Here is a 223987-nt window from a genome sequence, read left to right as displayed (position 1 = left end):
GTGAAGTGCCTGTGGGTGCGGCCATCATTGGGCCAGATGGGCAGGTCGTTGCGGTAGATGGCAACCGAACCCGCGAATTGAACGATCCCACTGCCCATGCCGAGATATTGGCGCTGCGTGCCGCCTGCGCTGCGGCCGAGTCAGAACGGCTGCCAGATCACGATCTATACGTGACGCTGGAACCTTGCGCCATGTGTGCGGCGGCACTGGCTGCGGCGCGTATCCGGCGTGTGTATTACGGTGCATCCGATCCGAAATCGGGCGGCGTCGCCCATGGCGCGCGGGTATTTTCGCATCCGCAGTCACATCATACACCTGAAATCTATGATGGGATCGGTGCCGAAGAGGCTGAGCTATTGCTCAAGGATTTCTTCGCAAGGCGACGTTAGCACGCTACCATCTCAGGCTGTAAACCGTGTGATTACCCGGCAGACCTTTCAGGGAAACCGATCTAGGTGCACCAAAGGTCAGCGCCTCATGCCCGTCCACCAAAAGCTGGGTTGCGTCAGACAAACAGACCTCTCCCGGTGCGGCAGAGGCCGCAACTCGGGCGGCTTTGTTCACCACCGTTCCAAAGAAATCGTCATCGGTCTGGATTACATCCCCCGTATGTACACCTACGCGAATCTGCAGGGGCGGCTCGCCCTTCTCTGTCGCGTTGCGTCGTTGCAGGTCGGCGGCGGCCATCAACGCCGCCCGCGCCGAGGAGAAGCTGGACATAGTTCCATCCCCCAGCGATTTCACCAGCGTTCCACTTTGCGCTTCGATGACTTCACGAGCCAATTCAAAGTGTTTTTGAATTGCGTCGGTCCACACCCGGTCTCCGAGCTTTTCGGCGATAGCAGAGGAATTGACGATGTCAGTGAACATGACCGATGCCATTCCCTCGCGCTGAGCCTGACGAAACCCGTCACGCGCGGCTGCAACCAACGCGTCCAACGCTTTGTGCTCGATACCGAGTTTCTCCATGTTCGGGATCGGGTTTGACACGTGGCAGTGCACCATCTTCCACACACCGTCTTCCAGATGCAGGATAAAGGTAAAGCGGTGCACCATCGCCCTCTGGTTGCTGGCAAAGCGCAACGTGGCCACGCAGTTGGCCCAGCCAACCGGGCCGCATTCAAACGCCTCCAGACTGTGTTCCTGCCAGTCGTAATCCGGAATTTCGGCCACGTGATCGGGAAAGCCTTTGCGAAACAAGGAGCCAGACCAGAACTCGCCGTGAGCTGAGCCCTGATATCTCAGATGTTCTGAAGTCGAAAGCATATTGAACAGTGCCGCACCGTCCTTGTCACGAACCGCTTGGTTCCACCGCCGCACCACCGCGATCAATTCTGGCGAAGGGCGGATTGGCTGGTTCATACCCCTTTCACCACCATTTCGCGTGGGATATCAGCCAGAGGCTGGCCGCCATCGCCTGTCACCACAAAACTCTCGGTAATTGCCAACCCCCAATCCGGGGTCCAGAGGCCGGGCATCAGGTGAAATGTCATGTTTTCCTGAAGTTCTGTCGTATCTCCGGGCCGCAGGCTCATGGTGCGTTCGCCCCAATCGGGTGGATAGCTGAGCCCGATGGGATAGCCGGTTCTGTTAGCTTTGACATATCCGGCGCGGGCGAAGCTATCATAGACGCAGGCCGCCACCTCTTCGCACGTCGTACCCGAGCGGGCAGCCGCCAAGGCATCGTCGATGGCCGCCAGAACCGCAGCTTCGGCCCGGTGGATATTGCTGGGGGGATCCCCGAGATAGAGGCTGCGACTGGCCGGGCAGTGATACCGGCGATAGCAGCCTGAAATCTCGAAATAGGTTGCCTCTCCACGCGCCAGAGGCCGGTCGTTCCAGGTAATGTGCGAGGCGGAAGCTTCACGGCCCGAAGGGGCTATCGGTACGATTGCTGGGTAATCCCCCGCAAGACCGGGCAGTCCGGCGATACCAGCGGCCTGCACTTCGGCAACCAGTTGGTTTTTGGGCAGACCTTCCCGAAACGCGTCGCGCAGAACGCCGTGCATATGCGCTGTCAGTTGGCCCGCTTTGCGCATCATCCCGATCTCGGCGTCGCTTTTGACGGCGCGCTGCCAGTTCACGAGGCCGGTGGCGTCAACTAGTGTCCCGAAAGCGGTTTCAAGAATGCGGTGGCTGGCGGCTGAGTAGTAATAGTTGTCCATCTCAACCCCCAACCCTGTGGTCCAACCGCGTTCGCGCAATGCGAGGACAAGAGCATCGACCGGGTGGTGATCAGGGTGCTGCACATGCTCTTCGGGCCAGTCCAGCAGGTCCGATGGTTCCAGCCATGTGGTCTGCGCCGCACCGGCCTTATCCTGCGTCCGGCCCCACCAGAGCGGTGAGCCTTGCGCGGGCAGGATCACCATCTGCGGGACATAGAAACTCCACCCGTCATAGCCTGTGAGCCAGGCCATGTTAGAGGGATCGGTGATCAGCAGGGTCTCAATCCCGCGTTGCGCCATAGCTGTGCGGGTTTTGCTGATGCGAGTCGCGTATTCCTGCGCGCTGAAATCAGAAGCTGGCATCAGAGTGTGATCGCCTGCATGATTTCAGGTTCGATCACATCGACCCCCGGCAGACCTTCTTTCAAAGCCTCAGCCGACTGCTCAAGGATCGGGAAGGTTTTGTAGTGGCAGGGTATCACCGTCTTGAAGTTGAAATAGCGCTTGGCCGCATAGGCCGTGCCTTTCATGTCCATGGTGAAATGGCCGCCTGCCGACAGAATGCCGATATCGGGTTTATAGTAATCCCCCATCCAGTCCATATCCGCCATGATGTCGGTATCGCCTGAGACATAGACCATGTGACCTTCGGCGGCGATCATGTATCCAACCTCGGTCCCACCTGTGCGCAGTCCGTCGGGTGTAGAAAAGGTCGAGCTGTGAGACGCCGGAACCATCGAGACCTTCACGCCGTTCAGATCCACCGTGCCGCCTTTATTGAAGCCAACGGTCTCGATCCCTTCGGCTTCGGCCCAATAGCCCATCAGATCATATTGCCCGACAACGGGAACTTTCAGGTGCTTTGCAAGCGGCAATACATCAACAACGTGGTCGAAATGAGTATGGGTCAGCAGTATGTGGGTCGCGCCAGCGACCGCCGCGTCATGCTGATCCTCAGACAGCACTGGGTTGCCCGTCAGCCACGGATCGATCAGCAGAACCTGTCCTGCGGTTTCAATGCGAAAGCTGCCATGCCCCAGCCAGATGATATTCATAAAGATTCCTCCCACTTTGTGCTTGGAGCCAGCCTAGCATCGGCTATGTAAAAATCCATGGATTGGACGCAGGAAATCGATGGTTATTGTGAGCGGCTTTCGCCCGCTTATTGGGCCGAGCCAGTTAATGCCGTGACCAATGCCGCATTCCTGATCGCAGCATTCATCATGTGGCGGCGCGTGCGCGGGCAGGGGATGCCGCTGGCGATGGCTTTGGTAGCGGTGCTGGCGCTGATCGGAATTGGAAGCTACCTGTTTCACACTCATGCGCAGGTCTGGGCCGCGCTGACCGATGTCACTCCGATCCTGCTGTACATCCTTATCTACATATTCGCTATTAACCGTGATGTCTGTGGAATACGGACGCTCTATGCGCTTGGGTTAACGGCATTGTTCTTTCCATATGCAGCCCTGACCGTTCCCATCTTTCAGCTGTTGCCCGGGCTTGGGGGCTCGGCGGTCTATGCACCAGTTCCTCTGTTGATTCTCGTCTATGCTTTTCTATTGCGTCAGAGAGAGCCGGAAACCGCACGTGGTCTGGCAATAGGGGCGGTGATCCTGATCGCCTCAATCACGTTCCGAGCGTTGGATGAGCCCATTTGTTTGCGCCTGCCGATGGGAACGCATTTCATGTGGCACATCCTGAATGCGACGATGCTGGGCTGGATGATCGAAGTCTATCGCAGAGCCGTTATCGCAAAACGCTTTGCGTCAGTCTCGAAACGCGGCGGCTAGCGCGTCAGGCAGATCGAACTCTTTCAAAACCCGCGCGCGGCCTTCGGCAGACATCTTGAGAGCCGTTTTCTCAACGATACGCTGGATTTTCTCGGCTGAATGCTTGGCTGCGAACGGCGCGAAATACCATTTCAGGAACACAAAGCAGATTACGTCCTCAAGGGCCTGAACTTCGGTATCACGCTTGATTCCCTGTTTGCGCAGCATCTTCTCGGCGGCCTCGATCTGATCCACGCCGTATTCGGCCTGCTCCATCAGGCCGCGCACGACATCGGCGTGGTACACGCCCTGCGCTTTGCGCCAGGCCAGATAGCCCGCGCGGCCTTCGGGATACTCGGTGCGCTTCAGCTTCCAGCGCTCGACATGCTGTCCGCGCGCTGCAATCCGCAGGGCATCTGATGAGTCGGGGAATAAGCGATCCAGTTCGGCGCTCATGCGTTGGCCATAAAGCAGCGCTTCGGGCTGGCCATCCTCAAGGTTGGGATCCTCTGCGTTGGCCGCATCGATTGCATTCAGAACTGCTTGCTTGCGAGTGCTCATCTTCCGCTCCGTTAGCTTGCCTGCACATCGCCCATCGAGGCGGGAGGCTGGGTTTTCTACACCATGCTAACGGCTTATCGCCGCGTGTACAGCGGACAAATACACGTGCGCCGGATCAGGAGGGGGAGGACTGATCCGGCGCTTCAGGCAGGGCTATTTACCCGCCTCGGACTGGCCCTTGGTTACGGGTTCTGACACCGGCTCGGGGAAGCTGAGGTTTCGGGTCAGGTTGTTCATGTCGATCCCGAGTGCCATGGCCGGAGCGCTCAGGACAGATGCAGACAGGACAAGGGCGGTGACGAAGGTTTTCATGGGGTTTCTCCGATTTGCGTTTGTCACATCCCTGAGGTGAACCGTTCAGTTCACTTTTTCAAGATGCAAAATGAACTATTCGGTTTACTTTTGTGCATATGGGTCATTCAAAAATGCATGGGGCGATTTACGCCAAGTGGGCCAGCAGCGGTCTTGCGGGTGCTGCGGCAGACAGGTAAACGCCCTCCTTAAGCGTATATGAGGGTTTCCGATGTCGATTGACCAAAGCACAGCCGCCAAGGTGGCCAAACTGGCCAGGATCAAGGTCGAGGATGACGCGCTGCCTGCGCTGGCGTCCGAGTTCAACAATATCCTAGGGTTTATCGAGCAACTGAACGAAGTGGATGTCGAAGGTGTCGAGCCGATGGTTTCGGTCGAGCCGATGCGCCTGAAGCGTCGTCAGGATGTAGTCACCGACGGAAACCAGCAGGACAAGGTCCTGTCCAATGCCCCCGATGCGCGCGAAGGGTTCTTCGCTGTTCCCAAAGTTGTGGAGTAAGTCATGAGCGATCTGAACAAACTGGGCCTGGCCGAGGCCCGCGACGCGCTTCGCAAGGGTGATGTGACCTCGGTTGAGCTGACCGAATCCTGCCTCAAGGCGATTGACGAGGCCGATGCGCTGAACGCGTTTGTCCACAAAACCCCCGAGATCGCTCTGGAGCGCGCTAAAGCAGCGGATGAGCGGATCAAGGCGGGCGATGCGCCGTCGATGTGTGGTCTGCCCATCGGTATCAAGGATCTGTTCTGTACCAAGGGCGTGCCCTCGCAGGCGGCTTCGAAAATTCTCGAAGGCTTCAAGCCCGAATACGAATCCACCGTGTCTCAGCAACTGGCCGATACCGGTGCCGTGATGCTGGGCAAGCTGAACATGGACGAATTCGCCATGGGCTCTTCCAACGAGACCTCGGTCTATGGCAACGTCGTCAGCCCTTGGCGACGCGGCAATGACGATGCTCAGCTGACACCCGGCGGTTCATCGGGCGGCTCGGCCTCGGCAGTGTCCGCCGATTTGTGCCTGGCTGCAACCGGTACCGATACTGGTGGCTCGATCCGTCAGCCTGCTGCGTTCACGGGCATCACCGGCATCAAACCGACTTATGGCCGTTGCTCTCGCTGGGGCATCGTGGCCTTTGCGTCTTCGCTGGATCAGGCTGGGCCGATGACCAAGAACGTGCGCGATGCGGCGATCATGCTGGAAACCATGTGCGGCCACGACCCCAAGGATTCGACCAGTGCTGAACTGGCCGTCCCGAATTTCGAGGCGATGCTGACCGGCGACATCAAGGGCAAGAAGATCGGTATCCCGAAAGAATACCGCATGGACGGAATGCCCGCTGAGATTGAAAAACTGTGGGCCGATGGCGCCGCTATGCTGAAAGACGCAGGTGCCGAGATCGTCGATATCTCGCTGCCGCACACAAAGTACGCTTTGCCTGCCTACTATGTGATCGCCCCGGCCGAGGCGTCCTCGAACCTCGCCCGTTACGACGGTGTCCGCTATGGCCGCCGCGCGCAGCTGGCGCAGGGCGATGGCATCACCGAGATGTACGAAAAGACTCGCGCGGAAGGGTTCGGCCACGAGGTTCAGCGCCGTGTGATGATTGGCACCTACGTGCTCTCGGCAGGTTTCTACGATGCCTACTATAACCGGGCGCGCAAAGTTCGCACCCTGATCAAGAAAGATTTCGAAGATGTCTTTGCCGCAGGCGTCGATGCGATCCTGACCCCGGCGACACCATCGGCGTCGTTCGGACTGGGTGAGATGACTGAGGCGGATCCAGTGCAGATGTACCTGAACGACGTGTTCACCGTGACCGTGAACCTCGCTGGTCTCCCCGGTATTTCGGTGCCTGCAGGTCTGGACAAACAGGGGTTGCCACTGGGTCTTCAGCTGATCGGTCGTCCATGGGACGAGGGCGATCTGCTCAACACCGCCTACGCGCTTGAGAATGCTGCCGGGTTTGTGGCCAAGCCTGGAAAATGGTGGTAATCCTCAAGCCAGATACGGCACTACACAACCGGAGCAGCCAAATGCGCCAATTGCTTCTGATCCCGGCCTTGGGGCTGATTGCGGCTTGTAACACCGTGGCACCGGTCTCGGGTACGGGTTTCAATACGCCGGAATATCAGGCGCAACGCGAGGCTGAATTGGCCGGGCAGGGCCTGGGGGGCAACCCTCTTGCACCGCCCGAGGCGATCTCGGAACAACCGCTTTCGGCGCAGGGGACGGTTGGATCTGATGCCCCGGTGGGTGACGCGTCAGATATTGCAAACCAAACGGCCATTGCCCTGGCGAATACATCCGGTCAGGAAGCGAACGCCGCGCCTCTGACTGCAACAAACAACAACAGTATCTCCGACGAACAGGATTTCGAGGCCGTCTCGAACCGGCGAACCATCGACGATGACGCCGCCCGGATCGAACAGAACCGACAGACCTACGAGGTCGTCGCGCCCACCGTTGTGCCCCAGCGCGGCTCTGACGGTCAGCCCAATATCGTACAATATGCGCTGAGCACCTCAAACCCTGTCGGCACCCAGCTCTACAGCCGTGCCGGATTCAACCTGCAGGCCAAGGCAGAACGCAATTGCGCACAATTCGCTTCGCCCGATCAGGCCCAGATCGAGTTCCTGTCTAACGGCGGTCCTCAGCGTGATCGTAAAGGGCTGGATCCGGACGGTGACGGCTATGCCTGCGGCTGGGATCCCAGCCCGTTCCGCAGTGCTGTCAACAACTGAACTCTCTCCCATCTGGCAGCCATCGCCTAATTTCGGCCCTCGAAGGGATGGGCTGAAGCCCACGCTGATCGTACTGCACTATACTGCTATGGAGAGCGCCGCGGCCGCACTCGAACGCCTCTGCGATCCCGGTCCGGAAGTCTCTGCGCACTACCTGATCGGCGGCGATGGCACACTCTGGCAGCTTGTCCGCGAGGAAGATCGCGCCTGGCACGCCGGGGCAGGGGAGTGGCACGGGCAGACAGACATAAACTCCCGCTCTATTGGTATCGAACTGGATAACCGAGGCGACCATCCATTTGCCGATCCCCAAATGCGAGTGCTCGAACAGCTTCTGCCGCAGATTATGCAACGCTGGGCCATTTCCTCAGAGGGCGTGATCGGCCATTCGGACATGGCACCGGGACGCAAAACCGACCCCGGCCCCCGATTTGACTGGCAACGACTGGAGCGCCAGAGCCTGGCCGCCCAACGCGGCAGCACCGCTCCGGAGGGCACCACACTCCGTGCCCTTGCCCAAACCCGTGGTTATACTGCCCCGATCGACGACGCCACGCTCCTCGCCGCCACCCGCTTGCGCTTTCGTCCCTGGGCCACTGGCCCCGCACAACCCGACGATCTCAAGGCTCTCGGCTCATCCCGGGTGATAACCTGATCCGCCCTTCATCTGGCCAAAAATATCCCGGGGATGAATTGGCCGCAGGCCAAGAAGGGGCTGGCCCCTTCTCCTCTTGACGTCCCCGATCCCAAAGCATACCCAACCCACTGCGCGGAGGGCCGGATGGCCGCTGGGGCCGCAAAGCCCGAGAGGAAAGTCCGGACTCCACAAGGCAACGGTGCCGGGTAACGCCCGGGCGGGGAAACCCGACGGAAAGCGCCACAGAAATCAGACCGCCACACACGTGTGGCAAGGGTGAAACGGTGGGGTAAGAGCCCACCGCGCCGCTGGCAACAGCGGCGGCACGGCAAGCCCCACCGGGAGCAATGCCGAATAGGGTCCCCGCGCGGGCCGGTCGGTGCAAACCGATACCGCCGCTAGGCTCGCCTTGGCCGAGAGGGACCGGGTTGGCAGCTCGAGCCGCGTAGCAATGCACGGCCTAGAGGAATGGTCATCGAAGGGGGCAACCCCGGAACAGGATCCGGCTTACAGGCCCTCCGCGCGTATCTTCTCAGCCTGTTGGTGGGGTGTAAGCTCCGGTCAGTGTCGCAGCCTTTTGGGCCACCGCGACAAAATCTTCGGCAGGCCATGCGCGTACGGTTTCGATCCTCGAGACCGCACCGGTGCTGGCAACCGCCATCCCGATTGCAACCGCATCTGTGCCGTCAGGAACTTCACTGATGACAACAACATCGTTGCCGCCTGTGGTGAAGTAGAAGGAGATCAGCCTTCCGCCCGCCTTCTCAAGCAGCGCTCTGACCGGGCCGGTACGATCCTGAGGCTTTGCCACCATCGCCTTGACGGCCTCGGACGAATAGGATGCGTAAGTAATGAAAACAGGCATGGGTCTCTCCTTTGGACTTGAGTTTTGTGGAACCTTTATGCCGACCGGTTCCGTGGCCTCTCGCACGCACCAGCGCGCGAAACCGAACTGGCCCGGTCGAAAAGGCGACCAAGCCAAAGCAATTGCGTGAGTGGTGCGGGTGGTCCGCGCCCCGCTCCGGTGGTTGGGAGCAGATTTGGCGCAGGGTATGGCGCACCCTATCACAAACTCGTGAACACGCCAAACCGGGGCACCAGGTCACCTCTGATGAATTGTTCCCCAAACCCGCCGAATCCGGTTGACTCGGGCGCGCGAGCAGGTAAAAGCGCACGCTCATAAGGATTTCAACCGAAAGGCCCCTGCCTTTTCGGACGCAGGAGATAACCATGGCGAAGCCGACGACAATCAAGATCCGTCTGAACTCGACCGCGGGCACGGGCCACTTCTACGTGACCAAGAAAAACGCGCGCACCATGACCGAGAAAATGACCATTCGTAAGTACGACCCGGTCGCTCGGAAGCATGTCGAGTATAAAGAAGGCAAGATCAAGTAATCTGCCCTCTGACGTGAATTTCTGAAAAGGACCCTGTCTGGCAGGGTCCTTTTTTTGTTGTAGGCGCTCAGAAAGGGCGTTGCAGGGGCGCATCAGCATTTTCAGTGTTCTGATCCGCAGCGGCTTGCTTTTTCGCACTCGCTGCCACTAGGCTTTAGCAACCCTTTCCAAAATGTTGACCGCCATGAAAAAAATCTTGTTGCCCGCCCTTGCCGTTCTGACCCTGTCAGCCTGCGAAGACCCATTCAACCGTGAAGGCGTAGGGTTCACCGGTATTGATGGCGAGCCGCGCACGATCTCTGAGGTCGAAGGCGCGGCGGCTTTTGTGCCTCAAGCGACCAATATCCCCGCGGAACTGGCCGAACTGCCGACCGTTCGCGTGGCCTCGAATGAAACAGACCCGAACAAACTGGCGCGTGTCGCGATCGACAACGGTGGCCGGACTGACACGACCGCAGTTCCGCTTTCGGGTCAAAGCACCAATCTGTTGCTCAGCACCGTCGAAGTGAACAGCACCCTCTATGCCGTATTGCGCACGACCCAAGGCGACACGCGGGTCGACAATTCTATTGGTGCAGCATTCGGCGAACAAACCGAACGCTTTACCGGCTGCTTGCCCGCTGGCGACGTTTTCCGCAAAGGCTCTTCCGAGCGTAGTTCGGGCTTTGCGGTGCCGCTGAATTGCAGCTAAATCAGAAAGACCCCAATCAAGCTAAACCCCCGCCAGTACGGCGGGGGTTTTTCGTTATACACCACTGTTCCGCCATTCAGCAAAGGTCATGACCGTGCGCAAACCTGCGCTGGTCATGAGCGCTGCAAATGCAGTGTTGAAGGTGCTTTAGAGGTGTCCGACGTTAGTCGGCAGAAGACGTTGACGCCTGAGAACGCCAAGCTGAAAGGTTCGAAGCGACCGGCGCCCAAATGGGTAGTGCAACTGTTCGCAATGGGAATGAACTCCATCAGAACCTCTACTCGTTATGAATGAGGGGGCATCAGGGGACAGGCGTCAGTTTAGGTGCCCTTTTTCCGAGGCTAATACAAAACACCTGTGTTTTGTTGTTGCATGCTGAGCGGTCGTTTGTCCTTATTTCTCTGCAACCTGTTCGCACTCAATCTCAGTAGATGAACCCTATTAGTATCATTTAGCGGAATTAGTAGTGTATTGGTGCGATTTGGTTTGTTCCGTTGGGATTCTGTCTGATGGGAAATTGCACAGGTTGATATCCGCACGTTTCGCTATGCCTTCGTATGGTAGGCTTGATTTATTGGAAATTCCATGTTTGACGGCCCCTAAGCACCGAGCGCCAGTGTAGTCGATCAAAATGAACCTGCAGTACGTGGTGTGGAAGCAGTAGACGGGATACGAACAAACTCTTCGAGAGGGTTAGATCGCGCTGATAGGCAGGTACGACGACAGCCACCTGTTCTTGGGGTACGCTTCGGAGTATTAGAAAATGCAACTCAAAATGCTCATGAACTTCGATCCGCCCAAACATGATGGCGATAGACCGGATAGGCAAAATGACACATGGCTGATCACACTTCAAAGTTGATAGCTGGCGAACAACAAGATCCTGCAAATAGAACTGAAAACTATAAAATGAAAACCTTGGATTTACCTGCGCACTATATTGCACTTGATGATTTTGGAGGATTGCAGACCCTATACGCAGGTTTTGCAGAAGCGGTCGCTGCTAGAGGGCATCAAATATGCACCGTCAACAGAGCAAAAACGCGACCCCTTGCTCATTTCGCCACATCGCTGGAGCAGATTGGCGTAGAAGTGCAGTCTCCGCAAACCTATCGCGTTGCTAACATTCTGCCAACCTCGATGCCAAGGACACGTAATCGCGTTCAGCGGACGCTGTTGAATAAACTGATCGGTCGCTCAAATCTCGATCACGTAGTGTGTTGGAACGCCCCGCCCGATCCATATATGAGGTCGAGAAACCGAAAGTTCGCTTTTTATGATCACGGCTTCTCTTCGATAAGAATAGTGAACACATGGCGACAGCAACAGCTGGCTAGAATGAATGGAATCATCAGCGTTTCTGAAGCCAATAAGTATCTACTCGAAAATTTATGGCAGTATGAAGGCAGGATTCATGTGGTTTGTAACCCTGTGCGTCAGGCGATCGCCGATCGCATCCTGAACAAAAAGAAGACGCCAATAAATGATATTCGAATTACATGCGCAGCGCGTCTGGTCTCTTTCAAAGGGTTCGCGAGCTTGGTCCACGCGACGGCCGATCTGTTAGATCAAGGTTATCCTGTTAAACTCACGATCGCTGGTGATGGGCCCGAAACTTCAATACTCAAGAAAACGGCGCAAAGATTGTTGCCAGATGACAAGGTAATATTTCTTGGTCTGGTGAAGGATATGGGCGCATTGCTCGATGAGACCGATATTTTCGTCGCACCGTCGCTCCGTGAGCCTTTTGGCCTTTCTCCTCTTGAGGCGTTGGCCTCGGGCATCCCGACGGTTCTATCGAACATTGATGGTCATCCGGAGATTTTGCCTTTTGACGGTGCGGCAACGCTTGTAGAGCCAACATTGTCGCTCAGTGAATATGCTCAACTCGGATCGACAAACGCGAAAATGCCGAAATACGTCTATTTTCCATCAAGTCGATCAATCGCAGAACCAAAGGCGCTTGCGCCAGATTTACTTGCAGCGGCGTTGGCGCAAGTGATTGAATCGTACCCGGATCACGCCAATACTGCATTCGAAGCAGCACGACAGATACGTCATGACTGCAGCATCGAGAAGTATACGGATAAACTTTTGCGGATTTTTAAAGAGATCTTTTAAGATTTGTATCAAGGTGACACGCTCTATTTGTAAGAGCGCTGAAAACGATTTGCATCACGTTTCCAATCTGTCTCAATGTGCTTCGGAAGATTGTTAGGGGTTAGGGGCAAATTTTCGTTGCAGATGGATATAGTAGCCGCACATTTGATGACAGCAGACGCACGATTGCTCTTCATCTTGTGCGTAACCAGAGAGTGCCAAGTCTATTGAGTCAGCAACTACGGAAGTCTCTTAGGGCCCGAATTCTATCGGTAAAAAAAGGGAGCCCTTGGGGCGCAGCTTGGGGCGTAGGACAACGAGTGGTGACAGGAATTCGTATAGGCCTCTTATCAGACTGGATGAGTATCGCCCGATCTATGAGGAGGTACCGCGGGCATCGGCCTGACTTGCAGGACCCGGTCTAGAATTGTAGAGAGACAGATTGTGAGCTTGCAAATTTCTTTCTAGCAGTTTTTCATTCTAATGCTCCTGAGAAGATTGGCCATTTCTCAGAAAGATGAAATTATTTAGCTCAGGCTTGAAGATATCGAGCCCATCTTCTGGGATTCGTGTGCTCAGCAGAAAGTGTTTCCGGAACGAAAGAGCCTGCCGAGACTGGGTCTCGGCAGGCTCCGCCAGTCCTGAATGGGCGTGAGAGAGCTTTACTCTCTGTTCCCCAAAAGCTGCAGCAGGAACATGAACATGTTGATGAAGTCCAGATACAGGTTCAGCGCTCCCATGATGGCAGCTTTGCCCAGCCATTCCTGATCGCCCGCATGGGCCATCTGCAGGTAGGTGTTCTTGATGTTCTGCGTGTCATAGGCGGTCAGACCGGCGAAGATCAGAACACCCAGGATCGACACGGCAAACATGATGGCCGGCGATTGCAGGAACAGGTTGATGATCATTGCGACCACCAGACCAATCACGCCCATCATCAAGAATGTACCCATGCCGGACAGGTCTTTCTTGGTGACATAGCCGTAGAGTGACAGGCCTGCGAAGGCGATCGAAGTCACCAGGAAGACCTGTGCTATCGAAATGCCGGTGAAGGCAACGAAGATCCAGCTCATCGACAGGCCCATGACGGCCGCGAAAGCGTAGAAGAACAGCTGTGCGCCGGCTGCGGACAGGCGGTTGATGGCAGCGCCAAACGCAAACACCATGCCCAAGGGCGCAAACATCACGATCCAGCCCAGGATGTTCGGGCTCAACGTTACCGGATCGCGGAATACCGACAGCAATTGCGGGCTGGTGCCGACGGCCCAGGCCACTGCAAATGTGATCAGCATGCCTACGGACATGGTGCCGTAGACTTTGTTCATATGGGCGCGCAGGCCCTCATCGATCTCGGCAGCGCGCGCGCCGGACGCCGTCCGGATCGTGTCGAATTGTGCCATAAAGGGTCTCCCTCTGATATTCTGCTCTCAGCCTGCGATTGCAGGCCGGTTTCCCAGCAAATATCGGAGAGTGTGGCCCGCGTTTCAAGGGTTTTAGGCCTAAAACTCAGCAAAACTGTCAGCAAATTTGACGGCAGTGTTAAAAACGCCGCCAAATACCTGGCATTTCCGTATTAATACAGGTGCTTGTGCCAATTGTCCGGGGCATCCCAGACAGGGCGTTTCGCTTCAACCTCGGCCTGGGACCGGGTGACACCGATATCCTCGAGTGCACGATCATCCAGCTGTGCAAGCGCTCTCCGCTGTCGGGCGAGGCTGAGCAGGCTCAGTATCCGCGTACCAAACGCCGCATTCCGAACGGGGCGACGGGTTGAGATAGCTATATGGGTCATGATCTTTGCCCTTTCGTGGTTGCTTGATGAAACACTGCGCTTCAATCAATTTCCTTGATCTATATGGATCAATCTGACATATTTTGAAAATGAATGTTTATGAACTGTCACATAAGGAATCGTGAAGATGCGAAATCTGGACATCACCACCTTGCGCTCTTTCGTGGCCGTTGCTGACTACGGCGGCGTGACGCGGGCCGCCGGTTTTCTTCATTTGACGCAATCCGCCGTTTCGATGCAGCTCAAGCGTCTGGAAGAGCTGCTGGGATTAGAGCTTCTGGACCGTTCAGGCCGAACCATTGCCCTGACAGCCTCGGGTGAGCAGTTGCTGGCCTATGCCCGACGCATGATCGCATTGAATGATGAGGTGATTGGACGCCTGACGGATCAGGCCTTTGAAGGAGAGGTCACCTTGGGCGTGCCGCATGACGTCGTGCATCCATTCATTCCAAGGGTGCTGCAGCGCTTCAACGCGAGTTTTCCGCGGGTCAGCGTAAATCTCGTCACGTCGAATACGCGCCAATTGAAGGATGAGTTCGCGCGTGGGGCCTTCGATCTGATTGTCACGACCGAATCCGGGGCAGGTGAGGGGGCTGAAACGCTGCACCACATGCCGTTGCGTTGGGTCGGAGCATTGAACGGATCGGCCTGGCGGCAAAAGCCGCTGCGATTGGGGTTCTGCCGGAACTGCATTTTCCGTCCTGTCGCGACCTCGGCACTGGATGATGCCGGGATCAACTGGGATATGAGCATCGACAGCGATTCGGACCGTACGGTTGAGGCCACTGTCAGCGCCGATCTGGCCGTCGGTGTGCTGCTGGAAGGCACGCAACCCAACCATCAGGAACTGATCGACCATGGCGGCGCACTGCCGGACCTGCCGGTACAGTTCATCAACCTCTACGGGGCCGAGCGGGTGCGTGAGGAATATGTGGCCGAGCTTGCCAACCTGCTGCGCCAGAACTTCACACGCCCGAGTGCACATCCACTCAAGGCGGTTAGTTGATCCGGATCACCACTTTTCCAGTGGATTTGCGCGCGCGCAGCAACTCAAGGCCCTGTGCTGCCTCCTGCAGGGGCAGCACATGGCTGATATGAGGTTTGATCCTACCCTCTGAATGCCAGCGGAACAGCGTGTTGAAGCTGTTATGGACAACCTCGGGCCGGAAGGTCAGATACCCTCCGATATAGACACCGATCACGCTGAGGTTCTTGACCAGCAGATGGTTGGCGGGAATTTGCGGAACATCACCCCCGGCAAACCCGATCGGCAGCAGACGACCCTCGGGGTTTGTGGCGCGAAAGGCGGACTTGAACACATCTCCTCCGATCGCGTCGTAGACGACATCCGCGCCGCCAAGCGCCAGAACCCTTTCACGCAAATCTTCACCCGCGTCGATCAGATGGTCTGCTCCAGCCCGCTGTGCCACGGCCAGCTTGTCTGCGCCACGTGCCTGCGCAATCACTGTTGCCCCCATCAGCTTGCCGATCTCGACAGCGGTCAGCCCGACACCGCCCGCAGCGCCCGTCACCAACAGCGTTTCGCCCGGTTGCAGGCGTGCCCGATGATCGAGGGCAATGTGGCTTGTGCCATAAGCGATCTGTATCGCTGCGGCGTCTTCGAAACTCATGGAATCGGGGATGGGGACCGCTCTCGCGGCCTCGAATATACCTGATTCGGCAAGACCGCCCTGGCCGGAATAGACCGCAACGCGATCTCCGGGCTTCAGATTCGTCACATTGTTTCCGATTTCGTCGACAATCCCGGCGATTTCCATGCCAAGCGTAAACGGCGCATCCGGCGTGTCCTGATATGTTCCCTTTTGCATCAGCAGGTCCGCAAAGTTCAACGCGCAAGCACGGATCGAAACGCGAATATGACCCTCGGAGGGTGAGGGCAGTTCGACCTTGCACAACTGTGCAGGGGCTCCCTGGGTCTTGATATGGTATGCCAGCATCAACGCTCTCCGGGTTTTGACCGCTATAGGCGTGGGGTCGGGGCGTTTTGTCAATTCCTATCCGAAAAGCTGCGGAGATCGGAAGGCACTGTTTCTTAATTGGAAACGCATTGATCTCAAAAAACCCTACAACCACAAACCACTGTGTGCATTCCGCGACTCAACCCGCTTGAAAAAATATTCTATTGCGGCAATATTACCCTATGGTGCTGTTCGGGGGGCACGATCCGGATTAGGGAGTTCTTAAGCAGCGACCCGCTAACTTAGCGGAGACGGCTGCTGTCGCGTTTTCCCGGACAGGTGTTTGTGTAAAGGAGACTACCAATGACCCATCACGTCGATGTCCATGTGGGCAAACGCGTCCGGCATCGCCGCTGGCTGATTGGCATGACCCAGCAGCAGTTGGCGCAGCAAGTTGGTATTAAGTTTCAGCAGATCCAAAAATATGAAACAGGTGCCAACCGGATTAGCGCGTCTCGCCTTTGGGATATCGCTGAGGCATTGGATGTACCTGTCGCCTTCTTCTTTGAAGGACTGGAAGAGACTCAAAAATCGGACGCTGACAAGAAATCTGTCCCGGCTGACCTGATGGGCGATAAGGAAGCGCTCGATCTGGTGCGTTCATACTACGCCATTCCGGAAAACCAGCGCCGCCGCCTGTTTGAATTGGCCCGTGTGCTAAGCGACGTCGCCTGACACAATCGACTTGACTTCGGGGGGCTTCGGTCGCACGGGTAAACCATGCAACACACCCTACTGAGTGATCTTGATATTGCAGAAGAAATGGCCGACGCGGCGCGGACGGCCATCCTTCCTTATTTCCGCCAGACAAATCTGGAAACCGACAACAAACTCGCAGACGGGTTTGATCCGGTCACGATCGCCGATCGTGAGGCCGAGAAAGCCATGCGCGCCGTATTGGCGCGGCATTGCCCGGACGACGGTATATTCGGAGAAGAGTTTGGCCAGAGCGCCGGAACAAGCGGGCGCGTCTGGGTTCTGGACCCAATCGACGGCACGCGTGGTTTCATCAGCGGTACACCGACGTGGGGGGTATTGATCGCGCTGAGCACGGATACCGGCCCGGTCATGGGTGTGATTGATCAACCCTATATCGGCGAGCGTTTTGTCGGCGGCAACGGACATGCCTTTGTCAAAGGCCCCCTTGGCCAGACCAAACTTGGCACGCGCCCGACGCGTTCACTGGATCAGGCGATCGTTTTCACCACCTTCCCCGAAGTCGGTACTGAGGCCGAGGGCGCTGGTTTTCACGCAGTCGCCTCGCAGTCAAAACTGACGCGCTATGGCATGGATTGTTATGCTTATGCGCTTCTGGCGGCCGGGCAGATTGATCTGGTGATCGAGGCCGGATTGAACGCCTATGACATTCAGGCACCGATCGCGGTGATCGAGGCGGCAGGAGGTGTCGTCACCGACTGGCAAGGTAATCCGGCCCATGAAGGTGGGCGTGCGCTGGCTGCGGCCACCCCCGAACTCCATGCCGTTGCTCTGGATATCTTGCGCAACCACTGAAACGGGTTGCCGCATGATCGCGGCGACCGTATGCTAAACACGGCTGGTTCTTGCGCCCGTTTTCCACCAGCCCGGCACTTCACGCATGAGACGGGCTTATGCGGGAGTGCAAAAAATGACCGAATTCCTGATCCGAAACGCCGATGTCATCGTGACGATGGATAATACGCGGCAAGAGCTCGCGAACGCCGATCTGTTGGTCCGAGACGGGCAGATTGCCGACATCGGCCATGGGTTGACCACCAGCGGAGAGATCCACGATGGGTCCGGCTGCGTGGTGACACCCGGCTTGGTGAACACTCACCACCATCTCTATCAAACTCTCACGCGCGCGGTGCCGGGCGGGCAGGATGCGCTGTTGTTCGGCTGGCTGCAAACGCTCTACCCGATCTGGTCTCGGTTTGGCCCGGAAGAGATGTTCGTCTCCACCCAGATCGGCCTCGCAGAGCTCGCGTTGTCGGGCTGCACGCTCAGCTCTGACCACCTCTACCTCTATCCGAACGGCGCGCGGCTTGAAGACACGATTCACGCCGCAGCTGAACTGGGCCTGCGCTTCCACCCGACGCGTGGCGCGATGAGTATCGGTGAAAGCGATGGGGGCCTGCCGCCCGATGCCCTGGTCGAGGCGGAAACAGCCATCCTCGACGACATGACCCGTGTCGTGGATGCCTTTCATGACCCTTCCGAGGGATCAATGTGCCGTGTCGGCCTCGCCCCATGCTCTCCATTCTCAGTCAGTCGCGAACTGATGCGCGATGCGGCTCTGCTGGCCCGAGACAAGGGCGTGATGTTGCACACGCATCTGGCCGAAAACGACGAAGATATTGCCTATTCGCAAGCCCAATTTGGCTGCCGCCCCGGCCAGTATGCCGAAGACCTCGGCTGGACGGGTTCGGACGTGTGGCATGCCCATTGCGTCAAATTGGACAAGGCCGAGATCGATCTCTTCGCCCGCACCAGAACTGGGATCGCTCACTGCCCGTGTTCAAACTGCCGCCTTGGTTCAGGCATTGCCCCGGTTCGTGCTATGCGTGATCGTGGCGTTCCGGTCGGCCTCGGGGTCGATGGATCAGCCAGCAATGACAGCAGTAATCTGGTTTCTGAGGCGCGTCTGGCCATGTTGCTGCAACGGGTCGCGAATGGGGCTGATGCAATGTCTGCGCGCGAAGCGCTTGAGATTGCCACGCGTGGTGGGGCGGATGTGCTGAATCGTACGGATTGCGGTCGCCTTATGCAGGGCAAACGGGCCGATATCGCCATCTGGGATGTCTCCGGCATCGAAAGCGCCGGCAACTGGGATCCTGCTGCCTTGCTGCTTGCAGGACCAACGCGCGTCAAACACCTCTTCGTCGAAGGCCGGCAGATTGTCCGGGACAGTCAGATCATCACCATCGATCTGCCCAAAGCCATTGAAACCCAAAACCGCCTCGCCCGCGCTCTGATCGACTAGCGGATCCGCCCTACATCTGGCCAAAAAATATCCCCGCCGGAGGCATGCGCCACAGGCGCATCCCTCTCACGCTTGCACCTTTGAGCCACCGATCCAGATATCCGCCACCGCCCGATCATCGCCCATCATGATCGTGGGAAACACCGCCTCCCACAGATCATCTGCGTGTGCTTCACGCTGCGCAATCGCCGGGGTCGAGGCAAGGTCGAGGATAACCAGATCCGCCTCCATTCCGGTTGCAACGTTGCCGATACAATCGTCCATATGCAATGTCCGCGCCGACCCCACGGTTCCCAACCACAACAGTTGCGCCGGATGCAGCGGAGCGCCCCGCAGCTGTCCGATCTCGTAGGCGGCTGCCATGGTCCGCAACATCGAAAAGCTGGACCCGCCACCGGTATCCGTGGCCAGTCCCACACGATGTCCTTCACGCATCAGGCCCTCCATATCGAACAGCCCGGAGCCAATAAACGTGTTCGAGGTCGGGCAATGAATTAGCGCCGCTTCCATTTCGTGCAGCCGATCCCGCTCTCGTTGTTCCAGGTGGATGACATGGCCATAAAGGCCATTTTTCCGCAGCAGACCAAACTGCTCATAGGTATCCAGATAATCCCGCGCGTCGGGGAAGAGGGATCGGACCCACTCGATCTCATCTGTCTGTTCACACAAATGGGTCTGCATCAGACAATGCGGATATTCACCCCACAGCGCCCCCATGGCCTCAAGCTGTTCCGGTGTCGACGTGGGTGAAAAGCGCGGCGTGATGGCGTAAGAAAGCCGATCGATCCCGTGCCATTTCTCCAACAAGGCTTGCGACTGATCATAGGCTGTCTGGGCCGTGTCGCGCAGACGCTCGGGGGCATTGCGGTCCATGCAGGTCTTGCCTGCCACAACCCGCTGACCGCGCGCCTGAGCTGCCGTGAAGAACGCATCGACGCTTTCAGGGTGAATCGTGCAGAAGCTGCACATCGTCGTTGTGCCATGCGCGGTTGTCAGGTCCAGATATCGGTTGGCAATCTCCGATGCATAGGCCAGGTCACCAAACTTCATCTCCTCGGGGAAGGTATAGCTGTTCAGCCAATCGATCAGGCGCTTACCCCAACTGGCGATCATCGCGGTCTGAGGGTAATGCACATGCGGATCGACGAATCCTGCCATGATCAGATGGCGGCCATAGTCCTTGATCGCCGCCTCAGGATGCGCTCGCGTCAGGTCCGACGCCGTGCCAAGCGCTGCGATGCGCCCGTCTTCGATCACCAAGGCCTCGTGTATTACCGCCGCCTCGGTAGGCTCGCCTTCGAATGGCGATCCATTGAAGCTGAGTACGCGCCCTTTCAAAAGCGTCTTTTGCGCCATTTTCCCTGTTCTCCGCCCGTTTGGGATCGCTCGGCAGCATAGGGGTGCAAAAGATGTGGGTAAATCCAAGCATTGTCATTGTTTTCCGGTAGCTGCTTCTTCTATCTAGAAGCAATCGCGCGGAATGAGGGGCAGAGCATGACCACAGGCATTGACGAAGCCGGACAAGATCAGCCGCGGGATGAGGATGCCTATGCGCTGGACAGGCGAACTGTCGCGGCCATTCTTTATGCCGTGGATGTCGAGGATCGCGACAAGCTGATCGAGCTGATGGAGCCGCTGCACCCGGCTGACATTGCTGACCTTCTTGAGCAGATCAACCCCTATGACCGGACCCGGCTAATCCGTCTTTATGATAAGGAATTCGACGGCGATATCCTGTCAGAACTGGATGAATCTGTTCGGGAGGAGGTCATTGCCGTTCTAAAGCCGGACGTGCTGGCCGAAGCCGTGCGGGACATGGAAAGCGACGATGTCGTCGATCTGCTGGAGGATCTCGAAGAGCCGCAGCAGGAAACCATTCTGGATGCGCTGGAGGATTCCGAGCGGATCGCGGCCGAGCAGGCACTCTCTTACCCGGAAAACTCGGCGGGCCGCCTCATGCAGCGCGAGGTCGTCATGGCCCCCGAACATTGGACGGTGGGGCAGGCGATCGATTTCATGCGTGCAAACGACGATCTGCCTGAGCAGTTCTATTACGTGATCCTGGTCGACCCGCGCCTCAAACCCGTTGCGCAGGTGTCTCTTGGCAAACTGATGGCAACCCGGCGCGAAATTCCTCTGCATGATATCGCCGACGAGGAACTGCATACGATCCCTGTCGATCAGGATGAAGAAGATGTCGCCTATGCCTTTAATCAATACCACCTGATCTCGGCCCCGGTGGTGGATGCCGACGGGCGTTTGGTCGGGGTGATCACCATCGATGACGCGATGGTGGTTCTGGATGAGGAATACGAAGAAGACATGTTGCGCCTCGCCGGTGTGTCTGACGAAAGCTCGATCTCGGATAGTGTTGCCGCAACCAGTAGGCGGCGGTTGCCATGGCTGGGTGTCAATCTGGTCACTGCGATCTGCGGATCTCTGGTGATTTCACAGTTCGAGGCGGCGATTGACCAGTTGGTGGCGCTGGCGATTCTGATGCCCATCGTGGCGTCGATGGGCGGGAACGCGGGCACGCAATCGCTGACGGTCGCGGTGCGCGCGCTGGCAACACGCGACCTGACGGGCTCGAACGTGGGCCGGGTTATCCGGAGGGAACTGCTGGTCGGAATGCTGAACGGGCTGTGCTTTGCCATTGTACTGGGCACGGTAGGGATGATGTGGTTCGATTCTCCATTGCTGGGTGTCGTGATCGGGTCGGCCTTGGTCGTGAACATGATCATCGCAGGCTTAGCGGGTACGGTAGTACCGGTGGTGCTGGATCGTCTGGGCGTTGACCCGGCGCTGGCGTCCGGGACCTTTGTGACCACCACAACGGATGTCATGGGGTTCTTCATCTTCCTGGGGCTGGCCAGCATGGTGCTACTGTGACCGAAACGACCGATCTGACCGAAATCAAAGCTGCCGCCCGGAAAGCGGCCTTTGCCCGCCGCAAGGCTGCTTTTAACGCGCGGCCTCCCGGCGCAGCGGGCCGCCTGTCCGAGGTTCTGGCCGGGCACCGTGGCGTTCCCATTTCCGGCTACATGCCCATCCGCACCGAGATTGATCCGCTACCCGCCATGGCCGAAGCCGCTGCTTATGGCCCGGTTGGTGTGCCGGTTATTCAGGCCGCAGGCCAACCGCTGCGTTTTTCGCGCTGGACGCCTGAAGGGGCTTTGAAAGACGGACCGTTCGGCGCCAAGGTGCCCGAGATCGACGATTATTTCGACCCCGAGATCCTGATCGTGCCGCTGGTGGCCTTCGACGCAAAGGGTGGTCGACTGGGCTATGGCGGAGGGTTCTATGATCGTACACTGGAAGGCCTGCGCGCTATACGCCCGACGCTGGCCATCGGGTTCGCCTTCGACGCGCAGGAAGACGACGGTCTGCCGCTGGAGCCGACAGATCAGCCGCTTGACATGGTGATCACGGAAAGTCGTGTGCTGAGCTTTCGCTCTTAGAACCCAAGTTTATAAAGTCGCCCGGCTACTTTCCGGTGAATGACCGGTGGCAGAATATCTTCTAGCAGAGCACGCCGCGCGACTTGCCGGTCTGGCTTGTCGGCGGTGCCGGGGCGCGGCTTGAACAGCGTCGTATGAGACTTGCGAGAACTGTCCCAGGTCGCGGTGTAGTAGTACAGCGCGATGGACTTGCGGGGCTCGCCATCCGGGTGGTTCACGGTTTCAGGGTTGCCGTGCCAGCTGGTCGAACTGGTGTTGAAAATGCACATACGGTTGAACTGCGGCACAAACCCCGCGACTTTCGCTGACATGTCCTCGTTCCAGACCTCGAACGAGCCGCCATATTCCTCGCGCCAATCCTTGTTCAGATAGATCAGCATGTTCACACGGCGCTCAAGGTTCAGTCCGGCATGGTGGTTGAAATCCGCGTGAATATCGAGGTGCCCGCCATTCGACACGACGTGGATACCGCCGCCTGCAAAATAGGGGTCCGGGATCAGCCCTTTGATGCCAGTCAACTCTTCAAGGAACGCAAGAACGGGGCGTGAGTTCAACGCATAGAACAGCTGCCGCGTATAGGGCGGCAAGCGGTTGGGCTGATAGCTGGTTTTCAGTTTCTCCTGCGCGCGGTCAAAGCTGGTTTCGGCCTCGGGCAATTGCTCAAGATCCTCAAGCACACGCTCCAGAATGGCAGGGTCGAGGAAATTGTCGTAACCGCCATAGGGAAACGGCGTCTTCGACTGATAATCTTCAGAGATACTCTGCGCTGCAGCCCGTGCGTCTTTAGTGGGCAGCAGGAGGGTTTCAGGATCAAGGGCAAGGACAGGAGAAGACATAACACGAGACCTAACAATAAATTAAAACACCGCTTTCTCCGCGAATTTTGCCGTCGACACAAGTCGAGTGTCAACCGTTTCAGCTGCGTCGAACTGTTCCAACCAGTGGTCAGCGGATAATAGTGAACAATTCCAGCTTCCAAGGCGCCATTGTTCGCTCGGATTTTGATGGGTGCCGGAACTAAGTGCCTCAGGCTCGGGGTCGTGTGGGAACCGCTTGCGCTTGCAGGATGCCGGACTTAGGACAGTCTGCATGAAGATACTCTTTTTGGGCGACGTGATGGGGCGCGCGGGACGCGCCGCCATACAGCAGCATCTGCCACGTCTGCGAGACGAATGGCGGCTGGATTTCGTTGTGGTCAATGGCGAGAACGCCTCGAACGGGATGGGGCTGACCGGCGATCACGCCAAATTGTTGCTGGATGCGGGGGCAGACTGTATTACGCTGGGCGATCACGCGTTTGATCAGAAAGATATGCTGCAGTTCATCGAGAAAGAATCGCGCATCGTGCGGCCGGTGAATTTTGCCAAAGGTGCACCGGGGCGGGGGCATCGGTTGTATACGGCACCGGGCGGACGCAAGGTGTTGGTGGTTCAGGTGCTGGGTCAGGTTTTCATGAAACGACCCTTTGACGATCCGTTTTCGGGGGTTGAGCCGATCCTGAAGTCGCACCCGCGCGGCGGGCAGGCCGATGCCATCATCGTGGATATGCATTGCGAGGCGACATCCGAGAAGATGGCGATGGGCCATTATTGCGACGGGCGGGTCAGCCTGGTGGTGGGGACGCATACACATGTGCCCACAGCGGACGCTCAGATCCTGCCGGGCGGCACCGCGTATCTCACCGACGCGGGGATGTGTGGGGATTATGACTCGGTGATCGGAATGGACAAGCAAGAACCGATGCGCCGTTTCATCACCGGAATGCCCAAAGCCCGGTTCACGCCTGCGAATGGCGAGGCGACGCTGAGCGGTGTATTTGTCGAAACCGACGATCGCGACGGGCGCGCAAAATCTGTGCAGATGGTCCGCGTGGGCGGGCGGTTGCAGCAGGCGGGCCTCTGAGAACCATGTCAGGCTTGCTCTGACGCACGCAATGCGTGAAACTGGCTGTCAGGCGCGTATGCCAGGCCAGGGTTCGGACAGAATACCAAGAATGCAATTCCTTCAACTGACAGAAACAGGCAGCGCGGTCTTGGCGCTGATAATCGTTGCGGGCATGTTCGTCATGTTCCTGCGCGAGATCTATCCGACCGAAGTCGTCGCTATCGGCGGAGCTGCGTTAATGCTGGCCACCGGCATTCTGCCCTATCAAAGTGCCTTGGCGGTGCTGTCCAACCCTGCGCCGTGGACGATTGCGGCGATGTTCATCATCATGGGTGCCTTGGTGCGTACCGGTGCCCTCGATGCTTTCACTTCGGTCGCCCAGAAGCAGGCACAGGTCAATCCGCGTATCGCCATCGGTTTGCTGATGGGCTTTGTCGTCGTCGCTTCGGCTGTGGTGTCGAACACGCCTGTTGTTGTGGTGATGATTCCGGTCTTCATTCAGATCGCACGGACCTTGGATGTTCCGGCGTCCAAGCTGCTGATCCCGCTCAGCTATGCGGCGATTCTTGGCGGCACACTGACGCTGATCGGTACCTCGACCAATCTACTGGTCGATGGTGTGGCCCGCGCGCAGGGCATGACCGCCTTCACCATCTTCGAGGTGACGCCGCTGGGCATTGCCCTCGTCATCTATGGCATGATCTACCTGCGTTTCATCGCGCCGCGACTGCTGCCCGACCGCGACAGCATGGCCGAGATGCTGAGCGACCGGTCCAAGATGAAGTTCTTCACCGAGGCCGTGATCCCCCCCGAAAGTAACCTGATCGGACGCGAGGTTACCGGGGTGCAATTGTTCAAGCGTCCCGGCGTGCGCCTGATCGACGTGATCCGAGGCGACGAGTCGCTGCGGCGCAACCTCAAGGGGGTTGAGTTGCGGGTGGGCGACCGGGTGGTTCTGCGCACCGAAATGACCGAGCTTCTGAGCTTGCAGACCAATAAGGAACTCAAACGGGTCGATCAGGTTTCGGCGGTTGAAACCAAGACGGTTGAGGTGCTGATCACGCCCGGATGCCGGATGGTCGGGCGCACGCTGGGTGCCATGCGGCTGCGCCGTCGCTATGGCGTTTATGTGCTGGCGGTGCATCGCAGGAACCAGAATATCGGGCGTCAGTTGGATGATCTGACCGTGCGCGTCGGCGATACACTTCTGCTTGAAGGCTCGCCCGCCGATATCCAGAAACTGGCCGCCGATATGGATATGGTCGACGTCACCCAACCGTCGGCGCGCGCGTTCCGGCGCAGTCATGCCCCGATTGCCATCGGAGCACTTGTCGGGATCGTCGCGCTGGCTGGGCTGGGGATTGCGCCGATCCTGGCCTTGTCAATAATCGCGGTTGCCGTTGTTCTGCTGACCCGGTGTATCGATGCCGACGAGGCGTTTTCATTTGTCGAAGGCCGCCTGCTGGCGCTGATCTTTGCGATGCTGGCCATTGGCGCTGCGCTGGATAAGTCGGGCGCGGTATCGCTGATTGTCGAAGCCATCGCCCCGGCCTTGGGCATGCTGCCGCCTTTCCTGATCATCTGGGCGGTGTATTTGCTGACTTCGGTCCTGACCGAGCTGGTGTCGAACAACGCGGTCGCTGTGGTCGTCACTCCCATCGCGATCTCTCTGGCGCAGGCCGTGGGGATCGATCCACGCCCGCTTGTTGTGGCGGTGATGGTCGCGGCTTCGGCCTCGTTTGCGACGCCCATCGGCTACCAGACCAACATGATGGTGTATGGTCCCGGCGGGTACCGGTTTACCGACTTCCTCAAGGTTGGTGTACCACTGAACCTGACGGTGGGCCTGCTGGCTTCGCTGCTGATTCCGTTCATCTGGCCGCTATAAGACCGGCGCGGAATCGCCGACCTGGATGCGCCGGGTCTTGTAAATGACGATCCGGTCACAATCTTTTCGATAACGACCTACGCGAAAGGATGGGATCATGCCTTTTCCAAAACTCGGACAAGCCATCGTGGTTGGTGCAGTCCTATTGGCCCTGCTGGGCAGTCAAAGCCATGCCGGAACGGTGACCGGTTCCGCTACATATCGCGAACGGATCGCCGTGCCGGAAGATGCGACGCTGTATGTGGAGTTGCAGGATATCTCGTTGGCGGATGCGCCGGCGGTCACTCTGGCGGCACAACGTTATGCTTTGACCGGGGTGCCGACCGAGTTTGAGCTGAGTTTCGATGACGCGCTGATCCGGGATGGCATGACCTATGCGGTGAGCGGGTCGATTTATCGGGGCGATGAGTTGTTGTTTATCACCGATACGGTCCACCCGGTGTTGACCAACGGGGCCGGGGACGAGACCGATCTTGTATTGGTGCAGGTCGGCGGTCTGGGCGCGGCGGCTTTGGAAGATACGAGCTGGACCGCAATCGGCATCAACGGTGCCACTATTGATGTCGAGCGCCCGCCGCAGCTGTCATTCGGGCAAGGTGGCTCATTCAGCGGTTTCGGAGGTTGCAATCGATTTACGGGGCAAGCTGAGATATCCGGGGAGCATCTGGAGTTTCCAGACAACATTGCGGCAACCCTGATGGCTTGCCCGCCCGCGCTGGAAGAGGTCGAGGATCAGTTTTTTGCCGCGTTGCAGGGTGTCACGACCTATGCCGTTGCGGGCAACAGCCTTGTCCTGCTCGATTCCGCGGGTGAGCCGGTTTTGAAGTTCTTCCACACACCGTAATCAGGCAACGGCGCGGGATCGTCCTGCATTGCGGCCCGAGAAGATGCAGCCACCAAGGAACGTGCCCTCCAGCGCGTTGTATCCGTGATAGCCTCCGCCGCCGAAGCCTGCGACTTCTCCCGCCGCGAACAGGCCGGGGACAACTTGACCGTCTGCACCGATCATCTGACTGTCTAGGTTGGTCTGCAACCCACCGAGCGTTTTGCGGGTCAGCACGTGCAGTTTGACCGCGATCAATGGGCCGTTTGACGGATCAAGGAATTTATGCGGTTTGGCTGTGCGGATCAGCTTGTCGCCCCGATAGTTCCGCGCCGCGAGGATCGCCATCATCTGAGCGTCCTTCGAGAACGGGTTGTCGACCTGAGAATCCCGCGCCTCGATCTGGGCCCGCAGATGGGTCTCGTCAATCAGACCTCCGCCAAGCTGGTTCATGCCGGTGACCAATTCGGTCAGCGTGTTGGCAACGATGAAATCCTCGCCTTTTTCCTTGAACGCCTCGACCGGAGCTGTGGCCTTTGAACCAGACAGGATGCGCTGACGGATTACCTCTTTCCAGCTGCCCGAAGTGAAATCGGGATTCTGCTCGGACCCTGACAGTGCGAATTCCTTCTTGATGATCTTTTGCGTCAGGATAAACCAGCTGTATTCATAACCAGTTTTCAGGATTTCACGCAGCGTCCCGAGCGTATCGAACCCCGGCAGACAGGGCGGTTGCAGGCGATTGCCGCGCGCGTCGAACCACATGGAGCTTGGGCCAGGCAGGATGCGAATGCCATGCGCGGGCCAGATCGGATCCCAATTGCGCACGCCTTCGGTGTAGTGCCACATCCGGTCGCCGTTGATGACGTGCCCGCCAGCCTTTTCGGTGATCGGGATCATCCGACCATCCACGTGGAACGGAACGCCCGCCACCATATCCTTCGGTGGTTCCCCCAGTCGGTCGCGCGGCCAGTTCTTGCGCACCATCTCAAAGTTACCGCCAATGCCGCCCGAGGTGACGATGACCGAGGGGGCATAGACCTCGAACTCGCCCACCTCATCGCGGTTGGTTTTACCGCCGCGCTGGGCGGAGTCGTTGGCCAGAACTTCTCCGGACACGCCTTTGGCACAGCCGTTCTGCATGATGATGTGGCTGACCTGATGGCGGAATTTCATCTGGATCAGCCCGGCGCTGACATGCTCCTGCACACGACGAATGAAATGCTCCAGCACGCCCGGCCCGGTGCCCCACGTGATGTGAAAGCGCGGAACCGAGTTGCCATGCCCGTCGGCATAAGACCCGCCGCGTTCGGCCCAGCCAACGACAGGAAACCAACGCAAGCCCATCTCATGCAGCCACGGGCGCATCTCTCCGGCGGCAAACTCGACATAGGCCCGCGCCCATTTGCGCGGCCAGGCGTCCTCATCCCGGTCAAATTGCGCGCTGCCCATCCAGTCACGCAGCGCCAGATCGTGGCTGTCGCGGATGCCCATACGGCGTTGTTCAGGGGTGTCGACCATGAACAGGCCACCGAGGCTCCAGAACGCTTGCCCGCCGAGGAAATGTTCGGGCTCCTGATCCACGATGATCACGCGCTTGCCACGATCCCCCAGTTCCGCCGCGGCTGCCAGACCGGCAAGGCCGGCTCCGACCACAATCGCGTCTGCTGTGTTGTTGGTCATCGGATCTCCTTTCAGCGGTTGCGGAACCAGAGGATGAAGGGGGTTACCACCACGTACATGGTGATTCCGTAGACGGCCGCAGGCACGGCCAGAGGGCTGAATCCCGTTGTGGTGCCTGTGATCAGTGCCGCCAAAGTAATCCCCATAGCCGAATTCTGAATGCCTGTTTCGACCGAGATGGTTTTCGCCTCATCCCATGTCAGCTTGGCGATCCGCGCCAGCCCAAGTCCAATAAGCAACAGCGTGATATTCAGCGCGATCAACGCAGTTCCGATAGAGCTGAGGTTCTGAATGAAGAACTGCCAATTCCCGGCCAGCGCAGCCAAAACGATCAGCACGAACAGGATCGAGGCAAGCGTCGAAAGAGGGTTGTCGATCCGAACTGCGAACGCTCTGGCAAAGTGGCGAATGCTGACGCCTATCGCGACAGGCAACGTTGTGATCAGGAACAATGCGGTAGCAAGGGCGCCAATGGATACTTCCGGGGCTGTCTCACCCATGAAGTAATCGATGGACCATGCGGCCAGGATAGGAACTGTCAGGATCGACAACAGACTGATCACAGCTGTCAGGCTGACAGATAGCGCAACGTCGCCTTTGGCAAACTTTGCGAGGATGTTACTGGTTACGCCGCCGGGGCAAAAGCTTAGAAGCATCACGCCCACGGCGATCTCAGCGGGTAGCCCGAACATCGTGACAGTTGTGAAGGCAGCCAGTGGTATCAATACAACCTGACTGATCGCACCGATGGCGAATGGGTATCCGCGGGTGAGAACGCGTCGGAAATCGGCGGCCTCAAGCCCGATCCCCAGCGACAACATGATAATGGCCAGCGAAAGCGGCAGGCCAACATTTATTAGCAAGTCCAAGAACAACTCCTCCCAAAGCCGTTCGGGCCAGCCTATGCGAGGGGGCATGAATCAGGCAACCACGCCGTTAAGTCACCCGTAGCGTTGAGCGAACCGGCGCAGGATTTCACCCGGCTGAGTCACGTCAGCGGCATGGCACATATCGATCAGACCCTGCGCATCTTCAGGCGGGAAATAGCCATGATCTTTGTAGATATGGATGCGCTGTTCAAAATCCCTGGCATCCGCTTCGGGGTGGAACTGGGTGGCATAGACATTCTGACCCCATCGGATCATCTGAATCGGGCAAGGGTCCGAGGCCACAAGATGCACGCAACCGTCCGGCAGGGATTGCACCGCCTCTTTATGACCAACAAATGCTTCGAATTCCGACTGCAGGCCTGCGGTCAGGGGGTCCTGCGCACCATCGTCGGTCAGGCGGCAATCCGATGGTCCGACCGGTTCGCCATATTGCCGTTTGCTGACATCGCCTCCCAGATGCGCAGCGAGGATGCCCAGACCATAACAGCAGCCCATGAACGGATGATCCTGCGTGGTGATCTGCGGCATTAACCCCATGATCGCACCCTCGATCTTTGCATCCAGTGCGGATTTGCTGGCCGGATCGTCGCTGACACAGCCCGGACCACCGCCCACGATAACACCGGCGTAGTCGGTGACATCCAACCCCTCGGGCAGATCTTCGCAATCCAGCCGGATGCGGTGGGTTTGCGCGGGCTGAAGGCCAGTTTTGTCCAGAATCGAGGCATATTCGGCATCCGACGCATCGGTTTCCGGGCGCAGTTGCAGGATCAGAAAGCGTTTCATACGCAGCCTTTAGCCATCAAAGCGGCCAGAACACAAGGATCGCGGGGATTGAAACGGCTATGATCAGAATCTCCAACGGCAGACCCATGCGCCAGTAGTCTCCGAAGTGATAGCCTCCGGGGCCCAAAACCAGCGTGTTGTTCTTGTGCCCGATCGGGGTCAGGAACGCAGCCGAAGCGGCTACGGCGACTGTCATCAGGAACGGATCGGGTGAGACATCAAGCGTGCGCGCCATCTGTATCCCGACAGGCGCCGCGACAATGGCCGTAGCGGTGTTGTTCAGCACATCCGATAAGGTCATCGTAACAACCATCAGCACTGTGAGGATCGCCCAAGCGGGCAGGCCATTGGTTAGCTGGATCAGGGCGTTGGCGATTAACTCGGTCCCGCCCGAGGTTTCCAGCGCGCTGCCCAGCGGGATCATCGAGCCCAGTAGGACAACCACAGGCCATTCGATGTGATTATAGATATCCGCAATCGGCATGATCTTGGTCAGCACATAGGCGACCACGACGAGACCCAGTGCGATGGGCAGATAGATCAACCCGATGCTGGCGGCCAGCACGGCGGCCGCAAACAGGCCAATGGCCAGCCACGCCTTGTCATTGGCTGTCACATTCAGTCCGCGTTCAGCCAATGGGAGACAGCCCAGCCATTCCGTCACATCCGCGCTGCGGTCACGGGGGCACAGCAGCAACAGGATGTCCCCGGCCTCAACCTCGGTCTTGCGCACCTGTTTGGTGATCCGACGCCCTTGACGCGAAATCCCCATCAGCACCGTACTTTGCCGCCACGCCAACCCCAGTGCCTGCGCGGTGCGCCCGGTGATGCGGGCGCTTTCGGGGGCGACGACCTCGATCACTTCCAGCCCGTCACCCTCGGCGGTCAGCACCTCTTGCCGCCGCGTATCCGAGAAATCCAGATTGAGCGCGGCGCGGAATTCGTCGAGCGCTTCGGGCCGTGCCTCAAGCACGAGCGCATCGCCTTCATGCAGCGTGGCATGGGTCGAGCGGCCATAGCGGCGCTTACCGTCCCGGATCAGGCCGATAATGGCCACATCGGATTTCTCGGCGGCCTCATACAGTTCACTGACCCGCTTGCCGATATGCGGCGACTCTGGCGGGATGGTCAGCTCGGCGATGTATTCGGCCAGCGCTTCGGTGCTTTCCTGTTGCACGCCCCGATTTGGGATCAGACGCCAGCCGATCAATGCGACGAAGGCTAGTCCGGCAATTGCGGCAATCCCACCGACTGGGGCGAAATCGAACATTTGAAACGGCTCACCCAGCGTTTCAGCCCGGATCGAAGCGATGATGATGTTCGGGGGCGTCCCGATCAGCGTGGCCATACCACCGAGGATGGTGGCAAAGCTGAGCGGCATCAGCGACAGACCCACTGGGCGCGCCGCCTTGCGGGCCGTCTGAATGTCGACCGGCATCAACAGTGCCAGCGCTGCGACGTTGTTCATGAAAGCAGACAGAACCGCGCCGATCCCGCCCATCAGGGCGATATGCGCGCCAAGCCCGCGCGAAGCATCGACCAATGTTCGTGTGATCATGAACACAGCACCCGACCGCACCAGACCGGCAGAAACCACGAGCACCAAAGCGACAATGATTGTGGCGGGGTGTCCAAACCCGGCGAAGGCATTGTCGACTGGGACAACTCCCAATGTGACTGCAATCATCAAGGCGGTGAAGGCCACAAGGTCATAGCGGAACCTCCCCCACAGCAGCATTCCGAACACGGCGATGAAAAGGGAAAAAAGAATGATCTGATCTGTCGTCATACCGTCACCATAGCCACAGGCGAGGACGGGGCAAGCCGATCCCTTGATCCTGCCCCCCGCAAACGTCTATATGAGCGCCGAACACGCAATCACGAATAACGAGGACGCACCATGGCAGGCCATTCCAAATGGGCCAACATCCAGCACCGCAAGGGACGTCAGGACGCCGCGCGGTCCAAACTGTTTTCCAAACTGTCGAAAGAGATCACCGTCGCGGCGAAGATGGGCGATCCCGATCCCGACAAGAACCCACGCCTGCGTCTGGCGGTGAAAGAGGCCAAGTCGAACTCGGTCCCCAAGGACGTGATCGACCGCGCGATCAAGAAATCGGTGGCCGGTGAAGGCGACGATTACGAAGAAATCCGGTATGAGGGTTATGGCCCCAATGGCGTGGCCGTGATCGTCGAGACGATGACGGATAACCGCAATCGGACCGCCTCGACCGTGCGTTCGACCTTCTCGAAGAATGGTGGGAACCTGGGCGAAACCGGCTCGGTCGGGTTCATGTTCGACCGCAAGGGTGAGGTGGTCTATCAGGCGGACGCAGGCGACGCGGATACCATTTTCGAAGCTGCGATTGAGGCTGGCGCCGAGGATGTCGAAAGCTCGGAAGATGGTCACATCATCTGGTGTGCCGATACCGACCTGAACGATGTGTCGAACGCGCTGGAAGAGGCGTTGGGCGAATCCGAATCCACCAAGCTGGTCTGGAAGCCCACCACCACGACCGAGCTGGGTCTGGAAGACATGCAAAAGCTGATGAAGCTGGTGGATGCGCTGGAAGATGACGATGACGTTCAGCGCGTGACCACCAATTTCGAAGCAACCGATGAGGTTATGGCGCAGCTTTGATGCGTCGCGGCAATCGAACACAGAACCCGGCCATGTGCCGGGTTTTTGCGTTTTGAGGGGCCTTGGCCCACAAGGCCTGCCCTTATACAGTCATTCCGGAGAAGTGAGAACACCGCGAAAGGCGCGACGTAAGGCAAGCGCAAATGGCAGCAAAAACCACTGATCCGGGACGGCGAAATCTGCCGGTTCTGGCTGGGCAAAGCATCCTGTCGCAGGTGGCATGGACGCTGGGCAGCCCGTCCGTCGTTCTGCCGTTTCTGGCGGTATCGCTTGAACTGCCCATGTTTCTGGCCGGAGCTTTGGTGTCGATCCGCATGGCTGGCAACATGATCTCGGACGTATTTTTTGCCCGGCCAATTGCGGCGCAGGCCCGCAAGAAGCGCGGGATTGCCCTGACCGAGATCGGCATCGGCGGTTGCCTTCTCATGGCCCTGTTGATTGCGGCCACGGGCAGCGTCTCTCTGACTGCGATTGCTTTTATTATGGCGTTCTTCCTGATCGGGATGATCGAAGAAAGTCAGTCGCTGATGCTTTCAGATCTGTTGGGGGATCATCTGAAATCGAAATCACGGATGATCATCCATTATTTGCAGCTGGGGGCGGGCGGCCTCGGCGCGATCGGCCTGGCGCTGTTGCTGCATGAGATCACCAAAGAGAACCCGCCCTTCTTGCGACACTCTGCCGTGATCATCGCATCAGTAGTGTTCTTTCTGTTTTCGGCGCTGTGCATTCTGGGGATGGCCGAATCTGCGCCTGATGACGAATCTGACCAATCGTCCAAAGGACAGCATCAATCGCTGAGCGATATCATCTTTGGCATCGTGCGCATGTTCGAACAGGAATGGTTCCGCCGCTATATGACCATGCGCCTGCCGCTGGTGGTCGTTACGTTGTCTGTTCCGTTCTTCGCTCTGATCGCGGCTGAGGCGCATCATTCGTCGGCCAAAGGCCTGACCGCAATGATCATCTCGTCCGCGTCCGGCTATCTGGTCTCTGCCCCTTTGTGGCAACTGGTGAACATGAAATCGCACCGCGCGGTTATGGTGACCGGAAATCTGATGGTTTCGGTGACCGGAATCGTGCTTCTGGCGTTTCACTATCTGCATATCGATCATGCGGTTCATCTGCATGCGGTCGCGCTGTTCATCGTTTCGATCGCGGCCACGGGGATTGCCAGTGCGCGCAAGCTTTATTTTCTGGATGTGGCCCCGAAGGATCAGCGTGTGCAGGGGGCCGCGGCAATCAAGGCGATCTGTCGGCTGGCTGGTGTGATCCTGTCCTCGGCAATGGCGGGCGTGGCACATATGCATGAGGTCGCCTCGGCGATTGTCTTCATCGTGCTGGTCAGTCTTTGGGCGGCGTTTGCCTGTTACCGTATCGTGCAGCCGCAAAAGGCCGAGGCGCCGCAGGTCTAATTCTGTGGGATCAGTGCCTGAGCCGCCGCGCGTCGGACCGCTTGGGTCAGCGGGGTCAGGGCGGGGGCCAGAACCCGTCCGATCTGCCATGTCAGCGCGATATCCAGCGGGGCGTTGGGCAGGACTTCTACCAGTCGCCCATCCGATATCGCCGCGCGCACCAGCCCTTCGGGGTTCATGCCCCATCCCAGCCCGGCGATGGCAGCTTCGACAAATCCCTGTGAGGAAGGCAGAAAATGCGATGGCGGTGAAATCCGGCTGCTGGTGTGCGCAGCGAGCCAGGTTTTTTGCAAATTGTCCTTGCGATTGAAAATCAGGCAGGGCGCGCGGGACAAGGATTTGTCCGAAACACCATCGGCAAACCATTTGTGCATGAAGGCCGGGCTTGCGGTCGGCAAATAGCGCAGCGTTCCCAGTGACAGTGCCTCGCATCCCGGAACGTGCTGACCGCCCACGGTAATCGCGGCGCTGACTTCACCCCGTCGCAACCAGTCAGCTGAATGATCCTGATCATCAATAACCAGATCGAACAGCAAATCGTCTGCCTGCGCCATCGCCTCAATGAACCAGGTGGCAAGGATATCGGCAGGAACAGCAACCCGCACGCGGGCCGGGCCATCGCGTTGATCCAGCGTGATTTCGCGCGCAAGCTGCGCCTCCAGCAGCCCGATATCTTCGGCGTGCCGGGCAATGCGCAAACCCGTCGGCGTTCCGGTGCAAGGCGTGCCGCGATTGATCAAAGCTGCACCCACCCGATCCTCCAGCGCCTTGATCCGTTGCGAGATGGCCGAGGGGGTGACCGCCAGCTCTGCCGCGGCTGCATCAAAGCTGCCATGGCGCAGGATCGCCGAGAGGGCGGACAGGTGATGGGGATCGAGCAGCATTAGTCAAACTTAATTTAGTTAAACATCTTTAATTTGATAGGCGGATGGGTAACCGATAGTCAACGGCTCAGATACTAGGAGGTCGCATGTTCTCAGCACCAATCGCCGGGTTCGCCCTGGGTTTCAGCCTCATACTCGCCATCGGTGCGCAGAACGCCTTTGTCCTGCGGCAGGGTCTGCGGCGTGAGCATGTCTTTGTGCTGTGCCTGACCTGCGCGGTGTCTGACGCGATTCTGATTGCGGCAGGGGTCGCCGGGTTTGGTTCGCTGGCGCAGGCTGTACCGTGGTTTGAAACCGTGATGCGGTACGGGGGTGCCGCGTTTCTGATCTGGTACGCGCTGCGCAGTTTCCAGTCTGCACTGAAGGGGGGCGCCGCGATCGAATTGGACGAGACGCGACGTTCCAGCCTGCGCGTCACGCTGCTGACCGTCTTGGCCTTCACCTGGCTGAACCCGCATGTGTACCTGGATACGGTCGTGCTGATCGGGTCGATCTCGGCCCAATATGATGATCGTTTGGGATTTGCGCTGGGTGCTATGACCTCAAGCTTCGTGTTCTTCTTCACGCTGGGATATGGCGCGCGCATTCTGACGCCCGTCTTTACCCGCCCACGTGCCTGGCAGGTGCTGGATGTGGGGATCGGCGTGGTCATGATGATGATCGCTCTGAAACTTGTTATCATGTGAAGGGTTGTCCCCGGCGAGATTCCGGTGTTCAACCGTTTGCATGACCTCTCGCCCTGACACCTACCGCCCGCTGATTGGCATGTTCTGGATGCTTGCCGCCGGGTTGTCTTTCGTTGGCATGAATGCACTGGTGAAAATCCTTGGTACCAGCATGAACCCGATTCAGGCGGCGTTCCTGCGATATGTATTGGGGCTGGTTTTTCTGCTGCCGGCCTTGCGAGCGATCTTTGGCACCCCTTTGACGCGCAGAAATCTAACCTTGTTCGGAGTGCGCGGCGTGGTCCATGCGATTGCGGTCATGTTGTGGTTCTTCGCGATGACCCGCATCCCGCTGGCCGAGGTAACGGCGATGAACTACCTCACGCCGGTTTACGTGACCTTGGGTGCGGCACTGTTCCTGGGGGAAAAGCTGGCCTTCCGTCGCATTGCCGCTATCGCCGTGGCACTGATCGGCGTCGTGATCATCCTGCGCCCCGGTTTCCGGGAAGTGCTGCCGGGTCACCTGGCCATGCTGGGCACCACGCTTGCGCTCGGAGGGTCTTATCTGCTGGCCAAGCTGCTGGTGCGCGATGTCCGGCCCTCGGTCGTGGTTGCGCATCTGTCGATCTGGGTCACCATTGCCCTGATCCCCTTTGCCTTGGCAGTGTGGGAGACGCCCAGCCTGCGCGATTTGGGGATCTTGTTCGTCATCGCCAGTTTCGCAACCGCCGGGCACTATTTCATGACACTTGCACTGCAAGCCGCGCCCGTTGCGGTCACGCAGCCCGTTACTTTCCTGCAGTTGATTTGGGCGACATTACTGGGCACATTGGTCTTTCATGAACGCATCGATTTTTGGGTCATCGCCGGAGGCACGCTGATCCTGACCGCCGTCAGCTTCATCACCTGGCGCGAAGCCAAGATCGCGCGGAGAGGGTCCACGCCACCAACACCCGCGCAAGGGTCAGAGAACCCGGCGGAAGGCCGAAAAATGGTTATTGATTGACGAGTCAATAAAAACGCCTTAGCCTCCACTCATCAGCAGATGGTGCAGAGGGGCGGAGATGCCGAAACTCGGAATGGAGCCGATCCGGCGGGAAGCGATCGTCAAGGCGACGATTGCCGAGCTTGGCGTGCAGAAATCCCTTGATGTTACGGTTAGTCAAATCGCCAAACGGGCTGGCATGTCCAGCGCGCTCGCCCATCACTATTTCGGCGGCAAAGAACAGATCTTTCTGGCCGCCATGCGCCGAATTCTGTCAGATTTCGGCGCCGAAGCGCGTACCCAGCTTGACACTGCCGCCCCCGATGAGCGCGCACAAGCCATTATTCATGCCTGCTTTGCACCATCCTGTTTCACCCCTGATGTGATTGCAGCGTGGATGACGTTCTATGTGCTTGCACAAACCAATGACGATGCGCTGCGTCTTTGGCAAATCTATCAGGCTCGCATCCGGTCGAACCTGATCCATGCGCTGCGCCCACTGATGCGAGACCCGATTGAAGCAGCGGAAGATATGATCGCGTTGATCGACGGGCTGTATATCCATGCCGCCCTCAATGCACCGCAAAAACCGCAGCTTGCGGTAAATCACGCCCTGCGTGTTCTAGAGACCTTTCTCGAGGCCGAAAAATGACAAAACCGAACATTCTGATCCTGATGGTGGATCAGCTCAACGGAACCCTCTTTCCCGACGGTCCCGTTGACTGGCTTCATGCACCGAACTTGAAGAAACTGGCCGAGCGCTCAACCCGGTTTGCCAATGCATACACTGCGTCGCCTTTGTGCGCGCCCGGGCGGGCTAGCTTCATGTCCGGTCAGTTGCCCTCGCGCACCGGGGTTTATGACAACGCCGCCGAGTTCCGCAGCGATATCCCGACATACGCGCATCACCTTCGCCGCGCGGGTTATTACACCTGTCTCTCAGGCAAGATGCATTTTGTTGGCCCCGATCAGCTGCACGGGTTCGAAGACCGTCTGACCACCGATATCTACCCCGCCGATTTTGGCTGGACGCCGGATTACCGCAAACCCGGTGAGCGGATTGACTGGTGGTATCACAACATGGGCTCGGTCACTGGCGCAGGTGTCGCCGAAATCTCGAACCAGATGGAGTATGATGACGAGGTCGCCTACAACGCCACGGCCAAGCTCTATGATCTGGCGCGTGGCAAGGATGACCGTCCGTGGTGCGTGACCGTCAGCTTTACTCATCCACATGATCCCTATGTGGCACGTCGCAAATACTGGGATCTCTATGAGGATTGCGAGCACCTGCTGCCCGAGGTTGCGGATATCGGCTACGACAATCAGGACCCGCATTCCAAACGCATCTTCGACGCCAATGACTGGCGCAGCTTTGACATCACGGAAGAAGACGTTCGGAAATCCCGGCGCGCATATTTCGCCAATATCTCCTATCTCGACGACAAGATCGGAGAGATCCTGGAAGTGCTGGAAACCACACGGCAAGAGGCGATTATCCTCTTTGTTTCCGATCACGGCGACATGCTGGGTGAGCGCGGATTGTGGTTCAAAATGAACTTCTACGAAGGTTCAGCGCGGGTGCCTCTGATGATCTCGGCGCCGGACCTGCCTGCGGGCCGCATTGATGCGCCAGTGTCCACGATTGATGTGACCCCCACGCTCGGGTCATTGGCCGGCGTGGACATGGCCGAGATTGCGCCCTGGACAGATGGTGAGGACCTCGTGCCGTTGGCGCAGGGTGTCGAACGCACCGCGCCGGTGGCGATGGAATACGCGGCTGAGGCGTCATATGCGCCGCTGGTTTCGCTGCGCTATGGCAAGTGGAAATACAACCGTTGCGCGCTGGACCCTGATCAGCTGTTCGACCTTGAGGCTGATCCGCATGAGCTCACCAATCTGGCGGGTAACCCCGAGCATGCGGGTACGCTGCAAACCCTGCGCGCCAAGTCCGAAGCCCGCTGGGACTTGGATCGTTTTGACGCCGATGTGCGCGCCAGCCAGGCCCGACGCTGGGTCGCTTACGAGGCTTTGCGGCAGGGTGGCTATTACCCGTGGGATTACCAGCCGCTGCAGAAAGCGTCCGAACGCTACATGCGCAACCACATGGACCTGAACACTGTCGAGGAAAGCCAGCGTTTCCCGCGTGGCGAATGACCTGACCCCGAAGACCGGAATGCCAATAAATGACCTATCCAACCCAACCCACGGCCAGCCACTTCATCGGTGGTGAATATGTTGAAGACACTTCTGGCACAGCGATTGAGGTGATCTATCCGGCGACGGGCGAGGTGATCGCGACCGTGCATTCGGCCACGCCGGCAATTGTCGAACGTGCCATCGAAAGCGCCCGTGCGGCCCAGAAACAATGGGCAGCCACCAGCGGAACCGAGCGTGGCCGTATCCTGCGTCGGGCCGCCGACATGATACGCGAACGCAATCATGACCTGAGCGTGCTGGAAACCTTCGACACCGGTAAACCCTATCAAGAAACCTCGGTCGCCGACGCGACCAGCGGTGCCGATGCGCTGGAGTATTTCGGCGGCATGGCCGCGACACTGACCGGCTCACATATCCCGCTTGCCGATGGTGACTGGGCGTACACACGGCGTGAACCGCTGGGCGTATGTGTCGGGATTGGCGCGTGGAACTATCCCACTCAAATCGCCTGCTGGAAGGGCGCACCTGCGCTGGCCTGCGGCAATGCGATGATTTTCAAACCGTCCGAGACCACACCGCTTTGCGCGTTGAAGGTGGCGGAAATCCTGCATGAGGCCGGGCTGCCAGCCGGGCTTTACAATGTGGTGCAGGGTCTGGGTGAGGTTGGTGCAACTCTGGTGAACGATCCGCGCGTCGATAAGGTGTCGCTGACCGGCTCAGTACCGACCGGCAAAAAGGTTTATGCGGCTGCGGCCGCCGGGTTGAAGCATGTCACGATGGAGTTGGGCGGCAAATCCCCGATGATCGTGTTCGACGATGCCGATCTGGAAAATGCGGTATCGGGCGCTATACTGGGGAACTTCTATTCCTCCGGTCAGGTCTGCTCGAACGGGACCCGCGTGTTTGTGCAGAACGGTATCAAAGAGGCGTTTCTTACGCGGCTCAGCGAACGGCTGCAGCAGGCGAAAATCGGTGACCCGATGGATACGGACACCAGTTTCGGCCCAATGGTCAGCCAACGGCAAATGGAGATCGTACAGGGCTACATCGCAAAGGGCGTCGAGGAAGGCGCACGTCTGGTCAACGGAGGCGCGCGTGTGGATCGCGACGGCTTCTATCTGCAGCCCACGGTCTTTGCCGATGTCACCGACGAGATGACCATCGCCCGCGAAGAGATTTTTGGCCCCGTCATGGCGGTTCTGGATTTCGCGGACGAAGATGAGGTGTTGGCCCGTGCCAACGATACGGAATTCGGACTGGCTGCGGGTGTGTTCACCCGTGATCTGACCCGTGCGCATCGCGTCGCAGCCGGGTTCGAGGCAGGAACATGCTTTATCAACAGCTACAACGACGCCCCGGTCGAAGTGCCCTTCGGCGGCTCAAAACAGTCGGGCGTCGGGCGCGAGAATTCAGCGGCGGCGATCGAGCACTATTCGCAGCTCAAGTCGGTCTACGTCCGGATGGGCGATCTGGAAGCGCCTTTCTGACACCAAGGGCGCGTAATACGAATTCCGGGCGTGCCCAGTGCCGCCCACTGCAGGGTCAAGGGCCCAGGGGACTTAAATGGAAGCAGATTTTGTCATCGTAGGCGCCGGATCCGCCGGATGCGCAATGGCCTATCGGCTGAGTGAAGCCGGAGCTTCGGTTCTGGTGATCGAACATGGCGGCACCGATGCGGGTCCGTTCATTCAGATGCCGGCGGCGCTCAGCTATCCAATGAATATGCCGCGCTATGATTGGGGTTACAGGTCCGAACCCGAGCCGCATCTGAACAACCGCCGCCTGGCGTGTCCGCGCGGTAAGGTGATCGGCGGCTCTTCATCGATCAACGGGATGGTCTATGTGCGCGGCCATGCACGCGATTTCGACACCTGGGCTGAGATGGGCGCGGATGGCTGGTCGTACGCTGACGTGCTGCCCTATTACAAACGGATGGAGACATGGCATGACGGTGGCCATGGTGGCGACGCTACGTGGCGCGGAACCGACGGGCCGCTGCATGTATCGCGCGGCCCTCGTCAGAACCCGTTGTTCAAGGCTTTCGTCGATGCCGGACAGCAGGCCGGATATGAGGTGACCGGCGACTATAACGGCGAAAAACAGGAAGGCTTCGGCCCGATGGAGCAAACCGTCTGGAAAGGACGGCGCTGGTCGGCGGCCAATGCCTATCTGAGGCCCGCCCTCAAGCGGGACAATTGCGAGGTTGTGCGCGGGTTGGCGTCTCGAATCGTGATGGAAAACGGGCGTGCCACAGGCGTTGAGCTGATCCGTGGCGGCAAGCCTGAGGTCGTCCGTGCGCGGCGCGAGGTGGTGCTGGCGGCCTCGTCGATCAACTCGCCCAAGTTGCTGATGTTATCGGGCATTGGCCCGGCAGCGCATCTGGCTGAACATGGTATCGAGGTGGTCGCGGATCGGCCCGGTGTGGGTGCCAACCTGCAGGACCATCTGGAGCTTTACATCCAGCAGGCCTCATTGCAGCCGATCACGCTCTATAAGCACTGGAATCTGATCAGCAAGGGGGTGATCGGGGCGCAGTGGTTGTTTACCAAAACAGGTCTGGGGGCGTCGAACCAGTTCGAAAGTGCAGCCTTCGTCCGCTCCAAACCTGGCGTCGAATATCCGGATATTCAGTATCACTTCCTGCCCATGGCGGTGCGCTATGATGGTCAGGCTGCTGCCGAAGGGCACGGTTTTCAGGCGCATGTCGGGCCGATGCGATCCCCGTCGCGCGGGGCGGTGACTTTGCGTTCGGCGAAGGCCGAAGATGCGCCGGTGATACGGTTCAACTACATGAGCCATGAGGAAGACTGGGAGGACTTCCGCACCTGCATTCGACTGACCCGCGAGATATTCGGGCAAGACGCGTTCAAGCCCTTTGCCGGAAAAGAAATCCAGCCCGGCGCTGATGTTCAGACCGATGACGAACTGAATGCCTTTATCGCCGAACATGCCGAAAGTGCGTATCACCCCTGCGGCACCTGCCGTATGGGGCGCGCGGATGACAAAAACGCAGTCGTCGATCCGCAGGGTCGCGTGATTGGGGTCGACGGGCTGCGCGTGGCTGATAGTTCGATCTTTCCGCAGATCACCAATGGTAACCTCAATGCGCCCTCGATCATGGTGGGGGAAAAGGTCTCGGACCATCTGCTTGGCAAGGAGGCGCTGCCGAAGGCCAATGACCGGCCGTGGATCCATCCGGAATGGACGATTGCGCAGCGATAAATACCGGTATTCTTTGGCGCGGATTTGATCCGCGTCAAAGCAACACTTGCCGGGTATCTTTAGCCTTGGGACGTAATGCAGATATAGGAGCGCACAGAATGTCCCACACCCCGCATGAACTGGCCGAGGAATTCCCCGAAAAGGTCGAATTGATGAGCCAGCTCAAGCAAACGGACGCGCATTTCGCGCGCCTTGCGGATGAATATCACGAGGTCAATCGCGTCGTGCATCGTGCTGAAACCAATGTCGAGCCGATGGAAGAGCTGGCCGAGGTTGATCTTCGTAAGAAGCGCGCGGCGCTCAAGGACGAAATCTGGGCGATTTTGTCGAAAAGCTGAACGCAAGTCGGGGGCTCTGCCCCCGTCTTATTTGAGTTACTTCCAACACAAGAAAATCAGGTGACCTCGTAGGGCAGAGTGCCGCGGGTATGAGCGTCGATTGTCAGGCGGCGTTCCAACGGTGGGACCGAGCGCTGGTGGCAGGTTTGGCGTTCGCAGATGCGACAGGAAATGCCGATGGGCTCGAACGCGCTGGCGTTGTTGATGTCGAGATTATCGGCATAGACCAGCGCCTCGGCGTGACGGATTTCACAACCCAGAGCAATAGCATAGCGGCGCACCGGCGCACCGAAGGAACCGCCGGATTTCGAGACATCGCGGGCGAGCGAAATATACCGGACGCCATCAGGTGTTTCTGCCAGCTGCTGCAGGAAATGGCCGGGCGTTTCGAAAGCGCGATGGACATTCCACAACGGGCAGGCCCCGCCGAAGCGCGCAAATTGCAGCCGCGTGGCCGAGTGGCGTTTGGTGATCGTTCCGGCCTGATCGACGCGGACAAAGAAGAACGGAATGCCCTTGGCGCCGGGTCGCTGCAAGGTGGATAGGCGATGGGCGACCTGTTCGATGGATGCCCCGAACCGATTGCTCAGCAACTCCAAATCATGCCGGTAATCCTGCGCTGCCGCGAGAAAGGCGCTGTAGGGCATCTGCGAGGCACCGGCGAAATAATTGGCCAGACCAATCTTGGCAATCGCGCGGGCCTCTTCGCTCTGGAAGCGGGCGAAGTCCAGCGTCGCCTCAAGCAGTTTGTCCTGACTGATCAAAGCCACCTGCAGCAACAACTGGAACACCTGCGTCTGAGGGGCCGCGCGTGAGGACAGGCGCAGGGTTTTGTCTTCGGCGCTGTAGCTGCGCAAGGTTTCGGTATCGGTAAATGTGACGTGTATGCCGCGTTCGGACAAGCTGTTCAGGGCGGCTTGTCGAATACCTCCGGCCTCCTCTGCGCGGGCGGCAAACCGTTCAGCTGCGCGATCCACGGCGTCGATATAGTTGTCGCAATAATGGAAGAAGTCGCGGACCTCTTCCCATGGGCTGGCCTGAATGCGGGCGTCTTCGCGTCCCAATGCCTCGTCCAGAGAGGCGAGGCGTTCATGCGTTTGCCGATACGTGCGATGCAGTTCGATAAACGCCCGCGCCAGAGCAGGGGCATTGGATGCGGTCAGTCGCAGGTCGGCCAAAGGCGGCATGGTGTCGGCAAAGACCGGATCGGCCAGCGCTTCGCGCATGTCTGAAACAAGGCGCTCGCTGTCACCGGTGCTGAGTTCGGTGACGTCCATGCCGAACTCCTGCGCCAGAGCCAGAACAACCGTCGTCGAGATCGGGCGGTTGTTGTTCTCCATCTGGTTGAGGTACGGCAGAGAAACGCCCAGTTTTGTAGCGAATTCTTTTTGCGTCAGAGTCAGGCGCGTGCGCATTTCGCGCAGTTTTGCGCCGGCATAGAGTTTCTGGGTGGCCATAGTGGTTCTTTGCAGCTTTCCTGAAACTGCAAGCTAACTTTGCAAACCCTTGCGCGCAAGCGTCTATAGGCCCAATTGCTTCTCACGCCAGATGACGCTGCTGATCGCGAAGATTGCAAGGATCGAAGTTGCCAGCATCAGCCACAGCAAAGGCATGGCACCGGTTTCGCGCGTCAGCAACGCACCTGCCCAGGCGCTGAGGCCAGCGCCGCCGCCCAACATGATCGCCCCGCTGAGGCCCGAGGCGGTAGCGGCCAGATGCGGGCGTACGGACAAGGCCCCTGCGGTGGCATTGGGGATCGACATACCGTTGCCCAAACCGACAAAGGTCATCAGCCCGAAGAAGCTGATTGCGGTGCCCATATCCATCAGGAACAGGGTGGCTGAAATCATGACGCCGGTGGCGTTTAGCCAGCAGCCCCAAAGCACCATGCGGTTGACTCCGAAACGCACGGAGTAGCGCCCGCTGATGAAATTCCCGAAGAAATAGCCCAGTGCCGGGGCGCCGAAATACACACCGACCTCAGCCGCAGTCATACCGAAGACTTCGGTTCCGATGAATGGCGCCCCGCCCAAATAGGCGAAGAAGGCCCCAGACGACAGCGCCGAAGACAGCGAATAGCCCCAGAAGCGCGGAGAGGTTAGCAACTCGGGGTATTCGCGGAACTGCTGCACCAATGTTTTACCGCTTGATGCGGCCGTTTCTCCGAAATCCTGAAAGGTCAGCCAAAGGGTGAGGGCGGCCAATCCGAAAGGTAGCCAGAAATTGGCTTTCCACCCGAACGCTTCCTCAAGCAGGCCGCCAACCGCAGGGCCGATCATCGGGACTACGGCCATCCCCATCGTGACATAGCCGAGCATCGATGCGGCCTTGTCCTGAGCATACATGTCCCGTACCGCGGCACGGCTGAGGACGATGCCCACAACGATCACGGCCTGGCTCATCCGGAAGGCCAAGAATATTTCGATCGTCGGTGCGTAGATGCAACCTAGCGTGGCCAGCAGAAACAGCGCGAGCCCCCAAAGCAGAACCGGCCTGCGCCCGGCCTTGTCAGCCAACGGGCCAATCAGGATTTGCAGAACAGCATTGACAAGCAGATAGAGTGCGATCGACAGCTGCATCGTCTTGTAATCGGTCTGGAAATAGGTCGCCATAAAGGGCAGGCTGGGCAGGTACAGATTCATGCTCAGCGCGGACAGGCCTGACAACAAGACGAGCGTTGCAAGCGAAGGTGGCGTACGGCTGACTGAGGGTGAGCTGAACTGCATGGTTCACCTTTAGTGCCTGCGCGTATGAATTACCATCGGCAGTTGTGGCTTGATGTGTTAATTAGCAAATTTGCATTTACTTCACGAGATATTGCTATAGATTTGCAAATTTGCCGAAAATGTCTTTGGGGTTCAGATCAGGCCCGTTATGGTCCCGCAAAATTTCACAGGGGACTACCGTCATGAAAGACATCCTTTCCGAGCTTGAAGATCGCCGCACCAACGCCCGGCTTGGCGGTGGGCAGAAACGGATCGACGCGCAGCATGCGCGCGGCAAGCTGACCGCACGCGAGCGGATCGAATTGCTGGTCGATGAGGGCAGCTTTGAAGAGTTTGACATGTTCGTCAGCCATCGCTGCACCGATTTCGGGATGGAAAAACAAAAACCTGCGGGGGATGGGGTCGTAACCGGGTGGGGCACGATCAATGGCCGTATGGTTTATGTGTTCAGTCAGGATTTCACCGTGTTTGGTGGCTCGCTGTCGGAAACCCACGCACAGAAGATTTGCAAGATCATGGATATGGCGGTGCAGAACGGCGCGCCGGTGATCGGGATCAACGACTCGGGTGGGGCGCGGATTCAGGAAGGTGTCGCTTCGCTTGCCGGTTACGCCGAGGTGTTCCAGCGCAACATCATGGCCTCGGGCGTGGTGCCGCAGATCAGCGTGATCATGGGCCCCTGCGCCGGTGGCGCAGTTTATAGCCCTGCCATGACCGACTTTATCTTCATGGTCAAAGACACATCTTATATGTTCGTCACCGGCCCCGACGTCGTGAAGACGGTCACAAACGAGGTCGTCACCGCCGAAGAGCTGGGCGGGGCCTCGACCCATACCAAGAAATCCTCGGTTGCGGACGGCGCGTTTGAAAACGATGTCGAAGCCTTGGCCGAAGTGCGCCGCTTGGTCGATTTCCTGCCGCTCAACAACCGGGAAAAGCCTCCTGTGCGCCCGTTCTTTGATGAGCCTGACCGGGTCGAAACCTCGCTGGATACATTGATCCCGGACAATCCGAATACGCCCTATGACATGAAAGAGCTCATCACCAAGATCGCGGATGAGGGTGATTTCTACGAGATTCAGGAAGACTACGCCAAGAACATCATCACCGGTTTCATCCGGCTGGAAGGGCAGACCGTTGGCATCGTAGCAAACCAGCCGATGGTTTTGGCAGGCTGTCTGGACATCGACAGTTCGCGCAAGGCGGCGCGGTTTGTACGCTTCTGTGATTGTTTTGAAATCCCGATCCTGACCCTCGTGGATGTACCGGGCTTCCTGCCGGGGACCAGCCAGGAATATGGCGGAGTGATCAAGCACGGCGCCAAGCTGCTGTTTGCTTATGGTGAGGCAACCGTGCCGAAGGTCACCGTCATCACTCGCAAAGCTTACGGCGGGGCTTATGACGTGATGGCCTCGAAACACCTGCGCGGCGATTTCAACTATGCCTGGCCCACCGCTGAGATTGCGGTGATGGGGGCCAAAGGCGCGACCGAGATCATCCATCGCGCCGATCTGGGCGATGCGGAGAAGATCGCGCAGCACACGCAGGACTATGAAGACAGGTTCGCTAATCCCTTCGTCGCCGCCGAGCGGGGCTTCATCGATGAGGTGATCATGCCGCAATCCACCCGCCGCCGCGTGTCGCGCGCGTTTGCAAGCCTGCGCGGCAAGCAGCTGAAGAACCCGTGGAAGAAGCACGACAATATTCCGCTGTAAGTGAACTGAGCAATCCTGAGCCGTTGTTGCATGACACACTTTGCCAGACATAAGACCGCACCGCCCCCCAGGTCAGTGCGGCTGACCCCGGAGGGAGGAGCCCGCCATCGGCGGGTCCGGGGTTTGGTCTTTGCAGCCTTGATGGCGCATCTGGTCAGCCTGGCACATGCGGGTAACACCCTGCCGGTGCCTTCGGGCCAGCCGGTCGAACTCAACAATGTTCTGTTGGATAACAATCCCGGCGAGCTCTGGGTGCGGTTCCGGTTCATTGCGCCCAAGATCGGGTCAACGGCAGGGCACATCACCTATGATATCGCCGTGATCGACATGGAGCACCTGTGTCAGACGCTGGCCGTTCCATATGTCGCCAAACATGGGCTAGAGCCCGCCCGCGTGGTGATCTCATTCTCGGATCGACCTGTTGAATTCGGTACCTCAGAACCGGATGCAACTCAGTTCTTTGAGGCCTACCGGCTGGAGCAATCCAAGTGTATCTGGGAGGGGCTCTGAGCATGATCAGTGACAATCATACACTCAGGGCAGCTCATTCCAATACTGCGGCTTCGGAGGTGCGCATGATCGCTCTATCCCTGCAACAAGGCGGGTTTTCCTGCCTTTTCAAAGTTCTAACCCCGATGGTGTCGACATGTTGAAACATCGTGGATTCCCCGGCCGGCTTACCGGCACAGACTTTCAGTTCACCATTCGGCGTGCCAACCCCAAGGGTGTAACGCCGTTGACCCGACGTGAGCGGTTTCGGGATCGCAAACCCGCCGACAAACGCGCTGATGCAGCTTTCATCGAGGCGCTTTGGGCGCATTTCGGCGATCAGCCGTTTGAGCGCGGAAATCTGGACGCCGGACGCCTCAGCTGGCTGTTCGGACGCGAAGTAGTGGCGGCGGAAGATCCGTTCGACCCAGCCAGCTACGAAGCATTGCTGGTGATCGATCTGGATATCGCACGTCAGTCGTTTCCCGAAATTTTCGATGGGGCAAACTAATCGTGTATGGGGGCGTCGCGCATAACCTGAACTCGGGTCATGACGGTGTGACCCTGCCCGCGAACGGGCAGGGTGCGCTGTTTGGATCAGAAGTTCAACTGCGCGGCAAACTGAACGCGGCTGGCATCGAAGTCGTCGCCAGAAATCGTATCGTTCCGCTCACCATAAATGTACTCGGCGCTGAGCGTCAGGTTGTCAGTTGCCTGATAGAAGGCGTTGACGTGGATAGTTTCGAGTTCGGTGAACGACAATGTCCCAGTCGAAGTCGGCAGGTCATAGTCCTCGTAGCCATACGAGACACCCACATTCCATTTGGGGGTCAACTGCTGTCGGAGTTCGACAGTGAAACCGTCAACATCGTTGGCTTCACCACCAACGATGGGATCACCCAGGCCAATCAACCAGGGGCCAAGGGCTTCACCGGTGACATAGTTGGCCTGGATCAGGCCACCTTCCCAAAGACGCGCCGAGGCGGACAGAGTCAGACCTGTCTGGTCAACCTCAGTGCCGCCATCTTCGGCTTTACCGTAAAGAAGGGCACCGCGGGCAATGTACTTGCCGTCATTATATTCGGCCGAAGCAGTGAAGACCGGATCATCCGAGTTCGAGCCTCCAACATTCTCTTCGATCGAGACGGCGAAGCTGGTGTTTTTCACCGATGTGTTGGTGTAACGCACCTGCGGAACCCGCGCGAAAGCGATACCAACAGGGCCATTGAATTCGACCGAAGTCGGATAAGTGTCCAGTGGCTGGAAGTTGGTCCAATATTGACCGATCAGCCATTGGTCGCCAATCCGGATGTTGGCGTGACGGATCCGGAATTCTGCGGTGCCGCCCGAGCCAAACGCATCAACTTCGATCTGGCCCTGAATGTCACCGATTCCCGAAGGGGTGTTGGTGCGCAGTCCGATCCGCGATTGACGGACCGTGGCACCAAAGGTACCGCTGGTGGCAGCCGAGGGCTCTCCGACCACGTTCACGAACGCGGTGTCGCCCTGATCGAAATCGAAGTCATAGAAGAAGTCAGCCTTGACGTAACCATAAACGTCCAGCGTGGTGTTTCCGATCTGCAGATCGCCGGTGCCCGACCCGGCTTTGCCAGCCTCAAGTGCTTCGACCCGGGCGCGCAGCGCGTCCAGTTCGGCCTGAGTTTGTGCATCTTGCGCCAAGGCTTGCATTCCGGTCATGGAAAGCGCGCTGGCAGCAAGCAGGCTTGCGGTTTTACCCTTAAATATCATGGGGATACTTCCTTGTGTGCGAGTGTGCATCGACACCGTTTCACGCAAGTGTGTGTGAGGGAAATCACCAAATTGAGAGAGAATCAGCGCGAATTCTCAAACAAAAGTGTTAACGAATGTTCATCGTTTCACAGCTCAGTGAGACCAATTAGTAAATCACTGCTTCTATGGGGAAATTCTTCTCACGGCCTGGATATTCAGCGTGAAGTGCGAGGCGCGGCTTACATCCAGCCGAGTGCAATTTGTAACGGGAACGTGACAACGGCGGCGGGTAAATCGTCTGTGCGCCCCAAATCACGCATAGGCGCAAATCTGCGCGGGATTTCGCCGGATGGGCAGATTTCAGCCGGATTTTCCATTGGAAACAATGAGTCTGTTGCGCCCCGGATTGTACAATGCAAGCTGAACGGGCCGTGCGGCTCTACTTTGCCTGCGTCGCACAAGCACCTACTATTCCGTACCCCTTCCTTCCGCGGGCAGGCTTGTGTTCCCCACATGGTCCTGCCCGCGTTTTTCTTTTCTGCACAGACACGAAAAGAACGGCAAAAAGCTGCGCATAACGCCGATTTGTCGGCTTTGATATTGCATAACAATGCTGGGTTTCGGCATCTGGCGACAAAGACGTCAAGAAACCTGAAAGGGCAGTATCTATGCGAACCTCACGAATTTTCCTTGTACTCGCGACCTGCGCGGGCCTTGCGGCCTGCGGTGACACAGTGGGCGAACAGGCCATCCTTGGCGGCGGTGCCGGGGCGGTCGGTGCGGCGGTCCTCAGTGCGGACCCGCTGTTCGGCGCTGCGGTCGGTGCCGCGGGCAACGTGCTGTATTGCAAGACGCAGAACAACTGCAACTAACTCTGAATTGATCGGGGCGGTCCAAGCCCCGTCCGTCATCGCGCATCACGCCGTCGTGGGGTTCACGCCCCACGGCGGCGTTTTGCGTTTCCAGAACACCAAGACAAAGGACGTTCCATGTTCAACAAGATCCTGATCGCCAACCGGGGCGAGATCGCCTGCCGGGTCATCAAGACCGCGCGCAAGATGGGAATCGGCACCGTTGCCATTTACTCGGACGCGGACAAGAACGCGCTGCATGTGTCGATGGCGGATGAGGCTGTGCATATCGGCCCACCACCTGCCAACCAGTCTTATATCGTGATCGATAAAGTCATGGATGCGATCCGCCAAAGTGGCGCGCAGGCAGTGCATCCCGGTTATGGCTTCCTGTCCGAGAACTCGAAATTCGCCGAGGCGCTGGACGCTGCGGGCGTGGCTTTTGTCGGCCCTCCGGTGGGTGCCATCGAAAGCATGGGCGATAAGATCACATCGAAGAAGATTGCGCAGGACGCGGGCGTTTCGACGGTGCCCGGCTATATGGGCCTGATTGAGGATGCGGACGAGGCTGTCAAGATCTCCAACGACATTGGCTATCCGGTTATGATCAAGGCCAGCGCCGGTGGCGGCGGTAAAGGCATGCGGATCGCCTGGAACGATGAGGAAGCGCGCGAAGGTTTCCAGTCGTCCAAGAACGAGGCTGCGAACTCGTTCGGTGATGACCGTATTTTCATCGAGAAGTTCGTGACCCAACCGCGCCACATCGAAATTCAGGTTCTGTGCGACAGCCACGGCAACGGCATCTATTTGGGCGAACGCGAATGCTCGATCCAGCGCCGCAACCAGAAAGTGGTGGAAGAGGCACCATCGCCTTTCCTTGACCCTGAGACCCGCAAGGCGATGGGCGAGCAGGCGGTGGCCCTTGCCAAGGCTGTGAACTACGCCAGTGCCGGCACTGTTGAGTTCATCGTAGACGGAGAAAAGAATTTCTACTTCCTCGAAATGAACACCCGCCTGCAGGTGGAACACCCGGTGACCGAACTGATCACCGGCGTGGACTTGGTGGAGCAGATGATCCGCGTGGCCGCCGGCGAGGAACTGTCGATCAACCAGGATGACGTTACGCTGACCGGCTGGGCCATTGAAAACCGCCTTTATGCCGAAGACCCCTATCGCGGCTTCCTGCCCTCGATCGGTCGTCTGACCCGTTATCGCCCGCCACAGGAAACTGCGGCTGGTCCGATGCTGGTGAATGGCAAATGGCAGGGTGATGCCCCCGAAGGGCCGTCAGCTGTGCGCAACGATACCGGCGTCTATGAGGGCGGCGAGATCAGCATGTATTACGACCCGATGATCGCAAAGCTCTGCACATGGGCACCGACTCGTGAGAAGGCGATCGAGGCCATGCGCGTGGCGCTGGACAGTTTTGAGGTCGAAGGCATTGGCCACAACCTACCGTTCCTGTCGGCGGTGATGGATCACCCGAAATTCATCAGCGGCGACATGACCACGGCCTTTATCGCCGAAGAATATCCGGAAGGTTTCGAGGGCGTAGAACTGCCCGAGGCCGAACTGCGCCGGATCGCAGCCTCTTGTGCTGCAATGCACCGGGTGGCCGAGATTCGCCGCACTCGCGTGTCGGGCAGGATGGACAACCATGAACGCAAAGTTGGTTCTGATTGGGTTGTCACCCTGCAGGGTCAGGAATTTGCCGTTGCCATCGATGCAGACAAGGATGGCTCGACCGTGACTTTCGCAGATGGCACCACTTCACGTGTTGCATCGGACTGGACGCCTGGCGACCAACTGGCCGTGCTGGACGTGGACGGCAGCCCGCTGGTTCTGAAGGTTGGCAAGGTTTCGGGCGGTTTCCGCATCCGCAATCGCGGCGCGGACCTCAAGGTGCATGTGCGTACTCCGCGTCAGGCCGAACTGGCCCACCTTATGCCCGAAAAGCTGCCGCCAGATACGTCCAAGATGCTGCTCTGCCCGATGCCCGGTCTGATCGTGAAGATCGATGTCGAAGTGGGGCAGGAAGTGCAGGAGGGGCAGGCGCTCTGCACTGTCGAGGCGATGAAGATGGAAAACATCCTGCGCGCCGAGAAGAAGGGCGTGGTCGCCAAGATCAACGCAGGCCCGGGCGACAGCCTGGCCGTCGACGATGTGATCATCGAGTTCGAATGATCATGTTCGCGCTTTCGCAATATCACACCGGGTCTCCGGCGTTCCGCGCCGGGGTCTTCGGGCGTGGCGAAAGCGCTCAGCCGCCCTCACGCCGTTCGCGGATTTCGCGTTCGCGCAGAGGGGTTTTGTCGATGGACCGGCCGATCTCGCGCACGCTCCAGGGGCTGGGCTTGCGCAGCTTGACCACGCCGTCCTTGTCGACAAACACCATCTGGAACCCGCGAGGCCGCAGCTGCGAGCGGATTGGTGACCGCGCCTTTGGATCGGTATCGGTCAATACGATCACGTCGCGATCCCGCATCGCCTCTTCACCTTCCAGCAGCATGTCGATCTGCTGTTGGAAACGCGGGTCAGCGGGCGTGTCGGCGAAGACGACGATTGGGCGATTGACCCAGAGGAACTCATCCAGCGTGCTATCGCCCGCGGGCCGGACAAAAGCGTCATCCGCAGGTGCGGACCCGTCGGCTGCCATGGCGGCCAGCGGGAATAGTGCCGAGAAAACAAGGGCAAGCGTGCGTGTCATGTGGCCTCCTGTTGTGATGAATATAGCCTCTGCTTGGGCGAATGCGACCGGCGAAATGTCCATAAGCATCAAAAATATGTTCATCAGACGCGGTTCTATCCATCAAGTAGCCACCAGAGGGTACAGAAAACCCGCCATTCCTTCGTTCTTTCGGACAGGAGTGTAAGCGGATGGAAATTATCCTGCATTGCGGCGCACATCGGTGTGCAAGCACCAGTTTCCAGAACTATCTGAGCCGGAATACTCAGATACTCGCCAATCAAGGATTGGCATATTGGGGGCCGGAACGAACACGTTCCAATGGCCTCAACAGCCTGAACAAACTAACGCCCGAGGTCTGTGGCAGGATACGTCGCGAGTTGGACGCATGTCAGCAAGATGGTGCGATGCAGCTTTTGGTCAGCCAAGAAAACTTTGTGGGCTCGATGTCGCGCAATATTGCCTTCGCGTCACTTTATCCCGGACTGCAGAAGCGCGGGCATCTCTTGGCGCAGGCCTTTGGTGGCAGAGTGACTAAAATCGCTCTGAATATCCGAGCGTTGGACATGTATTGGTCTTCCGTGGCCGCCTACAAGTTCAAACGTGGCGATGACCCTATAGAGCCGGCAAAATGGAAACGCATCGTGCAAAGCAAGCGGAGCTGGCGCGGTGTCGTCACCGACTTAAGTCACGCCTTCCCGAACGTCCCATTGCTCGTTCTGCCTTTCGAGGATTTCGCGGGCTGTCAGCAGGCGCAGCTTGCGGCGCTGATGACTGGCCCCGCGCCCGCATTCAGCGACGGCCTTGCGCTGAATGCTGCACCCATGCCCGCGCCCTATGGACTGAGCGCTGAACAGGCGATGAAGCTTTGGGCCGACTACGCCGATGATTTGGAATGGCTGGCCTCAGGTGCTGATGGGCGGGCCGAACTGATCTGCCGGACAGATGAAAATATGTGCGGGGCCACCCCCGCCGAAACCGGAATTGAACAGAGGAAACCGACATGACCGACACGAAAGACTGGCAGGCGCTGGCCGAGAAAGAGCTGCGCGGACGCCCGTTGAACGATCTGACCAAGGAAACATTGGAAGGCATCGACGTCAAACCGCTCTATACGCAGGCAGATACCGCTGATCTGCCGCATATGGATTCTTTGCCCGGTTTTGGTCCGTTTACACGGGGCGTGAAGGCGACGATGTATACGGGCCGCCCGTGGACCATTCGCCAATATGCCGGTTTCTCGACCGCCGAGGAATCGAACGCCTTTTACCGGCGCAATCTGGCCGCGGGTCAGCAAGGTGTTTCCGTCGCCTTCGACCTAGCGACGCACCGCGGCTATGACAGCGACCACCCGCGCGTGGTGGGCGATGTCGGCAAGGCAGGTGTGGCCATCGACAGTGTCGAGGACATGAAAATCCTGTTCGACGGTATCCCGCTGGACAAGGTCTCAGTCTCGATGACGATGAACGGCGCGGTGATCCCGGTTCTGGCCAGCTTCATTGTTGCGGGTGAAGAGCAAGGGCATGACAAATCCGTGCTGTCGGGCACCATTCAGAACGACATTCTGAAAGAGTTCATGGTGCGCAACACCTATATCTATCCGCCTGAGCCGTCGATGAAGATCATCTCGGACATCATCGACTACACCTCGAACGAGATGCCCAAATTCAACTCGATCTCGATCTCGGGCTATCACATGCAGGAAGCCGGGGCGAACCTGGTGCAGGAACTGGCCTATACGCTGGCGGACGGGCGCGAATATGTCCGCGCCGCAACCGAGGCCGGGATGGACGTGGACAAGTTCGCAGGCCGTCTGTCCTTCTTCTTTGCCATCGGCATGAACTTCTTCATGGAGATCGCCAAACTGCGCGCCGCGCGGACCCTGTGGCATCGCGTGATGACCGAGTTTGGTGCGAAATCCGAACGCTCGAAGATGCTGCGCACCCACTGCCAGACTTCGGGCGTGTCGTTGCAGGAACAGGACCCCTATAACAACGTGATCCGTACTGCTTATGAGGCCATGAGCGCGGTTCTGGGCGGCACGCAGTCGCTGCACACCAACGCTCTGGACGAGGCTATTGCGCTGCCCACTGATTTCTCGGCCCGCATCGCGCGGAACACGCAGCTGGTGCTGCAGGAAGAGACCGGCGTGACCGATGTGGTCGATCCTCTGGCGGGTTCCTATTATGTCGAAAGCCTGACCAACGAGCTGGTCGAAAAAGCCTGGGCCCTGATGGAAGAGGTCGAGGAAATGGGCGGTATGACCAAGGCCGTCGCCAGCGGCATGCCCAAGCTGCGGATCGAGGAAAGCGCGGCGCGCCGTCAGGCCATGATCGACCGGGGTGAAGAAGTCATCGTCGGCGTCAACAAATACCGCAAGGAACAGGAAGACCCGATCGACATTCTGGACGTCGACAACGTGGCCGTGCGCGAAGCACAGGTCGCCCGTCTGGAACGCATCCGCGCCACTCGAGACGAGCCCGCCTGCCAAGCGGCGCTGGACGCCCTGACCAACACCGCCAAAGAAGGCGGCAACCTGCTGGCCGCCGCCGTCGAGGCCGCCCGTGCCCGCGCATCCGTAGGAGAGATCAGCATGGCAATGGAAAAGGAATTTGGCCGCCACCGCGCCGAAGTGAAAACCCTGGCCGGTGTCTATGGTGCCGCTTACGAAGGTGACGAAGGTTTTGCCGCGATCCAGAAATCCATTGAAGATTTTGCCGAGGCCGAGGGTCGTCGTCCGCGTCTGCTGGTGGTCAAGATGGGGCAGGATGGTCACGACCGCGGTGCCAAGGTGATCGCGACGGCGTTCGCGGATATCGGGTTTGACGTGGACGTTGGCCCTCTGTTCCAGACCCCTGCAGAAGCGGCACAGGACGCGGTGGACAACGATGTGCACGTGGTTGGGATCTCATCACAGGCTGCCGGGCACAAGACATTGGCGCCACAGCTGGTCGAGGAGCTGAAAAAGGCCGGGGCCGAGGATATCATCGTCATCTGTGGTGGTGTCATCCCGCAGCAGGACTACCAGTTCCTTTATGACCACGGCGTCAAGGCAATCTTCGGTCCCGGAACCAATATCCCCGATGCTGCGCAAGATATCCTGCGTTTGATCGGCGAAGCCAAAACCTGACGCGGGCCAAGATTTTTCGTACGAAAAATCTTGTGATCCTGCGCCTTTGCGGAAAACATGCGACCAGACCCATGCGGTCTGGTCGTTTGTCTTTGGGAGGCGTCTTCATGTTACTGGATCATCTGGCCGTTGCAGGCGAAACGCTGGAAGAGGCCTCTGCCCATATCGAACAGGCGCTGGGCGTGCGGTTGCAGGCGGGCGGCAAGCACGAAAAATTCGGAACGTATAACCGGCTACTGGGTCTTCGCGACGGGCTTTATCTGGAAGCTATTGCAATCGACCCCGAAGCCCCCAACCCTCAAAGGACCCGTTGGTTCGATCTGGATCGGTTCGCCGGATCACCCCGCCTGACAAACTGGATTTGTCGGGTTCCGGATATTGAGGCATCGCTGACCGTCTTTCCCGATGGTGTCGGCCAGCCTATCGATCTGGCCCGGGGGGCTCTACGCTGGCGGATGGCGGTCCCACCAAACGGACGTCTGCCGTTCGACAATCTCTTTCCCGCGCTCATCCAATGGGAGGGTGATCTGCATCCGGCGCAAATGCTGCAAGACAGCGGCTGCCGGTTGCGCCGCCTGATCGTGTGCCACCCGGATGCTCTGGATCTGGCCAAGAGCTTGGGTGCGCTGGATCATGTCGTGTTTGACAGCGGCCCCGCTGCATTGTGCGCCGAAATTGAGACACCCCACGGGCTGCGCGTGCTGGAATGAATATCCGTCAAGCGGTAGCCGAAGACGCACCCGAAATTGCGGCGATTGCGAATGCGATCATCCGTGACACGCTGATAACCTTCACCACCGATGAGCGTAGCGTCGAAAGTGTGGCCGCAGAGATCGAAACCCGAGGCCCTGCCTTTCTGGTGGCCGAGCGCAATGGCGAGGTTCAGGGTTTTGCGACCTACGGGACCTTCCGCGCGGGTCCCGGATACGCGCAATGCTGCGAACATTCGATCCAGTTGGTGCAGCAAGCCAGAGGGCAGGGTATGGGCCGGGCGTTAATGCAGGCATTGGAGGACATCGCAGCCGTAAGCAAAGTACATGTTCTTGTCGCGGGTATTTCATCGGCTAACCCTGCAGCGATCGCCTTCCATTCGGCGATTGGCTTCGAACAGGTGGGCCGTATGCCCGAAGTGGGGTTCAAATGGGGGCAACGGTTGGATCTTGTTCTAATGCAAAAAATACTCGGCCCGCAGTCATCTGTCGCACCTGACAGTCGCGTCAAGTCACGCTAGGGTGCGCCCATGTCAATCTGGAGCAGAATAGCCGACGCGCTGAACGCGCTGGCCCAAGGCGAAAGCCTGACCGCAGTTTTCGAAAAACTGCGCACGCCGCCCGAGCGCTCGGTGGCCTTTGCGATTGCCGTCGTGGCACTTGGGGCCAAGATGGCAAAGGCCGATGGTCAGGTGACACGGGATGAGGTGACGGCATTCCGCGAAGTGTTTCAGATCGCGCCCGAGGATGAAGACGGCGCGGCCAAGGTCTTTGACATGGCCCGAACCGACGTTGCGGGCTACGAGGACTATGCCCGCAAGATTGCCGGCATGTTTGCCGAAGACAGCACGACGCTCTGCGATTTGATGGAGGGGCTGTTTCACATCGCCATGGCGGATGGGTTTTATCACCCCAACGAAAACCAGTTTCTGGAGGATGTCAGCCGCATCTTCGGCCAGACCGACGCGCAGTTTATGGCGTTGCGGGCGCGTTTCGTGCCGGATGCCCCGAAGGACCCTTATACCGTTCTGGGCGTGGCGCGCGATGCTCCACTGTCGGAAATTCGCAAGGTCTGGCGACAGCTCGTGCGGGAAACGCATCCCGATGCAATGATAGCCCGTGGCGTTCCGGAAGAGGCCGTGCGTTTGGCCGAGAAAAAGATGATCGACATCAACCGCGCCTGGGATGAGATCAACGGCGCCCGGGTCTGAGCCGTGCGTCTGGCGACCTACAATATCGAATGGTTCGCCAACCTGTTTGATCGTAAGGATAATCTCGTGGTTGACGACAGCTGGTCGGGTCGCCACGATGTGACCAAGGCCCAGCAGATCGAAGCAATTGCCAAGGTTCTGACGGCGATTGACGCCGATGCCGTGCTGATCGTCGAGGCCCCGAATACAGGTAAAACCCAGAATACGGTGCGCGCCCTGCAGGGTTTTGCTGCGGCCTTCGATCTGCGCACAAACCATGCGATCATGGGATTTGCCAACAACACCCATCAGGAACTGGCATTGCTCTATGACCCGGAAGTGCTGAAGGCCCGTCACGACCCGATGGAGACCGACGATGCCCCACGGTTTGACCAAGAGTTTCGCATCGATCTGGATGTGGATGCGACCGAGGATCAGGTACAGTTCTCGAAACCGCCGATGGAGATGGCGATTGAGACAACCTCGGGGCAGGTGTTCCGTCTGATCGGGGCGCATCTGAAATCCAAAGCCCCGCATGGGGCCGGGTCGCGCGACGAGATGATCCGTATCTCGATTGCCAACCGTCGCAAGCAGCTGGCCCAGGCGGTTTGGCTGGCCCGGCGAGTCAAGCACCATTTGGCAGAGCAGGAACCGGTTATCCTGTTGGGGGATCTGAATGACGGGCCGGGGTTGGACGAGTTTGAACATCTCTTTGGCCGCTCATCGGTCGAGATTCTGCTGCAGGCGGGATTGTACGACCCCCATGCTGCGCAAGCATTGGAACTGCGCCCCGGTCCGGTTCCGGCAACAGCGCGCTTTGCCCGCCCGAAAGAAGGGCGGTATCTCGAAGCACTTCTGGATTACATCATGATCAGCGATGACCTGCGCGCCTATGAGCCGGACTGGCGCATCTGGCATCCGTTTCGTGACGCTGCCTGTTGGGCCAATCCCGAGCTGCGCGAAGCCTTGCTCACCGCGTCAGACCACTTCCCGGTGACGCTGGATATCAAGCTCTGACCTTTCAACCTTCGCTGCAGCTGCTTATATTCACGATATGAGACATCTTATGCTGATCTCTGCGGCATGCACCGCACTGGCTCTGCCTGCTCAGGCGCAGGAAGATTCGGACAAATCTCTTATGGAGCGGGGCGCCGAGTTGTTCCTGGAAGGCCTGCGCCAGGAAATGGAACCCACGCTCGAAGACCTGTGGGGGCTTGCAGATCAGTTCGGCCCGGCCTTGCAGTCTTTCATGCAGGAAATGGGTCCGGCACTGGCTGAACTGGCCGCTCAGGTGCGGGATTGGAGCGCTTATGAAGCGCCCGAGATGCTGCCGAATGGTGATATTATCATCCGCAAGAAATCCGAAGAAAAACCTGAGGAGCGCGCTCCGCAAGAAGAACCTTCGGACGGCTTCACTGATATCTGATCATCCCCGCAGGATCACGCGCGGTTCGGATTTCAGCGCCGATGCCAGAGAGCTAAATCGTGCCTCGGCCACCTCGTTGAACAACGGGCCAGCTGCTTTGGGCAGGCGCAGCTCAAGCACTTGTTTCTTAGGGTAAAAGCGTAGTTTGCCCATGGTCGCGTCACTCTGCATCCACAACATTGCTCCAAAGCGGAGCGCCTTACCCAGAATCTCGGCCTGCTCCTGCCCGCGCTCGTCGAGCAGTTCATAGAGGTCGATGAAGCGGCTACCCTCGCGCTTGTTGCGATATCTGTGTTGTAGTGCCAGCCCGATGAACACCCGCTCGGAGTGCTTGATCCCGCTCATGTTGGCGCGGGTGACGTATTCGAAACAGGCTTCGGCCCGGTAATCCGGGTGGGCACGCCAGCTTACGTCATGCAAAAGACAGGCGGCCTTGATCAGCCGTATCTTTTGATCGGGGGCCGAACGGAACAGAGGCGTGACAAAATCGAACAGGTGTTTCCCAAAGCCGGGCAGGCGCGCATCCTTGGCCTCGGCAAAACGGCAGGCTTCGATCAGCGGATCACGGTCGCGCAGACGTTGAGGCATCTGCTCATACAGCAAACCCTCGCGAATCCCATAGCTTGAGATCGCGATATCCTTGGGTTTGAACGTGCGAATCAACCGTGTCAGCACATCCATCGCATACGGGATCAACGCCATACGTGATCCCGAAACGCCGGCCTGCGCGCGCAGCGTATCCGGGTCGTTATTTTCGATGAACTTTATGGTTTCACGCACTTGACCTTGAGTCATGCGGTATTCGTGCAGAACGTTTAGCGGATAACCCCGGCGCAGCATGTCCAGCCGGGCAAAGGCGCGCCAGCTGCCGCCGACCAGAAACAGACGGTCGCGCTGGGGGCCCATCCGGTCGCGCATCTCTTCCAGAGTTTTCTTGATATAGGCCTTGCGCGCACGTCGTCCGCCCTTGATATCGCGCAGCTTCAGCGGCCCCAGAGGGGATGTCATGCGCCGCCCGACCTTGCCGCCGCCAATCTCGGCCAGCTCGACCGAAGATCCGCCGATATCACAGATAAGCCCATAAGCGCCCGGCCAACCCAACAACACGCCCTGCGCTGACAGCCGGGCCTCTTCCTCGCCATCGACTACGTTGATGATCAGACCGGTTTCAGCTTCGACTTGGGCGCAGAATTCCGGCCCGTCGCTGGCCTCGCGCACCGCGGCCGTCGCAACCGCATGCAGGGCAGGCAAACCCAGATCGTTGGCGAGAAACTGAAATCTCCGCAAGGCGGCCAATGCCCGTTTGCGGCCTGCCGGGTTCAGCCGGCCCGTTTCAGACAGGCCCGCACCAAGTTCGCACATCACCTTTTCGTTGTAGAAATAGGCGGGCGAACGTGCTGCACCGTCAAAGATCACCATCCGGACCGAGTTCGACCCGATATCGACGACCCCGACCCGAGACAGCGCGCGGGCACCCGGGTCTTCGAACAGAGGCTTTCCGAAAAGCCCGTGATCCGGGAAATCAGTCTCGGCGGTCTTGGTCATGGTGTCCCCAGGTCTTTTGCGCGACAGGATGCGAGATCACCCCGCACCGGTCAATTGTCGACATCCGATTGTTCGGCTTCTGTGTTCAATAGACGCACCGCCAGCGTACGGGTGATGTCACGCTTTTCAGTCAGCGCAATGTCATCGAGTTGCTCGACCATCCGCGCGGCGGCTTCAAAACTGCGATCCATGTGTTTGACGAGATAGGCGATCACATCCGGCCCGGGATTGAGCTGTCGGTCGGTAAAAAGCTTGGCCAGCACCGCGCCCAACAGCGCATCGTCGGGCGCCTCAAGCGCGACGTGATGCGCGCCCTCGACCCGGCTTTGCAGATCGGCCAGGGGCAATTGCCAATGCTTCGGGGCGGCGCGTCCGGTCATCAGCAGGGCGTGCCCTTCTGCGAGCACCAGGTTGTGCAGGTGAAACAGGGTTTTCTGTTGCTCTGCATCAGCCGCGATCACCGGAACATCCTCAACCGCAACGGGCGCGCGGGCCAGATCGGGTACGTCGTCATAGCGCAGGGCGGCTGCCTGCACGATCCGCCCGCCGGTCTCGGCTGCCCAGACATGGGCCAGATGGGTTTTGCCAGATCCAGCAGGGCCGCTTAGCACCAGCTTGTTGCCGGGCCAGGACGTGGCCGAGATCATCGCAACCGCCAGCGCATTGGCAGGCGAGACAAAAAAATCCTCGCGGCCCAAGGCGGTCTTGGACGGCAGATCAAAGCTCAGCTGGGTGGCCATTATTCGTCTTCCTGCGGCAGCCCTTCAAGCCCGGTATAGAGGCGGCTGCCCATATATTGCTGGGTTGCGAACCGCGCCAGCACGCCTAGGGCCGCAGCGACTGGCACCGCAACCAGCATGCCCACAAAGCCAAACAGGGCGCCGAAGACAGACAACGCCAGCAGCAACCAGACGGGATGCAGGCCGACCGAACTGCCAACCAATTTCGGGGTCAGAAAGTTGCCTTCGGTCACCTGCCCGATGGCAAAGATACCCGCGACCATGCCGACATGTGCCCAGTCACCCCAGAACTGAAACAACGCCAGACCGATGGCCAGGGTGCCTCCGATCAATGCGCCCAGATAGGGAATGAACGTCACCAGACCGGCGATGAAACCAACGATCAGGCCAAACTGCAGGCCGACCAACATCAGCGCCACCGCATAGTAGGTGCCAAGGATCAGGCAGACGGTTCCCATTCCGCGCACGAACGAGGCCAGAACCGCATCGATTTCACCCGCCAAACGCTTGATCGTGGGCGCGTGATCGCGGGGCAGCAGCTCTCCGATCCGGGCGATCATGCGATCCCAATCCATCAGCAGATAGACGGCCACGACGGGGACGATAACCAGCAGTACAACAACGTTGATCGCGGATCCCAGCGAGGTAAGGACGGTCTGCAGCACATCCCCGGTCTTGGATTTCAACGTCTCTCCGAACGAGACCAGCATCTGGTGCGTGTTAGATTCGCGGTCCAGCAGGGCCGGGAACTGTTTCTCGATAAAGGCGCGCAGCTGTTTGAAAAGACTTGGTAACGTATCGACAAGATCCAGCAACTGGGTGATCAGCGCGGGAACCACCATCAGGATCATCAGGACAAAGCCAAGCACGCCGACAACTGTAATGATGCCTGTCGCGGCCATCCGTGACAGACCCAGCTTTTCCAGCCGGTCGGCCACGGGGTCGAGGAAATAGGCAATTGCTCCGCCGATCACGAAAGGCAGCAGCACGTCACCCAGAAGGTATAGAATCACCACAAAGATCGCGGTGGCGAAGCCCCAGTATCTGAGCTGATCCTTCACCGGCAAGGCCATGGCGCATTCCCTCGTTGCACAGCGTTGCCGTGTTCTTGGCCCATGACGCCCCATGATGCAAGCGGTTCATCGGGCGCGGTTTTCGTGCGTCAGTCGGTCAGAGTGCCCAGTTCCGGAGTATCCCCCGTGGCCGTTTCGTCAGGCCAGTTGGTGCGCCAGATTTCCGCCGACCAATGTCCGCAATGTACCGACGGCCGGTCAAAGCCTGGCAGGGCGGATAGCAGCGGTGCGACCACCACATCGTGGCGTGGAACAGCGAAATAGGGGAAGGAATAGCGTTCACGCCCGGATCGATTGACGACCCGGTGCGGGGTCGATTTCAACCGCCCGCCTGACCACAGCTCCAGCATGTCGCCGATATTGACCACGAAACCGCCGGGTGGACAGTCTGGCGTAATCCAGCCTCCGGTGCGGGTTTGCACTTCAAGTCCACCGACCGGATCGGGTGCGATGATCGTCAGCGCGTCGGTATCCTTGTGCGGGTGGATGCCATAGCCGCCTTCATCCGGGGCCTGCGGCGGATAATGCAGCAGGGTCATGTTGGTCATCGGATCGCGAAATGCCGCGCGCAGGGTATCTGGCGGTACCGCAAGCCCCACCTCCAACGCGCCCAGCAGCAGATCGGTCACGCCATCCAACTGTCGCCAGTAACTCAGGATCACATCGCAAGCCTGCGGCACTTCGCGAGGCCAGATGTTGGGGCCGTAAAGCGGGCAATCCGCTCGGATCGGAGCATTCTCAGCCGCTTCGAAATGCAGCTTGTATCCTTCGTACTTGTCCGCCGCGCCCGAACCATCATTGGGCGTAAAGAACCCCATCGGGATATACCCGCGATAATTTTCGCGGGTGATGGCCTGATCCCATTTGCTGGTCTCTTCGATATCAAAGATCGATCGCACGCAGTCGCGTACCTGATCAATGCTTTCAGGTTCAATGCCTGTTCCGGTGATCGACAGAAACCCGATGCTTGTGCACGCGTCCATGATCTGCGCGACTGTGGCCTGAAACTGCGGATCAGCAGGATTGGCGAGCGGAGCGATGTCGATGGTTGGGATATGGTCCATCAGGTGATCCTCACGCCTTGTCGCTCCAGTTCCCGATGCACGGGGGTCAGGTTCATATTGTCGAGTTCCTGATTGCTTTTCAAAGAAATAGCCGAGGCAATACCCGCGCCCTGACCCATGACCGCGCAGCAGGCCATATTGCGCGTCGCTGCGTGGGCGACCCGATCCGCTCCATGCGACCGCCCGGCGACCAGAAGGCCCTTGATGCCTTTCGGCAGCATCGAGCGATAAGGGACCTGCATGTAGCGCCCCGTCGTCGGCAGGATCAGAATGCCATAGCCGTCGATGAATTCCGGATAGATACCGATTGTATCCTCGAACCGACCCTGATGGCGAGCATCATCCTCGGTCATGTTGTAAACCGCGTCGATCTTGCGGGTATCGCGAATGCCGATAGTCATTCCGAAATTCCGCAAACGGGCGTTTTCGCAACCGGGCATGAAACGGCGCAGCGCGTCGATGGCCAGCATCGTTTGTCGGCGCCCCTCGATCTCGCCCCGTGTCAGGCTGTCGGGGTCGGTGCCGTCGACCTGATCCAGATGGATCAGGTTCATATAGGTCAGCTCTCCGGTGTCGTGCATCGCGCCCCAGGTGCCCGCGATGGTGTTCAGATGCGCTGGGATCAGACCCTCTTCGATGGCCTGCTGGAAAGGTTTTTTTACAAACGGAGAGAACATGTCGTCCTCTTTGCCCGAGGTTTCGATATTCCACTCACCACCGCCACCCCAGTCCTTGTAGGTTTGCGGATCGGCCTTGATGCCTTCCATAAAGGCGCGTTTGTCCACGCCCGCCAGATGGAACATGACCGAGGCGGCCATCATGTCTTCACGCGGGGTCTTATGTGTCGGGGCACCCGCACGATGGGCCACATCGGCATCGCCGGTGGCGTCAATCACGACACGGGCCAGAATTGCTTCGCGCCCGGCTTTGGATTCGGTGATCACGCCGGTGATCCGGTCACCCTCCATAATCGGAGCTACGAACTGCCGATGCAGCATGGGATGTACGCCCGCCTCTTCGATCAGGCGATCTGCGACCAGTTTGAAACCTTCGCTGTCCAACTCATAACTCAGCGACTGGCTCTCGGGCACGGCAGCGCCCATATCCTTGGCGCGGGTCTCGAACTCCATCCCGATGCCACCCGCTTCGACGGTTTGCTCATGGCGATACCAGGCAAACCCCTCGACACCGACCGCGGTAATGTTGCCGCCCATGCAGCCGAAGCGATCCATGATGGTAACCTCTGCTCCCGCGCGCGCGGCAGCCAGCGCGGCGGCCAACCCGGCAGGGCCTGAGCCGACCACCAGAATGTCGGTTTGGTGGATCACGGGGATTTGGCGGGCGGGTTCCTGGATGGTCTGCATGGGCGCCTCATGAACTTGCGGTCTTGTCAGAATTCAGAACCCTGACTGGCGGGTCAATCAAAAAACCGACTGACCTTGGGTCGCAAAATCGCCAATGCGCGATTGCCCCCGGCGAGGCTTTGGCATAATCACCTTTTGATGTCGAAATTCACCTTTAAAGGTTAAACAATGCGCCTCAGCCGTTACTTTCTGCCCGTTCTCAAGGAAAACCCCTCCGAGGCTCAGATCGTCAGCCACCGGCTGATGCTGCGCGCAGGAATGATCAAGCAGGCTGCGGCCGGGATTTATTCCTGGTTGCCTCTGGGCTTCAAAGTCTTGCGCAAGCTGGAAAACATCGTGCACGAGGAACAGGCGCGGGCAGGGCATATCGCGATCCAGATGCCGATCCTGCAATCGGCAGACCTGTGGCGCGAATCCGGACGCTATGATGACTACGGTCAGGAAATGCTGCGGATGAAAGACCGGCATGACCGCGACATGCTCTATACGCCCACGGCCGAAGAACTGGTGACCGATATCTTCCGCGGTCATGTAAGCAGCTACAAAGATCTGCCGCTGACGCTTTACCAGATCCAGTGGAAGTTCCGCGACGAAATCCGCCCGCGTTTCGGCGTGATGCGGGGGCGCGAGTTCTATATGAAGGACGGCTACAATTTCGACCTGACCAAAGAGGACGCGCTGCACGCCTATAACCGCCATCTGGTCAGCTATCTGCGGACCTATGAACGCATGGGTCTGCAAGCCATCCCGATGCGTGCTGACTCTGGTCCGATCGGCGGAGACGACACCCACGAATTCCTCGTGCTGGCCGATACTGGTGAATCCGAAGTGTTCTATGACAGCGCTGTCACCGATCTGACCTTTGGCGATCGCGAGATCGACTATGACAGCCGCGAGCAGTGTCAGGCGATCCTCGAAGAATTCACCTCGAAATACGCGCGCACCGACGAAACTCATGACGAAGCGCTGTTCAACCAGATCCCGGAAGAGCGTCGCCGCGTGGCGCGCGGGATCGAAGTTGGTCAGATCTTCTATTTCGGCACCAAGTATTCCGAACCTTTGGGCGCAACCGTCCAAGGGCCGGATGGCAAGCCGGTTCCCGTTCACATGGGCAGCCACGGTATCGGCGTCAGCCGCCTGATCGGCGCAATCATCGAGGCCAGCCATGACGACAAGGGCATCATCTGGCCCGAAGGCGTGACTCCGTTCCATTGTGGCATCGTGAACCTGAAGCAAGGTGATGAAGAGGCGGATGCGGCTTGCGAGAAAATCTACGGCGCGCTGACGGCGCTGGGCTTGGAACCGCTTTATGATGATCGGAATGAACGGGCGGGGGGCAAGTTTGCCACCATGGACCTGATCGGTCTGCCGTGGCGGATCACCGTGGGTCCGCGTGGTCTGAAGAATGGTGTGGTTGAACTGACCTGCCGCCGCACGGGTGAAAGCGAAGAACTCAGCCCCGAGGCAGCCGTGACCAAAGTCGCGGAAATCTATCAGGGCATCGCCTGACCAAGGCGATGTAAATCTGATTGCGTGCGTTCAGGGTGCTGGACGCACCGACACGATGTCCCCATCCGCGTCGCTGCCGCGCGCGATGACGATGGGGCGTCCCATGCGCCGGACCAGATCGCGCAGTTCGAAACCAAGGAACCGCAGGCCGCAAATGCGATCTCCGGTCTTTCGGTCCGTGATGCACAGACGTCCCTGACGAAATGCCAGATGATATCCCTTGTCTTTGAGAATATCTGCCAGGCTGGACCAACTTGCTGCGCTGCTGAACAAGGGGCGGATCGCGGCCCTTAACAATGCGGCGCTTTCACAATCCAATTCCGTTGCTGCTGGCCGGGCTATAAACGGGCCCGATCCTTCTATGTGTTCCTGAATACTCATTGAGCGTACCTCCGCTCTTAACTCTTTAAAATGTGTCCCCCAAATATAGGGTACAAAGTTTCTCACAATAATCAATTTGTGAAATAAAATTGCGCGCCCAATGTTGCGATTGTGACTCAGTTGACACGCTAACGTTTCACATTGACTTCATAGCTGAAACAATAAGCCCTTGTCTGTGAAGGGGTTCACAACCACCGGTATAATTGAAATCCGAACCATTCCCGCGAAGACAGAGCCGTCAGACATGAGCTCATATCGATTCGGGTTCCGAGCCGCGCCCAGTGGGCCGCAGATTTGCCGACCCAGGTTCACGAGATGAGAACCGGCTTGACCATTGGACGAAATGCCGAGAGGGTCGCGCCATACCGATCACCGAGGCAGCATGGCCAAGACACCACCGCCCTTCGCCCCATTCGAATGGAAAATCGCCTGGCGCTATCTGCGTGCCCGCCGCGCCGAGGGCGGCGTCAGCGTGATGACGTGGATTTCGCTGATCGGGATCACGCTGGCGGTGTTTGCGCTGATCGCGACGCTGGCGGTGCGGTCCGGGTTTCGGTCAGAATTCGTGGGCACCATTCTGGGGGCCAACGCGCATGTCACCGTTTTCTCGGCAGGTGAGGTCAATGCACAGGGTCGGCTGGATCGCACCATCACTGATTTCGACGGTATGGCGGATCGGGTCGCACAGGTGCCGGGGGTCGAGCGTGCCGCCCCGCTTGTCAAAGGACAGGTATTGATCACCAACGCCGACCGCAGCGCAGGCGTGCAGGTGTTTGGCATCCGCCCCGATGATCTGGCCGACTTGCCGGGTATTGCCGAAAGCGAGCAGGCTTATGGTGACCTGTCACGGTTCGCCGAAGGCATCGCCATTGGTTCGGGCGTGGCACGGTCCATCGGGGCGACGGTGGGGGATCGGGTGAAGCTGACCTCGCCCAATGGGGTGAAAACCGCCTTTGGGACGTCTCCGCGTGTGAATGCTTATGAGGTGATCTATGTCTTCTCCGCCGGGCGCTACGACATCGACCGCACTCGGGTCTACATGCCGTTTGCCGAGGCGCAGAGTTTCTTCAACCGTGAAGGTGTGGCGGATGAGATCGAGGTGATGGTCGAACGCCCCGAAGAGCTGACCCCGATCCTGATCCCGATCCTCGAAGCTGCCGGAGAGCGCAGCCAGATCTGGACCTGGCAGGACGCCTCGGGCGGGTTCTTGCGCGCGCTAGAGGTCGAGGACAATGTGATGTTCATCATCCTGTCGATCCTCGTGCTGATTGCGGCGATGAACATCGTGTCGGGCCTGATCATGTTGGTGAAGAACAAGGGCCGTGACATCGGCATCCTGCGCACAATCGGACTCAGCGAAGGCTCGGTGTTGCGGGTGTTCTTCATCTGCGGCGCGTTCACAGGCATCATTGGCACCGCGATGGGGGTTATTCTGGGGTGTCTCTTCGCGATCTACATCGACCCGATTTTCTCGTTCGTGAACTACATCATGGGTGGTGGCGTCTGGGACCCGTCCATTCGCGGCATCTATGCCTTGCCCGCAGAATTGCATCTGAGCGATGTTCTGAAGGCCATCGGCCTGTCGCTGGGCCTGTCCTTCCTCGTCACTTATTTTCCGGCCCGTCGCGCGGCCCGGCTGAACCCGGTTGAGGCGCTGCGCTATGAATGATGTGACGCTGAGGCTGAACAGCCTGACCAAGACCTATCTTCCGGGCACGCCCGGCGAGGTTCAGGTGCTGCGCGGTGCCGATCTGGAGCTTCGCGCGGGTGAGGCCGTGGCGCTGGTTGCGCCATCGGGCGCGGGCAAATCGACCCTGCTGCATATCGCGGGCCTGCTGGACACGCCGGATACCGGCGAGGTCGAGATCGCAGGGCAGGGGGCAACGGGCAAAGGAGACCGCACACGCACGGCGATCCGGCGGCGCGATGTGGGTTTTGTCTACCAATTCCACCACCTGCTGCCCGAGTTTACGGCGCTGGAGAATATCGTGCTGCCGCAACTGGCCAACGGCGCATCTGAGAAAGCAGCGCAGGCGCGGGCGATGCAGTTGCTTGACCATGTTGGCGTCGCGGCGCGCGCAGATCATCGACCAGCGGCCTTGTCGGGCGGGGAACAGCAGCGCGTGGCTTTCTGCCGGGCGCTGGCCAATCAGCCGCGCGTGCTGTTGGCGGATGAGCCAACCGGCAATCTGGACCCCGAAACCTCGGATCAGGTGTTTGCGGCGCTCATGGCGCTGGTGCGGGACGAAGGGCTCTCGGCGCTGATCGCCACGCATAACCTCGATCTGGCTGCGCGGATGGACCGGATATTGCGGCTGGAGGGGGGCGTGCTCAGGCCAGCTGCGTGATTGCGACCCCGATCGCCATCACCGCAATGCCGCCCGCCCGCATCAGGGTCAGCGGTGTGACCTGAGCGCCGAACAGGCCGAAATGGTCAATCGCTGCTGTGCTGATCAACTGGCCCAGCAGCACGAAAAATACCGCATTGCCCACCCCGAAATGCGGGGCGACATGGGTGATCGAAAGCACGTAAAACGCGATCAGAACACCGCCTAACAGCAGATGTCGCGGGGCTTGCGCAATCTTGGCGAAGGCTTCACCGCCACCGAGCACCAGCAGCGCCAAGGCCGAGGCCACAAAAGCGATGGCAAACAGGACCACCGCCGCCGCATTGGGTGACCCGATCAGCCTGCCCAAGGCAGCGTTCAGGGCGGCCAGGATGGGAACGCCGATCCCTGCGGCCAGCATGATGGCTGCGTATTGTGTCATTGCCTTTGATCCCTGCTCCGGTTTCGTTGATCTGGATCATTGCGCCCGCAAGGCTGTCGGGCAAGTCTCGATTTGCAAGGCAGAAGGAAGAAAAGCATGATCCGGTCGACACTTGGCGCAGCTTCGCTGGCTGCGCTCTTTACGATACCGCAATCCGCATTGGCGCAGGACGTCGAAGCGGGCGCTGAGCTTTATCAGCACTATTGCGCCACCTGTCACGGGTTGGACGCAACAGGGCATGGGCCGATGGCCGGGGTGCTAGTGATCCAGCCAACGAATCTGAAGGTTCTGGCCGATGCGGATGGTGTCTTCCCGACCGCTCGTGTGGTGTCGCGGATCGACGGACGCGATCCTTTGGTCAGCCACGGCAGCCCCATGCCTGTCTACGGCCCCTTTTTTGAAGGCAATGACACCGCGATCAAAACCCCGGCCGGACAGCCCATCCTGACCAGCAAGCCCATCGCCGATCTGGTCGCCTTTCTGAAAACCCTGCAAGAGGGCTGAGCCTCAGCGGCAGATGCCTTCAACCTCTGCCCCCGCCCAAGGCAACTCCACGGCGCTTTCGCGCCTGTTGCCAGGTAAGGTCGAAACATCGAAATGCGCGCTCAGCATATCGTGCAGCCGTTTGGTGCGCGGTGCATCCGGGTCCAGTGCACGACAGCAGACATATTCCTCGACAATGGCACCCTGCTGTTCGAAGCCGTAGGACAGGAAGTCGGGCGACGTCTCCAGATCGAACAGATAAGGGTCGTCGTTGCGCCCGTGCTCAGCCGCGGCGCGCAACGGATGGTAGCCTGTGACCTCGCGATTCTGCCATTGCCATACGTGGGTTAACTCATGCGCCAGCAACATCGCGGCGATCAGGTTCACTCGCTCGGGGTATTGCGACATGTAATCGTCCAGATACCAGTCGCGGGTAAAGTACACCCGATTGAACAGTGCAACGGCTGCGGGCCTCCCGGTGACGATTTCCTCTTTCACCGGCGGCAGAATCCGCTCGCGACAAGCCAACCGGGGGCGGGCCTTGCGTTTATATGTGATCGCCGCGACCGGAGCGCCCTCGACCAGTCGCACCCGATCGAGGTTCAGCGTATCGCCCTGAATGTTCGCGGCAAATGCGCGTTCATGCTCGGTCAGGGGGCGACCGCAGGATGCAAATAGCAACATGATCAAAATCAGCAGGGGGCGGGCCATATTACAAAGCCTAATACGCCCGCCCGTCTCTGCAAGCCGTTTTCACAGGCTCATCGCCAGAACCCGGCTGATTTCGGTCAGTGAGCGCCCGGATTGGTCCATCCAGGTGTTGAATGCTTCCTGAACTGCCGCCATGGCCTTTTTCGATGTGGCAGGTTTATCGATGACCCCTTCGGCGATCAGCCGCGCAGTCACATCGCGGGACAGCATGAAACCGTCCCGTCCGGCAAAGCGCATCGCGAATTGAGCGGTTGTACCGCCCAGTCGAGAGCCGCGTTTGCCCAGCATTGCCAACAGGCCGATGAAATCCGTTGAAGGCCACCCGCCCAGCACCTGCCCAGCACCGCCTTCTTCTCTCAGTTCCAGCAAAAAGGCCGCGTTGTCGCGCACGGCGGCAATCTTGGTTCCGTTGCGCACAATCCGCGTGTCCTGCAGCAAGGCGTCGAATTTCTCGTCATCCATAAAGGCGCAACGCCCGACATCGAATCCGTCGAAGGCGGTCTCAAAGCCCTCCCATTTCGACTCGATGACCTTCCAGTTGAATCCGGCCTGAAACACGGTCTTGGTGATGATGGACAGCCACCGATCCTCAGGCAGTGCTGCAAACTCGGCAGGGGTTTTCGGTTTGCTCAGCTTGGCCTCCAATGCATCGGGCCCGCCATGACGGTTGGCCGCCATATCAAAGATATCGTCAAAATGATGCATTGCCTGATCTCCCTTCGCTCGAAGTTGGTCTTATTTGAGTTCGCGTGACAAGGGTGATTGTGGCGTCGCAGCTGCAGAGTCTTTTTATAATTGACTAGTCAATCAATATCCCTAACCTAGCGACATGAACGGTACCTTGCTTATGCATGAGAAAGCGGTCGGGACTGGATAAGTGGGCTGACTTTGAGCCCGGCGCGGAAACTTGCGGCGGGTTTTACTGTTCCCTTTCCTTTTCCGGTCGAATTTGTGCATGTTGCGTCAGGTGCTATTACCATTGAATTCCCCAGCGTACTTTGGTGCGATGAAGGGCAAGTAGAATAAAACAGGGAGTAAAATCATGAAAAAGCTTAGCGTAAGCCTTTTGGCCCTCGCCGTTGCCGGGTCGGCCCAGGCCGCCGACATGGGCGCGGTGGACGAGCCGATCAAGCTGGCGATCAACGAGTGGACCGGTCAGCATGTCACCACACATGTGGCGGGTGAGATGCTGAAGGCCGCAGGCTACAACGTGGAGTACGTGACCGCCGGTATGATGAATCAGTTCCAGGCGCTGGCGGATGGTGACATCGACGCGACGCTGGAAATCTGGTCTTCCAACGTGTCCGACGAATATGCCAAGAAGATCGACGAGGGCACTGTTGTCGAAATCGGTGATCTGGGCCTGAATGCCAAGGAAGGTATTGCCTATCCCGCACACGTGGCTGAACTGTGCCCGGGCCTGCCCGCCTGGGAAGCGCTGAAAGAGTGTGCTCAGGTCTTTGCAACGGCTGAAACTCTGCCCGGTGGCCGTCTGGTCGACTACCCCGCCGATTGGGGTACACCGGGTGCTGATCGTATGACCGGTCTTGAGCTTCCCTTCAAAGCCGTTCCTGCCGGTTCCGAAGGCGCGCTGATCGCTGAACTGCGTGCGTCGACCGAGCGTAAGTCGCCGCTGCTCATCACCTTCTGGCAGCCGCATTGGGCGATGTCGGCCTACGACGTGCAGTTCGTTGAACTGCCTGCGGGCGAAGAGGCGTGCTTTAACGATCCCGCATGGGGCCCGAACCCCAACGCGGTAAACGATTGCGACTTCTCGCCTTCGCGCATCTTCAAAGCGGGCTGGAGCGGCATGGCAGACAAATGGCCCGCCGCCTATGAGATCCTGACCAACTATCAGCTGTCGGTCGAAGATCAGCAACCGATGATGGGCGCAATTGACGTGGACGGCGGCGCGGTCGAAGAAGTCGTTGCGGCATGGATGGCCGAAAACGAAGACAAGTGGCGTCCGGTCGTTGACGCGGCAACGCAGTGAGCTTGCCTAAGTGACTGACGCTACGACGCCAGCCATCGCCTGCCAGAACCTCTGGCAGGTGTTTGGCACCGGTGCTGACAAAGCCTTGACCGACGCGCTGTCTCGGTCAGGGAATGACGCCGACAAAGCCGCCACCGATCTGCGTGAACAGGGTTTCATCCCCGCCGTTCAGGACGCCAATTTCGAAGTCAAAGAGGGCGAGCTTTTCGTCATCATGGGCCTGTCGGGTTCAGGTAAATCGACGCTGATCCGATGCATCTCGCAATTGCTGCCCGGTACGGGTGGTGAAATCCGTGTGGATGGCGAGAACGTCATCGGCGCGTCCAAGAAGGTGCTGACCGATCTGCGGCGCAAGAAGCTGGGCATGGTATTCCAGCATTTCGGCTTGTTCCCGCATATGACCGTGGCTGAAAACGTGGCCTATCCGCTGCGGGTGCAGGGCGTAGGTAAAAAGGAACGTCTGGCCCGCGCGCAGGAAGTGATTTCTCTGGTCGGTCTGGAAGGCCGCGAAGGCAGCTTCCCCCGGCAGCTTTCAGGCGGCCAGCGCCAGCGCGTGGGGATCGCGCGCAGCCTTGCGGTGAACCCGGACATCTGGTTCCTGGACGAGCCGTTCTCGGCCCTCGATCCGCTGATCCGCCGCCAACTGCAGGATGAATTCCTGCGCATTCAGGCGACGCTGAAGAAATCCATCGTCTTCATCACCCACGACATTCAAGAGGCGCTGAAGCTGGCCGACCGCATCGCCATTATGCGCGACGGCAAGATCGTTCAGATCGGCACGCCGACGGATATCGTACTGCGTCCGGTGGACGACTATGTGCGCGAATTCTCGAAGGACGTGGCCAAAGGTCAGCACGCCAAGGTTGCCTCGGTTATGCGGGACGAGACCGGCTGCGGCCCCGATGATCCCGGCCTGACCACTTCGATGACGCTGGATGCGGCACTTGCGCATTGCATGGAACTTTATGAGCCCGTGCCCGTGCGTGATGCAGACGGCAATGTTGTCGGCACGGTTCATCCGTCCGACCTCGCCGCCGCGTTGCAGGTGGATGAAGCATGACCGCCGTGACGGACATCCCCGCGCAGCAAGCGCGCCTGACCGCAGGGGCGCAGGCTGCACTGATCACCGTGATCGTTGGCGCGGTTTGTCTCGCGCTGGAGGGCGTGGCCCCGTGGCTGGTCAAATGGCCCGCCGCGTGGGAACTGCCTGCAACTCAATGGGTTGGGGCGTTTCTCGACTGGTTTCTGAACGGCATCAAACCGGCCATGCGGCTGTTTTCGGACCTGATGATCTATCCGATGGATGCTGCCAATTATGTGCTGGGCAACACCCCTTGGCCGATCCTGATCGGTATCGTGACCGCCCTCGGCTGGTATCTGGGTGGTTTGCCGATGGCGGCACTGGGCTTTGTCGGTCTCAGCTTCGTGCTGGCCTCGGGTTATTGGGCCGAGAGCATGAATACGCTCGCCCTCGTCGCCGTGTCCGTGCCCGTGGCGCTGATCATGGGCGGCGCGATCGGTATCCTCGCCAACGAAGTCCCGCGCGTGAAGGTGTTCGTGCAGGCGGTACTGGATATCATGCAAACCGTGCCGACCTTTGCCTACCTGACGCCATTGCTGCTGCTCTTTGGCTTTGGTCCGGTGGTCGGCCTGATCGCCTCGGCCATCTATGCGGCGCCGCCTATGGCGCGTAACGTGATGCTAGGGTTGGAACGGGTCGAATCCGAGATCAAGGAAGCCGCCATCATGTCCGGCGGCACTCGGATCCAACAACTGTTTCAGGTCGAAATACCCGCCGCCACAACACAGATCATGGTCGGCGTAAACCAATGCCTGATGGCCGCCCTGTCGATGGTCATCATTGCCGCCGTCATCGGCGGTTTCAACGACATCGGCTGGGAAGTTCTGCTGACCATGCGCAAGGCGCAGTTCGGCGAATCCCTGATGGCTGGTCTCGTTATCGTCGTCTTCGCTGTTGTTATCGACCGGATGAGCGGCACGCTGGCGACCGAGCGCAAACGCTATGACAGCCGCGTCGTCTGGGCGATGCTGGGCTTTGCTGTGCTGTTCACCGCTGCCTTCTGGGCGTGGCTGCCGAACCCGTCCGAGCTTACCGTGCTGGACCCAATGGCCGGGGCTATCGACAGCGGCCTGACCGCGTTCACGCAAGCCAACGGGCCGTGGCTGGATGCGCTCAAGAATAACTCGCTGTTCTATGTGCTCCTGCCGCTGCGGATCGGGCTGGACCAGGCAGTGCTGCCCTTCACCTGGGGCTTCGCATGGACACCCTCGATGAGCTACGGCCTCTTTGCCGTTGGTGCCGCAATCGCACTGCTGATGGCATGGCGTGGGCACCTGACTGGAGGGCTGGTGGTTCTGATCCTGATCGGCATGCTGGAAACCGGCATCGCCAACCTGCCATGGCCCTTTGTTCTGACTGGGGCTGCCGCACTGGGCTGGGTCGCAGGCGGCTGGCGTCTGGCGGCGCTTTCGGTGGGTCTGCTCTGCACCATCCTTGTCTCAGGCCTGTGGGAACGCGCCTTGCTGTCGCTCTACCTCAGCGGCGCTGCGGTGTTCTTCTGTGCCGTGCTTGGCGGTCTGATCGGTCTGGCCAGCGCGGTCTGGTCGCCGGTCTGGACCATCGTGCGCCCGATCTGCGACATGCTGCAGACGATCCCGCTGTTCGTGTTCCTGATCCCGGTTCTGATGGTGTTTCAGATCGGAGAGTTCTCGGCTTTCCTCGCCATCTGCGCCTACGCCATCGTCCCGATGATCCGCTACACGCGGCATGGGCTGGTCAACACGCCTGAGGAAATGATGGAGGCCGCCATCTCCAGCGGCGCGACCGAGTGGCAGATCATGCGTGATGTCCGCGCGCCTTATGCTGCGCCGACCATCCTGCTGGGTCTGAACCAGACCATCCTTTACGCCTTTGCGATGCTTGTGATCGCGGCACTGATCGGTACCACCGGTCTGGGTCAGTCGATCTATCTGGCGCTGGGACAGGCGGATGTGGGGCTCGGCATCTCCGCCGGGGCAGCGATGGCCATTCTGGCCCTGATCGCCGATCGCATGGTGCAGGGCTTTGCCGAGGAGCGCCGCAAGGCGCTGGGCCTGTAAAATAGGGCAGGGGCGGGCAACCGCCCCAGGCCTCACTTGATTTTGGACAAAGACCAGCGCGCATCCATCCCCTAAACCGGGCGCGACACGTTCGGAGATGACCATGACCGGTTGGGGCTTTTTCCTCGCAGCGCTTGCCACCTTTCTTCTCAGCCACATGATCCCGGCGCGCCCGGCAGTACGTGGCTGGCTGATAGGCACGCTGGGCCGTACCGGGTATTTCGCGACCTATTCACTGGTCTCGTTGGCTGTTCTGGGCTGGCTGGTCATCGCCGCCGCCAACGCACCTTATGTCGAGGTCATCCCGCCATTCCCGCTTCTCCGCTGGATACCACTGCTGGCCATGCCCATCGTTTGCTGGTTGGCCATTGTAGGGCTGTCGATCCAGAACCCGTTCTCGTTCGGCGGGCTGGGGCATCGCCCGTTCGATCCCGAAAACCCCGGTATCCTGCGGACCACGCGCCACCCGATCCTTGTGGCGCTGATGCTCTGGGCGGTTGCGCACTTGCTGGCCAATGGCAGCCTGTCGCATGTCATCCTGTTTGGCCTGTTCGCCGGATTTGCCGCGATGGGCATGGGGCTGATCGACCGGCGCACCGCCCGCAACATGGGGCCAGACTGGCCTCGCCTGTCCCGCAACACTGCACGCCTGTCCCTGCGCGCGCCCCGGCCATGGCCACGTCTTTGGGTCTGGCTGACAGCCTTCGCGACTTATGCGGCCCTCCTGTATCTGCACGAAGCTGTGATCGGGCTTTCTCCGCTGCCCTGATGCCTTAGAGTGGCCGAACCACCTTATGCGTGCTATCTGATCTGTCACCATCCGAAGTCTTGAGGTCCCAAAATGCATCTGGCCTATGTCACAACCACCGATCGCGGTGCCACCGACCGCCTGCTCAGCGCCTTTGCCGAGGCTTTGACAGATACGGGCACTGCGCTGGCCGGAGTGGTGCAAACCAACACCGAATGCGCCGAAGGTTACAAATGCGATATGGACCTGAAGGTACTGCCCACCGGCGAGATCATCCGCATCTCGCAGTCCTTGGGCAAGAACGCGCGCGGCTGCCGTCTGGACCCGGCCGAACTTGAGCGTGCAGTCGGTCTGGTCACGCAATCGCTGGACAACGCACCGCAGCTTCTGATCATCAACAAATTCGGCAAGCACGAGGCGGACGGTCGCGGATTCCGCCCGCTTATTGCCGACGCGTTGGAACGCGGGATTCCGGTGCTGGTGGGCCTCAATCAGCTCAACATCGAACGGTTTCAGGAATTCGCAGGCGGCATGGCGGATGCGCTTGATCCCGATCTGGGCAGCCTGACCGACTGGCTCGACAATATCACCCAGACCGGCGCGCAGCGGACGGCCTGAACGCACCGATTGTGCAATTCCGCGCTGCGCTTGACTGTCACGGTTACGGAAGCGTGAAAAAACTGGACTTGTGTCCTTGCTTCAGGTCTAGCTTCGGCAAGCGAAGCACCCGGTGACCTGCAAGTTGCAGACGCGCCGGGCAAGTCGGGGCGCGCCATGACCAATTTTCAGTCGGGCTCTTATCATCCGCTATCTGTCGATGGTGGTTTGAAGCCGCGATTATGGGCAACAGATCGCTTCTGGCTCGGGCTTTTCACCAGCTACTTTCTTCTGCACGTTGTCCTGCGGCTTGCCACCGGCGGTGCGCTTGGGTTGGACGAGGCCGAAATCCTGCTGGACGCCCGTCAGCTGGATTGGGGCTACGGCCCGCAACTGCCGCTTTATGCCTGGCTGCAATGGGCGGTGTTTCAGATCACCGGCCCCGGCCTTCTTGGTCTGTCACTGCTGAAAAACGGAATATTGCTGGCCACGGTGGCCACGCTCTACCTGACCATCCGCACCCGGCAAACGCCACCGATCGCGGGGCTGGCTGTGCTGTCATTACTGATGCTCTATCAGGTCAGTTGGGAATCGCAGCGCGCGCTGACACATACCGTTCTGGCCAATCTCTGTTCGGTACTCAGCATTGCGGCGATTTGGCACCTGATCCGCAACCCTTCGACCAAGGGCTACGTTCTGCTGGGCGTGGTGATCGCGGCGGGTGGGTTGTCGAAGTACAATTACGCCATCGCGCTGCTGGCCATGCTGCTGGCCGCGCTCAGCCATTCTGAGACACGTAAACCGTTCCTGTCGGTCCGCATACTGCTGTCGTTTGGTATCGCGGGTCTGCTGCTGACACCACCGATGCTGTGGATTCTCAACAACCCGGAGCTTGCTTTTGCAAGTTCGCATAAGCTCGACATGACCAGCACCGGGCCTGTCGCCCTGATCGCGGTGCAAGGCGTGGCCGAGCTTCTGCTGGCCGCGCTGAGCTTTGTGGCGCTTCTTCTGGTCGTCCTTGGCGCGCTTTGGCTGATCTACCGCGAACAGGGTGCGGCGGTTCCCGCGGATGACCTGTTGCGCTTGATGGTGCGAACTCTGGTCTGGGCGCTGGCCCTCATGGCGCTGATTGTGGTGTTCAGCGGCAGTACCAATGTGAAGGACCGCTGGCTGCAACCGTTTCTGATTTTTGCGGGCCCTGCCATCGCACTATGGCTCCTGCCGCGGATCGGAGCACCCGGTACCCGCAAATTCGCTCAGTTGATCGCGTGTCTGGCAGGGCTGATCTGCCTCGCGATTCTGCACTATAACCTGGCCGGAGACGCCAAACGCGCAGCACCCTTTGCTGAGCTGACATCGCAGATACTCGCGCAATCTCCGCCCGATGCGTCCATTGTCGCGCAGAATTGGCTGGCGGGTAACATCGCCTATCTAAACCCCGGGCAAGCGATCTATAGCGAGCGCGGCATGCAGCCGTCGGGCCCGGTCCTGCGGGTGTGGGAGGCGGATAGGAAAGCTCCGGAAGATATCGATCCGGCGCGCGTTGTCACGGTGACGGCCCCATATCGTTTTGACGATGGTGAAGAAATGTCGCTGTCTTTCGCGCCGGTCGCGGAATAACCCGGTCCATGGGCCGAAGGTGCGCAAATTTATTGAGGAAGAAGATGGTGGGCGACCCTGGAATCGAACCAGGCGTGCGTCTCCGCGAGGGAGTTACAGTCCCCTGCCACACCTTGCGGCCTGTCGCCCACTGTCAGGCGTTGCACCTGACGTGGAGGCGTGATTACTAGCGCGTCTAAAGGGCGTCAACAGGAAAATACCGCTTTGACGCATGAAACCGAATTCCCGGCCCGGAGGCCCGTGACATGAAGAAACCAAAGTGGGTCGTTGAGAAGGAACAGGCACGCAAAGCAGCGGCCTCGGAGACCGTCTGGCTGTTCGGCCTGCATGCAGTTCGCGATGCATTGATGAACCCGAAACGGCAAAAACTGCGCCTGATCGTCACCCGGAACGCGCGTGATAAACTGGCGGAAGCCATTGATTTTGCTGGGATCGAGGCCGAAATGGTCGATCCGCGCAAATTTACAGCTCCGATTGATCCCGGTTCGGTCCACCAAGGGGCGGCGCTTGAGGTGAAACCGCTGGATTGGGGCGGGCTTGCGGAAAACTGTATCGGGCGGGAAAACCCGCGCGTGCTGCTTCTGGACCGCGTCACCGATCCGCATAACGTTGGGGCGATTCTGCGCTCGGCCGAGGTGCTGGGCGCCAGCGCCGTAATCGGTACGCGGCACCATTCGGCGCCCGAGACCGGCGCGCTGGCCAAAACTGCCAGCGGCGCGCTGGAACGCCAGCCCTATCTGAGGGTGCGCAATCTGGCCGATGCAATCGTGGAGTTGCAGAATATGGGCTTTCTGGTGCTCGGGCTCGACGGCGAGGCGGAGGAAACCATCGAGACCGCTCTGCTCGACAAACGCAAGCAGCCGGTCGCGCTGGTTTTGGGGGCCGAGGGGCCGGGTCTGCGGCAAAAGACCAAAGAGACGGTGGATCAACTGGTCAAGATTGACGCGGCGGGGGGATTTGGGTCACTCAACGTCTCAAATGCCGCGGCGATTGCCCTATATGCGTCACAGCACAGATGACAGGAGGCCCCAATTTCCACCTCGCATAAAATCGCCACCTGCTGCTATTGCGGCACCCGCGCTGCACTGGTTCTGAGGGGCAAGCAGCAGCATGAGCTGAGCTGCTCAAGCTGTGGCGCGCCGCTGCACAACCTCAAGATGGTGCCCAAGGCCAAGCTGGTTGATCGGCCTGATGGAAAATACAAACCCGCACGAAAACCCCAGAAGTATAAGAAAAAGAAGAAGAAAAGCCTGTTTTCACGCGTGCTGGACGAAGCCTGGGATGTGATCGAGGATGTGTTCGACTAGCGAATGTTCACATCGGCGTCATAGGGGTTTCGAAGCAACCAGGAAATATGCATTTTAGAATCTTCGAAGATCAAGCCCATGAATCACCTGATGTTGTCCCGACGTTCCTTTGTAACCAGTTTGACCTGCCTTGCAGCCGCGCCAATGGCTCTGGCGCAGGAAAAATCTATGTTTTACGTCGACAAAGGTGCGGCGGTCTCGGGTTATGACGCGGTCTCTTACTTTCAGGTCGGATCTCCGGTGCCGGGTGATCCGGATATCGCCCTGATCTGGAAAGGTGCCCGCTGGCAGTTCGCCTCCGAAGACAATCGCGATCGGTTTGAACGAAACCCGCGCGCTTTTGCGCCGCAGTTTGGTGGCTACTGTGCCTATGCAATGATCAAGGGCTGGCTCAGCAGTACTGACCCGAAGGCGTGGCAGATTGTTCAGGGCAAGCTCTACCTCACGCATTCCGTAGAGATTGAGCGTATCTGGAAGCAAAACGTATCACAGAATATCAGAAAGGCCGAGGTCCACTGGCCGTCAGCGCTTTACCAGTGACGGGCAGTTTTCCGCATTTCGTGATCTGTCATCACAAAAATGAGCGCACCCTCTTTTTTTTACCGAACTCGTGCTTAAATGTCACAGTGACCGCGGAATGGAACTGCCGCGGGTCATTTCACTGTCCCTCGTTCCAACAACTGGCGCTCAGGTTCTTACCTGGGCGCTTTTTTCTTTCGGCGCTCCTGCTTATGGTGCGGTCATGGCTGACTATTCCGACGAGTTCCTGACCCATATTCTGAAGCGCACCAAGGTGGTGGCCGTGGTTGGCGTATCGATGAACCCGGTGCGGCCCAGCTATTACGTCGCCCGTTATCTGTCGCTCAAAGGCTACACGGTGATTCCGGTCAATCCGGGTCATGCGGGCAAGCTGCTGTTTGGCCAGACGGTGCGGGCCTCATTGTCCGAGATAACCGAGCCCGTCGATATGGTCGATATCTTCCGCCGCTCCGAGGCCGTGCCGCCCATCGTTGATGAGGCGCTGGCCGCATTTCCCGATTTGTGTACCATCTGGATGCAGATTGGTGTTGAACATGACGAGGCCGCAGCCAAGGCACAGGCGCGCGGGGTTGACGTGGTGATGAACCGCTGCCCCAAGATCGAATATCAGCGCCTGTTTGGGGAACTGCGGATGGGTGGGTTTGCCACCGGGGTGATCTCGTCTAAGCTGTAAGCATCCGGCGGTCCGCGCATCTTTGGCCTGACCGCGGTGCGCGGTCCGATCCGCGAACAAATTCCCCGCAAGCGTAGAAACAAACAGAAAATGAGTGATCACCTATGGCATTTCCCCAACCTCCCTACGAGGGTGCCTGCCTGTGTGGGGCCGTGCAGGTCCGTGTAGCTGCGCTACCCCTTCTGACCGTGGCCTGTCATTGTCGCGACTGTCAGAAGCTCAGCGCAAGTGCATATACCTTGACCACCATGTTCCCGGCCGATGCAGTTTCCTGTACCGGCGCATTGGTTCGGGGCGGGCTCCGCTCTGATGGGCGGGCGCATTATTTCTGCAAGTCCTGCCTGAACATCGTCTATTCCCGGCTCGGCCACGCCCCCGAACGCATCAACCTGCGCACATCGATCCTGAACCAGGCCGCGCTATTCGAGCCGTTTGTCGAGGTCATGACCGATGAAAAGATGCCGTGGGCGCAGGTTCCCGCCGTTCACAGCTATGCGCAGGCCCCTGCAAGCCGCGACGAGTTGCAATCCCTCATGGAGGCGTATTCCGAACGCGGGCGTTAGATTGTGGCTCAGTTCGCTGGCCTCAGCTGCGCCGCCTGTTCCTGACGCCGCTTCTCCAGTACTACCTCACGCGGGACCCAGTCATAGCGCGTGTCTTCGACCAACGGTCCCCAATACAGCACGCCGCCATATCGCCACGGGTCCAGTACGATGCCATCATACATGCTCTCACCCTTGCGGCTGATGATGGCGGTGCTGTGGTCGATGCGGAACGGATTGTCCGCGTTGGCGATGGCGCGGTGCATCTCCAGCGTGCGGAACTGTTCCTGATCCAACCGGCGCTCAATATCCTCGGCCCAATGCCAGCACAGGCCACGCGGGCGCAGGCCCTTGTTGACCTTGGCGTTGTGGATCAAGGGCGGGTCGGTGATTTCGTATTCCTGCACCAGCTGAGCGGTATAGGCATAGGTGATACGGGCGGCTCGGGTGGCCTCTTCCGGGTCAACATCGGAGCCGAGGCTTTGGATTTCCGCAGCCAGGCGCTGCACCTCGTCCCCTGTCGACGGCGGAGGCATGGCGCAGGCGGCGAGGGTGGCAAGCACAGTTGCAAACGCCAATATTCTGATCATTCACGCGCCCTTCGCCTCGCTATACTCCGACGTCAGAGTATAACGGGCCGCGCCTGCACACGGAACCCGGATGATCAGCTCTGAGGGCGGGCCGCTTTTTCAGCAATGCCGCTGGTGCCCTGACGGCGGGCCAGTTCTGTCAGCACATCGTCCAGCGCCACATCGCGCGCGGCCAGCATGACCAGCAGGTGATAGAGCACATCCGCCGCTTCGGAGGTCAGCTTCTCCCTGTCCCCCTTGGCCGCTTCGATGATTGCCTCGATCGCTTCTTCGCCGAACTTCTCGGCGCATTTCTCAGGACCCTTGGCCAGCAGCTTGGCGGTCCAGCTGCTGTCAGGGTCTGCCCCTTTGCGGGCCTCTATCGTGGCGGCTAGATCGTGAAGGATACTCATGTCAGCCTCATCGGAATGCCAGCGGCGGCCATGTGCTCCTTGGCCTCGCGGATGGTGTATTCGCCGAAATGGAAGATCGAAGCGGCAAGAACCGCGCTGGCCCCGCCTTTGGTCACGCCTTCGACCAGGTGATCCAGATTGCCGACGCCTCCGCTGGCGATCACCGGCACATCCACCGCGTTACTGATCGCGCGGGTCAGGGGCAGGTTGAACCCGGCCTTGGTGCCATCGCGATCCATCGAGGTCAGCAGGATTTCCCCCGCGCCTTTGGCCACCACGGTTTTGGCGAATTCGACCGCGTCGATGCCGCTGGGTTTGCGACCGCCATGGGTGAAAATCTCCCACTTGCCGGGGCTGACCGTCTTGGCGTCGATGGCGCAGACGATGCACTGGCTGCCGAACTGGTCTGCCGCCTCGGCGATGACGTCCGGATTCGCGACGGCGGCCGAGTTGAAGCTGACCTTATCGGCCCCCGCCAGCAACAGGGCCCGCACGTCATCTTTGGTGCGCACGCCACCACCTACGGTCAGGGGCACAAAGCACTGCTCTGCCGTGCGTTGGACCACATCGAACATGGTGCCGCGATTCTCATGCGTCGCATGGATGTCCAGAAAACAGATCTCATCCGCTCCGGCAGCGTCATAGGCCTTGGCCGATTCCACCGGGTCGCCCGCATCGCGCAGACCAACGAAATTCACACCTTTGACCACGCGGCCATCGGCGACATCCAGACAGGGAATGATGCGGGTTTTCAGCATGGGGTGTCCTCTATTGCGGGCACCCTTACCGGCAAAGCCCTGCCGATGCCAGACTTGTGATTGTGATCTGACGTGAAGCCATGGAAATTAGAGGTGAAATTCATGAAAAGGATTATCGAGATGCGACATCTTATTCTGGCTTCAATACTCACATTCGGAGGCGCACTGTCCGCCATGGCTGAAGACATCATCAAAGTAGAGACCAACAAATCCGTGGCTGAAGCGCTGGACGCGCTCGAAGCTGCCGTTGGCAACGCGGGCGCGACTGTGTTTGCGCGAGTGGACCATGCCGCAGGGGCGGAAAAGGTCGGCACGCCGATCCCGCCCAATCAGGTGCTGATCTTTGGCAACCCAGCTTTGGGTACCCCCGCCATGCAGATCGACCCGCGCGCGGGGCTTTTCCTGCCGCTGAAGGTGCAGGCCTATGAGGACGCGAACGGGCAAGTCTGGCTGGCCTATGAGGACCCGAAAGAGACAATGGACGAGCTTGATGACGTCGAAAACTCACCCGTTGTCGAGAAAATGCGTGGTGCGCTGGCGAAACTGACCGCCGCTGCCGCCCAGTAACTCAGCTCAGGGCGCGAATGGCCTCTTTCAGGTCAATCGCGCCATCATAAAGCGCGCGGCCCGAGATCGCACCGTTCAACTCGACACCGCAATCGCGCAGGGCGATCAGATCGTCCAGAGAACTGACGCCACCCGAAGCAATCACCGGAATCGACACCGCCTGCGCCAGGGCCGCTGTGGCCTCGATATTCGGGCCTTGCATCGCTCCGTCGCGGTTGATGTCGGTGTAGATGATCGCGGCGACGCCTGCGTCCTCAAAGCTGCGGGCCAGATCGGTGACCTGCACGTCGGTCTCTTCAGCCCAGCCCTTGGTGGCGACCATGCCGTTGCGCGCGTCGATGCCCACGGCAACCTTGCCAGGGAAGGCTTTGGCCGCTTCGCGCACCAGATCGGGGTTCTCGACCGCAACGGTGCCCAGAATCACCCGTGCCAGACCTTTCTCGATCCAGGTTTCGATCGTGGCCATATCGCGGATCCCACCACCCAGCTGCGCGGGCACGTCACAGGCTTTCAGAATGGCCTCAACGGGTGCTGCATTGACGGGCTCCCCAGCAAAAGCGCCGTTCAGGTCCACCAGATGCAGCCATTCACATCCCGCCTCGACAAAGGCGCGGGCCTGCGCCGCTGGGTCTTCGTTAAAGACCGTCGCTTTATCCATTTCACCACGCAGCAGGCGCACGGCATTGCCGTCTTTAAGGTCGATAGCGGGGTAGAGGATCATGTCGGGCGGCCCTATATCTCTGTTACACGCGCGGGATATCGCACAGGCAGGGCAGGGGCGCAACGCGACGCTAAGTCAATCTTGCCCGGTGCCGAACGGCAGGTCAGACTGACCGGAAAGACAGGGAGACAACCATGAAGACATATACTCTTGCGGCGGTATTCACCGCGATGGCGACAAGCGCCTTTGCCGCCGATCCGGTGAACGGCCTCTGGAAGACTGCTCCGGGGGATACGGGTGGCTATCTGCATGTGTCGATTTCCGAATGCGGCAGCGCCATCTGCGGCACCATCGACAGCGCCTTTGATGCTGACGGCAACCAGCAGCTGGAATATGAGAACCTCGGCAAGCAGATCATCTGGGACATGATCCCCGAAGGCGGTGGCAATTATGACGACGGCAAGATCTGGGCCCCGGATCGCGACAAGACCTACAGCTCGAAAATGTCGCTGGACGGCCATAACAAGCTGACCGTCAAAGGATGCGTCGCCGGTGGTCTGGTGTGCCGCGGGCAGGTTTGGACCCGCGTGCAATAGCGCTTAGGGCGCCCAGGTCAGGAAGTTGCCGATCATGCGCAGGCCGACATCCTGGCTTTTCTCAGGGTGGAACTGCATCCCAACCATCGTGTCGCGGCCAATCACGGCCGTGACCTCTTGCCCATAGTCCACATAAGCCAACCGTTGCGCCGGATCGGTCACCCGGAAATGGTAGGAGTGGACAAAATAGGCGTGATCACCTGATTTCACCCCATCAAAGACCGGGTGATCGCTTTCCAGCACCAGATTGTTCCAGCCCATATGCGGCACCTTGAGGGCGCTGTCCGAGGGCTCGATCCTCACGACGTCTCCGGCCACCCAGTCCAGACCGTCGGTCTCGGTATATTCGTGGCCTTTGGACGCCATCAGTTGCATGCCGACGCAGATGCCCAGAAACGGGCGGCCTTTCTGCTCGACGGCTTCAACCATCGCGTCATAGATGCCTTTATGGCCGCGCAATTCGGCGGCACAGGCCGGAAAAGCACCGTCACCGGGCAGCACCAAACGATCCGCCCGCACCACAACATCCGCGTCCGAGGTCACAACAACCTCACCTGCACCCACCTCGCGCGCCATGCGCTGAAACGCCTTCTCTGCCGAGTGCAAGTTGCCGCTCTCGTAGTCGATAATGGCGGTGAGCATTTACAGCGCGCCTTTGGTGGACGGAATCGCATCCGCCTTACGCGGATCGGTCTCGACCGCATCGCGCAATGCGCGAGCGGCGGCCTTGAAGGCAGCCTCGGCAATGTGGTGGCTGTTGAAGCCGTGCAACTGGTCGATATGCAGCGTGATACCGCCATGGGTGCTCAGCGCCTGAAAGAACTCGCGCACCAGCTCGGTGTCGAACGTGCCGATCTTTTGCGTCGGCAAATCTACGTTCCAGATCAGGAACGGGCGGCCCGACAGGTCCAGCGCACAGCGCACCTGCGCGTCATCCATGGGCAGATGGCATTCGCCATAGCGCCGGATGCCCTTCTTGTCGCCCAGAGCCTGTGTCAGCGCCTGACCCAGCGCGATTCCGGTATCCTCGACTGTGTGGTGATCATCGATGTGATAATCGCCCTTGGTCCGGATCGTCATGTCGATCAGCGAATGGCGCGCCAACTGGTCCAGCATATGGTCGAAAAACCCAACGCCGGTCTGATTGTCATACTGGCCGGTGCCGTCCAGATTGACCTGAACCGAGATCTCGGTCTCGGCGGTCTGACGGTTGATCTTAGCGCTGCGCATGGGCGAATTCCTTTTGCTACAGGGGCGCTTATAGACGCGGACGGGCGGCCTATCCAGACCGCTTTGAGCCTTCATCGCAAACTGTTGCAGGGGATTGCACCCGGGCGCGGCCCGTGCCAGCCTGCGGTCAACACGAACCAACAAGGCCCGGCCCATGTCCACCTGCGTCTTCATCCAGATCCGCTGTAAACCCGGCTCCACCTACAAGGTGGCCGAAGAGATCGCCCTGCGTGAAATCCATTCCGAACTGTATTCCACTAGCGGCGAATATGACCTGCTGCTGAAGCTCTACATCCCCGAAACCGAGGATGTAGGCCATTTCATCAACGAAAACCTGCTGGTGATTCCCAATATCGAACGCTCGCTGACCACGATGACGTTCAAGGCGTTCTAACCCAGCTCAAACGTCGTCACGCCGAAGATTCGGCTCAGATCAATATCCGGTTCGTGATCGGAGTACATCCGCGCGGTTTCAAAGACCTTGTCCAGCCCAAGCTCGTCGGCCAGCGCAAAGGCCGAGGGGTTGGGTTGAGGCATGTCGACGAATACCTCATGCGCGTTGTGGTCCTCGGGAATCGTCGAAAGGACAGCGGCCAGCAACGCCCTCGCTATTTCTGTCGTGTCCGCAAACAGGGGGCCGACCTTGTAACCCGTCAGACAGGGGCGCAGCGTAGCATAGCCCCTGATCCTGCCATTCTCGGTATAGAGTTTTGAAACGTGGCTGTAAGCGCTCAGCCAGCTTTCCAGAAACAGGTCGCGAGGTGCGGGGAACAGCGCGCGATCATATGCCTTCAATTCATCTGACGCGCGGTTCAGATCAACAATATGATCGTTCGGCCCGGTTTCTAGCTTGGCCAGTATCAGGTGTTTCGTCCCGGCGAAACGATAGTTGTTATAAGCAAAGGTGAAGCCGGACTTGCGATAATTGTCCTGCTGTTCGACCACGCCGTCCAGCCCCATGTTGCGCCCCGTGCAATGGGCCAACGCGTGCTGCGCGATTTCAAGCCCATGGCCATGGTGCCGGAACTCGGGCTTCACGATATAGAATCCCAAAAAGGAAAACCGGTCGTCGTAATTCACGGCTGAAACGGATGAGATCATCTCATCATCCAGAAACCCGCCCAGAAACCCGTCGGGGTCTGTCGGGCGAAAGCACTTCGCATCGTGCACGCCGGGGTTCCAGCCCTCGCGACCGGCCCAATCCACAGCATGTTCGACTTCATCAGCGGTAAGGGGGCGAATGACATAGTCCGACATAGGCGAATTCCGTGCATGATTGAAATCATGGCCAGAATGGCGCATTGCCTGCCAAAGAACCAGCATGTTCGGAGAGTTTGGTATCTGGAGCGGGCGAGGCGATTCGAACGCCCGACCCTAACCTTGGCAAGGTTATGCTCTACCCCTGAGCTACGCCCGCATCAGATACTTATGTGGTCCGAAGACCTCTCAATGGAGCGGGCGAGGCGATTCGAACGCCCGACCCTAACCTTGGCAAGGTTATGCTCTACCCCTGAGCTACGCCCGCGCCGTTGAGTGAGGAGGGATGTATAAATTCCCACACGAGGCTGCAAGCGGAAAAACACAAAATACAGCAAAAATCTTTCGACGGAAATCAGAGGCTGGCGTGTTTAAGAACTATGGCAATGAACGAAACGAGGGGTTGGGCACAGGAAATGACAGATATTGCAGACATTAAAATGGCAGCGCTGGCCGCGTTGATTGTTCTGACCACCCTGATCTGCGGTCAAAGCGATGAAACACTGGCAGAGCTGCAGCCTAACCTCCCGCATGCTCCTTTGATCGAGACGCAGGTTTTGACGGGCTAAATCGCGCGCTCAAACAGCCAAGACGAGATTCGCGATCGCGGCAATCAGAATTGCGGTGAATGTCAGACCCATGCCGATCTGGCGCAAGATGATGATCTGTGGTGTCTTGCCAAAGCCATAAGCGTGCAGCAACCGCCCCGCCAACAATGACAGCCCCAGCAGGTTCACAAACCAGCCGCCAGCACCCTGCAATTCGACCATAGCGATGAGCAGCAAAGCAAAGGGGGCGTATTCGGCGCAGTTCGCATGGGTGCGCATCGCCTTGATCATGGCCTTGTCGCCATGATCCCCGACCGAGATTTTGCCCGCCCGACGTTGCCGGATGACATTCACGCTGAGCGCGACGTACAGAAATGCGATCAACGCGGCGTAGATCGGGGTGATGGTCAGCATGGGGCCTCCTGATGTTGAAAGGGCCGCCCGGTTCCCCGAACGGCCCTTAACAGTTTAGAAGGCTAAACTGGTTATTCCAGTTCGACCAGCAGGTCCTTTGCGTCAATCTGACCGCCGGGCTGGACGTGGACGGCTTTGACCACCGCGTCGCGTTCGGCGTGGATTCCGGTTTCCATCTTCATTGCCTCGATGGTCAGCAGCAGATCGCCTTCCTTGACGTCCTGGCCCGCGACAGCGGCCACGGTGGCGACGACACCCGGCATCGGTGCGCCAATATGGCCGGGGTTGCCGACCTCGGCTTTCGGGCGTTGTATCGTCGAAGCTTTCACCAGACGGTTCGGTACCCGGATCACGCGGGGCTGGCCGTTGAGTTCGAAGAACACCCGGACCTCGCCATTCTCATCCGTCTCGCCGATCGCCTGACAGCGGATTTCCAGCGTCTTGCCCGGATCGATCTCGGCGGTGATCTCCTCACCCGGCTCCATGCCGTAGAAGAACGTGCGCGTGGGCAGGGTGCGGACCGGACCATAGGTGCGGTGGCGACCCATGTAATCCAGGAACACCTTGGGATACATCAGGTATCCGTTCAGGTCCTCGTCATCGATCTCTTTCCCGTCGAGCTGTTTGGACAGATCGGCGCGGGTGGCCTCCAGATCGACCGCTTCGACATGTTTGCCGGGGCGTTCGGTGTTGGGCGCTTCATCCTTAAGAACCTTCTGGATGATAGTATCCGGGAACCCGCCCGGAGGCTGGCCCAGATTGCCGCGCATCATATCGATGACCGAGTCGGGGAAGGCCACGTCTGTTCCGGGATTTTCCACGTCATCGCGGGTCAGGCCCTGGCTGACCATCATCAGCGCCATGTCACCGACCACTTTCGACGACGGCGTCACCTTGACGATATCGCCGAACATCTGGTTCACATCCGCATACATCTGGGCGACCTCATGCCAGCGCTCCTCCAGGCCGAGGCTACGTGCCTGTGCTTTGAGGTTGGTGAACTGACCGCCCGGCATCTCGTGCAGATAGACCTCGGAGGCCGGAGCCTGCAGGCCCGACTCAAAGGCCGCGTACTGACCGCGCACGGCCTCGAAATAATCGCTGATCTCGCGGATCGCCTTGATGTCCAGCCCGGTGTCACGCTCGGTGTGGCGCAGCGCCTCGACCACAGTGCCCAGCGTCGCCTGAGACGTGTTACCCGAGAACGCATCCATCGCGCAGTCCACCGCATCCACGCCCGCCTCGGACGCGGCCAGAATGGTGGCGCTGGCGATGCCGGCCGTGTCATGGGTGTGGAAGTGGATCGGCAAGCCGACCTCTTCCTTGAGCGCGCGGATCAGGATGCGGGCCGAGGCCGGTTTCAGCAGCCCCGCCATGTCCTTCAAGCCCAGCACATGCGCGCCTGCGTCGCGCAGCTCTTTCGCCATGCCGACATAGTATTTCAGATCATACTTGGCGCGATCCGGGTCCAGAATGTCACCGGTGTAACAAACCGTGCCCTCACAGATCTTGCCATTCTCAACGACTGCATCCATGGCGACCCGCATATTCTCAACCCAGTTCAGCGAGTCGAAGACACGGAACACATCGATATTCGTCGACGCCTGACGCACGAATTCCTGCACCACGTTGTCGGGGTAGTTGGTATAGCCAACCCCGTTTGCCCCGCGTAGCAGCATCTGGGTCATCAGGTTCGGCATCGCCTCGCGCAGGTCGCGCAGACGCTGCCACGGGCATTCCTGCAGGAAGCGATAGGCCACATCAAAGGTCGCACCGCCCCAGCATTCGACACTGAACAGCTGCGGCAGGTTGGCCGCGTAGGTCGGCGCCACCTTGATCATGTCGATCGAACGCATCCGGGTTGCCAGCAGCGACTGATGCCCATCGCGCATGGTGGTGTCGGTGATCAGCAGCTGACGCTGTGCCTTCATCCAGTCGGCAACCGCCTGCGGGCCTTTCTGCTCCAGCAGGTTGCGCGTTCCCATTTGCGGCTCAGCCTTCAGCGCGGGCGCTTTGGCTTCTTTCAGATCGGCACGGGGCTCAGGGCGGTCCTTGGTTTCCGGATGGCCGTTCACGGTGATGTCCGCGATATAGTTCAGAACCTTGGTGCCCCGGTCGCGGCGCTTCTTGAACAGGAACAGGTCCGGCGTCTCGTCAATGAACTTGGTGGTGTATTCATTCGACAAGAAGGTCGGGTGTTTCAGCAGATTCTCGACAAAGGCGATGTTGGTGGAAACACCGCGCACGCGGAACTCCCTCAGCGCGCGATCCATCCGCGCAATCGCCTTCTCGGGCGTCGGTGCCCAGGCGGTGACCTTGGTCAGCAGTGAATCGTAGAACCGCGTGATCACCCCGCCCGCATACGCGGTGCCGCCATCCAGACGAATGCCCATGCCGGTGGCCGAGCGATAGGCGGTGATGCGGCCATAGTCCGGGATGAAGTTGTTCAGCGGGTCTTCGGTGGTCACTCGGGTCTGCAGCGCGTGGCCGTTCAGGCGCACCTCGTCCTGGCTGGCTTTTCCGGTGGCCTCGGCCAGAGTCTTGCCCTCGGCAATCAGGATCTGAGCCTGCACGATGTCGATGCCGGTGACTTCCTCGGTGACGGTGTGTTCCACCTGCACGCGCGGGTTGACCTCGATGAAGTAGAACTTGCCCGTGTTCATATCCATCAGGAATTCGACCGTGCCCGCGCATTCATAGTTCACATGGGCACAGATGCGGCGGCCCAGCTCGCAAATCTCGGCGCGCTGCTCTTCGGTCAGATAGGGGGCAGGCGCGCGCTCCACGACCTTCTGATTGCGCCGCTGGACAGAGCAATCGCGTTCATACAGGTGGTAGATCTCACCATGCTTGTCGCCAAGGATCTGCACCTCGACATGGCGGGCGCGGGTGATCATCTTTTCCAGGTAGCCTTCGCCGTTGCCGAAGGCTGCTTCGGCCTCGCGACGGCCTTCCAGCACTTTCTCTTCCAGCTCATCCTCGGACAGGATCGGGCGCATCCCGCGCCCGCCGCCGCCCCAGCTGGCTTTCAGCATCAGCGGATAGCCAATCTCGGCCGCTTCGGCCTTGATGGCCTTCATATCGTCGCCCAGAACCTCGGTCGCCGGGATGACCGGTACGTCTGCCGCGATGGCGACTTTGCGGGCGCTGGCCTTGTCTCCCAACGCACGCATGGTCTCGGCCTTGGGGCCGATGAAGGTAATGCCGTTCTGCACACAGGCATCCACGAAATCCGGGTTCTCGGACAGCAGGCCGTAACCGGGGTGGATGGCATCTGCACCGCTTTCCTTGGCAACGCGGATGATCTCATCAATGCTCAGATAAGCCGCGACCGGACCCAATCCTTCACCAATGCGATAGGCCTCATCCGCCTTGAACCGGTGCAGGCCCAGCTTGTCTTCCTCGGCAAAGACCGCGACGGTGCGTTTGCCCATCTCGTTCGCGGCCCGCATCACGCGGATCGCAATCTCGCCGCGGTTGGCGATCAGGATTTTCTTGAAGTCTGTCATTTCAGGTCCCGGTCATTATAGGTGTGGCCTTGTGATTAGGCGGACAATACGGCCACGTACATCTGTAGTTCTGGGTAGAACCGGCATGTTATCGCTCGCAAACGCCGCCTTTTGGCGCTTTTCTTTTACACATGCTGCGGCGCAGCACCAAATATTGTTTTATTGGCAAAGAAAATGACCAGTTTTCAGCGGTGCTAAGCGCTACCATCCTTCCAGCCGCCCGAAGGAGCGAATACGGCCTGGCCGAATCAAGCGCTACGCAAGTGCAGAGACACGAATCGGCGAGCTTCGGGCTCAAGGCCAGCTCGGGGCCTCGCAATGACGTCGAGCTGACTGCGCAATACGTCCTGCCCGGCCGGGATCAGGCTGCTGGACGCTTGGATGCCCCTTTGGCGGGCCGCGCGGTAGCACCACCCGCCACAGCCGAGGTCTCGGCGATAGCCCCGGATCGCGCGACCTGTACTTGATTGCGACCCTTGTCTTTGGCCGCGTAAAGCGCATCGTCGGCGGCCCGCATCAAATCCTGCGGCATCACGCCATGCATCGGATAATGCGCAACCCCGACCGAGATGGTGATGCGGGGCAGCGATTTCTCACCATATCGAACCGAGACCGCCTCGACCGCCTGCCGCACCTGTTCGGCGCGGGTCATGGCGTCATCCGGGGTGTTGTCGGGCAGGATCAGCATGAACTCCTCGCCCCCTATCCGGCAAGCAATCTCATCACGGTCGCATCCCTGTTCGAGCGCCGCGCCAACCGCGCGCAGCACCATGTCGCCAGCGTCATGCCCATGGGTGTCGTTGAACTTTTTGAAATGATCGACATCCACCGCGATCATGCTGAGCGGAGCACCCGTCTGCTGGCTGCGGCTGATCGACTTGCGCAGGGTTTCAGTCATATGGCGGCGATTGAACAGCCCGGTCAAAGGGTCACGTACCGACTGGTCGTGCAACTGATCACGCATCCGAACATTGGCAATCGCCATGCTGATCTGTTCCGCGCAGAGCTGCGCCAGCTTCTTACTGTCGTGGAACTCCGCGCCGCTGCCTTCATGCGCGCGCAGATGCAACAGGCCTACGGTCTCGCCATGGGCAAGAATGGGGAAGCAGAAATAAGGCCGCCCGTCATGCGGTTCGGCATGTTCGCAGACGAAATCGATCTCGGAGGCTCCGAATTCATATGTTCGCCCACGCCGCAGCCCCCAGCAGCCTTCGGGATGAATATGCGCCTTGTGCGAGCCGCCATTCCAGCTGGCGCATCCATCCAGCACGTCGCGTGAATTGGAATAGACATACACGCTGCCTTCAGCCTCGGGCAGGATATGGGTCATGAAGCGTGAAACCATTTCAAAAAGCTCGTCCAGAGAACGGCTGGATTGCAGCCACTCATTCAACTCGCCCAGCAGGCGCACTTCGCGCGCCAGGCGCAGCTGGTCATCCATCAATTCACGCTCCTTGGCGGCGCGCACCCGCAGATCGCGGACCTGCCTGCGATTCGTGCAATAGATCACCAGAATCACCGCTGTCAGCGCCAGAAGGGCCACACTGCAGAGCACGGCCAACGACCACCGGACGCGGGTGATGAACAGATCACGCTGCGGCGTGATGTCCGAATAGAACTCAATGGCGCCCAGAAACTGGCCATCCTTGATGACAGGCGTATAGATTTCGGCCACGTGACAGGTTTTCTTGCCCGACCTGGCCATCGCTTCATGGTCAAGGGAATTGACCTCAGAGATCGGTTTTTCCTCATGTTTGTAATAGGATCCTCCCGTTGCAACGATTTCCTGAAAGTAGGAATCGGAGTTCACGGCTCCGACATCGCCTGGACGGGTTGACCAGAACACGCGCCCATCGCTGTCGAACAGCTTGAAGCGATAAATGTCCGAGGTTTCGGGCAAAAGCTCCAGAAACTCCTCATCATGTTCATCAAGAACGCCGTATTGGAACGTTGCCTCGACATCGAACAGGTGCGAGGCGACCTGCTGGTTCAATTGCGCCGCACGGTGTCGCAGATCTGATTCCAGCATTCGGTCCACGACCGGGGCTGGAATTGCGTAGATCCCCCAGCCCGCCAGCGCAGTCAGCGCCATCAGCATCAGCGAGATGCCCGCAATTTTCAGGCCCGAGGTTCGGCCTGTCTGATCCATCTGTTTCATAACCCACGCTCCCACAGCAATGGGATCAGGATGTTTGGCAAGGTTTGACAAGGGGTTAATGACGCCGGATGTTTGTTTAGAATTGATCGGATCGGCTGGCAAATTCCCTGTGAACAAGCCGTGAACAAACCCTTTCCCTTCGCGCCCATCCGGCGTAGTTTGGAGCCATGAGCAGTTTTGACGAAATGGACGCCTTCGAAGGCGCATCGCTGTCGGCGCGGGCGATGCCTGCGGCCTCGGCAGAGTACCTCAACGACCTAAATCCGGCGCAGCGCGAAGCGGTTGAGCGGCTGGATGGTCCGGTGCTGATGCTGGCCGGAGCCGGGACGGGCAAGACCAAGGCACTGACGGCGCGGATCACCCATCTGCTCAGAACCCATCGGGTGCGCGAGAATGAGATTCTGGCGGTGACCTTCACCAACAAGGCCGCGCGTGAGATGAAAGAGCGCGTTGGCCGCATGCTGGGCCGACCCGCCGAGGGGATGCCGTGGCTGGGCACCTTCCATGCGATCTGCGTCAAGCTGCTGCGCCGCCATGCGGAATTGGTCGATCTGAAATCGAACTTCACCATTCTGGATACGGACGATCAGAAGCGGCTGCTGAAACAGCTGACGCAGGCGGCCAATATCGATGACAAACGCTGGCCCGCGCGGATGCTGGCCGGGATCATCGATGACTGGAAGAACCGAGCGCTGACGCCCGACAAGGTGCCTGCTGCGGATGCCGGTGCCTATAACCACAAGGGCATCGAACTCTATGCCCAATACCAGACCCGCCTGCGCGAGCTGAACGCAGTGGATTTTGGCGACCTGCTGCTGCACATGGTGACGATCTTTCAGACGCATCCGGATGTGCTGGAGCAATATCAACGCTGGTTCCGCTACATCCTCGTGGACGAGTATCAGGATACCAACGTTGCCCAATATCTCTGGCTGCGCCTGTTGGCTGGGGGGCACAAGAACATCTGCTGTGTCGGTGACGATGATCAGTCGATCTATGGCTGGCGCGGGGCCGAGGTGGGCAACATCCTGCGGTTCGAGAAGGATTTCCCCGGAGCCTTCGTGGTGCGGCTGGAGCAGAACTACCGCTCGACCCCGCATATTCTGGCGGCTGCGTCGAATGTTATTCGTGGTAACGAGAACCGTCTGGGCAAAGAACTGTGGACGGCAGCGCGAGACGGTGAAGAGGTCCGTCTAATCGGTCACTGGGACGGCGAAGAAGAGGCTCGTTGGGTCGGAGAGCAGATCGAAGACTATGTTAGTGGTAGTTCGCCTGTTGCAAAACGAAGGCAAAACTCTCGATCCGATCAAATGATGAGGGAAGTAGAGCGTCTTGATGAATTGGGTGCCTTGAAAGGACTCAATCGAAGAGAGGATGTGCTCGACAAGTTGAAAAAGCACAAAAGCTTTTTGGCTGATGACAGTAGGAAAAGCCTCATTTGGGAATTAACAATGAGGCAACAAGAAGGGCGTTCTTTGGAAGCGGCTTTCCCAAGATTCTATCTCGATGAAATCGCCATCCTCGTGCGCGCCTCGCACCAGATGCGCGCTTTTGAGGACCGGTTTCTGACCATTGGCCTGCCTTACAAGGTGATTGGAGGGCCGCGATTCTACGAGCGGATGGAGATCCGCGATGCCATGGCCTATTTCCGGCTGGTGGTCAGCCCCGAGGACGATCTGGCGTTCGAGCGCATCGTCAACACGCCCAAACGCGGCCTTGGCGACAAGGCGCAGCAGACCATTCAGGTGGTGGCGCGGGAAAACGGGGTCTCTCTGGTCGATGGGGCGCGGATTGCGGTCGATAATGGTCTGATCAAGGGCAAGGGCGGCAAGGCGTTGCGTGAATTGATCGACGGGCTGGCGCGGTGGAATGCGATGACGCGCGGCCCGCGGATCGAAATGGACGACGATTCGGTGATCGATGATGGGGTGTCGCCGATCCGCTATGGCGCGCCTGAGCATACGCATATCGAGCTGGCGCAGATCGTCTTGGACGAATCCGGCTATACCGCGCATTGGCAGAACGAGAAGACGCCTGAGGCTCCGGGGCGGTTGGAAAACCTCAAGGAACTGGTCAATCAGCTGGACAATTTCGAGAACCTGCAGGGGTTTCTGGAACATGTCAGCCTTGTGATGGATAACGAGCAGGATAACGACGGGGCTAAGGTCTCGATCATGACCCTGCACGCGGCCAAAGGGTTGGAGTTTCCTGCCGTGTTCCTGCCGGGGTGGGAGGATGGCTTGTTCCCCTCGCAACGCTCCATGGACGAATCGGGCCTTAAGGGCCTCGAAGAGGAACGGCGGCTGGCCTATGTCGGCATCACCCGTGCCGAAGAGGTCTGCACGATTTCCTTCGCGGCCAACCGGCGGGTGTTCGGGCAATGGCAGAACTCGATGCCATCGCGTTTCATCGATGAGCTGCCCGAGGATCATGTCGAGGTGCTGACGCCGCCGGGGCTCTATGGTGGCGGTCAGACAACGGCTGGGATCGAAAGCCGCGCGGCCGAGGCGAATGTCTATAACTCTCCGGGCTGGAAACGTCTGCAGGCGCGGCAGGGGCAGTACGGGATGTCTCAGCCGAAAGAAAGCCGGAACACGGTGATTGATGCGACCGCTGTCGCCAGTTTCACGCTGGGCGAGCGGGTGTTTCACCAGAAATTCGGGTATGGCGCGGTGATCGGTATCGAGGGTGACAAGGTCGAGGTCGATTTCGACAAGGCAGGGGTGAAGAAAGTGGTCTCGCGCTTTCTGACCGCCAAGGACGACGTGCCGTTCTGACTATTTGCGAGGCTCTGCCTCGCGCTCTGGGATATTTTTAGCCAGGTGAAGTAGGGGGGGCGTTCGCGCCCCTTTTTTGTTGTCGGAAAGAAAAACGGCGGTTCCCAGGGAGGAGGAAGGGGAACCGCCGTTCTTTTCAACTCCGAGGCAGGGAGGAGGAGAGCCCCGAAGTATCCGAATCCGGGTCTGATCCCGGTATGAGGAAGACGCGGCGACGTCTGGGAGGAGGGTGACGTCGCCGCGCGCTTTCAACATCGAGGCAGGGAGGAGGAGAGCCCCGATGTATCAGGTTCCGGCGGTCAGGGCCGGTATAAGGTGCGGCAACGTCAGGGAGGAGGAGAGACGTTGCCGCTGATTACAGACCCAAAAGGGAGGAGGATGGGCCTGATCTCAGTATCTGTGTCGCGCTTACTGCGCGGTTTGCTCTTCGGTGGCCTGCTGGGCCAGCCGACGGATCATCGAACGATGCAGGCCCAGGTCGGTCAGTTCGCGATCCGACAGTGCCGACAGTTCGTTTACCGTCTGACGATACAGGCGGTAGCGCGCAACGCGGGTCTTTACGGTTTCAACCAGTGCTGCGACTCCAAATACCGGAGCGCCTTTCAGGCCTGTTTGTGTGCTTGCGACTGCCATCTTCATCATCCGTTCATTCTTGTTGCTGCCGGCATCGTCCGGCGCTTGCTTGAGACTGAAGATAGGCAAATGCTGCGATTGCACAATAGCTCGCGTCGTCAATGCTGCTATGCAGCAAATGCATGGATTGTCGGGATAATCCAGGCTGCCCCAATAATTGCCTTTAAAATATAGGTTTTCGTATGCGGTTGGCTTTTTGCCAGTTCAGGTGCCGTGATTAAAGGTGCTTATCCCTTAAGCAGGATTGGCGTTTGTTTGGGCATGTTGTGTCAGATCAAGAGGGGGCAGCGCTGTTCTTCTCTGATCCAGCCCGTGGTGTGACAGTGCCATGGGAAAGCATGGGTCGCCTATGGGACTGGCCCCCTAAGCGATCGCGATTCGTCCTGGTCGGCTGGGTTTCATGGGTGCTTGCACCGGATTTACCGCCATTCAGGAAAATTATTGGGAAATCATGGGAAGAAATTTTTCAACGCCGAGTCGCGTATATGTGGTGTTAATGGGTGTCAGAATCACAATCTATGGTGTAATTAATCCGGATTTCGATTGCTTTAATCTTATTTTGAAGCCAGAATCGGTTCTCTTCTTACAAAATTCCTGTTGATTTCCATGATTTCCCATGGCATCCCTTGTTTACCCGATGAGGGCGAGGACAGTTAAGGGGCACCAAACGACCCCGAACCAAAAATACAAAAAACAGGTTTCATACAGGCATCTCGCTTTCATCACTTAACAGATCCGGCGCGCGGGCGAGCAGACATCCCCCCAGGTGGCGCGCGCAGCTGGACATCCCGCTCAGCGGGTCAATGCGGCGGGTTGATCAGTGGCAGCAGATCAACCCGCCGTTTTTCATCCGGGGGGAACGTGAATTTTGAGGTGGGGCGCAAGCGAAAGGGACAGTCGTCTTGGCGCGCAGGTTTAGAGGTGAAAGCCACCATAAGGTGGACACGAAGGGCAGGGTCTCGATCCCGGCCTCGTTTCGCCGTGTGCTTGAAGCCTCCGATCCCAACTGGCAGCCCGGTGACAATCCTGAACTGGTGATTGTCTATGGCGACCACCGCCGCAAATACCTTGAATGCTATACTATGGAAGCGATCGACGAGGTGGACGCCAAGATTGATGCGTTACCGCGTGGCTCGATGCAGCGGCGGATGTTGCAGCGCCTGTTCCATGGTCAGTCCTTCCCGACCAATGTGGACGAGACCGGGCGGCTGGTTTTGCCCGCCAAGCTGCGCAACAAGATCGATCTTGAGAATGAGGCGTTCTTTATCGCCGCCGGTGATACCTTCCAGATCTGGAAGCCCGAGACATACGAGGCCGAGGAACTGGCCACGACCGAGGAATGGCTGGACGATCTGCCGGATGATTTCGATCCGATGCAGTATCTCGACGGCATCGGGGATGGGTGACGGCATGGCCGGCGCTCAGACCCATTCGGACAAACCTCACATCCCCGTTCTGCTGCGCCCGTTGCTGGCTGCCGTGGCACCGGTTTCCGGTGTCTGGCTGGATGGTACATTCGGCGCAGGCGGTTATACCCGTGGTCTGCTCGAGGCCGGGGCCGAGAAAGTCATTGGCGTGGATCGTGACCCGCTGGCCTTTGAAATGGCTGCCGATTGGGCCGGGGAATACGGCGACCGGCTGGTGATGCAGCAGGGCGTGTTCTCTCGCATGGATGAATATGCACAAGGTCTCGACGGTGTGGTGCTGGACCTTGGGGTTTCTTCCATGCAGTTGGATCAGGCCGAACGCGGCTTTTCCTTCATGAAAGACGGCCCGCTGGACATGCGCATGAGCCAGGAGGGCGAAAGCGCCGCCGATCTTGTCAACACGGCGACCGAGGCGCAACTGGCCGATATCCTGTTCCATTTCGGCGAGGAACGAGCTAGCCGTCGCATCGCAAAGGCCATCGTCAAGGCGCGGGCTGAGGAACCGATCACCACGACTCTGCGTCTGGCCGAGATCATCGAATCCTGCCTGCCGCGCCCGAAACCTGGCCAGTCGCACCCGGCGACGCGCAGCTTTCAGGGATTACGGATCGCGGTAAATGCGGAATATGAGGAGCTGTTTCAGGGCCTCATGGCCGCCGAGCGCGCCCTGAAACCCGGCGGGCAACTGGCAGTCGTCACCTTCCATTCCATCGAGGATCGGATGGTGAAGCGGTTCTTCCAATCGCGCGCCGGAAAAACCGGGCGCGCCAACCGCTACGCGCCCGAGATGGCGCAGGATCAGCCGCAATTCACGCTCAAGACCCGCAAGGCTGTGGGTCCGGATGAGCAGGAACTACAGGAAAATCCGCGCGCGCGCTCGGCCAAGCTGCGCGTTGCGGTCCGGACGGACGCCCCGGCGGGGGAAATTGAGGCCCGCGCCATCGGCATGCCGCAACTGGGGGGAAGAGCAAGATGAAGAGCATTCTGTATGTGTTGACGGCCCTTTCCGTGTTCGGGCTGGCGCTCTGGGCCTATCAGGAAAACTACCGCACCCAGCAGGTGGTGAAAGAAACGCAATCGCTGCAACGTCAGATCGGGATGGCGCAGGCGCGGTTGGCCGTGCTGAACGCTGAATGGGCCTATCTCAACCGTCCTGACCGACTGCGCGAACTGGCAGACCTGAATTTCGAACGTCTCGGCCTGCTGCCCCTGCGGGCCGAACAGTTTGGCCGTGCGGATCAGATCAGCTATGGCGAGGACCCGGACCTGCCCATCGTCGACCCGCTTGAACTCGAAGACATCACCGATGTCCAGGCGTTGATCGAGGTGCAGATCCCATGACCCGTACACCGCTCCGCCCTCTGGCCCGTATTCTCGACGCCCGTGCCAAGGGTGAAAACCCCAAGGCGATTGAGCGTGAGAACATCCGCAAACGCCACGAAGACATGAAAGACCGCGCCCGCGCGCGCGCCGAAGGCCGCCTGCTGGTGCTAGGCCTGTTCTTCTTCTGCGCCTTCTCGGTCGTGGGCTTCCGCATGGGCGTTCTGGCGACGTCCGAAGCACAGGAACCTCTGGCCAGCGCGCCGGGCGCCTCCATTGCCATGCAGCGCGCCAATATCGTCGACCGCGAGGGGCGCATTCTGGCGACCAATCTGGACACCTATTCGGTCTATGCGCAGCCGCCCCTGATGATCGATCCTATCGCAGCGGCTGATCAGCTGGTTGCGATCTTTCCCGATCTGGAAAAAGAGCGTCTGGTCAAAGACTTCACCGGCAAGCGCAAGTTCCTGTGGATCAAGAAACGTATCTCGCCCGAGCAGAAGCAGGCCGTGCATGACATCGGTGATCCCGGCATCCTGTTCGGTCCGCGTGAGATGCGCCTGTACCCCAACGGCAAGCTGGGCGCACATATTCTGGGCGGCTCGGGCTTTGGCCGCGAAGGTGTCAGCGCTGCTGAAGTCATCGGCGTGGCTGGTGTCGAAAAGCAGTTCGACGACTACCTGCGTGACCCGGCCAACGGCAACAAACCCCTTCAACTGTCGCTGGACCTGACCGTTCAGGCGGCGGTTGAACAGGTGCTTTATGGTGGCATGAAGATCATGAACGCCAAGGGCGCCTCAGCCGTTCTGATGAACGCGCATACCGGCGAGGTTGTCTCGGCTGCCTCCCTGCCGTCTTTTGATCCCAATGACCGCCCACGCCCGCCGACCTCGGGCTTTGATCCCTCGGACAGCCCGCTGTTCAACCGCTATGTGCAGGGCGTGTATGAGCTGGGCTCGGTGTTCAAAATCTTCACTGCCGCGCAGGCGGTGCAACTGGGGCTGGTGAACTCCAACACGATCATCGACACCTCGGGCCCGATGAAAATCGGACGTTTCCCCATTGGCGAGTTCAACGGCAAGAACTATGGCGAGATCAGTGTCGCCGATGTGATCGTGCACAGCTCGAACCGGGGTACCGGACGGTTGGCGCTGCAGATTGGTGCGCAGCGACAGCAGGATTTCCTAAACGCTCTGGGCATGTTCGACCCCACCCCGTTTGAGATTGTCGAGGCCAAGGGCGGGCAACCGCTCAAGCCCAAGAAATGGGGTGAGCTGAGCACTGTGACCATCTCCTATGGTCACGGCCTCTCGACCAGCCCGATGCATCTGGCCGCCGGTTACGCAGCGATTGCCAATGGTGGGCACTATGTCAGCCCCACCATCCTGCGCCGCAACGGTCCACAATACGGCCCCCGCGTGATGTCCGAAAATACCGCCAAGCAGGCGCAGAATATGTTGCGCAAAGTCGTGACCGACGGCACCGCCAGCTTTGGTGATGTCAAAGGTTATGACGTGGCAGGCAAGACCGGCACCGCCGACAAACCCAAGCCGCGCGGTGGCTATTATGAGGACAAGGTGATCGCCACCTTCGCCACCATTTTCCCGGCCTACGATCCGAAATATGTGCTGATTGTTACGCTCGATGAGCCGTCCATCGTCGCCTACGGTGAAAAGCGCCGTACCGCTGGCTGGACCGCCGTCCCCGTTGCCGCCGAACTGATCGGACGCGTGGCACCCTTGCTGGGCCTCAGACCCCGGCTTGAGCCTGAGGCGCGCGCTGCTATAACGCTGACCTCAAATTAGGCTGTCCGGCGAAAGGTGGGTCATGGGCAATCAGTCAAAGAAACTCAGCGAACTGGCCCTGACCGCACGGGGCGGGGCCAATCCCGACATCACCGGTCTGGCCGTCGACAGCCGTGAGGTCAAAGACGGTTTCCTCTTCGCAGCTCTTCCCGGCACCCGCATCCATGGCGGTGAATTCATCCAGTTTGCCCTACGCATGGGCGCTGCTGCCATTCTGACGGATGCTGAAGGGGCGGAGATCGCCGCCGAAGAACTGGCCGCATCCGACGCTGCCCTGATCGTGACCGAAGACCCCCGTCAGGCATTGGCAGGGGCCGCCGCCCTGTGGTTCGGCGCGCAGCCGAAAACCATTGTTGCTGTCACCGGCACCAATGGCAAAACCTCTGTCGCAACTTTTGTGCGGCAGATTTGGACAGAGCTTGGCTACAAAGCCATAAACATCGGCACCACGGGTGTCGAAGGGGCCTGGACAGCGCCATTGGCTCACACAACACCCGATCCGATCACATTACATCGGTGCCTGGCCCAAGCGGCTGAAAATGGAGTGACTCATGTGGCGATGGAAGCTTCGTCTCACGGGCTTGACCAACGTCGGTTGGACGGGGTGCGGATGAAGGCGGCGGCTTTCTCGAACCTATCGCGTGACCATCTGGATTATCACGAAACGTTCGAAGACTATTTTGAAGCAAAGGCGCGCCTCTTTTCAGAACTGCTCCCTGCGAATGCAGCAGCCGTGATCAACACAGATGATCCTCTAGGGCCAACATTGGTTGAAAGGGCTGAAGAACGTGGCAATACCGTCTACACCGTCGGTGACGGCGATACGGATTTTGGCATCCGAGATCTCGATCAATTTAGCGACACCGGGCAGAAACTACGCTTTTCCTACAAAGCGCCAACCGAGATACGAACTTATGTTAGGTCTATCAATCTGATTGGCGATTTTCAGGCGCACAATGTGATGCTGGCTTGTGGTCTCGTGATTGCATGCGGCGAAGATCACAACCGCGTTTTCGATACTTTGCCGCACCTGATATCGGTGCGCGGTCGGATGCAATTGGTGGCGACTCGTGAAAATGGCGCCACGGTATTTGTGGATTATGCGCATACACCAGAGGCCATTGCTACCGCTTTGAAGGCGCTGCGCCGGCATGTCTTGGGAAGGATAATTGCGATTGTTGGCGCCGGAGGGGATCGTGACAAAGGTAAACGGGCATTGATGGGGCGCGAGGCCGCAAAATTTGCTGACGCCGTCATTGTAACAGACGACAATCCCCGCAGCGAAGACCCTGCAGCCATACGCGCCGACGTGTTGTTGGGTGCGAAAGGTGCCACCGAAGTGGGCGACCGGGCCGAAGCCATTCTGCGCGGCGTTGACGCTCTGCAGCCCGGGGATGCGCTGCTGATCGCGGGCAAGGGCCATGAAACTGGCCAGATTGTCGGCGATCAGATCCTGCCCTTCGATGACGCAGAGCAGGCAAGCATCTCGGTAGCCGCTCTGGACGGGAGGGTCGCATGACGCTCTGGACCGCAGCCGAGGCCGCCGAAGCCACCAAGGGCCGCGCCACCACCGATTGGCAGGTGAACGGCGTCTCGATTGACACCCGCACCCTGCAACCCGGAGACCTGTTTGTCGCGCTCAAAGCTGCCCGTGACGGCCATGATTTCGTCGCACAGGCGCTGGAAAAAGGCGCAGGCGCGGCGCTTGTGTCGCATATCCCCGAAGGCGTGCCCGAGGATGCGCCGCTGTTGATCGTCGATGACGTACAGACGGGTCTTGAGGCGCTGGGGCAGGCGGCCCGTGCCCGAACCAAGGCGCGCGTGGTGGGGGTGACCGGCAGCGTCGGCAAGACCTCGACCAAGGAAATGCTGGCCAGCATTCTGGAAACGCAAGGAAAAACCCATGCCAGCGTCGCCAGCTACAACAACCATTGGGGTGTGCCGCTGACGCTGGCACGGATGCCGCGCGACACCGAATTCGCCGTTATCGAGATCGGTATGAACCATCCGGGCGAAATCGCCCCTCTGGCCCAGCAGGCGCAGCCGCATGTGGGGCTGGTGACCACCGTGGCCGCCGTCCATCTGGAAGCCTTCGACTCGGTTGCGGGCATCGCCCATGAGAAGGCCGCGATCTTCGACGGGCTGACCGAGGGCGGCACCGCCATCGTCAATGCCGATATCGAACACGCGGGCATTCTGCGCGACTGCGCCGCTGCGCAAGGTGTGAAGATTGTCGAATTCGGCCACAAGGCGCGGGATTATGTCCTGACCAACGTGCTCCAGGGCCCCGACTCAGTGCAGGGGCACGGACTTGTTGGCGGCGCCGACATCACCTTCGATGTCCAATCCGCGGGAACCCACTTTGCCATGAACGCGCTGGGCGCTCTGGCCGCTTGCGTCGAACTGGGCGTCGATCTGGATCAGGCGATTGCGGGCCTGCGCGGGTGGTCGCCGGTCAAAGGGCGCGGTGTGCGCGAACTCATAAGGCTGCAATACGGCGGCACGATCAAACTGCTGGACGAAAGCTACAACGCCAACCCCACCTCGATGGAGGCCGCGCTGGACGTGTTGGGAGCCCTTCAGGGCGACCGCCGGATTGCCTTTCTGGGCGACATGAAAGAGCTGGGCGCTGAAGAACGCGCCATGCATGCCGCCATGGCCGAGGTGCCCGCGATGGCGCATGTCGATCAGGTGCACTGCATCGGCCCGCTGATGCAGGCGCTGCATCAGGCCCTGCCCGAGGGCAAGCGCGGGCTGTGGACGGAAACCAGCGATGAGATGGCCGCCCATCTGCCGGAACTGATCCGCAGCGGCGACGTAGTGATGGCCAAGGGGTCGCTCAGCATGGCTCTGGCGCGGATCGTTGACGGTCTGCGGCAAATGGGGCATGGCAGCGCGCCAGAGAGCCGCCGTTTTGTGAGAAAGGTTTTGTAATGTTGTACTGGTTAACCGCCCTGTCGGACGGAGGGGATTTCTGGAACCTCTTCCGCTATATCACGTTCCGGGCAGGCGGAGCCTTTCTGACCGCGCTGATCTTTGGCTTCCTGTTCGGCAAGCCCCTGATCAACGTGCTGCGCCGCAAGCAGGGCAAAGGCCAACCGATCCGCGACGACGGCCCCGAGGCGCATCTGTCCAAGGCCGGAACCCCCACCATGGGCGGGCTTCTGATCGTGGGTGCGCTGGTGACCTCGACCCTGATCTGGGCGCGCTGGGACAACCCATATGTCTGGATGGTGCTGTTCGTAACGCTGGCCTATGCGACCATCGGTTTTGCCGACGACTATGCCAAGGTGTCGAAGCAGAACACCAAGGGTGTCTCCAGCAAGATGCGGCTGGCGCTGGGGATTATCATTGCTGTGCTGGCCTCGCTCTGGGCTTCGCTGCATCACCCCGCCGATTTGCAGAACCAGCTGGCGCTGCCGGTGTTCAAGGATACTCTGATCAATCTGGGCCTGTTGTACATCCCGTTCGCGGTGATCGTGATCGTGGGGGCCGCCAATGCGGTGAACCTGACAGACGGTCTGGACGGCCTGGCCATCATGCCCGCGATGATCGCCGCCTCGACCCTCGGCGTGATCGCCTATGCAGTGGGGCGGGTCGACTTCACCGAATATCTCGATGTGCATTATGTGCCCGGTACGGGTGAGATCTTCATCTTCACCTCAGCGCTTTTCGGCGCGGGGCTTGGGTTTCTGTGGTACAACGCCCCTCCGGCGGCGGTGTTCATGGGCGACACCGGATCTCTGGCCCTGGGCGGCGCACTGGGCGCAATTGCCGTGGCCACCAAGCACGAGCTGGTGCTGGCCATCGTAGGCGGGCTGTTCGTGGTCGAGGCGCTGAGCGTGATCATCCAGGTGCTTTACTTCAAACGCACCGGCAAGCGCGTGTTCTTGATGGCCCCGATCCATCATCACTATGAGAAAAAAGGCTGGGCCGAACCCACCATCGTGATCCGCTTCTGGATCATCTCGCTGATCCTGGCGATGATCGGTCTGGCGACGCTGAAAGTGCGGTAACGAGCGGTTCTTTCTATATTTCTTGCGGGATTGCAAAAAAATCCAACCTTCCAAATGAGCCGCCGTTAGCTAAGGTGGCGCAAATGGAAGGTATTTGGATATGTGGGAACAGGCTCAATTTTGGGTTTCAGTTGTCAGCGCAACTGCTGCGGTTATTGCAGCTTTGGCCGCTGTTGGATTTCTTCGCAAAGAAAAGATCGTCAAGGGCGAGCTTTATACCACACAACAAGAGCGTGATGATCTGAGAAAGCGTCTTGCTCAGGCTGATGCTAGATTGATGTTTGTCGACCCCGAACGATTTCTGGATCAGGCCGATGAACTTGCTGCATCAGGGAAATACGCAGAATTGGATACGCTTGCGACGCGGTTCACAGAACGACAGTCCGAAGCTTTTGGACGGGCCGCTGAAATCCTCACTGAACAGCGCATCTTGGATAGTGAATCGGATCCGCTCGCGATTGAGGACGCGCGGCGGTTTGCGCAAATTGGTCTGGCGGCTGATCCACAGAATAAACGTCTGGCGGAAATGCAGGACCTTGCAACCACCAGAGCGCAAGACATTGCCCGGGGCGATCCTATCGAGGCACTGAACTGGGAGGGGATGTCGGATGTCGAGCTAAATTCCCTTTCCTTGGCTTTGGAAAAGGATGGACACTATGTTCTTGCAGAAGTCGCCGCCAGAAGAAGTGTGCCGCTTGCGTTGTTGCGTACCGGAGAAATGTCGCAAAACTATTCGAGAGCGCTTGGTCATCACGCGAATTGCATCAGGGTTCTTGGGCAAAGTGAACTGGCTGAGCAGATGCATCGCGAGGCGCTGAGGATTGACAAGGAAACACTTGGCACGTCGCATCCAGGCTATGCGATGGAACTCAACAACCTCGCCTCTGCAATCAGGGAGCAAGGGCGATACGAAGAAGCCGAACGTTTGTATCGCGAGGCTTTGGAAATAATAGATGCGCAAAATGACAAAATACGGCCAATCCGCGCCACCTACCTTAGCAACCTCGCAGCAGTAATAGAATTGCAACAGCGTTTCGAGGAGGCTGAAAAGCTGTACCGCGAGGCTTTAGCGATTGATGAAGCTACTATAGGTATCGAGCATCCAGACTATGCGGGGCACCTCAACAATCTTGCCTTGCTGCTGAAAGAGCAGGGTAGGCATCAAGAGGCTAGCGATTTGTTTCAATCGGCGCTGAAGATACATCAAGATCAGATGAGGGAGGAGCACCCCACGACCATCATTATCCAGAACAACCTCGATGCGCTGACAGCAAAGCACGAACCCGAACCGGAGGCCTGAAGTGATTGTCTGGTCAATCCGGGCGTGATCCGTTAGCCATGAAATTCGACGAAACGGATTGGAAACTAAAGGGCGGCAGATGATCCCGGTCAAAGGATTTTCAGGACAGAAAGTTGCGGTTCTGGGACTGGGCCGGTCGGGTTTGACCACGGCGCGGGCGTTGCGGGCTGGCGGGGCCAAGCCGATTTGCTGGGATGACAACCCTGCCGCGCGTGAGGCCGCTGAGGGTGAAGGCTTTGCCTGCGCCGATCTGCGCCGTCACGGGGCGTTTGATGACATAGCCTCGCTGATCGTCTCACCGGGCATTCCGCATCTCTACCCCACGCCTAACCCGGTCGTGGCCGCTGCTTTGGACGCCGGTGTGCCGGTCGACAATGATATCGGCCTGTTCTTCCGCTCTTTTGCGGGGCCTGAATGGCATAACTATGACACCCCGCCTCGGGTGATCGCGGTGACGGGCTCGAACGGCAAATCGACGACTGCCGCTTTGATCCATCATATCCTGACAGAGGCCGGGCGCGACTCGCAGTTGGCGGGTAATATCGGGCGCGGTGTGCTGGATATCGATCCGGGCGGCGATGGATCGGTCGTGGTGCTGGAGCTTTCCAGCTATCAGACCGAATTGGCCCGCGCGCTGACCCCGGATGTGGCGGTGTTCACCAATCTTTCACCCGATCATCTGGATCGGCATGGGGGCATGGGCGGTTATTTTGCAGCCAAGCGTCGTCTCTTTGCCGAAGGTGGCCCGGACCGGGCCGTGATCGGGATAGATGAGGCCGAGGGCGCATTTCTCGCGGGCCAACTGGCCGAGGGGCCATCGGATGACCGGGTGATCCGCATCTCGGTTGCCCGCAAGCTGACCGGGCCAGGCTGGCAGGTCTTTGCCCGCAAAGGCTTCCTGTCGGAATACCGCAAAGGCCGCCAGGCCGGATCGATCGACCTGCGAGCGATCAAGGGCCTGCCCGGTGCGCATAATCACCAGAACGCCTGCGCCGCTTATGCCGCCTGCCGCTCTCTGGGCCTTGCCCCGCGCGTGATCGAGGACGCGCTGCACAGCTTCCCGGGCCTGCCGCACCGCAGTCAGATCATCGCTGAGGCGGGTGGGGTAACCTATGTGAACGACTCGAAAGCCACCAATGTGGACAGCGCCCTGAAAGCGCTGAGCGCGTTCAAGAAGATACGTTGGATCTGCGGCGGGCTTGAGAAGGAAGGCGGGCTTGAGGCGCTGAACGGGGCAGGGGATCAGGTGATCAAGGCCTATGTCATCGGGCGCGAGGCGGCGGGCTTTGCCATGCAACTGACCGCCGAGGCGCAGGTTTGCACCACCATGGCCGCTGCCGTCGAACAGGCCATGGCTGACGCGCAATCGGGTGAAGTGGTCCTGCTGGCCCCGGCCGCGGCCAGTTTTGACCAGTATGACAACTTTGAACAGCGCGGCGATGATTTCGTGGCTGAGGTCAAAAAACGCCTCTGAAAGCGGGGCATTTGCAATAGATTGCCGGTTCGGCGAAGCTGTGGCCTATCTGCTTGACGCGCCATGCGCATTGGTTTTTGCCTTCAGGAAATTCAACACGAGGTCATGAATATGCCAAATCGTAAACTTTTTCTGGTCGTTCCCGCTCTGCTGGCTGTAGCGGCCTGCACCAATACTGGCGCCAGCTATCAGCCGGTGATCGACGGTCCGGTGGGCCCGAACTACAACTCTGATCTGGCGCAGTGCCAGCAACTGGCCGCCTCGCAGCCCGGTGTTGACGGATCGACCGCAGGGAACGCGGCCATCGGCGCGGCAGGTGCTGCTGCCGTCACCGGCATCGTTCAGGACAGCAGCGACAATCTGGGTCGCGCAGCCGTTGCCGGTGCTCTGGTCGGGGCTGGTGCCGATGTGATCAACAAGAACCAGAACAAGGAAGTCATCGTGCGCAACTGCATGCGCGGACGTGGCTACAACGTTGTCGGCTAACGACCTGCGATGGCGCTTCCCGCGGCGTGGCCCGAGGACCACGCCCACTGGAAGTTGTAGCCACCCAGCCAGCCGGTGACATCCACCGCTTCACCAATCGCATAGAGGCCGGGGACATCCCTGGCCTCCATCGTTTTCGACGACAGGCCCTCGGTGTCGATCCCGCCCAGAGTCACCTCGGCCGTGCGATAGCCCTCGGTGCCTGACGGCGTAAGCCGCCAGTCGGACAGCGCAGCGATCAGATCGGACAGCGCCGCGTCGGACTGATCCGCAAGATTGCCCTTCATCGGTATATGATGCTTGAGATGGTCCACCAGCCGCGTGGGCAGGTGGCGCGCCAACTCGGTGGTCAGCGCTTTGCGCCCACCGGCCTGCCGCTGATCGCGCAGCAGATCGAACAGCGGCAGATCGGGGATCAGGTTAACCCTGACCTCCTCCCCCTCGTGCCAATAGGAAGACAGTTGCAGCACCGAAGGTCCGCTCAGCCCGCGATGGGTGAACAACAGAGCTTCGTCAAAGCTGGTGCGCGCATTGGACAGACGCGCGGCCAGAGAGACGCCGGACAGGTCCTTGAAACGCCCGTCCGAGAAGGTGAACGGCACCAGCGCCGCCCGCGTTTCGGTCACCTGCAGCCCGAATTGCTGCGCGATGTCATAGGCCAGCCCGGTCGCGCCCATCTTGGGGATCGACTTGCCGCCGGTGGCCAGCACCAGATTGCGGCAGGTCAGGGGGATGCGCTTGCCCTCGCGTTCGACGTCCAGGGCAAAGCCACTCTCGGTCTTGCGCAGATCGCGCAAACTGGTCTGAACCCAAAACGTGGCCCCGGCGCGCTCCATCTCGTCCAGCAGCATCTGAATGATCTGCTTCGACGACCCGTCGCAGAACAGCTGCCCCAGCGTTTTCTCATGCCATGCAATGCCATGGCGACCGACCAGATCGATGAAATCCCACTGCGTATACCGTGCCAGCGCGGATTTACTGAAATGCGGATTGTTCGACAGGAAATTGCTCGGCCCCGCATACATATTTGTGAAATTGCATCGCCCACCGCCTGAGATGCGGATCTTTTCACCCGGCGCTTTTGCATGATCAATCACCAGCACGCGCCCGCCGCAATGGACGGCGCACATCATGCCGGCAGCCCCGGCGCCAAGGATGATCGTGTCATAATTCATGCCTCCGCCCTTGGCCTGTAATCGGCGCGAAGGCAAGGGGCTGACGTGCTCAAGCCCCGGCGAATTCGGATCTCTGAACAGCCAGTGTTGGTTCGTGGTCGCCCGGAAGGATGTGCATCGGTCACAAGATCTGACGAATTGGTTAGACTCACTTGACCGGTGTGCAAGCTGTCTTTAGCAAAACCTTAGTGCTTTTGGTTAAGAAACAGAGCGCGTGTTTTTCAGTTCTGGTGGAGTTGCCCCCAATGCCGACAACAATCTTTGGTGCGTTTCGCACCGATTCCACGCTGTCTGCTGCAGATGTCACGTTCGACGCGACGGGCACGACCTTCCAGATTTCGAGCTACAGTCAGATCACGATCGAGGATGGGGCGGACGGGACCATTTTCGACGGCGACGACCAGAGCAACGAAACCCCCAACGATCCGACGCAAACCCTTGCGGGAAATGCCATCTATTGGGACTTCACGATTGAGGTGACGGACGGAACCAACACCTATGAGATCGGCGTCTTCGACTACGACATCAACGGTGATGGAAACTCCCTCACGATCAACGAAGAAGCAGGCTTTTTCCTGGCCTTTATCGGGGGCTCTGTTCCGCCTCTGAACACAACGCTCACGATCAATGGCGTTGTTGATAACGGCCCGAACATCGATGTCGATACGGTTGTGCCATGCTTTGTCACGGGCACCCGGATCGAAACCCCGGATGGGCCTCGCGCGATCGAAACGCTCAAGGCCGGGGATGCGGTGCTGACCCTTGACCATGGCCCACAGATCATTCGCTGGATCGGTTCACGCGATCTGGATCGCGTTGATTTAGCAGCCAAACCCAAGCTGCGCCCGATCCGGATTGCCAAAGGTGCGCTGGGCGAGGGCCTGCCAGCACGCGACCTGCGTGTATCGCCGCAGCATCGCATGCTTGTGCGGTCTCCGATTGCGGTGCGCATGTTCGAGACGGGCGAAGTTCTGATCCCGGCAGGGAAGCTTCTGGATCTGCCAGGCGTATCTGTTGACGAAGACGCAACCTCGATCACTTATGTTCACATGCTGTTCGACCGGCACGAGGTGGTCTTCGCCGAAGGCGCCCCATCCGAGAGCCTGTTCACAGGACCCGAAGCCCTGAAAGGCGTCGGCAAAGACGCTCTGGCCGAAATCGAGGCGCTGTTCCCCGAGGTCGCGACTGGTGTTCATGCACCGCAACTTGCGCGTCTGACACCGGCGCGGGGCGGGCAGGTTCGCTCGCTGATCCGGCGTCATGTGAAGAACCGCAAACCGCTGCTGGCCGGGTAGAACATCCTGAACGTCACCTCATCGCCTTGCCGTGAAAGCACCGTGGCGCCCGCATTTCGCAACGAAAATGGGCCTTTATAAAGCGAAGTTAATCACCGCGTTTGGGTCGGTTTCGACGCTTCGACTGACATCTGCAATCTTCAGCCGGAAAGACGGTCGCCTGTGATTGAAACAGTGCCGCTCAGAAATCGCTCAAACGCCGTCATTCCACTGGCCTGAATGCAAAAATCGCTGTAGACTCTCAATCAGATCCCGAAAACGGGACGTGTACGAGGCAGATAGTGGCGGTATCTCATGACTGAGATGGTGTATGGCGCGGTCCAGGACCAGCGCGGCGAACCGATTCTTCCAAAGTGGTGGCGGACGATTGACCGCTGGACGATGTCCTGCGTTCTGATCCTGTTTGTCATCGGGCTTCTGCTGGGGCTGGCCTCATCGCCGCCGCTCGCGGGGCGCAATGGGTTCGATCCGTTCCACTATGTTGAACGTCAGGCGCTGTTTGGCGGGCTGGCACTGGTTGCGATGCTGCTGACCTCGATGATGTCGCCCACGCTGGTGCGACGTCTGGCGATCTTGGGCTTTCTGGCCTCCTTCGTAGCGCTGGCTTTCCTGCCGATTTTCGGCACCGATTTCGGCAAGGGCGCGGTGCGCTGGTATTCGCTGGGCTTTGCCTCGCTGCAGCCGTCAGAATTCCTCAAACCCGGTTTCGTCGTCGTCGCCGCATGGCTGCTGGCCGCCTCGCAAGAGATCAATGGCCCGCCGGGGCGGCTCTGGTCGTTTGCACTGTGTATGTCCATCGTCGCGATGCTGGTGATGCAGCCAGATTTCGGGCAGGCCTGTCTGATCCTCTTTGGCTGGGGCGTGATGTATTTCGTGGCCGGCGCACCGATGTTGCTGCTGCTGGGCATGGCCGGGGCGGTCGTGTTGGGCGGCATGTTCGCCTATTCCAATTCCGAACACTTCGCCCGCCGCATCGACGGGTTCCTCAATCAAGAGGTCGATCCGACCACCCAGCTGGGCTATGCCACCAACGCCATCCGCGAAGGCGGCTTGTTTGGTGTCGGTGTCGGTGAGGGGCAGGTGAAATGGTCTCTGCCCGATGCGCATACGGATTTCATCATCGCGGTTGCGGCCGAGGAATACGGCCTGATCCTCGTCCTGATCATCATCGCGCTTTATTCGCTGATCGTGGTGCGCTCGCTGCTGCGGTTGATGCGCGAACGCGACATGTTCATCCGTTTGGCTGGCACCGGTCTGGCCTGCATGTTCGGCGTTCAGGCGATGATCAATATGGGCGTCGCCGTGCGCCTGCTGCCCGCCAAGGGCATGACGCTGCCCTTCGTCAGCTATGGCGGCTCGTCGCTGATCGCGGGCGGAATTGCGGTTGGCATGTTGCTGGCCTTCACCCGAACCCGCCCACAAGGCGAACTCGGTGACATTCTGCGCGGACGAGGCTGATGGGCAAACCTTACCTTCTGATTGCGGCGGGCGGCACCGGGGGGCACATGTTCCCCGCGCAGGCGTTGGCCGAGGCGATGCTGCTCAAGGGTTGGCGCGTGCGCCTGTCCACCGATCCCCGTGGCGCACGCTATACCGGCGCGTTTCCCAAAGGCGTCGAAATCGTCGAGGCCTCCTCCGCCACTTTCGCCCGTGGCGGTCTGGCCGCCAAGGTGATGGTCGGGCCGAAGATTGCCGCGGGCGTGACCGGCATGGCGGCAGGGATGATGCGTGATAAGCCGGACGTGGTGGTGGGCTTTGGCGGCTATCCGTCGATCCCGGCGCTGGGCGCGGCGACACTGCTGAAAATCCCCCGCATGATCCACGAACAGAACGGAGTGCTGGGACGCGTGAACCAGCTCTTTGCCACCCGCGTGGCACAGGTGGCCTGCGGCGTCTGGCCCACAGACCTGCCCGACGGGGCGCAAGGTCTCCACACTGGCAACCCGGTACGCGCCGCTGTGCTGGAGCGCGCCGCTGCCCCCTATATCCCACCGGGCGATTATCCGATGTCGGTGCTGGTCATGGGCGGCTCGCAAGGCGCACGCATCCTCAGCGACGTGGTGCCCGACGCGATTGCGGCGCTGCCAGAGTATCTGCGCGGTTTCATCCGTGTATCGCACCAGGCGCGCGCAGAAGATCAGGCGCGTGTGGCCGCGTTCTATGCCGAACACGGCATCCTTGCCGATGTGCAGCCCTTCTTCGAAGACGTCCCCCGGCGAATGTCCGAGGCGCAGTTGGTCATCTCGCGCTCGGGCGCGTCCAGCGTTGCCGATATCTCGGTGATCGGGCGACCTTCGATCCTGATCCCCTTCGCCGCAGCCGCCGGAGATCACCAGACCGCCAATGCGCGCGGGCTGGTTCAGGCGGGCGGGGCGATCATGATCCCCGAAAACGCCCTTGACGTTGCCGCGCTGACACAGCAAATGACCACGGTTTTCACCAACCCCGAAGCCGCACAGCAAATGGCCCATGCCGCGCTATCGGTTGGGGCTCCGGACGCGACCGAGCGTCTGGTCGCCCTTGTCGAACAACTGGCGCAGAAGGAGACCTCATGAATCCAGCAACCAAACTGCCGCAGGACGTTGGGCCGATCCACTTTGTGGGCATCGGCGGGATCGGGATGTCGGGCATTGCCGAGGTGCTTCTGAACCTTGGCTACCGGGTGCAGGGGTCGGATCTCAAGGCGTCGAAAATCACCGATCGTCTGGCCTCGCTGGGGGCCGAAATCTTTGTCGGCCAGCGCGCCGAAAACCTGCAGAACGCCGCCGTGGTCGTGGTCTCGACCGCGATCAAGCCGGGCAATCCGGAACTGGACGAGGCGCGCGCTCAGGGCCTTCCGGTCGTGCGTCGCGCCGACATGCTGGCCGAACTGATGCGGCTGCGCTCGAACATCGCCATCGCCGGAACCCACGGCAAGACCACCACGACCACGATGATGGCCGAGCTTATGGTCGCCGGAGATTTCGACCCCACCGTCATCAATGGCGGCATCATCCACGCCTATGGCTCGAACGCGCGGATGGGGCAGGGTGAATGGATGGTGGTTGAGGCCGACGAATCTGATGGCTCGTTCAATCGCCTGCCTGCAACCATCGCCATCGTCACCAATATCGACCCCGAGCATATGGAGCATTGGGGCGATTTCGACCAACTGCGCGACGGTTTCCACGAGTTCGTCTCAAACCTGCCCTTCTACGGTCTGGCCGTCTGCTGCACGGATCATGCCGAGGTGCAGGCTCTGGTCGGGCGCATCACTGACCGCCGTGTGCGCACCTATGGCTTCAACGCGCAGGCCGATGTGCGGGCCGAGAACCTGACCTACAAAGGCGGCGTCGCCCATTTCGACATCCACCTGCAATACGAAGACAAGGTGATCGAGGGCTGTACCCTGCCGATGCCGGGGGACCACAACGTCTCGAACGCCCTGTCCGCCGTGGCCGTGGCCCGCCATCTGGGCATGAAGGCCAGCGAAATTCGCGAGGCACTGGCCAATTTCGGCGGCGTCAACCGCCGCTTTACCAAGGTCGGGGAAATCAACGGTGTCACCATCATCGACGATTACGGCCACCACCCGGTCGAGATTGCAGCCGTTCTCAAGGCTGCACGTCAGGCCACCGAGGGCCGCGTCATCGCCGTCCACCAGCCGCACCGTTATTCGCGCCTCTCCAACCTGTTCGACGATTTCTGCACCTGCTTCAACGACGCCGATGTGGTCGCCATTGCCGAGGTCTTTGCCGCGGGCGAAGACCCGATTGAGGGCGCCAGCCGCGATGATCTGGTCGAAGGTCTGATCCGCCACGGCCACCGTCATGCGCGGGCCATACTGGATGAAAGTGACCTCGAACGCCTCGTGCGCGAACAGGCCCGTCCCGGCGATATGGTCGTCTGCCTCGGTGCGGGTACGATCAGTGCCTGGGCCAACGGGTTGCCCGACCGGTTGATCGCCAAAGCGAGCTGATACGGTGGCGTGGTCGCTCATAATCGCCTGCGGCTGGGTGCTCGCCTCGACCATCGTGGCGATGTTGCCCATGCGCCTGCAATTCCCGCCGGGCCTGGTGCTGTTTGTCAGCGCGCCCGCACTGATCCTGTGGCTGAGCTACGATTATGGCTGGTTCATCGGAGTGCTGGCCATTGCCGGCTTTGCCTCGATGTACCGCAACCCGATCCGCTATTACTGGCGCAAATGGACGGGCAGAGAGGTGTCTGAGTGAACTGGTCAATCACGCTTGCCGGTCTTTGGGGGCTGACCGCCAATATTCTGGCCATGCTGCCCAGCAAAGACAACCACTGGCGACGCGCCTATTTCCTGATCGCTGTGGGCGTTCCCATTTTGGGCTATGTCACCTATGAAAACGGCCCGTGGGTTGGGCTGCTTGTCCTTGCCGCAGGCATGTCCGTGCTGCGCTGGCCGGTGATTTATCTCACCCGTTGGACAAAGGCGAAAATGCAGGGCATGAAGGCGGCCAACAAGTAACCGACCGTTTCAGGAGGTCCCAATGGTCAACGTCGCCACCTTCGCCTATCTGCCACTCATCTGTCTCGTCTTCGGCACCCTTGCGGGCTTTGTCGCCGGGCGCTGGATCGGCACCAAAGGGTTGCTGTGGCTGATCGGGCTGACCTCGGCCGTGGCGTTGGCGCTGATCGTGATGCTTGCGGGCGTCGAAACCGGCGAAGAAGAACAAGCCTTTGGCCCCTTTGTCTGGCTGACGGGCGGTGTTCTGCCCTTCCTGTTCGCAGTGATCATGGGCGGTGTCGGAGGGCGCAGCCTGGCGGCAAGGGCAAACACATGATGAATCTGCCCGATGTTCGGGGCCGCCTGACTCAGGCCCGTCCATTGAATGACCTGACCTGGCTGCGCGTCGGCGGACCAGCCGACTATCTGTTCCAACCCGCAGATATCGAGGACCTGCATGCCTTTCTGCGCGATCTGCCCGCCGATGTGCCGGTCTTTCCGATGGGTGTCGGCTCGAACCTCATTGTCCGTGATGGCGGTCTGCGGGCCGTGGTGATCCGGCTCGGGCGCGGGTTCAACGGCATTTCGGTCGACGGCAACACTGTCACTGCAGGCGCTGCGGCGCTGGATGCGCATGTGGCGCGCAAAGCGGCAGATGCGGGTGTGGACCTGACTTTCCTGCGCACGATCCCCGGCTCTATCGGCGGGGCCGTGCGCATGAACGCGGGCTGTTACGGCAGCTACACCGCGGATGTGCTGCAAAAGGCCACCATCGTCACCCGGACCGGAGAGGTCATGGACCTTACCCCACAGGACCTGAATTTCCGCTACCGCCAGTCCGACCTGCCCGAAGGCGCGGTGCTGGTCTCGGCGACGTTCCAAGGCCCCTCGGGCGATCCTGCTGAGCTACACGCCCGCATGGCAGCGCAGCTGCAAAAGCGCGACGAAACCCAACCCACCAAGGATCGTAGCGCCGGATCGACCTTCCGCAATCCCGCCGGGTTCTCCTCGACCGGGCGCGCGGATGATGTGCATGACCTCAAGGCGTGGAAGGTGATCGACAACGCAGGCATGCGTGGCGCCATCAAAGGTGGCGCGCAGATGAGCCCCAAGCACTCGAATTTCCTGATCAACACCGGCACAGCCACCGCCGCTGACCTCGAAGGTCTGGGCGAAGAGGTGCGAAAAAAGGTTTACGAAACAAGCGGCATCACGCTAGAGTGGGAAATCATGCGGGTCGGTGATCCGCTGAATGAATAAAGCCCCAACCGTCAGACCAAAACAGGCAATTAACGGCGACGGATCAAAGGCATAAACGCAGTACGGACCACCACATAAGGTCCGGGGACATTGAGGCGCACATTGGGTATGTCGAGCAGGACAAACCCCAAAGTGGCGGTATTGATGGGTGGCCCCTCGGCGGAACGCGAGGTGTCTCTCAGCTCTGGGCGCGAATGCGCAGCCGCCCTTGTGGGAGAAGGCTTTGAAGTGGTCGAACTGGACGCAGGTCCCGACCTCTACGCGCGCCTTTCAGAGATCAAGCCGGATGTGGTTTTCAACGCCCTGCATGGCCGCTGGGGCGAGGATGGCTGTGTGCAGGGCCTGCTGGAATGGATGCGCATTCCCTATACGCATTCCGGCGTGCTGGCCTCGGCCCTTGCGATGGACAAGCAGCGCAGCAAAGAGGTCTACGCCGCCGAGGGCCTGCCCGTCGTGCCCAGCGTGATCGTGCCCAAGGTCGAGGTGATCGAGGTCCATGTGATGGAACCTCCCTACGTAGCCAAGCCCAACAACGAGGGCTCCAGCGTCGGCATCTATATCGTGCATGAAAACGCCAACGGCCCGCCTCAGCTGGACGAGGCGATGCCCGATCAGGTGATGGTCGAGAAATATGTCGCAGGCCGGGAACTGACCGTGACCGTGATGGGCGACCGCGCGCTGACAGTGACCGAGATCATGACTGATGGCGGCTGGTACGATTATGACGCCAAGTACAAGCCCGGCGGATCGTGGCATGTGCTGCCCGCCGACATCCCGCAGGACATCTTTGATCGCTGCATGGACTATGCGGTGAAGGCGCATAAAGCGCTGGGATGTCGCGGCGTGTCACGGACCGACTATCGCTGGGATGACAGCATGGGGGTCGACGGGTTGTTCCTGCTCGAAACCAACACCCAGCCCGGTATGACGCCGACCTCGCTGGTGCCTGAACAGGCCGAGTATTGCGGCATGACGTTCGGCCAGCTCTGCGCCTGGATGGTGGAGGACGCCTCATGCGACCGCTGATCGCCACCCGCGCGCCGGTGATCCACCGGACCAAACCGCTGGCCGGGCCGGATGCCGACTTTAATACCGCACCAAGGCCCGAACCCAAGGCGGAGCCCAGGCTGCGCCTGCGTGGAATGCGTCTGTTTGGCCGGTCGGGCCGGTTTGTTGATCCGGCCCCGTCAAAGCTCAGCTACCGGCTGCAGCGCTGGATGCTGACGCCCGGGATTCGCCGGGGCCTGAAGATCGGCCTGCCAATTCTGGCCGTCGTGACAGCCATTGGTCTGTATTTCGCCTCGGAAGATCGCCGCATGGCGCTCGAGACGTATATTGCTGACATCAAGACCTCGATCCAGGAACGCCCCGAATTCATGGTCAACCTGATGGCCATCGATGGGGCAGGGACCACATTGTCCGAGGATATCCGCGAGGTCGTGCCGCTCGACTTTCCGCTCAGCTCCTGGGATCTGGATGTCGAACAGATCCGCGACACGATCACCGGGCTGGACCCGGTGAAATCGGCCACCGTACGCATTCGCCCCGGCGGAATCCTGCAGGTCAACGTGATCGAACGTCAGCCGGTGATCGTCTGGCGCACCCGTGACGGGATCGAGCTATTGGATGAGACCGGTGCCCATGTGGACATGATCGCAGCGCGCGCCGATCACGCGAACCTTCCGCTGATCGCAGGGAAGGGCGCGGATAAACACGTACCGGAAGCGCTGCAAATCCTCTCTACCGCCCGCAGTTTGGGCGAGCGGGTCCGCGGCCTTGTCCGCGTTGGCGAGCGGCGCTGGGATCTGGTGTTGGATCGCAAGCAGCGCATCATGCTGCCGACCGAACGCCCTGCGCGCGCCTTGGAACGCGTGCTGGCGGTGAACGAAGTGCAGGACCTTCTGGAACGTGATGTGGCCGTGGTCGATATGCGCCTCGGTCAGCGGCCAACCATCCGAATGAACGAAACAGCCAGCGCAGACTGGTGGAACACAAAAGTAGATGTGAGTAGCGGGCAGTAACGACCATGATGACCGATCTTTATCAGTCCCAACGCGCCATGCGGCAGATGCGCCGCCAAGCGATGCAACGCGGCGTCGTCGCCATTCTGGATGTGGGCAGCTCCAAAATCGCCTGCCTCGTCCTGCGTTTCGACGGGACCGGGCGGCTGTCCGAGGATAACTCGATCGGCTCCATGGCCGGTCAGACCGGGTTCCGCGTCATCGGTGCTGCGACCACACGCTCGCGCGGGGTGCAATTCGGTGAAGTCACCGCGATGCAGGAAACCGAGCGCGCCATCCGCACCGCGTTGCAGGCGGCGCAGAAGATGGCCGATATCCGCGTCGATCACGTTATCGCGTCGTTTTCGGGGGCCAATCCGCGCTCTTACGGGCTAGACGCGCAGGTTGATCTGGAAGGCCAACTGGTCACCGAAGCCGAGGTCGGTCGTGTCCTGAACGCCTGCGACGTGCCCGATTACGGCGAAGGGCGCGAGGTGCTGCATGCCCAACCGGTGAATTTCGCGCTCGACAACCGCTCGGGCCTGATCGACCCGCGCGGTCAGCTGGGGCAGAGCCTCGCTGTGGATATGCACATGCTTACCGTCGACGCGGTGGCAATCCAGAACATCGTGCGCTGTATCAAGCGCTGCGATCTGGAATTGGCCGGGATTGCGAACTCGGCCTATGTCTCGGGCATCTCTGCGCTTGTTGAGGACGAGCAAGAACTGGGCGCAGCCTGCATCGACATGGGCGGCGGCACCACCAGCGTGTCGATCTTCATGAAGAAACACATGATCTATGCCGATTGCGTCCGCATGGGCGGCGATCACGTGACCAGCGACATCTCGATGGGCCTCGGCGTGCCTGCTGCGGTGGCCGAACGGATCAAGACCTTCAACGGCGGTGTCCACGCAACCGGGGCCGATGACCGCGACCTGATCGATATCGGCGGAGATACTGGCGACTGGGAACATGACCGCCGCACCGTCAGCCGCGCCGAGCTGATCGGCATCATGCGCCCCCGCGTCGAAGAAATCCTCGAAGAGGTCCGCACCCGTCTGGACGCCGCAGGTTTTGACCACCTGCCCAGCCAACAGATCGTTCTGACTGGCGGGGGCAGCCAGATCATGGGGCTCGACGGGCTGGCCAGCCGCATTCTGGGTCAACGTGTTCGTTTGGGTCGCCCGCTGCGCGTGCATGGCCTGCCGCAATCGGCAACCGGGCCTGGGTTCTCGTCAGCGGTGGGCCTCAGCCTGTTTGCGGCGCACCCGCAGGACGAATGGTGGGATTTCGAAATCCCTGTCGACACCTACGCCGCACGCCCCTTCAAACGCGCCGTGCGCTGGTTCCGTGACAATTGGTAAACGTCTGCGCCGGGCAACCCTCAGCGCGGCCTTCTTGCCCGCTGCGGCTGCGGCCCAGACCCTGATCTCGCCCGAGGCGTTTCTGAACGCCGTCGTCGGCAAGACAATCACTTTCCACGAAATCCGCAGCGGCATGCTGGTCGGGGCCGAGGAATTCCTCAGCCCGACTCTCTCAGTCTGGCGGATGGAGGGGCGGGGTTGCGTCTATGGTCAGATCACCACGCCGAACGGCCAGATCTGCTTTCTCTATGACGATGCGCCCGACGGCCTGCCGGTCTGCTGGTGGCCCTTTTTGCATGACGACCGGCTGATGGTCCGTCTGGCGCGCTTCGTTGGCAGTGAAACCCAAGAGGTCCGCAGCATTTCCGAGGACAGCCTGAACTGCCCAAGTGTCCCGATAAGCTAAAGAAATCGGTTGCGGCGACCGCCAATTTCCCGCAAAATACTATCTAAGGCCCGATAGAGGCCCAGCGGTAGGACATTGAGCAGTTTTCCGCGATTAAAACGAGTGATCAATGAGTTTTCGCACCCCCGCAGGGCGGGTGGGGTTTTTCCGTGTGTAGTGGTGCATGAGCCTTTCGCCGCAACATGTCGCGGTAACAGCGAAATGCCGTTGTTCGATGCCTTATTTCCTCCATATTTTGTGGATTCTGGCGATTTTTCTGGTGACGTTTCCGAAATGACACAGTAAAATAATCTGTGGATAGGTCAGAAAAAACCGCATTTTGCGGCAACATATAAACAGGCGGACAGAGCATGACATTGAATCTTTCGATGCCCGGGCACGACGAACTCAAGCCTCGGATTACCGTATTTGGCGTTGGCGGCGCTGGGGGCAACGCTGTCGACAACATGATCGAAAAACAGCTGGATGGCGTTGAATTTGTCGTCGCCAACACCGACGCACAGGCGCTGCAGCAAAGCCGTTCGTCGGCGCGGGTTCAGCTGGGTGTCAAGGTTACCGAAGGGCTGGGCGCAGGCGCGCGTCCGACCGTAGGGGCCGCAGCTGCCGAAGAAAGTATCGAACAGATCGTCGATCATCTGGCGGGCGCGCATATGTGCTTTATCACCGCCGGTATGGGCGGTGGCACCGGCACCGGGGCGGCTCCGATCATCGCGCAGGCGGCGCGGGAACTGGGCGTGCTGACCGTTGGTGTTGTCACCAAGCCTTTCCAGTTTGAAGGCGCCAAGCGCATGCGTCAGGCCGAAGACGGCGTGGATGCCCTGCAAAAGGTCGTCGACACGTTGATCATCATCCCGAACCAGAACCTGTTCCGTCTGGCCAATGAAAAGACCACGTTCACCGAGGCCTTCTCGATGGCCGACGACGTTCTGTATCAGGGCGTCAAGGGCGTGACGGACCTGATGGTGCGTCCGGGCCTGATCAACCTCGACTTCGCGGACGTTCGTGCCGTGATGGACGAGATGGGCAAGGCTATGATGGGCACCGGAGAAGCAACCGGCGAAGACCGCGCCATTCAGGCGGCTGAGAAGGCCATCGCCAACCCGCTGCTGGACGAAATCAGTCTCAAGGGTGCCAAGGGTGTGCTGATCAACATCACCGGTGCACACGACCTGACCCTGTTTGAACTGGACGAAGCCGCCAACCGCATCCGCGAGGAAGTGGACCCCGAGGCGAACATCATCGTCGGCTCGACCCTCGACACTGAGATGGAAGGCGGAATGCGCGTTTCGGTCGTTGCCACCGGTATCGACGCCAGCGAGAAAACCGACGATGTGCCGGTCGCGCGCCGCTCGATGTCGGCACCGCTGACCCGGACGGTATCCGCGGAAGAGCCCGCACAGGAACACGTAGCCGCGGATGAGGCCCCCGCCGCAGAGGATGCAAACATCGCCCCCACGCTGTTTGAATCGATCGAAGATGTTGAGCTGAACGAAGGCTGGCATGAAGAACAACCCGCCGCGCAAGAGGATGACGGCCTGCCGCCGCCAGCCTACCAGCCGCAGGTGGCGCAGTTCGAGCCCCAGCCCGAGCCGGAAGACATCGCAGACTCCTATGCCGCCCCGCGTGCCCAGACCCCCGGCACCCCGTCGCCCGAGGCGATGCAGCGGTTGCAGGCAGCTGTGCAGAAGGTCCCGCAGAACCGTCTGCGGCAGGCCGAAGCACCGCGCGAAGCGGCCCCCGAGCCGCAGCAATCGGCCGAGGAGCGCCCCCGTTTCGGGTTCAATCGTCTGATCGACCGGATGACCGGCCACGCCGCCGATACACCGGCCCAACCCGTACGCCAACAGCCCTCAATGCGGGCAACTGACGCAACGGCACCGGCCCGCGAAGAGGCTGACCCAGAGCAGGATCGCATCGAAATTCCGGCCTTCCTGCGCCGTCAGGCCAACTGATCGCGGTAACAAAATCGTTGGAAAGGGTCGCCATTTGGCGGCCCTTTTCTTTTTAATTACAGGGTTTTGACAGGGGCTAAGCAGGGTTTTGCCGATCTGTCACAATCATGTTTCAATCGGTTGCAAAGAGTGAGTTGAGCCTTAGCGCCCGCTTCCTTAGTTGGGGGTTCAACACAGCCGACCCTAGGCTGGACACCACGCGCTGAGGTTCATTTTGCAACATACGCTCAAATCTTCGGTCACGTTTACAGGCGTCGGCCTGCATGGCGGCAAGCCTGCAACGATGGTCCTGAAGCCAGCCGCAGCCGGTCACGGCATCTGGTTCAAGCGCACCGATATCGAATTGGGCAATGCACTGATCCCGGCGATCTATGACGTGGTCGAGCGCACACCGCTCTGCACCCGTCTGGTGAATGACGCAGGCGTATCCGTTTCAACCATCGAACACATCATGGCTGCGCTGGCCGGATGCGGTATCCACAACGCACTGATCGAGATCGACGGCCCCGAAGTTCCGATCATGGATGGCTCGTCCGTTGAATTCGTGCGCGGCATCATGGCCAAAGGCGTGCGCCGTCAGGCCAGCCCGGTTCTGGCTTATGAAGTGCTCAAGCCGATCACCGTTTCGCGCGAAGGCGCAAGCGCGTCGATTGCCCCGGCCGAAGGGCTCGAGATCGAATTCCACATCGATTTCGAAGACGACGCCATTGGCAGCCAGACCAAGGTTCTGGACATGCGCAACGGATCTTTCGCCCGCGAACTCTGCGACAGCCGCACTTTCTGCCGCCGCACCGATGTCGAGGCGATGCGCGAAAACGGGCTCGCCTTGGGCGGTACGCTGGAAAACGCCGTGGTCGTGCAGGGCGACGAAGTGCTGACACCCGGTGGCTTCCGCCACGCGGACGAAGCCGTACGCCACAAGATGCTGGACGCTCTGGGCGATCTCTATCTGGCAGGCGGTCCGATTCTGGGACGGTTCACCGGTGAAAAGTCGGGCCATTCCATGACCAACACCCTGCTGCGCAAGCTGTTCGAAACACCCGGCGCGGTGCGTCCGGTGCTGTGCACCCCGGAACAGGCTGCGCGTCTGCCCGGTCAGGGCCTCGTCCGCAGCGAAATTCCTCAGGTGGCGTAAGCCGATCAACTCTGGCGACAATTGCGTCACGAGGGTGCATAAGGCGTTTTGCCCCGGAATTTTATGTGCTAGACCGAGGTCCGATCAGGGACAAATCCCGCTAAGTAAGACGACAAGGATGGGCGGAATGGTTGGCACCAAGGCGGCAGTCAGAATCGCAGGCGCGCTTCTCGTGGCAGCAGTTTTGACCGCGTGCGGCGACAATGGCCTGTTCGGCAGCCGCGGCGCAGACCGTAATCAGAACCTCGAAGGGTATACGCCCGAACAGATTTTCACCCGCGGCGAATACGAACTGTCGCAGAATCGCTCGGATGATGCGGCGTGGTATTTCTCGGAAGTCGAACGCCTGTACCCCTATTCTGACTGGGCCAAGCGCGCACTGATCATGCAGGCGTTTTCGTTCCACTCCGACAAGAACTATGCCGAAAGCCGTGCCGCCGCCCAGCGGTATATCGATTTCTATCCGACCGACGAAGACGCGGCCTATGCGCAGTATCTTCTGGCGCTCAGCTATTATGACCAGATCGACGAAGTGGGTCGCGACCAGGGCCTGACCTTTCAGGCGCTGCAATCCCTGCGCACGGTGATTGAGGTCTATCCCGACAGCGAATACGCCACCTCGGCGATCCTGAAATTCGACCTGGCCTTCGACCATCTGGCCGGCAAGGAAATGGAGATCGGGCGCTATTATCTGCGTCAGGATCACTTCACTGCCGCCATCAACCGCTTCCGCGTTGTGGTCGAGGATTTCCAGACCACATCCCACACCGCCGAAGCGCTCTATCGCCTGATCGAGGCTTATCTGGCGCTGGGTCTAGTGGATGAGGCGCAATCCGCCGGTGCGATTCTGGGTTACAACTACCAGTCCTCGGAATGGTACGAAGCAGGGTACGCGCTGCTGACCTCGCGTGGGCTTGACCTCAAGAGCCGTGGCAACAACTGGCTCAGCCAGATCTATCGCCAGACCATCAAGGGTGAGTGGTTGTAACGGCCATGGCTACAGGCGTGGGATGCTAAAGACCCGATGCTGCGCGCCCTTGATATCCGCGACATGCTGATCATCGACCGGTTGGAACTGACCTTCCAGCCGGGTCTGAACGCATTGACCGGTGAAACCGGCGCGGGCAAATCGATCCTGCTGGATTCTCTGGGCTTCGTGCTGGGCTGGCGCGGACGCGCCGAACTGGTCCGTCAGGGCGCGGCGCAGGGCGAGGTTGTGGCCGAATTTGAACTGCCCGATGGTCACCCCGCCCATGACATATTGGCCGAGGCCGGTCTGCCCGGCGGCGAGGAGCTGATCCTGCGCCGCGTCAACACGGCTGAGGGGCGCAAGACCGCCTGGGTCAACGATCGCCGCTGCTCGGGCGAGGTGCTGCGTGCCTTATCGGAAACCCTGATCGAGCTGCATGGACAACATGATGACCGGGGCCTGCTGAACCCGCGCGGCCACCGCGCGATGCTGGATGCTTATGCCGGGGCAGGGGATCGGCTTGCCGCCGTGCGCGCCGCGTGGTCCGAAATGTCTCGTGCCCGAAAGGCGCTGGCCCAGACCGAGGCCACGCTGGAGGCCATGCGCGCCGAAGAGGAATTCCTGCGCCACTCCGTGGCCGAGCTGGATCAGCTTGACCCGCAGCCGGGTGAGGATGCCGAGCTCGACGCCCGCCGCCGCATGATGCAAGGGGCCGAGCGTATCCGCGATGACGTGGCTCGCGCCTTCGCGCTGCTGGGCGGCGACGGGGCCGAGGGCGCGATGGCCGATGCCGTCCGCTGGCTCGAAGGCGTGTCGGACAGTGCAGGCGGTCAGTTGGAAGAGCCTATCGCAGCCCTAGGCCGTGCCCTGATCGAGCTGGGTGAGGCGCAGGACGGTGTGAATACCTGCCTGCAGGCGCTCGACTTTAACCCGGCGGAGCTGGAACAGACCGAAGAACGCCTGTTCGCCATCCGCGCGCTGGCGCGCAAACATGACGTGGCCGCGGATGATCTGGGGACCTTCGCCGACACGCTGCGCGACCGGCTGAACCGGCTCGATGCGGGCGATGCCGACCTCAGCGACAAGCGCGCGGCCGTGACCGAGGCGCAAGCAGCTTATGACGCTGCCGCCAACGCGCTCAGCGAAGCGCGCAATAAGGCGGCTCAGGCGCTGGACAGCGCCGTAATGGCGGAACTCGCGCCGCTGAAAATGGAACGCGCCGTGTTCCGGACCGAAATCACCGCGACCGATCCCGGCCCCGAAGGTACCGACGCGGTCGCCTTCACCGTAGCCACCAATCCCGGCGCGCCGTCTGGCCCGCTGAACAAGATCGCCTCGGGCGGTGAACTCAGCCGTTTCCTGCTGGCGCTCAAGGTTTGCCTGACCGGAGATGACAGCGCCCGCACCATGATCTTTGACGAGATCGACCGCGGCGTTGGCGGCGCCACAGCCGATGCAGTTGGCCGCCGTCTGGCGTCATTGGCGCAGGGGGGGCAGGTTCTGGTGGTGACGCACTCACCGCAGGTTGCCGCCCGCGCGGCGCATCACTGGCGGGTGCAGAAACAGGTGACAGGGGATCAGACGCTCTCGACCGTGATCCCGCTGGCTGAGCCCGACCGGGTGGATGAAATCGCCCGCATGGTCGCAGGCGACACCATCACGGACGAGGCGCGCGCCGCCGCCCGTGCCCTGTTGGATGCATAACGCGCATTCTGTGAACATCTTGTCGTGAACCGACTTTTCTCAGGCCCCCGAGTGGCTTACTAAGGGTCAGGCGACCACGCTAACCGAGGGCCAATGACCCAATCGACCCGCACCGTGCTGCGCAATCAGCTCAACCAGGCCCTCTCGGCGCTGCGGGATGCATGGCGGGTGATGCGCCACCGTGGCCCCAGCCAGATACAATTCTGGTTCATCGCCCTGATTATCGGCGTCGCCGCAGGCTTCATGGCGCTTGGGTTCCGCATGGCCATCGCCGCGTTGCAGGCCTATCTCTACAACACCGACGATATCCTGTACCTCCACAGCCATGCCGAAAAGCTGCACTGGCTCTGGATCTTCCTTACCCCTGTGGTCGGCGGGTTGGTCGTCGGGATCATCCTGAACAGGTACACTGATGATGGCCGCGTGCGTTCGGTCGCCGATGTGATCGAAGGCTCTGCCATCAGCGATGGTCGGGTCGAGAAAAAGGCCGGTATTGCGTCCTTCATCGCCTCGCTGATCACGCTCAGCTCCGGCGGGTCCACGGGGCGGGAAGGGCCGGTTGTGCACATGGCTGGCGTCATTTCGACCTGGGTTAGCGACCGTATCCACGCCGACGGCATCACCGGGCGTGACCTGCTCGGCTGCGCCGTGGCCGCTGCCGTCTCGGCCAGCTTCAACGCCCCCATCGCCGGGGCCTTGTTCGCGCTTGAGGTGGTTTTGCGCCATTTCGCCGTGCACGCTTTTGCCCCCATCGTCATCGCCTCGGTCGCGGGCACGGTGATCAACCGGCTGGCCTATGGCGACGTGACCGAATTCACGCTTGAAACCCCCGGCTCACTGCAATTCTACGTCGAACTGCCCGCCTTCCTGATCCTTGGCCTGATCTGCGGGCTGGTGGCGCTGGTGCTGATGCGCTCGATCTTCTTTGCCGAGGATATCGGCACCCATATCCAGAACCGCCTGTCCCTGCCACGCTGGCTGCGCCCCGGTGTTTCGGGCGCGATGCTGGGCCTGCTTGCGGTCTGGTTCCCGCATATCATCGGCGTCGGCTATGAGACTACGATCCGTGCCCTGACCGGAGACCTTGTGCTGACAACTGCCATCCTGTTCGCCATCATCAAGACCGCCGCTGTGGCGATCACCATGGGCGGTCGCATGGGTGGTGGCGTGTTTTCACCCTCGCTGATGATCGGGGCGCTCACCGGTCTGGCCTTCGGCCTGATCGCCACCGGCCTGCTGCCGGATGTGTCGGGCACCCATACGCTCTATGCCTTTGCCGGGATGGGGGCCGTGGCGGCTGCCGTTCTGGGTGCGCCGATTTCGACCACGCTCATCGTATTTGAACTGACCGGAGATTGGCAGATCGGCCTCGCCGTGATGGTCTCGGTCTCGATGTCCACCGCGCTGGCCTCACGCCTTGTCGACCGGTCGTTTTTCCTGACCCAGCTCGAACGCCGCAATGTGCATCTGGCCGCCGGGCCGCAAGCCTATCTGCTGGCCATGCTGCGCGCGGGCGCGGTGATGCGGCCCATCGGCGATCCGCGTTCGATCACCAAAGAAGAAGCGCAGGCGCTGATCGAACAGGGCCTCTGCGTCAAGGCCAGCGCCACGCTAGAGGCCGCGATGCCCTATTTCGACCGCGATGACATCCCCTGTATCCCGGTGGTGATCATCGACAAGGATGGCTGTGAAAACCCGGTCGGCGCGCTGTACCACGTCGACGCACTCAAGGCCTATAACCGTGCGCTGGCCGCGACCGCGGCCGAGGAACATTCCTGATCAGCGCCCGTAAACGCTGGCTACGTCGCCCAGATAATTATCCCAGGCAAACCAGTACGAGATATGCCCGGCCACACGCGGCAACTCTGCGCCATCCGGGGCAACCAGCGCCTCTTCGGTGACCCGCCAAGCGTTGCCAGCCTCGTCCAGTAACCCGCCATCGGTTGTTGCGCGGAACTGATGCGATCCGCGCTCATAGGCTCGCACGCTACGCTTGTCCGGGTCGCCCATCAGCATTAACGCCCGCCCGCCAATCGCGTCATTGATCACCGGCTTGCCCTTGAATGCCTGCAGCGGCCATGCCCGTGCCGCCCCGAACTGACGCACCGCAAACACGTAATCCTTCTGCCGATGCTGCCTTTGATCCACCAGCGCCGGGAACATCAAATCGGGTGAGGCGAAATACTCGCGATATACCACACCTGAGCCATAGTTGCGCCGATGCCCGGTGCTGAGCGACAGCACCTGCGTATCCGGATGCGACGCCTTCCAGCTGTCCCAGCGGGTGATCACCACCGGACGCTGCTTCAACTCGATCCCGCTGTTGACCAGCGGTCCGACCACCGGCTTGCCCGTGTATTGGTTCCACAGCGAATGCGTCTCGCGGTCGAACATCAGCTTGTTCGAGCGATACAGGAACCCCGACGAGCCAAAGACAAACGGCTTGCGCCGCCCTTCGAGCTGCGTTTCGAACAAAATCCCCGACCCGCAGAGCGTGCAATAGGCCAATGCGACCGGAACTCCTCCGATCACCTCATTGAACATCTCGTGCCAACCCATGATCCGCAGCGGATAAGCGCGCGCATCGCCATTGATCGAGACACCAAAGACCAGATCGTCGTCTTTCATGTAGTCCGCCCGCGCCGCGGGGATCAGCTTGGGATTGTCCAGCGACGGGATGCCGTCCTTGACCACACCGCCCCACGTGATTTCTTCCAGCCGGATCTTCATCTTGTCGCGCTGCAGGTATTCAGGCCGCAGGAACAGGTCAAAGTTCTCGTCGATCCCCAGCAGCACTTCGCGCTTGAACGGCGCCAATGAGGCATGCGGTACGATCTGGGGATTCTTCTCCTGCCACAGCATCCACCCGAACCAATCGGTGCCGAGCGTTTCCCCGGTCAGCGCCTCCATCACTTCGGCAATATCGACCTCGCGCCGTCGCCCGAACCGCATCGCAGTCAGCAGGGCGGGCACGACATCCGGATTGCCACGGTCCCTGAGAAAGGCCATCCCAGCCTCAAAATCTGTGCGTCCGGCATAGAGCGTGGACCGCACCGCCTCCAGCACCGGATCTTCCTGCTGCGCCCAGAGCTCCGAGGGCGCGACGGCACCGGCCCCCAACAAAGCGGTGAAACTGCGACGTGTGATCGACATGGCATCCTCCGATTGGCTGCAACCCCAATCTGCCCGCAATCGCGCTCACATACACGAAACACCCGCGTGAGCAGGGTGTAATATCAAATCCTGGTTTCGAAGGATTGCTCCGCGTCAGGCCTTGTCTTTAACCTCGTCCTCCGCGACGGGCTCGATCTCTTCCGACGCTTTCAGCGTCAGCGGCGGGTCCTGCGGCTCTTCCGGGATTGGGGCCGGGGCGGCAGGTGGCGTGGTCAGAACCTCATCAGGGCCGGGAACCGCACGCGGCGTGACGGTGCTGTCCTCAGGCTCAGGCTGCGCCGCGTTTTCAACGGCAACCGCCCGACGAAACACCAGCACATTGCGCCAGTTGGTGGTCGATCCGGTCAGCCCCGAGCGTTCTTCGCTAGGCAGCAACTCGGCGCGCTGATACTCCCAGCCATCCTGTCCCAACTGGTTCAGCAATTGCTCGATCGAGGTGGCAAACCGGCCTTCGGGCGTCTTCACGCCTTTCGCCTTGGTGCCCTTTTGCGGAGCGGGGACAACTTTGTATTCGTAGCGCTGCATCAACTGGTCCTGATTGCCGTGTCGGGGCAAGTTAACATTTTGACAGACGGGTGAAAGCCAAGATCACGCCCAGGTGAAATTTGTGGGCGAATTTCGGCCCGCACTGTGGCTTTAGCCCCGCGCTGCCTTGCCGACCAGCGACAGGCACAGCTCGGTCGCGACCGCCATATCCTGAACCGAGATCCACTCCAGCGGGCCGTGAATGCATTGCATTCCGGTGAAGATATTGGGGCAGGGCGTCCCGAATTCGGTTAACCGAGAGCCATCAGTGCCACCCCGGATCGGCACGGAAACCGGCTCGATCCCCTGTTCCCGACACGCCTCACGCGCCAGATCGACCGGAGTCATGTCCTTTTCCAGCCAATAACGCATGTTGCGGTACTGGTGGGAGATGTCGCAGGTGATGGTCGCGCGCGGCTCAGTCGCCTGTACGGTAGCGCAGACCTGTCGCACCAGATCGCCCTGCGCCTCCAGCGCGTCCATTTCGAAATCGCGCAGGATCAGCTTGATCTCCATCTCGGACGAGCCGCCATTCATGTCGGTGACATGGATGAAGCCCTGACGTCCGTCAGTGACTTCGGGCGTCATCGTCGCCTGCGGCAGGGTCTGCACGATCTTCGCCGCCAGATGCGCCGCATTCACCATCTTGTCTTTGGCCAGACCCGGATGGATCGACACGCCGGTGATCTTGATCACCGCGCGGTCGGCCGAGAAGCTTTCGTATTCGATCTCCCCCAGTTCCTGACCGTCCAGCGTATAGGCGAAATCGGCGTTCATATCCTTCGGCAGTTGTTCGGTAACACCGCGCCCGATCTCTTCATCCGGGGTAAAGGCGATGCGAATCGGGCCGTGGGGCACATCCTTGTTCTCCAGCAGATGCCGCGCCAGCGTCATCAGGATCGAGACACCGGCCTTGTCATCCGCTCCCAACAGTGTGGTGCCCGACGCGGTGATCAGATCATGCCCGATCTTCTCGGCCAGATAGGGGTGCTCTTCCGGCGACAACACCAGATCAGGATCATCGGGGAAGGTGATTTCACCGCCATTGTACCCCTTGATCACCCGCGGTTTGACACCGATCGCGTTGAACTGAGGTGCGGTGTCCACATGTGCCAGAAACCCGATGGTCGGCCCCTCAGCCGTGCCGGGAATCGTCGCCATGACCACGCTGTCGCCAGTCATCTGCACGTCCTGCGCACCGATTTCGGTCAACTCCTGCTGCAGCAGGTTCAGCATGTCGAACTGGATTTCGGTGCTGGGGGTCGAGGGCGAGGTCTCATCGCTCTGACTGTCGATGGCGGCATAGCGCACCAGCCGGGTTTCCAGTTCCTGATCGAAACGATTTTTCATGACTGCTCACCTCTCTGACTTGGCGAGATGAGAATGCGCATTCGGGCGAGGAGTCAAGCCGATGGCTTGACCCTTTTTCAGGTGCCAGAAATTTACTTTTCGTTATGTACAAGTCGAACAAACCCCTGTCTGGGGTTTGTACAACTCGGAAGATTTACGAACCCAGCTTCTTGCTGACCAATTCGTTAACGGCCTTCGGATTGGCCTTGCCGCCGGTCGCCTTCATCACCTGACCGACGAACCAACCCGCCAGTTTCGGGTTCACCTTGGCCTTCTCGACCTGCGCCGGATTGGCGGCGATGATCTCGTCCAACGCGGCCTCGATGGCGCCGGTATCGGTCACTTGTTTCATGCCGCGCTCTTCAACGATCTGCGCCGGGTCACCGCCTTCGGTATAGACAATCTCGAACAGGTCCTTGGCGATCTTGCCCGAGATTGCATCCGACGAAATCAGATCAATGATACCCGCCAACTGAGCGGGAGACACCGGAGACTCGGTGATGTCGTGGTCTTCTTTTTTCAGGCGGCCAAACAGCTCATTGATCACCCAGTTCGCGGCCAGCTTGCCGCTGCGACCCTTGGCGACTTCTTCGAAATACCCAGCCGATTCCACCTCCGCGGTCAGCACTGAGGCGTCATAGTCAGTCAGCCCGAACTCACTGATAAAGCGTGCCTTTTTGTCGTCAGGTAGTTCCGGCAGCTTGGCGGCGATGTCATCGACCCATGCCTGCTCGATCTCCAGCGGCAGCAGATCGGGGTCAGGGAAGTAGCGATAGTCATGCGCTTCTTCTTTCGACCGCATCGAGCGTGTCTCGCCCTTGTCCGGATCATACAGACGGGTTTCCTGATCGACGGTGCCGCCACCTTCAACGATGGCGATCTGACGACGGGCCTCGACCTCAATCGCTTGCTGGATAAAGCGCATCGAGTTCATGTTCTTGATCTCGCAGCGGGTGCCCAGATGCGAAAAGTCCTGTGTTTCCTGATACTTCTCATAGGCACCCGGCAAACAGATCGAGACGTTCACGTCCGCCCGCAGGTTGCCGTTCTGCATGTTGCCGTCGCAGGTGCCCAGATACCGCATGATCTGGCGCAGCTTGGCAATGTATGCAGCGGCCTCTTCAGGCCCGCGAATATCAGGGCGCGAAACGATCTCCATCAGGCAGACACCGGTCCGGTTCAGGTCGACAAAGGACATATGCGGGTCCATGTCGTGGATGGATTTGCCCGCGTCCTGTTCCATGTGGATACGCTCGATCCGAACCATGCGTGCGGTGCCGTCGCCCATCTCGACCAGAACCTCGCCTTCGCCCACAATAGGCTGATAAAGCTGGGAAATCTGGTAGCCTTGCGGCAGGTCAGGGTAGAAATAGTTCTTGCGGTCAAAGGCCGATTTCAGGTTGATATCCGCCTTCAAACCCAGCCCGGTGCGCACGGCTTGCTCAACGCAGTATTCGTTGATCACCGGCAGCATGCCGGGCATCGCCGCATCCACGAAAGCCACGTTCGCGTTCGGCTCGGCCCCGAATTGGGTCGACGCACCCGAGAACAGCTTGGCATTGGATGAGACCTGAGCGTGCACCTCCATCCCGATCACCAGTTCCCAATCGTGCTTGGCCCCGGCAATGGTTTTGGGTTTGGGCATTTCGTATGTCAGGTCGAGCATGGCGCGCCTCATTTCCGCAGAAGTCTAAGCCTGCGTATTAGGCCCGGCGCGCCAAAGGGGCAAGGGGCAATGGCGCTTTAGCTCTCTGAGAATTGCAGACCTGTTGGTGTGAAGGTGACGCTCTGCCCGTTGCGCAACTCGTCCCGCAGCAGATTGGCGATGGCTTTCAGCGCGTCGCGGCGGCCACGGGCGGCAAACCGCTCAGCCGAGTTAACACACAGGCTGTTATTGAACCCGTTCGCCGCATGGGCCCAGATCAGCGGATGCAGCTCGGTCAGGTGATCGCGGATCAGCCAGTTCGCGGCCTCGCAGATCTGTTTGCGGGCGATATCGGCCTGCGGGTTCTGGCCCATGCCTTTCTGCAACGTGATTGAGCAATAAGCGGCCAGCAGGTTGATCGTCTCCTGATCCGGACGGCGCGCAACAATATCGCGCAGACCTTCGAGGAAATACTCGACATCGACACGCGCGCAGGCCTCGTCATCCAGCGCGATTGCATCGAACTGAGCCCAGGTATAGCCGCCTGCGCCCCAAATTTTCTGAGTGCGCGCGGCATTGCGCAAGGCCTGAACCTCAAGCTGCGCATAGCTGCCGAACCAGCGTGGCAGCAGATGATTACCCATCGCGCGCATATGGCGGTGGTTCTGCGGGTCCAGTGTGATCAGCGCTTCATACTTGTCAGCCACGCGGGTGCGGGGGTCAATGTGTCCGGCCAGCAAGGCGCAGTCCGCAGCAGCGATTGCCGGGCTATCGGGCAGAGCCTCGCGGCATTGCGGCAGCAGGGCGGCGGCGCGGTCGAAATGCGCCGCGCAGCGCGATTGGTGCAGCGCCGGCAGGGCCTCGGGATGCGCCGTCCCGCGCCATGCCCAGGCCAGATCGATATGAGCCAGCGCCACGACCAGTGGAATCATTGGATCATCGGGGTAGTTCTGAATTTCACCTTCCAGCTCAGAGATTCCGCCCAACAGATCATAATCCGACAGTGCTTTGCCGTCAGACAAGGCGTGCTCGGCTGCCAACACCACATCCGAGCGCGCACCAAATGCCAGCAGATCCGTGATCGGCTGTCCGCAGGGTGTGGCTTTGCGCTCGGCATCCGCTTCGCGCATCTCTTGCGACAACTCGGCCCACATATCCTGTCGCGCAAGATAGCGGCCACGCTCGATCACCTGATGCGCGATCACATCATTGGCATTCGGTTCTGCGATGGGAATATTCAGTTGCCCCGAGGCGACAAGCCATGCGGTGGCATCGGCGACTGACGCAGGCAAAGGCGTTGGGGTGGGGGTAGAAGAACCTAATATACGGGCGAAAACTGCCCTGACAGACCAAAACATGGCGAAACTCGAACTGGAACAAACATTTAACACTCTCAGTTTTGCCAAAAATTAAGCGCAAATCAAGGAAACAAAGCGGTGATATGGAGATTCGGTAATCAATCCCGGTCGAGGCGGCGGTATCGTTTCAAAATACTCTAAAATGATGACGTTCAACCTTAAAACCAGCACGTTGCAGGACGTCTTCGAACTGTTTGTGCGGGGGCAATGATTCATCCGGCAGGCGCAGACGTTTGTCAGATTTCAGCATTGCTGACACGCGCACCGAGAAATCCCAGCGGGTGTCGAACCGGAAATGGTCGACCTCGGACAGCAGGAGTTCACCCTGCCTCTGGCCTGTGTGCCAGCGCAGGGTGTCATCAGTCAGCTCCATTCCTGCGCTGGTATCATTGATGACATCCCACAGCGCGGGCAGGGTGGTCAGGGCCAGCAACGCCACCAGCCACCAGACCGCGTCCAACAAGATCATCAGGCCAATCAGCACGGCATAGATGCCGATCAGGATCAGAACCGTGCGATGGTTGCGGTTCTGGCGAGTGAACGTAAATACGGTCATGCGCCAAGGATGCGTGAGACCATTTCGGTCGTGTCCCGCGACAGGTCCGGCGTCTCAGAAATGCGGCTCAGCTGCGCACGCATCAGGGCCTGACGGTCCGTATCGTAGCGTTTCCAGGTCTGGAAGGCGCTGCACATCCGGGCGGTGGTCTGCGGGTTCACCGGATCAAGCCGGATCAGCCAATCCGCGAGCAGTTCATATCCCGCTCCGTCCGGCTGGTGGAAGCCCGCATGGCTGCCGGCCAGCGATCCCATCAACGCGCGGAAGCGGTTGGGGTTTTTCCAATTGAAATCAGCATGTTTGGTCAACCTGCGTGCCATCTCGACGGTTTTGTCTGGCCCGGTCATCGAGACCTGCAGGGCGAACCATTTATCCATGACCAGCCGGTCATGCTGCCACTGTTCATAGAAGGCCGCCAACTCGGCTTCACCTTTGCTGGCGCGCAGCAGGCAGGACAGCGCGGTCAGCTGGAGGGTCATGTTGTCGGCGCGCGCGTATTCCTCTGTCGCCTTGATGCCTCCATCCAGCCGTGAAGTCAGTGCCAGCGCCGCACCACCCAGCGCACGCTTTCCGGATTGCTCGGCGTCTGGTTGGTAGGGCTCATCCACCAGTGTTTCACTGTGCAGCCGTGGTAAAAGGTCTTGAACGTGTTGGGCGGTGGCCTGGCGCAAGGTCTCAACCGCGTTCCAGATCGCCGTCGGATCAGGGGTGATGCCCTTGTCGTGCAACGCTGCAGCCAGTTCCGATTGCGTTGGCAGGCCCAGCATCAACGCCCGATAGGCCGGGTCCAGTGCTTCATCGCGCAACACCGCTAGTAGGCCGTCGAGATAGTCGGCATTCGGTGTTGCCTCATCGGTGATCATGCGCAGCAGAGTGTCTTCGGCCAGCGATCGGCCTGCCTGCCAGCGGTTGAACGGATCGGTGTCATGGGCCAGCAGGAACGCACGCTCGGCATTCGAATGATCATGTTCGAGGATCACAGGGGCCGAAAAATCACGCAGGATCGAAGGCACGGGTTTGGCGGCGAGACCAGTGAAGGTAAAGCTTTGCTCGGCTTCGGTCAGTTCGAGCAACTCGGTCGCGTGCACTTCATCTCCGTTCGGGCCCAGCAGGCCCACGGCGACGGGTATGACCTGAGGCTGCTTGTCTGCCTGACCCGGCGTCGGATCGGTCCGCTGGCTGAGCGTCAGGGTATAGGTGCCCTCGGCCCAGTCCTCAGTAACCGAGACGCGTGGCGTGCCCGATTGGCTGTACCAGCGTTTGAATTGGCTCAGATCACGGCTTGTGGTGTCTTCGAACACTTTCAGCCAGTCCTCAATGGTGCAGGCCTGACCATCATGGCGCTCGAAATAGAGGTCCAGCGCCTGTGCATAGGCCTCATCCCCCACCAGACGTTTCAGCATCCCGATCACCTCGGCGCCTTTCTCATAGACGGTCGAAGTGTAGAAGTTGTTGATTTCCTGAAAACTTTCTGGCCGGACCGGGTGCGACAGCGGCCCGTTATCTTCGGGGAACTGCCGCGCGCGCAGGTCGATGGCGTCATGGATGCGCTTAACGGGGGCCGAGCGCATGTCGGACGTGAACTGCGCGTCACGGAACACGGTCAGCCCTTCTTTCAGGCACAGCTGAAACCAGTCGCGGCAGGTGATCCGGTTGCCGGTCCAGTTGTGGAAATACTCATGCGCGATGATCGCCTCGATCCGTTCGAAATTCATATCGGTCGAAGTTTCGGGGCTGGCCAGAACGGCGGAGGAGTTGAAGATGTTCAACCCCTTATTCTCCATCGCGCCCATGTTGAAATCGTCCACGGCGACGATGTTGAACACGTCCAGATCGTATTCGCGGCCATAGACGTCTTCGTCCCATTTCATCGACTTTTTCAGGGCCTCCATGCCGAACGCACATTTGCCTTCATCGCCGGGGCGGACCCAGAGGTTCAATTCGACCTCGCGACCCGACTTAGTGGTGAACTGACCTGGATGGGCGATCAGTTCCCCGGCGACCAGAGCAAACAGATAGGCGGGTTTGGGCCATGGATCGACCCATTCGGCCCAACCCTCGCCTGTGCCCGTAGGGTTGCCGTTCGACAGCAGCACGGGAAGGTCTCCGTTGATGCGCACGGTAAAAGTGGACATCACATCGGGGCGATCGGGGTAGTAGGTGATTTTTCGAAAGCCTTCGGCCTCACACTGGGTGCAATACATGCCATTGGACATATATAGCCCTTCGAGCGCGGTGTTGTTGCCGGGATCGATCTCGATCTCGGCTTCCCAGACGAAAGGTGTATCCGGAACCGTCGCGGTCAGACCTTCGGAGGTCACATCAGGCGAGATCTCGACACCATCAATCGCGGCGCGGATCAGTTTCAGGTCTTCCCCGTGCAGGAAAAAGGTCCGGTCTTTGGCATCCGGATTCGGGCTGAATGCGATGCGAGAGGTAACGCGCGTCGCATGTTGGGCGAGATCGAAGGTAAGATGCACGCTCTCCACCACATAACCGAACGGCGTGTAGTCTTTTAGGTAGATCGTGGTGGGGGCGGCGTCGCGCATCTGGAGACCTCATCGGCTAGAATTCTGGCGCGACGTTATGGTCTTCACCGCGCGGCTGCAACCGACAGGCCGCTTTCTTTGCTGGCTTGAACCAGCCTATGGCGGGACCCAAAGCCGGTAATGGCGATGCAAAAGTTGCCTATCGGAAACGAACGCCCTAATTGAAGAGCGCATACAACGGCACACAATCTGAGGGGATTCGGAACATGAGCAGTAGAGAGACCCGAAACGGGCTGCAACTCGACCCGGTTTTCGTGGACTTCATCGAACAGAGGGCGCTACCCGGAACACAGGTATCGGCTGAGCAATTCTGGTCGGGGCTTGCGCGTTTGGTCAATGAATTGGGGCCGAAGAACCGCACACTGCTTGAGAAACGCGCCGATATTCAGGGCCGGATTGATGGCTGGCACGCCGCGCGGCGAGGTTTGCCTATCGATGCTGTCGAGTATCAATCTTTTCTGCGTGAGATTGGCTATCTGGTCGATGAGGGCGGCGATTTCGAGATCGAGACCGCCAATGTCGACCCTGAAATCGCCCTGACCCCGGGTCCACAGCTGGTCGTGCCGATCACCAATGCACGCTTTGCGCTGAATGCGGCGAATGCCCGTTGGGGCAGTCTTTATGATGCGCTTTACGGAACGGATGCGCTGGGCGATTTGCCGACGGGTAAAGCCTATGACGCTGAACGCGGTGCCCGGGTCGTCGCGTGGTCCAAGGCGTTTCTGGATCAGGCCGTGCCGCTGGCTTTCGGGTCCTGGGCAGATGTGTCCGGGTTGAGCGTTCAGGACGGGGCATTGATGCCTACGTTGGCCGATGCGTCTCAGTTCGCAGGCTACGGTGGTGCGGCTGACAAGCCGGAATTCGTGCTGCTTCGCAACAACGGGTTGCACATCCAGATCAGGGTTGATGCACATAGCGCAATCGGTGCAACCGATCCCGCGGGCATTGCAGATGTACGTCTGGAATCCGCGCTCTCCACCATCATGGATTGTGAGGACTCCGTTGCCTGTGTCGACGCCTCCGACAAAGTGTTGGCCTATGGGAATTGGCTGGGCCTGATGACCGGTGATCTGACCGAAGAAGTCGCAAAGGGTGGCACAATATTTACCCGCAAGCTTGCAAAGGACATGGCTTTCACAGCGCCGGATGGAGCTTCGGCCACGCTCAAAGGGCGTTCGCTCATGCTGGTGCGCAATGTGGGTCACCTTATGACGAACCCAGCCGTTCTGGACGCTGAAGGTCGTGAGATTGGTGAGGGGCTGATGGATGCGCTATGCACCACTCTGATCGCCATGCATGACCTGCAGCGCGAGGGCGGAAACTCGGTCGAAGGATCGGTCTATGTCGTCAAACCCAAGATGCACGGCCCCGAAGAGGTCGCGTTCTCGGTCGAGATTTTCGACATGGTCGAGGACATATTGGGCCTGCCACGCAACACCGTGAAATTGGGCATCATGGATGAGGAACGTCGCACCTCGGCCAACCTCAAGGAATGTATCCGCGCGGCGAAATCGCGTGTGGCCTTTATCAACACTGGGTTCCTGGATCGCACCGGGGACGAGATCCATACCTCGATGGAGGCTGGCCCTATGCTGCCCAAGGGCGACATCAAGGATACGCCGTGGATTGCGTCTTACGAGGATCGGAACGTTGATATCGGATTGGCTTGTGGCCTGAAGGGTAAGGCGCAGATCGGTAAAGGCATGTGGGCAATGCCCGATCGGATGGAGGATATGCTGGCGGCCAAGATCGGCCACCCTCAGGCGGGCGCGACCTGTGCTTGGGTGCCGTCGCCCACCGCCGCAACCCTGCACGCAACGCATTACCACAAGATCGATGTATTGGCGCGTCAGGACGAGTTGGCCGCTGACGGTGCCCGGGGTACGCTGGATGATCTGCTGACCGTGCCGTTGCTGGGCGGGCGTAACCTCAGCGCCAATGAGATCACCCGTGAGATCGAGAACAACGCGCAGGGTATTCTCGGCTATGTGGTGCGCTGGGTTGATCAGGGCGTTGGTTGTTCGAAAGTGCCGGATATCAACGATATCGGCCTGATGGAGGATCGTGCGACCTGCCGGATTTCGTCACAGGCGCTGGCCAACTGGCTGCATCACGATCTGATCAGTCAGGAACAGGTGATGGCGGCGATGCAGAAAATGGCCGCTGTGGTCGATCGACAGAATGAGGGCGACCCGGCTTACCAACCTATGGCACCCGGTTTTGATGGGATCGCCTTTCAGGCGGCCTGCGATCTGGTGTTCCGCGGGCGGGTGCAGCCTTCGGGCTATACGGAACCGGTATTGCATGCGCGTCGGCTGGAACTGAAGGCCAGCCACGGCTAAGACATCTTGCAGCGGCAGAGCCGTCCGGCTCTGCCGCAAATTCATAACAAAGGACACCCTCATGCTGGTAACGTTGCGCAAAGCCCGAACAATCATTCGACGCACCCTGGAAAAAGGGCGCGAGATGGAGTTGAAGCCTCTCTCGGTCGTGGTTCTGGACGCGGGCGGTCATGTTATCGCGTTCGAGCGTGAAGACAGCGCGGCACCCGGCCGTTTTGCCATCGCTCATGGCAAGGCTTATGGCGCGGTGATGTTGGGCATGGCGGGCACTGCGCAGATGGCACGCGCCGAGGGGCAGGCCTATTTCATGGCTGCGGTGAATGGCGTCTATGGCGGGCAAGTCATCCCCGTACCCGGTGGCGTCCTGCTGCGCGACCGCAAGGGCGTGGTGATCGGCGCGGTTGGAGTGACAGGCGACACCTCGGACAACGATGCGCAGGCGGCGCTGGCCGGCATCGAGGCAGCGGGTTTAACTGGCGAGATTTGATCTGAGGCCGGGTATGCCCCGATTGTGCGTCGTTGAACACGCGCTTGCGCTGACATGCAGGTCCTGTGCCGTTGCGCGGGGCCAAACCTGCCGATAGGTTTTTCCGAATACCACTGAAACAAAGGAAAACGCATGGCGCGCCCTGTCGTCGGAATAATCGGCAACTCTTATCTGATGAACGATCAGTATCCGACGCATGCAGGCGGCACGATGAACTCGGACGCCGTGTCCAACGTGTCGGACTGCCTTCCGCTGCTCATCCCTGCAGACCCGCGTTATGTCTCGGTCGAGGAACTGCTTGAGGTTTGCGACGGCTTTCTGCTCACAGGCGGCCGTCCGAACGTTCACCCCGAGGAATATGGCGAGCCCGCAACCGAGGCGCATGGCGAGTTTGATCGCGCGCGCGATGCGATCACGCTTCCTCTGGTACGAGCCTGTGCTGAGCGCGGCCAGCCGTTTTTCGGTATCTGTCGAGGGTTTCAGGAGGTGAACGTTGCCATGGGCGGTACCCTGTATCCTGAAATCCGCGATCTGCCGGGGCGTTTGAACCACCGGATGCCGCCAGATGGCACTTTGGAAGAGAAATTTGCCCTGCGCCATGTGGTGACGCTGACCGAAGGGGGCGTGTTCCACCAGTTGCTGGGGGCCGCTGAGGTAATGACCAACACGCTGCACGGGCAGGGGATCAAGACGCTGGGCGAGAACGTGGTGATCGACGGCCACGCCCCCGATGGCACGCCCGAAGCAATCTATGTGAAGGATGCGCCCGGATTTACCCTGTCGGTCCAATGGCATCCCGAATGGGACGCGGCCAATGATCCGGTTTCGCGCCCCTTGTTCGAAGAATTCGGCCGCGCCGTTCACGGTTGGGCCGCAGGCAAAGACGCCACGCGATTGCAGCGCTCTGCCTGACGGACGCTGGCGAGGGGGTCAGACCAGCAGGTCGAACTGCTTGTTCAGCGGCAGGCTGCGGGCCCGCTCTCCGGTCAGATCAAACAGTGCATTTCCCAAAGCGGGCATGGATGGAGGCGTTCCGGGTTCACCCACCCCGCCCAAATGCTTGTTGGTCTCCAGCACGCGAACCTCGGTCACCGGGGTCGTGTGCATCCGCAGGGCATCGTAGTCGGGGAAGTTGAATTGCTCGACTTCACCGTCAGAGAAGGTGATCTCGCCGTACGCCGCGGCCGAAAGCCCATAGATCATACCGCCGATCATCTGCGCCTCGACTGTCGCCGCATCCAGCGCCAGACCGACATCGCAGGCGATCCACGCCTTGGAGATGCGGATGGTGCCGTCTTCGTCCACCACCTCGATCACCTGTGCAACCGGCGTGCCGAAGCTGTAGGTCAGCGCCACGCCACGCCCCACACCTTCGGGGGTCTTGCCGGCCCAGCCAGACATCTCTTTGACCGCTTCCAGACACCCGGCTGAGGGTGCGTGTTCGTTTCTGGCCAGCTCCAGCCGGAACTCCAGCGGATCGCGGCCTGCGGCGTGGGCCATCTCATCCATGAAGGTTTCATGGAAGAAACCGTTGTGGCTGTTACCGACCGAGCGCCAGAAGCCCACGGGGACAGCGAGATCGGCAATATGTCCGGCCATGCGATAGTTTGGCACGGCGTAGGGCTGATTGAAGAAGCCTTCGACCAGAACCTTATCAGGACCGCCGCCGGGGAAGCCGGTGTAGCGTTCGACCGCCTGTTGCGTCGGAGATTGCGAGGCGACCTTGCCGTCGATCAAAACGGCCTTGCCATCCTTGACCGCTCCACGCATCCGAGCCATCGCGCCGGGGCGGTAATAGTCGTGGCGCATATCCTCTTCGCGGCTCCATGTGGTCTGGACCGGCGTGCCGGGCACGGCCATGGCAACTCTGGTGGCGATTTCTCCGAAATCCAGCTCACCCCGGCGCCCGAAGCCGCCACCCAGATAGGTGGTGTGGATCTCTACCGCTTCGGTATCCAGACCGGCGGTGTTAGCCACACGCATCTGAATCAGCGTCGGAGCCTGATTGCCGCACCACAGGTCCAGCTTACTGCCGGTATAAAGCGCGGTTGCGTTCATCGGCTCCATCGTGGCGTGGGCCAGATAGGGCACGGTGTAGTCCGCCGTGATTTCGGTTGCACCATCGGGCACGGTATCGACATCGCCGTCGTCCCGCATGGTCGAGTTCGGGGCCTCATCAAACGCTTTGGCGATCTGATCGAATATTGCGGCGGTCTCGGGTGGATAAGGGGTTTCACCCCAGTCCACGTCGATGGCCTCGACCGCTTGCATCGCGAGCCATGTGTTGTTGGCGATCACCGCGACGCCGGTGCCTAGATCAACGATCTTTTCAACGCCTGGCATGGCTTCAGCCGCGCTGGCGTCAAAGCCATTCATCGCGCCGCCCAGCTTGGGGTTCATGCGGACCGAGGCGAATTTCAGTCCCTCGGGCCGTGCGTCGATGCCGAAGGTTGCGGTGCCTGTGGACTTGTCCGGAATATCAACCCGGGGCAGGGACTTGCCGATCAGGCGCCACTCGGTGGGGTCGCGCAGGATGACCTCGGGCGGTTCGATCTGGCCTGCGGCCTCGGCCAGTTCGGTATAGGGAATGCGCGTGCCGTCCGGGGCAACCACCGCGCCGCTCTCAGTTTTGAGTTGATCGCGGTTCACACCCAACTGATCCGCCGCAGCCTGCTTCAATGTCTCGCGCGCGGTGGCACCGGCCATCCGCATCCGCTCGAACCCGTCCTTCATCGAGGTCGATCCACCGGTGACCTGCAGACTGAGCGTGCGGCCCAGAACACCCAGAGCCTCACCCAGATTGTGCTGAAAGTCCGAGATGTCATAGCCTTTGTTCGGCAGACCCTCTCCAACCAGCGCATGGTTGTAATAGGCCGCTGCCGCCGGGCCGTGCAGCACGCGGATATCGTCTAGCTCGACATCCAGTTCTTCGGCAATCAGGGCTGCCCACGTAGTCATGACGCCTTGACCCATTTCGGCACGGGGGGCGAACAGGGTGACGCCCTGCTGGTCGATCAGAACAAAGGGGCTGAGCGCGGTTTCTCCGTCTCGCGGTTTCAGCGGGTTCGCAGCAGGGCGGGTGACGTAGTAGGCGCCGAATGCCACACCGCCCACGATAGCGGCTGATCCGATCAGGAAGGTACGGCGCAGGATTTTTCCGATGCGTGCCATGGATCAGGCCTCCTTCAGCTTGGATGCGGCGTCGTGGATGGCGGCGCGGATGCGGGGATAAGTGCCACAGCGGCAGAGGTTGCCTTGCATCGCCTCGTCGATATCCGCGTTGGTAGGGGTGGGGTTTTCGGCCAGAAGGGCTGCGGCCTGCATGATCTGGCCGGACTGGCAATAGCCACATTGCGCAACCTGATGATCGACCCAGGCCTGCTGGATGGTGGCCATGCTGTCGGGCGTGCCAAGACCCTCAATCGTGGTCACATCGCCCCAGACATCGGACAGCGCGACCTGACAGGATCGCACGGCCTCACCATCGATATGGACGGTGCAAGACCCGCAAGCGGCTACGCCGCAACCGAATTTGGTTCCGGTCAAGCCGATCTCATCGCGCAGAACCCACAAAAGGGGAACATCATCGGGAAGGTCGACCTGATGAGTCTGACCATTGATCTTAAGGGCGGTCGCCATGGCGCACCTCATTTGGCTGTGGCTGGTTCCTGACATAATTGCCGGAAAGTGTCAGTGTGTCAATTGACAAAACTTACAAAAAATGTCAAAGCAGATTTATGAAAGACAAACTGGACGATCCCAAGCAACAAGCGATCCTCGCATCGGCGTTGGAGGCCTTTGCAATCTATGGATTTCGCAAGACATCGATGGATGACATCGCCAAAGGTGCGGGCATGTCGCGCCCGGCGGTCTATCTGCATTACAAGAACAAAGAGGCGATCGTTCGCAGCCTGACACAGGCGCATTATGCCGACAAAATCGACAACGTCGCGCGCGCGCTGTCCGGTGATGGCAGCGTTTCCGAAAGGCTGTCGCGTGCGATTGATGGTCAGATCAAGGGGTTGGCCGAGATCCTCACTTCGCCCCACGGCAGGGAGATGCTGGATACCAGCAAATCAACCGCAGCAGACATACTGGCAGAAGGTGAGGCAGAGATGACCGCCCTCTATGCCGATTGGTTGCGGCGCGAAGACAACGCTGGACGCGTCCGTCTGCCCAACGGGCCGGAGGAGACAGCCAAGACCATCACTGCGACCCTGATGGGCGTTAAGATGACGGCCTCCAGCGCCGAAGAATTCGAACAGCGCACCTCACAACTGGCTGAATTGCTGGGTGCTGGGCTTGAGGTCAGGTGACGCGCTGACGGATCATGTATTCCGGTTTGTCCCAGAGCTTGTTGGCGATGATATCCGCCAGAATCTCGACCGCCTGCTCAACGTCGGTTTCATCGATATAGAGCGGCGTGAACCCGAATCGCATAACATCAGGTGCCCGGAAATCTCCGATGACACCCCGCGCAATCAGCGCCTGCATGGCGGCATAGCCTTCTTCAAACCGGAACGAGACTTGACTGCCGCGCTGCTGCGGATCGCGGGGACTGGCCAGTGTCAGGCCGGGGCAAGTGGCCTCGACCCGGGTGATGAACAACTCCGTCAATTCGATGGACTTGGCGCGGACATCCGCCATGTCGGCCATGTCCCAGATATCCATGGCGGCCGACAGCGCTGCCATCTGAATGACCGGAGGGGTTCCGACCCGCATCCTTTCGATACCGGCGCCGGGGCGATAGTCGAGATCGAAGGCAAAAGGGGCCTCGTGCCCTAGCCATCCCGACAGCGCAGGGCGTACCTTGTCCGACAGCCGCGGGGCGACATAGACGAAGGCGGGCGCACCGGGGCCGCCATTGAGGTACTTGTAAGTGCAGCCCACAGCGAAATCGGCATTGCAGCCGGCCAGATCGACGGGGATGGCCCCGGCTGAATGCGCAAGATCCCAAACTGTAACGACACCGTTTGCGTGGGCCAGTTCCGTCAGCGCCCTCATGTCATGCATGCGGCCCGTGCGATAGTCGACCTCGGTCAGCATTAGCACTGCGACCTCTTCGGTGATATGAGCGGCAACGTCTTCGGGGTCGACCACGCGCAACTCATAGTCCGGGCCAAGCGACCGCAGCAGGCCATCCGCCATGTAGAGATCAGACGGAAAGTTGCCGTTGTCAGACAGAACCACCTTGCGGGTCGGGTTTAGCTCTAGCGCTGAGGCGACCGCCTGATAGACCTTGATCGACAAAGTGTCACCCACCACGACACAGCCAGGCTCAGCCCCGATCAGGCGTCCGATCCGATCTCCAAGCGCCGTAGGCATACCCATCCACCCGGCTTTGTTCCAGCCGGTAATCAGCATCTGCCCCCATTCGTTCTGCATCATGCCCTCTACACGGTTGCTGGCCGATTTCGGAAGCGGACCCAGAGAGTTACCGTCTAGATACAAAACGCCTTCAGGCAGGTGGAACATGGATTTGGTCTTGGCAAAGTCAGTCATAACAGGGCTTTGTCCTTCGGAAGCGGTCAGGTCGTAACCGGCCTATCTGATCCCGCCTGCGCTGTCTATTGCTGTGGATTGTGATGCACCTTTGACCGATGCGACACCCTGCGCTTTTGCCATTGAAGTCAGAAAGCGGTAGGACGTCGATCAGAAGCGACATGTGTCACCGTGTGTCGCCGCACTGGGGGACGGCCATGCGCCTGATCGATATACCGCCTGTCTGGCTTGTGGGCTTCGCCGTGCTTGCGTGGGTACAAGCGCGCATGCTCCCTTTGGGATTGTCGTTGGACGGCGCGGTGACCGATCTTTTCAGCGGCATCCTGATCGGCGGCGGTATCATTCTAGCCATCATGGCCGTCATTGAGTTTCGGCGTCACAAGACGACGGTGATTCCGCACGAAACACCCTCGTCCATGGTGCAAACCGGGATTTACAAGCGCAGTCGCAATCCAATCTACCTGGGCGACGTCCTGATCCTGGCTGGGCTGATCCTGCGGTTTGACGCGGTGTTGTCTCTGGTGTTGATCCCGGTCTTCGTCTGGCTGCTTGAACGGCGCTTTATCATACCGGAAGAGAACCGCCTGCGACGCACCTTCCGCACCGATTTTGCGCGATATGAACGTAAAACCAGAAGGTGGATCTGAGGGTGTGGGCCTCATGACACAACGTAATAATTGCTGCGCTTGCGAAACAATCTTGCGCAAGATAAATGTCTGCTTGTCAATCAATGCCGGATACCCACCTGGCCTGAACCAAAAATTAGGGGGAACCGACTGGTGAAAATTGGAACGCCAAAGGAAATATTCAAAGGCGAGAACCGGGTCGCGATGACTCCGGACTCGGCGGCTCAGCTACAGAAGCTGGGGTATGAGTGCCTGATCGAGAAAGGCGCCGGTGCTGCTGCGGGATTCTCGGACGCGGCCTACGAGGCTGCCGGTGTCGAGGTCGTAAAGACCGCTGCCGCGCTGTGGAAAGCGGCAGACATAATCGCCAAGGTGCGCCAGCCGAACGAGACCGAGCTGAAGCGCCTGACTAAGGACAAGACCCTGATTTCGTTCTTCAATCCTGCCGGGAATGAAGAGGGGATGGAGCTGGCCAAATCCAAGGGCGCGACCGTGATCGCGATGGAGATGGTGCCGCGTATTTCGCGGGCGCAGAAGATGGACGCTTTGTCGTCGATGGCCAACATCGCAGGCTACCGCGCGGTGATCGAGGCCGGTAACAACTTCGGCCGGTTCTTCACCGGTCAGGTGACGGCGGCTGGTAAAGTGCCGCCCGCGAAAGTTCTGATTGTTGGCGCTGGCGTCGCTGGTCTGGCAGCTATTGGCACCTCGACCTCGCTGGGGGCGATCACTTATGCGTTCGACGTGCGCCCGGAAGTGGCCGAACAGGTCGAATCCATGGGGGCAGAATTCGTCTATCTGGACTTCGAGGAAGAACAGCAGGACGGCGCGGCCACCGGTGGTTATGCCTCGGTTCAGTCCGAGGAGTTCCGTGAGGCACAGCTTGCCAAGTTCCGCGAACTGGCACCCGAGATGGACATCGTCATCACCACCGCGCTGATCCCCAACCGCCCGGCGCCGAAGCTGTGGCTGGAGGACATGGTCAAGGCGATGAAGCCGGGCTCGGTCATTGTTGACCTTGCTGCGGAACGCGGCGGTAACGTCGAAGGTACAGTGCCGGATGAGAAGGTCGTCACTGACAACGGCGTGACCATCATCGGTTATACCGACTTCCCAAGCCGGATGGCAGCGCAGTCGTCGTCGCTGTACGCGACCAACATCCGTCACATGATGACCGACCTGACGCCCGAGAAGGACGGTCAGGTCAACCATGACATGGAAGATGACGTGATCCGCGGCTCGACCGTGACCCATGAGGGTGAGATCACCTTCCCGCCGCCGCCGCCCAAAGTACAGGCGATCGCGGCGCAGAAGAAGCCCGAGGTCAAGGAACTGACCCCGGAAGAGAAAAAGGTACAGGAGATTGCAGCCTTCAAGGCTCAGACGAAGCAGCAATTCACTTTGCTGGGTATCGGTGGTGCGCTGATGTTGTTGGTGGGGCTGGTCGCTCCGGCCAGCTTCATGCAGCACTTTATCGTCTTTGTGCTGGCGATCTTTGTGGGTTTCCAGGTGATCTGGAACGTCTCGCACAGCCTGCACACTCCGCTGATGGCGATCACCAACGCGATCTCGTCGATCATTATCGTCGGGGCCTTGATGCAGATCGGGTCGGGGTCTTTCCTCGTTATTCTGCTGGCGGCGCTATCCGTCTTCATGGCCGGGATCAACATCTTCGGCGGCTTCCTCGTAACCCGGCGCATGCTTGCCATGTTCCAGAAATCTTAAGGAGGCCGGGTAGATGGATTTTGGCTTCACCACTGCCGCCTACGTCGTTGCGGCTGTCCTTTTCATCCTTTCGCTCGGCGGTCTGTCAAACCAGGAAAGCGCCAAGCGCGCGGTCTGGTATGGCATCGTCGGTATGGCGCTGGCGGTCTTCGCCACGCTAGTTGGTCCGGGTTCGGGCCTGTGGCTGCTGTCGCTGCTGCTGATCGCCGGCGGTGGCCTGATCGGTCAGTACGTGGCGCAGCGCGTGCAGATGACCGAGATGCCGCAGCTTGTGGCCGCGATGCACTCGCTGGTCGGTCTGGCGGCTGTATTTGTGGGCTTCAACGCGCATTTTGAGATCGGCAATGTGGCGCAGGTCATGGCGATTGCCGACAGCGCGTCTCAGGCGGATCTGTCCGATCTGGGCGCGTTTGCCAAGCTGATCGCGAAGAAAACCGCTGCTGAACTGGCGATCCTGCATGTCGAACTGTTCCTGGGTATCTTCATCGGTGCGATCACCTTTACCGGCTCGGTTGTGGCTTATGGCAAGCTGGCGGGCAAAGTGACTTCGGCGGCGACCAAGCTGCCCGGTGGTCATGCGCTGAACGCGGCGGCGGCGGGTCTCTCGCTGATCTGTCTGATCTGGTACACTTCGACCGGTGGTCTGTTCCCGCTGTTCCTGATGACGCTGGCGGCGCTGTTCATTGGCTATCATCTGATCATGGGCATCGGCGGCGCCGACATGCCGGTGGTTGTGTCGATGCTGAACAGCTACTCGGGCTGGGCCGCTGCGGCGATTGGTTTCTCGCTGGGCAACGACCTGCTGATCGTGGTGGGTGCGCTGGTGGGTTCGTCGGGTGCGATCCTGTCCTACATCATGTGTAAGGCCATGAACCGTCACTTTGTCAGCGTGATCCTGGGTGGCTTTGGTGGTCCGCAGGGTGAGCAGATGGCTGTCGAAGGCGAACAGATCGCGATTGAGGCCGACGGCGTGGCCGCTGCGCTGAACGACGCGGATAGCATTGTCATCATCCCCGGCTACGGTATGGCCGTGGCGCAGGCGCAGCAGTCGGTTTCGGAACTGGTTCGTAAGCTGCGCGCCAAGGGCAAAGAGGTGCGCTTTGCGATCCACCCCGTTGCCGGCCGTCTGCCGGGCCACATGAACGTGCTGCTGGCCGAGGCGAAAGTGCCGTATGATATCGTTCTGGAGATGGACGAGATCAACGACGATTTCCCGGATACGGACGTGGCGATCGTGATCGGCTCGAACGACATCGTGAACCCTGCGGCACAGGAAGACCCGAACAGCCCCATCGCGGGAATGCCGGTTCTGGAATGCTGGAAGGCCAAGCAGGTGTTTGTGTCCAAACGCGGTCAGGGGACGGGTTATTCGGGCATCGAAAACCCGCTGTTCTTCAAAGAGAACACACGCATGTTCTATGGCGACGCCAAGCAGTCGCTGGACAAGCTGCTGCCGATGATCGACTGATCCGAGTGCACAATCAAATTGCAAAGGGCGCCTGCGGGCGCCCTTTTCTTGTTTTGTTTGCAGGAGGCTTTGCCTCCTGACCTCCAGGATATTTGTGGCCAGATGAAGCAGGCGGACTGTGCTACACTGGGTCGCGCGAAGGTGCGCAGGAGGTGAACGATGCAGAAAGTGAACGGCATAGGAGGAGTGTTCTTTCGGGCGCGAGATCCGCAAGCCCTGAGCGCGTGGTATGAGACGCATCTGGGCGTCAATCACTATGATCCGGAGCCCTGGAGGCAACAGGAAGGGTATACGGTTTTTGCTCCGTTCGCGCAGGATACGGAGTATTTTGGCCGGGCCGAACAGCAATGGATGATCAATTTTCGCGTCGATGATCTGGCCGCGCTGATTAGCCAGCTTGGAGCTGCCGGAATTGTGGTCGAGACGAACCCGGATTGGGATAGCGAGGTGGGAAAATTTGCACGCATTCACGATCCGGAGGGCAATCCCATAGAGCTGTGGGAGCCAAATCAATGAGATAGCGGGCTTGTATACCGATGTATTCCTGTAAGTATATGAAATAAAAGATAATTGATGTATTTCACGCGTGCCGTATAGTGCGCCGGACGAAGCGGAGCACTGAATGACGCCAATAGACGACCATCCCCTGCGCTATGCGCTGGCCAATGAACTGCATGCACGCCCTTTTCCGGTGGCGACAGTGCCGTGCACGGTGGTCTTTCTGGCGATCAAGAAACCGGAAGCTGCTGCTGCGCGTGATCGTAGCGAGGATATGGCGCATCTGATCAATCTGCTGGACCGCCACGGGGCATCGCATCCGCAGCCCGAGGCCACGCATTACGCGGGTCAGATCGGCCGACATTGGTTGAAATGGGAACAGCATACCGAATTTGTCACTTACACTGCGATCACTCCCAACGTCAGTGACCGCGCCTTCAATCCGGCTGATTTCGAAGTCTTTCCACAAGACTGGCTGATGGCGAGCCCCGGCCAGCGGGTGACGTCGGCGATGATCCGTGTCGTCGAACGTCAGGAGGACGATGTGGTGCAGGTGTCTTTGGCCGACTGGTTCGAACCTGAAAGTCTGGCGGTGGCGCGCGTCCTGGACGATTCCGCCATCTGTGCCTGCGACTTCCGCATCGACCCGGCGGGGCATATGCGGTTCGCGATGTTCGTCGATAAAGGCACCGGGCGTCGTCGGACCGGGCGGGTTATTCAACGGCTGTGTGAGATCGAGACTTACAAGGCGATGTCCATGTTGGGTTTCGCGCGTGTCAAACAGTTGATGCCCCGGATCGGAGAGCTGGATGGGCAACTGTCCCGGCTGATGGAGCAAATGACCAACAATTCGGTGCACCCAAATGAGCTGCTTCCCGATCTGCTGTCTACCTCCATTGAGCTGGAAACGCTTTCGGCGCGCTGTTCGTTCCGGTTTGGTGCGACGGGTGCTTATGAGGCCATCGTCAACCAGCGCATCGAAGTTTTGCGCGAGGAACGGTTCGACGGCCGTCAGAGCTTTGCTGATTTCATGATGCGTCGGTATGATCCTGCGATCCGCACCGTCAAATCGACCGAGCGTCGGTTGCAGGCCCTGTCCGACAGGGCGATCAGGGCCGGGGAATTGCTGCGGACCCGCGTGGACGTAGAACGCAGCGCGCAGAATCAGGCATTGCTGGAAAGCATGGACCGCCGCGCCGATCTGGCCTTGCGGTTGCAGCACACTGTCGAAGGGCTGTCGGTGGTGGCGATCAGCTATTATGCAGTGTCGTTGGTCAGCTACTTGCTCTATCCGCTGACGCAGGCCGGACTCAGTAAGGGAATGTTGACGGCGGTGGTGACCTTGCCCGTTGTTCTGGCTGTCTGGTTCAGTATCCGCAAAATCCGAAAGCGTCTGGAATAAGCAGCCTTTGCCAATCGACGAATGATCTGTAAAACGGGCAGCGTTTGACTGAATGCGCGAGGGCTGCCTGTGATCGGTATTGTGGCTGCATGGCGGGCTGTCGCCGCCATGTTCATCCTGAACGGTGCGCTATTCGGTATTTGGGCCTCGCGTATCCCGGCTGTTCGGGACAAGCTGGATTTGACGCATGAGGCTTTGGGGCTTGGCTTGCTGTTCATGGCGGCGGGGGCTGTGTGCTCGTTTCCGATCACGGGTCGTCTGACGGATAAGTTCGGAGCGGTGGCGATCACACGGGTCATCGCTGTTCTTTACACGTTTTCGCTCGTTTTGTTGGCCTTTGCGGGGGATTTCTGGTGGCTCGCGGCATTCCTGTTCGTGTTCGGAGCCTTCCATGGCTCGATGGATGTCGCGATGAATGCGTGGGCTGCAGAGGTCGAGCAAGCTTATGACAAGCCGGTCATGTCGTCGTTTCACGCGATGTGGAGCCTTGGGGCTGGGTTGGGGGCGCTTAGCGGATATGCGGCGGTTCAGATGGGCCTGACGGTCCTGCAGCATTTTCTGCTTGCCGGTGGCGTTGTCGTTGCATTTGCTCTCATTTTGTCCTGGGTGCGCTGGACTTCCAAGCGAACGACCTCGAAGCCGGGGTCGGTGTTTGCGTTGCCGTCGGGCGCATTGATCCTTGTGGGGTTCACGGCGCTTTGCGGAGCGCTTGGTGAAGGGGCCGTCGCGGATTGGAGCGCGATATTCCTTCGCGATGTAACAGGCGCGGCTGAAAGCATTGCCGCGCTAGGTTACGCGGTCTTCTCGGTCACAATGGTCGTGTTCCGGTTGGCAGGTGGGGTAGTCATCGCCCGGTTTGGTCCTGTTGCGACCGCACGGTTTGGCGGTGTCAGTGCGGCTTTGGGTGTTTTTGCGGTGGTGTCAGCAGGCGAACCCGTATTGGCGTTGGCAGGCTTTGCCCTGATGGGCGTGGGCTATGCGGTGATCATGCCTTTGGCCTTCAGTCGCGCGGCGACTGATCCGCATGTGCCGCCCGGGCAGGCGATCGCCAGCGTGGCGACTCTGGGTTACGGAGGCTTGTTGATCGGGCCGCCCCTGATCGGTTTTCTCGCTGAGCTGATGACCCTGAGGCTGGCTTTTGCCGTTCTGTTGCCGCTGTCGGTCCTGATCGTCGTGTTGGCCGGCGCGCTGAAGCGCGCCGACTGAATCTGCTTAGCGTCCGCGAATACGCGGATCCAGCGCGTCGCGCAGGCCGTCACCCAGATAGTTGACGCTGAGAACCGTTAGTGAGATCGCCAGTCCGGGCCAGAACACACGCTCAGGGTATTGCTGCAGATAGTCCACACCATCGAACAGCAGGCGACCCCAAGTCGGGAAATCCGGCGGGAACCCGAGACCGAGGAAGGACAGCGCGCTTTCGGTGATGATCGCGGTCGCGATGCCCAGCGTCGCCGACACCATGATCGGGGACAGCACGTTCGGCAGGATGTGCCGCGTGATGATCTGGCTGTTGCTAGTGCCGATGGATCGGGCGGCGAGAACGAATTCACGCTCTTTGATGGCCAACACGTCTCCGCGTACGATCCGAGCTGTGGGCATCCACGAGGTGATGCCGATGGCGCAGACGATCAGGATGAAGATCCCGCGCTCCAGCCCGAAGGCGGCTGACAGAGGTTCGCGGAACAGCAGCATCATAACCAGCAGCAACGGCAGCAGGGGCAGGGCCAGGAACAGGTCGGTCAGGCGCATTAGCGGGCCGTCCAGCCGTTTGAAAAACCCGGCCAGAACGCCGATGAACGAGCCCAGGAACAGGGCCAGCAGCATGGCGGTGATGCCCACCGAGACCGAGGTCTGACCGCCGGACATCATCCGCGCCATGATATCGCGGCCCAGCTGATCGGTGCCGAAGGGATGCGCAAGGCTCGGCCCTTGGTTACGTGACCGGATGTCGATCTGTGTCGGGTCGATGGTCCAAATGTACGGCCCGAGATACACCGCAGCGACGATGAAGATGAAAAGGATGGCTCCGATCATCGCGCCTTTGTGGGTTTTGAACTGATCCCAAACATCGCGCCATTGACTGCGGGGTGGGGTGGTCAGTTCCTCCATCACATCGGCCGTGGGCAATGCGGTCGAAGCAGGCGCAAGACCTTCGTCGGGGATCAGAGTATCGGTACGATCATGATCAGTCATAGCGAATCCTCGGGTCCAGAATGCCGTAGAGCACATCGGCGATCAGGTTGAACAGCACGATCAGCACGGCAAAGATGAAGGTCAGGGTTTGAACCATTGGCAGGTCATTGGCCTGAATGGCGCCGATCAGCAATTGGCCGATACCGTTCACCTTAAAGACCTGCTCGGTAATGATGGCACCACCGAAGATGGCCGGGATACCCAGTGCGATCACGGTGACCACAGGGATCATCGAGTTGCGCAGAACGTGGACCATAACCACGGTATATTCGCTGAGACCCTTGGCGCGGGCAGTGCGGACGTAATCCTGATTGAGGTTGTCCAGCATCGAGGCGCGCATGAAGCGGCTCAGCTGTGCGGTGATCTGCAACGCCAAAACCATGACCGGCATGATCATCTGTTTGAGCTGCACGACAAAGCTGTCCCAGCTGTTGACCGCATGGGTGGTGTCATAGATCGACGGGAACCAGCCCAGCTGGACCGAGAAGATCACGATCACCAATACGCCCGAGAAGAACGGCGGTACCGAGAAGCCGACCATCGACACGAATGTGCCCATTTGGTCGAACCAGGAATACTGGCGATAGGCCGAATAGATGCCGATGGGCAGGGCGATCAGGATGGCGACCACATAAGCGGTGCCGACAACCCACAGGGTCTGCGGGATGCGCTGAACGACGATGTCCATGACGGGTGAGCGGGTCTGCCACGAAATCACGCGCAGGTCACCTTCGGAGAAGGTTGTACCAAAGATCGAGTCGACCAGAACCTGCGGTTCGATCCAGAAGAACTGCACGATCCATTTCCAGAATCGGATATGCATCGGCTGGCCGAGGCCAAGCGCCTCGCGCATCTTCTCTTTGACTTCGGGCGGAACGGTAAGCGGAACCTGCGCCATCGGGTCGCCTGGGGCGAGTTCGAGAAGCAGGAATATGACGAGGCTGATGAACAGCAGCGTGGGTACGGCCAGGATCAGTCGTCTGATGGTAAAGTTGAGCATTAAGAGGCGCCTTTATATGCGTCTTCTTGTTGGAGTGGCGTGCAAATGACCGCGCCCCGATACGGGTCGGGGCGCGGCTTTGCAAGATTAACGCTTAGGAACCGGTTTTGCGGTACCAGTCCGCAATGTTCCACAGCTCGCTGTCCCAAACGTTCAGGACAACACCACCCAGAGTGTTGGCGTGCGCCGACAGACGACCACGGTGTACCAGCGGGATCATACCGCCTTCCTGTACGATGATGTCGTTCAGCTGTTTCGCAATTTCCGCGCGTTGTTCCAGACCGGCCGTTTCGGCAAGTTTTGCGTGCAGCGCGTCAAACTCGTCGCTGCAGAAGCGGCTGATGTTCTCACCCTGCCACTGCGATTCCGGCTTGGGTGCCTTGTCGCACAGACCGTTGCCCAGATAGGACTGCGGGTCGGTGCCGTTGAAGGTGTTCGCATACATTTCAACGTCGGCATAGAACTTCTGGAACGTGTCGGGCGAGCCCGGGTCACCGCCGAAGAAGACCGATGCGTTGATGTTGCGCAGTTCGGTTTCGATACCGATCTGGCTCCACCATTCCTTGATCAGCGCCTGGAAGTCCTGACGGACGGCGTTGGTCGAGGTCTGATAGACGATTTTCAGCGGTACACCGTCTTTTTCACGGACGCCGTCACCATTGGTATCAACGATGCCAGCTTCGTCCAGCAGCGCGTTCGCGCCATCGATATCCTGCGTGTCACAGGTCATCGAGGTCGAGTTGAACGCAGCAGGTGCCGGAACCCAGTTACAGGTCACTTTACCCGCCTGACCATAGCCGATCTCGACCAGCAGCGGGCGGTCGATTGCCATGGACATCGCCTGATAGACAGCCGGATCCTGCAGGAACGGGTGCGGATGCGTGGCTGTCGAACGCTCGCCTTCCGGCAGATCGGGCGATGGGTTGGTCTGGTTCAGCATGATACGCTCGACCAGCGGACCGAAGCCTGCGACTGGAGTACCTTTGCCGCCTTCCTGCATCTGCGCGATGACTTCGGGTGCCAGCTGCAGGTTCCAGGCATAGTCGAACTCGCCAGTTTCCATAACCGCACGACCCGCCGCCGTTGCATCGCCGCCGCCTTTGAAGGTCACGGTGGCAAAGGCCGGTTTCGCTGGATCACGATAGTTTTCGTTCGCAGCGAACGTGATCACGTCGTTCGGTTTGAACTCGGTCACGACAAACGGGCCGGTGCCGATGGGGTTGAAGTTTTGCTCGGTGCACTCGGGGGCTTTTGCGCCCAGGCAATCCGCAAACTGTGCTGCCTGAATGATCGGACTTTCGCCGCCCACGAACGGGCCGTAGGGGAACGGTGTCGGCGCGTCGAATGTGACTTTTACGGTCAAGTCATCCACTGCTTCGACATTGGTGACGCCTTCAAACTTGGTCACCTGCGCACAACCGCCTTCAGGGTCCATGCAGTAGTTCGCAGTGAAAACCACGTCTGCCGATGTGAACGCTGTGCCGTCGGACCAGGTAATGCCGGGCGCGATTTTCCACGTGATCGAGGTCAGATCTTCGCTGACGCCACCATTTTCGACGGTCGGAATCTCAGACGCCAGATAAGGCACCATGTTGCCGTCCTGGTCGTAGCGTGCCAGCGGTTCAATCACCAGCGAGGCAGATTCCACATCCTTGGTGCCACCCGACAGAAACGGGTTCAGGATTGACGGAGCCTGCCAGTAAATAATGCTGACATTGCCGTCCGATCCACGCTCGGCCATGGCCATCGGGGCCATTGCCGTGCTTGCAATCGCACCTAGCAAAAGGGTTTTGATCTTCATCATACACTCCATGTTGGACACTTACGTGTCTCGATTTTCTCCGCGATGCCCGCGGATTGGGCGTTGCCGTTTGGTGAGTTAACGTTTTGATTTAAAACGATAAGAATTTTCACGCGAACGTGTATTCCGTCCTCTCCCAAAAACGGTTACGCGGCGTATCGAAACAGAGTTTTAAAAAATTGCAAGCCTTGGCTTGCGAAATTTGACCAATCGGTTTGACTTTTCCCGTCCTGCCGCCTTAGCGTTTGGCATTCGTTTAGATTTGCCGCGAAGGGGAGTGCACGCGTGCTGGATCAGCCAATTGCCCAGATCAGAAAACTGCGTGTCGAGTTTCAGACCAAGGACGGCCCCGTCGTGGGAGTCGAGGATGTCTCGTTCGAGGTCAACCCGGGCGAAACCGTATGTATCGTTGGGGAATCAGGATCGGGAAAGTCGGTCTCTTCGCTGTCGCTGATGCGGCTGGTGGAGTTTGGCGGCGGTGAGATCGCGGGCGGCCAGTTGCTGTTCGACCGGCGTGACGGGGATGAGTTGAATCTGGCAGGTGCCGACCAGGATCTGATGAAACAGATTCGCGGCAATGAGATCGGGATGATCTTTCAGGAGCCGATGACAGCGCTGAATCCGGTGTTCACCGTTGGCCGTCAACTGACCGAAGGGCTGCGTATCCACAAGAACATGTCCAAGACGCAGGCCGAGGAACGGGCATTGGAGCTGCTGCGCCAGGTTCGAATCCCCGAACCCGAACGCCGCCTGAAGCAATATCCGCACGAACTCTCGGGCGGGATGCGCCAGCGTGTTGTCATCGCAATGGCCATGGCCTGCGAACCGCGCCTGCTGATCGCGGACGAACCCACAACCGCGCTGGACGTGACCATTCAGGCCGAGATTCTGGCACTGATGGATCGACTCAAGCGAGAAACCGGCACGGCGGTGATGTTCATCACCCATGACATGGCAGTGGTGGCCCAGATGGCCGACCGCGTTGTGGTCATGTTCCGGGGCAACAAGGTCGAAGAGGGCACGGTCAACGAAATCTTCGAGAACCCGCAGCATGATTATACCAAGGCTCTGCTGGCGGCGGTTCCGAAGCTGGGTGAAATGCGGGGCAAAGCCGCGCCTGAGCCGATGAAGCTGCTGGGTGTCGAAGGTCAGAACATCGCACCCATTCCCGGCACCGAAGAGGTCTTGCTGACAGTCAATAATCTGACCACGCGATTCCCCGTCAAAGGTGGTCTGCTGCGGCGGACGATTTCCAACGTTCACGCGGTCGAGGATGTCTCGTTCACCATCAATCGGGGTCAAACGCTCAGCCTCGTAGGGGAGTCAGGCTGCGGAAAGTCCTCGGCCGGGCGGTCGATCCTGCGGCTGGTCGAGCCGATGGCAGGTGAGGTCAATCTGGACGGTCTCGATATCATGGGTCTGGACCCGGCGGGTCTGCGTAAGGCGCGGCTGGACATGCAGATGATCTTTCAGGATCCGTTTGCCTCGCTGAATCCGCAAATGCAGTTGGTTGATCAGGTGGCGGAGCCGATGCGCAACTATGGTGTTGCTTCTGGTTCTGAGCTGCAGGATCGGGTCGCGCAACTCTTCGACAAGGTGCAATTGCCGCGCAGCTTCATGCGCCGCTTCCCGCACGAGATGTCGGGTGGTCAGCGTCAACGGATTGCGATTGCCCGCGCGTTGGCGCTGAACCCCAAGCTGATCGTGGCGGACGAGGCGGTCTCGGCCCTGGATGTTTCGGTGCAAGCACAGGTTCTGAACCTGATGATGGAGCTGCAATCGGAACTGAACCTTAGCTACCTGTTCATCAGCCATGACATGGCCGTGGTCGAACGGGTCAGCCACCATGTCGGCGTGATGTATCTGGGCCGGATCGTTGAACTCGGACCGCGCGCACGGGTGTTTGAGAATCCTCAGCATCCCTATACACAGGCTTTGATGAAAGCGGTTCCGATTGCTGATCCGAACCAGAGAAAGTCGGAAAAGGATCTGAACTTCAAGCCGATCCCATCGCCGATACATCCAATCGGCTATGCGCCGGAACCCTCGAACTATAACGAGGTTGAGCCGGGACATTTCGTCCTGACGACCGACAGCGGATACTGAGCTTTATGTCACATCGTCTGACCCCGCTTGAGATCATGACCAAGCTGATCTCTTTCCCAACGGTAAGTCGCGAAACCAATCTGCCATTGGTTGACTGGGTTGAGGGATATCTGAACAGCCATGGGATAGACTCTCATCGCTGGCCGGATCCGGATCAGCCGCATAAGGCGGCTTTGTTCGCGCATGTCGGCCCGTGGGAAGACGGCGCGGTGGTTTTGTCAGGTCACACGGATGTTGTGCCTGTCGATGGCCAGCCGTGGGATACCGATCCATTCACCGTCACCGAGAAAGACGGCAAGTATTTCGGGCGCGGCACTTGCGATATGAAAGGCTTCGACGCGTTGGCAATCTGGGCACTGGTCGAGGCGCATCACGCCGATGTCAAACGTCCCCTGCAGCTGGCGCTGAGCTTTGACGAAGAGGTTGGATGCACCGGCGCACCACCGATGATCGAGGCGATGCAGGCGACGCTGCCCAAAGGCTCGGCAGTGATCGTGGGAGAGCCATCTGTGATGCAGGCGGTCACCGGCCATAAAGGTGGCTTCGGTTTTGACACGCATATGATTGGATTCGAAGTTCACAGCTCGATCATGCATACGGGCGTCAACGCGATAATGGAGGCCGCGCCGCTGATCGACTGGGCCAACGAACGCAATGCCGAGAGCAGGGCAGCACAGCCCTCGGACATAGCCGCCGTGTTCGATCCGCCGTGGACAACTTGCCATGTGGGTATGATCGAAGGCGGCACTGCGCATAACATCACAGCCAAAGACTGCCGCTTCATGATGGATTTCCGCACCGTCCCGGACGAGAAAAAAGCGATCTGGCAAAAGGCCTATTTCGATAAGGTGCGAGAGGTCGAGGCACGGATGCAGACGGTTCATCCCGAAGCGCGGATTGAACTGTCCGAGCATTTCTCGATCCCCGGTCTTGTGCCCGAAGAAGATGGCGAGGCCGAGACGCTGGTGCGCTCGCTCACCGGTGACAACGCATCACATGTGGTCAGCTATGGCACCGAGGCGGGGCAGTTTCAGGAAGCGGGCTATTCCGCTGTCATCTGTGGCCCCGGCGATATTGCGCAGGCCCATCAGCCAAATGAGTTCATTACGATTTCTCAATTCAACGCAGGCCAAAAATTTATGGAACGTTTGGTAGAACGGCTCTGCGAATAGCACCTCGAAGGGGAGGTTAAAGATGCCCGTCAAGAATCGGCTCGCCGAAATGCATGGCGAGATCACCAAATGGCGACGTCACCTGCATATGCATCCCGAGCTGATGTATGATGTTGAAGAAACTGCGGGGTTCGTGGTTGATCGTCTGAAGGAGTTTGGCGTTGATGAGATCACGCCGGGGATCGGCAAGACCGGAGTGGTTGCCGTCATCAAAGGGCGTCAGGATACGCAGGGCCGGGTGATCGGGCTGCGCGCTGACATGGATGCTCTGCCGATTGAGGAGGCAACGGGGCTGGACTACGCCTCGACCGTTTCTGGCAAGATGCACGCCTGTGGCCATGATGGGCATACCTCGATGTTGCTTGGGGCGGCTCAGTATTTAGCCGAGACTCGGAACTTTGACGGCACCGTTGTGTTGATTTTCCAGCCTGCCGAAGAGGGTGGTGCAGGAGGCTTGGCCATGTGTCAGGACGGGTTGATGGACCGCTGGGGCATTCAGGAAGTCTATGGCATGCACAACATGCCAGGGATGCCGGTTGGTGAGTTTGCCATTCGACCAGGCGCATTGCTGGCTTCTTCGGATGAGTTCGAAATTGTTGTGACGGGCAAGGGTGGTCATGCCGCCGCCCCGCATGAAGCGGTGGATACAACGCTCGTGGCATCTCATATTGTTGTGGCCTTGCAATCGGTTGTGGCGCGTACTGTGGACCCGATCAAACGGGTGGTGCTGACGGTCGGGACCTTTGAAACCGATAGTGTGGCCTCGAATGTGATTGCCCATACGGTGCGGTTGCGGGGCACCGTTCGCACGCTTGATCCCGAATACCGAAAGATCGCCGAAGATCGCGTGCGCCGGATCGCGGAAGACACGGCCTCGGCCTTCGACGCGTCTGCCGAAATGACGTGGACGCCGGGCTATCCGGTGACGGTAAACTCCGAGATCGAAACCGGATACGCGGCTGAGGCGGCCGAGGCGGTGTCGGGCAAGGTCAATGACAGCACTGATCCGATCATGCCGTCAGAAGATTTCGCCTACATGCTTGAAGAACGGCCCGGAGCCTACATCTTTATCGGAAACGGGGACACGGCGATGTGCCACCACCCTGAATACAACTTCGACGACGACGCCATTCCCGCCGGCTGCAGCTGGTTTGCCGAGCTGGTGGAACGACGATTGCCCGTCGCCTGATTTGGGAGGATCAGATGCCAATCAAGAACCGACTTGCCGAAATGCACGCAGAGATCACCGGTTGGCGACGGGATATCCATCAAAATCCTGAAATCCTCTATGACACTCACCGCACCAGCGCCTTGGTAGCTGAAAAGTTGAAAGAGTTCGGCTGTGATGAGGTTGTGACGGGCATTGGCCGCACGGGTGTTGTTGGCGTCATCAAGGGCAAGACCGACACGCAGGGCCGCGTGATCGGGCTGCGCGCCGATATGGACGCGCTGCCAATGCAGGAGCAGACGGGCCTCGACTATGCCTCAAAAACCGAAGGTGCCATGCATGCCTGTGGCCATGATGGCCATACGGCAATGGTTCTGGGCGCGGCGAAATACCTGTCTGAGACGCGCAATTTTGATGGTACGGCCATTGTGATTTTTCAACCAGCGGAAGAGGGCGGCAACGGGGCCGAGGCGATGTGCAAGGACGGTCTGATGGATCGGTTCGGCATTCAGGAAGTCTATGCCATGCACAATGTGCCCGGTGTGCCGACGGGTCAGTTCGCCATCCGGTCCGGACCACTGCTGGCGGCTGCGGATGAGTTCGATATACATCTGGAAGGTCGAGGCGGTCACGCGGCCAAACCGCATGAAACAATTGATACGACTGTGATGTTGTCGCAACTGATCGTAGCCTTGCAGACCATTGTGTCGCGCAATGCGGACCCGATCTTGCAGGCGGTTTTGTCTGTGACCTCGGTCGAGACCTCGTCCAAGGCGTTCAACGTGATCCCGCAATCGGCGCAGGTGAAGGGCACGGTGCGGACGCATTCGAACGAAATGCGTGACCTGATCGAGGCGCGGCTGACCGAAGTGGCTGAGGGCATCGCCGAGACCTTTGGCGGCACCGTCAAAGTCACCTACACGCGCGGGGTGCCGGTGACGATCAACGCTGAAGAACAGACGGGATATGCCGCCGAGGCCGCCATTTCCGTGGGCGGCAGCTGCGGCGAGGCGCCGATGGTAATGGGGGGCGAGGATTTCTCGTTCATGCTGGAGGAACGCCCCGGGGCCTTCATCGTGCTGGGCAATGGCGACAGCGCCGGGTTGCACCACCCCGAATACAATTTCAACGACGAGATCATCCCGATGGGGTGTTCATGGTTTGCCGAAATGGTCGAGCGCCGGATGCCGGCGGCTTGAATTAGGAGAGAGAAGAGATGCCAGTTAAGAACCGCTTTGCCGAATTGCAGGATGAAATCACCGAATGGCGACGGGATATTCACGAAAATCCTGAGATCCTGTTTGAAACCCATCGCACCAGCGCTTTGGTCGCTGACAAGCTGAAAGAGTTCGGCTGTGACGAGGTTGTTACCGGGATCGGTCGTACTGGCGTTGTTGGTGTGATCAAGGGCAAGTCCGACTCGAAAGGGAATGTCATTGGTCTGAGGGCTGACATGGACGCACTGCCGATCCATGAGGCGACGGGGCTGGATTACGCCTCGAAAACCGATGGGGCGATGCATGCCTGTGGCCATGATGGCCATACCGCGATGCTGCTCGGTGCGGCGAAATACCTGTCGGAAACGCGCAATTTCGACGGCACCGTGGTGGTGATCTTCCAGCCCGCCGAAGAAGGCGGCGGTGGCGGTCGCGAGATGTGCGAAGACGGCATGATGGAGCGTTGGAACATTCAAGAAGTCTACGGCATGCATAACTGGCCGGGACGTCCGGTGGGCAGTTTTGCGATCCGTCCGGGCTCGTTCTTTGCAGCGACCGATCAGTTCGACATTACCTTTGAAGGCCGTGGTGGTCACGCTGCGAAGCCGCAGGAGACCGTAGACACGACCGTGATGACGGCGCAGGCGGTTCTGGCGTTGCAGACGATTGCCTCGCGCAATGCCGACCCGATTGATCAGGTCGTGGTGTCGGTGACCTCGTTTGAGACCTCGTCCAAGGCGTTCAATGTCATTCCGCAAACGGTCCAGATCAAAGGCACCGTGCGTACGATGAGCAAAGAGATGCGCGATCTGGCAGAGAAGCGGATTAACGAGATTTGCGCAGGAGTGGCGGCGACCTTTGGTGGCACAGCGGATATGACCTATATTCGCGGCTATCCGGTCATGGTGAACAGCGACGAGCAGACGGATTTTGCAGCCGAGGTAGCGAAGTCGGTTTCTGGCAGCTGTGATGAGGCACCTCTGGTCATGGGAGGTGAGGATTTTGCCTTCATGCTGGAGGAACGTCCGGGCGCCTATATCCTGGTCGGCAATGGCGATACGGCTATGGTTCACCACCCTGAGTATAACTTCAACGACGAGGCCATTCCCGCCGGATGCAGCTGGTGGGCCGAGATTGTTGAACAACGGATGCCCGCCGCTTGACGGAGTGAAGCGAGGGGCCAGCCCCTCGTGCTCCCCGAGATATTTTTAGCCAGATGAAGAGGGATCCCGTGCGCTCAGGTTGAGTTGGGTGCACAGGGTTCCGATGACGGAATTCAGGGCGTTGGACTGTGTGTTGACGCAGGATTTTGCTGCATCGCGCGCGCTTTGAAGTGCTTGTGGGTCTGAGAGCCAGTGGGCAACAGCTGCTGAGAGCTCGGACGCGGTTTCGACCTGCACTGCACCGCCGGTTTCGATCAGGGGGGCGAAGGTTTCGGCGAAATTGAAATATCCGGGGCCGGTGAGGACGGCGGCACCGGCTTGGGCAGGTTCAAAGGGGTTGTGGCCTCCGATCTCTTTCAGAGAGCCGCCGAGGAATACGATGGGACAGAGCGCATACCAAGTGCCCAATTCGCCTAGCGTGTCTGCCATATAGACCTGTGTCTGTGCAGCGATCGACTGGTTTGTACTGCGCTGTGCATGGGTGAGCCCCTCAGTACCGATCAGCTTGCTTAGCTCATCTCGACGCTCGGGGTGGCGCGGGATCAGCAGCAGCAACAAGTCGGGCCAACGGCTGAGCAGGGCTTTGTGCGCTGCGAGCACGGTTTCTTCTTCGCCTTGATGTGTAGAACTGGCGATCCAGATTGGGCGGTCGCCGATCTGGTTTTTGATCCAAGACAGGGCCTCAGTATCTATGGGTAGCGGATCGGACATGGCCTTGAGATTGGTGCCGGGTCTTACTTTATCTGGCGACGCGCCCATAGCGATCAGATTGCTGGCGGTCCTGTCGTTCTGGGTCAGGAACAGGTTGAAATGGCTCAGGATGAAGCGCGCAGTTTTGGGTCGTTTGATCCAACCGGCCACAGATTTCTCGGACAATCGGGCGTTCAATAAGGCCAGTGGGGTTCCGCGCTTTGCCGTCTCAACGATCAGGCGGGGCCAAATCTCGCTTTCGACGAAGATTGCCGCATCCGGTTTCCAGTGGTCCAGAAACCGGCGCACCGGGCCTTCGCTGTCGAGCGGCGAATATTGATGACGCGTACGCGGGGGCATGCGTTTGGCGATCAGTTCGGCCGAGGTTGGCGTGCCCGAAGTGATAAGGAATTCGACGTCGGGCAAGCGCTCCGCCAATCGCTTGATCAGGCTAAGGACAGACAAGCTTTCGCCAACGCTGGCGGCGTGAAACCAAATCAGGCGGGTGTTGGGGCAGGGTAGGCTGGCGTGGCCCAGCCGCTCTTGTTGGCGGGTTTCGGGGACGTCGGCAGCCTGCAACTTGGTGCGTACTTTGCGCCAGATCAGTGGTCCGACAAACGAGGTCAGGCCGCAGTACAGGTTGTACAACAGTGTTGGCTGTTCGTCGGGGCCAGGCAAGTCAGCCGCCTGTGTGGCTCATGTGGCGGCTCATCTGGCCATCGACGGCTTGCCGGGAATAGTCGAAATCATGGCCTTTGGGCTTGAGATTGATCGCCGCGCGGATCGCGTCTTCGAGCGGTTTCTCGGTATCGGGGTGGTCGCGTAGCGGCGCGCGCAAGTCAGCCATATCTTCCTGTCCGAGACACATATACAACTCGCCGGTGCAGGTCAGGCGTACGCGGTTACAGCTTTCGCAGAAATTATGGCTCAGCGGCGTGATGAAGCCGATTTTCTGACCCGTTTCCTCAAGCCGGACATAGCGGGCCGGGCCGCCAGTGCGTTCGGCCAGATCGGTGACCGAATAGTGGTTCTCATATTCCTTGCGCACGTCTTTAAGCGACCAATATTGATCCAACCGGTCTTCGTTGCCGATATCCCCCATGGGCATGACTTCGATCCAGGTCAGATCCATGTCACGTTCGGCGCACCATTCGGTGATGCGGGGCAGTTCAGGCTCGTTGAAGCCTTTTAGCGCCACCGCGTTGATCTTGATCCGTAGCCCGGCCTTTTGGGCGGCATCAATGCCGTTCAAAACTTGCTTCAAGCGTCCCCAGCGGGTGACCTTGGCAAACTTGTCATCGTCCAGCGTATCGAGCGAGATGTTCACACGACGTACACCGGCCGCATAAAGATCATCTGCAAAGCGATGCAGTTGTGAGCCATTGGTGGTCAGCGTCAGTTCTTTCAACGCGCCGCTGTCCAGATGCCGCGTCATGCTGTTGAAGAAAGACATAATATTCCTGCGCACCAATGGTTCCCCCCCGGTGATGCGCAGTTTCTGCACCCCGAGGTTTACGAAGGTCGTGCACATGCGGTCCAGTTCTTCCAGCGTCAGCAGGTCTTTTTTGGGCAGGAACTTCATGTCTTCCGACATGCAGTAGACACAGCGGAAATCACAGCGGTCCGTGACAGAAACGCGGAGATAAGTGATGGCGCGGGCAAATGGATCGATAAGCGGAGCAGTCATGCTGGTATAGGTAAAGCGCGGGTGGCCTACCGGCAAGGGCGATTTGTGTTTTTGGCTGGCACAGATCGGTGCGGCGCTCTAGATGTTTGAGCATGAGATATGCGTTGCTATTGGTTTGTGGCCTTGTCGCGGGCTGTGATGCGGTTCGGTCCACGACCGACCGGGTTTTTGGAGGTGCGCCGACAGAGCCGGAGCCTGCACCCGCCGTTGCTGAACCTGTAGAAGCGGCACCCACCGAGGTGGTTGCCAATGCGGGCTGGGCTGGTGCGAAACGTACCATCGCAGGTTTGGGTGACCCAAACACACCGGGACGCTGGCTGCAGACACCTTTGGTTGAAACCGAGATTAATGGTCGCGTTGTTGTGCCTCGGACAGGTGCGCAGGCCTATGTGACGCTTGTACCCGCGCCCGGGCCTGAGGGGGGCGGCGGACGATTGTCGCTTGAAGCGATGCGCGCCCTGCTGATCCCGTTTGATGAGCTGGTTGAGCTGGATGTTTATTCAGACTGAAGGTATTTCCCGGCCTCTTTGCGGGCGAAAGGTTTCATCGCTGCGCCGTGCTGATCGAGGAAATCTGTCACGCGTTTGGGGTCATGCTTGGAAAGCTCGCGCAGCCACCAGGCTATGGCTTTCTGAATGAACCAGTCCCGGTCAGGCACATATCTCGCGGCCCAGCTCAGCACGCGGTCTCGGCATGCCAGCTCCTCGGGCTTCGGGTGGTTTTGCTTGGTCCAGGGCAAGGTGGCGACCAGCGCCGCGCGCCGGGTCCACATGTGGTCGGACTGGGTCCAGTTTTCAACTTGATCCAGCCGCGAAGGATCGGCAGCGAGCCGCTTTTGCATTGCCATGCAGGCATGGTCCGCTATGGCCCATGCGTCAAAATCGGGTAGCCAGCTTTGTAACAGATCCCATACGACATCATCCGGGCGGATGCGTGCTTGCGTCAGCAGCTTTGCAGCGGCTACGCGGGCCTCGTGTATGTTGGTTTGCCAAAGGGCCGATGCCAGCTCGACCCGTCCGGGCACGTCGAGTTCGCGCCGCCAACCTTTGGTCAGATCATTCAGGATCGGGTTAGCGACGCCAAGATAGGTGCGGTCGGCCTTGTGATAGTCCGCCACCTGTGCCGCCCGCATTGGGTCGCTATGGATTTTGATCTGATCCAGATGAGTCTTTAGCAGAGCGTCGCTCATTCGACAGTCACGGATTTCGCCAGATTGCGCGGCTGATCCACATCCGTCCCCTTGGCGACGGCAGTATGATAGGCGAGCAATTGTGCGGGAACCGAATAGAGGATCGGCGTAAGGCTCGGGTGCACATGCGGCATGCGGATCGTGCTCCAGGCTTCATCTCCGGCTTCGGCGATGCCGTCATCGTCGGACACAAGAATGACTTTGCCTTTGCGTGCCATGACCTCTTGCATGTTGGACACGGTTTTGTCGAACACCGTGTCGCGTGGGGCCATGACCACCACTGGCATGTGCTTGTCGATCAGGGCGATGGGTCCATGCTTGAGTTCACCTGACGCATAACCTTCAGCATGTATATAGCTGATTTCCTTCAATTTTAGCGCGCCTTCCATGGCGAGCGGATACATCAGGCCACGCCCCAGAAACAGCACATCACGCGCCTCGGACAGGCGTTGGGCTGATTTGCGGATGGCGCTATTTTCGTCCAGTGCGGTATTCAGAACCGAAGGCAGCCCGCGCAGCGCCGCTGCGTGGTCTGCCAGTTCTTCGTCGCTCAGAGTACCACGATCCGCCGCGGCTTTGAGCGCCAGCATCAGCAAAATGCTCAGCTGACAGGTAAAGGCCTTGGTCGAGGCAACGCCGATCTCGACACCGGCGTGAATCGGTAGAGTAATATCGCTTTCCCGCGCAATCGAGCTTTCAGGAACGTTGACGACAGAAACGATCTTGTCTGCCTTGCCTTCGCAATAGCGCAACGCGGCGAGCGTATCTGCGGTCTCACCCGACTGGCTGACAAACAGCGCCAATGTGCGGTCGGTGATCGGAGGTTCGCGATACCGAAACTCGCTGGCGATATCGACCTCGACGGGCATTTTGGCCAGTTGTTCGAACCAGTACTTGGCGGTCAGGCAGGCATAGAAAGCGGTGCCACAGGCCACCATGGTCAGGCGGTCGAGCTTGGTGAAGTCCAGTTCTTCGGGCAGAACCACCTGGTCGCCGCCAGTCGGCAGATACGACCGGATCGCCTCGGCTACCACAACCGGCTGTTCGGCGATTTCCTTGGCCATATAGTGCTTGTGCCCGGCTTTGTCAGCGCGCGACTGATCCACCTTGATCTGGCGCATCTCGCGATTGGCGATCTCACCAGCTTCGTTGCGGATTTCAAGCGATGTGCGGGTTAGCACCGCCCGGTCGCCTTCTTCCAGATAGGTGATGCGATCAGTCAGCGGCGCCAGGGCAATCGCGTCCGAGCCCACATACATCTCACCATCTCCATGCCCGATGGCCAAAGGCGATCCCTTTCGGGCAGCGACAATCAGATCGTCCTGTCCGTTGAACAAGAAGGCGAGCGCAAATGCGCCCTCAAGCCGATCAATCGTTTTATAAGCAGCGTCAACCGGGTTCAAACCTTGTGACATGTAGTGCTCGGTCATCAAGGCGACGGTTTCCGTGTCGGTTTCCGTTTGAAAGCCGATGCTGTGTTCGGCCAATTCTGCGCGCAGTTCGCGATAATTCTCGACAATGCCATTATGCACAACAGCGACAGGTCCGGCCTGATGCGGATGCGCGTTGCTGATCGAAGGCGCACCATGCGTAGCCCAGCGGGTATGACCGATTCCGGATTTGCCGGGTAGGGGATCGTGAACCAAAAGGTCGCTTAGATTGACGAGTTTGCCTACAGCTCTGCGCCGTCCAAGCGTTCCATCATTGACCGTTGCAATCCCGGCGCTGTCATAGCCGCGATATTCCAGCCGTTTCAGCGCCTCGACCAGAATGGGGGCTGCTTCGTGACTGCCCAGAACACCAACAATTCCACACATAAATCAGGCTCCTTTGTCGCGGCGCGCTTTCTTCGCCCTCAACATATCAAACAATTTACGGGCATAGCCGGGCTTGTTTTCCTGCTTGGCGCGCGCAACGGCCAGTGCGTCCGTTTCGACATCCTTGGTCACCACGGTTCCCGTTGCGGTCATCGCTCCGTCGCCCAGCGACACCGGAGCGATCAGCATCGTGTTTGAGCCGATGAACACATTCTCGCCAATCGTGGTTTTGTGTTTCATCACGCCGTCATAGTTGCAGGTGATCGTACCGGCCCCGATATTTGTTGCCGCCCCGACCGTGGCATCGCCGATATAGCTGAGGTGATTGACCTTCGCGCCCTCGGCGATCTCGGCATTCTTGATCTCGACGAAATTGCCGATGCGGGTGTTTTCGGCCAACTCGGTTCCCGGGCGCAAGCGCGCATATGGGCCAACAGTGGCACCTCGGCTGACGTGGCAGCCCTCCAGATGCGAAAACGCGCGGATCGTGGCACCGCTTTCGACGGTGACACCTGGGCCGAAGACAACATGTGGTTCAATCACGGCATCGCGCCCGATGACGGTATCTGCGGCAAGATATACGGTCTCGGGGGCCATCAGCGTGACGCCAAGATCCAACAGATCGGCCCGCGCCTGCACCTGAAAGATTGCATCCGCCGCCGCCAGGTCGGCACGAGAGTTCACGCCCAGCGTTTGTGCCTCATCGCAGGCGATTGCGGTCACGCGCAAGCCGCGGTCGCGCGCGATTTCTACCACGTCGGTCAGGTAGTATTCGCTTGAAGCATTATCGTTGCCCACCGCATCGATCAACGAAAACAGCGTTGGCGCATCACACGCCATAAGACCCGAGTTACAAAAGGTTATGGTGCGCTCTTCATCTGTCGCGTCCTTGAACTCGACGATCCGCTCTAGCGTATCGCCCTGCATCACCAAACGACCATACCGTGCGGGATCGGCAGCCTCAAAGCCGAGAATGACCAGATCATTCTCAGCCCTCGCAGCGATCATCCGCTCCAGCGTCTCGGGTTGCAGAAAAGGCGTATCACCGAACAACACGACCGCATCACCCTCGAACCCGTCCAACGCATTGCGCGCCTGCGCCACTGCATGTGCGGTTCCAAGCTGTTCTTCCTGCACAGCGATCTGTGCAGTCTCGTCTTCGGCCTTCGCAACCTTCGAGACAGCCTCGGCCCCGTGGCCCGTGACGATCACGGTGTGTTCGGGCGACAGGACGGCTCCGGCGCGCATGGCGTGGATCAGCATCGGTACCTGTGCAATCGGGTGCAGGACTTTGGGAATGTCAGAGTTCATTCTTGTGCCTTTCCCGGCGGCAAGAATGACAAGGGCGGTGGTCATGAAATCGTTTTCTCTTTGTGTTTTGTTGCGCCCCGTTTTATCCGCTGAGGTCAAAGGCGCAAGCGGTTCAGCCATCAAACAAGATTGCCGTTTGCAACATGGGGCGGCGAAAAACCGCTGAGGCAGGAGGCAACATGCGTACGGTGATCTTCGATCTGGACGGGACTTTGGCGGATACCTCCGGTGATCTGCTGGCAGCGGCCAACCACTGTTTCCGGCAGATGGGGCATGGGGATGTGCTGGTTCACGAGCAGGATGCCGGGGTCGCCCTGCGGGGCGGGCGGATGATGCTGACGCATGGGCTCAGGCGCGTCGGAGCCTATGCCGACGATACAGTTCTGGCTTACTATCCGGTCTTGCTTGAAGCTTATGCTGAAGCGATTGACACGCACACCCGGTTCTATCCTGGTGCTTTGGATGCTGTCGAGCGTCTGTCGCAAGCGGGGTATGGCGTAGGTATCTGCACCAACAAGCCCGAGGGTCTCGCAGATCTCTTGCTGACTCGAATGGGCGTGCGGGACAAATTCGCCTCGCTGGTGGGGGCAGACACACTGCCCGTGCGCAAACCCGATCCCGAGCCGCTGCGCGAAGCGGCACGGCGCGCAGGGGGGCATCCGGACCATTGCGTTCTGATCGGTGATTCAGATACGGACCGAAATACCGCACGCGCTGCAGGTGTGCCCTCGGTGCTGGTCACTTTTGGCCCTTCCGGGGAGGATATGGCCACGCTGGAGCCCGAGGCGCTGCTGCATCATTTTGATGATTTGCCGAAACTGGTTTCCGATTTGATCGGAGCGGCGGCGTGATCTCTTGACCCTTGATCATTTCGGCCTCAGAACCAATCCATGACCGAGATTTTCACTGGCAGTTTCACCCAACAGGAACCTATCCCCGATGAAGCGATCGAGGCCGCATTGGCCGTGATGCGCCATGGGCGCTTGCATCGCTATAACGTCGCGCCTGATGAATTAAGCGAGACGGCATTGCTGGAACAGGAATTTGCCGCTCAGATGGGGGCGAAATATTGTTTGGCCGTCTCATCGGGCGGTTACGCTTTGGCCACCGCGTTGCGGGCCGTGGGGATCGGGCCGGGTGATCCGGTTTTGACAAACGCGTTTACGCTGGCCCCTGTGCCGGGGGCTATTGCGTCGGTCGGGGCGAAACCAATTTTTGTCGGCGTGACTGAGGCACTGACCATTGATCTCGATGATCTTGAGGCCAAGCTGGATCAGGCCAGGGTGCTGATGCTCAGCCATATGCGTGGGCATCTGTGCGATATGGATCGGTTGATGCAGATGTGTAACGCGGCCGGGGTGATTGTGATCGAGGATTGCGCGCATACGATGGGGGCGGCCTGGCAGGGTCAGCTCTCCGGGCGACAAGGGGCAATCGGCTGTTATTCGTGCCAGACCTATAAGCATGTGAACTCGGGCGAGGGCGGATTGTTGGTTACGGATGACCCGGAGCTGGCTGCAAAAGCTACCATGTTGTCCGGGTCATATATGCTCTATGAGCGCCATCTGGCCGTGCCTGGTCCGGAGGTGTTTGAGCAGATCAAATACACCACACCCAACGTTTCGGGCCGTATGGACAATCTGCGTGCTGCAATCCTGCGTCCTCAATTGCGGGTGCTGGATCGCCAGGTTGCACGCTGGAACGAACGGTATGATGAGATCGAGCGTGGGTTGCGCGAAACACCGGGTCTTACGGTTGTCGAGCGTCCTGCCGGGGAAACTTATGTCGGCTCGTCTATCCAGTTTCTGTTGTTGGATTGGACTCCGGAGCGCATTGCCGAAGTCACCCGCCGCTGCGCCGCACGCGGGGTCGAATTGAAGTGGTTTGGCGGGGCAGAACCTTCGGGCTTTACCTCGCGCTATGACAGCTGGCGGTATGCGGACAGTGCGCCGATGCCCAAGAGCGACAGGATTCTGGCCGGGATCATGGATATGCGTGTTCCGTTGACGTTCTCGCTGGAGGATTGTCGCCTGATCGCGCGGATCATTCGGGCCGAGGTGGGCGCGGTTTATCAATCGTAATCCAGCGGAGCGCGCTTTCAGCGCACGCTCGGTTTTTTATGAAAACGCCGCCCTTGCTGGGCGGCGTTTTGCGTTGATCCGCGCGGCGTCGTTGACCGGACGTGGAATCGCTGCTATCTGTTTATTGAACACTTGTTCATTAACGCTGCTAGAGGAGCCCCGCATGTTTATGGCCACTATGCAATTCGATCTGGGTGAGGATGTGAATGCCCTGCGTGAGATGGTCCACCGCTGGGCGCAGGAACGCGTGAAGCCGATGGCGGCTGAGATTGACGCCTCGAACGCCTTTCCGAATGAGCTGTGGAAAGAGATGGGAGAGCTTGGGCTGCTGGGCGTCACTGTGCCCGAAGAGTATGGCGGGGCGGGGATGTCCTATCTGGCGCATACCATCGCGGTGGAAGAAGTGGCGCGGGCCTCGGCCTCGGTGTCTCTGTCTTACGGGGCGCATTCGAACCTCTGCGTGAATCAGATTAAGCTGAATGGGAATGACGAGCAGAAACAGAAATATCTGCCACGTCTGATCTCGGGCGATCATGTAGGGGCGCTTGCTATGTCTGAGTCCTCAGCCGGGTCGGATGTGGTGTCGATGAAGCTGCGTGCTGAGAAGCACAACGATCACTACCGACTGAACGGCAACAAATACTGGATCACCAACGGGCCGGATGCGGACACGCTGGTTGTTTATGCCAAGACCGATCCGGAGGCAGGATCCAAGGGGATTACCGCCTTTCTGATCGAGAAAGAGATGAAGGGATTCTCGACCTCGCCCCATTTTGACAAACTGGGGATGCGAGGGTCGAATACGGCAGAGCTGATCTTTGAAGATGTAGAAGTGCCGTTTGAAAACGTGCTGGGCGAAGAGGGCAAAGGCGTCGCGGTTCTGATGTCCGGGCTTGACTACGAGCGCGTCGTTCTGGCCGGAATCGGTACGGGCATAATGGCCGCTTGCCTGGATGAGGTCATGCCTTATCTGGCCGAACGCAAACAGTTTGGTAAGCCTATTGGATCATTCCAGCTGATGCAGGGTAAGATTGCGGATATGTATACCGCAATGAACTCGGCGCGCGCCTATGTCTATGAGGTCGCTAAGGCTTGCGACCGAGGGGATGTGACCCGTCAGGATGCGGCGGCGTGCTGTCTTTATGCCTCGGAGCAGGCGATGGTGCAGGCGCATCAGGCCGTGCAGGCGCTGGGCGGGGCCGGGTTCCTGTCGGATGCGCCGGTCAGTCGGATTTTCCGCGACGCAAAACTGATGGAGATTGGCGCAGGTACCAGCGAAATCCGCCGGATGCTGATCGGTCGCGAAATGATGAACGAGATGCTGTGACGGAAAACCCCGCGATTCAGTGAGCCGCGGGGCTTTTTACGATTGGATCAGAAGCGATGGACGTAGGAAACGCCGATCAGCCAGGGATCAATTTCTGCGGTGCCAATATCGGCTCCGTCAAGTTTGACGTCCGAGTCGATGTCGAACCAGCGCACGTTCAGGCGAATGGCACCTTTTTCGGTGACCATGTAATCCAGACCGGCCTGCAGCGAGACGCCGAAGGAATTGTCCAGGTCCAGATCGCCCAGGGGCGAATCTTCTTCGAAGAAGATGGTGTAGTTCATACCGGCGCCGACATAAGGCTTCCACGCGCTGTTGGTCGGGAAGTGATAGTTCAGCGACAGGGTGGGCGGCAGGTGTTTGACGCTGCCCGCATCGACGCTGCCGCCGAGGGTGACGTCATGCTTGTAGGGGGTCGAGGCCAGCAGTTCGATCCCGAGGTTGTCCTGGATGAAATACTCGACAGTGAAGATCGGGCGGGTGTCCGAGTCGACATCGGCGTCAAATCCGGCCAGAGAGCCGTTGTTGGATTTGGGATCCAGATAGCCGACACCGACACCAACGGTCCAGTCGCCCTGGGATTGGGCGAAGGCCGGGGCAGCCAGCGCAACAAATGCGGTAGAAAGGGTCAAAGCGGCGAGTTTCTTTGTCATATTCATGCCTTTGGTTCTGTTGATGCACGTGTTGTGATGACTCCGCGGACGCAGAACTCTGATCTGCATCAAGTTTCTGTGATTTATGCGTCGGCCGATGGGGCGCTAAATCACTGCAAAACAAAGAGAAATATGCATGTGTCCCGCTGAGGTCATACCGGGCCTGCGCTCTGATCAAAGCTGGGAGCTTCCCGACCGGCTGAACATGGCGCGCCAATGCTTGTCCCAGCCCGCTGACCGGGTCGCCATCCTTGATCTGACTGCATTCGAAAGTCGCGCGATCCGTGTCGCCGATCTGCATGAAATGGTAGATGGCATTGCCCGGGTGTTACTAGACCGTGTTCAACCGGTCGAGCGGGTGGGGGTGCTGCTTAGCCAATCACCCTGGTGCGCCGCAGCGCATCTTGCGATCTGGAAGATCGGTGCGATTTCGGTGCCGCTGTTCAAACTGTTCAAGCGCGATGCCTTGGCCTCTCGTGTCGGCGATGCAGGCGTGCGGCTTGTCCTGACGGACGCCGAAGGTGCCGCGTTGCTGGGCGATCTGGCACAGCCGCTGCTGGCCGATCAGATTGGGCAACAGGGCGAGGCGGTCCCCTTCGCAGATACGGGGCCCGAGGATCCGGCGGTGCTGATCTATACGTCCGGCACCACCGGCAGCCCCAAAGGCGCATTGCACGGGCACCGGGTGCTAATGGGCCACCTGCCGGGCGTCTCGATCAGTCACAACCATCTGCGAGACGATGATTGTCTGTGGACACCCGCTGACTGGGCCTGGATCGGAGGGCTGTTCGACGTGCTGATGCCAGGGCTTGCGCTAGGAGTTCCTGTGGTAGCTGCACGCTTGGACAAATTCACCCCCGAAGCCTGCGCCGAGGTCATCGCACGAGGCGGGGTGCGCAATGTGTTCTTTCCCCCAACCGCGCTTCGCATGCTGAAGGCTGTGGATCAGAGCGTCCCCGGCTTGCGCTCCGTCGCCTCGGGCGGAGAGCCTTTGGGGGCCGAGATGCTGGCTTGGGGGCAGCGGGCGTTTGGCCTGACGATCAACGAGTTTTATGGCCAGACCGAGTGCAATATGGTCGTGTCTTCTTGCGCCGAGGACTTCCCGGTGCAGCCCGGCTGTATCGGCAAGCCGGTGCCGGGGCATGATGTGGCGGTGATCGACTCTGACGGCAATCCGACGACTGAGGAAGGCGATGTTGCCATCCGGCGCGGCTCGGCCTCGATGCTTCTGGAATACTGGAACCGGCCTGAGGCCACCGCAGAAAAGTTCCGCGACGACTGGCTGATCACCGGAGACCGCGGCAAGTGGGAGGGCAACTATCTGCGCTTCGTGGGCCGCGATGACGACGTGATTACTTCGTCGGGCTACCGCATCGGCCCCGCCGAGATCGAGGATTGTCTGCTGACCCACCCGGCGGTGGCGACAGTGGGCGTGGTCGGCAAACCTGACCCGCTGCGAACTGAGATCGTGAAGGCGTATGTGGTGTTGAAGCCGGGCGTTGAGGCCGCGGAGCAGGAGTTGCAGGATTGGGTCAAGGACCGTCTGGCACAGCATTCCTATCCGCGTGAGGTCGCGTTTCTGGACGAGTTGCCGATGACGGTGACGGGTAAGGTGATCCGCAAGGAATTAAAGGCGCGGGCGGCTGGGGAGGTTCATGAATGAAGCGACTTCTGACACTGTGTGTATTGTCCTTTGGCGCTGCCGCTTCGCTAACTGCTGAGGAAACGATAGAAACGCTGGATGTCCCTGCTTGGTTTGACGGTTGCACAGCGCTTTCCAGCACCATCATAGCGGGCGAAATGGATACTCGATGTATGTCTTCAGCATATGATTATTGCGAACTTGGACATTCACCCGAGGACCGGCGTGTTTGTATAGAGAAGTTAAACGCTCATCTTCTGGCAAAGACCCTAGAAATCGGGGAGGGCTTGCCAGATCAAGTAGCGGGTTTGAGCGGCTTTAAGAAATGGTCTTACCCGCGTCGTTTGGAGAAATTCAGAAATGATGAATTCGATCCAGACTGCTCTCAAATGACAGAGTTTATGTGTGAGACTATTAATATCGTAGTGCGATGGAGCGTAGCCAGAGATCTTGAACGCTTGTCAGATGCGCCCGGAGGATCGGAAGTAGAATGAAACTCACATCCAAAGCCATGCCCACCTCAGAGGGCTTCAAGGCCAACCGTACAGCCCACCTCGACGCGCTGTCACAAATCTCCGCCGCCGCCGAAGCCGCCCGCATGGGGGGCGGTGAGAAATCCCGCGCGCGGCATGAATCTCGGGGCAAGATGCTGCCTCGGCGTAGGGTGGCGAACCTGCTCGATCCGGGGTCTCCGTTCCTCGAAATCGGCGCGACGGCGGCGCATGGGATGTATGGCGATGCTGCGCCCTCTGCCGGAGTGATTGCCGGGATTGGTCGGGTACAAGGGCGCGAGGTCATGGTGGTCTGTAACGACGCCACCGTGAAGGGCGGCACTTATTACCCGATGACCGTCAAAAAACACCTCCGCGCGCAGGAGATTGCCGAGGAAAACCATCTGCCTTGCATCTATCTGGTCGATAGCGGCGGCGCGAACCTGCCCAATCAGGATGAGGTGTTTCCCGACCGCGACCATTTTGGCCGCATCTTCTACAATCAAGCGCGGATGAGCGCGAAGGGCATCCCTCAGATCGCTGTGGTGATGGGCTCATGCACGGCGGGCGGGGCTTACGTACCCGCGATGTCGGATGTGACGATCATCGTGAAAGAGCAAGGCACGATCTTTCTGGCCGGACCGCCTCTGGTGAAAGCGGCAACCGGAGAGGTTGTTAGCTCCGAGGATTTGGGCGGAGGTGACGTCCACACCCGCCTGTCTGGTGTGGCGGATTATCTGGCCGAAGATGATGCCCATGCGCTGGCTCTGGCCCGTCGTGCGGTCGGGTCCTTGAACCTGCGCAAGCCGCAGACGGTGGATTGGGCCAGCCCCGAAGACCCGGCCTATGACCCCGAGGAAATCCTTGGCGTCGTCCCCGCCGACCTACGCACGCCCTATGACATCCGTGAGGTGATTGCGCGTTTGGTTGATGGCTCTCGGTTCGATGAATTCAAGCCGCGCTTTGGCGAGACGCTTGTCACGGGCTTTGCCCATGTCAAAGGCTGTCCAGTCGGAATCATCGCCAACAATGGCGTGCTGTTTTCCGAGGCCGCGCAGAAGGGCGCGCATTTTGTTGAGCTGTGCTCGCAGCGTCGCATACCGCTGGTATTCCTGCAAAACATCACCGGATTCATGGTCGGTCGCAAATACGAAAACGAAGGCATCGCGCGGCATGGCGCCAAGATGGTGACGGCGGTGGCGACGACTTCGGTTCCCAAGATAACGATGCTTGTTGGTGGCTCATTCGGGGCTGGAAACTACGGAATGGCAGGTCGCGCGTACCAGCCGCGGTTTCTGTGGACCTGGCCGAATTCTCGGATATCGGTGATGGGCGGCGAGCAGGCGGCGGGCGTTCTGGCCACCGTCAAACGCGACGGGATCGAGCGGCAGGGCGGCACTTGGTCAACCGAAGAAGAGGCCGAGTTCAAACGCCCAACGCTGGAGATGTTCGAGGAGCAGTCGCATCCGCTCTATGCCTCGGCCCGTCTCTGGGACGATGGCATCATCGACCCCCGTAAATCGCGCGACGTGCTGGCCCTGTCACTCAACGCCGCGCTGAACGCCCCGATCGAGGAGACACGTTTCGGCGTGTTCAGGATGTAAGATGAGCGTTTCATTGAATGATGTCATGGTCCGCTATCCAGGCGCGCAGACCTTCAAGTTTGGGGACAGCGCAACGCTGAGTGCAGAGTTGTTGTCGTTGGTGCGTTCAGGTCGGAAAACGGCAACCTGTGGTGCTTTGCGCGACTACCCAGAGGGCAGCGTTGACACTCCGGTCGTTGGGCGACGGGATATTGCGTTGGAATGGGATGATCGTCCGGCTTTGGTGATCGAAACGGTCGAGGTGTCGACCTGTCGATACTGCGATGTGACCGAAGATTTTGCATTGGCGGAGGGTGAAAACGAAACGCTTGAGGGATGGCGCGAAGATCATCGCCGGTATTTTGAGCGCAATGGCGGGTTCGATCCAGAGATGGAATTGCTGTGCGAACGATTCCGCCTTGTCGAAGATCTGGCGGCTGAGGGGTAAGCTATGTTCAACAAAATCCTGATTGCCAACCGGGGCGAGATTGCTTGTCGTGTGATGGAAACTGCTCAGAAGATGGGCGTATCCTGCGTGGCTGTTTATTCCGATGCGGACGCTTCGGCCAAGCATGTGCAGATGGCGGATGAGGCTGTACATATTGGCGGTGCGGCCCCGGCTGAGAGTTATCTGAAGGGCGATGTGCTCATTCAGGTGGCGCTCGATACGGGGGCACAGGCGATCCATCCGGGCTATGGCTTTCTGTCCGAGAATCCTGACTTTGTGGACGCTGTTGAAGCAGCCGGTCTGACCTTCATCGGGCCATCGGCAGGAGCGATCCGCAAGATGGGCTTGAAGGATGCGGCCAAGGTACTGATGGAGGAAGCGGGGGTACCTGTGGTGCCCGGTTATCATGGCGACAATCAGGACCCCGAACATCTGGCCGGGGCGGCGGATACCATTGGTTATCCCGTCCTGATCAAGGCCGTTGCAGGTGGCGGCGGCAAGGGGATGCGGCTGGTCGAGAAGCCCGAGGATTTCTCGGCTGCTTTGGACAGCGCGCGCGGTGAGGCGAAGACGGCGTTCGGTAATGATGCTGTGTTGGTCGAGAAATTTGTCGCCAAGCCCCGCCATATCGAAGTGCAGGTGTTCGGCGACGGCAGTCATGCAGTGCATTTGTTTGAACGCGATTGTTCGTTGCAACGGCGGCATCAGAAGGTGATCGAAGAGGCCCCGGCCCCCGGCATGACCGTTGAGATGCGCGAGGCGATGGGGCAGGCGGGCGTGCGTGCGGCTGAGGCGATTGGCTATAAGGGCGCGGGCACGGTTGAGTTCATAGTCGATGCCTCGGACGGGCTGCGGCCTGATCGGTTCTGGTTCATGGAGATGAACACGCGCCTGCAGGTGGAACATCCGGTGACTGAGGCGATCACCGGCATTGATCTGGTCGAGTGGCAGTTGCGCGTGGCGGCGGGGGAGAGCCTGCCGAAACAGCAGAATGATCTATCGATCAATGGTCATGCCTTTGAAGCACGGCTTTATGCCGAGGACGTGCCTAAGGGCTTTCTGCCAGCGACGGGTACTCTGACCCATCTGCGCTTCCCGGAAGGCTGCCGCGCCGATAGTGGCGTGCGGGCCGGGGATACGATCAGCCCTTGGTACGATCCGATGATTGCCAAGGTCGTGGTGCATGGCCCGACCCGCGCGGTTGCTTTAGAAAGCCTGCATCGCGTCCTGCGCCGGACCGAGGTTGCCGGGACAGTGACCAACCTTGCATTTCTTGGTGCTCTGACGCGTCACAGTGGGTTTGCATCTGGTGACGTGGATACGGGTCTCATCGGTAGAGACCTTGATGAACTGGTGAAAGAAGCCGGCACGAATAACGTTTCGACAGTAGCTGCCGCGATGACGGCGCTTGGTCTGGTCGAGACGGATCCAGAGACGGGCTTTACCCTGTGGGGGGCACTGCATCGAGCGGTGCAGTTGTTGCGGAATGGAGAGGTCGTTGATCTGGATGTGCAGGTCGAAAGTCAGGACCGGCAGATTTGGCAGGTCGAGGGCGCGCAGCTGATCGCGCAGCGCCGAAACGGCTGGGTCCTTGATGGGACACCCATGCCCAAGGTCGCTATTGCCGGGTCCCAGATCACCGTGTTCGACGATTACGGGCAGGTGTTCGAGATTGTTGACCCTCTGGACCGCGATGCAAGTGCCGCGGGCGATACAAATGTAATCGAAGCGCCGATGCCCGGTTTGGTCAAGGCCGTCTTTGCCTCCGCAGGGCAGGCGGTGAAGGAAGGCGATCGTCTGGCCATTCTGGAGGCCATGAAGATGGAGCATTCTCTGTTGGCTGCTCGAGATGGGGTGGTGGCCGAGGTGCTGGCCGAGGCGGGTGCTCAGGTCGAGGCCGGCGCGGCGCTGGTTCGCTTGGCCGAGGATTGATCTGTTCGGCCCGTGCCTTGCGTGGCACAGTCGGGTCATATCCTACTTTGAAACAAGAATAAGCCGGGGAGGGACGCGCTGATGAAGGAACGGGTCGAGATATTCGAGGTCGGGCCGAGGGATGGGCTTCAGAACGAGAAGCGCGAGATCCCGGTGGCCGAGAAGGTGGCTTTGGTCGATTGCCTCAGCCGCGCCGGGTTTAACCGGATTGAAGTCGCAAGCTTTGTCTCACCGAAATGGGTGCCACAGATGGCAGGCAGCGGTGCGGTTCTGGCCGGGATCACGCGGGCCGAGGGCGTACGCTATGCAGCGCTGACGCCGAATATGCGTGGATATGAGGATGCTTTGGCAGCCAAGGCAGATGAGATTGCGGTGTTTGCATCAGCGTCCGAAGGGTTCTCGAAAGCCAACATCAATGCGACCATTGCTGAGTCCATCGAACGCTTCGTCCCGATCCTTGAGGCTGCGCGCCACATCGATCTGCCGGTTCGAGGGTATGTTTCTTGCGTGACCGATTGCCCGTATGACGGCCCAACCCCTCCCGAGAAGGTGGCCGAGGTGGCAGACGCCTTGTTTGCCCACGGCTGCTATGAGATTTCGCTGGGCGATACGATTGGACAGGGAACCCCGGACAAGATCGCGCATATGTTGCTGGCAGTTCGTGAACGGGTGCCGGTGACTCGGCTTGCGGGTCATTTCCACGACACCAACGGGCGTGCGATTGATAATATCGACGCCTCGCTGGCGCTGGGCGTGCGGGTGTTTGACGCCGCCGTGGGCGGGTTGGGGGGGTGCCCCTACGCGCCCGGAGCGGCAGGCAATGTCGCGACCGAAGCGGTGGCTGCGCATCTGGAACGGCTGGGATATGAGACGGGTCTGGATGCGTCTGTTCTGGAACAGGCGGCGGACATGGCGCGGGCAATGCGGACGGAATAAGATATGTTCGAGACTATAACTCTGAAAACAGACGAACGCGGCGTGGCCACTCTGACGCTGGATCGTCCGGAGAAGCATAACGCGTTGTCGGCGCAGATGATTGCAGAACTGACACAGGCCACCGGGCAATTGGCCAGTGATGACTCGGTGCGGGTGGTCGTTCTGGCCGCATCGGGCAAGAGCTTTTGCGCCGGCGGTGATCTTGGCTGGATGCAGGCACAAATGGCGGCCGATCCCGAGACGCGCTTTGTTGAGGCGCGCAAGCTGGCCGAGATGCTGAACGCCCTGAACACGCTGCCCAAACCCCTGATCGGCGCGTTGCAGGGTAATGCGTTTGGTGGCGGCGTGGGGATGGCCTCGGTCTGTGATGTGGCAATTGGAGTGGACGGCCTGAAGATGGGTTTGACCGAGACCCGTCTGGGCCTGATCCCAGCCACGATCGGCCCCTATGTCATTGCCCGCATGGGAGAAGCGCGGGCGCGGCGTGTCTTTATGTCCGCTCGCCTGTTCGACGCCGCAGAAGCAGTGGAACTGGGCCTGCTGGCCCGCGCCGTGCCCGCCGACTCGCTAACAGACGCGGTTGAGGCGGAAATCCAACCTTATTTGTCCTGCGCGCCGGGCGCAGTCGCTTCGGCCAAGCAGATGATCCAGTCGCTTGGGCCGCGCATTGACGATGCTGTGATTGATCACACCATTCAACAGCTTGTCGCGCGCTGGGAAACCGACGAAGCAAAAGAGGGAATCGCAGCCTTCTTCGACAAGCGAAAACCTGTATGGAATAGACAGGTTTAACCGGTCAGGCGGATCGAAGAGCCTTCGTAGCCATAGCCGGTTGAGGAATGGTAATATTGCCTGCCTGCGCGTTTCTGTTCGGTTGACCCTCTGACCCCACAGGGATAGAGAATGTCCAGTCAAATCGCCAATTGACGGCGCACCCTTCCGGGACATGCGCAGGAAAGGAGCTATACGTGGAAGACCTGCTGCGGGAGTACCTCCCGATTCTGGTGTTTCTGGCCGTTGCCGTGGGCCTTGGAATCGTGCTGATTCTGGCTGCTGTGGTCCTGGCTGTCCGCAATCCAGACCCCGAAAAGGTCAGCGCATATGAATGTGGCTTCAACGCCTTCGACGATGCGCGGATGAAATTCGATGTCCGATTCTATCTGGTCTCGATTCTTTTCATCATCTTCGATCTGGAAATCGCCTTCCTGTTTCCCTGGGCCGTTGGCTTCAAGGACATCAGCGATGTTGGGTTCTGGTCGATGATGGTGTTCCTGGCGGTGCTGACCATCGGCTTTGCCTATGAATGGAAGAAGGGGGCCCTGGAATGGGAGTGATGACGGGTGCAAACACCGCAGGCGTCGACAAGGAAGTCGCCACCCAGGCCCTGAATGCTGAGTTGCAGGACAAAGGGTTCCTGCTGACCTCGACCGAGGACATCATCAATTGGGCCCGGACAGGGTCATTGCACTGGATGACCTTTGGTTTGGCCTGCTGCGCGGTTGAGATGATGCACACTTCGATGCCGCGTTACGATGCGGAACGGTTTGGCATCGCTCCGCGCGCCTCCCCACGTCAGTCGGACGTGATGATCGTGGCCGGAACCCTGACCAACAAGATGGCCCCTGCGCTGCGCAAGGTCTACGATCAGATGCCCGAGCCGCGCTATGTGATCTCGATGGGGTCCTGCGCCAATGGCGGTGGCTACTACCACTATTCCTATTCTGTTGTGCGTGGGTGCGACCGCGTTGTGCCCGTCGACATATACGTACCCGGCTGCCCTCCAACCGCTGAGGCGCTGCTTTATGGTCTGATGCAGCTGCAACGCAAAATCCGCCGCACCGGCACCATCGTACGCTGAGGAGAGGGCAGATGAGCGAAGCACTCAAGGAACTCGGCGCGCAGTTGGAACTGAAGCGGGCAGATTGCGTTCTGTCCTGGGACGTGACCTATGACGAGTTGAACGTGGATGTTGCCCCGTCGAATCTGGTGGAATTTGTCGAATTTCTGAAATCCGACCAGAACTGCAAGTTCTCGTCTCTGGTCGATATCACCGGAGTTGATTATCCCGAGCGCGCCAAACGGTTCGACGTGGTCTATCACTTCCTGTCGATGTACCAGAATCAGCGTATCCGCTTGCGGGTCTCGATCCGCGAGGATGACATGGTGCCTTCAATTGTCGACATCCATCCTTCGGCCAACTGGTTCGAGCGTGAGGTGTTCGATATGTTCGGCATCCTGTTCTCGGGCCACCCGGACCTGCGGCGTATCCTTACGGATTATGGCTTCAGGGGTTACCCGCTGCGCAAGGATTTTCCGACCACCGGCTATACCGAGGTTCGCTATGACGAGGCGCAAAAGCGCGTGGTCTATGAGCCTGTCTCGCTGGTGCAGGAATACCGTCAATTCGATTTCATGTCTCCGTGGGAAGGTGCGAACTACATTCTTCCGGGGGATGAGAAGCAGGAGTCGTAAGTCATGGAGTTCCTGATCTGGATTGCCGTCACGGTTGCCACGATTATCCCGATGCTGAAACTGCTACCGCATTTCGGGATCGAGAAATACTGGGTCGTCGCCTGCGTCATACCGATCGGAACGCTGATCCTGATCTGGATCATGGCCATGAAACTACAAGAGATGGAGCGCCGTTGATGGGGCTTGGGGAACTGATCGCGCTTGGGGCGCTGGGTGTTCTGCTGGCCGGTGCCGCTGCCAAGGCGGCTGAAGCGGAAAAGGTCCGGGTTCGGGCCGAAGCGAAAAAGAAACGAGGGCGTTGATGGACGGCTCAAGATATGATGACGGCAGCACGGATGCGCTGAGCGGAGAACAGAAGATCCGCAACTTCAACATCAACTTCGGCCCGCAACACCCTGCGGCGCACGGGGTTTTGCGTTTGGTACTCGAACTGGACGGCGAGATCGTCGAGCGTTGCGACCCGCATATCGGCCTGCTGCACCGTGGCACCGAAAAGCTGATGGAAAGCCGGACGTATCTGCAGAACCTGCCGTATTTCGACCGTCTGGATTATGTGGCGCCGATGAACCAGGAACATGCCTGGTGTCTGGCCATCGAAAAACTGACCGGAGTGGAAGTGCCGCGCCGGGGCTCTCTGATCCGCGTTTTGTATTCCGAGATTGGCCGCATTCTGAACCATCTGCTGAACGTGACGACTCAGGCAATGGATGTGGGCGCGCTGACACCTCCTTTGTGGGGTTTCGAGGAACGCGAAAAGCTGATGGTGTTCTATGAGCGTGCCTGTGGTGCCCGCCTGCACGCCGCCTATTTCCGCCCCGGTGGCGTTCATCAGGACCTGCCGCCGGAACTGCTGGACGATATCGAGGTGTGGAGCCACGAATTCCCCGCCGTTCTGGACGACATCGACGGTCTGCTGACCGAAAACCGCATCTTCAAACAGCGTAACGCCGATATCGGGGTCGTGACCGAGGATGACATTCAGAAATACGGCTTCTCGGGCGTCATGGTGCGTGGGTCAGGCCTGGCATGGGACTTGCGCCGCGCGCAGCCCTATGAATGCTATGACGAGTTCGAATTCCAGATCCCCGTTGGTAAAAACGGCGACTGCTATGATCGCTACCTCGTACGCATGGAAGAGATGCGCCAGTCGCTGCTGATCATCCGTCAGGCCATCACCAAAATCCGCGAATGTCCCGGAGACGTTCTGGCGCGCGGCAAGATCACCCCGCCGAAACGCTCGGACATGAAGACCTCGATGGAAAGCCTGATCCATCACTTCAAGCTCTACACCGAAGGCTTCCACGTCCCCGCAGGCGAGGTCTACGCCGCCGTCGAAGCCCCCAAGGGCGAGTTCGGCGTTTATCTGGTCGCCGACGGAACCAACAAACCCTACCGCGCCAAATTGCGCGCGCCGGGCTTCCTGCACCTGCAAGCCATGGACCACGTCGCCGGAGGGCACCAACTGGCCGACGTCGCCGCCATCATCGGCACCATGGACGTCGTATTTGGAGAGATTGACCGCTAATGCTCCGCCGTCTTCATCCCGAACAACCCGATAGTTTCGCCTTCACCGCTGCAAACCAGCAATGGGCCGAAGCGCAGCTCACCAAATACCCCGAAGGCCGTCAGGCCAGCGCGGTGATCCCGCTGCTGTGGCGCGCGCAGGAGCAGGAGGGCTGGCTGAGCCGTCCGGCGATTGAATCTGTGGCTGATATGCTGGGCATGGCTTACATTCGCGTGCTTGAGGTGGCCTCGTTCTACTTCATGTTCCAGCTACAACCGGTTGGGTCTGTGGCGCATATTCAGGTCTGTGGGACGACCTCCTGCATGATCTGTGGGGCCGAGGATCTGATTGCGGTCTGCAAAGAAAAGATTGCCGCCAAGCCGCATCAACTTTCTGCTGATGGCAAGCTGAGTTGGGAAGAGGTGGAATGCCTTGGATCCTGCACCAATGCGCCTATGGCTCAGATCGGCAAGGATTACTACGAGGACCTGACTGCCGAGAGTTTTGGTAAGGTCATCGATGATCTGGTCGCTGGCAAAGTACCGACCCCGGGTCCGCAAAACGGGCGCTATGCGGCTGAGCCCCTGAAAGGGCTGACCAGTCTGACGAATTATGACAGTGGCAGAACGCAGTATAACGCTAGTGTTCAACTCGCTTCCGATCTGGGCGATACGGTCAAGCGCATCGACGGCACCGAGGTACCAATCCTGACACCTTGGCTGGGCAAAGACGGCAAGGCGGCGGCAACCAAAGCTGCACCGAAACCGCCTAAGGCTCCGGCCCCGGCGAAACCTGCGGTGAAACAGGCCGCCGAGGCGAAGGCGGCTAAGGAAGATCAGCCCGAGACCCTGACCGATGCGCGCGATGGTAAGCCGGATGATCTGAAGATGCTGAAAGGCGTTGGGCCGAAACTGGAAGAAACGCTGAACGGCTTGGGCTTTTTCCACTACGATCAGATCGCTAAATGGACGCCCGAGCAGGTGGCCTGGGTTGATGCTCGGCTGAAATTCAAAGGCCGGATCGAACGCGACGGTTGGATCGAACAAGCGGCCAAGCTGGCAGCGGGTGAAGAGACAGAATTTGCCAAACGTGCCAAGGAAGATGGCACATACGACGACTAGAACAGGTGCCCCTTTAGGGCATCGGGATGAGATGGATAAGGACAAGGAACAGGCCATAGCCCGCAAGGGCCGCCATATCGGCATCGTCATCGCGGTGACGATGATCCTTTGGCTTGCCATGTCCTTTGTCGGTCCGCAACTGGGATTGCCGGGCCGCTATGCGCTGCTTTTTGATTTTGCCGCTCTGGCAGGGTTCATTTATGCGGGCGTCAACATTTTTCAACTCTGGCGCATGCGTCAGGACAGCTGAAGGTAACACGCGATGCTGAAGGATCAGGACCGGATCTTTACCAACATCTACGGGATGCATGAGCGCACGCTGAAAGGCGCGCAGGCCCGCGGGCATTGGGACGGCACCGCTGGCCTGATCGGCAACGGGCGGGACTGGATCATCCAGACGATGAAGGATTCAGGTCTGCGTGGCCGCGGCGGTGCGGGCTTCCCGACTGGTCTGAAATGGTCGTTCATGCCCAAGGAAAGTGACGGACGTCCGGCCTATCTGGTTGTGAATGCGGATGAATCCGAGCCCGGCACCTGCAAAGACCGCGAGATCATGCGCCATGATCCGCATACGCTGATCGAAGGGTGCCTGATTGCGTCCTTCGCGATGAATGCGCACACTTGCTACATCTACCTGCGCGGTGAATACATCCGCGAGCGCGAAGCGCTGCAGGCCGCAATTGACGAAGCTTATGACGCTGGTTTGCTGGGCAAGAATGCGGCTGGCTCTGGATGGGATTTCGACCTGTTTCTGCATCACGGGGCTGGGGCCTATATCTGCGGCGAAGAAACCGCCCTGATCGAAAGCCTTGAGGGCAAGAAGGGGATGCCGAGGATGAAGCCGCCGTTCCCGGCAGGGGCAGGTCTTTATGGCTGCCCGACCACCGTGAACAATGTGGAATCCATTGCCGTTGTTCCTACCATCTTGCGCCGTGGCGCGGACTGGTTTGCGGGTTTTGGCCGTCAGAACAACGCAGGCACCAAGCTGTTTGCGATCTCAGGTCATGTGAACAACCCGTGCGTCGTCGAAGAGGCGATGTCGATTTCCTTCGAAGAACTGATCGAAACCCATTGTGGCGGTATTCGCGGCGGTTGGGATAATCTGCTGGCCGTGATCCCGGGCGGTTCGTCCGTGCCGTGTGTGCGTGGAGAAAACATGCGCGACGCGATCATGGATTTCGACTATTTGCGCGGTGAGCTGGGCTCGGGTCTTGGCACGGCTGCGGTCATCGTGATGGACAAATCCACCGATATCATCAAAGCGATCTGGCGACTGTCCAAGTTCTACAAGCACGAAAGCTGCGGTCAGTGTACACCGTGCCGCGAAGGCACCGGCTGGATGATGCGTGTGATGGACCGATTGGTGCGCGGCGAGGCCGAACTCGAAGAGATCGACATGCTGTTCGACGTAACCAAACAGGTCGAAGGGCATACGATCTGTGCGCTGGGTGACGCGGCGGCGTGGCCGATCCAGGGCCTGATCCGCAACTTCCGGGAAGAGATCGAAGATCGCATCAAAGCCCAGAAGTCGGGCCGTATGGGCGCGATGGCGGCGGAGTGATCATAATGGGGCAGGCTGTCGAATACTTGCACGCTGTCACGTTTGTGATGACGTATTGATGGGGGAAAAGATGCGCGTGAAACGATCCCTGATCTTTTTTTTGGCTGCAGCGACGGTTGTGTCGGCTTGCGGTGAGGCTCCTTCTCGGGCCAATCGAGTGGCCTTTGACGGACAGTTCTTTAACGCCAAGGCCAAGCCGGTCAACAAACGCGTGTCTCCGACCGATTTCACGGTCACGGTGAATGGCGTCTCTGCTTCTGTGGACGGCGCGCGCGAGGCTGGGCGATTTGAGGGCACCAAATACTGCGTGCAGAATTTCGGGTCGTCGCGCATCGACTGGGCGGTAGGCCCGGATACAGAGCCGCAGAAGCTGCGGATCGAGAAGGACAAGCTGACTTTTGCAGGAACGTGTCAGCGTCCATGATTCGTGTTATCGGATATCACGACGCGGGTCGCGTGGCGTTATTGACTAGCGCATCAGACGGGGTGCGTCTTGGGAAACCCAAGACGAAAGGAAAATCCATGTCTGTTCTGAAGAAGCTTGCGCTGGCCACAGCACTGGTTGTCCCTATTGCCGCCGAGGCGAAGCCGCCTTTGCGCGAAGTCAAAGAGATCGACAACGAACTCTACTACATCGCAATCGCAAACGAGATTTCCGAATATTGCTCGTCGATCAGCGGGCGCCGGATGAAGGCGATCGGGGTGATGTGGGGCTTGAGGTCCAAAGCAAACAAACTGGGATATTCGGACGGTGAAATCCGCGCCTACGTGGATTCGGATGCCGAAAAGGACCGGATGCGCGCCAAGGGCGAAGCGTATCTGGCGCAGAACGGCGTATCCTATGAAAATCCCAATTCTTTCTGCACGTTGGGCAAGAAAGAAATCGAAAGAAACAGCGCCATTGGCGTGTATTTGAGGGCGAACTAGACCATGTCTGACCTCCGCAAGATCAATATCGACGGGCAAGAAATTGAAGTCGATGGGGCGATGACCCTGATCCAGGCTTGTGAACAGGCCGGGGTCGAGGTGCCGCGCTTCTGCTATCATGAGCGTTTGTCGATTGCCGGGAACTGCCGGATGTGTCTGGTGGAGGTCGTTGGTGGCCCGCCGAAACCGGCGGCCTCTTGCGCGATGCAGGTGCGTGATCTGCGCCCAGGGCCTGAGGGCCAACCTCCGGTGGTCAAGACGAACTCTCCCATGGTCAAGAAGGCCCGCGAAGGGGTGATGGAATTTCTGTTGATCAACCACCCGCTGGACTGCCCGATCTGCGATCAGGGCGGTGAATGCGACCTGCAGGATCAGGCGATGGCCTATGGCCTGTCCGGCACGCGCTTCAAGGAAGCCAAGCGCGCGGTCGATGATCTGGATCTGGGGCCGTTGGTCGGTACTGCGATGACCCGTTGTATCTCCTGCACCCGCTGCGTGCGGTTTACCACCGAGGTGGCCGGGATCACCCAAATGGGTCAGACCGGTCGTGGTGAGGATGCTGAGATCACGTCGTATCTGAACCAGACGCTCGATTCGAACCTGCAAGGCAACATTATCGACTTGTGTCCGGTTGGGGCGCTGACGTCCAAGCCCTACGCCTTTACCGCCCGTCCATGGGAGCTGACCAAGACTGAGTCCATCGATGTGATGGACGCATTGGGCTCGAACATCCGCGTGGATACCAAGGGGCGTGAAGTTATGCGCTTTTTGCCGCGTAACCATGACGGTGTGAACGAGGAATGGATCAGCGACAAGACCCGCTTTGTCTGGGATGGGCTGCGTCGTCAGCGACTGGATCGGCCCTACGTCCGCGAGAACGGCAAGTTGCGGCCCGCGACTTGGCCTGAGGCGCTGACCAAAGCCGCGGAGGCGCTGAAAGGTGCCGAGAAACTCGCCGGTATCGTGGGTGACCTGGCTCCGGTTGAGGCTGCCTTTGCGCTGAAACAGATGATCGAAGGGCAGGGCGGTGTTGTTGAATGCCGGACTGATGGTGCCAAGCTGCCTGCTGGTAATCGCGGGGCCTATGCCGGGACTGCTGCTATCGAGGACATTGATAGCGCCGAGCGTATTCTGCTGATCGGCACCAACCCGCGTGATGAGGCTCCGGTTCTGAACGCGCGTATCCGTAAGGCATGGGCGCATGGGGCCGAAGTGGCTTTGGTTGGGCCTCCCGTCGATTTGACCTATGCGTATCATCATATGGGTGACGATCGCGCTGCGCTGCAAAAAGTCGTCGACATGGGGGGCGATGATGAGATCAAAGGCAAGTCGTCGTTGGTCATCGTTGGTCAGGGCGCGCTGCAAGAGGCCGATGGCGCTGCGGTTCTGGCCGCCGCGCAAACCATCGCAACGAATACAGATAGTGGTCTGATCATCCTGCACACTGCCGCTTCGCGTGTCGGTGCGATGGAGGTAGATGCGACAAACGAAGGCGGTATGGACGCCGTGAGTGCGGCTGATGTGATCTACAACCTTGGTGCGGATGAGGTTGAGATCGGCGAGAGTGCCTTCGTGATCTATCAAGGCAGCCACGGTGATCGGGGTGCCCACCGCGCTGACGTGATCCTGCCGGGCGCCGCCTATACCGAGGAAAACGGCCTGTTCGTGAACACCGAAGGTCGTCCGCAACTGGCCATGCGTGCAGGCTTCGCACCGGGTGAAGCCAAGGAAAACTGGGCGATCCTGCGGGCCTTGTCTGCTGAATTGGGCGCGACGCTGCCCTATGACTCACTGGCACAACTGCGCACGGCTCTGATTGAGGCGGTTCCGCACCTGGCCCAGATTGATGAAGTGATCGAGAACGAAGTTCAGGCGCTGGAGGCTGGCCCGTTGGGCAAGGCCACTTTCCGCTATGCGATTAAGGATTTCTACCTGACCAATCCGATCGCGCGCGCCTCGCAACTGATGGCCGAGCTTTCGGCGCAGGCGCAGTCCCGCAAATCCGAGAAGATTGCGGCAGAATGAACCCAACCTGTTTCATATCACAGACAAACGCGGCGGCTGGGTGGCAGTTCGCCGCGCCTGATTTGTGTGTGAAACCCAAGATTAAGGGTGGCGCAATGGCGGCAGATGCTGTTTACACCAACGCGCCGACCCAGCCGCAGATTGCGCAGGCATCTGGCCTTTGCATCGCACGCGGAAAACGGAATACCCACGGTGTGAGGACCAATGGCAGATTTCTTTAACACCCCAGGCGGAATAGCCATCATCATTCTGGCGCAAGTGCTTGCTGTTGTGGCCTTCGTAATGATCTCGCTGTTGTTCCTCGTGTACGGAGACCGCAAGATCTGGGCCGCTGTCCAGATGCGCCGCGGCCCCAATGTGGTGGGCGTCTACGGTCTGCTGCAATCGGTGGCGGACGCGCTGAAATATGTGGTGAAAGAGGTCGTTATCCCTGCTGGTGCGGATCGGACAGTTTTCATCCTCGCGCCGCTGACGTCCTTTGTTCTGGCGATGATCGCTTGGGCGGTGATCCCCTTCAACGACGGTTGGGTTCTGTCGGATATCAACGTCGCAATTCTCTATGTCTTCGCCGTATCCTCGCTGGAAGTTTATGGAGTGATTATGGGCGGTTGGGCGTCGAACTCAAAGTATCCGTTTCTGGGTTCGTTGCGCTCGGCCGCGCAGATGATTTCCTATGAGGTTTCCATTGGTTTGATCATCATCGGTGTGATCATCTCGACGGGTTCGATGAATTTTGGCCACATTGTCGAGGCTCAGGACGGTCGTTTCGGCTTCTTCAGCTGGTACTGGCTACCGCATTTTCCGATGGTTTTCCTGTTCTTCATCTCGGCTTTGGCGGAAACGAACCGCCCGCCGTTTGATCTGCCCGAGGCGGAATCGGAACTGGTCGCAGGCTATCAGGTCGAATACTCGGCCACACCCTTCCTGCTGTTCATGGCCGGTGAATACATCGCCATCTTCCTGATGTGCGCGCTGACCACGCTGCTGTTCTTCGGCGGCTGGCTGTCGCCAATCCCCGGTCTGCCCGATGGCGTGCTGTGGATGGTCGCCAAGATGGCGTTCTTCTTCTTCCTCTTCGCGATGGTCAAGGCGATCACGCCCCGCTACCGCTATGACCAACTGATGCGGCTGGGTTGGAAAGTGTTCCTGCCGTTCTCGCTGGTATGGGTGGTGTTCGTGGCCTTTGCGGCGAAATTCGACTGGTTCTGGGGCGCGTTCGCCCGTTGGAGCGTAGGAGGCTGATTATGACCCAAATCGACTACACCCGCGCCGCCAAATACTTCCTACTGCAGGACTTCTGGGTCGGTATGAAACTGGGGCTTAAGTATTTCTTCGCCCCCAAAGCCACCGTGAACTACCCACACGAAAAGGGGCCCCTGTCTCCGCGCTTTCGTGGCGAACATGCCCTGCGCCGGTATCCCAATGGCGAAGAACGCTGCATCGCTTGTAAACTGTGCGAAGCGATCTGCCCGGCCCAAGCGATCACCATCGACGCCGAACCGCGCGAAGACGGCAGTCGCCGCACCACGCGCTATGACATCGACATGACCAAGTGCATCTATTGCGGTTTCTGCCAAGAGGCCTGTCCGGTCGATGCGATTGTCGAAGGCCCGAACTTCGAATTCGCGACTGAGACCCGCGAAGAGCTGTTCTACGACAAGCAAAAACTTCTGGATAACGGCGAACGCTGGGAAGCAGAGATCGCCCGCAATCTGGAAATGGACGCGCCGTACAGATGAGTGACAGCCCGACAAATCCGTTCGAGCTGATGATGAAGCAGGCTCAGGACATGGCCAAGGCGATGAACCCGGCGATGGAGAATTTCTCGCCCAAGGGGTTCGAGGCGCTGTGGCCGACCATGCCCAAAGAGGTCATGGAGATGATGTTTGGCAATACCGTCAACAAAGATGGTCTGGATGCCAAAACGCGCCTGCTACTGACGCTGGCTGGGTTGACCTGTCAGGGCGCGCAGGCCGATAGCGCCGTGCGCCAGACGGTGCGCCATGCGCTGGAAGCAGGTGCGAAGAAACAAGAGATCGTGGAAACGATCGGTCAGATGTCGGTCTTTGCCGGCATCCCGGCCATGACCCGCGCGCTGGATCTGGCGCAAGAGGTCATGGACGATAACGAGGATGAGGATCAATGACCGTCTTTGCCTTCTACCTGTTTGCCATCAGCGCCATCACCGGCGGGCTGTTTACGGTGATCAGCCGCCAACCGGTGCACTCGGTGCTATGGCTGATCCTGTCGTTTCTGTCTTCGGCGGGGCTGTTCGTTCTGCTGGGGGCCGAGTTTGTGGCGATGTTGCTGATCATCGTCTATGTCGGCGCGGTCGCGGTCCTGTTCCTGTTTGTTGTTATGATGCTGGACGTGGACTTTGCCGAGCTCAAGGCCGAGATGGCGCGCTATATGCCGCTTGCCCTGCTGATCGGTCTGGTGATCCTGATGCAGTTTGTCATGGCCTTCGGGGCCTGGGACAGCGCGCAAGGAGCCGCGGCCAATCTGGCCCAGCCGGTCCCGACGGACCGTCATAACACCGAGGCGCTCGGCGTTATCCTTTACGATCAATACTTCCTTCTGTTCCAGCTGGCAGGCCTGATCCTGCTGGTGGCCATGATTGGCGCCATCGTGCTGACTTTGCGCCACCGTCAGGACATCAAGCGTCAGGACATCATCGGCCAGATGATGCGCGACCCGGCCAAAGCGATGGAGTTGAAGGACGTGAAACCGGGGCAGGGGCTATAAGACGATGATCGGACTTGAACACTATCTTACGGTCGCGGCGACGCTGTTTGTCATCGGCATCTTCGGTCTCTTCCTGAACCGCAAGAACGTCATCATCCTGCTGATGAGCATCGAACTGATGCTGCTGGCGGTGAATATCAACCTCGTGGCATTCTCCAGTTTCCTCGGCGATCTGGTCGGGCAGGTGTTTACGCTGTTCGTGCTGACCGTTGCGGCGGCTGAGGCGGCGATTGGTCTGGCCATTCTGGTCTGCTTCTTCCGCAACCGCGGCACCATCGCGGTTGAAGACGTCAATATGATGAAGGGCTAAGAGAACTATGGAAACCACCATCCTCTTTGCCCCGCTTGTGGGCGCGCTGCTCTGCGGATTTGGCTGGCGCTTTATTGGCGAGAAGGCGGCCATGTGGACTGCGACGGGCCTGCTGTTTCTGGCCTGTCTGCTGTCATGGATCGTGTTCTTCACTTTTGACGGCCACACCCAGCAGATTGAAATCATGCGCTGGATCGAGAGCGGATCGCTGTCGACAAGCTGGGCCATTCGTCTGGACCGTCTGACGACGATCATGCTGATCGTGGTGACGACCGTTTCGGCGCTCGTGCACCTTTACTCCTTCGGATACATGGATCACGACCCGCAATGGCGTGAGGGCGAAAGCTATAAGCCGCGTTTCTTTGCGTATCTGTCCTTCTTTACTTTCGCCATGCTGATGCTGGTGACTGCGGACAATCTGGTTCAGATGTTCTTTGGCTGGGAAGGCGTGGGTGTCGCATCCTACCTGCTGATCGGGTTCTACTATCGCAAGCCAAGCGCCAATGCCGCGGCGATGAAAGCGTTCATCGTAAACCGCGTGGGTGACTTCGGCTTCGCGTTGGGGATCTTCGCGCTGTTCTTCCTGACTGACAGCATCAATTTCTCGGATATTTTCGCGTCGGCTCCGGCATTGGCGGAAGAAAAGCTACACTTCCTCTGGGGTGAGTGGACCGCAATCGAAGTGATCTGTGTTCTGCTGTTCATCGGCGCCATGGGCAAATCGGCTCAGCTGATCCTGCACACCTGGCTACCGGACGCGATGGAAGGTCCGACCCCGGTGTCGGCGTTGATCCACGCCGCAACCATGGTGACCGCAGGTGTGTTCCTCGTCTGCCGCATGTCGCCGCTGATGGAGTTCGCACCGGGTGCGACCGGGTTCATCGCCTTCCTTGGGGCCTCGACTGCGTTCTTCGCGGCTACTGTGGGTCTGGTGCAGACCGATATCAAACGCGTGATTGCCTATTCGACCTGTTCTCAGCTGGGCTACATGTTCGTGGCGGCTGGTGTCGGCATGTATTCGGCGGCGATGTTCCATCTGCTGACGCACGCGTTCTTCAAGGCGCTGTTGTTCCTTGGTGCCGGTTCGGTGATCCATGCGATGCATCATGAGCAGGAGATGACCGAATACGGCGGCCTGCGGAAGAAAATCCCCTATACCTTCTGGGCGATGATGATCGGGACGTTGGCCATCACCGGTGTGGGTATCCCGTTGACCACGTTCGGCTTTGCCGGGTTCCTGTCCAAGGACGCAATCATCGAAAGCGCTTTTGTGGGCGGCACGGGCTATGCCTTCTGGATGCTGGTGATCGCGGCGATGTTCACCTCGTTCTATAGCTGGCGTCTGATCTTCTTGACCTTCTACGGCGAGCCGCGTGGCGACAAGCATACGCATGAGCACGCGCATGAAAGCCCGATGAGCATGCTGATCCCGCTGGGTGTGCTGTCACTGGGCGCGGTGTTCTCGGGGATGCTGTGGTACAACCAGTTCTTCGGCTATACCGATAAAGTGGCCAAGTTCTATGGCATTCCGCTGGCGGAGGAGACCGGCGGTCATGGTGAGGTCGCCGCGGACGCAGGCCATGGCGAGGCCAAGACAGATGACGGCCACGGTGAACCCAAAGCCGACAAAGGCGAGGGCGACTACAAGGCCGACAAAAAGCACGCCAGCTTCGGTGGTGAACCGGGTGATGGTGCGCTGTACATGGCACCCGACAACAACGTGCTCAACGATGCGCACGAGGCTCCGAAATGGGTCAAAGTATCGCCCTTCGTCGCGATGCTGCTTGGGTTCATCGTGGCCTATTGGTTCTACATCGTGAACACCTCGCTGCCCGCACGTCTGGCGGCGAACCAGCGACCGCTGTACCTGTTCCTCAAGAACAAGTGGTACTTTGACGAGATATACGATGCGATCTTTGTTAAACCTACCGTTGCACTCGGTCGGTTCCTGTGGAAGCGCGGTGACGGCAACACGATTGATGGCTTCCTGAACGGGGTTTCGATGGGCGTGGTGCCGTTCTTCACTCGGCTCGCAGGCAAAGCTCAAACGGGTTACATCTTTACTTACGCCTTCTGGATGGTTTTGGGCATCGCCGCTCTTGTCACCTGGATGTCGATCGGCGGAGGCGCACACTAATGGACAATATCCTATCTATTGTCACCTTCATCCCCGCCATCGCCGCAGGCATTCTGGCCCTGTTCCTGCATGGTGAGGACGTAGCCGCGCAGCGCAATGCGAAATGGGTCGCGCTGGTTGCAACAACTGTAACCTTCCTTGTCTCGATCGGCATCTACACAGGGTTTGACCCGTCCAATACCGGCTTCCAGATGGTGGAAGAGGGTGAGTGGCTGCTTGGTCTGAAATACAAGATGGGTGTCGACGGCATCAGCGTTCTGTTCGTACTGCTGACCACCTTCATCATGCCGCTGACCATTCTTGCCAGCTGGAACGTGACGGACCGCGTCAAGGAATACATGATCGCCTTCCTGCTGCTGGAAACGCTGATGCTGGGCGTGTTCATGGCGCTGGATCTGGTGCTGTTCTACCTGTTCTTCGAGGCCGGTCTGATCCCGATGTTCCTGATCATCGGTATATGGGGCGGGGCGAACCGGATTTACGCGAGCTTCAAGTTCTTCCTGTATACCTTCCTCGGCTCGGTTCTGATGCTGGTGGCGATGGTGGCAATGTACGCCGACGCGGGCACCACGGATATCGAGGCGCTGATGAGCCATCAGTTCTCGTCGGATGGGTTCAGCGTGCTGGGCATCTATATCGTCGGCGGCATGCAGACGCTGATGTTTCTGGCCTTCTTCGCGTCCTTCGCGGTGAAGATGCCGATGTGGCCGGTCCACACTTGGTTGCCGGATGCGCACGTTCAGGCTCCGACGGCGGGCTCGGTCGTTTTGGCAGCGATCCTGTTGAAGATGGGCGGCTATGGCTTCCTGCGGTTCAGCTTGCCGATGTTCCCTGTGGGCTCAGCCGTAATGACCGATCTGGTGCTGTGGATGTCGGCGATTGCGGTGGTCTACACCTCGCTGGTAGCGCTGGTGCAGGAGGATATGAAGAAGCTGATCGCTTACTCCTCGGTCGCGCATATGGGCTTTGTGACCATGGGGATATTCGCGGCAAACCAGCAGGGCATTGATGGGGCAATTTTCCAGATGCTCAGCCACGGGTTCATCTCGGCGGCGCTCTTCCTCTGCGTCGGCGTGATCTACGACCGGATGCACACCCGTGATATCGAGGCCTATGGTGGCTTGGTCATCCGGATGCCGGCTTATGCGTTGGTCTTCATGCTGTTCACCATGGCCAATGTGGGCCTGCCGGGTACGTCCGGTTTCATCGGAGAATTCCTGACCCTGATGGGTGCCTTCCAGGTTAACACTTGGGTTACGGCGGTGGCCGCGACCGGTGTGATCTTCTCGGCAGGTTATGCGCTGTGGCTGTATCGCCGCGTGGTATTCGGTGACCTGATCAAGGAAAGCCTGAAAGCCATCACCGACATGAGCTCGCGCGAGCGGTTGATCTTCGCGCCGCTGATCGTGATGACCATTCTGCTTGGGGTTTATCCCTCGCTGGTGACCGACGTGATCGGGCAATCCACCGCTGCGCTAATCTCGAACTATGACACGGCTCTGGCCGCGGCTGAGGCCGCGACCCAGACGGCCGCCTCGCATTAAGGGAGCTTTGGAGACATGATCCAGGCTGATCTGACAATCATCCTGCCGGAAATCGTTCTGGCAATCTATGCGATGGCGGCGCTGATTGGGGCTGTCTACACCACCAAGGACGCGCTGGCGCCGGTTCTGGTCTGGGCCACTTCGGGGCTGATGGCGGTCCTGGCGATCTGGATTGCGATGAATGGCGACGGGACCAACGTGGCCTTTAATGGCATGTTCGTGGATGACGGCTTTGCCCGGTTCGCGAAAGTGGCAATCCTGCTGTCTGCTGCAGCCGTATTGCTGATGAGCCAGGAATACATGGCGCGCCGTGATCTGCTGCGCTTTGAATATCCGCTGCTCGTCGCGCTTGCAGCTGTGGGCATGATGATGATGGTCAGCGCGGGCGATCTGATGTCGCTTTATATGGGGCTCGAACTGCAATCGCTGTCACTTTACGTTGTGGCCGCCCTGCGGCGCGATAGCGCCAAATCCACCGAGGCCGGTCTGAAATACTTCGTGCTGGGCGCGCTGAGTTCGGGTCTTCTGCTTTACGGTGCGTCGCTGGTTTACGGCTTTACGGGAACCACTTTGTTCTCTGGCATCATTCAGACCGTACAACACGGGGAAATATCGGTTGGCCTGCTGTTTGGTCTGGTCTTCATGATCTCTGGTCTGGCCTTCAAGGTCTCGGCTGTGCCGTTCCATATGTGGACGCCGGACGTGTACGAGGGCTCTCCGACCCCGATCACGGCGTTCTTTGCTACGGCGCCGAAAGTGGCAGCTATGGCCCTGTTCGCGCGCTTGATGCATGACGCGTTCGGAGGCGTGATCAAGGATTGGCAGCAAGTGATCGTGCTGCTCTCGGTCCTGTCGATGTTGCTGGGTGCGGTCGCGGCCATTGGGCAGCGCGACATCAAACGGCTGATGGCGTTTTCCTCAATTGCCCATATGGGCTATGCGCTGATTGGTCTGGCCGCCGGTACCGAGATGGGTATCAAGGCGATGCTGATGTATCTGGCCATCTATGTGACGATGAATATCGGCACCTTCGCCTTCATCCTGATGATGGAGCGTGACGGCAAACCGGTAACAGATATCGACGCACTACGGCAGTTCTCGAAACGGGATCCGGGCAAGGCGCTGGCTGTCCTGATCCTGATGTTCAGCCTTGCGGGTGTACCGCCGATGCTGGGTTTCTTTGCCAAGTTCGGCGTTTGGCAGGCGGGTATTGACGCTGACCTGTTCGGGCTGGTGATCGTGTCGGCTATCGCTTCGGTCATCGGTGCATTCTATTATCTGCGGATCGTGTTCTACATGTATTTCGGCGCCGAGAATGAAGACCCGATTGAAACCCGTTCGACACCTGTTCTTTGGGCGGCGCTGATGGGATCTGCGGCCCTGATGCTGATCGGCGTGTTCTACCAATTCGGCGTGGAAGGTGCAGCAGCAGCTGCGGCGGCGACGCTTGTCAACTGATCTTGTCGCACCCCAATCACCTGAGGCTCGGTCGCTTGACCGGGCCTTTTTGACATGAGCGACTGGCCGCAGGGATATGGCCTGCACGTTCTGCAAGAGGTCGACAGCACGCTGAATGAGGCGGCGCGACTGGCACCGACTGCGACAGGCCCCGTCTGGATCATGGCACATCACCAGACCGCAGCACGCGGACGACGTGGCAGAGTTTGGGCCAATCCGAAAGGAAATCTGGCGGCGACGCTTCTGATGCGGCCAGCTGGAAACCCTGAACAAGCGGCGCTGCGCAGCTTCGTGGCTGCGTTGGCGTTGTTTGATGCCTGCGTGGCAGTGACAGGGCGTGCGCAGGGGTTGTCTCTGAAGTGGCCGAACGATGTTTTGCTGAATGGCGGCAAACTCGCAGGTATATTGCTGGAAAGCACCGGGCAAGGCAGGGGTGTCGCGCATCTGTCTATCGGCATCGGTGTCAACCTGTCCGAAGCACCCACGGCGGATAAGGTCGAACCGGGTGCGGTGCGCCCAGTTTCATTGATGTCCGAGACCGGCGCTCAGGTCACGCCCGAGGATTTCCTGACCGAACTGGCCGCATCTTATGCGCGGTATGAGACGCAGTTCACCACCTATGGGTTTGAGCCTATTCGCACCGCCTGGTTGTCCCGCGCCGCCAAATTGGGAGAGGTCATAACCGCCCGTACCGCAACGTCGGAAACGGTCGGAACCTTTGAAACGGTGGACGCGACCGGCAACCTTGTCCTAAACACCGCCAAGGGTCGCGTCAGCATACCTGCCGCGGATGTCTATTTCTGAAGGGGGCGCCTATGCTTCTGGCTATTGATTGCGGCAACACGAACACCGTTTTCTCGATCTGGGATGGCGAGAGATTTCTGTGCACCCTTCGTACTTCGACCCACCACGCGCGCACAGCGGATGCGTATTTCACATGGTACTCGACTTTGGTGAAACACTACGGGATCGAGGCTGACATCTCGGATGTGATCATTGCCTCAACCGTGCCGCGTGTGGTGTTCAACTTGCGGGTTTTTGCAGACCGGTTTTTCGGATGTAGGCCACTTGTTGTCGGCAAGCCCGATTGCCTGCTGCCCGTGAACCCGCGTGTGGATGAAGGAACCGTGCCCGGCCCGGACCGTTTGGCCAACGCGGCGGCTGCGTTTGATCGCCATGGCGGAAACGTGGTGGTGGTTGATTTTGGTACGGCAACAAATTTCGACGTGGTCGCGGCGGATGGTGCCTATGTCGGCGGTATCATTGCTCCCGGCGTGAACCTGAGCCTTGAGGCATTGCATCAGGGTGCAGCGGCGCTGCCGCATATCGACATTACAAGACCCGAAAAAGTGATCGGAACAAACACGGTTGGCTGTATCCAGTCTGGCGTGTATTGGGGATATTCCGGTCTGATCGAAGGGCTGATCTCGCGCGTGAAGGCCGAATACGGAATGGCGATGAAGGTCGTCGGCACCGGTGGGCTGGCGCCTCTGTTCGATCAGGCAGATGTGGGCTTTGACGCTATCGAGGATGATTTGACGATGCACGGGTTGACCGTGATCCATCGCTATAACAAGGAAAATGGCTCAACATGAGCAGTGAACGACTGATCTATCTGCCGCTGGGCGGTGCAGGCGAAATCGGCATGAATGCCTATGTCTACGGCTATGGCGCGCCGGGAAAAGAACGACTGATCCTCGTCGATCTGGGCGTGGCGTTTCCGGACATGGATACCTCGCCCGGCGTCGATCTGATCTTTGCCGATATCAGCTGGTTGAAAGAGCGTGCCGACCAGCTTGAGGCCGTCTTTGTCACCCACGCGCATGAGGATCACATCGGAGCCGTGGCCCACTGTTATGAAGCATTGGGCGCACCGATTTATGCCCGTGCCTTCACAGCCAATATTGCGCGGCGCAAGATGGATGAACATGGCCACCCGACCGAGGCGGTGCGGACGGCTTCGGCCTGGCCCGAACAGATCAAGGCGGGTCCGTTTACGGTAGGTTTCCTGCCCGTGTCACACTCGATCCCCGAAAGTGCAGGGCTGGTGATCGATACGCCTGAAGGCCGTGTTGTGCATTCTGGAGACTTCAAGCTGGATGCAGACCCGGTTGTGGGCGAGCCCTTTGACCCTGATCTGTGGGCTGAGGTTGCCAAGCCGGGTGTCAAGGCGTTGGTCTGTGACAGCACCAACGTGTTCTCGTCTCATCCCGGACGTTCGGAATCCGAAGTGGGTCCCGAGATCACGCGTCTTGTGCAGGGCGCAAGCGGTATGGTGATCGCGACGACCTTTGCATCGAATGTGGCGCGCGTAAAAACACTGGCCGAGGCCGGGCAGAAAGCCGGACGCTCGGTTGTCTTGCTGGGTCGCGCGATGCGGCGGATGATCGAGGCTGCGACTGAGACCGGTATCCTGACCGATATCCCCAAGGTTATCAGCGCTGAAGAGGCCGTCGATGTGCCGCGCCAGAACCTGATGCTGATCGTCACCGGCAGCCAAGGCGAACGCCGTGCAGCCAGCGCACAACTCGCGCGCGGCAAATATCGTGGGCTTGAGGCGAAAGAGGGCGATCTGTTCCTGTTCTCGTCCAAAACCATCCCCGGAAACGAGCGTGGGGTGATCCGTATCATCAACCAGTTGAGCGAGAAGGGCGTCGATGTGGTCGATGACAGCTCGGGGCTTTACCATGTCTCGGGTCATGCCAACCGGCCTGATCTGGAACGTGTTCACGCGTTGGTCGATCCCCAGATGGTTATTCCGATGCATGGCGAACATCGTCACCTGCGTGAGCATGCCAAGCTGGCCGAAGCGGGCGGGCGCACCGGGGTTCTGGCAGTGAACGGCACCATGCTGGATCTGACTGGCAATGCGCCCAAGGTGGCAGATTATGTCGAAACGGGTCGGACCTATCTGGATGGTTCCGTGAAAGTGGGTGCATTGGATGGTGTTGTGCGCGACCGTATCCGTATGGCGCTGAACGGCCATGTTACGATCACGGTCATTCTGGATGAAGAGGACGAACCTTTGGGCGAACCCTGGTGCGACACCATGGGGCTGCCCGAGATGGGCTCGTCCCGTGCGGGGCTGGTCGAGGTGTTCGAAGAAGACCTCAATCAGTTTCTGATGCGTGCTGGAGCCAAGACCCTGCGTGATGATGACAAGCTTGAGGAAGGCTTGCGCCGGATCGCGCGCCAGACTGCGCAGGCCGAGATCGGAAAGAAACCAGAAGTGACCGTGGTGGTCAGCCGGATGCGCTAATCCGCGTAGGGCATCGGATAGCCCCGAAGCTGCAGGAAAAGGCTGGCCTCTTCGTTGTTGAGAAAGAAGGGCACGGTTTCAGGCGGGTTCGGGTCCGCCGCGCGGGCGGCGATTTCGGCCAGAACGACCTCGGTGATGAAGGGCAGATCGTATTCACGGGCTTGCCGGACTTTCACCCATTGCAGATGCGACAGCTCGTCCGACGCGTGGGTGAAGTCATCCAGATCACCTTGTATTGCATCGGCATCAACCAGAAAGAACCGGGCATCGAACCGGCGTGGTCGTCCGGGTGGTGTCACCGCGCGGAACACAAATTGCAGAGCTGAGGCGGAGGGGAGGAAACCCATCTGAGCAAAGCTCTGCCAATCCGGGGGCACGGCACCTTTCCAGACGCCCGGTTGCCCAAGGATCAACCCGGTTTCTTCCCACAATTCGCGGATCGCAGCGGCAGCGAGAGCACCTTGCAGCCCGGCCTCGGACTGCTGCGACAGACGCTCGTTGCACAGATCGGGTAGGGCGGACACCAGGGGTACATCTGCATCCGCCGGGTCAACCGCTCCGCCGGGAAAGACAAACTTGTTTGGCATGAACGCGGCTTTTGCTCCGCGTTGCCCCATCAGGATCGAGGGATCGCCAAGCCTGTCACGCAGAACGATGACGGTCGCGGCGTTGCGAATGGCGGTCTTGTCCGCACTCATGCGGATCTGCCGAACCCATGCATGCGGCGTGCCCATTGATAGGCGACGACTGCCCCCTTAAGTCGCGGCAATAGATACAGCGACAGGACGACACAAGCGATCGAAAACCCGATTGCCATGGTCCAGGGGCCGGGCCGCCAATGCACGTAAGAGACATGCAATGCTGGTGCCAGAAGATGCCCAACGATCAGAATTGTCAGATAGGCCGGTCCGTCATCGGCGCGATGATGAAATAGCTCCTGCCCGCAATTCGAGCAACTATCGTTCACTTTGAGATAGCTGTGCAGCAACTTGCCTTCGCCACAATTCGGGCATTTGCCCCGAAATCCCCGGATCAATGCGGGTTTGGTCGGGCGTTCTTCCTCGATCGTCGTCTCAACAGTCTGATCAGTCATATGAATCTCGCGCGTTTATCCTGAGGTCATATAGGCTTGGCCAGGCCATGCAGGAAAGGGGGGTGCGTCGCTTTGCGGCGGCGAAGCCGAACCTAGCAGGAAATGCCCCGCATTCAAACCGGGTGGAAAAAAGTTGATCAGGCGGCGACGGAAACCCGCACATGCAGCGTTTGAATTGGTATCAGCAGCGGCAAGGGGCCGCGCATATCAGGGGAATAAGTTATGAACAGAAAAATCTTCATCTCCGGCGTCGTTGGGGCCGCACTAGTCATCACCGCAACTTCGGCATTCGCCAAAGGGCCGCGGGCGACGTTTGAAGAGCTGGACATTGATGGCGACGGTCAGGTGACGCTGACCGAGATCACCGAGCATCGCATGAAGAACTACACTTCGGCCGATACCGATGGGGACGGGCAACTGAGCGTCGAGGAAATGCAGGCCGCCGCTCAGGCCAAGGCTGCGGATCGGGTAAAGGGGATGTTTGAAAAATATGATGCCAACGCGGACGGGTTTCTGAGCGAAGATGAATTGCCCAAACCGCGCCGGGCCTCCAAGATGTTCGAGCGTATCGATGCCGATGGTAACGGGTCGATCTCGGAACAGGAATATGCGGATGCAAAGGATCGGATGGGTCGTAAGCACAAGCGACATCACAAGTCGGATTCTAACGACAACTGATGCAGGATGGAGGATCTGACCTCTTATCCGGACATGGTGCATGGCGGTTCATCCGCCATGCCCGAGCCCAGCAACGAAGCGTTGTTGGACCTGTTCGCTGATGGCGATGCCCATGCCGCTCGTCTGCTGACAGACAGGCTGGGGCCGCGCTGCTATTCGGTGGCATTGCGAATGCTGGGCAATCGGGCCGAGGCCGAAGACGTCACACAAGAGGCGTTGATGCGCCTGTGGAAGATGGCCCCGGACTGGGTACACGGGCAGGCGCAGATATCGACCTGGCTTTATCGTGTGGCGCTGAATCTGTGCGTGGATCTGCGGCGCCGAAAGCGGCCTGATACGTTGGAAAATGCGCCCGAACCTGAAGACGGCTCTGCCAGTGTGGTCGACAAGATGCAGGAGGACGCGCGACGGGACGCGTTGCAGAATGCCTTGGATCAATTGCCGGACCGGCAAAGACAGGCCGTCGTTTTGCGGCATATCGAGGAATTGTCCAATCCCGAGATCGCAGGGATCATGGAGATTTCTGTTGAAGCGGTTGAAAGTCTGACCGCGCGGGGCAAACGGGCTTTGACGGCGATACTGGCTGGGCGCAAGGATGAACTGGGGTATGAACATGGCTGATCATGGCAAGGAACTGGAAGGTCTGTTTGCGCAGGCGCGCGCCACGCGTGACGAGTTTCCTGACGATCTGGCGGTTCGGATCGAAACTGACGCCGAAGCGCTGCGATTGGCGCGTGTTGCACAGGCGGCGCGACCGACATGGCGTTGGCGCATGGGGTCGATCGGCGGCTGGCAAGGGGTGGGCGGACTTGTGGCCGCCAGCGCGGCGGGCGTTTGGATTGGGTTCTCTGCACCATCTTTCCTGCCGGACCCGGCAGAGTATTTTGTGTCATCAGAGACGACTTTTCTGATCGCCGACCTGAGCTTGGATGATAACTTTCTGGAGGATGCGGAATGACAGATGCGCCTGCACCCAAACGTCGATGGATGCCGATTCTGCTGGTTGTTTCGCTGGCTCTGAACTTGATGGTGGCCGGGGTCGCCCTTGGGACAGTCCTGAGATTCAAAGGCCAGGACCGCGTCGCTGCCCCTCCTGGTTTCGGGCCGTCGCTTTATCATGCACTCCCGAAATCAGAGCGCAAAGCGCTGCGGGGTGAGTTGTCAGCTCTGCGTGGCAAAGGCTCGCACCGGCGCCAGCAGGATTTTAGCGCGCTCAGTCAAGCGCTGAGGGTTGTCCCATTTGAACCTACTGCGGTCCAGGGGCTTCTGGAACAACAGGCGCAAGCAACTGCGGCTCTTCAAGAAGCGCTTCATCAACAATGGCTGGCGCAGATCTCGGCCATGAATGACGAAGAGCGCACAGCCTATGCCGATCGGCTGGAGGAAGTGGTCAAGCACGGGGCACGCAAACACAAGAAGCGGGACTGATCCGTCAGGCTGCGGATTGCCGGATATGCACTTGATTTCGGCCTGCTTTTTTGGCCGCATAAAGCGCCTTGTCAGCAGATCGGATAAGTTGATTGACCGGATCAGCTGTGCTGGGCTGGCTCAGATCTCTGGGGGCACACAAGTTGAGGCCGACGCTGATCGTAACCGGGATCAACGTGGGGTGATCGGGCAATTGGAAGGGTGTGCTGCAAATGCTTTTGCAGACGCTGTCAGCCTGCTGCAAGGCTTGCTTGGTCGAGGTTTCGGGCAGGCCAATCATGAACTCTTCTCCGCCAATGCGGGCGACGAATCCAGTAGGACCCATTGCGGTCCGAATCCTGCGCGCGGCCTCGCACAGCACACAATCGCCTGCGGCATGACCAAAACGGTCGTTTATGGATTTGAAATGATCAAGGTCGGCCAGCATGACGGCAAAACCACGCCCAGTGCGCAGTGAATCATGCGCAATCTGGTCGAGCGCGCGCAAGGCATAGCGTCGATTGTGCAGACCCGTCAGAGGGTCAGTCAACGCCTCCGTCAGACCCTGTCGCAATGTGTCGCGCAGCCTGTCATCGCGGGTTTTACGGGCAATCTGCGTCTCAAGTCGCAGGGATATTTCGTCGGCGTTGAAGCCTCCAATGCAAACGGCGTCCGCACCTCGGTCAAGCGCTTCGGCGGCAAGGTTTGCGTCATTGTCCTTCAGTACCGCGATCAATACCGTGTGCCGCGTGCCACTGCGCGAGCGTAAATCGGCAAGCAACTTGGATGCAGAGCTGTCCGCTCCAAGTTCGACGACGATGGCATCCGGAGGCGCTTCGCCGAGGACACCCTGCAGGTTCGGCAAGGTATGGATGCTCAACCGATGTCGGGTTTGAGCACACAGTGCTTTACTCCACAGCGCTCCGGTACGGGGCGTATGTGTCAGAACCGCGATGTGAGCCGCAGGGTGAGGTGCGATCAACGTGGCAGCGGGTTCGGCAAACCCGATCGACTGCGATGCGTCTTTGACACTGAGATCTTGTCTATCAGCGCGCGCGCGCAAAAGGCTGCGGACACGGGCCAGCAAAAGCGTATCTTTCAGAGGATAGCCAAGCACATCGTCCAACCCGTCTGAAAGCGCGCGAAGCCGTGCTGCCTTGTCATTTTGTGGAGCGATGGCCACGATCGGCACGTCCGCCAAAGCAGGGTCCGACTGCATCAACCTTTTGACATCTGCTGCTGATCCATCCGGCAGAGTTTGAGCAGTCAGAACAAGATCAGGCCGCGTACGCCGCAGCAAAGCGGACAGGCCCGCCACTTTCTCGCCCTGTACGACGTGATACCAAGCCGCTGTCAGCTGCACCTTGAGCATGATGCGATTGGTCGAAACGCCATCGAGGACGAGTATGGTGCCTTGCTCGGACATGGCCGTTCACCGTTTGATTGCATGCATTGCCAAAGTGTTTATGAGTCTGGTTAACAAACCCTTTCCAAGAGACGATCCGGGACCAGATAATGCCGATATCTGCCGATGCCGCCGAAACCCTGGCCTTGAAAGTTCTGAGCTGGCTGGTTGGAAATGATGAGCTGTTGCCCGTTTTTCTGGGAGCCAGTGGGGCATCCACCGAAGACCTGCGCGCGCGTGCGGGTGAGGCGGAGTTTCTGACCTCGGTTCTCGATTTCCTGATGCTTGACGATTCGTGGGTGATCGCCTTTTGTGACGCCAATTCCGTCCCTTATGATCAGCCGGGTCAGGCCCGTGCGATGCTGTCGGGACCATCGGAAATGCACTGGACTTAATTTGTAGGAGCCTCTTTGAATGCCTATCGATGCCTTATTGTTCGACAAGGACGGAACACTTTTTGACTTTGCCGCCACATGGGGTGCTTTCGGGCGCGTCGCACTGGAGCGCTTGTCGGTAGGCGACACGCAGCTTGCATCCGAAATGGGTAAAGCCATCGGATTTGATTATACTGAAGAAACCTATGAGGCGGACAGCATCGTAATCGCCGGAACGGTCGATGAAGTCGCCGAGGTTTTAAAGCCTCATCTGCCCGAGACACCTAGGTCAGAGCTTGTTGACACCCTAAACCGAGCCTCGGCAGAGGCGCGGCAGATTCCATCTGTGCCACTGGCGCCGTTTCTTGAAGGTTTGAGGCAGGCTGGATTGAAGCTAGGCGTTGCCACAAATGATGGAGAGATGCCGGCGCTGCAGCATCTCGACTCGGTTGGTGTGCGGGATCACTTCGATTTCGTCGCCGGATATGACAGTGGCCATGGGTTCAAGCCGGGGCCGGGGCAGTTGCTGGCCTTTGCCAAACATATCGACATCGACCCGTCGCGAATTGCCATGGTGGGTGACAGCCTGCATGACCTCGAGGCCGGGCGTGCAGCGGGCATGGTGACGATTGGTGTTTTGACGGGAATGGCCCCGGCGCAGATGCTGGAGCCGTTGGCGGATGTTGTGCTGCCCGATATCGGGCATATACCCGGCTGGTTAGCTAATTGCTGAACAACTGAGTTGAAAATCGCCATGATATAGGGTGAAACCGACATCTATTGTCGCAGACAGAGCGGCCATTACTCGGTGTTCGGGGCTTGCTTGAAGAAAGCAGCGTCCGGAGGATAGCCATGGCCGACAGCAGAACTCGCAAACGACGCAGTGGCGGTCGCGCTGGCGCTGCCGCACGTCGCGGCAGTGCCATTATCGATCAGATGCCTTGGAACCCGCCGATAAACATAGATCGACCGACCGAGCCTTTGGGACCCGACGGGGTTGAGGCGATTCATGAAGGTGCGATGCGTATCCTCGAAGAGATCGGGATCGAGTTCTACAACAAGGAAGCGCTTGATATCCTACGGGAGGCTGGTTGCACCATCAACGGCGACAATGTTCGGATGGGCCGCGATTTCGTCATGGAAATGGTGCGCAAGGCCCCGAGCAAATTCACGATCACCCCGCGCAACCCTGATCACAAGATCGAGGTAGGTGGTCGTACACTGCTGTTCGGAAACGTGTCATCTCCGCCGAATTATTGGGATATGGAGATCGGCAAGAAGGTCCCGGGTACCAGGCGGATGTGTCAGGACCTGCTAAAACTGACGCAATATTTTAACTGCATTCATTTTGCGGGCGGTTACCCGGTTGAGCCGGTCGATATCCATGCCAGCATTCGTCATCTGGATGTGCTCTATGATAAACTGACGCTGACCGATAAGGCCATGCACGCCTATTCTCTGGGCAAAGAGCGCGTTGAAGATGTGATGGAGATGGTGCGTATCGCCGGCGGTCTCAGCCACGAGGAGTTCGAAGCCGCGCCGCGGATGTACACCAACATCAATTCGACCTCGCCGCTGAAACACGACCACCCAATGATCGACGGCTGTCTGAGGTTGGCGCGGCGCGGGCAGGCGATCGTGGTGACACCTTTTACGCTTGCCGGGGCCATGGCACCTGTGACCATGGCGGGCGCGGTGGCGCAATCTCTGGCTGAGGCGCTCTGCGCAATTGCGTTGTTCCAATACGTCCGGCCCGGCATTCCCTGTGTGATTGGGACGTTTACCTCGAATGTGGACATGAAATCCGGCGCGCCTGCGTTCGGGACGCCGGAATATATGCGCTCGACTCAGATGACGGGACAGATGGCGCGGTTTTATGGGCTGCCTATGCGTTCATCCGGAGTATGCGCGGCCAATGTGCCTGACGGTCAGGCGATCTGGGAGACGTCGAATTCGCTCTGGGCGGCAGTGCAGTCGGGGACCAACATGGTCTATCACGCAGCGGGATGGCTAGAGGGCGGATTGATTGCCAGCCCTGAGAAATTTATCATGGATTGCGAAATATTACAGCAAATTCAGCGATATATGCAGCCAGAGATAAACGCGACCGGACCGGATGAGATCGCGCTGGATGCAATACGTGCCGTCGGGAACGATGGGCATTTCTTTGGCATCCAACACACGCAGGATCGTTACTCCACCGCGTTTTATCAGCCCTTCCTGAGTGACTGGAAGAACTTCGAGGCCTGGGAAGCGGCTGGCGGTGTATGGACTGCAGAACGCGCGCATCACATGTTCAGGGAGATCGTGAACACCTTCGAGCCCCCCGCGCTGGACGAAGCGATCCGCGACGAGTTGGCTGATTTTGTCGCCCGCCGAAAATCGGAAGGGGGCGCACCGACCGACTTCTGATGCCCTTTGGTTTCAAGCTGAGATTACAACGCATTGTCTCAATCCAGTCATGGATTTTGGGCTTTTGTTAAGCTTTCTGGGGTCATCTAGACCGGATTTCTGATCCGGGGCTTTTCATGCATGGACTGATCAACAGGGCGATCCAATCCTTTGTTTGCGCCACCTATGGCCGTCACTGCTGGCTGCGCGCGATGCAGGCCGCAGGGTTGGATTTCGACGAATTCGAAGCGATGTTAATTTACGAGGCGGATGTCTCGGCGCGTGTTCTGGATGTGTTGTGTGCAGATCTGGAGCGTTCGAAGCCAGAATTTCTCGAGGATCTGGGCACCTATCTCGTTTCGCACCCAAATATGGAAGGGTTGCGCAGGCTTTTACGCTTTGGCGGCGTGACCTATGTCGAGTTCCTGCATTCATTGGATGATCTGTCGGATCGGGTTCGGCTTGCCGTCTCAGATCTTGTTCTGCCCGCGCTGGAGTTGCAGGAACACTCACCAGCTGAATATCGTTTGCACTGCTTTTCCGGCCTTCCGGGTTATTCAAGCGTCATGACAGGGGTCCTGCGGGCCATGGCAGATGATTATGGTGCATTGGTAATTCTCACCCATGACGGACACCAAAGCGGTGCCGAGGTCATTTCGATCACCTTGGTAGAGAGTGCGTTTGCTCAGGGCCGTCATTTCGATCTGGGAGCACGGAGCGGATGACGTGTACGCGCGCTCTGACCTCGTTGCTGGAAACCCTTTGTCCGATGTTCGTGCTGGTGGATGATGCGGGACGGATCATTCAGGCTGGGCCAACACTTCAGAAGTTGCGACCTGAACGTCAAATGGCGGGCGAGAGTTTTCTGGATATCTTTGAGCTCTTGCGGCCCAGATCGGTTACCAACATCGCGGATTTGATAGCGACGCCGGGAACCAGGTTGCATCTTAGGTTCAAAGACATGCCTCGAACTGCGTTGAAAGGTCTGATCGCGCCGATGCCAAATGGCGGAGGGACAGTTGTTAACTTGTCGTTTGGCATATCCATTCTGGATGCGGTTCGGGACTATGCTCTGACAAGCGCGGATTTCTCGGGCACCGATCTTGCGATTGAGCTTTTGTATCTGGTCGAGGCGAAGTCTGCGGCGATGGATGCTTCGAGGTCGCTGAATTTGCGGTTGCAGGGGGCCATGCTCGCGGCGGAAGAACAAGCATACACCGATACGCTGACCGGATTGAAGAATCGTCGAGCAATGGATCATCTGCTGGGCCATTTGATCTCGATGAAGGCGACCTTTGCGCTGATGCAATTGGATCTGGACTACTTCAAATCTATCAATGACCGTTTGGGCCACGCCGCCGGGGATTATGTATTGCAGCAGGCTGCCCGTATCATGCTTGCCGAAACGCGCGGTGACGACACGGTTGCCCGGGTTGGCGGGGATGAGTTTGTGTTGATTTTCAAAGGTATGACCGATCGCGATAAACTTGGCAGGGTCGCTGGTCGACTGATTTCGAGCTTATGCGAACCGATGCAATTCGACGGGACAGAGTGTCGGATCTCCTGCAGTATCGGAACCGCTTTATCAACTCAGTTCGAGGTGCCCAGAGCAGTCGATATCCTGCATGCTGCCGATCTGGCGCTTTATGCCGCGAAGCGAGATGGTAGATCTTGTCACCGTTTCTATTCGGAACTGTCGGGCGCGCAGTAACCCGGTTGAACGCAAAGCTGCATGGTTGGATTCAGAGCTGATCCAAAACTCTGGCGATGTGGCGTTGGACCTGTGGCAATTCGGAGATCACCGGCATGACATGGCCGGTAAAGGTGGCGCGCTTCAGCTCTTGCGGTACATCTTCCAATACGTGTCCGCCGGTACAGGCGAAGAATGGTAGGCAGATTGCTTGCCCTTCAAGATCGGTCGCCGCATCCGCAATGGAAGGCGATTGCTCTACAAACCCCGTATGGACGGATTTGAACGGAATATGCTGGACCAATGCGCAGGCAAAATCCTGTGCAACACGGGCCGGATTGGGGCTGCGACCAGATCCATGGGCCGCGATGACAAGATCGATGTCCTCAGGGTTCCAGCCTTTGTCGATCATCACGTCGCCTAGAGACCCAGCTACCAGCAGAGGCAGTTCCGGATCAGTGCCCAAAGGGTCGAGAATTCTGACCGGTCGATCACCGATCCGTTTCGGGAGCGCGCTGGTTACAAACCAGCCACGCGCCATGAAGAGTGGATAAACAGCGGTATTCGTAGGCAGGCCATCAAGGCAGGCTTCCAACGCGCCCGGAGCTGCCAGAGTTGCCGAACAAACTGAAACGTGTTCACACAGAGCGTCGACTTGCGCAGCCAACGTTGCCAGCGCCGCCTCGGCGGGGGCTGGGTCAGAAGGTTGACCGTGGGCAACAATGACTGCGTTTGGCATATACGGGCTCCAGTTTGGTCCTGCGATAGGTGTCTCGATGGTGGGCAAAGTCAATGCTTTCGGTCAGCTCAGAAGGGTCAGCCATAGCCAGACCGTCAAAATCGAAACTCCGGTTCCGATCAGAACCGACGAGGCGGCGACCCGATTTGCCCGGCCATACATGTTAGCGAAGATATAAGCGTTGAAGCCCGGTGCCATCGCGGCGGTCAGGACGCCTGAACGAAACAGGTCCTGCGGCAGAGAAAGCGATGCGCCGAACAGCCACACGAGGCTGGGATGCAGGATCAGCGAAACGCCGCAGACAAACATGATTGCGCGCAGGTCACCTTCGGGGCGGTATTTTACCAAGACGCCGCCCAAAGCGAACAGGGCCCCCGGCAGCGCAGCACTTGTGATCAGGTTCAGCGCGTCATCTACCACCGTGGGGATGCCGACACCTGACAGATTGACGATGAAACCCAGGCCAATGCCCAGGATCAATGCGTTCTTGAACATCGCGGTCAGCACCGATCTGATCATCCTTGCGCCACCGTGGCCGCGGTTCCGGAAGACCTCCATCACCGTGATGCCGACGCAATAGCAAAAGGGGGAATGAAAGGCGATGATCGCGAAGTTGCCGGTCAGATTCTCGGGGCCATAAGCGCGCTCGGTGATCGGCAGGCCCAGCAGAACTGAGTTTGAGAACAAACAGCAAAAGCCGATTGCGACGCTATCTTCCCACTCACGACCGAAGATCAGGCGTGCACCGAGCATACCGGCCAGAAAACACAATCCTGCGGCAGTATAGAAGCTGCCTAGCAGGCGAGGATCGAAACTGGCGCTCAGGTCCAGATTGGCAATTGCCAGAAATAGCAGGCATGGGATCGCAAAGCCCTGCGTGAATTTCATCAGCCCGTCGATATGAACTTCGCGAAAATATCCCAATCGGGTCGACAGATACCCGGCTCCGATCACCAGAAAGACTGGTAGGACAACATCGATCAGGCTTTGAAACATGGCGAGGCCATAGCGGAGGGGATGGGGGCAGGCAGCGGCCCGGCTCTCAGAGCGCTTGCCGGATCACCATCCCGTCAAACGCGGGCGTGATGTGGTCCGGGGTTTCGGCCTCGACCGTGGCATAGTCCATATCGATATGCATGTTGGTCAGAATGGCGCGTTTCGGTTCCAGTTGCTTGATCCAGCCCAATGTCTTTTCCAGATGTGCATGGGTTGGGTGGGGCGTGCGGCGCAGAGCGTCAATGATCAGGCAATCGAGCCCTTCCATTGCCCGCCAGGCCTCGTCATAAATCTCGGCAACATCGGGAAGGTACGCGAGGTTTCCCATCTTGAAGCCCAGTGAGTCAATTCTGCCGTGATTCACTACAAACGGCTCTAGCGGGATCGCACCGCCGGGCCCGTCGATTTCAAACGGTCCGTCAATTGTGCGCAGATCGAGAATAGGCGGATAGGGCGAGTCCTCGGGCTGCACGAACGCATAGCCGAAGCGGTTGAGAAGGTCGTTTTGCGTATCGCCATCCGCCCAGACCTGAACGCGCGCCTTCATGTTGAAGAAGATCATCCGCAAGTCGTCCAGACCGTTGGTGTGATCGGCATGGGAGTGGGTGTAAACTACCCCATCCAGACGGCCTGTGCCGCTGCTCAGCAACTGGCTGCGCATGTCGGGTGAGGTGTCGATCAGAACAGAGGTCGTGCCATCCGGCCCGTCCCGTTCAACCAGCATTGAGCATCGGCGGCGCGAGTTCTTTGGATTGTCGGGGTCACAAGCCCCCCAATGACCGCCCAGCCGGGGAACACCGCCGGATGATCCGCAGCCCAGAATAGTGCAGCGCAGTTCAGTCATGCGGCGGCCTTGTATGTCGCGGCCTTGGTGAACAGCCGGTCGAAATTTTCCTGCGTCTGGGCGGCGAACTCGGCGTAGTCCATCCCGAATACTTCGGCCCCCTTGCGAGCGGTGTGGGCGGTATAGGCGGGCTCATTGCGTTTGCCACGATGTGGCGGTGGGGCCAGATAAGGCGCGTCGGTTTCCACTAGAATGCGGTCGACAGGGGCAGCGGCGAAGATATCGCGCAACTCCTGACTTTTGGGGAAGGCGGCGATGCCCGACATGGACAGGTAAAAGCCCAGATCCAGCGCGGCCCGGGCCAGCTCCGCCGAAGACGAGAAGCAATGCATCACGCAGGAATAGGGTGCATTGCGATGTTCTTCGGTCAGAATGCGGGCCATGTCGTCATCGGCTGCACGCGCATGGATGATCAATGGCAGGCCAGTTTGCTGCGCCGCCTGGATATGAACGCGCAGCGATTGTTTTTGAATCTCAGCTGAGTCGGCGGTGTAGTGGTAATCCAAACCGCTTTCGCCGATGCCAACAAATTTCGGATGACGCGCCAGTGTGACCAGTTCGTCAACCGTAGCCATGGGTTCGTCCACTGCGCTCATCGGGTGCGTGCCAGCGGCGTAGAAGACCGAAGCGTGAGCTTCGGCGATGGCGCGTACGCTGGGTTCGTTGCGAAGGCGGGTACAAATCGTCACCATCCGCGTCACGCCTGCTTCGGCGGCACGGGCTACGATCTCGTCCAACTGGCCTTCGAAATCCGGGAAGTCCAGATGGCAATGGCTGTCGGTAATTTCAGGGGTGGGGCTCATCACTAATGACCGGCGGTTTCCTGTATCTTGAACACCGTATCTAGGACAAGCGAGGCAGGGTCAAGGTTCACCGCCTGCCCATGCCGCGCGCGTGACGTGATCAGGGCGGCAGCCTCGGCCCATTGGCGGGCCTTGTGCGGTGAACCGGAGAGGCGCGCCAGCGTTTCGGCCTCGTTCGGAGCGGCTTCGGGCATCGGGGCCGCGCCTGTTGCGCCGGTCAGGGCGAGGCGGGACAGGGCTATGTCGATCAGGGACAAAAGCAGGTCGAACCGTTCAGCCGCACCGCGCTGTGCGGCTGTTTCTGCCAACTTCAGCGCACGTTGCCGGTCGAGCCGGGGCAGGGTGCCCACAATGGCGATCAGCTCGGCGTAAAGCTCCAACCCACCCAGATTGATCAGGCGCACGGCATCGCCGACCGAGCCTGCTGCCAGAGCGGCCAGATGGTCCGCTTGTGCAGGCAGTTCCGCCCCGGTTTGCGCAAGTGCCGCCTGCATATCTTCGACCCCCAAAGGCGATAGGCGCAGAGTTCGGCAACGAGACCGGATGGTGGGCAATAAGCGCGAGGGTTGATGTGAGATCAGCAATAGCGTCGTGCGCGCCGGAGGCTCCTCGAGCATTTTCAACAGCGCGTTGGCAGCGCTGGTGTTCATCTCATCTGCCGAGTCGACAATGACAACCCGCCGACCGCCATCCGCCGAGGACAGACCAAAGAAGCGCCCTAGCTTGCGGATGTCGTCAACCACGATTTCATTGCGCAGACGCCCCTGATCGTTCACGGATCGGGTGATCGCGGCTAGTCCGGGCTCGGCTCCTGCCAGAATGCGATGCGAGACGGGGTGATCCGTGTCGATGTCTAATGTGTCGGGCGGAGGGGGGGCACCGAACAACCCACCGTCATCTGTCGGAGGTGTCGCGAGCAAAAACCGGGCAATGCGCCATGCCAAAGTTGCTTTGCCAACCCCGCGGGGGCCGGTCAGCAACCAGCCGTGATGCAGCCGGTCCGAGTTATAGGCGGTCAGGAAGGCTTGTTCGGCGTTGTCCTGCCCGAACAGCCGCTCCGTTTCGCGGGGGTGCGGGGCGCCGGGGGCCTGATCCGGGTTTGGAGTATCGTTGCTCATGTCTCGTCTATCGCAGGGCTGTTGAGACGAAATCTGTCACATCCTGCGCGACGCTGTCCATGTCTCGGTTGCCATCGACGACGCGGAAACGGTCCGGAAACTCATCTGCGAGCGCCAGAAACCCGGCGCGCATTTTTTGTTGCAGGTCGACGCCGAAATCCTCGAATCGCTCCTCGGTGCCCTGACGTTCTTTGGCGCGGGACAGGCCCGTTTCGGGGTCCATATCGATCAGCAGTGTCAGGTCCGGTTCGCGTTTGATCATCAGCGCATGTAACTGGTCGACCAACCCGCGCAGATCTCCGCGCGACAGGCCTTGATACATGCGAGTGCTGTCGGCGAACCGATCACAGATAACAACCTTACCCGCAGCCAGAGCCGGCTCAATCGTACGCTCCAGATGATCGCGACGGGCGGCGGTGAACAACAGAATCTCGGTCTCGGCAGACCAGCGATCCGGATCGCCCTGCAGGACCAGACTGCGGATTTCCTCGGCCCCGGCTGAGCCTCCGGGCTCGCGGGTCAGAACCACATCTCGGCCTGCGTTGTGCAAATGTTCGGCCAGCAGGCGCGCCTGCGTGGATTTGCCCGATCCGTCAATGCCTTCAAAAGTCAGGAACATTCCGCGCGGCGTCACATTTGTTCCAGCGGGATATTGATGACGTCTTTCAGAACGATGCCGCCAACGGTCATCATTCGCACAACAAACCCGCCCTGTGCGACGTCCCTGTCAGCCACGAGAGGGCGGCGAATTTCCGGCAGGCCTTCCGGCTGAATCACCAGTTCGGCAAGCTGCTGACCCTTCGATACCGGAGCATTGATCGGGCCGTCATAGACCACCTCGGCTTTGATTTCCTTGCCGCCCAAGACCGGAAACAGCAGTGTCAGGTCCTCTTCAGGCACCAGTCCAACTGTCTTTTCAGCCCCCATCCAAAGCTTTGCCTGGGCTACCGGTTCTTCCGCTTTGGCAACTGTCCTCTCGACAAAATTTCGAAACGACCAGTTAACCACGGCCTCAGCCTCCTCTGCACGGGCGCGGGTGCTGTCGAGACCCGTGAGGACAAAGACGACCCGACGATCACCCTGTTTGGCCGATCCGACCAGACCATACCCGGCCTCTTGCGTGTGGCCGGTCTTGAGCCCATCCGCCCCAATCCCCAGCTTCAACAGCGGATTGCGGTTGCGTGAGTTTGATGGCGCGCGACCATCGAACTCGAACACCTCTTCGGCGAACAGCGGGTAGTATTCCGGAAAATCGGTGATCAGACGATCGGCCAGAATGGCCAGATCATGCACCGACATCATGTGCCCCGCAGCAGGCCAACCGTTGGAATTGGCGAAGTTCGAGTTGTTCATGCCCATTTGCTGCGCGCGCTGGGTCATGAAACGAGCAAAGCCTGCTTCGGTTCCATCGGGGCTGAGCGCTTCGGCGATCACCACACAGGCATCATTGCCCGACAGCACAATAATGCCACGCAGAAGATCCTCGACCGTCACGCGGTCCTGCGTGTTCAGGAACATGGTCGAGCCACCATAGCTCATCGCGTGTTCCGAGACGGGCAGTGTTTCCTGCAAGGTCAATCGCCCGTCACGCAGCGCCTCGAACGCCACGTACAGAGTCATGAGCTTTGACATCGAGGCCGGAGGAAGCGGCTGATCGGCGTCTTTCGATAGCAACACCGTTCCGGTTCCCTGGTCCATCACATAAGCCGCCCGCGCCGTTGTATCAAAGGCGTAAGAGGGCAGGGCCAGCACAGTCAGGCCGATGGCCAGGCATGTGGATCTGAATGCAGACAGCATTTTGGGCTTCCTCATCTCAATTCTTGGCCGTGAAGGCATCGGCAAAACCGAGGTCTTTGACATCGTTCAGCAAGGCGCGACGCTCGGCCCGAGTCGAAGCCGGGCCGACGAGCACGCGCCAAACTGTATTCTCGTCGCCTTTCAACTCTGCCACCTCAGCGGACATTCCGTTGCGATGGATCTTCTCGGCGGCGCTTTTGGCGTTTGCTTCGACACTGAAGGTGCCGGCCTGAACAAACGGCTTTGCCAACCCGCCAGTTGTCTCGGGGGTGGCGGCGGCAGCTGCGGCTGCGGTGGTCGGCTCGCTTGCCTCAATGGCTGCGGCTGCACCCGCGATCGGGTCCAGCGGCGTCTCGGTGATGGCGTTGGGGTCTTTCTTCTGCCACCATTTCCGTTTGGCGGGTTTCTCGGCCGGAGGTGTGATCTCTGGGTCCGACAAGGCTGCAGTCTGGGCACCGGCCAATGCGGCCTCGTTCCCGGTCTCGGCAAGCGGAGCGGTCGCCACTTCGGCTGCTGCGGCGTCTACCTCTTCAGGTGTCTTCTTTTGCCACCACTTGCGTTTCGCAGGCTGTTCAGGCTCGACGGCCTCAGTGGCTGCGTCAGCCGTCTGAACGGCGGTCTCAGCAACATCATCCCCGGTCGAGGCGACAACCGCGCCCGCGGCAGCCCCGGCAGCTACAGCTGCACCGGCGGCGTTGGTCTCGTCAGCAGGTTTCTTTTGCCACCATTTCCGCTTTGCGGGTTTCTCGGGTGCATCTGCTTCGGTCGTGTCTACGGCTGCAATCTCAGTGCTGGTCTCGGCTGTCTCTTCCTCAACGGGTTCTTCCGCAATCGGCGGTGGAGCAGGCGCGATCTCTTCTCGTCGCAGCGCAACCACCTCAATCCGGGTCGGAGCACCGGCCAGCATTCCCAGCTGCGATGCTGCCGACGATGACACTTGCAGCGCGGGCCCCGGCAGGTTCCGCTCGCGACGGAACAACGCGCCGGTGACGGTTTTGTTGTTGGTTGTATTTTTGATCAGTACCCGCTCGGGTTGTGAGACATCAGGGTGCGCCACCCAGACGCCGCCCAGCGACGGACGCCCGTCCCAAAGACCCGCCTCGGTCACCTGAAACACCTCGGGTGCCTCGACATCGCGCTGGTTGCTGGCACTGGCTTCGGGGAACAGCTCAAACCTGTTGGTGTTGTCCGCATCCTCACTTGCCGTTTCTTCGGTCGAGGGTTCCTGCAGATTGAACCCTTCTTCGCAGCCCGCCAAGGCCACCATACTCACGGCCAGAAACGCCAGCCGCTGCGGCCCAAAGCGTGTGCCAGTCGCTCGCTTCATTGTCTCATCCCTTGCCTGACAGGCCATATCGGCCGCGCCCCACCGCATGCGTGCTGGTTCTTTTTGCCAGTCTCCAGCGGTTTCTTGAGCGGATCATAGCGCGGGCACCGGGCCATGGAAAGACTGCTGCTTTCGCTTCGGCAAGATTTCCCGCTTTATGGCTTGCCTCTGCCAACAACTCGCCTTAGACCCTGCCCCACGCGGGGAGGTGGCAGAGTGGTCGAATGCGGCGGTCTTGAAAACCGTTGAACGTGAGAGCGTTCCCAGGGTTCGAATCCCTGTCTCCCCGCCACTCATACCTGTCTCACTTCAGTTGTGTTTTCTGACCCGGAATTGTGCCGCAATTCCCGCGAGTTGGCGCATGCGCTTTCAATCAGAGACGGAGCAGATCGCACACTCAGAGCGCAATTCCGGCCGCAGTCTCAGTGGCGCATTTTGGCGGGGTCGCTTTGGGCGGGATTTCCCTGATACCCGGCAATTTACAGGGAATTTTCGTGAAACAGGTCTGAGTTCCGTCATTTCTCCTATCGGAACTGCATGTTTTCCAGAGGTTTATGTTGCAAATTCCGTAAAAGGTGGAACAGGGAATTTTCTCGTGGGAACAGGGAATTGTGCCTGCGGATCAGGGAGGGCAAACCCTGTAACAGGGACGAAGGACTTGGAGATGTCAGAAGCCGAACAGGCGTTCCTGTTCAGACCAGTCTAGTGGGTGGGTCACGCTGACAAGACGCTTGAGTGTGAAATCGGTCGGCTGAGCGCCGTCGAGAATCGCGACCTGAATCTTCGGTGAAAGAAACGCGAGCTGAGCACGGGTACGGATGAAGGCGCCGGGGAGGTTTTCGCGGCGGGCAATTTCCATCAGTTGAACGCCGGCTTTTAGATCACGCGCCCAGCCATGAGCGCGGATCAGCATGGACCGGAGGTGGGGATCGGGTTGGGGTGCCATGTCTCCAGCGATGACTTTGGCCTCAACGCCGCGTCGTCGCAGATCGAAGGATGAGGTGATGTGTGTGAGATCCGGGTTCAGATGATCGGCCGCGATGCCAAGTGCGCTTGCCAGATTTTTAGGGTTCAATTCGAGGTCGATCTGTCCGCGTGCAATTCTGCCGTTGGCCAGAATATCAGCGCCGACCTGAGCGCCTTGGCCTCGAAGCCGAGTTACTAAATCCGCAGCTGAAGTCTGAACTGCCTCCGTTGACCCGGCCTCCGGTTGCGCCAGCACCTGGTGCGCGGCGGCGGCGTCTTGCAGATGTCTGACGATGACATCAATGACTGCGTGTTCCAGCGCCGGGCCGGGCAGTCGCCAGCCGGAGATATCCTTGCCACCCGAGATCAGTCGATTGGAGACGTAATAGCGCAACCGTCGGCCTTCTCGATCTTGGTAACCTACCGATTCAGAAAAGTTGGCAATGAACTCCGCGTTCGCAGCGAATGGCGGCTTTGGCTGGCTACATCGCAGCATCGTCGGCCCTCGGACAAGGTCGGCTTTGGGCCGAGGTTCAGAAAAACTGTAGACTTCTGCACGGCTCATCTGCACGTTTCAAAAGTATTTTTTTAAACTCTATTAAGGAGATCGCTGTGAAAATTATGAACTGGAATATCGAATGGATGAACCGCTGGTTTTCCGGTAATCACAATCCTGCCTGGGGTGGCAACTCAATGGATGCGCCAGATGCACGGATCGTAGCTCAAAGAGTTGCCAACATAGTCACGGCAATCGATCCGGATATCTTGTGCATCCAAGAGGGACCAAGCGCCATCCAGGAAATGAACTTATTCATCTCTGATTTTCTTTCTGTCAACGGCGACCCGCTTTACGAGGCGCTGATTGGAAAAGCTGGTGGTTCGCAAAAGCTTTATGTGCTCAAAAAAATAGGAGGAGCTGTTGCTGATATTGATCATGCAACCGACGCCTTGACGCATGAGTTAGAAGACGTGTGGCAGGCGGATGTCGACGGGGATCTGCTTTTACAGCCCTATGATTTTACGCGAGCACCTATGGTTGTCGACATCAATCCAGTTGCTGGTGATCCTATTCGGATTGTCAACCTACATACCAAGTCAAAATATGTTCATAACGGCGAAAGCCTATTCAATAATCCTGCACGCCGCCACGAGTTTATCGCCTCTGCGATGAAGGCACGGCGCCGTATTTCTGCTGAAGGTTTCCGCCTCAGAACGTACCTTGATCAATTGGTTCAGAATGAGCCATCAGAGCGTATCATTGTAACGGGCGATTGGAACGATGGTCCTGGCCCGGACTTCTTCGAACGACAGTATCTTACCCACAATGTGGCAGATATCGTGCTAGGAAGTACGTTCTACCCCGACTTGATATTTCGTCATCCGGTATTGGAAAGGGTGCCAGTAAATGCCTTGTTTACCTCACGCTTTGACGATTTTGTAGATGGGATACAAGATCGCCCCCTATTGTTGGATCACTTTGCGGTATCGCCCGGTTTGTATGATGATGTTCAAGATGCGGGTATCGCGCATTCCGAATTTGAGAGTGAGTTAGAAGGAAGCGGGGTCAGCCGCACCCAAAGGGCAAGCGACCATCGTCCAATCTGGCTGGAGATATAACAAATAGAGTTTAGCTTGGCCCGGTTTGAAGCAACCAACCAAATCCGTTGCCTTTCGCAGATGCCAAAGAGGTAACAAACCGAGATGAATTTCCATGTCGTCAAGCTAAGTGTTCTGCATCCGCGATGAATGTCCGGAAGGCGGACTTCAGGCGCAGCGTTGGACGGTTTTGCAGCTTCACTAAGGTTTATCAGCTTTAGGTGTCATGCTGCTTTTTGTCTTACCAAGCCGAACCAATATGCCCGGTCCAGGGTTTGCCTATGATATGCCGAAAACACCAATTTGGGTGGCGGAACATCCCGCCGCCCTATATTTGTGTAGGTGCTCTGATGCGGTCAGACCGGTGCAGCAAGCACCTCTCGAATGACGGATAGAGCCTCTTCGGGCGCTCCCTCGTCATCCTCGAAAGGCCAGAGCGCCACAGGCCATTCTTCGGATGATCCATACCTCTGCGTGGCTTCGTCAATGGCCCGGATATGGGAAGCTGCGGTGCAGCACAGGATCGTACGGTCAAAGTCCGGTGTGGGGTGGTAATTCGGGGCAGGGCCCATGCTGCGTTAGCTCTAAGGTTTGCAAAGAGCCGAGAGTGTGTGAAAACTCCAGCCCACGAGCTCTCTCGTCGCGCTCGTTTTAAGTGCCTGTGTAAAATCTTTCCGAGAAGCGCCAGAGTATGCACATTGAGGGTGTTTTCGGCGGTTTTGCCGGATAGCCAGAGATTTCACACACCCTCAGCCCGAAGCAGACCCAAAGCGAACTGTCAGAGCAGGATTAGTCGGTTTCTGCTCAGCTACTGTCCGCTACTTTGAACTGCACTGAGACACGTTTGTTGAGAACTGTGAACCTAAGATATATTTTGATCGGATTGCGAACGAAGGGAAATGTTCATGATCAGGACTTCTGCGCTGATGCTCTTTGCACTCTTCTCGGCAACCTCGGCATTCGCAACTGTTGAGTTGTATTGCGAAGCCCCCGA

General features: G+C 59.3%; 219 protein-coding genes, 4 tRNA genes and 1 other RNA gene (1 of these 224 cut by a window edge). 148 read left to right on the top strand and 76 right to left on the bottom strand.

What is annotated here, in order from left to right; translation table 11 throughout:
* On the top strand, positions 1–389 hold the 3' portion of the coding sequence (locus ACR0AZ_RS12485) for a nucleoside deaminase (protein ID WP_480470473.1). 61 nt of this gene lie to the left of the window's left edge; the window shows 389 of its 450 coding nt (coding positions 62–450); the start codon falls outside the window, past its left edge; its stop codon occupies positions 387–389.
* A gap of 4 nt (positions 390–393) precedes the next feature.
* Here the strand turns inward: ACR0AZ_RS12485 and ACR0AZ_RS12480 are convergent, their stop codons facing one another.
* The 3 genes from ACR0AZ_RS12480 to ACR0AZ_RS12470 are packed head-to-tail and all read right to left on the bottom strand — an operon-like array spanning position 394 to position 3220.
* Entirely contained in the window at positions 394–1362 is a 969-nt protein-coding gene (locus tag ACR0AZ_RS12480) for an adenylate/guanylate cyclase domain-containing protein (RefSeq protein WP_480667563.1), read from the bottom strand.
* Positions 1359–2528: a M24 family metallopeptidase gene (locus ACR0AZ_RS12475; RefSeq protein WP_480667562.1), complete on the bottom strand. Its 1170-nt coding sequence runs from the start codon at positions 2526–2528 to the stop codon at positions 1359–1361. The genes ACR0AZ_RS12480 and ACR0AZ_RS12475 overlap by 4 nt, the downstream gene beginning before the upstream one ends.
* On the bottom strand, positions 2528–3220 hold the full coding sequence (locus tag ACR0AZ_RS12470; protein WP_480470470.1) for a metal-dependent hydrolase: 693 nt from the start codon (positions 3218–3220) through the stop codon (positions 2528–2530). Before ACR0AZ_RS12470 ends, ACR0AZ_RS12475 begins: the two co-directional genes overlap by 1 nt.
* A gap of 57 nt (positions 3221–3277) precedes the next feature.
* Here ACR0AZ_RS12470 and ACR0AZ_RS12465 point away from each other — a divergent pair, with 57 nt between their 5' ends.
* The gene (locus ACR0AZ_RS12465) at positions 3278–3955 is read left to right on the top strand and encodes a ceramidase domain-containing protein (RefSeq protein ID WP_480667561.1); all 678 of its coding nucleotides are present in this window, start codon (positions 3278–3280) and stop codon (positions 3953–3955) included.
* Here the strand turns inward: ACR0AZ_RS12465 and ACR0AZ_RS12460 are convergent.
* A complete protein-coding gene (locus ACR0AZ_RS12460; protein ID WP_480667560.1) occupies positions 3932–4495 on the bottom strand; it encodes a DUF4202 domain-containing protein in 564 nt (187 codons plus the stop codon). The genes ACR0AZ_RS12465 and ACR0AZ_RS12460 overlap by 24 nt on opposite strands.
* A 153-nt stretch (positions 4496–4648) precedes the next feature.
* Positions 4649–4807: a hypothetical protein gene (locus ACR0AZ_RS12455; RefSeq protein WP_480470467.1), complete on the bottom strand. Its 159-nt coding sequence runs from the start codon at positions 4805–4807 to the stop codon at positions 4649–4651.
* Between the two features lie 211 nt (positions 4808–5018).
* Here ACR0AZ_RS12455 and gatC point away from each other — a divergent pair, with 211 nt between their 5' ends.
* The 5 genes from gatC to rnpB all read left to right on the top strand — a co-directional run bounded on the left by gatC (position 5019) and on the right by rnpB (position 8709).
* Entirely contained in the window at positions 5019–5306 is a 288-nt protein-coding gene (gene gatC / locus ACR0AZ_RS12450; RefSeq protein WP_170392224.1) for an Asp-tRNA(Asn)/Glu-tRNA(Gln) amidotransferase subunit GatC, read from the top strand.
* A gap of 3 nt (positions 5307–5309) precedes the next feature.
* Entirely contained in the window at positions 5310–6797 is a 1488-nt protein-coding gene (gatA, locus tag ACR0AZ_RS12445) for an Asp-tRNA(Asn)/Glu-tRNA(Gln) amidotransferase subunit GatA (protein WP_480470466.1), read from the top strand.
* 41 nt (positions 6798–6838) lie between these two features.
* Positions 6839–7546, top strand: coding sequence for a hypothetical protein (locus ACR0AZ_RS12440; RefSeq protein WP_480470465.1), 708 nt, complete (start codon positions 6839–6841; stop codon positions 7544–7546).
* Entirely contained in the window at positions 7497–8201 is a 705-nt protein-coding gene (locus tag ACR0AZ_RS12435) for an N-acetylmuramoyl-L-alanine amidase (RefSeq protein ID WP_480667559.1), read from the top strand. Before ACR0AZ_RS12440 ends, ACR0AZ_RS12435 begins: the two co-directional genes overlap by 50 nt.
* A gap of 114 nt (positions 8202–8315) precedes the next feature.
* An RNA gene (gene rnpB, locus ACR0AZ_RS12430) (RNase P RNA component class A) lies at positions 8316–8709 on the top strand.
* A 6-nt stretch (positions 8710–8715) separates the two neighbouring features.
* Here the strand turns inward: rnpB and ACR0AZ_RS12425 are convergent.
* On the bottom strand, positions 8716–9048 hold the full coding sequence (locus tag ACR0AZ_RS12425; RefSeq protein WP_480470463.1) for a GYD domain-containing protein: 333 nt from the start codon (positions 9046–9048) through the stop codon (positions 8716–8718).
* Between the two features lie 365 nt (positions 9049–9413).
* Between ACR0AZ_RS12425 and rpmG the strand changes: the two genes are divergently transcribed.
* From rpmG to ACR0AZ_RS12410, 3 genes are all read left to right on the top strand, one after another.
* Entirely contained in the window at positions 9414–9581 is a 168-nt protein-coding gene (gene rpmG, locus ACR0AZ_RS12420; RefSeq protein ID WP_010441901.1) for a 50S ribosomal protein L33, read from the top strand.
* A gap of 184 nt (positions 9582–9765) precedes the next feature.
* On the top strand, positions 9766–10272 hold the full coding sequence (locus ACR0AZ_RS12415; protein WP_480470462.1) for a membrane lipoprotein lipid attachment site-containing protein: 507 nt from the start codon (positions 9766–9768) through the stop codon (positions 10270–10272).
* Positions 10273–11109: 837 nt separating this feature from the next.
* Positions 11110–12393 (top strand): glycosyltransferase family 4 protein, encoded by a 1284-nt coding sequence (locus tag ACR0AZ_RS12410; RefSeq protein WP_480470461.1) that lies wholly within the window; start codon positions 11110–11112, stop codon positions 12391–12393.
* Positions 12394–13034: 641 nt separating this feature from the next.
* Here the strand turns inward: ACR0AZ_RS12410 and ACR0AZ_RS12405 are convergent.
* The gene (locus ACR0AZ_RS12405) at positions 13035–13772 is read right to left on the bottom strand and encodes a Bax inhibitor-1/YccA family protein (RefSeq protein WP_480470460.1); all 738 of its coding nucleotides are present in this window, start codon (positions 13770–13772) and stop codon (positions 13035–13037) included.
* A 173-nt stretch (positions 13773–13945) separates the two neighbouring features.
* Positions 13946–14164 carry a DUF1127 domain-containing protein gene (locus tag ACR0AZ_RS12400; protein ID WP_480470459.1) on the bottom strand — a complete coding sequence of 73 codons (219 nt, stop codon included), beginning with the start codon at positions 14162–14164 and terminating at the stop codon, positions 13946–13948.
* Between the two features lie 127 nt (positions 14165–14291).
* On the opposite strand from ACR0AZ_RS12400, the gene ACR0AZ_RS12395 reads away from it, so the two are divergent.
* The gene (locus tag ACR0AZ_RS12395) at positions 14292–15170 is read left to right on the top strand and encodes a LysR family transcriptional regulator (RefSeq protein ID WP_480470458.1); all 879 of its coding nucleotides are present in this window, start codon (positions 14292–14294) and stop codon (positions 15168–15170) included.
* On the opposite strand, the gene ACR0AZ_RS12390 is transcribed toward ACR0AZ_RS12395, so the two are convergent.
* Complete coding sequence (locus ACR0AZ_RS12390) at positions 15163–16122, bottom strand: NADPH:quinone oxidoreductase family protein (protein WP_480470457.1); 960 nt, start codon at positions 16120–16122, stop codon at positions 15163–15165. The two genes, ACR0AZ_RS12395 and ACR0AZ_RS12390, sit on opposite strands and share 8 nt — an antisense overlap.
* 324 nt (positions 16123–16446) lie before the next feature.
* On the opposite strand from ACR0AZ_RS12390, the gene ACR0AZ_RS12385 reads away from it, so the two are divergent.
* The 3 genes from ACR0AZ_RS12385 (at position 16447) to ACR0AZ_RS12375 (ending at position 19105) form a co-directional block, all read left to right on the top strand.
* A complete protein-coding gene (locus ACR0AZ_RS12385; RefSeq protein WP_480470456.1) occupies positions 16447–16818 on the top strand; it encodes a helix-turn-helix domain-containing protein in 372 nt (123 codons plus the stop codon).
* A 45-nt stretch (positions 16819–16863) separates the two neighbouring features.
* The gene (hisN, locus tag ACR0AZ_RS12380) at positions 16864–17655 is read left to right on the top strand and encodes a histidinol-phosphatase (protein WP_480470455.1); all 792 of its coding nucleotides are present in this window, start codon (positions 16864–16866) and stop codon (positions 17653–17655) included.
* A 115-nt stretch (positions 17656–17770) separates the two neighbouring features.
* On the top strand, positions 17771–19105 hold the full coding sequence (locus ACR0AZ_RS12375; protein ID WP_480667558.1) for an 8-oxoguanine deaminase: 1335 nt from the start codon (positions 17771–17773) through the stop codon (positions 19103–19105).
* A 66-nt stretch (positions 19106–19171) separates the two neighbouring features.
* Here ACR0AZ_RS12375 and guaD read toward each other — a convergent pair whose 3' ends face one another.
* Positions 19172–20461, bottom strand: coding sequence for a guanine deaminase (gene guaD / locus ACR0AZ_RS12370; RefSeq protein WP_480667557.1), 1290 nt, complete (start codon positions 20459–20461; stop codon positions 19172–19174).
* A 138-nt stretch (positions 20462–20599) separates the two neighbouring features.
* Between guaD and mgtE the strand changes: the two genes are divergently transcribed.
* Together mgtE and ACR0AZ_RS12360 are read left to right on the top strand one after the other, a co-directional pair.
* Positions 20600–21994, top strand: a complete 1395-nt coding sequence (mgtE, locus tag ACR0AZ_RS12365; RefSeq protein ID WP_480667556.1) for a magnesium transporter — start codon at positions 20600–20602, stop codon at positions 21992–21994.
* Entirely contained in the window at positions 21991–22563 is a 573-nt protein-coding gene (locus ACR0AZ_RS12360; RefSeq protein ID WP_480470451.1) for a 5-formyltetrahydrofolate cyclo-ligase, read from the top strand. The genes mgtE and ACR0AZ_RS12360 overlap by 4 nt, the downstream gene beginning before the upstream one ends.
* Here ACR0AZ_RS12360 and ACR0AZ_RS12355 read toward each other — a convergent pair.
* A complete protein-coding gene (locus ACR0AZ_RS12355) occupies positions 22560–23399 on the bottom strand; it encodes a 2OG-Fe(II) oxygenase (RefSeq protein WP_480470450.1) in 840 nt (279 codons plus the stop codon). The genes ACR0AZ_RS12360 and ACR0AZ_RS12355 overlap by 4 nt on opposite strands.
* Positions 23400–23652: 253 nt before the next feature.
* Between ACR0AZ_RS12355 and ACR0AZ_RS12350 the strand changes: the two genes are divergently transcribed.
* The 3 genes from ACR0AZ_RS12350 to ACR0AZ_RS12340 all read left to right on the top strand — a co-directional run bounded on the left by ACR0AZ_RS12350 (position 23653) and on the right by ACR0AZ_RS12340 (position 27179).
* Positions 23653–24465, top strand: a complete 813-nt coding sequence (locus ACR0AZ_RS12350; RefSeq protein WP_480470449.1) for a TIGR00282 family metallophosphoesterase — start codon at positions 23653–23655, stop codon at positions 24463–24465.
* Positions 24466–24556: 91 nt separating this feature from the next.
* The gene (locus ACR0AZ_RS12345; protein WP_480470448.1) at positions 24557–26335 is read left to right on the top strand and encodes an SLC13 family permease; all 1779 of its coding nucleotides are present in this window, start codon (positions 24557–24559) and stop codon (positions 26333–26335) included.
* A gap of 97 nt (positions 26336–26432) precedes the next feature.
* Positions 26433–27179, top strand: a complete 747-nt coding sequence (locus tag ACR0AZ_RS12340; RefSeq protein ID WP_480667555.1) for a YbaY family lipoprotein — start codon at positions 26433–26435, stop codon at positions 27177–27179.
* Here the strand turns inward: ACR0AZ_RS12340 and ACR0AZ_RS12335 are convergent, their stop codons facing one another.
* The 4 genes from ACR0AZ_RS12335 to ACR0AZ_RS12320 are packed head-to-tail and all read right to left on the bottom strand — an operon-like array spanning position 27180 to position 32306.
* The gene (locus tag ACR0AZ_RS12335) at positions 27180–28841 is read right to left on the bottom strand and encodes an FAD-binding dehydrogenase (protein ID WP_480470446.1); all 1662 of its coding nucleotides are present in this window, start codon (positions 28839–28841) and stop codon (positions 27180–27182) included.
* Positions 28842–28852: 11 nt separating this feature from the next.
* Positions 28853–29758: a bile acid:sodium symporter family protein gene (locus tag ACR0AZ_RS12330; protein ID WP_480667554.1), complete on the bottom strand. Its 906-nt coding sequence runs from the start codon at positions 29756–29758 to the stop codon at positions 28853–28855.
* Positions 29759–29782: 24 nt separating this feature from the next.
* Positions 29783–30517, bottom strand: a complete 735-nt coding sequence (locus ACR0AZ_RS12325; RefSeq protein ID WP_480470444.1) for a glutamine amidotransferase — start codon at positions 30515–30517, stop codon at positions 29783–29785.
* 16 nt (positions 30518–30533) lie between these two features.
* Entirely contained in the window at positions 30534–32306 is a 1773-nt protein-coding gene (locus tag ACR0AZ_RS12320; protein WP_480470443.1) for an SLC13 family permease, read from the bottom strand.
* A gap of 111 nt (positions 32307–32417) precedes the next feature.
* Between ACR0AZ_RS12320 and ACR0AZ_RS12315 the strand changes: the two genes are divergently transcribed.
* Entirely contained in the window at positions 32418–33158 is a 741-nt protein-coding gene (locus ACR0AZ_RS12315) for a YebC/PmpR family DNA-binding transcriptional regulator (RefSeq protein WP_170519960.1), read from the top strand.
* 143 nt (positions 33159–33301) lie between these two features.
* On the top strand, positions 33302–34573 hold the full coding sequence (locus ACR0AZ_RS12310) for a permease (protein ID WP_480667553.1): 1272 nt from the start codon (positions 33302–33304) through the stop codon (positions 34571–34573).
* Here the strand turns inward: ACR0AZ_RS12310 and ACR0AZ_RS12305 are convergent.
* A complete protein-coding gene (locus ACR0AZ_RS12305; RefSeq protein WP_480658360.1) occupies positions 34570–35457 on the bottom strand; it encodes a LysR family transcriptional regulator ArgP in 888 nt (295 codons plus the stop codon). The genes ACR0AZ_RS12310 and ACR0AZ_RS12305 overlap by 4 nt on opposite strands.
* Before the next feature lie 86 nt (positions 35458–35543).
* Between ACR0AZ_RS12305 and ACR0AZ_RS12300 the strand changes: the two genes are divergently transcribed.
* The 7 genes from ACR0AZ_RS12300 to ACR0AZ_RS12270 all read left to right on the top strand — a co-directional run bounded on the left by ACR0AZ_RS12300 (position 35544) and on the right by ACR0AZ_RS12270 (position 42827).
* Positions 35544–36143 (top strand): LysE/ArgO family amino acid transporter, encoded by a 600-nt coding sequence (locus ACR0AZ_RS12300; RefSeq protein ID WP_480658358.1) that lies wholly within the window; start codon positions 35544–35546, stop codon positions 36141–36143.
* 40 nt (positions 36144–36183) lie between these two features.
* Positions 36184–37128 carry a DMT family transporter gene (locus tag ACR0AZ_RS12295; RefSeq protein ID WP_480658357.1) on the top strand — a complete coding sequence of 315 codons (945 nt, stop codon included), beginning with the start codon at positions 36184–36186 and terminating at the stop codon, positions 37126–37128.
* Positions 37129–37186: 58 nt separating this feature from the next.
* On the top strand, positions 37187–37759 hold the full coding sequence (gene betI / locus ACR0AZ_RS12290) for a choline-binding transcriptional repressor BetI (RefSeq protein WP_480667552.1): 573 nt from the start codon (positions 37187–37189) through the stop codon (positions 37757–37759).
* Positions 37756–39264 carry a choline-sulfatase gene (betC, locus tag ACR0AZ_RS12285; RefSeq protein WP_480667551.1) on the top strand — a complete coding sequence of 503 codons (1509 nt, stop codon included), beginning with the start codon at positions 37756–37758 and terminating at the stop codon, positions 39262–39264. Before betI ends, betC begins: the two co-directional genes overlap by 4 nt.
* A 29-nt stretch (positions 39265–39293) precedes the next feature.
* Positions 39294–40754 (top strand): betaine-aldehyde dehydrogenase, encoded by a 1461-nt coding sequence (betB, locus tag ACR0AZ_RS12280; RefSeq protein WP_480667550.1) that lies wholly within the window; start codon positions 39294–39296, stop codon positions 40752–40754.
* 76 nt (positions 40755–40830) lie between these two features.
* Positions 40831–42489 (top strand): choline dehydrogenase, encoded by a 1659-nt coding sequence (betA, locus tag ACR0AZ_RS12275; protein ID WP_480667549.1) that lies wholly within the window; start codon positions 40831–40833, stop codon positions 42487–42489.
* Positions 42490–42587: 98 nt separating this feature from the next.
* Positions 42588–42827, top strand: coding sequence for an HP1242/YdcH family protein (locus tag ACR0AZ_RS12270; protein ID WP_480658350.1), 240 nt, complete (start codon positions 42588–42590; stop codon positions 42825–42827).
* A gap of 56 nt (positions 42828–42883) precedes the next feature.
* Here ACR0AZ_RS12270 and ACR0AZ_RS12265 read toward each other — a convergent pair whose 3' ends face one another.
* Together ACR0AZ_RS12265 and ACR0AZ_RS12260 are read right to left on the bottom strand one after the other, a co-directional pair.
* A complete protein-coding gene (locus tag ACR0AZ_RS12265; protein WP_480470432.1) occupies positions 42884–44284 on the bottom strand; it encodes a helix-turn-helix domain-containing protein in 1401 nt (466 codons plus the stop codon).
* Between the two features lie 63 nt (positions 44285–44347).
* Complete coding sequence (locus ACR0AZ_RS12260; protein ID WP_480470431.1) at positions 44348–45553, bottom strand: multidrug effflux MFS transporter; 1206 nt, start codon at positions 45551–45553, stop codon at positions 44348–44350.
* Between the two features lie 182 nt (positions 45554–45735).
* Between ACR0AZ_RS12260 and ACR0AZ_RS12255 the strand changes: the two genes are divergently transcribed.
* The 3 genes from ACR0AZ_RS12255 (at position 45736) to ACR0AZ_RS12245 (ending at position 48268) form a co-directional block, all read left to right on the top strand.
* A complete protein-coding gene (locus ACR0AZ_RS12255; protein ID WP_480470430.1) occupies positions 45736–47268 on the top strand; it encodes an acyl-CoA carboxylase subunit beta in 1533 nt (510 codons plus the stop codon).
* A gap of 75 nt (positions 47269–47343) precedes the next feature.
* Positions 47344–47778 carry a DUF6497 family protein gene (locus tag ACR0AZ_RS12250; protein WP_480470429.1) on the top strand — a complete coding sequence of 145 codons (435 nt, stop codon included), beginning with the start codon at positions 47344–47346 and terminating at the stop codon, positions 47776–47778.
* A 136-nt stretch (positions 47779–47914) separates the two neighbouring features.
* The gene (locus ACR0AZ_RS12245) at positions 47915–48268 is read left to right on the top strand and encodes a hypothetical protein (protein WP_480470428.1); all 354 of its coding nucleotides are present in this window, start codon (positions 47915–47917) and stop codon (positions 48266–48268) included.
* A gap of 86 nt (positions 48269–48354) precedes the next feature.
* Here ACR0AZ_RS12245 and ACR0AZ_RS12240 read toward each other — a convergent pair whose 3' ends face one another.
* Complete coding sequence (locus ACR0AZ_RS12240) at positions 48355–49506, bottom strand: DcaP family trimeric outer membrane transporter (protein ID WP_480470427.1); 1152 nt, start codon at positions 49504–49506, stop codon at positions 48355–48357.
* 650 nt (positions 49507–50156) lie between these two features.
* Between ACR0AZ_RS12240 and ACR0AZ_RS12235 the strand changes: the two genes are divergently transcribed.
* Complete coding sequence (locus tag ACR0AZ_RS12235; protein ID WP_480470426.1) at positions 50157–50360, top strand: hypothetical protein; 204 nt, start codon at positions 50157–50159, stop codon at positions 50358–50360.
* Between the two features lie 117 nt (positions 50361–50477).
* Entirely contained in the window at positions 50478–52523 is a 2046-nt protein-coding gene (locus ACR0AZ_RS12230; protein ID WP_480667548.1) for an acetyl-CoA carboxylase biotin carboxylase subunit, read from the top strand.
* Positions 52524–52599: 76 nt separating this feature from the next.
* Here ACR0AZ_RS12230 and ACR0AZ_RS12225 read toward each other — a convergent pair whose 3' ends face one another.
* The gene (locus tag ACR0AZ_RS12225; protein WP_480470424.1) at positions 52600–53046 is read right to left on the bottom strand and encodes a DUF4174 domain-containing protein; all 447 of its coding nucleotides are present in this window, start codon (positions 53044–53046) and stop codon (positions 52600–52602) included.
* Between the two features lie 170 nt (positions 53047–53216).
* On the opposite strand from ACR0AZ_RS12225, the gene ACR0AZ_RS12220 reads away from it, so the two are divergent.
* The 7 genes from ACR0AZ_RS12220 (at position 53217) to ACR0AZ_RS12190 (ending at position 59481) form a co-directional block, all read left to right on the top strand.
* Complete coding sequence (locus ACR0AZ_RS12220) at positions 53217–54032, top strand: hypothetical protein (RefSeq protein WP_480667547.1); 816 nt, start codon at positions 53217–53219, stop codon at positions 54030–54032.
* On the top strand, positions 54029–56155 hold the full coding sequence (scpA, locus tag ACR0AZ_RS12215; RefSeq protein ID WP_480470422.1) for a methylmalonyl-CoA mutase: 2127 nt from the start codon (positions 54029–54031) through the stop codon (positions 56153–56155). The genes ACR0AZ_RS12220 and scpA overlap by 4 nt, the downstream gene beginning before the upstream one ends.
* Before the next feature lie 107 nt (positions 56156–56262).
* The gene (locus ACR0AZ_RS12210) at positions 56263–56865 is read left to right on the top strand and encodes a VOC family protein (protein WP_480470421.1); all 603 of its coding nucleotides are present in this window, start codon (positions 56263–56265) and stop codon (positions 56863–56865) included.
* On the top strand, positions 56862–57386 hold the full coding sequence (locus tag ACR0AZ_RS12205) for an N-acetyltransferase family protein (protein WP_480470420.1): 525 nt from the start codon (positions 56862–56864) through the stop codon (positions 57384–57386). Before ACR0AZ_RS12210 ends, ACR0AZ_RS12205 begins: the two co-directional genes overlap by 4 nt.
* A gap of 9 nt (positions 57387–57395) precedes the next feature.
* Positions 57396–58076: a TerB family tellurite resistance protein gene (locus tag ACR0AZ_RS12200; RefSeq protein ID WP_480470419.1), complete on the top strand. Its 681-nt coding sequence runs from the start codon at positions 57396–57398 to the stop codon at positions 58074–58076.
* 3 nt (positions 58077–58079) lie between these two features.
* Positions 58080–59072 carry an endonuclease/exonuclease/phosphatase family protein gene (locus ACR0AZ_RS12195; RefSeq protein WP_480470418.1) on the top strand — a complete coding sequence of 331 codons (993 nt, stop codon included), beginning with the start codon at positions 58080–58082 and terminating at the stop codon, positions 59070–59072.
* Between the two features lie 37 nt (positions 59073–59109).
* Complete coding sequence (locus tag ACR0AZ_RS12190) at positions 59110–59481, top strand: hypothetical protein (protein WP_480470417.1); 372 nt, start codon at positions 59110–59112, stop codon at positions 59479–59481.
* On the opposite strand, the gene ACR0AZ_RS12185 is transcribed toward ACR0AZ_RS12190, so the two are convergent.
* The 5 genes from ACR0AZ_RS12185 to ACR0AZ_RS12165 all read right to left on the bottom strand — a co-directional run bounded on the left by ACR0AZ_RS12185 (position 59482) and on the right by ACR0AZ_RS12165 (position 65267).
* A complete protein-coding gene (locus tag ACR0AZ_RS12185; RefSeq protein ID WP_480470416.1) occupies positions 59482–61026 on the bottom strand; it encodes a Ppx/GppA family phosphatase in 1545 nt (514 codons plus the stop codon).
* A gap of 50 nt (positions 61027–61076) precedes the next feature.
* Positions 61077–61766: a P-loop NTPase family protein gene (locus tag ACR0AZ_RS12180; protein ID WP_480470415.1), complete on the bottom strand. Its 690-nt coding sequence runs from the start codon at positions 61764–61766 to the stop codon at positions 61077–61079.
* Positions 61766–62839, bottom strand: a complete 1074-nt coding sequence (locus tag ACR0AZ_RS12175) for an AI-2E family transporter (protein ID WP_480470414.1) — start codon at positions 62837–62839, stop codon at positions 61766–61768. The genes ACR0AZ_RS12180 and ACR0AZ_RS12175 overlap by 1 nt, the downstream gene beginning before the upstream one ends.
* An 89-nt stretch (positions 62840–62928) precedes the next feature.
* Complete coding sequence (locus tag ACR0AZ_RS12170) at positions 62929–63903, bottom strand: isopenicillin N synthase family dioxygenase (RefSeq protein ID WP_480470413.1); 975 nt, start codon at positions 63901–63903, stop codon at positions 62929–62931.
* Entirely contained in the window at positions 63903–65267 is a 1365-nt protein-coding gene (locus tag ACR0AZ_RS12165) for an FAD-dependent oxidoreductase (protein ID WP_480667546.1), read from the bottom strand. Before ACR0AZ_RS12165 ends, ACR0AZ_RS12170 begins: the two co-directional genes overlap by 1 nt.
* 168 nt (positions 65268–65435) lie before the next feature.
* Here ACR0AZ_RS12165 and proS point away from each other — a divergent pair, with 168 nt between their 5' ends.
* The gene (proS, locus tag ACR0AZ_RS12160) at positions 65436–66776 is read left to right on the top strand and encodes a proline--tRNA ligase (protein WP_480470411.1); all 1341 of its coding nucleotides are present in this window, start codon (positions 65436–65438) and stop codon (positions 66774–66776) included.
* Positions 66777–66806: 30 nt separating this feature from the next.
* Here proS and ACR0AZ_RS12155 read toward each other — a convergent pair whose 3' ends face one another.
* Positions 66807–67157 (bottom strand): hypothetical protein, encoded by a 351-nt coding sequence (locus ACR0AZ_RS12155; protein ID WP_480470410.1) that lies wholly within the window; start codon positions 67155–67157, stop codon positions 66807–66809.
* 382 nt (positions 67158–67539) lie between these two features.
* Between ACR0AZ_RS12155 and ACR0AZ_RS12150 the strand changes: the two genes are divergently transcribed.
* Entirely contained in the window at positions 67540–68826 is a 1287-nt protein-coding gene (locus ACR0AZ_RS12150; RefSeq protein ID WP_480667545.1) for a lipoprotein-releasing ABC transporter permease subunit, read from the top strand.
* Positions 68819–69505, top strand: coding sequence for an ABC transporter ATP-binding protein (locus tag ACR0AZ_RS12145; protein WP_480667544.1), 687 nt, complete (start codon positions 68819–68821; stop codon positions 69503–69505). The genes ACR0AZ_RS12150 and ACR0AZ_RS12145 overlap by 8 nt, the downstream gene beginning before the upstream one ends.
* Here ACR0AZ_RS12145 and ACR0AZ_RS12140 read toward each other — a convergent pair.
* Positions 69489–69926: a DMT family transporter gene (locus ACR0AZ_RS12140; RefSeq protein ID WP_480470407.1), complete on the bottom strand. Its 438-nt coding sequence runs from the start codon at positions 69924–69926 to the stop codon at positions 69489–69491. The genes ACR0AZ_RS12145 and ACR0AZ_RS12140 overlap by 17 nt on opposite strands.
* 96 nt (positions 69927–70022) lie before the next feature.
* Here ACR0AZ_RS12140 and ACR0AZ_RS12135 point away from each other — a divergent pair, with 96 nt between their 5' ends.
* A complete protein-coding gene (locus ACR0AZ_RS12135) occupies positions 70023–70430 on the top strand; it encodes a c-type cytochrome (RefSeq protein ID WP_480658322.1) in 408 nt (135 codons plus the stop codon).
* Positions 70431–70433: 3 nt separating this feature from the next.
* Here ACR0AZ_RS12135 and ACR0AZ_RS12130 read toward each other — a convergent pair whose 3' ends face one another.
* The gene (locus ACR0AZ_RS12130; RefSeq protein ID WP_480667543.1) at positions 70434–71120 is read right to left on the bottom strand and encodes a hypothetical protein; all 687 of its coding nucleotides are present in this window, start codon (positions 71118–71120) and stop codon (positions 70434–70436) included.
* 42 nt (positions 71121–71162) lie between these two features.
* Complete coding sequence (locus ACR0AZ_RS12125; RefSeq protein ID WP_480470404.1) at positions 71163–71825, bottom strand: DNA-3-methyladenine glycosylase I; 663 nt, start codon at positions 71823–71825, stop codon at positions 71163–71165.
* 337 nt (positions 71826–72162) lie between these two features.
* Between ACR0AZ_RS12125 and ACR0AZ_RS12120 the strand changes: the two genes are divergently transcribed.
* The 6 genes from ACR0AZ_RS12120 (at position 72163) to ACR0AZ_RS12095 (ending at position 79198) form a co-directional block, all read left to right on the top strand.
* Complete coding sequence (locus ACR0AZ_RS12120; protein ID WP_480470403.1) at positions 72163–73113, top strand: ABC transporter substrate-binding protein; 951 nt, start codon at positions 72163–72165, stop codon at positions 73111–73113.
* Between the two features lie 10 nt (positions 73114–73123).
* Positions 73124–74173 carry a quaternary amine ABC transporter ATP-binding protein gene (locus ACR0AZ_RS12115; RefSeq protein WP_480667542.1) on the top strand — a complete coding sequence of 350 codons (1050 nt, stop codon included), beginning with the start codon at positions 73124–73126 and terminating at the stop codon, positions 74171–74173.
* Positions 74170–76233: an ABC transporter permease gene (locus ACR0AZ_RS12110; RefSeq protein ID WP_480667541.1), complete on the top strand. Its 2064-nt coding sequence runs from the start codon at positions 74170–74172 to the stop codon at positions 76231–76233. The genes ACR0AZ_RS12115 and ACR0AZ_RS12110 overlap by 4 nt, the downstream gene beginning before the upstream one ends.
* A gap of 103 nt (positions 76234–76336) precedes the next feature.
* Positions 76337–77002: an NnrU family protein gene (locus ACR0AZ_RS12105; protein ID WP_480470400.1), complete on the top strand. Its 666-nt coding sequence runs from the start codon at positions 76337–76339 to the stop codon at positions 77000–77002.
* 72 nt (positions 77003–77074) lie between these two features.
* Complete coding sequence (locus ACR0AZ_RS12100; RefSeq protein ID WP_480470399.1) at positions 77075–77599, top strand: DUF2478 domain-containing protein; 525 nt, start codon at positions 77075–77077, stop codon at positions 77597–77599.
* Between the two features lie 156 nt (positions 77600–77755).
* Positions 77756–79198, top strand: coding sequence for an ArnT family glycosyltransferase (locus tag ACR0AZ_RS12095; protein WP_480658315.1), 1443 nt, complete (start codon positions 77756–77758; stop codon positions 79196–79198).
* Between the two features lie 45 nt (positions 79199–79243).
* Here the strand turns inward: ACR0AZ_RS12095 and ACR0AZ_RS12090 are convergent.
* A tRNA-Tyr gene (locus ACR0AZ_RS12090) sits at positions 79244–79327 on the bottom strand.
* A gap of 116 nt (positions 79328–79443) precedes the next feature.
* Here ACR0AZ_RS12090 and rlmB point away from each other — a divergent pair.
* The 5 genes from rlmB to ACR0AZ_RS12065 all read left to right on the top strand — a co-directional run bounded on the left by rlmB (position 79444) and on the right by ACR0AZ_RS12065 (position 82281).
* The gene (rlmB, locus tag ACR0AZ_RS12085; RefSeq protein ID WP_480667540.1) at positions 79444–80217 is read left to right on the top strand and encodes a 23S rRNA (guanosine(2251)-2'-O)-methyltransferase RlmB; all 774 of its coding nucleotides are present in this window, start codon (positions 79444–79446) and stop codon (positions 80215–80217) included.
* 138 nt (positions 80218–80355) lie between these two features.
* Positions 80356–80505, top strand: coding sequence for a hypothetical protein (locus tag ACR0AZ_RS12080; protein ID WP_480667539.1), 150 nt, complete (start codon positions 80356–80358; stop codon positions 80503–80505).
* A 168-nt stretch (positions 80506–80673) separates the two neighbouring features.
* Positions 80674–81045, top strand: coding sequence for a YHS domain-containing (seleno)protein (locus ACR0AZ_RS12075; protein WP_480470395.1), 372 nt, complete (start codon positions 80674–80676; stop codon positions 81043–81045).
* Between the two features lie 202 nt (positions 81046–81247).
* On the top strand, positions 81248–81718 hold the full coding sequence (locus ACR0AZ_RS12070; protein ID WP_480470394.1) for a CoA-binding protein: 471 nt from the start codon (positions 81248–81250) through the stop codon (positions 81716–81718).
* A gap of 104 nt (positions 81719–81822) precedes the next feature.
* The gene (locus ACR0AZ_RS12065; protein ID WP_480470393.1) at positions 81823–82281 is read left to right on the top strand and encodes a GFA family protein; all 459 of its coding nucleotides are present in this window, start codon (positions 81823–81825) and stop codon (positions 82279–82281) included.
* An 8-nt stretch (positions 82282–82289) separates the two neighbouring features.
* Here ACR0AZ_RS12065 and ACR0AZ_RS12060 read toward each other — a convergent pair whose 3' ends face one another.
* From ACR0AZ_RS12060 to hisF, 3 genes are all read right to left on the bottom strand, one after another.
* Positions 82290–82850: a hypothetical protein gene (locus ACR0AZ_RS12060; protein ID WP_480667538.1), complete on the bottom strand. Its 561-nt coding sequence runs from the start codon at positions 82848–82850 to the stop codon at positions 82290–82292.
* A 74-nt stretch (positions 82851–82924) separates the two neighbouring features.
* Positions 82925–83242 (bottom strand): phosphoribosyl-ATP diphosphatase, encoded by a 318-nt coding sequence (locus tag ACR0AZ_RS12055; protein ID WP_480667537.1) that lies wholly within the window; start codon positions 83240–83242, stop codon positions 82925–82927.
* Positions 83239–84000, bottom strand: coding sequence for an imidazole glycerol phosphate synthase subunit HisF (gene hisF, locus ACR0AZ_RS12050; RefSeq protein WP_480667536.1), 762 nt, complete (start codon positions 83998–84000; stop codon positions 83239–83241). The genes ACR0AZ_RS12055 and hisF overlap by 4 nt, the downstream gene beginning before the upstream one ends.
* Before the next feature lie 174 nt (positions 84001–84174).
* On the opposite strand from hisF, the gene ACR0AZ_RS12045 reads away from it, so the two are divergent.
* The gene (locus ACR0AZ_RS12045) at positions 84175–84567 is read left to right on the top strand and encodes a DUF302 domain-containing protein (RefSeq protein WP_480471914.1); all 393 of its coding nucleotides are present in this window, start codon (positions 84175–84177) and stop codon (positions 84565–84567) included.
* 1 nt (position 84568) lies between these two features.
* On the opposite strand, the gene hisA is transcribed toward ACR0AZ_RS12045, so the two are convergent.
* A complete protein-coding gene (gene hisA, locus ACR0AZ_RS12040) occupies positions 84569–85288 on the bottom strand; it encodes a 1-(5-phosphoribosyl)-5-[(5-phosphoribosylamino)methylideneamino]imidazole-4-carboxamide isomerase (protein WP_480470390.1) in 720 nt (239 codons plus the stop codon).
* 134 nt (positions 85289–85422) lie between these two features.
* Here hisA and ACR0AZ_RS12035 point away from each other — a divergent pair, with 134 nt between their 5' ends.
* A complete protein-coding gene (locus ACR0AZ_RS12035; protein ID WP_480667535.1) occupies positions 85423–85824 on the top strand; it encodes a DUF2147 domain-containing protein in 402 nt (133 codons plus the stop codon).
* 3 nt (positions 85825–85827) lie between these two features.
* On the opposite strand, the gene hisH is transcribed toward ACR0AZ_RS12035, so the two are convergent.
* Both hisH and hisB read right to left on the bottom strand, forming a co-directional pair.
* Positions 85828–86466, bottom strand: coding sequence for an imidazole glycerol phosphate synthase subunit HisH (hisH, locus tag ACR0AZ_RS12030; protein WP_480470388.1), 639 nt, complete (start codon positions 86464–86466; stop codon positions 85828–85830).
* Positions 86467–87054 carry an imidazoleglycerol-phosphate dehydratase HisB gene (gene hisB, locus ACR0AZ_RS12025; RefSeq protein WP_480470387.1) on the bottom strand — a complete coding sequence of 196 codons (588 nt, stop codon included), beginning with the start codon at positions 87052–87054 and terminating at the stop codon, positions 86467–86469.
* A gap of 154 nt (positions 87055–87208) precedes the next feature.
* Between hisB and ACR0AZ_RS12020 the strand changes: the two genes are divergently transcribed.
* Positions 87209–87448: an Lrp/AsnC ligand binding domain-containing protein gene (locus tag ACR0AZ_RS12020; protein ID WP_170615187.1), complete on the top strand. Its 240-nt coding sequence runs from the start codon at positions 87209–87211 to the stop codon at positions 87446–87448.
* On the opposite strand, the gene ACR0AZ_RS12015 is transcribed toward ACR0AZ_RS12020, so the two are convergent.
* From ACR0AZ_RS12015 to ACR0AZ_RS12005, 3 genes are all read right to left on the bottom strand, one after another.
* Positions 87445–88311 carry a GNAT family N-acetyltransferase gene (locus ACR0AZ_RS12015; protein WP_480470386.1) on the bottom strand — a complete coding sequence of 289 codons (867 nt, stop codon included), beginning with the start codon at positions 88309–88311 and terminating at the stop codon, positions 87445–87447. The two genes, ACR0AZ_RS12020 and ACR0AZ_RS12015, sit on opposite strands and share 4 nt — an antisense overlap.
* An 85-nt stretch (positions 88312–88396) precedes the next feature.
* A tRNA-Gly gene (locus tag ACR0AZ_RS12010) sits at positions 88397–88471 on the bottom strand.
* A 33-nt stretch (positions 88472–88504) separates the two neighbouring features.
* Positions 88505–88579 (bottom strand) — tRNA-Gly (locus ACR0AZ_RS12005).
* Positions 88580–88727: 148 nt separating this feature from the next.
* Here ACR0AZ_RS12005 and ACR0AZ_RS12000 point away from each other — a divergent pair.
* Positions 88728–88880 (top strand): hypothetical protein, encoded by a 153-nt coding sequence (locus tag ACR0AZ_RS12000; protein WP_480667534.1) that lies wholly within the window; start codon positions 88728–88730, stop codon positions 88878–88880.
* A gap of 9 nt (positions 88881–88889) precedes the next feature.
* Here ACR0AZ_RS12000 and ACR0AZ_RS11995 read toward each other — a convergent pair whose 3' ends face one another.
* From ACR0AZ_RS11995 to ACR0AZ_RS11985, 3 genes are all read right to left on the bottom strand, one after another.
* The gene (locus ACR0AZ_RS11995) at positions 88890–89273 is read right to left on the bottom strand and encodes an MAPEG family protein (protein WP_480667533.1); all 384 of its coding nucleotides are present in this window, start codon (positions 89271–89273) and stop codon (positions 88890–88892) included.
* Positions 89274–89344: 71 nt separating this feature from the next.
* Complete coding sequence (locus ACR0AZ_RS11990; RefSeq protein WP_480470383.1) at positions 89345–92782, bottom strand: pyruvate carboxylase; 3438 nt, start codon at positions 92780–92782, stop codon at positions 89345–89347.
* Between the two features lie 361 nt (positions 92783–93143).
* Positions 93144–94931 carry a diguanylate cyclase gene (locus ACR0AZ_RS11985; protein WP_480667612.1) on the bottom strand — a complete coding sequence of 596 codons (1788 nt, stop codon included), beginning with the start codon at positions 94929–94931 and terminating at the stop codon, positions 93144–93146.
* Positions 94932–95107: 176 nt separating this feature from the next.
* Between ACR0AZ_RS11985 and ACR0AZ_RS11980 the strand changes: the two genes are divergently transcribed.
* Positions 95108–97717 carry an ATP-dependent helicase gene (locus ACR0AZ_RS11980; protein ID WP_480658301.1) on the top strand — a complete coding sequence of 870 codons (2610 nt, stop codon included), beginning with the start codon at positions 95108–95110 and terminating at the stop codon, positions 97715–97717.
* 408 nt (positions 97718–98125) lie between these two features.
* On the opposite strand, the gene ACR0AZ_RS11975 is transcribed toward ACR0AZ_RS11980, so the two are convergent.
* Entirely contained in the window at positions 98126–98350 is a 225-nt protein-coding gene (locus ACR0AZ_RS11975) for a DUF1127 domain-containing protein (RefSeq protein ID WP_480667532.1), read from the bottom strand.
* A 938-nt stretch (positions 98351–99288) separates the two neighbouring features.
* On the opposite strand from ACR0AZ_RS11975, the gene mraZ reads away from it, so the two are divergent.
* The 10 genes from mraZ to ACR0AZ_RS11925 all read left to right on the top strand — a co-directional run bounded on the left by mraZ (position 99289) and on the right by ACR0AZ_RS11925 (position 110178).
* The gene (gene mraZ, locus ACR0AZ_RS11970) at positions 99289–99756 is read left to right on the top strand and encodes a division/cell wall cluster transcriptional repressor MraZ (RefSeq protein ID WP_480667531.1); all 468 of its coding nucleotides are present in this window, start codon (positions 99289–99291) and stop codon (positions 99754–99756) included.
* Between the two features lie 4 nt (positions 99757–99760).
* The gene (gene rsmH, locus ACR0AZ_RS11965; RefSeq protein ID WP_480667611.1) at positions 99761–100753 is read left to right on the top strand and encodes a 16S rRNA (cytosine(1402)-N(4))-methyltransferase RsmH; all 993 of its coding nucleotides are present in this window, start codon (positions 99761–99763) and stop codon (positions 100751–100753) included.
* Positions 100750–101118, top strand: a complete 369-nt coding sequence (gene ftsL / locus ACR0AZ_RS11960; protein WP_480470379.1) for a cell division protein FtsL — start codon at positions 100750–100752, stop codon at positions 101116–101118. Before rsmH ends, ftsL begins: the two co-directional genes overlap by 4 nt.
* Complete coding sequence (locus tag ACR0AZ_RS11955) at positions 101115–102902, top strand: peptidoglycan D,D-transpeptidase FtsI family protein (RefSeq protein WP_480667530.1); 1788 nt, start codon at positions 101115–101117, stop codon at positions 102900–102902. Before ftsL ends, ACR0AZ_RS11955 begins: the two co-directional genes overlap by 4 nt.
* Before the next feature lie 22 nt (positions 102903–102924).
* The gene (locus tag ACR0AZ_RS11950; protein ID WP_480667529.1) at positions 102925–104421 is read left to right on the top strand and encodes a UDP-N-acetylmuramoyl-L-alanyl-D-glutamate--2,6-diaminopimelate ligase; all 1497 of its coding nucleotides are present in this window, start codon (positions 102925–102927) and stop codon (positions 104419–104421) included.
* The gene (locus ACR0AZ_RS11945; protein WP_480667528.1) at positions 104418–105836 is read left to right on the top strand and encodes a UDP-N-acetylmuramoyl-tripeptide--D-alanyl-D-alanine ligase; all 1419 of its coding nucleotides are present in this window, start codon (positions 104418–104420) and stop codon (positions 105834–105836) included. Before ACR0AZ_RS11950 ends, ACR0AZ_RS11945 begins: the two co-directional genes overlap by 4 nt.
* Positions 105836–106918 (top strand): phospho-N-acetylmuramoyl-pentapeptide-transferase, encoded by a 1083-nt coding sequence (gene mraY, locus ACR0AZ_RS11940; RefSeq protein WP_480667527.1) that lies wholly within the window; start codon positions 105836–105838, stop codon positions 106916–106918. The genes ACR0AZ_RS11945 and mraY overlap by 1 nt, the downstream gene beginning before the upstream one ends.
* Positions 106919–107018: 100 nt before the next feature.
* Positions 107019–108218 carry a tetratricopeptide repeat protein gene (locus ACR0AZ_RS11935; protein WP_480667526.1) on the top strand — a complete coding sequence of 400 codons (1200 nt, stop codon included), beginning with the start codon at positions 107019–107021 and terminating at the stop codon, positions 108216–108218.
* 79 nt (positions 108219–108297) lie between these two features.
* Positions 108298–109692: a UDP-N-acetylmuramoyl-L-alanine--D-glutamate ligase gene (gene murD, locus ACR0AZ_RS11930; RefSeq protein WP_480667525.1), complete on the top strand. Its 1395-nt coding sequence runs from the start codon at positions 108298–108300 to the stop codon at positions 109690–109692.
* A gap of 111 nt (positions 109693–109803) precedes the next feature.
* On the top strand, positions 109804–110178 hold the full coding sequence (locus tag ACR0AZ_RS11925; RefSeq protein WP_480470372.1) for a glycine zipper family protein: 375 nt from the start codon (positions 109804–109806) through the stop codon (positions 110176–110178).
* On the opposite strand, the gene ACR0AZ_RS11920 is transcribed toward ACR0AZ_RS11925, so the two are convergent.
* A complete protein-coding gene (locus ACR0AZ_RS11920) occupies positions 110175–111353 on the bottom strand; it encodes a BaiN/RdsA family NAD(P)/FAD-dependent oxidoreductase (protein WP_480667524.1) in 1179 nt (392 codons plus the stop codon). The two genes, ACR0AZ_RS11925 and ACR0AZ_RS11920, sit on opposite strands and share 4 nt — an antisense overlap.
* Positions 111354–111598: 245 nt before the next feature.
* On the opposite strand from ACR0AZ_RS11920, the gene ACR0AZ_RS11915 reads away from it, so the two are divergent.
* The 17 genes from ACR0AZ_RS11915 to ACR0AZ_RS11835 all read left to right on the top strand — a co-directional run bounded on the left by ACR0AZ_RS11915 (position 111599) and on the right by ACR0AZ_RS11835 (position 129671).
* Positions 111599–112648, top strand: coding sequence for a Hint domain-containing protein (locus tag ACR0AZ_RS11915; protein ID WP_480470370.1), 1050 nt, complete (start codon positions 111599–111601; stop codon positions 112646–112648).
* Positions 112649–112942: 294 nt separating this feature from the next.
* The gene (ftsW, locus tag ACR0AZ_RS11910) at positions 112943–114106 is read left to right on the top strand and encodes a putative lipid II flippase FtsW (RefSeq protein WP_480470369.1); all 1164 of its coding nucleotides are present in this window, start codon (positions 112943–112945) and stop codon (positions 114104–114106) included.
* Positions 114106–115203, top strand: coding sequence for a UDP-N-acetylglucosamine--N-acetylmuramyl-(pentapeptide) pyrophosphoryl-undecaprenol N-acetylglucosamine transferase (locus ACR0AZ_RS11905; protein WP_480667523.1), 1098 nt, complete (start codon positions 114106–114108; stop codon positions 115201–115203). Before ftsW ends, ACR0AZ_RS11905 begins: the two co-directional genes overlap by 1 nt.
* A complete protein-coding gene (gene murC, locus ACR0AZ_RS11900; RefSeq protein ID WP_480658288.1) occupies positions 115200–116606 on the top strand; it encodes a UDP-N-acetylmuramate--L-alanine ligase in 1407 nt (468 codons plus the stop codon). Before ACR0AZ_RS11905 ends, murC begins: the two co-directional genes overlap by 4 nt.
* A 4-nt stretch (positions 116607–116610) precedes the next feature.
* A complete protein-coding gene (locus tag ACR0AZ_RS11895; RefSeq protein WP_480470366.1) occupies positions 116611–116859 on the top strand; it encodes a DUF2484 family protein in 249 nt (82 codons plus the stop codon).
* Complete coding sequence (locus ACR0AZ_RS11890; protein ID WP_480667522.1) at positions 116856–117122, top strand: DUF2484 family protein; 267 nt, start codon at positions 116856–116858, stop codon at positions 117120–117122. The genes ACR0AZ_RS11895 and ACR0AZ_RS11890 overlap by 4 nt, the downstream gene beginning before the upstream one ends.
* Before the next feature lie 22 nt (positions 117123–117144).
* Positions 117145–117438, top strand: a complete 294-nt coding sequence (locus ACR0AZ_RS11885; protein WP_480667521.1) for a hypothetical protein — start codon at positions 117145–117147, stop codon at positions 117436–117438.
* Positions 117435–118361 (top strand): UDP-N-acetylmuramate dehydrogenase, encoded by a 927-nt coding sequence (gene murB, locus ACR0AZ_RS11880; RefSeq protein ID WP_480470363.1) that lies wholly within the window; start codon positions 117435–117437, stop codon positions 118359–118361. Before ACR0AZ_RS11885 ends, murB begins: the two co-directional genes overlap by 4 nt.
* A gap of 108 nt (positions 118362–118469) precedes the next feature.
* The gene (locus ACR0AZ_RS11875; RefSeq protein WP_480470362.1) at positions 118470–119387 is read left to right on the top strand and encodes a D-alanine--D-alanine ligase; all 918 of its coding nucleotides are present in this window, start codon (positions 118470–118472) and stop codon (positions 119385–119387) included.
* Positions 119375–120382 (top strand): cell division protein FtsQ/DivIB, encoded by a 1008-nt coding sequence (locus tag ACR0AZ_RS11870; RefSeq protein WP_480470361.1) that lies wholly within the window; start codon positions 119375–119377, stop codon positions 120380–120382. The genes ACR0AZ_RS11875 and ACR0AZ_RS11870 overlap by 13 nt, the downstream gene beginning before the upstream one ends.
* An 8-nt stretch (positions 120383–120390) precedes the next feature.
* Positions 120391–121725, top strand: coding sequence for a cell division protein FtsA (gene ftsA / locus ACR0AZ_RS11865; protein ID WP_480470360.1), 1335 nt, complete (start codon positions 120391–120393; stop codon positions 121723–121725).
* A complete protein-coding gene (locus ACR0AZ_RS11860; RefSeq protein ID WP_480470359.1) occupies positions 121712–122131 on the top strand; it encodes a hypothetical protein in 420 nt (139 codons plus the stop codon). The genes ftsA and ACR0AZ_RS11860 overlap by 14 nt, the downstream gene beginning before the upstream one ends.
* A gap of 350 nt (positions 122132–122481) precedes the next feature.
* On the top strand, positions 122482–124083 hold the full coding sequence (gene ftsZ, locus ACR0AZ_RS11855) for a cell division protein FtsZ (RefSeq protein ID WP_480470358.1): 1602 nt from the start codon (positions 122482–122484) through the stop codon (positions 124081–124083).
* 214 nt (positions 124084–124297) lie between these two features.
* A complete protein-coding gene (gene lpxC, locus ACR0AZ_RS11850; protein WP_480470357.1) occupies positions 124298–125218 on the top strand; it encodes a UDP-3-O-acyl-N-acetylglucosamine deacetylase in 921 nt (306 codons plus the stop codon).
* 127 nt (positions 125219–125345) lie between these two features.
* Positions 125346–126206 (top strand): outer membrane protein assembly factor BamD, encoded by an 861-nt coding sequence (locus ACR0AZ_RS11845; RefSeq protein WP_480470356.1) that lies wholly within the window; start codon positions 125346–125348, stop codon positions 126204–126206.
* A gap of 36 nt (positions 126207–126242) precedes the next feature.
* On the top strand, positions 126243–127892 hold the full coding sequence (recN, locus tag ACR0AZ_RS11840) for a DNA repair protein RecN (protein WP_480667520.1): 1650 nt from the start codon (positions 126243–126245) through the stop codon (positions 127890–127892).
* A 93-nt stretch (positions 127893–127985) separates the two neighbouring features.
* A complete protein-coding gene (locus ACR0AZ_RS11835; protein ID WP_480667519.1) occupies positions 127986–129671 on the top strand; it encodes a chloride channel protein in 1686 nt (561 codons plus the stop codon).
* On the opposite strand, the gene ACR0AZ_RS11830 is transcribed toward ACR0AZ_RS11835, so the two are convergent.
* The 7 genes from ACR0AZ_RS11830 to pepN form a co-directional block, all read right to left on the bottom strand.
* A complete protein-coding gene (locus ACR0AZ_RS11830; protein ID WP_480658277.1) occupies positions 129672–131045 on the bottom strand; it encodes a DUF3179 domain-containing protein in 1374 nt (457 codons plus the stop codon). It abuts the gene before it with no gap.
* Positions 131046–131159: 114 nt separating this feature from the next.
* Positions 131160–131591, bottom strand: coding sequence for a DUF4177 domain-containing protein (locus ACR0AZ_RS11825; RefSeq protein ID WP_480470352.1), 432 nt, complete (start codon positions 131589–131591; stop codon positions 131160–131162).
* Between the two features lie 111 nt (positions 131592–131702).
* Complete coding sequence (pepT, locus tag ACR0AZ_RS11820) at positions 131703–132941, bottom strand: peptidase T (RefSeq protein ID WP_480667518.1); 1239 nt, start codon at positions 132939–132941, stop codon at positions 131703–131705.
* A gap of 154 nt (positions 132942–133095) precedes the next feature.
* The gene (gatB, locus tag ACR0AZ_RS11815) at positions 133096–134607 is read right to left on the bottom strand and encodes an Asp-tRNA(Asn)/Glu-tRNA(Gln) amidotransferase subunit GatB (protein ID WP_480667517.1); all 1512 of its coding nucleotides are present in this window, start codon (positions 134605–134607) and stop codon (positions 133096–133098) included.
* Positions 134608–134684: 77 nt separating this feature from the next.
* Entirely contained in the window at positions 134685–135878 is a 1194-nt protein-coding gene (locus tag ACR0AZ_RS11810; protein ID WP_480667516.1) for a hypothetical protein, read from the bottom strand.
* A 193-nt stretch (positions 135879–136071) separates the two neighbouring features.
* Entirely contained in the window at positions 136072–136500 is a 429-nt protein-coding gene (locus tag ACR0AZ_RS11805; RefSeq protein ID WP_480667515.1) for a hypothetical protein, read from the bottom strand.
* Positions 136497–139049 carry an aminopeptidase N gene (pepN, locus tag ACR0AZ_RS11800; RefSeq protein WP_480667514.1) on the bottom strand — a complete coding sequence of 851 codons (2553 nt, stop codon included), beginning with the start codon at positions 139047–139049 and terminating at the stop codon, positions 136497–136499. Before pepN ends, ACR0AZ_RS11805 begins: the two co-directional genes overlap by 4 nt.
* 206 nt (positions 139050–139255) lie before the next feature.
* Here pepN and ACR0AZ_RS11795 point away from each other — a divergent pair, with 206 nt between their 5' ends.
* From ACR0AZ_RS11795 to ACR0AZ_RS11785, 3 genes are all read left to right on the top strand, one after another.
* Positions 139256–141391: a malate synthase G gene (locus tag ACR0AZ_RS11795; RefSeq protein ID WP_480667513.1), complete on the top strand. Its 2136-nt coding sequence runs from the start codon at positions 139256–139258 to the stop codon at positions 141389–141391.
* A gap of 61 nt (positions 141392–141452) precedes the next feature.
* Positions 141453–141878, top strand: a complete 426-nt coding sequence (locus ACR0AZ_RS11790) for a GlcG/HbpS family heme-binding protein (protein WP_480470345.1) — start codon at positions 141453–141455, stop codon at positions 141876–141878.
* A gap of 132 nt (positions 141879–142010) precedes the next feature.
* Positions 142011–142790 (top strand): gamma-glutamyl-gamma-aminobutyrate hydrolase family protein, encoded by a 780-nt coding sequence (locus ACR0AZ_RS11785; RefSeq protein WP_480470344.1) that lies wholly within the window; start codon positions 142011–142013, stop codon positions 142788–142790.
* A gap of 18 nt (positions 142791–142808) precedes the next feature.
* On the opposite strand, the gene ACR0AZ_RS11780 is transcribed toward ACR0AZ_RS11785, so the two are convergent.
* Positions 142809–145049 (bottom strand): xanthine dehydrogenase family protein molybdopterin-binding subunit, encoded by a 2241-nt coding sequence (locus ACR0AZ_RS11780; protein WP_480667512.1) that lies wholly within the window; start codon positions 145047–145049, stop codon positions 142809–142811.
* Positions 145050–145052: 3 nt separating this feature from the next.
* Positions 145053–145517 carry a (2Fe-2S)-binding protein gene (locus ACR0AZ_RS11775; protein WP_480470342.1) on the bottom strand — a complete coding sequence of 155 codons (465 nt, stop codon included), beginning with the start codon at positions 145515–145517 and terminating at the stop codon, positions 145053–145055.
* A gap of 98 nt (positions 145518–145615) precedes the next feature.
* Between ACR0AZ_RS11775 and ACR0AZ_RS11770 the strand changes: the two genes are divergently transcribed.
* Complete coding sequence (locus ACR0AZ_RS11770) at positions 145616–146194, top strand: TetR/AcrR family transcriptional regulator (protein WP_480470341.1); 579 nt, start codon at positions 145616–145618, stop codon at positions 146192–146194.
* On the opposite strand, the gene kynU is transcribed toward ACR0AZ_RS11770, so the two are convergent.
* The gene (kynU, locus tag ACR0AZ_RS11765) at positions 146187–147380 is read right to left on the bottom strand and encodes a kynureninase (RefSeq protein WP_480470340.1); all 1194 of its coding nucleotides are present in this window, start codon (positions 147378–147380) and stop codon (positions 146187–146189) included. The two genes, ACR0AZ_RS11770 and kynU, sit on opposite strands and share 8 nt — an antisense overlap.
* A gap of 197 nt (positions 147381–147577) precedes the next feature.
* On the opposite strand from kynU, the gene ACR0AZ_RS11760 reads away from it, so the two are divergent.
* The 6 genes from ACR0AZ_RS11760 (at position 147578) to ACR0AZ_RS11735 (ending at position 154305) form a co-directional block, all read left to right on the top strand.
* Positions 147578–148027 (top strand): methyltransferase family protein, encoded by a 450-nt coding sequence (locus ACR0AZ_RS11760; RefSeq protein WP_480470339.1) that lies wholly within the window; start codon positions 147578–147580, stop codon positions 148025–148027.
* A 132-nt stretch (positions 148028–148159) separates the two neighbouring features.
* Positions 148160–149731, top strand: a complete 1572-nt coding sequence (locus tag ACR0AZ_RS11755) for a Re/Si-specific NAD(P)(+) transhydrogenase subunit alpha (RefSeq protein WP_480470338.1) — start codon at positions 148160–148162, stop codon at positions 149729–149731.
* A gap of 13 nt (positions 149732–149744) precedes the next feature.
* Positions 149745–151199 carry an NAD(P)(+) transhydrogenase (Re/Si-specific) subunit beta gene (locus tag ACR0AZ_RS11750; protein WP_480470337.1) on the top strand — a complete coding sequence of 485 codons (1455 nt, stop codon included), beginning with the start codon at positions 149745–149747 and terminating at the stop codon, positions 151197–151199.
* A gap of 159 nt (positions 151200–151358) precedes the next feature.
* A complete protein-coding gene (locus ACR0AZ_RS11745; RefSeq protein WP_480470336.1) occupies positions 151359–151715 on the top strand; it encodes a VOC family protein in 357 nt (118 codons plus the stop codon).
* 106 nt (positions 151716–151821) lie between these two features.
* Positions 151822–153099 (top strand): DUF3422 family protein, encoded by a 1278-nt coding sequence (locus ACR0AZ_RS11740; RefSeq protein ID WP_480667511.1) that lies wholly within the window; start codon positions 151822–151824, stop codon positions 153097–153099.
* A gap of 69 nt (positions 153100–153168) precedes the next feature.
* A complete protein-coding gene (locus ACR0AZ_RS11735) occupies positions 153169–154305 on the top strand; it encodes an MFS transporter (RefSeq protein WP_480470334.1) in 1137 nt (378 codons plus the stop codon).
* A gap of 6 nt (positions 154306–154311) precedes the next feature.
* Here ACR0AZ_RS11735 and ACR0AZ_RS11730 read toward each other — a convergent pair whose 3' ends face one another.
* The 3 genes from ACR0AZ_RS11730 to ACR0AZ_RS11720 all read right to left on the bottom strand — a co-directional run bounded on the left by ACR0AZ_RS11730 (position 154312) and on the right by ACR0AZ_RS11720 (position 158093).
* Complete coding sequence (locus ACR0AZ_RS11730; RefSeq protein ID WP_480470333.1) at positions 154312–155292, bottom strand: ABC transporter permease; 981 nt, start codon at positions 155290–155292, stop codon at positions 154312–154314.
* Positions 155285–156292 (bottom strand): ABC transporter permease, encoded by a 1008-nt coding sequence (locus tag ACR0AZ_RS11725; RefSeq protein WP_480470332.1) that lies wholly within the window; start codon positions 156290–156292, stop codon positions 155285–155287. Before ACR0AZ_RS11725 ends, ACR0AZ_RS11730 begins: the two co-directional genes overlap by 8 nt.
* A gap of 94 nt (positions 156293–156386) precedes the next feature.
* Positions 156387–158093 carry a peptide ABC transporter substrate-binding protein gene (locus ACR0AZ_RS11720; RefSeq protein WP_480470331.1) on the bottom strand — a complete coding sequence of 569 codons (1707 nt, stop codon included), beginning with the start codon at positions 158091–158093 and terminating at the stop codon, positions 156387–156389.
* A 285-nt stretch (positions 158094–158378) separates the two neighbouring features.
* Between ACR0AZ_RS11720 and ACR0AZ_RS11715 the strand changes: the two genes are divergently transcribed.
* The 5 genes from ACR0AZ_RS11715 to ACR0AZ_RS11695 are packed head-to-tail and all read left to right on the top strand — an operon-like array spanning position 158379 to position 164919.
* Positions 158379–160199 carry an ABC transporter ATP-binding protein gene (locus ACR0AZ_RS11715; protein WP_480667510.1) on the top strand — a complete coding sequence of 607 codons (1821 nt, stop codon included), beginning with the start codon at positions 158379–158381 and terminating at the stop codon, positions 160197–160199.
* Between the two features lie 5 nt (positions 160200–160204).
* Positions 160205–161371, top strand: coding sequence for an acetylornithine deacetylase (argE, locus tag ACR0AZ_RS11710; protein WP_480667509.1), 1167 nt, complete (start codon positions 160205–160207; stop codon positions 161369–161371).
* Positions 161372–161393: 22 nt separating this feature from the next.
* Complete coding sequence (locus tag ACR0AZ_RS11705; protein WP_480667508.1) at positions 161394–162560, top strand: M20 aminoacylase family protein; 1167 nt, start codon at positions 161394–161396, stop codon at positions 162558–162560.
* Positions 162561–162574: 14 nt separating this feature from the next.
* Positions 162575–163738, top strand: coding sequence for a M20 aminoacylase family protein (locus tag ACR0AZ_RS11700; RefSeq protein ID WP_480667507.1), 1164 nt, complete (start codon positions 162575–162577; stop codon positions 163736–163738).
* A gap of 17 nt (positions 163739–163755) precedes the next feature.
* On the top strand, positions 163756–164919 hold the full coding sequence (locus ACR0AZ_RS11695) for a M20 aminoacylase family protein (protein ID WP_480667506.1): 1164 nt from the start codon (positions 163756–163758) through the stop codon (positions 164917–164919).
* 45 nt (positions 164920–164964) lie between these two features.
* On the opposite strand, the gene ACR0AZ_RS11690 is transcribed toward ACR0AZ_RS11695, so the two are convergent.
* Positions 164965–166287 carry a 3-deoxy-D-manno-octulosonic acid transferase gene (locus ACR0AZ_RS11690; RefSeq protein WP_480470325.1) on the bottom strand — a complete coding sequence of 441 codons (1323 nt, stop codon included), beginning with the start codon at positions 166285–166287 and terminating at the stop codon, positions 164965–164967.
* Between the two features lies 1 nt (position 166288).
* Complete coding sequence (gene moaA / locus ACR0AZ_RS11685) at positions 166289–167296, bottom strand: GTP 3',8-cyclase MoaA (protein WP_480667505.1); 1008 nt, start codon at positions 167294–167296, stop codon at positions 166289–166291.
* Positions 167297–167388: 92 nt separating this feature from the next.
* On the opposite strand from moaA, the gene ACR0AZ_RS11680 reads away from it, so the two are divergent.
* Positions 167389–167805, top strand: coding sequence for a hypothetical protein (locus tag ACR0AZ_RS11680; RefSeq protein WP_480470323.1), 417 nt, complete (start codon positions 167389–167391; stop codon positions 167803–167805).
* Here the strand turns inward: ACR0AZ_RS11680 and ACR0AZ_RS11675 are convergent.
* From ACR0AZ_RS11675 to glmU, 3 genes are read right to left on the bottom strand one after another with little or no spacing between them, the layout of a single operon-like run.
* Positions 167793–168485, bottom strand: a complete 693-nt coding sequence (locus ACR0AZ_RS11675) for a DNA alkylation repair protein (RefSeq protein ID WP_480470322.1) — start codon at positions 168483–168485, stop codon at positions 167793–167795. The two genes, ACR0AZ_RS11680 and ACR0AZ_RS11675, sit on opposite strands and share 13 nt — an antisense overlap.
* Positions 168482–170302: a glutamine--fructose-6-phosphate transaminase (isomerizing) gene (gene glmS / locus ACR0AZ_RS11670; protein WP_480667504.1), complete on the bottom strand. Its 1821-nt coding sequence runs from the start codon at positions 170300–170302 to the stop codon at positions 168482–168484. The genes ACR0AZ_RS11675 and glmS overlap by 4 nt, the downstream gene beginning before the upstream one ends.
* A 3-nt stretch (positions 170303–170305) precedes the next feature.
* Complete coding sequence (gene glmU, locus ACR0AZ_RS11665) at positions 170306–171658, bottom strand: bifunctional UDP-N-acetylglucosamine diphosphorylase/glucosamine-1-phosphate N-acetyltransferase GlmU (RefSeq protein ID WP_480667503.1); 1353 nt, start codon at positions 171656–171658, stop codon at positions 170306–170308.
* On the opposite strand from glmU, the gene ACR0AZ_RS11660 reads away from it, so the two are divergent.
* The 4 genes from ACR0AZ_RS11660 to ACR0AZ_RS11645 all read left to right on the top strand — a co-directional run bounded on the left by ACR0AZ_RS11660 (position 171600) and on the right by ACR0AZ_RS11645 (position 175021).
* A complete protein-coding gene (locus ACR0AZ_RS11660) occupies positions 171600–171779 on the top strand; it encodes a hypothetical protein (RefSeq protein ID WP_299945780.1) in 180 nt (59 codons plus the stop codon). The two genes, glmU and ACR0AZ_RS11660, sit on opposite strands and share 59 nt — an antisense overlap.
* Before the next feature lie 13 nt (positions 171780–171792).
* Positions 171793–172464: an HAD-IA family hydrolase gene (locus ACR0AZ_RS11655; protein ID WP_480470319.1), complete on the top strand. Its 672-nt coding sequence runs from the start codon at positions 171793–171795 to the stop codon at positions 172462–172464.
* Between the two features lie 39 nt (positions 172465–172503).
* A complete protein-coding gene (locus tag ACR0AZ_RS11650; protein WP_480470318.1) occupies positions 172504–173694 on the top strand; it encodes a DegT/DnrJ/EryC1/StrS family aminotransferase in 1191 nt (396 codons plus the stop codon).
* Positions 173695–173857: 163 nt separating this feature from the next.
* Positions 173858–175021: an isovaleryl-CoA dehydrogenase gene (locus tag ACR0AZ_RS11645; RefSeq protein ID WP_480667502.1), complete on the top strand. Its 1164-nt coding sequence runs from the start codon at positions 173858–173860 to the stop codon at positions 175019–175021.
* 47 nt (positions 175022–175068) lie between these two features.
* Here the strand turns inward: ACR0AZ_RS11645 and ACR0AZ_RS11640 are convergent, their stop codons facing one another.
* Positions 175069–175674 (bottom strand): OmpW/AlkL family protein, encoded by a 606-nt coding sequence (locus ACR0AZ_RS11640; protein WP_480667501.1) that lies wholly within the window; start codon positions 175672–175674, stop codon positions 175069–175071.
* Positions 175675–175810: 136 nt separating this feature from the next.
* Between ACR0AZ_RS11640 and ACR0AZ_RS11635 the strand changes: the two genes are divergently transcribed.
* The 30 genes from ACR0AZ_RS11635 to ACR0AZ_RS11490 all read left to right on the top strand — a co-directional run bounded on the left by ACR0AZ_RS11635 (position 175811) and on the right by ACR0AZ_RS11490 (position 203769).
* Positions 175811–177337: an AMP-binding protein gene (locus tag ACR0AZ_RS11635; protein WP_480667500.1), complete on the top strand. Its 1527-nt coding sequence runs from the start codon at positions 175811–175813 to the stop codon at positions 177335–177337.
* On the top strand, positions 177334–177810 hold the full coding sequence (locus tag ACR0AZ_RS11630; protein WP_480667499.1) for a hypothetical protein: 477 nt from the start codon (positions 177334–177336) through the stop codon (positions 177808–177810). Before ACR0AZ_RS11635 ends, ACR0AZ_RS11630 begins: the two co-directional genes overlap by 4 nt.
* The gene (locus ACR0AZ_RS11625; protein ID WP_480667498.1) at positions 177807–179411 is read left to right on the top strand and encodes a carboxyl transferase domain-containing protein; all 1605 of its coding nucleotides are present in this window, start codon (positions 177807–177809) and stop codon (positions 179409–179411) included. The genes ACR0AZ_RS11630 and ACR0AZ_RS11625 overlap by 4 nt, the downstream gene beginning before the upstream one ends.
* A gap of 1 nt (position 179412) precedes the next feature.
* Positions 179413–179838, top strand: a complete 426-nt coding sequence (locus tag ACR0AZ_RS11620) for an ASCH domain-containing protein (RefSeq protein ID WP_480667497.1) — start codon at positions 179413–179415, stop codon at positions 179836–179838.
* 3 nt (positions 179839–179841) lie between these two features.
* Positions 179842–181770: an acetyl/propionyl/methylcrotonyl-CoA carboxylase subunit alpha gene (locus ACR0AZ_RS11615; protein WP_480470311.1), complete on the top strand. Its 1929-nt coding sequence runs from the start codon at positions 179842–179844 to the stop codon at positions 181768–181770.
* 81 nt (positions 181771–181851) lie between these two features.
* Positions 181852–182706, top strand: coding sequence for a hydroxymethylglutaryl-CoA lyase (locus ACR0AZ_RS11610; RefSeq protein WP_480470310.1), 855 nt, complete (start codon positions 181852–181854; stop codon positions 182704–182706).
* A 3-nt stretch (positions 182707–182709) separates the two neighbouring features.
* Complete coding sequence (locus tag ACR0AZ_RS11605; RefSeq protein WP_480470309.1) at positions 182710–183498, top strand: crotonase/enoyl-CoA hydratase family protein; 789 nt, start codon at positions 182710–182712, stop codon at positions 183496–183498.
* Positions 183499–183674: 176 nt separating this feature from the next.
* Complete coding sequence (locus tag ACR0AZ_RS11600) at positions 183675–184040, top strand: NADH-quinone oxidoreductase subunit A (protein WP_170325678.1); 366 nt, start codon at positions 183675–183677, stop codon at positions 184038–184040.
* Positions 184031–184564 carry a NuoB/complex I 20 kDa subunit family protein gene (locus tag ACR0AZ_RS11595; RefSeq protein ID WP_010442777.1) on the top strand — a complete coding sequence of 178 codons (534 nt, stop codon included), beginning with the start codon at positions 184031–184033 and terminating at the stop codon, positions 184562–184564. The genes ACR0AZ_RS11600 and ACR0AZ_RS11595 overlap by 10 nt, the downstream gene beginning before the upstream one ends.
* 11 nt (positions 184565–184575) lie before the next feature.
* Positions 184576–185178, top strand: coding sequence for an NADH-quinone oxidoreductase subunit C (locus tag ACR0AZ_RS11590; RefSeq protein ID WP_480470308.1), 603 nt, complete (start codon positions 184576–184578; stop codon positions 185176–185178).
* A gap of 3 nt (positions 185179–185181) precedes the next feature.
* The gene (locus ACR0AZ_RS11585) at positions 185182–185355 is read left to right on the top strand and encodes a hypothetical protein (protein WP_170397057.1); all 174 of its coding nucleotides are present in this window, start codon (positions 185182–185184) and stop codon (positions 185353–185355) included.
* Positions 185355–185480: a hypothetical protein gene (locus ACR0AZ_RS11580; protein ID WP_010442774.1), complete on the top strand. Its 126-nt coding sequence runs from the start codon at positions 185355–185357 to the stop codon at positions 185478–185480. Before ACR0AZ_RS11585 ends, ACR0AZ_RS11580 begins: the two co-directional genes overlap by 1 nt.
* Positions 185480–186703, top strand: a complete 1224-nt coding sequence (locus tag ACR0AZ_RS11575) for an NADH-quinone oxidoreductase subunit D (RefSeq protein ID WP_480667496.1) — start codon at positions 185480–185482, stop codon at positions 186701–186703. The genes ACR0AZ_RS11580 and ACR0AZ_RS11575 overlap by 1 nt, the downstream gene beginning before the upstream one ends.
* On the top strand, positions 186703–187803 hold the full coding sequence (gene nuoE, locus ACR0AZ_RS11570; RefSeq protein WP_480667495.1) for an NADH-quinone oxidoreductase subunit NuoE: 1101 nt from the start codon (positions 186703–186705) through the stop codon (positions 187801–187803). Before ACR0AZ_RS11575 ends, nuoE begins: the two co-directional genes overlap by 1 nt.
* Before the next feature lie 31 nt (positions 187804–187834).
* Entirely contained in the window at positions 187835–188053 is a 219-nt protein-coding gene (locus ACR0AZ_RS11565; protein WP_480471911.1) for a DUF5337 domain-containing protein, read from the top strand.
* Between the two features lie 12 nt (positions 188054–188065).
* Positions 188066–189364 carry an NADH-quinone oxidoreductase subunit NuoF gene (gene nuoF, locus ACR0AZ_RS11560; RefSeq protein WP_480470305.1) on the top strand — a complete coding sequence of 433 codons (1299 nt, stop codon included), beginning with the start codon at positions 188066–188068 and terminating at the stop codon, positions 189362–189364.
* A gap of 70 nt (positions 189365–189434) precedes the next feature.
* On the top strand, positions 189435–189788 hold the full coding sequence (locus ACR0AZ_RS11555) for a hypothetical protein (protein ID WP_480470304.1): 354 nt from the start codon (positions 189435–189437) through the stop codon (positions 189786–189788).
* Between the two features lie 98 nt (positions 189789–189886).
* Positions 189887–190291, top strand: a complete 405-nt coding sequence (locus ACR0AZ_RS11550) for a DUF5333 domain-containing protein (protein WP_480470303.1) — start codon at positions 189887–189889, stop codon at positions 190289–190291.
* Between the two features lie 3 nt (positions 190292–190294).
* On the top strand, positions 190295–192316 hold the full coding sequence (gene nuoG, locus ACR0AZ_RS11545) for an NADH-quinone oxidoreductase subunit NuoG (RefSeq protein ID WP_480470302.1): 2022 nt from the start codon (positions 190295–190297) through the stop codon (positions 192314–192316).
* A 204-nt stretch (positions 192317–192520) separates the two neighbouring features.
* Positions 192521–193558, top strand: a complete 1038-nt coding sequence (gene nuoH, locus ACR0AZ_RS11540; protein WP_480470301.1) for an NADH-quinone oxidoreductase subunit NuoH — start codon at positions 192521–192523, stop codon at positions 193556–193558.
* 2 nt (positions 193559–193560) lie between these two features.
* Positions 193561–194055 (top strand): NADH-quinone oxidoreductase subunit NuoI, encoded by a 495-nt coding sequence (nuoI, locus tag ACR0AZ_RS11535; protein WP_170397042.1) that lies wholly within the window; start codon positions 193561–193563, stop codon positions 194053–194055.
* Positions 194052–194462 (top strand): carboxymuconolactone decarboxylase family protein, encoded by a 411-nt coding sequence (locus tag ACR0AZ_RS11530; protein WP_210092579.1) that lies wholly within the window; start codon positions 194052–194054, stop codon positions 194460–194462. Before nuoI ends, ACR0AZ_RS11530 begins: the two co-directional genes overlap by 4 nt.
* On the top strand, positions 194459–195061 hold the full coding sequence (locus ACR0AZ_RS11525) for an NADH-quinone oxidoreductase subunit J (RefSeq protein WP_008755476.1): 603 nt from the start codon (positions 194459–194461) through the stop codon (positions 195059–195061). Before ACR0AZ_RS11530 ends, ACR0AZ_RS11525 begins: the two co-directional genes overlap by 4 nt.
* A 4-nt stretch (positions 195062–195065) precedes the next feature.
* Positions 195066–195371, top strand: a complete 306-nt coding sequence (gene nuoK / locus ACR0AZ_RS11520) for an NADH-quinone oxidoreductase subunit NuoK (protein WP_005984024.1) — start codon at positions 195066–195068, stop codon at positions 195369–195371.
* Between the two features lie 7 nt (positions 195372–195378).
* Positions 195379–197508 carry an NADH-quinone oxidoreductase subunit L gene (gene nuoL, locus ACR0AZ_RS11515; RefSeq protein ID WP_480667494.1) on the top strand — a complete coding sequence of 710 codons (2130 nt, stop codon included), beginning with the start codon at positions 195379–195381 and terminating at the stop codon, positions 197506–197508.
* Positions 197508–199052 (top strand): NADH-quinone oxidoreductase subunit M, encoded by a 1545-nt coding sequence (locus ACR0AZ_RS11510; protein WP_480470299.1) that lies wholly within the window; start codon positions 197508–197510, stop codon positions 199050–199052. Before nuoL ends, ACR0AZ_RS11510 begins: the two co-directional genes overlap by 1 nt.
* 15 nt (positions 199053–199067) lie before the next feature.
* Positions 199068–200510, top strand: a complete 1443-nt coding sequence (gene nuoN / locus ACR0AZ_RS11505) for an NADH-quinone oxidoreductase subunit NuoN (RefSeq protein WP_480470298.1) — start codon at positions 199068–199070, stop codon at positions 200508–200510.
* A gap of 54 nt (positions 200511–200564) precedes the next feature.
* The gene (locus ACR0AZ_RS11500; protein WP_480667493.1) at positions 200565–201314 is read left to right on the top strand and encodes a biotin--[acetyl-CoA-carboxylase] ligase; all 750 of its coding nucleotides are present in this window, start codon (positions 200565–200567) and stop codon (positions 201312–201314) included.
* Between the two features lie 11 nt (positions 201315–201325).
* Entirely contained in the window at positions 201326–202105 is a 780-nt protein-coding gene (locus ACR0AZ_RS11495; protein WP_480470296.1) for a type III pantothenate kinase, read from the top strand.
* Entirely contained in the window at positions 202102–203769 is a 1668-nt protein-coding gene (locus ACR0AZ_RS11490; RefSeq protein ID WP_480667492.1) for a ribonuclease J, read from the top strand. The genes ACR0AZ_RS11495 and ACR0AZ_RS11490 overlap by 4 nt, the downstream gene beginning before the upstream one ends.
* On the opposite strand, the gene ACR0AZ_RS11485 is transcribed toward ACR0AZ_RS11490, so the two are convergent.
* Positions 203766–204467: an NUDIX hydrolase gene (locus ACR0AZ_RS11485; RefSeq protein WP_480470294.1), complete on the bottom strand. Its 702-nt coding sequence runs from the start codon at positions 204465–204467 to the stop codon at positions 203766–203768. The two genes, ACR0AZ_RS11490 and ACR0AZ_RS11485, sit on opposite strands and share 4 nt — an antisense overlap.
* A complete protein-coding gene (locus ACR0AZ_RS11480) occupies positions 204464–204862 on the bottom strand; it encodes a DUF983 domain-containing protein (RefSeq protein WP_480667491.1) in 399 nt (132 codons plus the stop codon). The genes ACR0AZ_RS11485 and ACR0AZ_RS11480 overlap by 4 nt, the downstream gene beginning before the upstream one ends.
* A 222-nt stretch (positions 204863–205084) precedes the next feature.
* On the opposite strand from ACR0AZ_RS11480, the gene ACR0AZ_RS11475 reads away from it, so the two are divergent.
* The 4 genes from ACR0AZ_RS11475 to ACR0AZ_RS11460 are packed head-to-tail and all read left to right on the top strand — an operon-like array spanning position 205085 to position 206968.
* Positions 205085–205540 (top strand): EF-hand domain-containing protein, encoded by a 456-nt coding sequence (locus ACR0AZ_RS11475; protein WP_480667490.1) that lies wholly within the window; start codon positions 205085–205087, stop codon positions 205538–205540.
* Positions 205541–205546: 6 nt separating this feature from the next.
* On the top strand, positions 205547–206161 hold the full coding sequence (locus ACR0AZ_RS11470) for an RNA polymerase sigma factor (RefSeq protein ID WP_480667489.1): 615 nt from the start codon (positions 205547–205549) through the stop codon (positions 206159–206161).
* Positions 206148–206498 (top strand): hypothetical protein, encoded by a 351-nt coding sequence (locus tag ACR0AZ_RS11465; RefSeq protein WP_480667488.1) that lies wholly within the window; start codon positions 206148–206150, stop codon positions 206496–206498. Before ACR0AZ_RS11470 ends, ACR0AZ_RS11465 begins: the two co-directional genes overlap by 14 nt.
* On the top strand, positions 206495–206968 hold the full coding sequence (locus tag ACR0AZ_RS11460; protein WP_480667487.1) for a periplasmic heavy metal sensor: 474 nt from the start codon (positions 206495–206497) through the stop codon (positions 206966–206968). Before ACR0AZ_RS11465 ends, ACR0AZ_RS11460 begins: the two co-directional genes overlap by 4 nt.
* A gap of 4 nt (positions 206969–206972) precedes the next feature.
* On the opposite strand, the gene ACR0AZ_RS11455 is transcribed toward ACR0AZ_RS11460, so the two are convergent.
* Complete coding sequence (locus ACR0AZ_RS11455; protein WP_480667486.1) at positions 206973–208373, bottom strand: diguanylate cyclase; 1401 nt, start codon at positions 208371–208373, stop codon at positions 206973–206975.
* Between the two features lie 89 nt (positions 208374–208462).
* Between ACR0AZ_RS11455 and ACR0AZ_RS11450 the strand changes: the two genes are divergently transcribed.
* From ACR0AZ_RS11450 to ACR0AZ_RS11430, 5 genes are all read left to right on the top strand, one after another.
* Positions 208463–208747, top strand: a complete 285-nt coding sequence (locus ACR0AZ_RS11450) for a DUF3572 domain-containing protein (RefSeq protein ID WP_480470287.1) — start codon at positions 208463–208465, stop codon at positions 208745–208747.
* Between the two features lie 19 nt (positions 208748–208766).
* On the top strand, positions 208767–209459 hold the full coding sequence (locus ACR0AZ_RS11445; protein ID WP_480470286.1) for an HAD family hydrolase: 693 nt from the start codon (positions 208767–208769) through the stop codon (positions 209457–209459).
* Positions 209460–209578: 119 nt separating this feature from the next.
* Positions 209579–211138: a trimethylamine methyltransferase family protein gene (locus ACR0AZ_RS11440; protein WP_480667485.1), complete on the top strand. Its 1560-nt coding sequence runs from the start codon at positions 209579–209581 to the stop codon at positions 211136–211138.
* Between the two features lie 116 nt (positions 211139–211254).
* Complete coding sequence (locus ACR0AZ_RS11435) at positions 211255–211842, top strand: heme NO-binding domain-containing protein (RefSeq protein WP_480667484.1); 588 nt, start codon at positions 211255–211257, stop codon at positions 211840–211842.
* Positions 211839–212828, top strand: coding sequence for a diguanylate cyclase domain-containing protein (locus ACR0AZ_RS11430; protein ID WP_480667483.1), 990 nt, complete (start codon positions 211839–211841; stop codon positions 212826–212828). The genes ACR0AZ_RS11435 and ACR0AZ_RS11430 overlap by 4 nt, the downstream gene beginning before the upstream one ends.
* 31 nt (positions 212829–212859) lie before the next feature.
* Here the strand turns inward: ACR0AZ_RS11430 and ACR0AZ_RS11425 are convergent, their stop codons facing one another.
* From ACR0AZ_RS11425 to ACR0AZ_RS11390, 8 genes are all read right to left on the bottom strand, one after another.
* Positions 212860–213546, bottom strand: a complete 687-nt coding sequence (locus tag ACR0AZ_RS11425) for a CbiX/SirB N-terminal domain-containing protein (protein ID WP_480667482.1) — start codon at positions 213544–213546, stop codon at positions 212860–212862.
* A 63-nt stretch (positions 213547–213609) separates the two neighbouring features.
* Positions 213610–214542 carry an AEC family transporter gene (locus ACR0AZ_RS11420; protein WP_480470281.1) on the bottom strand — a complete coding sequence of 311 codons (933 nt, stop codon included), beginning with the start codon at positions 214540–214542 and terminating at the stop codon, positions 213610–213612.
* 46 nt (positions 214543–214588) lie between these two features.
* Entirely contained in the window at positions 214589–215386 is a 798-nt protein-coding gene (locus ACR0AZ_RS11415) for an MBL fold metallo-hydrolase (protein ID WP_480470280.1), read from the bottom strand.
* Positions 215383–216189, bottom strand: coding sequence for a TatD family hydrolase (locus tag ACR0AZ_RS11410; protein ID WP_480470279.1), 807 nt, complete (start codon positions 216187–216189; stop codon positions 215383–215385). The genes ACR0AZ_RS11415 and ACR0AZ_RS11410 overlap by 4 nt, the downstream gene beginning before the upstream one ends.
* Positions 216190–216191: 2 nt before the next feature.
* Positions 216192–217307 carry a DNA polymerase III subunit delta' gene (locus tag ACR0AZ_RS11405; protein ID WP_480470278.1) on the bottom strand — a complete coding sequence of 372 codons (1116 nt, stop codon included), beginning with the start codon at positions 217305–217307 and terminating at the stop codon, positions 216192–216194.
* Positions 217308–217314: 7 nt separating this feature from the next.
* A complete protein-coding gene (gene tmk, locus ACR0AZ_RS11400; RefSeq protein WP_480667481.1) occupies positions 217315–217926 on the bottom strand; it encodes a dTMP kinase in 612 nt (203 codons plus the stop codon).
* Between the two features lie 11 nt (positions 217927–217937).
* On the bottom strand, positions 217938–219104 hold the full coding sequence (locus ACR0AZ_RS11395) for a D-alanyl-D-alanine carboxypeptidase family protein (protein ID WP_480471910.1): 1167 nt from the start codon (positions 219102–219104) through the stop codon (positions 217938–217940).
* A gap of 16 nt (positions 219105–219120) precedes the next feature.
* Positions 219121–220431 (bottom strand): SPOR domain-containing protein, encoded by a 1311-nt coding sequence (locus ACR0AZ_RS11390; protein ID WP_480667480.1) that lies wholly within the window; start codon positions 220429–220431, stop codon positions 219121–219123.
* Between the two features lie 202 nt (positions 220432–220633).
* Between ACR0AZ_RS11390 and ACR0AZ_RS11385 the strand changes: the two genes are divergently transcribed.
* Positions 220634–220723: transfer RNA gene (locus ACR0AZ_RS11385), tRNA-Ser, on the top strand.
* Between the two features lie 375 nt (positions 220724–221098).
* Here ACR0AZ_RS11385 and ACR0AZ_RS11380 read toward each other — a convergent pair.
* Positions 221099–221962 carry a hypothetical protein gene (locus ACR0AZ_RS11380; RefSeq protein WP_480667479.1) on the bottom strand — a complete coding sequence of 288 codons (864 nt, stop codon included), beginning with the start codon at positions 221960–221962 and terminating at the stop codon, positions 221099–221101.
* A gap of 56 nt (positions 221963–222018) precedes the next feature.
* On the opposite strand from ACR0AZ_RS11380, the gene ACR0AZ_RS11375 reads away from it, so the two are divergent.
* Positions 222019–223014: an endonuclease/exonuclease/phosphatase family protein gene (locus tag ACR0AZ_RS11375; protein ID WP_480667610.1), complete on the top strand. Its 996-nt coding sequence runs from the start codon at positions 222019–222021 to the stop codon at positions 223012–223014.
* A gap of 335 nt (positions 223015–223349) precedes the next feature.
* Here the strand turns inward: ACR0AZ_RS11375 and ACR0AZ_RS11370 are convergent, their stop codons facing one another.
* Positions 223350–223565 (bottom strand): hypothetical protein, encoded by a 216-nt coding sequence (locus ACR0AZ_RS11370; RefSeq protein WP_480667478.1) that lies wholly within the window; start codon positions 223563–223565, stop codon positions 223350–223352.
* Between the last annotated feature and the right edge of the window lie 422 nt (positions 223566–223987).

It is taken from the genome of Ruegeria sp. BE3 (assembly GCF_056538865.1).
The sequence above is the reverse complement of the archived record's forward strand: the minus strand, read 5'-3'. Positions and strand labels throughout refer to the sequence as shown.

Bases quoted from the DNA above. Each gene is read 5' to 3' on its own strand.
- ACR0AZ_RS12460 (WP_480667560.1), bottom strand. From the start codon at position 4,495: ATGAGCACTCGCAAGCAAGCAGTTCTGAATGCAATCGATGCGGCCAAC.
- ACR0AZ_RS12175 (WP_480470414.1), bottom strand. From the start codon at position 62,839: ATGGCCTTGCCGGTGAAGGATCAGCTCAGATACTGGGGCTTCGCCACC.
- ACR0AZ_RS11905 (WP_480667523.1), top strand. From the start codon at position 114,106: ATGGGCAAACCTTACCTTCTGATTGCGGCGGGCGGCACCGGGGGGCAC.
- ACR0AZ_RS12015 (WP_480470386.1), bottom strand. From the start codon at position 88,311: ATGTCGGACTATGTCATTCGCCCCCTTACCGCTGATGAAGTCGAACAT.
- ACR0AZ_RS12170 (WP_480470413.1), bottom strand. From the start codon at position 63,903: ATGGACCATATCCCAACCATCGACATCGCTCCGCTCGCCAATCCTGCT.
- ACR0AZ_RS11460 (WP_480667487.1), top strand. From the start codon at position 206,495: ATGACAGATGCGCCTGCACCCAAACGTCGATGGATGCCGATTCTGCTG.
- rsmH (WP_480667611.1), top strand. From the start codon at position 99,761: ATGGCCGGCGCTCAGACCCATTCGGACAAACCTCACATCCCCGTTCTG.
- ACR0AZ_RS12435 (WP_480667559.1), top strand. From the start codon at position 7,497: ATGCCTGCGGCTGGGATCCCAGCCCGTTCCGCAGTGCTGTCAACAACT.
- guaD (WP_480667557.1), bottom strand. From the start codon at position 20,461: ATGGCGCAAAAGACGCTTTTGAAAGGGCGCGTACTCAGCTTCAATGGA.
- ACR0AZ_RS11760 (WP_480470339.1), top strand. From the start codon at position 147,578: ATGCGCCTGATCGATATACCGCCTGTCTGGCTTGTGGGCTTCGCCGTG.
- ACR0AZ_RS11650 (WP_480470318.1), top strand. From the start codon at position 172,504: ATGACCGAGATTTTCACTGGCAGTTTCACCCAACAGGAACCTATCCCC.
- ACR0AZ_RS12345 (WP_480470448.1), top strand. From the start codon at position 24,557: ATGCAATTCCTTCAACTGACAGAAACAGGCAGCGCGGTCTTGGCGCTG.
- ACR0AZ_RS12150 (WP_480667545.1), top strand. From the start codon at position 67,540: ATGGCCAAGACACCACCGCCCTTCGCCCCATTCGAATGGAAAATCGCC.
- ACR0AZ_RS12200 (WP_480470419.1), top strand. From the start codon at position 57,396: ATGTCAATCTGGAGCAGAATAGCCGACGCGCTGAACGCGCTGGCCCAA.
- ACR0AZ_RS12120 (WP_480470403.1), top strand. From the start codon at position 72,163: ATGAAAAAGCTTAGCGTAAGCCTTTTGGCCCTCGCCGTTGCCGGGTCG.
- ACR0AZ_RS12140 (WP_480470407.1), bottom strand. From the start codon at position 69,926: ATGACACAATACGCAGCCATCATGCTGGCCGCAGGGATCGGCGTTCCC.
- ACR0AZ_RS11585 (WP_170397057.1), top strand. From the start codon at position 185,182: ATGGAGTTCCTGATCTGGATTGCCGTCACGGTTGCCACGATTATCCCG.
- ACR0AZ_RS11450 (WP_480470287.1), top strand. From the start codon at position 208,463: ATGCCGATATCTGCCGATGCCGCCGAAACCCTGGCCTTGAAAGTTCTG.
- ACR0AZ_RS11745 (WP_480470336.1), top strand. From the start codon at position 151,359: ATGCAGAAAGTGAACGGCATAGGAGGAGTGTTCTTTCGGGCGCGAGAT.
- betI (WP_480667552.1), top strand. From the start codon at position 37,187: ATGCCGAAACTCGGAATGGAGCCGATCCGGCGGGAAGCGATCGTCAAG.
- ACR0AZ_RS12295 (WP_480658357.1), top strand. From the start codon at position 36,184: ATGACCTCTCGCCCTGACACCTACCGCCCGCTGATTGGCATGTTCTGG.
- ACR0AZ_RS11575 (WP_480667496.1), top strand. From the start codon at position 185,480: ATGGACGGCTCAAGATATGATGACGGCAGCACGGATGCGCTGAGCGGA.
- ACR0AZ_RS11870 (WP_480470361.1), top strand. From the start codon at position 119,375: ATGCGACCGCTGATCGCCACCCGCGCGCCGGTGATCCACCGGACCAAA.
- gatC (WP_170392224.1), top strand. From the start codon at position 5,019: ATGTCGATTGACCAAAGCACAGCCGCCAAGGTGGCCAAACTGGCCAGG.
- ACR0AZ_RS11995 (WP_480667533.1), bottom strand. From the start codon at position 89,273: ATGCTGACCATCACCCCGATCTACGCCGCGTTGATCGCATTTCTGTAC.
- ACR0AZ_RS11640 (WP_480667501.1), bottom strand. From the start codon at position 175,674: ATGACAAAGAAACTCGCCGCTTTGACCCTTTCTACCGCATTTGTTGCG.
- ACR0AZ_RS11785 (WP_480470344.1), top strand. From the start codon at position 142,011: ATGGCGCGCCCTGTCGTCGGAATAATCGGCAACTCTTATCTGATGAAC.
- betA (WP_480667549.1), top strand. From the start codon at position 40,831: ATGGAAGCAGATTTTGTCATCGTAGGCGCCGGATCCGCCGGATGCGCA.
- ACR0AZ_RS12465 (WP_480667561.1), top strand. From the start codon at position 3,278: ATGGATTGGACGCAGGAAATCGATGGTTATTGTGAGCGGCTTTCGCCC.
- ACR0AZ_RS11875 (WP_480470362.1), top strand. From the start codon at position 118,470: ATGTCGAGCAGGACAAACCCCAAAGTGGCGGTATTGATGGGTGGCCCC.
- ACR0AZ_RS11565 (WP_480471911.1), top strand. From the start codon at position 187,835: ATGGATAAGGACAAGGAACAGGCCATAGCCCGCAAGGGCCGCCATATC.
- gatB (WP_480667517.1), bottom strand. From the start codon at position 134,607: ATGCTCGACCTGACATACGAAATGCCCAAACCCAAAACCATTGCCGGG.
- hisB (WP_480470387.1), bottom strand. From the start codon at position 87,054: ATGCGCAGCGCTAAGATCAACCGTCAGACCGCCGAGACCGAGATCTCG.
- kynU (WP_480470340.1), bottom strand. From the start codon at position 147,380: ATGACTGACTTTGCCAAGACCAAATCCATGTTCCACCTGCCTGAAGGC.
- ACR0AZ_RS11705 (WP_480667508.1), top strand. From the start codon at position 161,394: ATGCCCGTCAAGAATCGGCTCGCCGAAATGCATGGCGAGATCACCAAA.
- ACR0AZ_RS11425 (WP_480667482.1), bottom strand. From the start codon at position 213,546: ATGCCAAACGCAGTCATTGTTGCCCACGGTCAACCTTCTGACCCAGCC.
- ACR0AZ_RS11835 (WP_480667519.1), top strand. From the start codon at position 127,986: ATGACCCAATCGACCCGCACCGTGCTGCGCAATCAGCTCAACCAGGCC.
- betB (WP_480667550.1), top strand. From the start codon at position 39,294: ATGACCTATCCAACCCAACCCACGGCCAGCCACTTCATCGGTGGTGAA.
- ACR0AZ_RS11975 (WP_480667532.1), bottom strand. From the start codon at position 98,350: ATGGCAGTCGCAAGCACACAAACAGGCCTGAAAGGCGCTCCGGTATTT.
- ACR0AZ_RS12385 (WP_480470456.1), top strand. From the start codon at position 16,447: ATGACCCATCACGTCGATGTCCATGTGGGCAAACGCGTCCGGCATCGC.
- mraY (WP_480667527.1), top strand. From the start codon at position 105,836: ATGTTGTACTGGTTAACCGCCCTGTCGGACGGAGGGGATTTCTGGAAC.
- ACR0AZ_RS11410 (WP_480470279.1), bottom strand. From the start codon at position 216,189: ATGAGCCCCACCCCTGAAATTACCGACAGCCATTGCCATCTGGACTTC.
- ACR0AZ_RS12410 (WP_480470461.1), top strand. From the start codon at position 11,110: ATGGCTGATCACACTTCAAAGTTGATAGCTGGCGAACAACAAGATCCT.
- recN (WP_480667520.1), top strand. From the start codon at position 126,243: ATGCTGCGCGCCCTTGATATCCGCGACATGCTGATCATCGACCGGTTG.
- ACR0AZ_RS11780 (WP_480667512.1), bottom strand. From the start codon at position 145,049: ATGGCACGCATCGGAAAAATCCTGCGCCGTACCTTCCTGATCGGATCA.
- ACR0AZ_RS12220 (WP_480667547.1), top strand. From the start codon at position 53,217: ATGGAAATTATCCTGCATTGCGGCGCACATCGGTGTGCAAGCACCAGT.
- ACR0AZ_RS11695 (WP_480667506.1), top strand. From the start codon at position 163,756: ATGCCAGTTAAGAACCGCTTTGCCGAATTGCAGGATGAAATCACCGAA.
- ACR0AZ_RS11700 (WP_480667507.1), top strand. From the start codon at position 162,575: ATGCCAATCAAGAACCGACTTGCCGAAATGCACGCAGAGATCACCGGT.
- ACR0AZ_RS12470 (WP_480470470.1), bottom strand. From the start codon at position 3,220: ATGAATATCATCTGGCTGGGGCATGGCAGCTTTCGCATTGAAACCGCA.
- nuoN (WP_480470298.1), top strand. From the start codon at position 199,068: ATGATCCAGGCTGATCTGACAATCATCCTGCCGGAAATCGTTCTGGCA.
- ACR0AZ_RS12095 (WP_480658315.1), top strand. From the start codon at position 77,756: ATGACCAATTTTCAGTCGGGCTCTTATCATCCGCTATCTGTCGATGGT.
- ACR0AZ_RS11475 (WP_480667490.1), top strand. From the start codon at position 205,085: ATGAACAGAAAAATCTTCATCTCCGGCGTCGTTGGGGCCGCACTAGTC.
- ACR0AZ_RS11510 (WP_480470299.1), top strand. From the start codon at position 197,508: ATGGACAATATCCTATCTATTGTCACCTTCATCCCCGCCATCGCCGCA.
- ACR0AZ_RS11470 (WP_480667489.1), top strand. From the start codon at position 205,547: ATGGAGGATCTGACCTCTTATCCGGACATGGTGCATGGCGGTTCATCC.
- ACR0AZ_RS11740 (WP_480667511.1), top strand. From the start codon at position 151,822: ATGACGCCAATAGACGACCATCCCCTGCGCTATGCGCTGGCCAATGAA.
- ftsZ (WP_480470358.1), top strand. From the start codon at position 122,482: ATGACATTGAATCTTTCGATGCCCGGGCACGACGAACTCAAGCCTCGG.
- ACR0AZ_RS11720 (WP_480470331.1), bottom strand. From the start codon at position 158,093: ATGAAGATCAAAACCCTTTTGCTAGGTGCGATTGCAAGCACGGCAATG.
- ACR0AZ_RS11945 (WP_480667528.1), top strand. From the start codon at position 104,418: ATGACGCTCTGGACCGCAGCCGAGGCCGCCGAAGCCACCAAGGGCCGC.
- ACR0AZ_RS11370 (WP_480667478.1), bottom strand. From the start codon at position 223,565: ATGGGCCCTGCCCCGAATTACCACCCCACACCGGACTTTGACCGTACG.
- ACR0AZ_RS11440 (WP_480667485.1), top strand. From the start codon at position 209,579: ATGGCCGACAGCAGAACTCGCAAACGACGCAGTGGCGGTCGCGCTGGC.
- ACR0AZ_RS11380 (WP_480667479.1), bottom strand. From the start codon at position 221,962: ATGAGCCGTGCAGAAGTCTACAGTTTTTCTGAACCTCGGCCCAAAGCC.
- ACR0AZ_RS11980 (WP_480658301.1), top strand. From the start codon at position 95,108: ATGAGCAGTTTTGACGAAATGGACGCCTTCGAAGGCGCATCGCTGTCG.
- ACR0AZ_RS11465 (WP_480667488.1), top strand. From the start codon at position 206,148: ATGAACATGGCTGATCATGGCAAGGAACTGGAAGGTCTGTTTGCGCAG.
- ACR0AZ_RS11490 (WP_480667492.1), top strand. From the start codon at position 202,102: ATGAGCAGTGAACGACTGATCTATCTGCCGCTGGGCGGTGCAGGCGAA.
- ACR0AZ_RS12260 (WP_480470431.1), bottom strand. From the start codon at position 45,553: ATGCAGTTCAGCTCACCCTCAGTCAGCCGTACGCCACCTTCGCTTGCA.
- ACR0AZ_RS11790 (WP_480470345.1), top strand. From the start codon at position 141,453: ATGCTGGTAACGTTGCGCAAAGCCCGAACAATCATTCGACGCACCCTG.
- ACR0AZ_RS11605 (WP_480470309.1), top strand. From the start codon at position 182,710: ATGTTCGAGACTATAACTCTGAAAACAGACGAACGCGGCGTGGCCACT.
- ACR0AZ_RS11580 (WP_010442774.1), top strand. From the start codon at position 185,355: ATGGGGCTTGGGGAACTGATCGCGCTTGGGGCGCTGGGTGTTCTGCTG.
- ACR0AZ_RS11920 (WP_480667524.1), bottom strand. From the start codon at position 111,353: ATGAATTATGACACGATCATCCTTGGCGCCGGGGCTGCCGGCATGATG.
- ACR0AZ_RS12190 (WP_480470417.1), top strand. From the start codon at position 59,110: ATGAGACATCTTATGCTGATCTCTGCGGCATGCACCGCACTGGCTCTG.
- ACR0AZ_RS12230 (WP_480667548.1), top strand. From the start codon at position 50,478: ATGTTCAACAAGATCCTGATCGCCAACCGGGGCGAGATCGCCTGCCGG.
- ACR0AZ_RS12135 (WP_480658322.1), top strand. From the start codon at position 70,023: ATGATCCGGTCGACACTTGGCGCAGCTTCGCTGGCTGCGCTCTTTACG.
- ACR0AZ_RS11750 (WP_480470337.1), top strand. From the start codon at position 149,745: ATGGATTTTGGCTTCACCACTGCCGCCTACGTCGTTGCGGCTGTCCTT.
- ACR0AZ_RS11655 (WP_480470319.1), top strand. From the start codon at position 171,793: ATGCGTACGGTGATCTTCGATCTGGACGGGACTTTGGCGGATACCTCC.
- ACR0AZ_RS11680 (WP_480470323.1), top strand. From the start codon at position 167,389: ATGAGATATGCGTTGCTATTGGTTTGTGGCCTTGTCGCGGGCTGTGAT.
- ACR0AZ_RS12225 (WP_480470424.1), bottom strand. From the start codon at position 53,046: ATGACACGCACGCTTGCCCTTGTTTTCTCGGCACTATTCCCGCTGGCC.
- moaA (WP_480667505.1), bottom strand. From the start codon at position 167,296: ATGACTGCTCCGCTTATCGATCCATTTGCCCGCGCCATCACTTATCTC.
- ACR0AZ_RS11435 (WP_480667484.1), top strand. From the start codon at position 211,255: ATGCATGGACTGATCAACAGGGCGATCCAATCCTTTGTTTGCGCCACC.
- ACR0AZ_RS11525 (WP_008755476.1), top strand. From the start codon at position 194,459: ATGACCGTCTTTGCCTTCTACCTGTTTGCCATCAGCGCCATCACCGGC.
- argE (WP_480667509.1), top strand. From the start codon at position 160,205: ATGTCACATCGTCTGACCCCGCTTGAGATCATGACCAAGCTGATCTCT.
- ACR0AZ_RS12145 (WP_480667544.1), top strand. From the start codon at position 68,819: ATGAATGATGTGACGCTGAGGCTGAACAGCCTGACCAAGACCTATCTT.
- ACR0AZ_RS11925 (WP_480470372.1), top strand. From the start codon at position 109,804: ATGCCAAATCGTAAACTTTTTCTGGTCGTTCCCGCTCTGCTGGCTGTA.
- nuoK (WP_005984024.1), top strand. From the start codon at position 195,066: ATGATCGGACTTGAACACTATCTTACGGTCGCGGCGACGCTGTTTGTC.
- ACR0AZ_RS11730 (WP_480470333.1), bottom strand. From the start codon at position 155,292: ATGACTGATCATGATCGTACCGATACTCTGATCCCCGACGAAGGTCTT.
- ACR0AZ_RS11430 (WP_480667483.1), top strand. From the start codon at position 211,839: ATGACGTGTACGCGCGCTCTGACCTCGTTGCTGGAAACCCTTTGTCCG.
- hisH (WP_480470388.1), bottom strand. From the start codon at position 86,466: ATGCTCACCGCCATTATCGACTACGAGAGCGGCAACTTGCACTCGGCA.
- nuoG (WP_480470302.1), top strand. From the start codon at position 190,295: ATGTCTGACCTCCGCAAGATCAATATCGACGGGCAAGAAATTGAAGTC.
- ACR0AZ_RS12125 (WP_480470404.1), bottom strand. From the start codon at position 71,825: ATGCATCATTTTGACGATATCTTTGATATGGCGGCCAACCGTCATGGC.
- ACR0AZ_RS12045 (WP_480471914.1), top strand. From the start codon at position 84,175: ATGGCTGAAGACATCATCAAAGTAGAGACCAACAAATCCGTGGCTGAA.
- ACR0AZ_RS11485 (WP_480470294.1), bottom strand. From the start codon at position 204,467: ATGAGTGCGGACAAGACCGCCATTCGCAACGCCGCGACCGTCATCGTT.
- ACR0AZ_RS11985 (WP_480667612.1), bottom strand. From the start codon at position 94,931: ATGGATCAGACAGGCCGAACCTCGGGCCTGAAAATTGCGGGCATCTCG.
- ACR0AZ_RS12270 (WP_480658350.1), top strand. From the start codon at position 42,588: ATGTCCCACACCCCGCATGAACTGGCCGAGGAATTCCCCGAAAAGGTC.
- ACR0AZ_RS12060 (WP_480667538.1), bottom strand. From the start codon at position 82,850: ATGATCAGAATATTGGCGTTTGCAACTGTGCTTGCCACCCTCGCCGCC.
- ACR0AZ_RS12330 (WP_480667554.1), bottom strand. From the start codon at position 29,758: ATGCCCCCTCGCATAGGCTGGCCCGAACGGCTTTGGGAGGAGTTGTTC.
- ACR0AZ_RS12395 (WP_480470458.1), top strand. From the start codon at position 14,292: ATGCGAAATCTGGACATCACCACCTTGCGCTCTTTCGTGGCCGTTGCT.
- ACR0AZ_RS11805 (WP_480667515.1), bottom strand. From the start codon at position 136,500: ATGACCGTATTTACGTTCACTCGCCAGAACCGCAACCATCGCACGGTT.
- ACR0AZ_RS11530 (WP_210092579.1), top strand. From the start codon at position 194,052: ATGAGTGACAGCCCGACAAATCCGTTCGAGCTGATGATGAAGCAGGCT.
- ACR0AZ_RS11625 (WP_480667498.1), top strand. From the start codon at position 177,807: ATGAAACTCACATCCAAAGCCATGCCCACCTCAGAGGGCTTCAAGGCC.
- ACR0AZ_RS12355 (WP_480470450.1), bottom strand. From the start codon at position 23,399: ATGTCTTCTCCTGTCCTTGCCCTTGATCCTGAAACCCTCCTGCTGCCC.
- ACR0AZ_RS11885 (WP_480667521.1), top strand. From the start codon at position 117,145: ATGGTCAACGTCGCCACCTTCGCCTATCTGCCACTCATCTGTCTCGTC.
- ACR0AZ_RS11635 (WP_480667500.1), top strand. From the start codon at position 175,811: ATGTGTCCCGCTGAGGTCATACCGGGCCTGCGCTCTGATCAAAGCTGG.
- murB (WP_480470363.1), top strand. From the start codon at position 117,435: ATGATGAATCTGCCCGATGTTCGGGGCCGCCTGACTCAGGCCCGTCCA.
- ACR0AZ_RS11480 (WP_480667491.1), bottom strand. From the start codon at position 204,862: ATGACTGATCAGACTGTTGAGACGACGATCGAGGAAGAACGCCCGACC.
- ACR0AZ_RS12110 (WP_480667541.1), top strand. From the start codon at position 74,170: ATGACCGCCGTGACGGACATCCCCGCGCAGCAAGCGCGCCTGACCGCA.
- ACR0AZ_RS12310 (WP_480667553.1), top strand. From the start codon at position 33,302: ATGGCAGCAAAAACCACTGATCCGGGACGGCGAAATCTGCCGGTTCTG.
- ACR0AZ_RS12335 (WP_480470446.1), bottom strand. From the start codon at position 28,841: ATGACCAACAACACAGCAGACGCGATTGTGGTCGGAGCCGGCCTTGCC.
- ACR0AZ_RS11395 (WP_480471910.1), bottom strand. From the start codon at position 219,104: ATGCTGTCTGCATTCAGATCCACATGCCTGGCCATCGGCCTGACTGTG.
- ACR0AZ_RS12185 (WP_480470416.1), bottom strand. From the start codon at position 61,026: ATGACCAAGACCGCCGAGACTGATTTCCCGGATCACGGGCTTTTCGGA.
- glmU (WP_480667503.1), bottom strand. From the start codon at position 171,658: ATGACCACCGCCCTTGTCATTCTTGCCGCCGGGAAAGGCACAAGAATG.
- ACR0AZ_RS11675 (WP_480470322.1), bottom strand. From the start codon at position 168,485: ATGAGCGACGCTCTGCTAAAGACTCATCTGGATCAGATCAAAATCCAT.
- proS (WP_480470411.1), top strand. From the start codon at position 65,436: ATGCGCCTCAGCCGTTACTTTCTGCCCGTTCTCAAGGAAAACCCCTCC.
- nuoI (WP_170397042.1), top strand. From the start codon at position 193,561: ATGACCCAAATCGACTACACCCGCGCCGCCAAATACTTCCTACTGCAG.
- ACR0AZ_RS12320 (WP_480470443.1), bottom strand. From the start codon at position 32,306: ATGACGACAGATCAGATCATTCTTTTTTCCCTTTTCATCGCCGTGTTC.
- ACR0AZ_RS12325 (WP_480470444.1), bottom strand. From the start codon at position 30,517: ATGAAACGCTTTCTGATCCTGCAACTGCGCCCGGAAACCGATGCGTCG.
- hisF (WP_480667536.1), bottom strand. From the start codon at position 84,000: ATGCTGAAAACCCGCATCATTCCCTGTCTGGATGTCGCCGATGGCCGC.
- gatA (WP_480470466.1), top strand. From the start codon at position 5,310: ATGAGCGATCTGAACAAACTGGGCCTGGCCGAGGCCCGCGACGCGCTT.
- nuoE (WP_480667495.1), top strand. From the start codon at position 186,703: ATGCTCCGCCGTCTTCATCCCGAACAACCCGATAGTTTCGCCTTCACC.
- ACR0AZ_RS11795 (WP_480667513.1), top strand. From the start codon at position 139,256: ATGAGCAGTAGAGAGACCCGAAACGGGCTGCAACTCGACCCGGTTTTC.
- ACR0AZ_RS11660 (WP_299945780.1), top strand. From the start codon at position 171,600: ATGTCAGAGTTCATTCTTGTGCCTTTCCCGGCGGCAAGAATGACAAGG.
- ACR0AZ_RS12130 (WP_480667543.1), bottom strand. From the start codon at position 71,120: ATGGCCCGCCCCCTGCTGATTTTGATCATGTTGCTATTTGCATCCTGC.
- nuoF (WP_480470305.1), top strand. From the start codon at position 188,066: ATGCTGAAGGATCAGGACCGGATCTTTACCAACATCTACGGGATGCAT.
- ACR0AZ_RS11415 (WP_480470280.1), bottom strand. From the start codon at position 215,386: ATGACTGAACTGCGCTGCACTATTCTGGGCTGCGGATCATCCGGCGGT.
- ACR0AZ_RS12425 (WP_480470463.1), bottom strand. From the start codon at position 9,048: ATGCCTGTTTTCATTACTTACGCATCCTATTCGTCCGAGGCCGTCAAG.
- ACR0AZ_RS11630 (WP_480667499.1), top strand. From the start codon at position 177,334: ATGAAGCGACTTCTGACACTGTGTGTATTGTCCTTTGGCGCTGCCGCT.
- rlmB (WP_480667540.1), top strand. From the start codon at position 79,444: ATGAAGAAACCAAAGTGGGTCGTTGAGAAGGAACAGGCACGCAAAGCA.
- ACR0AZ_RS12240 (WP_480470427.1), bottom strand. From the start codon at position 49,506: ATGATATTTAAGGGTAAAACCGCAAGCCTGCTTGCTGCCAGCGCGCTT.
- ACR0AZ_RS12210 (WP_480470421.1), top strand. From the start codon at position 56,263: ATGTTACTGGATCATCTGGCCGTTGCAGGCGAAACGCTGGAAGAGGCC.
- ACR0AZ_RS12100 (WP_480470399.1), top strand. From the start codon at position 77,075: ATGCATCTGGCCTATGTCACAACCACCGATCGCGGTGCCACCGACCGC.
- ACR0AZ_RS12245 (WP_480470428.1), top strand. From the start codon at position 47,915: ATGTTGAAACATCGTGGATTCCCCGGCCGGCTTACCGGCACAGACTTT.
- ACR0AZ_RS12375 (WP_480667558.1), top strand. From the start codon at position 17,771: ATGACCGAATTCCTGATCCGAAACGCCGATGTCATCGTGACGATGGAT.
- ACR0AZ_RS12340 (WP_480667555.1), top strand. From the start codon at position 26,433: ATGCCTTTTCCAAAACTCGGACAAGCCATCGTGGTTGGTGCAGTCCTA.
- ACR0AZ_RS12480 (WP_480667563.1), bottom strand. From the start codon at position 1,362: ATGAACCAGCCAATCCGCCCTTCGCCAGAATTGATCGCGGTGGTGCGG.
- ACR0AZ_RS11390 (WP_480667480.1), bottom strand. From the start codon at position 220,431: ATGAAGCGAGCGACTGGCACACGCTTTGGGCCGCAGCGGCTGGCGTTT.
- ACR0AZ_RS11555 (WP_480470304.1), top strand. From the start codon at position 189,435: ATGCGCGTGAAACGATCCCTGATCTTTTTTTTGGCTGCAGCGACGGTT.
- ACR0AZ_RS12315 (WP_170519960.1), top strand. From the start codon at position 32,418: ATGGCAGGCCATTCCAAATGGGCCAACATCCAGCACCGCAAGGGACGT.
- hisA (WP_480470390.1), bottom strand. From the start codon at position 85,288: ATGATCCTCTACCCCGCTATCGACCTTAAAGACGGCAATGCCGTGCGC.
- murD (WP_480667525.1), top strand. From the start codon at position 108,298: ATGATCCCGGTCAAAGGATTTTCAGGACAGAAAGTTGCGGTTCTGGGA.
- hisN (WP_480470455.1), top strand. From the start codon at position 16,864: ATGCAACACACCCTACTGAGTGATCTTGATATTGCAGAAGAAATGGCC.
- ACR0AZ_RS11405 (WP_480470278.1), bottom strand. From the start codon at position 217,307: ATGAGCAACGATACTCCAAACCCGGATCAGGCCCCCGGCGCCCCGCAC.
- ACR0AZ_RS12080 (WP_480667539.1), top strand. From the start codon at position 80,356: ATGGTGCCCAAGGCCAAGCTGGTTGATCGGCCTGATGGAAAATACAAA.
- nuoH (WP_480470301.1), top strand. From the start codon at position 192,521: ATGGCAGATTTCTTTAACACCCCAGGCGGAATAGCCATCATCATTCTG.
- ACR0AZ_RS12075 (WP_480470395.1), top strand. From the start codon at position 80,674: ATGTTTTACGTCGACAAAGGTGCGGCGGTCTCGGGTTATGACGCGGTC.
- rpmG (WP_010441901.1), top strand. From the start codon at position 9,414: ATGGCGAAGCCGACGACAATCAAGATCCGTCTGAACTCGACCGCGGGC.
- ACR0AZ_RS11990 (WP_480470383.1), bottom strand. From the start codon at position 92,782: ATGACAGACTTCAAGAAAATCCTGATCGCCAACCGCGGCGAGATTGCG.
- ACR0AZ_RS12415 (WP_480470462.1), top strand. From the start codon at position 9,766: ATGAAAAAAATCTTGTTGCCCGCCCTTGCCGTTCTGACCCTGTCAGCC.
- ACR0AZ_RS12390 (WP_480470457.1), bottom strand. From the start codon at position 16,122: ATGCTGGCATACCATATCAAGACCCAGGGAGCCCCTGCACAGTTGTGC.
- ACR0AZ_RS12440 (WP_480470465.1), top strand. From the start codon at position 6,839: ATGCGCCAATTGCTTCTGATCCCGGCCTTGGGGCTGATTGCGGCTTGT.
- mgtE (WP_480667556.1), top strand. From the start codon at position 20,600: ATGACCACAGGCATTGACGAAGCCGGACAAGATCAGCCGCGGGATGAG.
- ACR0AZ_RS12475 (WP_480667562.1), bottom strand. From the start codon at position 2,528: ATGCCAGCTTCTGATTTCAGCGCGCAGGAATACGCGACTCGCATCAGC.
- scpA (WP_480470422.1), top strand. From the start codon at position 54,029: ATGACCGACACGAAAGACTGGCAGGCGCTGGCCGAGAAAGAGCTGCGC.
- ACR0AZ_RS12165 (WP_480667546.1), bottom strand. From the start codon at position 65,267: ATGCAGACCATCCAGGAACCCGCCCGCCAAATCCCCGTGATCCACCAA.
- ACR0AZ_RS12020 (WP_170615187.1), top strand. From the start codon at position 87,209: ATGTCCACCTGCGTCTTCATCCAGATCCGCTGTAAACCCGGCTCCACC.
- ACR0AZ_RS11955 (WP_480667530.1), top strand. From the start codon at position 101,115: ATGACCCGTACACCGCTCCGCCCTCTGGCCCGTATTCTCGACGCCCGT.
- ACR0AZ_RS12180 (WP_480470415.1), bottom strand. From the start codon at position 61,766: ATGGCCACCCAGCTGAGCTTTGATCTGCCGTCCAAGACCGCCTTGGGC.
- ftsW (WP_480470369.1), top strand. From the start codon at position 112,943: ATGACTGAGATGGTGTATGGCGCGGTCCAGGACCAGCGCGGCGAACCG.
- ACR0AZ_RS12055 (WP_480667537.1), bottom strand. From the start codon at position 83,242: ATGAGTATCCTTCACGATCTAGCCGCCACGATAGAGGCCCGCAAAGGG.
- ACR0AZ_RS12035 (WP_480667535.1), top strand. From the start codon at position 85,423: ATGAAGACATATACTCTTGCGGCGGTATTCACCGCGATGGCGACAAGC.
- ACR0AZ_RS11495 (WP_480470296.1), top strand. From the start codon at position 201,326: ATGCTTCTGGCTATTGATTGCGGCAACACGAACACCGTTTTCTCGATC.
- ACR0AZ_RS12205 (WP_480470420.1), top strand. From the start codon at position 56,862: ATGAATATCCGTCAAGCGGTAGCCGAAGACGCACCCGAAATTGCGGCG.
- ACR0AZ_RS12455 (WP_480470467.1), bottom strand. From the start codon at position 4,807: ATGAAAACCTTCGTCACCGCCCTTGTCCTGTCTGCATCTGTCCTGAGC.
- ACR0AZ_RS12300 (WP_480658358.1), top strand. From the start codon at position 35,544: ATGTTCTCAGCACCAATCGCCGGGTTCGCCCTGGGTTTCAGCCTCATA.
- pepN (WP_480667514.1), bottom strand. From the start codon at position 139,049: ATGCGCGACGCCGCCCCCACCACGATCTACCTAAAAGACTACACGCCG.
- ACR0AZ_RS11830 (WP_480658277.1), bottom strand. From the start codon at position 131,045: ATGTCGATCACACGTCGCAGTTTCACCGCTTTGTTGGGGGCCGGTGCC.
- ACR0AZ_RS11615 (WP_480470311.1), top strand. From the start codon at position 179,842: ATGTTCAACAAAATCCTGATTGCCAACCGGGGCGAGATTGCTTGTCGT.
- ACR0AZ_RS11770 (WP_480470341.1), top strand. From the start codon at position 145,616: ATGAAAGACAAACTGGACGATCCCAAGCAACAAGCGATCCTCGCATCG.
- ACR0AZ_RS12255 (WP_480470430.1), top strand. From the start codon at position 45,736: ATGAAAGACATCCTTTCCGAGCTTGAAGATCGCCGCACCAACGCCCGG.
- ACR0AZ_RS11610 (WP_480470310.1), top strand. From the start codon at position 181,852: ATGAAGGAACGGGTCGAGATATTCGAGGTCGGGCCGAGGGATGGGCTT.
- ACR0AZ_RS11550 (WP_480470303.1), top strand. From the start codon at position 189,887: ATGTCTGTTCTGAAGAAGCTTGCGCTGGCCACAGCACTGGTTGTCCCT.
- nuoL (WP_480667494.1), top strand. From the start codon at position 195,379: ATGGAAACCACCATCCTCTTTGCCCCGCTTGTGGGCGCGCTGCTCTGC.
- ACR0AZ_RS11375 (WP_480667610.1), top strand. From the start codon at position 222,019: ATGAACTGGAATATCGAATGGATGAACCGCTGGTTTTCCGGTAATCAC.
- ACR0AZ_RS12265 (WP_480470432.1), bottom strand. From the start codon at position 44,284: ATGGCCACCCAGAAACTCTATGCCGGCGCAAAACTGCGCGAAATGCGC.
- ACR0AZ_RS12000 (WP_480667534.1), top strand. From the start codon at position 88,728: ATGACAGATATTGCAGACATTAAAATGGCAGCGCTGGCCGCGTTGATT.
- ACR0AZ_RS12400 (WP_480470459.1), bottom strand. From the start codon at position 14,164: ATGACCCATATAGCTATCTCAACCCGTCGCCCCGTTCGGAATGCGGCG.
- pepT (WP_480667518.1), bottom strand. From the start codon at position 132,941: ATGAAAAATCGTTTCGATCAGGAACTGGAAACCCGGCTGGTGCGCTAT.
- ACR0AZ_RS11825 (WP_480470352.1), bottom strand. From the start codon at position 131,591: ATGCAGCGCTACGAATACAAAGTTGTCCCCGCTCCGCAAAAGGGCACC.
- ACR0AZ_RS11445 (WP_480470286.1), top strand. From the start codon at position 208,767: ATGCCTATCGATGCCTTATTGTTCGACAAGGACGGAACACTTTTTGAC.
- ACR0AZ_RS11915 (WP_480470370.1), top strand. From the start codon at position 111,599: ATGCCGACAACAATCTTTGGTGCGTTTCGCACCGATTCCACGCTGTCT.
- ACR0AZ_RS12070 (WP_480470394.1), top strand. From the start codon at position 81,248: ATGGCTGACTATTCCGACGAGTTCCTGACCCATATTCTGAAGCGCACC.
- ACR0AZ_RS11590 (WP_480470308.1), top strand. From the start codon at position 184,576: ATGAGCGAAGCACTCAAGGAACTCGGCGCGCAGTTGGAACTGAAGCGG.
- ACR0AZ_RS12065 (WP_480470393.1), top strand. From the start codon at position 81,823: ATGGCATTTCCCCAACCTCCCTACGAGGGTGCCTGCCTGTGTGGGGCC.
- betC (WP_480667551.1), top strand. From the start codon at position 37,756: ATGACAAAACCGAACATTCTGATCCTGATGGTGGATCAGCTCAACGGA.
- glmS (WP_480667504.1), bottom strand. From the start codon at position 170,302: ATGTGTGGAATTGTTGGTGTTCTGGGCAGTCACGAAGCAGCCCCCATT.
- ACR0AZ_RS11775 (WP_480470342.1), bottom strand. From the start codon at position 145,517: ATGGCGACCGCCCTTAAGATCAATGGTCAGACTCATCAGGTCGACCTT.
- tmk (WP_480667481.1), bottom strand. From the start codon at position 217,926: ATGTTCCTGACTTTTGAAGGCATTGACGGATCGGGCAAATCCACGCAG.
- ACR0AZ_RS12305 (WP_480658360.1), bottom strand. From the start codon at position 35,457: ATGCTGCTCGATCCCCATCACCTGTCCGCCCTCTCGGCGATCCTGCGC.
- ftsA (WP_480470360.1), top strand. From the start codon at position 120,391: ATGACCGATCTTTATCAGTCCCAACGCGCCATGCGGCAGATGCGCCGC.
- ACR0AZ_RS12235 (WP_480470426.1), top strand. From the start codon at position 50,157: ATGCGAACCTCACGAATTTTCCTTGTACTCGCGACCTGCGCGGGCCTT.
- ACR0AZ_RS11645 (WP_480667502.1), top strand. From the start codon at position 173,858: ATGTTTATGGCCACTATGCAATTCGATCTGGGTGAGGATGTGAATGCC.
- ACR0AZ_RS11950 (WP_480667529.1), top strand. From the start codon at position 102,925: ATGGGCAATCAGTCAAAGAAACTCAGCGAACTGGCCCTGACCGCACGG.
- ACR0AZ_RS11455 (WP_480667486.1), bottom strand. From the start codon at position 208,373: ATGTCCGAGCAAGGCACCATACTCGTCCTCGATGGCGTTTCGACCAAT.
- ftsL (WP_480470379.1), top strand. From the start codon at position 100,750: ATGAAGAGCATTCTGTATGTGTTGACGGCCCTTTCCGTGTTCGGGCTG.
- ACR0AZ_RS12155 (WP_480470410.1), bottom strand. From the start codon at position 67,157: ATGAGTATTCAGGAACACATAGAAGGATCGGGCCCGTTTATAGCCCGG.
- ACR0AZ_RS12350 (WP_480470449.1), top strand. From the start codon at position 23,653: ATGAAGATACTCTTTTTGGGCGACGTGATGGGGCGCGCGGGACGCGCC.
- ACR0AZ_RS12405 (WP_480470460.1), bottom strand. From the start codon at position 13,772: ATGGCACAATTCGACACGATCCGGACGGCGTCCGGCGCGCGCGCTGCC.
- ACR0AZ_RS11620 (WP_480667497.1), top strand. From the start codon at position 179,413: ATGAGCGTTTCATTGAATGATGTCATGGTCCGCTATCCAGGCGCGCAG.
- ACR0AZ_RS11845 (WP_480470356.1), top strand. From the start codon at position 125,346: ATGGTTGGCACCAAGGCGGCAGTCAGAATCGCAGGCGCGCTTCTCGTG.
- ACR0AZ_RS11725 (WP_480470332.1), bottom strand. From the start codon at position 156,292: ATGCTCAACTTTACCATCAGACGACTGATCCTGGCCGTACCCACGCTG.
- ACR0AZ_RS11500 (WP_480667493.1), top strand. From the start codon at position 200,565: ATGAGCGACTGGCCGCAGGGATATGGCCTGCACGTTCTGCAAGAGGTC.
- ACR0AZ_RS11595 (WP_010442777.1), top strand. From the start codon at position 184,031: ATGGGAGTGATGACGGGTGCAAACACCGCAGGCGTCGACAAGGAAGTC.
- ACR0AZ_RS11420 (WP_480470281.1), bottom strand. From the start codon at position 214,542: ATGTTTCAAAGCCTGATCGATGTTGTCCTACCAGTCTTTCTGGTGATC.
- ACR0AZ_RS11935 (WP_480667526.1), top strand. From the start codon at position 107,019: ATGTGGGAACAGGCTCAATTTTGGGTTTCAGTTGTCAGCGCAACTGCT.
- ACR0AZ_RS12105 (WP_480470400.1), top strand. From the start codon at position 76,337: ATGACCGGTTGGGGCTTTTTCCTCGCAGCGCTTGCCACCTTTCTTCTC.
- murC (WP_480658288.1), top strand. From the start codon at position 115,200: ATGAATCCAGCAACCAAACTGCCGCAGGACGTTGGGCCGATCCACTTT.